The sequence below is a fragment of the Marinobacter sp. MIT930201 genome (genome assembly GCF_047122665.1).
Lineage (GTDB): Bacteria > Pseudomonadota > Gammaproteobacteria > Pseudomonadales > Oleiphilaceae > Marinobacter > Marinobacter salarius.
Window position 1 is genome coordinate 1,838,330 of sequence record NZ_CP138916.1, and the last position, 230,686, is coordinate 2,069,015.

A 230,686-nucleotide genomic window follows, 5' to 3' on the forward strand; every position below is an offset into this window, starting at 1 on the left:
TTACCTCTCGATTATCCCCGGTATGGCGGTCTTTCTGGTTCGCATGGAAACCGACTTTGCCGAGGCCTACGAGCGTTTCTACAACGCGGTACGGGAGGGCGACACCCTGGAACGGATCAATCGCTTCCGGGACCAGATGGTCATCGTGGCCCGCAACGGAATCTACGAGATCTTCAAGGTGCAGGGGCTGACGGTCATCGTAATCTTCCTCTGGAGCGAGGAAATCCTGGCGGCCATCGGAATATCCCCTCTGTACCTGCCGCTATTCCACATTGACCTGGTCGCCGTTGGCATCCAGTTACTGTTGCTGGCGATCCAGAACGTGCTGTTCTACCTCGACGCACGAGGCATTAACGTCACTCTTTGTGCACTGTTTTTCTTCGGCAATATTGCGTTTACGTTCATCACCATCGAACTGGGAGCGTCTTTCTACGGCTATGGTTTTGCCGCCGCCGCCCTGCTCGCAGCGCTGACCGGCCTGTGGCTGCTGTCGCGCAAGTTCGACAAGCTGGAGTACGAAACCTTCATGTTGCAGGGACGGTAGCGCATGCTAGGCTGAAATGACCGGCACGTTTTCTTTTGGTTACAGCATTTGACACTATTTTAGGATTCAAGCGATACACGGGCGTAGCGTTCACTCATACTTTGGTTGAGGCGCACAAACCCGGAGTTTGATCGGGCGATCGCGCCAATCCTGGCTTCGAGAAAATCTACTATGCCAATGGGCCGCGAAGACATCATAGAGACTGAAATCCCGGTATCCCAACTGGCAATAGGGATGCATGTGATTCGTCTGGACCGGCCGTGGGAAGATACCGATTTCCTGCTGCAGGGCTTCATTCTTCAGACTGAGGAAGATGTGCTTGCCGTGCAGCAACAGTGCGAAACGGTCATCGTGGAAGGACGTGTACAAGTCGCTCCAACTGCCGAGAGACACGCGCCGGTGAGCCGACGTAAAACATCGGCTAAAACCAGCAAGCCCAACGTTTCTCAACAGCCTTCGGCCATCCCCAAGCGGAAAGTCACCTACGTCAATAAAGTGGACGCCAGCCGGGAAATGGCAACGGCACGGATGAACTATGCCGATGCCAAAGCCACGGCTAAAAACATCATGTCCAGCCTGCGGCTCGGGCGGACCCTGGAAATGAACCAGATCCACCAGGTGGTGGATGATTGCGTGGATAGCGTACTGCGCAACGACAATGCTCTGCTACTGCTCACCAAGATCAAGAACAAGGACGAATACACGGCCGAACACTGCATCAACGTATCAATCCTGTCAGCTGCGTTTGCCAAGCACCTGGGGCTGCTGGAAGGCGAGATTCGCACTGTGGCACTGTGTGGCCTGCTTCACGATGTCGGCAAGATGCGCATTGATGACGAGATCTTGAACAAGCCCGGGGCCCTCACGCCCAAAGAGTTCGCGGTGATGAAAAACCACACCACTTTTGGTCGCGATGTGCTTGCGGCACTCCCCCGACTGGCACACGCGGCCGTTGATGTTGCTTATTCCCATCACGAACGAATGGATGGCAAGGGCTATCCACGAGGCCTGTCCGGGCAGCAGATTCCACTGTTCGCGAAAATCGTGGGGCTGGTCGACACCTACGACGCCATCACCAGCTCCCGGGTTTACGACAAGGGGCGGGCGTCCATGGAAGCGTTGCAGATTATCCACCGCAACAAGGGCGCCCAGTTCGATGCGGAGCTGGCGGTGGAGTTTATCCGCATGGTTGGCGTTTACCCGCCCGGTTCCATCGTGGAAATGACCAACGGTGAGGTAGGCATCGTAGTGGCCACCCATCCCACCAGTAAACTCAAACCGCGGGTGCTGCTTGTGCGAGACGCAAACAAGCAGCCGCTGGCCATCTTTCGCGAAGCAAACCTGTTAAAAGAAACGCAGGACAGCTCCGGACAACCCTACAAGATTGCCCGGGAAGTGCCGGACGAGAGCTTCGGCATCGTAATGAAGGACTTCATCGAACAGGGCATTCTCAACCGTAAAGCACCGGACGTGTCAGCTTCGGTCGATGACGGCCATGGTGAGTCTTGAGATACAGGTCAGCTTGCCTTCCTCGTTTTCCAGCTTTATTTCCCAGACCTGCGTTGTGCCGCCGATATGAACCGGGCGTGCGGTTCCGTATACCCAGCCCTTGGTAACGGAGCGGATGTGGTTGGCGTTGATGTCCAGCCCCACAGCAATCTGGTTCTCCTTGCGCAAGCAATAATTGGCCGCCATGCTCCCAAGGGTCTCCGCCAACACCACTGACGATCCACCATGGAGAATGCCAAACGGTTGAACCGTGCGTTCATCGACCGGGATACGGCCAATCACGTAGTCATCACCAATCTCCACGTATTCAATACCCATGGTCTCGACAGCGGTGTTTTTACTGGCTTCGGCCATTTGTTCGAGGGTGGGGATACTGCGGGTCCAGATTGCCATCGACTGCTACCTCCTAGTGTTGTGGGCCCTGTAAGCTGAGGGGCCCCAAAGCTCTTTAGTGTATACAGATAGGTAGCGAACGACCATAGGGTGGGTATCCAATAAACGTATGCCATCAGGCAAGATCAACCACACTCCAAATTGTTATTGATAATCGTTTGCATTAAAGATTATTACTGCTAGTCTTTCAGTGAGTCGATGCAAACAGGAGACGGTGTGATGAGCCGAGCAGCAACTCAACTGGCCGGCAACGCCAGCAGCATTTTTCAGGCGTGGCTGGATCTGAAACAGCAGTCCCGCCACGACACGAAGCGCCCAGCCACCCAGGCCAGTCACTCGACCGGTGTCAGAGCTCTTCCCAGGCCGGGAACGGATCGTTGAGCGTTTGCCAAAACGCCTTCCCTGCCAACAACTGCTCCTGATCCACCAGTAGGTCAGTCACACTTCGCTTTTCTTCTTCCCCAAGGTCTATCTCTGGGTTGAGCACAAAAGGCGAAAGCTTGGCTTTCGAATTCATTATGTTATAACATAACATTAATGTCGAAATCGACGACTGGAACCGTCGTCTTTCTCCATTTATTTTCATCAGGACAAGACCATGACGCTGCAACCGCCCGCACTAGAAAAACCCATCGCTGTCATGGGCGAACATCCAGGTTGCTTGACTGAAATCTTTCGGGACGACGTCAACCTGGTTGCCTGCAACCGCTCTCTGAACCCCCGAATTGCGCAATTTGCTGCCGAGCTCTCAGCCTGGGAAGGGCAGATGGAACGTTTTGTCACGCTTTTGGAAGCCGACAGCGCGGCACTCGCCTTACCGAAATGGGCGCTGACCATTGGAGGTGCCGACGACTGGGTGGCTGATGCGGACGAGCTGATAGGGATGTATCGATGCCTGTTTGAACCCGACACCGTTGGGCTTCGGCTGCACGTATTAAAAGGAACCATGTGCCCTCGCTTTCACGTTGACCGGGTGCCAGTGCGACTTCTGTGCACGTATCAGGGAACCGGCACGGAGTGGTTGCCGGAAGACCAGGTTATCCGGCCTTCCCAGCTCGGCCCTCTTCCAGATCAATCGGTTGAACCCACCAATGTGGAGCGTCTCGGCACCGGCACTATTGCGCTGCTTAAGGGTGAGTCATGGGTGGGTAATGAAGGGAAAGGGCTGGTCCACAGGTCGCCTTCACCTGGCCGCCATCCACGGTTGGTTCTGGCGCTGGACTGGCTTTGAGCTACCTCTGAAACGCAATGTTATAACATTTAACACAACAAGGAGTTTGGAATGACAATTCAAGACAATTCGAAAGCCGAACGGAATTGGGCTCTTTCAGGCCGTTCATCCATGGCCATCGCCTTTTCCGCCATCCTGATCGCAGGGTGTGGCGGCAGCAGTTCGGATGACGATGATTCCCATGAGCATACCGACATCGATACCGCCGGCCGTCTAGCGCTGTTCGATACTGACGCTAATGCCGTAAAGGTGTTGGACATCGACGACAACGGTCAAACCCTGGCCACGTTTGAACTGACGGGGGAAGCCCCCAGACTGTTCAGCAGCCCCGATAGCCGCTATGGGGTCGTTATTCAGCGTGGCGACGATCTGGTTTCTTTTTTCGACAGTGGTCTGTATACCGAGGACCACGGCGACCACATGCATGATTACGCGGAAACGCCAACCATGCTCAACCTGACGTTGAACGATAACCGCCCCACTCACTACTCGCTGGGCGACGATCGGGGCATCGTTTTCTTTGATGGCTCAGACGCCGCCAGCTCCAAAGTCACCGTGTTCACCGACGAGTCGCTGGGAGGAGGAACCGCCGAAGCCTCCCTGGATCTGGACAACAACATGCACGGCGTTGCCAAACTTGCGGATAGCAAACTGTTCGTTACCTACCGCGATGCCTCTGTCACCGACACCACCTTGCCCAGCCAGGTCGAGCGCTACGATTTCGCCAACGGCGCATTCGCGTTCGAGGAACGCTACAGCGAAACCTGCCCCCGGCTCCACGGTGCAGCGGCCAACGATCACGTTGTCGCCTTTGGGTGCAGCGATGGCGTCCTGGTAATTGATCTGCACGGCGTCTCTTATCCGGCGACCAAGCTTGGCAACCCTGACACCCTGGAAGACGGCAGCCGGATCGGCACACTGGCGAGCCATCACAACGTTGAGGAAATGGTCGGCATTGCCGGTGATCAACTGTTTGTGATCGATGCCGAAGCGGCCACGGATAACTACAGCGAACTCGCGCTTGAAGACGGCGTTGGCCGTATCGCCCAGGGCTTTGATGCCCACGGCGAGGTTTTCTATGTCATGGGCGACGACGGCAAGCTGCGGATTTTCCATCCGTCCGACGAATGGGCCCTGGCCGCAACCCTTGATATCACGCCCCCTCTGGCGGAGACGGATGCGGCTCCAGCCATCGCACAGTCCGCGTCGGAAGACCGCTTGTTCGTGCTGAACCCCAACGATCAGACCATCATCGAGATCGACACGCACGATGGTGACATCGTTCGCACGATCACTCTGGACTTCGCCGCATCCGGACTGGTCTGGCTTGGCTTGCCAGACCACGATCACGATCACGATCACGAAGAATGACACCAGAGAACGCTCCATCCGCACACAATCCTGCAGTCAGAGGACCTCTATGACACACCGATACATTGGTGCCAGCGCTCTCGCGCTGGCCCTGTTCCCGCTCGCCACCATCCAAGCCAACCAGGCCAACGAACTGAACCCTGACGTCAGCGTGATCCTGGACGGCTATTACAAACAGAACCAGACGGCCCTGTCACACCGTGATCAAGGCTTTGGTCTTGGTCATACCGAACTGTCCCTGTCTTCGCCCATCGATGATCTGTTCGAGGGCCGTCTGACAGCGGTTCTGGAAGATCACGAAGGTGAAACCGAACTGGAGCTTGAAGAAGCCTTCCTGCAGACCACCGGCATGCCCTACAACCTTAGTGTTCGCGGCGGGCGGTTTCTGTCTCAGGTGGGTTACCTGAACAGTCGCCACCTCCACGAGGACGACTTCGTCGAACGCCCTGCCGTGTATCGAGCCCTGCTGGGAAGCCATTATTTCGACGATGGCCTGCGCCTCAACCTGTTACTTCCCACGCCTTTCTATTGGCAGATTGGCGCTGAGGCCTTTGATGGCGGCAGACTCTCCGAGGGTGACGAAGACATTGGCGTGTATACCGTCAATACACGAGTCGGGGGCGACCTCTCCCGGTCACAGAGTTGGCAGGCGGGCTTCTCGTATCTGAACAACCGTCAGACTCACAGCGAAGCCCACGAGGAGCACGATGACCATGATCATGAGGGAGACCACAGTGGGCACTCTCATGGTGCCGGCTACACTGGCGAAAACCTCTACATCACCGATCTGGTGTGGAAATGGGCCCCCGGAGGCAACAACCGCCAGCAGCAACTGACCCTGAGTGGTGAATACCTGTACGCCGACAACCTGAATGAGCATGCCACCTCGGACGATGTTCATGAAGGGTGGTATGCGTCGGCGGTATACCAGTTCGCCCCCCAGTGGTCCACGGGTGCCCGCTACGGACAGGTGGAACTCCAGGACGCTCACGGCGACCACTTTCATCATCAGGAACTGAAGGAAACGGACGTCATGCTGGCCTGGTCACGCTCGCACTTCTCAACGGTACGGCTGCAGTACACGCACCAGGAGGCAGAAGGATTTGAGCAAGCCGACAATACCGTCATGCTGCAATACGTAATGAGCTTCGGAGCACATGGTGCCCATGGATTTTAAGCGGTTACTATCGGGCGTCCTGCTGGGGCTGGTCATAACGCCAGCCCAGGCAACTCTCAACGTGTTTGCCTGCGAGCCGGAGTGGGAAAGCCTTGTACGGGCCCTGGTTCCGGATGCGGACATTCACACGGCAACCACGGCTATGCAGGATCCCCACTATATTGAAGCCAGGCCAAGCCTGATTGCAGCCATGCGACGTGCCGACCTTGCCGTCTGTACCGGCGCGTCGCTGGAGGCCGGCTGGCTACCAGCCCTGATCAGCAGGGCATCCAACCAGGACGTACAACCCGGGAAACCGGGATTGTTCTTTGCGGCAGAACAGGTCCACCTGCATCAGCCTCACCAACATGTAGACCGCAGCATGGGCGACGTCCATCCGGAAGGCGATCCACACATCCATCTGGACCCACAACGTGTGCCAGTGATCCTGAATGCACTGGCAGACAGAATCGTTGATCTTGCGCCCGAACAAACCAATGGTATCCGTTTGCGCCAGCAACAATGGAAGGTTCACTGGCATCTGAAAACGACGCAATGGCGTGATACAGCGAGGCACTTGGAAGGCATGTCTGTGGGGGTTCAACACTCCACCTTCGGATACCTTCTGCGTTGGCTTGGCATTGACACTGCCATTGACCTGGAACCTAAACCGGGGCTGCCTCCAAGCGCATCCCACTTAAGCAATGTGCTTTCAGACCCGGCGATTCCAGAGCTGGCGTTGATCCTGATTGCCACTTACCAGGACGAGCGTCCCGCACACTGGCTAGCCGAGAAGGTCGATCTTCCGGTTGAAGTGCTCCCCAGCACCGTCACCAATGACGCGGACACCGATCACCTTGCGGCGCTGATCAGCCACATCATTGGTCGCCTGGAACATTATCGTTCGCAGCGCCCGAACGAGAGTGCCAGCAATGACTAACTGGTTGTGGCTACTGACACCCCTGGGGGCAAGCATGCTGATGGCCCTGAGCCTGGTCCCTCTGGGCTACCGGGTACTGGCGCGGGGCGTAGTGTTTGCAGACCTGGCGATTGCCCAGTGGGCGGCCCTCGGGTCGCTGGCCGGGATGTCCCTGTTACCAGACCACACCGTTGCAGGTCTTCCTGTCAGCGGGCTGTTATTTGCACTTGTAGCCGTCGCGATGGTGCACCTGATCCTGAAATGGGTGCCCGAACATCGCGAGGCCATGATTGGCATTCTCTATGTCGCCGGGGCAAGCTTCGCCACTCTGGTGGTCAGCAACGATCCCCATGGGGCGCAGCAACTGGCCAGGACATTGAATGGGGATCTACTGTGGGTCACCGGCCCGGCGCTGATACCGCTGGTCACCATCACCGGTGCCGTGTTGTTGTGGCAGAGTACAGCGTCGGAACGCACACGCTCGTTGAGCTTTCTACCTTTGTTTGCGGTCGCCGTGACCACGACCGTCAACATGGCGGGAATCTACGTCGTGTTTGCAACCCTGATTGTCGCGCCGCTGATGCTTTGTTTTCTTCGTGGACATGGCCTTTTCGCAGCCGCAGCATACTGTTTTTCAGGACACAGCGTCGGGCTTTGGCTATCCGCCAGCCAGGATATCCCGGCGGGGCCTGCAATCGTGGTTTCTATTATTGCCTGCAGTCTGTTCGGAGCGATCGCTACCCAAAAGCTCCCTTCACTCCGTTCCTCTATATAGCCGGGTGTAGTCATGAATCAACTGCCTGGCCCGGCCCGCACTCACCAGTTTGTACAATCGGTCGGCTATGGCTTCCCGCAACTCAAACGTGTTACACAGTGATGCCTTTGAGAACGTAAAGAATAGGCCCTCCCTGCTGACAGGGGGCTCCAGCGCCTCAAACCGGTCCGCAACACCCAGGCTGTCCAGCTTCACCTGCCCCTGCAGCACCTCGTAGAGAACATAATCCACCCTGCCGGCAAGTGCCATTTTGAAAGATTGCTCGATGCTTCTCACCCCTTCGATTTGAAGGTTGTTGTCTGCGTAACGATCAAAGTTCTGCCCAAAGCTGTTGTTGATCAGCGTGCTGCCGCGCTTCCCCAGCAAGTCCGGCCAGTGGCGGTAGATGAATTCACCACCCTTGGGAACCCAGACAGCCGTGGGGAGATGTGTGATCGGGGGGAGCAGGTAATCCATGTAGCCGATACGCTCTGAGGTAATGAACGCGCCCGCGACCATATCGATATCACCCTTGCGAGCCATATGCTGAACCCGGGCCCAGGACCCCAGGTCCCGGACCACAACCTCCAGCCCCATGGGCTCGACGATTTCCCGTAACAGCGCCGATACGGCACCAACCAGAACCCCCTCCTTCTCTGTGCTTCGCCACAGCAGAGGTGGGTACTCGGGGTTACCACTCACCGTCAGCGTCTTGCAGTCGGTGTCCTCAGACGCCTGGACAGCAACTGGCACGGTCAGCACCCCAGTCCAGACACACAGCGCACAGAACAGTCGCAACGTTGGTTCAAACAGTTTTTTCAACATCATTCCGCCATGAGTGTTCTGGTGCGATCGCTCGTCCACACGGTTGAATTCCAGCCGGATCACCGCAAGTAAGAAGGTTATAAGGCAGTTGTCAGAATACATCCCTTGATCAAAAAGGACAGGTTACATGAAAGTACTGATGGTTCTCACCTCGCACGATCAGATGGGAGATACCGGCCACAAGACCGGCTTTTGGCTGGAAGAGTTCACCGCCCCCTATTACGTTTTCAGGGATGCCGGCGCAGACATCACCATTGCCTCTCCCAAGGGGGGACAGCCACCCGTCGACCCCAACAGTGAAACAGAGGATGCACTGACGGAAACCACCCGTCGTTTCCAGCAGGACGCCCATGCCAAGGAAGCGCTCGCCAGCACGAAGAAACTGGCGGATGTGGATATGAACGACTACGACGCCCTGTTCTACCCCGGGGGCCATGGCCCACTGTGGGATCTGGTGAACGATGACAAGTCCGTCGCTCTGATCAAGGCAGCCTACGAACAGGACAAGGTCATTGGCGCCGTATGCCATGCCCCGGCGGTCTTCAGAGATGTCGAGATCAAGCCAGGGCAGAACCTCGTCGGCGGTCGCAACGTGACCGGTTTCAGCAACAGTGAGGAAGAGACCGTTGGCCTGACCAATGTTGTGCCATTCCTGCTGGAAGACATGCTGAAGGAAAAAACCGCCACCTACACCTCCGGGGATGACTTCACACCGCACATCGTGGTGGACGGCAAGCTGATTACCGGGCAGAACCCGCCCTCCTCGGAAGGCACCGCCAAGGCGGTGATGCAGGCCTTGCAGCAGGGCTGATCAGCGATCCTGAACTTGCTCCCCGGCGTGACTGATCATCACGCCGGGAGCGCCTTCCTCCAGCGTTTTCCGGATTGCGTCTGGCACTGGCGTCTTCGTCATTGTCGACGGCTGGATCAACACGTAGGTGATATCAGCCTCTGCCACCAGCAATCCATCTCCGTACCGATAGAATTCAAGGTGCACCGTGAATGAAGTGTTACCGATACGGCCAGCTCGTATCCTGGCTTCCAACACATCATCAAAGCGCGCCGGTGCCCGATAGTTCACGGTGAGACTCACTACCTGAATGTCCAGATCCTGATCCAGCAGATTCTGGTAATCCCCGAACAGAACGCGGATATATTCATTAACGGAAATGTCCACGTAATCCGCGTAGCGTGCGTTGAACACCACACTCTGGGCATCGCATTCACCGTAGCGGACGCGAAACCGAAACCGGAATGGCAGGTCGGTCGATTCAGTCATGCTCACTCAGCCCCAAAACCAGAGAAGCCCCCAGCCTACCCCATCCAGAAATCATTTTCTGCCGGTACTTCCATTAAGCACCAGGTAGCAACCATAGCCGATCACAACACCCCAGAACGCAGACGACAGCCCGAACACCGACATGCCAGAGGCCGTCACAATAAAGGTGATCAATGACGCTTCACGATGGCTGGCATCTTCCAGCGCGGCAAACAGGTTGCCCGCAATAGCCCCCAGCAACGCCAGCCCCGCAAGTACCGCAACAAAGGCCGCAGGCAGTGAGGTGAACAGACTGACGATGGTACCGGCAAACAGGCCACCCACCAGATAGAACACGCCGTTAAACACACCGGCAACGTATCGACGGGAGGGGTCTTCGTGGGCATCCTTACCCGTGCAGATGGCGGCGGTGATTGCCGCCACCACCGTGGTGATACCGCCAAAGAACGCCATCGGCAGCGATACCAGGCTGGTCACCCCGATGATCGGTTTGGCCCTGACGGAGTACCCTGCCCCCTGCAAGATTGCCATGCCCGGGAGAAATTGCCCGGTCAGGCTCACCAGTACCAGCGGAATCGCCAGGCTCAACGTTGATCCCAGGTTCCACTCCGGCTCAATGAACTGTGGGACTGCAATACTCCAGCGCACGCCAGACAGTGATGCCCCTTCCAACACCACCGCCAGAATCACGCCGGCAATCAACAGCAAAATCAGGGTGTACTTGGGAAACAGACGACGGAACACCACGTAGGAAAGCAGCATGCCAATCGCCAGCGCCGGGGTTGTTTCAATCGCGGTAAACGCCCCCACGCCGAACTGGAACAGGATGCCCGCCATCATGCCCGCCGCAATGCCCTTGGGAATGGCACGAACGAACGTGTCAAAGGTGCCTGAGACACCAATGATAAAAATGATGACCGCCGCCGTAATATAGGCGCCTACGGCCTCATTCAGCGACAGTTCCGGAAACAGCGCCACCAACAACGCGGTGCCGGGCGCCGACCAGGCAGTGACGACTGGCGCCTTGAGCCAGATCGACAGAATGATGCCGGAAACCGCCGCCCCCATGGAGATTGCCCAGACCCAGGACGTCATCATCTGGTCGGAAATACCAGCACTTGCTCCAGCCTGGAACAGGATGGCCAGCGGCCCGGAGTAGGACACCAGAACGGCCAGAAACCCGGCCACAATGGCCGGCAAAGAAAGGTCTTTCAGAAGTCTCGACATAAGCGCAATCCGTTGTTGGTTTTATGATTCTGCTTAACGAAAAAGGGCCCCAGGCACTTTCGCGCCGGGGCCAAGGAGGGTCAGACTGACTATCTACCCTGGGATCACATCAACACTCCAACGCTTTAGCTACCGCTAACAGCCATACCGTCGCTCGGAGCCACCGGCTCGCGCCGGAAGCCAAATCCACGACTACCGACCAGAGCAATGGCCACCGTGGCAATGGCACCCGGCACCGCCAATGCGAGGAAGTTCATCTGGTGCGGCAGCGCCATGGCCAGCAGTGCGCCACCTAACAGTGGCCCGACAATAGCACCATTGCGACCAATGCCGGATGCCCAGCCCAGTCCGGTGGAGCGAATACTGGTCGGGTAGTACTGAGCAACATAGGCATAAAGCAGGATCTGGGAGCCGATGGTTGTCGCACCGGCAATACCCACCAGGATATACAGGAACCACATCGGGCTTTCGTACCCCAACAGCACCAGTGACCCGGAGCCCAGAATAAAGAAAGACACCAGCACCGAGCGCAGCGACAGTCGGTCGGCCAACCAGCCACCGCCGACGGCACCTATGATCGCCCCGACGTTCAATACCATCAGGAACATCAGGCTGGAGCTCAGAGCATAACCGGCATTGGACATCAGCTTCGGCAACCAGGAACCCAGCGCGTACACCATCAGCAGACAGCAGAAGAACGCCACCCAAAACATCATCGTGCTCATTGCCCGCCCATCGCGAAACAGCTCGAGCACAGGGGCCTTGCTGTCGGTGGTTGGCGGTACGGTCAACACGTCCTGTTCGTTGATGTGTTTGAGCGGAGCTACCTGGGTCAGGATATCGCGGGCTTCACTCTCGCGTTTCTGTGCCATCAGGAACGCCACCGATTCCGGCAGGAATTTCAGCATGAATGGCAGCATCAGCATCGGCACCACCGCCAGATAGAACATGATTTCCCACCCGTAGTTGGGCACGATCCAGATGCCCAGGCCGGCAGACATCATGCCGCCTACCGCATAGCCACTGAACATCAGCGCTACCAGAGTGCTACGTCGCTTGGCAGGTGAGTATTCACTCATCAGGGACACCACATTCGGCATAACACCGCCAATACCGAGGCCGGCAATAAATCGCAGGATACCGAACTGCCAGGGCGTGGTGGCGAAGCCGTTAATGACCGTGGTCACGCTGAACAACACCACACAGGTGATGATGACTTTCTTGCGCCCGAGCCGGTCCGACAGCATTCCGAACCCCATGGCCCCGAACATCATGCCAAACAGCGCGCTGCTGCCGAGCAAACCGGCTACGTATGGGTTCAGGTCCCACTGGTCCATCAGGATGGGAAGCACCACCCCGTAGATCACCAGATCATAGCCGTCGAAGACAATAATCAGAGTGCACCAGAAAAGGACTTTCCAGTGGAATTTGTTGAATGTGGCGTTATCAATAACGTCGTTTACGTCGATGTTTCTCATGATCTCTCACTTCCGCTCTTGTTCTTGTGCGGAGCTGTGTAATGGGTTATCCCAGGTCACCACCTGCCACAGGCAGCACGGTACCGGTCATATAGGAAGACGCATCCGATGCCAGGAACAGGATAGGTTCGGCCTGTTCGTCCAGGGTTCCATAACGATTCATGAAGCTGTTTTCCGTGGTCTGGTCAATCAGCGTCTGATACCAGGCCTTCTCCTGCTCACTCTGCTCTTTTGCATTGCGCGGCGTCAGGCGCGGGGGCGCTTCTGTGCCTCCGGGGGCGGCGGCATTTACCCGAATATTGTGCGGCGCGTATTCATAGGCCAGGTTAACCGTCATCGCATTCACGCCGCCCTTGGCCGCGCCATAAGGCACACGCATCAGCCCGCGCGTTGCCACCGACGATACGTTCACGATGACACCACCCTTCTGCTGAAGCATATGAGGCAGAACCGCCCGGCAGCACCACAACGTGGTAAACAGGGAACGCTGGATCTCCTTCTCGATCTGCTCCGGGGTGTAGTGTTCAAACGGCTGCGCCCAGATCGTACCGCCGACATTGTTGATCAAAACATCGATGCGACCGTACTGCTTCTGCGCTTCTGCCATAACGCTTTCAGCACCGTCCCAGGTTTCCAGGTTGGCCTGGACAGCAACGGCATCAGCACCCTGGTCACGCAGTTCGGCGGCAACGCCCTGAACGTAGTCAGCAACATCAACCAGAAGCAGCCTGGCGCCCTCGGCGGCGGCCAGTTCGGCCACGCGCTTGCCAATCCCCTGGGCGGCGCCGGTAATCACCATGACCCTGTCGGTGAAGCGGTCTTTCATGCGACCTTCTCCCTGGCCGACGGTGCACTGGGTGTGAACTTCTCGTAGTGGAAGGAGTTCGGTTCAATGCCCTTCTCACGGAAGAACCCGAGCACGGAATCCACCATGGGAGGGGGACCACAGAGGTAGACATCCACGTCGCCGTCGTTCACAGGCGCTTCGTCCATATGCTGAGTGACATACCCCTTTCGCGGATGGTCACTTTCTTCGCCGGAAACAACCGTCACGTAGCTGAAGTTATCCAGCTCCGCGGCAAAACGGTCCAGAATATCCAGGCACACCAGGTCATCGTCATTGCTGACGCCATACACCAGGTGAGTTGGCTGATCACAGCCATTGGCTTTCAGATACTCCAGCTTTGCCAGCATCGGCGCCAGGCCGGTGCCACCTGCCAGCATCAGTATCGACCGTTCAACGGGACGTAGATAGAAGCTGCCCATGGGGCCGGTCAGGGTCACCTTGTCACCGGTGCGGGCCTCGCCCACGAGCCACGAACTCATCAGCCCGCCCGGCACGTTGCGAATCAGGAAACTGAGATCACGGCTGCCAGGTGGCGAGCTGAAGGAGTAGGCCCGGGTCTCTTCGGAACCCGGAACCTGAATATTCACGTACTGTCCCGGCAGAAAGGCAATGTCTTCATCGGCCGTGATTTTCAGCTCGATCGACGTGGGCGAGATCAGGTTCACCTCGGCCACCGTTCCCGCCACTTCCGCATTGCCGGTCTTGCACATGGTGGAAGCGACAGGCACTTCCACCACACAATCACTGGAGGGCACCATCTGGCAGGTCAGCACCATGCCCTGCTCGGCTTCCTCGTCAGACAGCGCTTCGTCAATGTATTCATCACCCATGTCGAACTCGCCCTGACGGCAGGCACCCTTGCAGGTGCCGCAGACGCCATCGGAGCAGTCCATGGGCAGATTGATCTGCGAACGGTAGGCGGCGTCCAGAACCGTCTCGCCTTCGTTGCAGGACACAAAACGGGTAACGCCGTCTTCAAAGTTAAGCGCGATGTTATAACTCATGATGATGCTCTCCCCATCAATTACAGGTGATAAACGTCCAGCACCTGATTGATGCAATCGTTGTTCAGGACCATCCTCTTCTCCCGGATCAGCGGCTGGTCGCCGGTGACATCCAGGGTGTAGAAAGACGTTCCAAAGAATTCCGCAGTTTTCTTGTAGCGATAGGACTTGGTCAGCCAGTTAAACCGCAGCGTCACTTCACTCTCGTTCTGGGACAGAATCTCCAGATTGCTGGTGAAATGGGTCGTGCGCGGCTCGGGCATGGAGCTGGCGCCGGAACGCTCGGTTTTGATCCGGTAGATCCGGTCTTCCAGACCTTCCTTGTTGGGGTAATAGATGAGCGAGATCTCGCTTTGCGGATCTTCTGTCAGCTCATCGTCATCGTCCCAGGCCGGCATCCAGTAGGTGACGTCCTCGTGGTAGCACTCCAGCCACTTGTCCCACTCCCGGTCGTCCAGAAAACGGGCCTCACGGATGATGAATTGCTCGATATCGTGATAGCTCAGGCTCATGCGGAAGCCTCCTCTGAATCAGTTGAACTCGAAGCCAAAGGAATGAAACGGGCACGCTCGGCCTCGATAGCGCGAGTCATTTCTACCTGCCAGTGTTTGTGGTGGTTCACATACAGGCCTTCGTCGTCTGGACGGGCGCCGCTCATGGTCGGCTTCATGTCGATCTGGTTGGCGTGCTCATCCGGGCCATCGATCCAGTGGGCCGCGCCGCGGCTCATGTCGTTCCAACGCATGTCACGGGCTTCGTAGCCGTTCTGGCAGGCACGGAATTCCTCCAGATCGTCCGGAGTGCCCATACCGGTCACGTTGAAGAAGTCCTCGTACTGACGGATGCGCTTGGCGCGCAGCTCTGCCGGCTCATTCTTCGGGCCAAAGGCGTAAATGGTGACTTCCGTCTTGTTGACATCGATCGGCCGGGTCACACGGATCTGAGTCGAGAACTGGTCCATCAGGTAGACGTTCGGGTACAGGCACAGATTTTTGGTGGTACGAACGATGGAATCGGCGCGAGCTTCGCCGTAGGTCTTCTCCAGACGTTCCAGCTGGCTGAAGATCGGGCGCACTTCCGGGTTCAGCAAGCGGGTCCACAACATCATGTGGCCGTTCTCGAACGAGTAAAAACCACCCTCGGCGGACCAGCTCTTGGCATCCACCGCTTCGGTGCCGCCCTTGTCGTAATTACGCTGGCCCATGGTGGAGAGATAGTTCCAGTGCACGGTGCCCACGTGGTAGCCGTCCGCACCGTTTTCGGCGGTCAGCTTCCAGTTACCTTCATAGGTGTAGGTCGAACTGCCCCGCAGAATTTCCAGGCCGTCTTCCGACTGATCCACGATGTTGTCGATGATCTTGGTGGTTTCACCCAGATGTTCCTCGAGCGGAAGCACATCGGCATTGAGGCTGCCAAACAGGAAGCCACGGTAATTGCCGAACTTCGGCATCTGCTTCAGATCGTGGGAGCCGTCGGTATTGAACTGCTCCGGGTAACCGCCCTTCTTCTGGTCTTTCGCCTTCAGCAACTGGCCGTCGTTCCGGAAGGTCCAACCGTGGAACGGGCAGGTAAAGGAGGTCTTGTTGCCACGCTTCTTGCGACACAAGGTGGCGCCACGGTGCGAGCAGGTGTTCAGTATGGCTTTGAGCTCGCCATCCTTGGTGCGGGTGATTACTACCGGCTGGCGACCCACGGTCACCGTGAAGTAGTCGCCCGGCTCCGGAATCTGGCTTTCATGGGCGAGGTACACCCAGTTGCCTTCAAAGATGTACTTCATCTCCAGGTCAAACAGTTCCTGGTCGGTGAAGATACCCCGATCACACTGATAACGGCCGGTTTCCGGATCCGCGATCACCGCGTCGCGTACTTTGTCTGCAAGCTTGTCGAGTTTGCTAGTCATGTCGTTCACTCCGTCTTGTTCTTGGGTGGCGCTTAGGCAACGTCGGTTTCCAGGGCGCGACGGCGTGCGTGGCGTTCCTGGAGCTCAGGCTTGTCTGTCGCAACCAGAGTGACGTTGAACTCAACCTCGGTAATCGGTCCGTTCACGCCATGCTGTGCACCTGTTTCCGACTGCTCAACACGATTGGCCGCAACCACCAGTTCTTCGCGGGTAGCAAATGCAAAGTCGTCGTAGGTGTACTCGTCACCGGCAATATTGATCTGCGTCGTCAGGTGCTTGTAACCCGGCTTCGACACAAAGTAATGAATGTGCGCGGGGCGTTGACCGTGACGGCCCAGATGATTCAACAACTGCTGAGTGGAGCCTTCCGGTGGGCAACCGTAACCGGACGGCATGATGCTCTGGGCGGCGTACCGGCCTTCGGCGTCGGTTTTGATACGACGGCGCAGGTTGTACTCGCTCTGCGATTGGTCGAAATAGGAGTAGGCACCCTTGGTATCCGCGTGCCAGATATCCACGACCGCGTTCGCCAGCGGCTCACCGTTTTCATCGGTGATTCGGCCCTTGATCAGGATGGCTTCGGCGTCCTTGTCTGAGCCGTCGTCCATGCGATCAAAGCCTTCGCTCATGGGGGCGCCGGCAACGTACAGCGGGCCTTCGATGGTGCGCGGCGTACCGCCGGTCAGGCCGGCCTGCTCGTCTTCGGCGTCCTGGCGAATGTCTAGGTAACGGTCCATACCCAGGCCCGGCGCCAGCAGGGCTGCCTCACCATTTGCGCCCAGTTCGCCCACGTAATAGACGGCGCTCCAGAACTCCTCGGGCGTGACATCGAAATCTTCCACGATCTGGAAAATATCGTGCATGACGCGATGAACGATCTTCTTCATGCGCTCATTGCCACCGTCCTTGTCGAAGCCGGCTACTTTCTCCAGCAGTTCCTTCACATCTGCGGATTGCATGGTCTTAACGGTCATTGTTGGTCTCCTCGGTCTTTTGTTGTTGTTGCTCCAGACATCCCAATCAATTGGCAACAAGTTCTGTGTGGCGCCTGAAAACATTGGGCGCCGGTATTGGCTGATTACGCCCGTTAGCGGTCATCCTCGTGAATGGATGACGGGTGACGGCACAGGGGCGCAACGGTGATATCCATGTACGGGAACAGCGGAAGGTTGCCGACCAGGTCCTGCAGCTCGGCGTTGTCCTCCACATCAAAAATACTGACGTTGGCGTAGCTACCCGCCACACGCCACAGGTGGCGCCATTTGCCCTTTTCCTGCAGGTCCTGGGCGTAAGCTTTTTCCCGGGCCTTGATGTCCGCTACCACATCGGCGGGCATGTCGTGGGGGATGTTCACTTTCATCTCAACTTTGAACAGCATGTGCTTTCCTCCGTTATCCATTCTTGCGGCGTACTTACGGCCGGCGCCCTATGCGTCTCTGCGATAGACCGCCAGCTTGTCTTCATCAATCTCGACACCCAGGCCCGGGCCCTGCGGCAGGTCCACACCGTTGGTGTGGAAGTTCAGCGGGCGCACCACGATGTCGTCTTTCATCAGTAGCGGGCCGAACATCTCTGTTCCCCAGTGAAGGGTTTCCAGCGTGGACCAGGCGTGCAGGGACGCGGCGGTACCGATGGTGCCTTCCAGCAGGGTGCCGCCGTACAGTCCGAGTCCTGCGGACTGGGCAACCATCGCCTGTTCCAACGCTCGGATCGGACCGCCTGCCTTGGCAATTTTCATGGCCACCGCACCGGCGAATCCTCCGGCCGCCAGGGCAAACAGATCCTTGGCGTCGGCTACGGATTCATCGGCCAGAATCGGGATATGGAATTTTTCGGACAGTCGTACCAGGGCTCCGAAATCCTTCATCGGAGTCGGCTGCTCCACCAGATCAATGCCCGCGGCCTGCAACTCAGCCATACCCTTGGCTGCCGTGGCTTCATCCCAGGCCTGATTGACGTCAACACGCACACTGGCCTGCTCCCCCACGGCTTCTTTGATAGCCGCCACATGGCGCACATCATCCATCACCGCGCGAGAACCAATTTTCAGCTTGAAATCGCAATGGCGTTGTTGCGCGATCAGACTGTGCGCCTCATCGATATCTTTGGCGGTATCACCACTGGCCAACGTCCAGAGCACCGGAATGTGCTGATGCAGAGCGCCGCCGAGCAGATCGGAAACCGGACGATTCAGGCGCTTTCCCTGCAGATCCAGCAGCGCGGTTTCAATGGCGGACTTGGCCAGGTTGTTTCCGCGGGTCGCACGGTTTAGCCTTACTCTAAGAGTATTGATGGCATCCGCTGGTTGATCGATCAGCAGTGGCTTGAAATAGGTGTCGATGGTAAGTTTCACGCTTTCGGGGCTTTCCGGGCCGTAGGCCAGGCCGCCAATCGTGGTGGCTTCACCCAAACCTTCCAGGCCATCGGAATCCTTCACCCGCACGATCACCATGGTCTGAACCCCCATGGTTGTCATGGATAGTTTGTGCGGCCGGATGGTCGGGATATCGACCAGGATGGCTTCAATGGACTGAATGGTGGCGGACATGTGCTCTCCGAATCGCAAGTTAAAATGCCTGTCATTCGGACAGTACGAAGTTTCACGTATGGGAGCCAATATTGATTAAGTACGAAGCGATACCCTGGAGGTATGGATGGAGCTGAGACACTTGCGCTACTTCGTGGCGGTGGCAGAGGAACTGAACCTCACTCGTGCTGCGGAAAAGCTGTTTATCGCCCAGCCACCTCTGACCCGTGCCATCAAACAGCTGGAAGAAGAAGTGGGGGTTGCGCTGTTCATTCGGAAGCCCCGGGGGCTGGTATTAACGACCGGCGGTGAATACTTTCTTGAGCAGGCACGGCAGATTCTCGACAAGATGGCCGCAACCGTCAGCGACACCCGCCGGATCGCCCAACACCGCAAAACCGTTTTTTCCATCGGCTTCGTACCCTCCGTGTTCTACGGGCAACTGCCACTGATGGTCCGGCGCCTGCGGCGCAACAAGAACCTGGAAATCATCCTGCACGAACTGAAAACACGGGAGCAGGTAGATGCGCTGAAATCGGGGAAGATTGATATCGGTTTTGGCCGGGTGCGCATCGAAGACCCGGATGTTGATCAGGAACTGTTGTTCGACGAACCCATTATCGCGGCCATTCCCGCCGGCAACCCCCTGACCCGGCACCCGCCGTCCATGAAGGAGCTGTCGGAATGGCCGATGATCACCTTCCCGTCCGGCCCGGGCCCGAACTTCGCCGATCTGACCCAGGGCCTGTTCCATCGTCGCGGGTTGCGTATCAACGTGATGCAACAGGTCAATGACCTGCAGACGGCGCTGTCACTGGTGGCTTCGGATATGGGGTTTACCCTGGTGCCGGAGCAGGTCCGACGGCTGAACCGGGAAGGTGTGGACTACATGCCTTTGGAAGATGACAACATCAGCGTACCGGTCATTGCGTCACGGCGGCGGGGAGAAAACCCCAATGCGGTGATGCGACTGGCGAACACGATTCTGGATGAGCTGGTGGAAAACCGGCTGACGGGCCGGTATCCGTGATTTCAGCGGGTCGTTCGCCGTACAGCCTCGGCCGCCTGCTGCAACCGGGGCAAATACACCCCCACCAGTGTTTCCATATCCACCCGCGCCGCATTGGTACTGATATTGATCGCGCCCAGCAGCTCGCCATTGCCGGCAAACACCGGCACCGCAGCGGAACGAAGGCCTGAGTCGAGCTCCTGATCCACAATCGAATAGCCCTGCTCCCGGACCTTCGCAATGTCTTTCTTCAGGGCATTGGCATTGGTAATGGAAGAAGCGGTATAGGGCTCGAGCTTCACGCGAAGAAGAAACGTCTCCAGCTCCGCTTCCGGCAACTGCGCCAGCAGCACCCGGCCCATAGAGGTATAGGCCGCCGGAAGTCGTGTACCCACCGAGAGGGTAATCGCCATCAGCCGGTGTCGGGCCGAAGAGCGCACCACGTACACCACATCGTCACCATCCAGCACCGCCAGCGAGGACGACTCCCCGAGTTCCGCCGTGATGTCCTCCAGGTATTGCTGGATGACCGCCCGATATTGGTTCGAGGCCTGGTAAGCATAACCCAGCTGTAAAACCCGGGGCGTCAGTTCGAACTGCCGGCCGTTGCGCTTCACGAATCCCAGTGCGTGGAGAGTGAGCAGGAAACGCCGCGCCTTGGCCCGGTCCATATCCGTCCGTGTCGCCACCTCGCTCAGGGTCATCCGTGGATGCTCAGCGTCAAACGCCTGCAACACTTCCAACCCTGACGCCAGTGCGCCTACATAATCCCGGTCTCCGGGCCTGAGAACCTGATCGTCCATTCCTACTCCTTACTCGCCTGAACACAGCCTGTTCGAATGGTAACAGCTCGTTCGCTATCCGAACATCCGTGCATTTTTATCAACTGGTGAAAATTTGTACTTGACGACGACAAAACCTTCGAGTCATTATGTTCGCATATTAAACTTATGTTCGTATATCGAACTTTTCAACAATGCACTGCACTGGAGATTCTGTAATGGCTGAATTTCTCTCTCTCAAGGAAGCCGTGAGCCGCTATATCAGCAACGGCGACACGGTCTGTATGGAAGGCTTTACACACCTGATCCCCTTCGCTGCGGGCCACGAAATCATCCGCCAGGAAAAGCGCGACCTGACGCTCATCCGCATGACACCGGATCTGGTGTACGACCAGATGATCGGTGCGGGTTGCGTCCGGAAACTGATCTTCTCCTGGGGCGGAAACCCAGGCGTGGGCTCACTGCATCGCCTGCGAGATGCCGTCGAGAAAGGCTGGCCGAATAAACTGGAGATCCTGGAGCACAGCCACGCTGCCATGGCCTGCGCCTATGAAGCCGGTGCTGCTGGCCTGCCACTGGCAGTGCTCCGTGGCTACGTGGGCAGCGATCTGCCAAAGGTGAATGACCAGATCAAATTCATCGAGTGCCCGTTCACCGGAGAGCGCCTGGCCGCCGTGCCATCGGTACGTCCGGACGTTGCTGTGATTCATGCCCAGCGGGCCGACCGCAAAGGCAATGTACTGATAGAAGGCATTGTGGGTATCCAGAAAGAAGTGGTTCTGGCCGCCAAGCGCAGCATCGTGACCGTTGAAGAAGTGGTGGACGATCTGGGCGCTTCGGTGAACGCCTGCGTGTTGCCGTCCTGGGCGGTTACGGCCATTGCCGAGGCCCCGAAAGGCGCCAGCCCGTCCTATGCGCTGGGCTACTACGACCGCGACAACGCTTTCTACAAAGAGTGGGACGGCATTGCCCGGGACCGGGAAACCTTCCAGAGCTGGCTGAAAGACAACGTATTTGAAAAAGGAGCTGCGTGATGAGCCTTGAATTTACCTCTTCGGAAATGATGAGCGTCACTGCCGCCCGCGCACTGACCAACGACATGACCTGTTTCGTCGGTATCGGCCTGCCCAGTGAGGCCGCCAACCTGGCACGCCTGACCCACGCGCCCGACGTCACCCTGATTTACGAATCCGGCACCCTGCAGACCAAACCGGACGTTCTTCCACTGTCCATCGGTGATGGCGAACTGTGCGAATCGGCGTTGACCACCGTCGGCGTTCCGGAGATGTTCCGCTACTGGCTCCAGGGCGGCCACATCAGTGTCGGCTTCCTGGGCACCGCCCAGATCGACCGTTTCGCCAACCTCAACACCACCCTGATTGGAGACTACCGCGAACCGAAAGTGCGACTGCCAGGCGGTGGCGGTGCCCCTGAAATCGCCACCAACGCGAAGGAAGTGTTCATTACCGTGAAGCATTCCAAACGCACCTTCGTGAAGGACGTGGACTTCGTCACCACCGTTGGCTTTGGACGTGACGGCACCGCACGGGATAATGTCCCTAATATCGGTCGCGGCCCCACGGTGGTGATTACCGATCTGTGCATTCTCAAGCCCGATCCGGACACCAAAGAACTGGTGGTCACATCCTTACACCCGAACGTAACCCGGGAAGAAGTGATCGAAGCGACTGGCTGGGAGATCCGGTTTGCGGAACAGCTGGAAACAACGCCGGAACCCAGTGCCAAAGAGCTGGACATCCTGCGTGACCTGAAAGCGCGCACCAACGCGCATCATGCCGGCCAACAGTGAGGACTATCATGACTGACGTTTATCTCTGCCACCCCCGCCGTTCGGCCATTGGCCGTTTCGGCGGCACCCTGGCCAGCGTTCGCCCCGATGACCTCGCGGCACATATCTTCAAGGCTGTACTGGAACAGGCCCCGGAACTCGACCCCGCCGCCATCGACGAAGTGATGATGGGGTCTGCAAACCAGGCCGGTGAAGACAACCGCAATATTGCCCGGATGTCTGCCCTGCTCGCAGGCCTGCCCACCTCCGTGCCCGGCACGACCCTCAACCGCCTGTGTGGCTCCGGCATGGACGCAGTGGGCACCGCCTTTCGCGCCATACGCGCCGGCGAAATGGAGCTGGTACTGGCCGGCGGCGTGGAATCCATGTCCCGCGCGCCCTATGTGATGGGCAAGGCTGACTCGGCTTTTTCACGGGATCAGAAGATCGAAGACACCACCATCGGCTGGCGCTTCGTGAACCCACTGATGAAGAAGCAATACGGCATCGACTCCATGCCGGAAACCGCGGAAAACGTCGCCGAGCAGTACCAGGTGTCGCGGGAAGATCAGGACCTGTTTGCCTTCCGTTCCCAGGAAAAAACCGCCCGGGCACAGAAGGAAGGCCGCTTCGCAGAAGAAATCGTGCCGGTATCCATTCCGCGCCGAAAACAGGACCCACTGGTATTCGATGCCGACGAACATCCTCGTGCAAGCACCCTGGAGAAACTCGCCTCCTTGCCAACCCCTTTCCGGGAAGGCGGAAGCGTGACCGCCGGCAATGCCTCCGGCGTCAACGATGGTGCTGCGGCTATGCTGGTTGCCAGTGAAAATGCGGTAAAAGCCCACGACCTAAAACCCATGGCCCGAATCCTGGGCATGGCCACGGCCGGCGTGGAACCGCGTATTATGGGCATTGGCCCGGTCCCCGCCGTTCGAAAACTGCTGGAGAAGCAAGGCATCGGCATTGACGACATCGACGTGATCGAACTGAACGAAGCCTTTGCAGCGCAAGGACTGGCCGTACTACGGGAACTGGGCGTTGCCGACGACGATCCCCGGGTCAACCCGAACGGCGGCGCCATCGCCCTTGGGCATCCACTGGGCATGTCTGGCGCACGACTGCTGCAAACGGCAGCCCACCAGCTGCAACACACCGGCGGCCGATACGCGCTTTGCACCATGTGTGTTGGCGTCGGCCAGGGTATTGCAACACTTATCGAACGCGTCTGAGGCAAGGAGCTACCATGGCTTTTCTGAAACACAACGGCCGCACTGTCTGTTACCGCCTGCTCGGTGACAGCACAAAACCGCTGCTGATGCTGGCACACCCTCTGGGCATGACGCAGGCCGTGTGGGACGACATGATCCCCGCACTGCTGAACAGCTTCCGGGTACTCACCTGGGACTTGCCAGGACATGGCGCCAGCGCGGCCTGGCCAGAGGCCAGTGACCAGATCACCCCTGAAGACTTGTCACAGGAGGCCCTCGTACTCGCCACTGCCGCCGAGGCACAGCGTTTCCACTTCGCGGGCACGTCCATCGGGGGCGTGATTGGCCAACAGCTCGTCAGCAAGCATGCAGACCGATTGCTGTCCGCCACACTCACCAACACCGGAGCCGTCATCGGCACCCCCGATGCATGGAACACCCGTTCTGCGAGCGTTCTGGAACTGGGCCTGAGCACCATGGCGGTGGATATTGTGCCGCGCTGGTTCGGCCCCAGCGTCTGCGAACAGCAACCAGCGCTGGTGGAAGGCTGGCGCGTGATCATGGGGCGCGGCGATAACCGTAGTTATGCCCTGCTGTGCGAAATGCTGGGGCGGGTCGACTTCCGCGAAATGCTCAGCGAGCAACGCGTACCACTCCGGTTAGTGGGAGGGTCCGACGACGTGGCCACACCGCCAGACACCCTGAGGGCGCTGGCCGACGCCAGCGGCGCGGCGGAGCCGGTCATTCTGGAGCAGGTTGGCCATGTGCCTTCCGTTGAGTGCCCGGACAAGCTAACCCAGATCCTGGTCAACAACCTGGCCTGATCGACATACAAGCCAGGCCCGTTCGTCTCCCGGCCTGGCTTTTACTCTCGCCAGCACCCAACTTCATTATACGGACACACCTCTGCACTCAGCGGATAGTGGCGCCGCCAAAAAAGCCTTAGCGTTTCAGCACAATCAGAACTATTGCCCTGCGGAAACACCACTATGGCCGACACCCTCGCGTTCGAACAGGAACCGACACACTCCGGAACTTCCAAAACCCCCATCTACGGCGCACTGATCCTGGCGTTAGTGGGCATCGTATTGTTGCTTGCCACGGCAGGCAGCCTCCTTCAGGTTGTTGCCGCAACTCTGACCCTGGGCCTTGTTGCCGCCGCTCTCGCCCTCTGCGTGAAATGGCAGCCAGAGGTTATCACCGTCCGTGAGGAAATACCGGTGCCCGTACCGGAACCTGTCGCAGAGCCGGTGCCGGAAACCAACCTGCAAGAACAACCGTTAGCCCCCGACCCCATGCTCATCAGCCACCTCGACGATTTGCGCAATAATGTCGAGGTCATCCTGGAAGAAATGGGCGAGGCCGGCAAACTCGCCAAGGCATCGGGCGCCAAAGTCACCCACAGCGCCAGCTGCATTTCCGACTCCGAAGCCTCCATCCGGGAACTGGCCGATTTCATGGGACGCATTGACGAGGTCTTCACCCAACTGGGTACACAGTCCGAGGAAATTGGCAGCATCGTCGGCAACATTCAGGATATTGCCAAACAGACCAATCTGCTGGCCCTGAACGCTTCCATTGAAGCCGCCCGGGCGGGGGAACATGGCAGAGGGTTCGCCGTGGTGGCAGACGAAGTGCGCCATCTTGCGGTTCGTGCCAACGAATCCAGCGAAGGCATTCGCGCCATCGCCAACAGCCTGACAACCACGTCGGTGGACGCGGGCAATGGCATGGAGAGAATCCGCGAGTCGTGCAACCAGTGCCTGGGCCAGTCCGGTGAAGCCTTACAGGCAATGAAGGATATTCAGGCCGGGGCCGTGGCCCGAATGGAAGTGGTGCAGGGAATTACTGATCGTCTACAAGTTCAGCGTGAGCTGACCCATCAGCTTTATACCGACCTCAGTACTGCACGCTGATCCGTGTTTCCGGGCCCTCCCTCCGCCGAGTGACAACCACAGACACTAGGGCCCGTTCTCACTGCCGGCTTTGAAGCGGCGATACAGTGTCGCTCGACCAATGCCCAGCCGTTTCGCTGCCCGGCTGACATTGCCCCCCTCAATAGCCAGCGCCTCGTCAATAACAGCACGTTCCAGGCTCTTGAGGGTACCGCCTCTATTCACCGTACGATTGCTTCCAACGGCCACGGTTGTCGGGGCCGCTATTTCTTCCGGAAAATGGCAAAGTTCCAGCACTTCATCAGGCTCCGCCAGTGCGTCGGCATGGGTCAGAGCGTAAATGAGCTCACGGACATTTCCCGGCCAGTCGTAACGGATCAATCCATCCAGACAGTCTTGTGAGAGCTCGCGACTGCCCTGTGTCAGAACCCGGCACCGGTCGACAATGAAGTTTTTCAGGTCCGAACGTTCCGCCAGCCTTGGCAAGCGTACTGTCATACCTTTAATGCGATAGAGCAGGTCTTCGCGGAAATCCCCGTTTTGGGCGGCTTCCGATAGGTTCCGATGGGTTGCGCAGATCAACTGGAAACGGACCGGCTTTGGTGTTGCACTTCCGAGACGGGTCACTTCCCGAGTTTCCAACACTCTCAATAACCGCGACTGAAGTCCCAACGGCATGTCACCAATTTCGTCCAGAAACAGGGTGCCACCATCCGCATGCTCAATCTTGCCAGGAGCACCCCCTCGCCGAGCACCCGTGTAGGCGCCCTCGGCATGGCCAAACAATTCGCCTTCAATCAGCGACTCCGGGATGGCGGCGCAGTTGATGGCAACGAACGTGCCGGAGGAAGACATGCTGCCACTATGAAGCGATTTCGCCATCACTTCCTTCCCGGTTCCGGTCTCTCCCAGTATCAGCACCGGCAATCCCTTCTCCATCGCTCTGCCTGCAAGGGTGGCCTGACGGCTGATGGCAGGATCACCAAAATCCGTGGAGTCCGGCAAACGCTTCGCCGGAGGATTCGCAGAACTGCGCCTGACGGTTTTTCGAGCATCGGTATTCACCGGGCGAAGCGAAAATGACAGCCCGGAGTGCATCCTGGCCGTCATCGGCTGCTTCCGACCACGAAACCCATCGACCAGCTCATCAAAGCGCAGGTCAAACAGATCCTGAAAGCACAACCTCTCATCCGTTGAGGCCAGCCCCGTCAACTCACGCACCCGCGGCGACAGGCCCAGCACCTGCCCCTCCTGCCCAAGCGCTACCAGTAGATCACCAGAGGCACGAAGATCATTCTGCTCCCAACCTAGGCTGACCATGAGCCAGGGCGACAACATCCCCATCAACTGGCGTTCGACCCGAGCCGAACACTGTTGCACCAACGAAAGAGCGCTTCCCGGCTCCAGCGGATTACCACGAGTAATATCGATGGCACCTAGTACCCGGCCCATGGGGTCGACAATGGGAGAAGCCGCACAATTGAATACCCGGTTGGCATGCAGGTAGTGCTCAACTCCAGAGACCAGTACAGGACGCCGTTCTGACACGGCACAAGACATCGCAGAAGTGCCGATGGTCGCCTCGGAAAGGTTGACGCCCTGCCGGAACGCACCGTTAATCAGAGTGTTAGCGCATCGCCCCGAACGTCGCGCCGCTAGAGCAACCCCTTTGTCATCCGTCAGTAGGACGGAATAGCCGGCGCCATTAACGGTCTGGCCTAACTGTTCCAACGGCTGGGTGGCCGCCTCCAGCAGGATTTGGTTGCTGTCCATGAGCTCCAACAGACCACTTCTGGACACAGTGTCGAATTGAACCCGTTCACTGACGTTTTTGCTCGCTGCGGAACAACGCTGCCAGGAATTGACAATAGCATCGTCAATCAAGCCCGTTGGAATCTGACCATGTTCGAAAAACGTTTCACGTGCCTTGGCTCGCCTGTGGTCGGCAGGAATAATGGCGTTCATAATGTTACCTCTCTCGCAGGGCTGATTATCTTCGTTTGATGCGACCCTGCGTTCTGGCCATGTCGGCTCTTGTTGTCATACCCGTGAAACTTTAACACGTTTATTTGTAACGATTGCGCGGAAATTCGTTGGTATGCCACGCACTGTCTCATTATGAGACAGTGTCTCCATGTTTCCCGAATTGAGACATTCATGACCCTACCCAACCCTGCCCCAGAAATAGCGATAAATACTTAACTAACTGTATATAAGATATTTTTTTGAAAATCCGATTTTCTGGCACGATCGTCGCTATCCGTTTTCGCGTTGACAAAAACAACACGATATCTGGAGACCAACCATGCGATCGACGCTGAAGAACACACCGTTCAAATCATTGGCCATGGGTTCTGCCCTGGCACTTACCACCGGCTTTTTCTCCGCCACGACCCAAGCAGCCGAAATTGCCACTGACCCAGGCGACTACACGCCACTGCCTGCGGGCGTGAACCTCGGCATCCTCTATGGCCAGTACGCAACCCGCGATACTGTCTACGCCGATGGCGACAAGGTACCGGTGGATGCTGGACTAAATACCATCATCGGCCTCGCCCGTTTCGTTCACTACATGGACATTGGCGGTGTGATCGTGGACCCACAGATCATCGTGCCTTTCGGCAAGGTGGAACTGGAGGAGCCGTTTGGCCCGCTTCAACCCACCTCGGAAAGCGGCGTCGGCGACCCCATCATTGGCGCAACTGCCTGGGTTCTCAACAACCCCGACGATCAACAATGGGTTGGCCTGTCCGCTTTCGCCTCCGTACCTGTCGGCCAGTACGATGACGACAAGGGACCAGTGAACATTGGCGAGAACCGCTGGAAGGGCATTTTTCAGGCGGCCTATGTCAAGCATTTGAGCAACAGTGTGGTTCTGGATCTGATCGCGGAGTATTCCGTGTACGGAGACAATGATGATTTCCTGGGCTTTAAACGCGAACAGGAAGACGCCCAGAGCCTGCAAGGTCACCTCCGCTACCTGTTATCCAAGCAAAGTCATGTGGCGCTTTCCTACTACCATTCCTTTGGAGGAGAAACCACCGTTGGCGGACAGGATCAGGACGACCGCGTCAACACCAACCGCTGGTTGGCCACCTATGCCACCTTTGTCGACCCGACCGTGCAACTGCAGGTCCAGGCCGGCCAAGACATTAACGTGGAAAACGGTTTCGAAGAGGATACCCGCGTGAACTTTCGCGTACTGAAGGTATTCTGAGCCCATATTCACAAGTAAGAGCCTGCTAACCCAGGCAATGATTCCGGAGAAGACTATGAGTCAGATGAGCGATCAAACAAAAGAAGCCATCGACCAGATCAACGGCCTGAGCCGCCGCAGCTTCCTGAAGGCCGCCAGCGGCCTCGCGGTGGCGGCTTCCGTAGGCACCGGGCTTCTCGGTGCTGCGAATGCCTTCGCCTCAATGCCAGAGGGCATTAAGGTAATGTCCGCCAGCGAATACCAAGTCATGCATCGGCTCATGAAGGTCATGCTGGTAACCGAAGGAACTGGCTTGGTTCCCGCCAGCGAAATTCCGGTCATGCAGACACTGGACGCCGCGCTGCTGGCCACCATGGAACCTCATATCCTTGAAGGCCTGAAAGGCGGTATCGCCTATTTCAACGACGGCCCCAAAGCCGAGTATGGCAAGCCCTTTGTGGACTTATCCGACGAGCAGGCCGCTACCTTCTGTGACACCTGGGCCGATTCCGATGAGGTGCCTCATCGGGCACTGGCCATGGGCCTGAAAAAACTGGTTGGCCTGTCCTACTGGGCGAACCCGCCAACTTGGGCACCTCTGGGCTACGGCGGGCCCGTAACGGATAAGTGGAACCTGGAATCGTTGGGCAACGCCCCTCTACCGAAAAGCTGAAAGGCGGGAGTAGACCATGCAAGAAACAATCAAAGCTAAAACGGTGCCTGCCCATGGTTTGCAGGTCACCCAAGCGTCAGATGTCACCAATGACAACATCGAACTCAATGCTGACGCCGTCATCATCGGCTCGGGTGCCGGTGGTGCCATTGCCGCCTACGAGCTGGCGAAAGCAGGCAAAAAAGTGGTGGTACTGGAAGCCGGCCCTTACGTGCCTTCCGAGAAATTTACCGAAATGCACGCTGTGTCTATGGACACCCTCTATGCCGATCATGGCGGCCAGTCCAATTCCGCGGGCGACATATCGATTCTGCAGGGTGCCTGTGTTGGTGGCTCTACCGTCGTCAATGCGGCATTGTGCTTTCGCACTCCGGACTACTATCTCGATCGATGGGCGAAAGAGTTCGGTCTAACCAACCTGACGCCCAAAGTCATGGCTCCTTACTTTGACAAAGTCGAAGCCAACCTCGGCATCGCCCCCAATAAGGCGTTTGAAACCAGTGCCGGCGCCCAACTGCTCAAAGGAGGCATGAAAAAACTGAACCTTCCCGAGGGCAACGCCAAACGCAATATCCGTAACTGCGCCATGACCGGCTTCTGTTTCGCTGGCTGCAAGTCAGACCGCAAACAGTCCATGCTCATTACTTACCTGCCCTGGGCCGTAGCCTATGGCGCTACGATTTATTCCGATACGCGAGCCACTCAGATCCTGGCCAACAACGGCAAGGCAACGGGCGTACTGGCGGAAATCGTCGATCAACAGAGCAAAACGGTTAAAAGCAAACTCAGGGTCAACGCGCCGATTGTGGTCGGTGCCGCCGGCCCGATCCAGATGCCGATCCTGCTGCAGAAAAGCAATCTGGCCAACGGTAACGGGCAGGTTGGCAAGAATTTCGCCTGCCATCCCACCATGTCAGTCACCGGCATGTTCGATGAGGATATCGATAATTTCTACGGCGCCACCCATTCCCTATACATGGACAAGCACACCATGCCAAAAGACGGTGGTTACCTGCTTCTGGACGCCATTCAGGATCCAGTAGAAGCCAGCTTCCAGGTGGAGCCTGGCACCGGAAAACCCTACGCGTCCTACATGTCCAAATACCGGAACACCGTTCGCCTGATCACCCTGATCCACGACCAGAACGTGGGCGAAGTGAACTGGAAAAACGGCGCCAAGGAGATCAAGTACTTCGTTGATGATGGCGATTTCGACATCATGAAGGAAGGCCTCAAGACCAACGCGAGAGTACTGTTTGCGGCCGGTGCCAAGCAGCTTTATATTCCTACTTCCCAGAAACTGACCATCGACAGCGTCGATCAGATCGATGCCGTGATCGACAGCCTCGACAACGAGCCCGCTCGCTATCGGTACACGTCGTTCCACCCCCAGGGCACCTGCCGCATGGGCGCGGACCCCAAGACCACCGTGGTTTCACCCATGGGCGAAACCCACGAGATAAAGAACCTTTACATCGTGGATGCGAGCCTGCTGCCTACGTCGATCGGCTACAACCCGTCGGAAACCGTGTACGCACTGGCACATTACATCAGCGACCAGATCAACCGGGCCCACGCCTGATCACGACGGAAACATTAAGGAGGACAGATCATGGATATGCCAGCAAACCCCGTGTGGCAGCAGCGCCTGTTCCTGGGATCATGGAAGAGCGGGAACGGCGAGCAGATCAACGTTACGGAACCCGCGACCGGAGAGGTTATTTCACAGCTGAAAGCCGCGACGCCGTCTGACGTTGACCGGGCTGCAACCACTGCCAGGGACGCCCAGACGCAGTGGGTGGCGGTTCCCTTTGATCAAAAAGCCGAGATCCTGCGTAAAGCCGCCACCCTGCTCAAGGAACGCGCGGATGAAATCAACGGATGGAATACCCGTGAGTGCGGCTCCATCGGTCCAAAGGCGGACTGGGAGTTGCAGGCCACCTATGAACAGGCTCAGATGGCGGCGGCCCTGCCAATGCAACCCAGTGGCGAAATCTTCCCGTCCAATATGCCAGGAAAACGAAACTACTGGAAGCGTGTGCCCATTGGTACCGTGGGCGTTATCGCCCCCTGGAACTTCCCTATCCTTCTTGCCATGCGGTCCGTATTTCCGGCGTTGGCCATGGGTAACTGCGTGATACTGAAGCCCGATCCCAAGAGCAGTATTTGTGGTGGTGTGCTGATGGCAAAAATTCTGGAAGATGCCGGGCTCCCTGAAGGAGTATTCCACGTGCTGCCTGGTGGCCCCGACGTCGGCCAGGCACTGGTTGAGCATCCGCTGGTCAAGATGATCTCATTCACCGGCTCAACCGCCGTGGGCAAGAAGATCGGTGAAACCTGTGGGCGAATGCTGAAGAAAGCGGCACTGGAACTCGGCGGCAATAACGCCCAGGTGGTGCTTGAGGACGCAGACTTGGACATCGCCAGCTCCTGCGGGGCCTGGGGCTCGTTCCTGCACCAGGGGCAGATCTGCATGCAGACGGGGCGTCACCTGGTGCATCGCTCGGTGGCGGATGAGTACATTGAGCGTCTGGCCGCCCGTGCTGGAAACCTCGCTTGCGGTAATCCTGCACAGGAGCAGGCTCACCTTGGCCCCCTGATCAATGAGGCTCAGGCAAAACGCGTCGAAGACATCGTCAATCGCTCGGTCGAGATGGGTGCCAGAATTGTCGTCGGCGGAAAACGCAACGGCAACTATTACGAGGCTACCGTCATGTCCGACGTTACCCCGGACATGCCGGTTTTCTCCGAGGAAGTCTTTGGCCCGGTAGCACCTGTGATGACCTTCGACTCTGATGACAACGCCTGCAGTCTGGTCAACGAATCACTCTACGGCCTGGCGGCAGCCATCCACTCGAGATCGACAGAGCGCGCCCTGCAAATCGCCAACCAAATCCAGGTGGGAATGATCCATATCAACGATCAAACGGTGAACAACGAGTTCCAGGTGCCCTTCGGCGGCCTGGGCAGTTCCGGCAACAGCGGCCGCTTTGGCGGACCTGCCAACATTGAAGAGTTCACCACCAGCCAGTGGGTCAGTGTGATGGAGGAAGGTATCCAATACCCCTTCTGATACTCGACCTGAACCTCGCTTTCCTTGTTGAGTGGCGATCCCTGAGGGGATGATCTGCTCTTGCCCGAGGAGCTCCCCTGCTCTTCGGGCTTTTTTATCCTTCAAATACCTGAATTTCAAAGTGTCGTTAATAGCGCTGCAACCACAGGACACCGGTGTGCAGAAAACGGATATTGCTCTTTCGCCTCGAAGACTCTAATGACAGAACCGCAAAACAAAAATTTCGAGGTGTTGAAATGAACAGGACCAAATCCCTTGCCAGCGCTGTACTGGCAACTACCCTGACCGCAGGCATGAGCCTTGGCGCACATGCCGCCGGCGATCCGGTAAAAATTGGCGTCATGCTGCCGTTCAGTGGCATCTACGCACAACTGGGCGAAGCCGGGCGCGACGGCCTGAAGCTGGCGCTGAAGGAAAACGCCGCCAACCTGCACGGCGCGGACATTGAATTTATTGAGCTGGATACCGAAGCCAAACCATCACGGGCTCCGGAACTGGCGTCGTCTCTGCTGAACCAACACGAAGCGGACTTTATAATTGGCCCGGTTCATTCCGGTGTTGCCATGGGCATGATCAAGATGCTTCGTGGCAAGGACACCGTGATGATCATTCCGAACGCAGGTGCGGCAGCGGCCACAGGCCCATTGTGCTCGCCCAACATGTTCCGGACGTCCTTCTCATCCTGGCAGCCATCCTACCCCATGGGCAAAGTCGCTCTGGAAAAGGGGTACAAGAAGGTTTATGCCATCAGCTGGAACTACGGCATGGGCCGCGAGAGCCTGGACGCTTTTGAAGAGTCGTTCACTGCCGGTGGTGGCGAGATTGTCGAGAAAGTGCTCCTGCCCTTCCCATCTACCAACTTCCAGTCCCACGTGAGCTCCATCGCGGATACAAATCCCGATGCTGTATTCACCTTCTTCGCTGGCGGCGGCGCCATCAAGTTCGTGAAGGACTACGATGCCATGGGCCTGCGCGGCAAGATTCCGCTGCTGGGGTCCGGCTTCCTCACCGAAGGCACTCTGCAGGCGCAGGGCGACGCTGCCGAAGGCGTGATGACCGGTCTGCACTATGCAGAGCAACTGGATGTTCCCAAGAACCGGGAATTCCGCGAAGCCTTCAATACCGAATACGGCCACTACCCGGACATCTACGCCGTACAGGGCTATGACGCGGGGCAGGCTATCGCTAACACCATCGACCAGCTCAAGGGTGACATTTCGGACAAGCAGGCCGTGATCAGCACCATGGAAAAGCTGACCATCGACAGCCCGCGTGGAGAATTCACCTTCTCCAAGGCCCACAACCCGATCCAGAACGTCTATCTGAGGAAAGTGAAGGACGGCGTGAACGTGGTGCAGAGCATCGCCGCCGAAGCGCTGGAAGACCCTGCCCGTGGCTGCAAGCTCTAAGCACGGGTTCTGAATCCCCCGGCAAAAGCCGGGGGCTCATCTGAAGCTCCCTTGCCCACACCTGAACTGACTTATCCGTAAAACCGTTGGGTATCACTATGTCTACCGAACTTTTCTTCGTGCAACTTATTAATGGTCTCCAGTATGGGTTGCTTCTGTTTTTGATCGCCTCCGGCCTGACCCTGGTGTTTGGTGTCATGGGCATCCTTAACCTGGCCCATGGCTCCATGTACATGGTCGGTGCCTATCTGGTGTGGTACTTCGTTGCGGTAACCGGCAGCTTTACGGTATCCGCCATTCTCTCGGCTGTCATCGCCCTCGGCCTGGGCATACTGATCGAACGGGTATTGATACAGCGGTTGTACAACCGCAACCACCTGGATCAGGTACTGCTGACCATCGGCATGATCTTCGTGTTCAACTCGCTGCAAAGCATTCTCTGGGGCAACGACCCTTATGGCGTCGCAGTTCCTGACGCGCTGAGCGGTTCCGTACCCTTCACCGACAACTCCAGTTACCCGGTTTACCGCATCTTTGCGGCATTCATCTGTATCGCCATCGCCGCCGCGCTTTATTTCGTGGTGAGCAAGACCCGCCTGGGCATGCTGATCCGTGCCGGAGAATCCAACCGGGAAATGGTGGAAGCCCTGGGCGTCAATATCAAAAGCCTCTACACCATCGTGTTTGCGATTGGCGTCATGCTGGCCGCGGTGTCTGGCATTATCGCCGCTCCCATGCGCTCCATTGTTCCGGGTATGGGCGAAAGCGTCCTGATTACCTGCTTCGTGGTGGTGGTCATCGGCGGCATGGGTTCGATCAAAGGCGCCTTTGTGGGAGCCCTCCTGGTGGGAGTTATCAGCACATTTGCTGCGGTACTGATGCCCACCATGTCCAACATGATTATCTACATCTTTATGATCCTGGTGCTGCTGGTGAAGCCCCAGGGCCTGTTCGCCAAGTAAGCGGGAGCCGAACATGATTTTCGAGAAACGCACCGAGCGCATCTTTCTGGCGATCTTCTTTGTGATCGCCCTCTGTATTCCTCTGTTCCTTGAGGACAATTCGTTCTTCGTCGGCAAAGCCACCACCATCCTGATCCTGGCGGTGTTCGTGATGTCACTGGATTTTCTGGTAGGGCGTGTTGGCCTGGTGACCTTGGGGCACGCACTCTTCTACGGCTTGGGCGGTTACTTGTTCGTGATCGTTACGCCGGAATACGAAGCCGTCAATTTCTGGCTCTACGCCCTGTACATCATGGGTATCAGCGCTGTGGTCGCTCTGGTTGTCGGTGTTGTGGTGCTGCGAACCTCTGGCATCTATTTCATCATGATCACCCTGGCGATATCGCAGATGGTGTACTACTTCTTCTTCGACTCCCTGGAGTTCGGGGGTAACGACGGTCTGTTCATTTTCATGAAGCCGGAAACCAGCATCTTTGGCCTGAACTTCCTGAACCTGGATAACCCCACGCACTTCTATTACCTGTCGCTGCTGGCGGTGTTGGTCACCCTGCTGGCCATCAAGATCATCCTGCGTTCGCGCTTTGGCCGCATTGTGGAAGCCAGCCGCCTGAATCCGGAACGCACCGAGGCCCTGGGCTATAACATTTTCGCGTTCCGTCTGATCAGCTACATCATTGGCAGCACCCTGGCGGCTTACGCCGGACTGTTGTTCGCCCTGCAGTATGGCTACGTCAATCCGCAATTCATGACCTGGGAAATGTCCGGTACCGCCCTGGTGATGTCCATCCTCGGTGGTATGGGCACCATCTACGGCGCCATTCTCGGCACCATTACCTATGAAGGTCTGCAGTATTTCTTCGAGCACATGAGCGAAGACTGGATGCTGTTCATGGGCGGCGCGATCATCCTGATGGTCCTGCTGCTGCGCAAAGGCCTGGCCGGTTACCTTGAAAAGCTGCTGGAGAAATAATCATGGCCAACGACATCATTCTGGAAACCGAATCCCTCAGCAAACACTGGGGCGGCATCAAGGCACTCAACGACATTTCCCTGCAGTTTCATGACCGACAACTGCACGGCGTGGTCGGTCCCAACGGCGCGGGCAAAAGTACGCTGCTGAATATGCTGTGCGGCACACTGAAACCGACCAGCGGCTGCATTTTCCACAAGGGCGATCAGATTGAGGGCATGAAACCCTGGAAGTTTGTGCGCCGGGGCATTGGCCGCAGCTTCCAGAAAACCAACATCTACGCCGATGTCACCTGCCTGGAAAACTGCGCCGTGGCCGCTCAACGCCGCTTCACCGGCAGCTTCAATCTGTTCGCGTCGCGTCATTCCAACAAGCTGGTTCGGGAAGCGGCTGAAAAAGCGCTGTGCCAGGTGGGGCTCGAAAGCCGCATCCACACCGTCGCAGCGGAAATATCCTACGGTGAGCAACGCCAGCTTGAGTTGGCGATGGTGCTGGCAACCGACCCCTGCATCCTGCTGCTGGATGAGCCTATGGCGGGGATGGGTCACGAGGAGTCCCAGCGCATTATCGAACTGCTGAACGAACTCAAGCAGACCTACAGCATTGTGCTGGTGGAACACGATATGGATGCCATCTTCGAGCTCTCCGACCAGTTGACCGTACTGGACAACGGCACCCATCTGATCACCGGCACCGTGGATGAAGTACGTAACGAGCCCCGGGTGAAAGAAGCCTACCTGGGCAAGGAAGACGAGGAGGAAGCGGCATGAGCAACAGTCTTCTGGAAGTTAAAAACCTCAACACCCTGTATGGCCGAAGCCACATCCTTCACGATCTGTCGTTCCGGCTGGATAAGGGGCAGTCCATGAGCCTGATGGGGCGTAATGGCATGGGCAAGACCACCACGCTCAAGTCCATTCTTGGCATCGTGCCGCCCCGCAGTGGTCATGTGTATTTCGACGGACAGGACATCAGCAACCTGCCGACCTGGAAGCGGATGCGCCGCGACATAGCCTATGTTCCCGAAGGCCGGGGCATGTTCCACAATCTGACGGTGAAGGAACACCTGCAAATGGCCGCCCGCCCCGACAGCAACGGCAACACCGGCTGGAATTTCGATCGGGTCATGGATACCTTTCCGCGCCTTCAGGAACGCCTGTCAAACCTGGGTACGGAGTTGTCTGGGGGCGAGCAGCAGATGCTAGCGATCGGCCGCGCGTTGGTCACCAATCCCCGACTGATGATTCTGGACGAGGCGACCGAAGGTCTGGCGCCGCTGATCCGCCAGGACATCTGGAACGTGATTGCCACCATCCGTGAGTCGGGCATTTCCACACTGATCGTGGACAAGAACATCAAGGCACTGAAAAAGCTCTGTGACCGTCATGTGGTGGTGGTGAAAGGACAGGTTCACTTTGATGGCAGCTCCGAAGAGCTGGACCAGAATCTGGAAAAGGTCGAAACCGCGCTCAGTGTCTGAATACCCTGATTGGGCTTAGCCCCAATCAGGCGTTTGGCACGCCCAGTGAATCCACAAAGTAGTCCAGCAGCATTCTCACCTTTGGCGACAGGTGACGGTTATGGGGATACACCGCCCAGATACCGTCATCGTCTTCCTGGTAATGAGTCAGAAGAGGTATCAGTGTACCCGCGTCGAGTGCCGGCCCAACGTAATAATCCGGCAGCTGGACAATACCAACCCCCTTCAGCGCTGCATCCAACAAGGCTCTGCCGCTGTCACAACGCACATTTCCACGAATCCGGACATTGCGGGGATGACCCGCATCCTGAAATCGCCAGTAACCCAGATTCCCCTGAAGGCAATTATGGTGTTCCAGCTCAGACAGAGAGTGCGGGGTGCCATGGACAGCGAGATAAGCTGGCGAGGCGCATACATACAGAGTCCGGGAAGCAAGACGCCTGGCCATCAGGCTCGAATCGTCCAGTTTACCAAGCCGTACCGCAAGGTCGTAACCTTCCGCCACCAGGTCCAGTTGCTGATTGGTCAGTTTCATTTCAACGTCGAGTTCGGGATACCGCAGTACAAAATCGTTGACCAGCGGTGCGATCGACTTCTCTCCGTAGGTTACCGGCGCCGTCAGTCGCAGCCGGCCCTGGGGCACCAGCTGCATATTGGTCATAGAGCGCTCCGCCTGTTCAAGGGCGTCCAGTATCTGGCGACAATGCTGATAGTAGATCTGCCCGGCCTCGGTAGTGGAGACGCGCCGGGTCGTTCGATAGAACAGACGGGTGGATAACCTGTCTTCGAGCGCGCTGATCTGTCGGCTGACGTGAGCGGTCGAGACGTCCAGGCGTTTTGCCGCCCGGGTGAAGCTCTCCGTTTCAGCCACCGCCACGAATTCGTTTACACCTTCCCAGCGCTGCATGTCACCACCCTACTTTTGCTTCAGCAATTCTGATTATTACACATGAGTAAAAGTGATTTCACGAACACGGTCATTATCAACATATGTGCAGCAAATATAATGACCAGATCATTCGGGCAGTGTCCAAATACAGATGCATCACAAACGGAGAGAATTATGAGCGAGATGATCAAATCAAAAGCAGCCATTGCCTGGGGACCGGGGCAACCACTCTCCATTGAAGAAGTGGATGTAATGCCGCCGAAAGCCGGTGAGGTTCTGGTGCGGGTGATCGCTACCGGCGTCTGTCACACCGACGCGTTTACGCTTTCCGGAGACGATCCAGAAGGTAATTTCCCCGCGATTCTGGGCCATGAAGGCGGCGGCATCGTTGAGGCCATCGGCGAAGGTGTCACGAGTGTCGAGATTGGAGATCACGTTATTCCCCTGTACACGCCAGAGTGTGGAGAATGTAAATTCTGCCTCTCCGGTAAAACCAACCTGTGCGGGAAGATCCGGGAAACCCAGGGCAAGGGCCTGATGCCCGATGGCACCAGCCGTTTCTACAAGGATGGCCAGCCAATCTATCACTACATGGGCTGCTCCACCTTCTCCGAGTACACCGTGCTGCCGGAAATCTCTCTGGCCAAAGTGAACAAAGAAGCGCCACTGGAAGAAGTGTGCCTGCTGGGCTGCGGAGTAACCACCGGCATGGGCGCCGTCATGAACACTGCCAAGGTGGAAGAAGGTGCCACCGTGGCGATCTTCGGCCTGGGCGGCATCGGCCTGTCTGCCATTATTGGCGCTACCATGGCCAAGGCCAGCCGCATCATTGCTATTGATATCAACGACAGCAAATTTGACCTGGCAAAGCAGTTGGGCGCGACCGACTGCATCAATCCGAAAAACTATGACAAACCCATTCAGGAAGTCATTGTCGAACTGACAGATGGCGGCGTGGACTACTCCTTTGAGTGCATTGGCAACGTCGACGTGATGCGTTCTGCCCTGGAATGCTGCCACAAGGGCTGGGGCGAATCCGTCGTCATCGGTGTCGCAGGTGCTGGCCAGGAGATTTCCACCCGCCCATTCCAACTGGTGACCGGTCGAGTCTGGAAAGGCTCCGCGTTCGGCGGCGTCAAAGGCCGCTCCGAGCTCCCTGGAATTGTCGAGCGGTATCTGCAGGGCGAGTTCAAACTCAACGATTTCATCACCCACACCATGGGGCTTGAAGACATTAATGAGGCGTTCGAACTGATGCACGAAGGAAAGAGCATTCGTAGCGTGATCCATTTCGATAAGTGACCGGCGCGGTCGCCTGCCGCCCATGGCAGGCGACTCACCCACGGAGTTCTTGATGAGCATCGAAAACCTGAGCAGCAACAAAAGTTTCGGTGGCTGGCACAAGCAGTACAGCCATCGGTCCGACACCCTTGGTTGTGTCATGCGTTTCGCGATTTACCTGCCACCACAGGTGGCTAGTGGGCAAAAGGTACCCGTCGTTTACTGGCTATCGGGCCTGACCTGCACCGACGAAAACTTCATGCAGAAAGCGGGCGCCCACCGCGTAGCCGCCGAACTGGGCATTGCCATTGTGGCCCCGGACACAAGCCCCAGAGGCGACGACGTCGCCAACGATGACGGTTACGATCTTGGCCAGGGGGCGGGGTTCTATGTGAATGCTACCGAGAGCCCCTGGAACACGCATTACCGCATGTACGATTACGTGCTGAATGAACTACCGGCACTGGTGGAGTCGGTGTTCCCAGTGACCGGCCAACGCTCTGTCGCGGGACATTCCATGGGCGGGCATGGCGCCCTGGTGCTGGCATTGCGCAATCCACAGACATACCAGTCGGTGTCTGCCTTCAGCCCGATCAGCAATCCGGTCAGCTGCCCGTGGGGCAAAAAAGCCTTTGCCGCCTATCTCGGCAACGATACCGGGCGCTGGGCTGCCTACGATGCCAGCTTGTTAATGCGCAAGGCACAGAAATTCGTGCCGGCCCTGGTGGATCAGGGTGACGCTGACAATTTCCTGGCCGAACAGCTTCGCCCCGAAGCCCTTGAGGCGTCAGCCCATATCAGCGGTTATCCGCTGGAACTGAATCTGCGCGAGGGCTACGACCACAGCTACTACTTCATTGCCAGCTTCATTGAGGACCATCTGCGATTCCATGGTCGTCATCTGGAACGGTGACGGAACCCTGCACCGTGCCGGAGATAAGTACAAAAAACGGATAGGGATGTTCATTAACCGGATATTTGCCCACGCCTGAATAACCGATAGTTCAAATGCCAAACAACAAGGAGAAGGCAAATGAACTATCGACATTCATTACTAGCGCTCGCTATTGCATCCGGTCTCAGCGCGGCCCCCGCCGTTCACGCTCTCGAACTCGGCGAGTTCAACGACACCAAATTCAGCATCGGTGGCTATTTCAAAGCCGAAGCCATCTATGAAAAAGTCGATGATGGGGATTCCCGCATCTTCGGCCGTTCCAACCAGTCCCGCGTTAACCTTAAAACAGTCACCCAGAAGGAAGGCCATACGATTGTCGGCTTTGTGGAAGGCGACTTTTACGGCGGCACCTTTCCTGGCGAGAATAACGACCTACGGCTTCGCCACGCCTTCATCAAGGTGGATCAGACCACCGTGGGGCAGACCTGGACCGGCCAGTTCTGGGCCGTTGCCTATCACGATTACCTGGATTTCCTGGGCGGGCCGCGAGGCACCCTGGGCGGGTTCAACTTCCGCACAAACCTGATTAGTCACGAGGTTGCCGGCTTCCGTTTTACTGCACAGGACCCGGTCAACAACGACGCCGACACGCCTGATCTTGCGGTTAACTACAACCTGAGTCTCGACGGTGGTCACCGTGTTATCCTCACCGCATCAGGTCGCGAAGTTGAAAATGGCGACTTCGTGGGTGGCGGCGCCATCGGCTCGAAGTTCATGATCGGGCCTCACAGCCTGAACGTGAATGCTCACTACGGTGAAGGACTTGGTGCATTCACCGGTGTTGGCGTAAACAACAGCCTGTCGTCACCGGATGTCGAAAACGACGACGCTGTCAGCCAGGCAGGGTTTGACGTTGGCTTTCGCTACGTCATCAACAACGAGTGGCGGGCAAACGTCGCCTATACAGCCGTCGAAGTGGATGACGACGCCGACACCAACTACGAAGCCCATCGCGTCAACCTGATCCATAACATCACCCAGGATCTGGAAGCCGGGATAGAGTGGCGAAAGTACAATCTCGCCTTCGGCCCGCTATTGCCGGAAGGCCAGCAGGTTGAGGTCATGGCCAAGTACAAATTCTGATCCGGACCTTCAGAATTGGTATCCTTGCCAACAACCCGAAAAACAGGTGCCCGCCGTCTCCAGGGTGCCTGTTTTCCGCTGGTACACGGCAGCACCAGTCATTCGAAAATGGTAACGTCCATGGCAGAAGAAAGCCCAAAGCGGCAAGGAATCGGTTCGCTGGAAATCGGATTGCATATCCTCAATTATATTTCCACAGCGCCAAAGCCACCCACCCTCAAGGAACTGTCGGGCGCCCTGGATCTGTCACCTAGCCGCGCCCACAAATACCTGGTCAGTTTGCTGCGAGAGGGCTACATCAATCAGGTGAATCACACCCAGTACACCCTGGGCAATTCCAGCCTGACCCTGGGCATTTCAGCACTCCGGCGCATCAACCCGATTCAGCTGAGTTACGAAGCCGTTGACCGGCTCAATGAGGAAACCGACAAAACCGTGTCGGTCACCGTCTGGAACGGCAACGGCCCACTGATCATCAAGTGGCTGGACTCAAGCCAGCCAATCTCGGTCAACGTGAGGCTGGGCGCCGAGCTATCGCCACTGAACTCAGCCTCAGGCAGGATTTACCTGGCCCACCTGCCAGCGAAGCGACGCAAGGAACTGGTGGACCAGTATTACAAGAACGCCAAGTCACTCCCGAAACATCGGGGCAAACCCATCACCCGGGAGGAACTGCAACCTCATCTGGAAACCATCAAACGGGATAACTACTGCGCGTTTTTCAGTGATTACCTCCCCGAAATCAATGTGCTCAGCCGCCCTGTATTCGATATCAACGGCAGCATTGTCACCGTCATCACCCTGTTGGGTCTTGATCGGGACACCGACATCAGCGAAGGCTCATTCCTGTTCGAACAGGTCCGGGAATGCAGTGACCGGGTTACCCGACAGATCTGCGGGCAACAACGGGAAGGTAATGGCCGGGATTAACCGGCCATTCGCAGGGTTTCAGAGGGCAACTCGCCGAAGGATTTTCGATAATCCGAAGAAAACCGGCCCAGATGACTGAAGCCATATTCCAGGGCGATCTCGGTGACATTCCGGCACTTTCCCTGCAAAAGGTCTTCCCGCAACTTCTGTAACTTCAACTGCTTGATGTAACACTTGGGGGTCGTCGCGAAGGCCTTGGAGAAAGCATTGTAGATGGATCGAACACTCATATTGGAGACACTGGAAAGCTCTTCTATATCGATGTTGCGATGCACGTTCTGTTCAATGTACCGCAGCATTTTACCCAGCATGGGCGTACAGGCCGCACCGTTCTCCTGGCTGGACCAGTTACTGGGAAATACTTTCAGCAGTTTCTTGAGGATAATTTCACGATAGGCGCCGCAAACCGGGTTTATGTCCTCGTCTTCGGCATCATCAAGCTCGGACAGCACCGCCTCCATGATATTGATCAGGGCAGGACATAGCCGAAGCTCCACGGGCGCCCGGGTAAAGCGAATGCCATCCTCCGGCAACCGACCGTGTGATAACTCACGGGCATTATTGAGTACATGCTCGGGAACCTTGATGATCAGCTTTTCGCAATCATCCGAATACTCCAGATCAATCTTTTCATAAGGGTTCACCATAACCGCCTGACCACTGCGAACCTTCATGCGCTCGCCCGCCTGATGCCAGACACACTCACCCCGAGTGACCACCTGAAAGTGATAGATGGACTCAAGTTCGGGGCTTTTTACCCGTACATGGTTACCGTAACTGAGTTGGGACATCCCGAACCCGGCAAATTCCCTGAAGCTGAGACTGGACTTCCGTTTCTGCTCTCCAAGCATTTCCAGGCGATGCTGCCCGATATGCTGGTTAACAAACGAAGACACCTCTTCCGGATGTGCCCCCTGAAGGACGGTAGCGCCCGCAAGTGATTGACCAAACATCTCTCGCCTCATTTACTTATTGTTAATGAGTTCACTTTATATAAATTCAGGTGATCAATCAACAACCAACAAAGACACCACCGAAACAGCATGCGTTAGGTCATCAAAGAAGAACGCGAGCATGAGAAATAACTGGGTATACGAGAGCGGCAAGAGCACCAACTCACAGCGGGAAGTCAGGAGGCCTGTTGCTTCAACAAAGTGGCGATGGTCGACGTGTATGGAGCATCGATGCCAAGATTGGCGCAACGTTTAAGTACAGCGCCCGCAATACTGTCCAGTTCAAGGGGGCGCCCCTTCTCCCTGTCTATCAGCATGGACGTTTTGATTGCATTGAAGGAACTGATCAACTCGAACATTTCGTGGAGATCTTCCTTCGTGAGGTTTACATCATCGGCCCTTGATGCCTCAACGGTTTCCGCCATCATGCCATACACAATCCTGCTGAACTCGGGACGATGAGTCAGGCTGCGGGTATCCAATCCTGTCAGTGCCGAGAGGGGATTTACACCATTGTTGATCACCAGCTTACGCCATAGCTCGTAGCGAACGTTGTCGGAAAGCGTGGTGGGAATACCCGAGCCGTCGAATGCCGCCGCGAGTTTCTCCAGCAGCAACGAGCGCGCGCTGCCGGGCTTACGCGCCGCAGGCCATTCGCCCATCACGATCTCAGCAACGCCCTCTGCTTCGACAACACCTGGCCGCACAATATGCCCGCCGATCCGCACCGCAAGCCCGCCGATGATCCGCTCGGCCCCGATGGCTTCTGCCAGCAATGGCTCATTATCAACACCATTCTGGAGGGACAATACAGGAACCCGGCCCTGCCTCAGCCAGGCTCCGAGCTCATCCACGACCGACTCGGTGGCTGTCGACTTCAGGGCAATGACAATGACGTCAAAGTCGTCAGGATGGAATCGGGCGACCAATTGCTGGTGGCTGAAGGCCTCTGGACGATGAATCAGTTCCCTCCCCCCGTAGTGGACCTTCAGGCCGTTGCTGACAAGGGCATCCAGATGGGCTCCGCGAGCAGTGAGCACCACCCGGTGCCCCGACTCCAGAAGCCTTGCTGCGTAGTAGCTTCCAATACCACCGGCCCCAACCATCAGTAGTTTCAGCATTCACGGAATCCTCTGCGTTTTCGACAGATTATTGCATCCATCCATAACCTGCGAGGGACTGGCTATTCTCATTCAGAGAGAAGCCAAACAGGCGCTGAGGTGCCTGCATTCCACCTAGACTGAAGGCGGTATTGAGCACACATAACGTTGGGTCGGCAACGGGGGCTTCGGCCCCCGGAGTAGAATGAGAGGCGCGCAGGTCAGATTTCGACATGGCTTTTACCCATCTGTGCTCATCTTCCCACTGACGAATCAGATTACGGAGATAACTGTCATGTGGCTGAGGATGATCCTCGTTATTGCCGACGTTTTCCAGCCGGTCCAGGCATATCAGCAACACACCCTGGTCTCTCAAGGCTTCCAGGCAATGACCAATATCCCTGTAGTGTTCACTGGTCATACCGGTGTTGAGCCGCAGTTCAATCACCTCCTCAGGCGCAAGATGCGTCATGCTTTCAGCCAGTTCCTTCAAACCCTGTTCCCGAGACCCGCTAACGGCGACATCAAACCCCCGTTCCGCCATTCCGGATTGCAGGCGTCTGGCAAGAATCCCCTCACCACACTGGTGAAAGATTTCCGGCTGTGCGCCCCCTTTTTTCGAGGTAATAAATGCCACGTTGACAACTACGAGATCGGGCCGTATCAGGCGGCGCAGGCTGGCCTGCCCTTTGGGGCCTGTCAGCGCTTCTGTTTCACAGGACAAGTACAGCACGGGCAGCTTGGTCATGTTACTCACCGGCAATAGGCGTTGGTTCGAGGACAGCGCTAGGGCCGTACTTTGCTGGCCGGCTCACCGGCTATCCCAAAATGGCTTTTAGGCATTTCGGTAATGATCACCCGTACGCGTTCAATCGGTGAATCAATTGAGCGTGACATGGCTTCCGACACCTCACGAATAAGGCGCTCTTTCTGTTCGTCCGTGCGACCTTCAAGGATATACAATTGGGCTATCGGCATTATGGTTCCTCACGCAAAATCAACAAGAATGTTCCTGACCCGCTCAGGGCTCGAGGACAAGAAAGCCGGGTGGATGGCCTGGCGACCAAACCATTGGCGAGTTCGAGGAAAATCAGCAGGGATATCCACGCCATAGAGCAGAGCCAGGGCAAACCTTGGGAACAGGGCGCACTCGGCCAAGGTTGGCCAGTTTCCGAGAAGGAAGTTTTCGTCTCGCAGCGCCATCTCCAGTGCGGGCAGCCCACTCAGGAATCCGCGTGTACCCCTGCGAATCCTGCCTTGGTCCCATTCGCTCTCCGGTTTATCGCGTTTCTCAAAAACCACTTCCCGCAGGGATCGCCCCAGAACATTATCCCCATACACAATCCAGCTTCGTGCTTCCGCCCTTCGGCGTGGAAAATCCGGGAGCAAAGCCGAGCCAGTTTCGGCCAGGTACTCAAGCATCGGGCCGGAGTCGGTCAGTACCAGGTCATCCTCAATCATCACTGGCACCGTTTGACTCGGCGATAACCGCTGCCACTCGACGAGAACATCCGGGTCTGACCTGTCCATGCTGTGCATCGCCCGCCCTTGCAAAGCCGCGGCAATCCGGACTCGCCAGCAAAACGGGCATTCGGGCTTATCAATCAGTCGTATCCTGCTCATTGGCGTGCCGCTCCCAAATCCCTCAGGTGCTCCCCCACAAAATCCAGCCTGTCCTGACCCCAGAAAATCTGGTCGCCGATAACAAACGTGGGAACACCCAGGGCACCTTTTTCCTGTGCTTCCTGCCAGTTCCGGTCAAGTTGGGTATGGAGTTCGGGATCATCGACCGCCCTGGCGAACGCCTCCCTGTCTAGTCCAACGCTTTCGGCAACTGAGGACAGGACCGCTGCATCCCCTATGTCCAGGCCGTCCGCCCATTCGGCGCGCATCACTGCCACCACATAGGGTTTGAGCAGTCCTTCCTTCTCTGCCAACAGTGAACCAGCCCCGGCACGGGTAGGATCCGTACTCTTCGGAGGTGGGGTCAGAGGCATGCCAAACCGACGTGCCCAGCGTGCCACGTCCTGCCTGGCGATAGGCATCTTGACCTTTGCCCGGTCCGGATCCGAGCGACCGTGCCATCCTCCCAGAGGCCTCCAGAGCAGATTGACTTGGTACTGGTCAAACAGCTCGAACATACGCTCGCTGGCCAGATAGCAGTACGGGCTGCGAAAGTTGAAATATAAACGTAGATCAATGGTATCGCTCATAATTCCCTGCTCCGTTGGCAGTGCCTTTGAGGCTTAGATAAACCTTCCGGTTACGGTCCCCAGCCCCTGATAACGCACGGTGATATTATCCCCAGGCTCCACCGTGATGGCGGCGGTTATGCCACCGGTCATGATGAAGGTGCCCGCGGGAATGTGCTCACCCCGCTCTGCCAGCAGATTCGCCAGCATCGCCACGCTGGAGGCCGGATGGCCGAGCACGGCGGCACCCGCGCCTACATCGACAACTTCACCGTTCTTCTCGACCACCACGCCCAGGGTTTTCAAATCCACATCCGCCACATCGGCCATCTGGCCGCCGGTGATAAACCGGGTTGATGAGGCGTTATCCGCCACGACACTCACCAGGTCGAACTTGAAGTTCTCATAGCGGGAGTCAATAACTTCCACGGCGGGAATCACAAAGTCCGTCGCCGCCAGCACTTGGCCGATATGGCAGCCGGGGCCTTTCAGGGGTGCCTTGGTGACGAAGGCAATCTCGGCTTCGATTTTCGGATGGATCAATTCCTGGGTGTTGACCACGCCGCCGTCCGGCACACTGAAATAGTCTGCCAGGAAGCCATAGATCGGAGTCTCCACACCCATCTGGGCCATCTTTGCCCAGGAGGTGAGGCCCATTTTCATGCCAACGATCTTGTTGCCACGCTCTTCCTTGCGGCGGCGTATTTCCCACTGCACGTCGTAGGCATCCTCGAAGGTCATGTCCGGGTAGTCATTGGTGACCTTGGTGATGTCGTGGGCCTGCAACTCGGCGTTTTCCACGTGTTCGGCCAGGGCCAGCACCTGTTCACGGCTCAGTGTCTTGCTCATGCGTTCTGCTCCTTTTGCGCCGCCAGCAGATCCAGCGCCACATCCACAATCATGTCTTCCTGGCCACCCACCATCCGGCGTTTGCCCAGTTCAACGAGAATATCCACAGTCTTCAGGCCATACTTCTGCGCTGCTACCTCCGAGTGGCGCAGGAAGCTGGAATAGACTCCGGCGTAGCCAAGCGCCAGGGTTTCACGGTCCACCCGAACCGGGCGGTCCTGCAGCGGCCGCACAATGTCATCAGCGGCATCCATCAGTGCGTACACATCGGTACCGTGCTCCCAACCCATCTTGTCGAAGGCGGCAATGCACACTTCCAGCGGGGCGTTACCCGCACCAGCGCCCATGCCGGCGAGGCTGGCATCGACACGGTCACAGCCTTCCTCGACAGCCACGATGGAGTTGGCCACGCCCAGCGCGAGGTTATGGTGGGCGTGGATGCCCGTCTGGGTTTCGGGCTTCAGGACGTCTTTCAGCGCCCGGAAGCGGTCGCGGATGTCGTTCATGTTCATGGCGCCGCCGGAGTCGACGACATAGAGGCAGGTAGCCCCGTAGTCTTCCATCAGCTTGGCCTGTTCCGCCAACCCTTGCGGGGTCTGCATGTGGCTCATCATCAGGAAGCCGACGGTGTCCATGCCCAGTTTGCGGGCGTGCTCGATATGCTGCTTCGACACATCCGCTTCGGTGCAGTGGGTGGCCACTCTGACGATTCTTGCGCCGGCGCTGTAGGCATTGTCCAGGTCGTGGACGGTGCCGATGCCGGGCAGCAGCAGGGTGGCGATTTTCGAGTGGGTGACTACGTCCGCCACCGCTTCGATCCACTCCAGGTCCGTGTGGGCGCCGAAGCCGTAGTTGAAGCTGGAGCCCTGCAGGCCGTCGCCGTGGGCTACTTCAATACTGTCGACTTTTGCCTTGTCCAGGGCCCGTGCAATGTCCTGCACGTTCTTGATGGAGTACTGGTGACGAATGGCGTGGCTGCCGTCCCGCAGGGTCACGTCGGAGATGTAGAGTTTCTTGCCGGGGTTATAAGTCATGGTTCAGTCTCCTCACTTGACCAGCGATTCGGCGATGCGCTCGGCAGTACCAAGAGCCGCGGAGGTCATGATGTCCAGGTTGCCCGCGTAGGCCGGCAGGTAATGGGCAGCACCCTCCACTTCCAGGAAGATGGAGGTCTTCAGGCCGCTGAACTTACCCAGGCCCGGGACGTTCATGGGCTGGTCTTCAGGAATCACATCAAACTGCACTTTCTGCTTGAGGCGATAGCCGGGCACATAGCGGTTCACCGCCTTCACCATCTCCTCGACGGAGGCTTCCACTTCGGCTTTGTCGGCGGCATCCGAAAGCACGTACACCGTGTCCCGCATCAGCAGGGGTGGTTCGGCCGGGTTGAGGATAATGATGGCCTTGCCCTTGCCGGCACCACCGACCACTTCGATGGCCTTGGAGGTGGTCTCCGTAAACTCATCGATGTTGGCGCGGGTACCGGGGCCGGCGGATTTACTGGAAATGGATGCCACGATTTCCGCGTAATGAGCCTTGGCGACTCGGGACACCGCCGCGACCATGGGAATGGTGGCCTGGCCACCGCAGGTGACCATGTTGACGTTGCCCTCGGCCAGATGTTCCTCCAAATTAACCACGGGCACGCAGTAGGGGCCGATGGCCGCCGGAGTCAGGTCGACCACGCGGATGTCGGGTTTGTGTTCCCGCAGCAGTTTGTCATTGTGAACGTGGGCGCCGGCCGACGTGGCATCAAACACAATGCCGATGTCGGCGAACTCGGGCATCTTCACCAGCCCTTCCACACCCTCGGCGGTGGTGGCCACGCCCATACGTTTGGCACGGGCCAGACCATCGGACTCGGGGTCAATCCCGACCATCACCCCCATCTCGATGTGCTCGGCGGTGCGCAGGATCTTGATCATCAGGTCGGTGCCGATATTGCCCGAGCCGATGATCGCCGCTTTGATTTTGTTGCTCATGATGTTGTCCTCTTCAATCCGGGTCAGGCGAAGCGCACGGAAGCACTGCCGATACCACCGATATCCACACGCATGTAATCACCGGCCTTGACCGGCTCCAGCGGAACCAGGGAACCGGACAGGATGACTTCACCGGCTTTCAGGGTGATGCCGAACTCGCCCAGGGTGTTAGCCAGCCAGGTCACGCAGTTCACTGGGGAACCCAGGGCCGCGGCACCGGCCCCGGCGCTCAGCACACTGCCGTTCTTTTCCACCACCATGCCGCAGGTCACGAGATCGACCTTGCGGGGAGAAACCGCCTGATCGCCCAACACAAACAGGCCACAGGAGGCGTTATCCGCCACCGTGTCCTGGATGGCGATCTTCCAGTCCTGGATGCGGGAATCGACGATCTCGAAGCAAGGCATCACACACTCGGTGGCGGCCAGCACATCGGCATTGGTTACCCCGGGGCCGCTCAGGTCTTTCTTCAGGATGAAGGCAATTTCGCCCTCGGCGCGGGGCGCAATCAGCCGGTCACTGATGGGCATGACTTCACCGCTGTTGAACACCATGTCGTCGGTCAGGTACCCGAAATCCGGCTGGTGCACGTTCAGCATGTTCTGCACCGCCTTGCTGGTGACACCGATCTTCTTGCCGATGACGGAGGCGCCATCCGCCAGCCGGCGTTCCAGCATGCGCAGGGAAATGTGGTAGGCGTCGTTGATGGTGATGTCTTCGCCACGGTCGGTCAGCGGTGCGACCGCCTCCCGGTTCAGCATGGCCTGGTAAAGCTCGTCACCGAAGGCCTGGATGCGTGTCTGTTCCATTACTCTGCTCCTGAAGCCACTTGATCGGCCTCGGTCAGGAAATCGTTCACCAGCCGGGCAAACCGGTTGGCATGTTCAATCTGGGTCCAGTGGCCGCAACGCCCGAATACATGCAACTGGGCTCGGTCGATCAGTTCAGCCAGTTTCAGTGAGGCGGCCAGCGGTATCACCTCATCTTCGCGGCCATGAAGAACCAGGGTTTCGTGGGGCAGCGCCCGGATGTCCTTCTCCTCGCTGGCCAGGTTGTCGACCCAACGCTGACGCGGTGCCGGGAACATGGCGGCAAAGGATTCCTGGAAACCGGGGCGGATACTGGCCTGATAGCGCATCTCCGCCAGTTCGTCGGTGAGCAGGCCTTTGTTGAAGGCAAACACATCCATCAGGCGACGCATGTTTTCAAGGGAAGGCTGGTAGCCCCAGACGTCATCCAGGCCCTCGGTGATCGGAAAGCTGACGCCGGCGGAGCCCATCAGCACCAGACGACGAACCCGCTCCGGGTACTCGATCGCCAGCGCCAGCGCCAGGCCGCCACCGAAGGAGTTGCCGACCAGATCCACCTGTTGCAGATCCAGTGCATCCATAACGCCGATGGCATGGGCCACCCAGCGCTCCCGGTTGTAGGTGTTGTCTTCCGGGCGTTGGGTATACCCGAAGCCGAGCATATCCGGCGCCACCACACGGCGATTCTTCGCCAGCTCCGGAATCACCAGGCGCCAGTTGGCCCAGGCGGTCACGCCGGGGCCGGAGCCGTGGATCATCATGACAGGAACACCGCCCTTGCCATGGTCATGGACGTTGGTGCGGTAGCCGGCGGCGGATATCTCACGCCCGATTTCCGGGCTGTTTTCAGGTGCAGTCATGGTTAGCTCACAATTTCACACAGATGTTTTTCATCTCGGTGTAGAACTCCAGGGAGTGCACACCACCCTCGCGGCCAATGCCGGACTGTTTGCTGCCACCGAAGGGTGTGCGCAGATCCCGCAGGAACCAGCTGTTGACCCAGATGATGCCAGCTTCGATCTGGCCCGCGACCCGGTGGGCGCGGGTAATGTTCTCGCTCCAGATTGCTGATGCCAGTCCGTAGGGAAGGCTGTTGGCCAGTTCGATGGCTTCCTCTTCGGTGTCGAATGGGCACAGGTGGACACAGGGGCCGAAGATTTCATCGGTAATCACCGTCGAACTTTCCGGCAATCCGGTCCAGATGGTGGGCTGAACCCAGGCACCACCGGCCAGCTCGGCCGGCATATCGGGAACACCACCACCGGTCACCACCGTGGCACCGTCATCAACGGCTTTCTGGTAATAGGACAGAACCTTCTCCCGGTGTTTGAGGCTGACCAGCGGACCCATATCCGCCTCGGCATCATCCGGCGGACCAATCTTCATGCCTTCCGCGGCTTCTTTCAGTCGGCCAACGAACTCGTCGAAGATGGAACGTTCTACATAAACCCGCTCAGTGCCAAGGCAAACCTGGCCACAGTTGGCGAAGGCTGAGCGCATGGTGCCCTCGATGGCCTTGTCCATGTCGCAGTCGGCGAACACCAGGCCGGCGTTCTTGCCACCCAGCTCCAGGGAGATATCCCGGATGCCCTTCGCGGCTGCCTTCATGATGACTTCGCCGGTGCCGGTTTCGCCGGTAAAGGTGAAACCATCCACTAGCGGATGCTCGGTGAGGAAAGCGCCGGCTGAATCCCCACCGAAGCCGTGAACCACGTTGAACACCCCGTCCGGTACGCCGGCGTCTTTCATCACTTCGCCCAGCAGGGCGGTGGTGGTGGGGGTTTCCTCGGAGGGTTTGACCACCACGGTGTTGCCACAGGCCAGAGCAGGCCCGACTTTCCAGGTCATCAGCAGCAATGGCAGGTTCCACGGGCTGATCACCCCGATCACGCCCTTGGGGCGGCGTACGGCGTAGTTCAGCGCGCCGGTACCGTCCGGCGTGGGCATTTCGAAGGATTCCGTGGGCACGTTCTTGATCATGTCCGCGAACACCTTGAAGTTGGCCGCGCCCCGGGGAATGTCGATGTGGCTCGCCAGGGATTTGGGCTTGCCGGTATCCAGGCATTCCGCTTCCAGGAACTCGTCAAACCGTGCGTTGATGCCGTCAGCCACCTTGTGCAGGATGCCGGTGCGTTCCTCCAGTGTCATCTTGCCCCAGGGGCCGCGCAGGGCCGCTTTCGCGGCTTTGACTGCGGCGTCCACCTCGTCACGTCCGGCTTCGTGAACTTTGCTGATCACCTTGCCGTTGGCCGGGTTGACGTTGTCGAACAACTTGCCGCTGGCCGAGCCAACATACTGCCCATTGATGTAGTGCTTGATGTCTTTCATTGCTGCCTATCCTGTTAAATTAGCCCTGTTGAGTCGGATATCAATCAGGTCAGAACCGTCAGGAACCGTTCGTTCAGTACCCGGTCGTGGTAGAAGATGGCCTTACCCAACTGCTCGGCCTGCCAAGTCACCGGTTTGTGATCCGGGTAGATGTAGTCACCACCACAGAACACCTCATTACGGTTACCGGACGGGTCGAAGAAGTAGATAGTCTTGCCGTGGGTCAGGCCGTGACGAGTCGGGCCGATATCGATGGAGGTATCAGTCATGGAGATCAGGTCCGCGGCGCGCAGTACGTCTTCCCAAGTCTCCAGGAAGAAAGAGGCGTGGTGGAACTTGCCCTTCTCCTCGTGGTGAATGAAGGCAATGTCGTGCTCCTTCATGGACACGGTCAGGAACTGGGCAATACGAGTGCCGTCGCCATCCAGAACCTGCTCTGCGAGATGGAACCCGAGCACGTTCACGAAGATGTCGTACACCGCCGCCAGTTCAGGCCCGTAAAACAGACAGTGATCAAACCGAACGGCCTTCATACCGTCCAGGCCACGGGGCCATGCTTCAGGGTTAACGTTATTGATGCCCCATTTGCCGGTGTAGAGCTTGTCGGCATAGAGTTCGAAGGCGTGACCGGAAGGCACGGTAAAACGAACCCGGCGGCCACAGTCTTTCAGATCACCTTCGGGAACCTGCTCAACATCAACGCCGAAGTCCACCAGGTCTTTCTCCAATTGAACCAGAGCGGCTTCGTCCACAACCTTAAAGCCCATAAAGTCACAGCCAGGCTCGTCCGCCTCGCGAAGTACCACGGAAAACTTGTCCACTTCGGTCCAGGCTTTGAGATACACACGGCCCTGGTCGTCGCGGTCGGTTTCGATAAGACCCATCAGGTCCGTGTAGTGTTTGACGGCTTCATCCATATCGAGAACACGGATCTGGACGTGGCCGGGACGCATTACACCTTTTTTCATGACAGTTACCTCAACGCTGTTGTTTTTGTCTGCTTGCTTGCGAGACCGGGCTGCGATGGCGGCCGGCACTCGATGGTCAAATCAGTCAGGGGATACACCCGGCAGGCCAGGACCTCCCTTTTTTTCAGGGCTTCCGGCGGAACATGGACCTTGCTCATCTTTCCGCACTCGAACTCTCCTGCCAGAACCTGGATCTTGCAGTAGCCACAGCCACCGCCCCGGCAGCCCACGGGCACGCACTTCATGCCCCGTTGTTCCATGGCCTTGAGCACACTCTGGCCTGCCTCGCACTCAAAGGACTTGCCGCTGCACTGCTCGGTAATCCGATAGACCTGAGCCATGCTTCACCTCCGGTCAGATCTTCTTGAACAGGGCCGAGCGCTGGGTTTCTTCCGCGCCGTCTGCCGCTGTCAGGAACTTCTCCATGAAGATGTCCCGCTCAAACAACCGGCCCTGCATCAATGCGGTAATCGCGGCATCGATCATCGGCGGCGGCCCGCACAGATAGGCCTTGTGCTCGGCAAAACGACCACCGAAGTGTTCCCTGGCCGCATCGTGTACATAGCCCCTGAATCCAGACCACTCACCGTCTTCGTCCGCCTGGCTCAGCGCCGGTACGTAGGTGAAGTTGTCGTTGTCCCGGGCCAGGCCTTCGAACAGCTCGCGGTTGTAGAGCTCGGCAAGGTTACGGGCGCCCTGGAACAGGGTGATCTGGCGGTCGTCGCCCTGCTCCAGCAGGTCAATGATCATGGATTGCGGGCTGGAGAGACCGGAGCCGCCGGCAATGAAAATCAGGTTGCCGGGCTGCGAACTGCGCACGAAGAACTGGCCGTATGGACCTGACAGATGCAGTTGCTCACCCACGTTCAGTTGCTGGTGAATGTAGGTGGTTGCGGCACCCCCCTCGACCAGTCGCACATGAAGCTCTACCTCACCCGCCTTGCTCGGCGGATTGGCCAGGGAGAACGCCCTCGCGCCATCCACACCGGGCAGTTCGATATTGATGTACTGGCCGGCCTGGAAGGTCATCTGGCGGTCCAGCTTCAGATGGATGCCCTTGATGGTTGGAGACAACTCGACGATGTCTGTGACGGTTGCGGTGTAGTCCTCCACCGGATAGCCCTCGAAGTCTTCGTCGACATCGATATCCGCCTCGATGGTGACGTCGCTTTCAACTGTGGCACAGCAGGCCAGCACCTTGCCTTCGTCCCGTTCCACATCCATCAGGGCAAACGGCGAGGCATCGCCGATTTCAACATCGCCCTCGATGACCTGGACCTTGCAGGTGGCACAGGTGCCATGGCCGCAGGCAAAAGGCAGCCAGACACCCTGGCGCAGGGCGGCGGCAAGGATGGTCTGGCCATCCTCGACCTCGATCTGCTCACCAATGGGTTCGATAGTAACGGTGTGACTCATAGCGCTACCCTCAGAATCCGGCGCCGGCAAGGCCGTTAAGGCCCGGCGTGGTTACCGTCAGCATGCTCTTGTGATCGATGCCGTTGTCTATAAGGCTGGCATCTGCATCCGGCGTAAACGGTTCATCATTCAGCAGCCACTGCGCCGCCAGGAAGTCAGCGTTCGCTGCATCCGGATGGGATGCCGTGGCCGGTTTCAGGATCTCTTCAACCATGGCTCCGAAGGTCATGTCCGGTTGCACCAGCAGGGCAAACGGAGCACAGAACATCAGATGATTCGGCCAGAGCACATACAGCAACTGCATGCCGTTGAAGTTCTCGACCTTATCCCGTGGTTCAAACTTGTAGTCGTATAAAGCGTTAACACTCATGGTGGTCACCTTGTTGTTTTTTGCGGGCGAATCACCCGGCGTCAGATGACACCGGGTAATCTCCGTATCAGGCCGCGTCCTGCTTGGACCCTTCAGCCTTGTCATCAGACGACTTGCCCTTGATGGACAACCAGCGTTTGTGGTCCGGCGAGCCGACATACTCGAAATTGTCCTCGCCAATATTGATGTGGTAGTACTTCTGAACCACCGTCTCGACGTCGCCGCCTTCACAGTTGCCCTGGTAGATCTGGTGTACCGGCAACCACGCCTGAACGTACTTCTCCGGCTCGTGCTTGAAGATGTCGCAGCAGGCTTCCGAGCAGAAGTGGTAACGCTCACCTTCGTAGTTCATCTGGCGGTGGCTGAGCTTGGTGGGCTCGCCCATCTCGGTAAACAGCGTCGGCACCTGGCATACCTGGCACAGTTGCGGCAGGGTGTTGTTGTAGAAGCGGCGGCCTTCAGCATGCTCTTTGGCCCAATGCTCGTAGCGCGGGCGGTAGTACTTGTCGAAAGTCTCCGGGTACTTCTCGGACATCCAGTCCATTTCTTCCTTGCCGGGAATCCAGGTATGGAAGTTGGTGGCCTGACTGTACTGGTAGAACGTGCCCCATAGCTGATGGCTGATGTGGTGCTTGGCATCGTTGGCCACATCCTGATATTTGGGCGGGCGGATGCCGTAGCGCTCAAGGTCTTTGAACAGGGCGCCGCCGTTTTGCTCGTAATACACTTCCCAGGCTTCCGACCAGGACATGACCTTGTTCGGCAGCATGTAGTCCATCATCATGCTGACCAGGCTCAGCAGGCGGAAACCGCGCCAGAACCATTTGTCGATCCAGCGCTGGACGATGGGCACGTTGTCCTCGTGCTGCTCGAGGATGAACTTGATCACCTCAAGACCCAGGGTCATGTGCCGCGCTTCGTCGGACTGCGCCGAGAAACCGAAGGTGACGGTGGCCATGTCGCCGTTGTAGGCAGCGCCGGACATGAACGGCACGAACAAAAGGTTAGTCAGCACATACTCGAAGGAGAACGAGATCGCGGTCAGGAACTCGAACGGACCGGCCGAACGGGCATCATCGAAGAACGACTTGGGCACCGACAGGAACCACACCCGGTCGTGCATGTAAGCCGCATCGTGCAGGCCATTAAAATGCTTGTTGTAATGGCTCATCGCATGCTGCTGGGTCTGGGAGTGGCGCAGCTCATCAATCGCCTGCATCTGACAGGCAACACGCGCCCCGGCCCCACTGAACTGGCGACCCACTTTGGCGTAGCCCTGGAAAGCCGCGTGTTCCAGGGGCGACACACCGGTCAGGAACAGTTTCAGCGCATTCACATAACGGGCGTCCGAGATGTTCTGGTGGCCGTTGTTCTGGGCAAAGGCATCGAAAATGGCGTACAGCTTTTTCTCTTTTTCAGCCTGGTACTTCCAGTAGGCGTCCATGGTCAGACGGAACGGATCTTCCCATTGGGACCAATCGGTAATCTTGATACCTTCAAAGTCCTCGTCCGGGAAAATGTCCTTCTTCTTTTGATAGGTTGGTTCCCAGGCCATGTCCCGGGTCAGGTACTGGTACTTGTCCTTGAGATTCAGCTTCTTGTTTTTAACAGCCATGATAAGTCTCCCAATTAGGTCCACTGAAGAATGAAGTGGTCGTCGTCTTCGTCGACATTGCCGCCGATACTGATCACGTCGATGAGCATTTCCTGAACATCCCATTCGCGACCGAGCTTCTCTTCCATCGTTTCCCGGTTGATCACCAGGCGCTTCTCGGCCTGGATCCGGATCATTGCCGGCTGGTGCTGAACTTCCGCTTCCGGATTGTCTTCGGCGATGGCTTCCACCAGGTAGCGGGCGTTGTCGTTGTCCTGAAAGGCAATAAATACGAGCTGGCTCATGCGGATACTCCCTGGCTCTGCAGCTGGAATTTCTTGAGACGGGTGGAGAGTTGAGCCCGGGTTTCATCCAGGGCCTCAATGCCGGTGCTGGCCTCGGCCAGGGGCTTGAGTGCGCTGTACACCTGAGGTTCCCACTGATCGATCCAGGCCTGGAGCTGTTCGCGGTTGGCATCGCTTTCCGCTGCCACAACCTTGATCATGGCGTTGGTCCAGCGCAGGGATTCCTTGTACCAGTCCCGCATGAATTCGGTGAGCATGGAAACATCTTCGGCATCCTGCTCGCCCAGCCACTGGTCCATCCTCTCGTACACCAGGGGAAACAGCAGGCCATCCACCAGCACGTTCTGGACCAGCGTCAACTCGAACCAGTCATCCACCACCAGGGTGTCTTCCACCAGCTTGCGCATTGGCTGCCACAGCTCGTCATCCATCCAGTAGCACTTGGATTCGTCCAGTGCTGCACCGGTACTGCCATCCAGCATCAGGGCAATTCGAGACAGGTACTGGCCAATGCCCAGGCGATCCATGGCGGTATATATGTGCATCTGCGAGACCGTCGTGGCGTTAACATCGCCCGCGATCTTGCTGTTGTTCATGTTGGCACCCAGCTCCACGTGGCGCAGAGGCACCAGCAACCTCAGGATCTGCTTCTGAGTGGCTTCGGGAAGTCGGGTCAGCAGATTGCGCTTTTCGCAGAACCCGAAGCTGGTCTCCGCGGCCTCCTGCATCTTGGCCCGGTTACCAACATAGGCGCCGTAGTAGAACTGGCGGGGATCGGTGACGGCGTACCAGTCTTCCATGCGGATCGACGTGCGTGTGGGGTCGTTCAGCGTGTGCTTTGAATCCCACAGCGGGCGGTAGTGAAAGTTGGTTTTGGCTTCCAGGTCATAGCTGGCTTCCTGGTAGCGGGAGGCCGGCTTGTCGCCGAAGCGACGGGCGATGTGCCCGTATGTCTGGCGGATGGGTTCCACCGAATTGGTTTTGATCTCAATGCTCATATCAACTTACCGTTTGTTGTTTTGAGTGGATGATCGATTTGGTGACGTTCAGCGGTGACCCTTCTCGCCGAAGCGCCACTTGACCATGTCCGCATCAATCTCGCGGATCATGTCGGAATCCATGTGAACGACATTGTTGTGCTTGCAGAAGATTTCGAACGCTTCGCGGGGAAGGACAAGCTCAACAAACAGTTCGGGATGTCCGATGGCAAAATCGAACTCTACGAATCTGTCCTCTGGCCCACTTCGGACCCGGATGTAGCGGGTCAGCTCGTCGAAGCTTTTTGCATGCTCAGTCATCGTTGACACCCTTGTGTTTGTTATGGGTTGCCACAGCTGGAGCAACCGCTGTGCCAAGCATCGAAACCTGCCGTCAATAAAAACCCAGACTTCTGTTTTAAAAGGCTTTATATAGAAAGGCGGGCGCTGATACAGAGTGGATTATCGAAGGGTGAGATCAGGAAGCCAGACGAATTTTTCATCATTTGATCAACATGAAATCGTGATCTGAGCAAATGCTCAGATCAGCAGCCAACCGTGACTTTCGCCTGAAATTTCATCATTTGATTGATTTGTGACAAGGATAGGGTGTTATATGAAAAAGGCGGCGTTCGGCTGCCTTCGCGCTGGACGACCTTTCCAGGACGCGACCCCATACAATTACAAACGGGGCTCCTGAGTATGGCTATTACCTACAAACCACAATTGCAGTATGTGGATTTTCAGGATCTTACGGAGCAGATCCGGTTCCAGAGCACGGAAGGCAAAATCTGGTTTGGCGAGCAACGCATGCTACTGATGCAAGTCAGTGCCATGGCCGCCTTTCGTCGCGAAATGGTGAATACCATGGGTATTGAGCGCGCGAAGGGCTTTCTCCTGCGCCTGGGATACCAGTCCGGACTGAAAGACGCCGAACTGGCCCGGAAGCTTCGCCCGCACTGCAGTGAACTCGACATCTTTCTCGCTGGCCCCCAACTGCATTCACTCAAGGGCATGGTCAAAGTCGTTCCCATGGAGATCGACATTGATCACGACTCCGGCAGCTTCTATGGCGAGCTGGAATGGGTTGATTCGTTTGAAGTGGATATCTGCCAGACAGAACTTGGGCAGATGGATGAACCGGTCTGCTGGTCACTGCTTGGATACGCCTGCGCCTACACCTCCTCGTTTATGGGCCGGGAAATCATCTTTCGCGAGGTCAGCTGCCGTGGCTGTGGTGACGAAAAATGCATGATCGTGGGCAAGCCTGCCGAGGAATGGGAGGACGCCGCCGAATTTGCCCAATACTTCAAGGCAGACACCATCATGGAAGAACTGTATGACCTCCAGAGCCAAGTCAGTTCTTTACGCAGCAGCCTCGAAAAGCAGGAGGGGCAGTATTACGGCATAGGCCAGTCCGCCTCCTACAACAAGGTCTGCAAGATGATCGACAAGGCCGCTCTGGGTAAAGTGTCGGTCTTATTGCTAGGCGAAACCGGCGTAGGCAAGGAAGTGATTGCCCGCAGCGTTCACCTTCGCAGTGAACGAGCCGAACAACCCTTTATCGCGGTCAATTGCGCCGCTATTCCCCCGGACCTGATCGAAGCGGAACTGTTTGGCGTGGAAAAAGGCGCCTACACCGGTGCCAACCAGTCCCGGCCGGGCCGGTTTGAACGAGCCAACACCGGCACCATTTTTCTCGACGAGGTGGTTGAGCTCACGCCCCGGGCTCAGGCCACACTGCTGAGGGTGCTGCAGGAAGGGGAGTTGGAGCGCGTGGGTGACAACCGCACACGGGCGGTCGATGTCCGGGTTATTGCGGCTACCAACGAAAGCCTTGAAAAAGCCGTGGAAGAGGGCCGTTTCCGCTCTGATCTGTTTTATCGCCTCAATGTCTTCCCCGTGAAAATTCCGCCGCTCAGGGAACGGCTGGAAGACCTGCCGCTGCTGGCCGAACATTTCCTCAATAAATTCCACTCTGAGTATAACAAGCGCACGCTCGGGCTCTCCGACAAGGCCCTTGAACTCTGCCTGCACTACCATTGGCCGGGAAATATCCGGGAGCTTGAAAACGTTATCGAGCGTGGCGTCATCCTGACCGACAACAATGAGTCCATCAGCCGCGAATCCCTGTTTGCAGGTGTTCCCGAGCCGCAACCTAGCCAGCCCCAGGGTATTGTCGACAGCCACGGACAACTTGTTGAAAAGACATCTGAAACGTCCAGGGGCGACTGGGCCAGCCAGATACTGGGCAATGGCATCGGCCTGGACGATGTCGAGGAAACGCTGATGCGGCGTGCCATGGAAGAGGCCAACCAGAACGTTTCCGGCGCAGCGCGTATCCTTGGTCTGAGCCGCCCCGCTCTCGCCTACCGGCTCAAGAAATCCGGCATTCTCGCCGAAAGCTGAACCACAACCGTCGCGCCATGACAGGGATGTCCACGGTTCGTTTTCTGGTTTGACGATATCAACAAACGCCCCACCCGTTTCATCATTTGATAAATCTCAATCCTATTAACTGCCCCACCAAACTTCCCTAAAGCTCTCTAAAACCGTCACCTTCACCATTAAATACAGACAGTTAACAGCGCGAAAACGTGCATGGCACACGCGTTGCTAAATCACCGTCAGTCGCGTTATCCACAAAAACAAAGACGGTGACATAAAATGCGAAATGCCCCCCTGCGCAAATGGCGCACTACCGGCGCAGCCGTATCGCTGGTCGGATTGTTTTCGGTTCTGTTAACGGGTTGCGAAGCGCCCCTGGATCTTGACGCGGTTCGAGATCAGTCGGGACAGGCCGTTAAACGGACCGATTTCTATCAAGCCATTGCTCGCAATGACGAGGTTATCGTGCTGACTGGCAACAACGGTGTTGTGTTGGTCAGCTCAGACAACGGAGAAAGCTGGAAACGGCAGACGCCAACGTCGGAAAGCTTCCTTGCGTTGGACGTATGCCCGGACAACAGCTTTATTGCGCTGACGTTCAACAACGAAATCTGGCATGGCGATACCAGCGGAGATAACTGGACGGCGCATTCCCTGCCCAGCCAGGAACAGATGATGACCGCCGCTTGCGCTCCGGACGGCAACTGGTGGGCAGCAGGTGCTTTCACCACTATTCAGGGCAGCGCTGACCAGGGTGAGACCTGGACTGAGACTTCACTCAACGAAGACGCCATCCTCAACAACCTCCAGTTCATCGATGCCGACCATGCTTTCATAACCGGTGAGTATGGCCTGGTACTCAAAACCACGGACGGCGGAGAGAACTGGGACTATGCCGGCTACCTTCCGGATGAGTTTTACGCCCATTCCAGCTATTTCCGTTCAGACAATGAAGGTTGGGTTGGCGGCCTGAACGGTTTCATCTACCACACCGCCGACGGCGGAGAGAACTGGGAGAAATCCCCCACCGGCATCAACGCCCCGATATTCGGTTTCGTTGCCGGCCCTTCAGGGTTATACGCCCTGGCGGATAACGCCACCGTATTGCAGCAGACGGGGCGATCCTGGCAGAAGATCTCCGCGTCCGACCAACCCCTGTATTTGCGTACCGGCCTGATTCTCCCCGACCACCGACTACTCGCCGCTGGTGGCCGTGGCCTGCTGCTGAACCTTGAAACTCCCGTGGCCCACTCGGCCAGCACTGACTGAGGAACTCCGCCATGCCTGGACTGCATCGATTCACCCATCTCCTGCATTCGCTGGAGCTATGGATCTTCAACAACCCGCGCAAGGTATTGAGCGTGATCGCCATCCTCACGCTGGCGTTCGCCCTGCGTATCCCCGGGCTGAAAATCTACACCGACTTCGCCGACCTGCTGCCGCAGCAACATCCCTATATCGAACTGCACAACAGCATCAAGGACAGCTTTGGCGGCGCCAACGTTCTTACGGTGGGTGTCGAATTCGAAGATGGCGACATTTTTACCAACGAGAATCTCGCCAAGATCGACCGAATCACCCAGGCCGTGGACAACCTGCCCGGGGTTAACCACAACCTTGTGTCCAGCGTGACTCACCGGAATTCCCGCAAAATCTGGCTTACGGAAGTCGGCAGCATCAACTCGGAACCCTACTACGACTCCACCTCCGGCGAGTACTCACGGGAAGCACTGGCTGCCATGAAAGCCGATGTGGCGGCCAACCCACGGGTGTACGGCCCCCTTGTGTCTCCAGATATGAAAATGGCCCTGGTCAAGGCGCAACTGATTGAAGGCAAGCTGGATTACGAAAAGACGTTTGCACAGTTACAACAGCTGCGTGAAGCGGAGGAAAGCGCGGGAGTCAGGATCTACGCCACGGGACAGCCAGTCCTGGTGGGGTGGGCCTACACGTACATGGAGCAGATCCTCCAGATCTTTATTTTCACCGTAATCACCATGCTGGCCTTACTCGTTTTCCATTTCCGCAAGGCCTACGGTGTGCTGATCCCCCTGGGCGGCGTTTTGGTCTCCACGATCTGGGGGCTTGGGATCATCAGCCTGCTCGGTTACAACCTGGATCCGCTCGGGCTGGTGATCCCCTTTTTGATTGCAGCCAGGGCGATGAGCCATGGCGTACAGCTCGTTGAACGCTACTATGCGGAAACCCGCGAACTGGGTAGTGGCCCCAAAGCCGCAAAAGCGACCTTTGACAGTCTTTTCCGCCCTGGTTCCCTGGGTGTTGTGTCGGATGCTATTGGCCTGTCGCTCATTGCCATCGGGTCCATTCCGTTGAATACCCATCTGGGCATCTATGCTTCCCTTTGGGCGATCACTGTTGTGTTCACGGTGCTGATCGGCGTGCCACTTCTGTTATCCATTCTGCCAACGCCCAAAGACCCGAACCTGCGCGAAACCGCCCTGCGCCATATCGGCGCCAGTTGCTCACGCACGGTTGCACGGCCAGGCGCGGCGAAAGTGGTGCTGAGTGTCGCGGCACTGGCGATGGCCGCAGGACTATTAGCGGCGTCCAACGTGCAGATTGGCGACTCGGAGCCAGGCTCTCCCATCCTGTATCCCGACCACGACTACAACGTTTCTTCCCGCGTGGTGAATGAGCGCTTCCCGGGCTCCGAGGAGCTCTACATCGTGGCGGAAACCGAAGAGAAAGGGGGCCTGAAACGTCCGGAGGTACTGGCTGCCCTTTCTGATCTGCAATCCCACATGCTGAAGGACCCGGAAGTGGGCGGCAGCAAAGGCCTGCCCGACCTCGTTAAGCAAGTTAACCGCCTGATGCACAACGACGACCCCCGTTGGTACCAGATTCCTCACGATGCGGGCTATGTCGGCGGGCTGATGTTTACCTACATGGCCTCCAGCCCGATTCCCGGGGCCCTTGATGAATTCAACGACACCGACGACCGCGTTGCCAACTTGGTGTTCTATTACAAGGACCGCCAGGGCGAGACCATCCGCCGTGCCATTCACATGGCCAAGGAATGGATCGCGGAGAACGGTGACAGCGTTGAGGGCCTGACCATCAAACTCGCGGGGGGAACCCTTGGTGTTGCCGCCGCAATGAACGAATCAGCCTTCGAGACCAATGTCATTGTTCTGCCACTGGTTTTCCTGCTGATCTTTGCCTTTGTCATGCTGTTCTACACCTCATTACACGCCGGGCTGATGATGCTGTTGGCGATGATTTTCGCAACCACTCTCACCTACGCCTATATGGGCTTTAATGCGCTCAATATCGACATCAATACCGTGCCGGTGATTGCCGTGGGTATCGGCGTCGGCATCGATTATTCCATCTACATGATGGACCGGATACGGGAAGAAATGGCCCGACTTGGCAACCTGAGGGACGCCGTCAGGCGAGCCATATCCACCACCGGCATGGCCATCAGTTTCACCGCGCTGACGTTGATGGCGGGCATCATCATGTGGGTCATTTTCTCAGACCTCCGATTCCAGTCTGATGCAGCATTGCTGCTGTGCGTCATGATCGTGATCAACGGCATCGCGGCCATGCTTCTGGTGCCTTCCTGGGTACTGGTCTTCAAGCCTCGCTTTGTTACCGATGTTTACGCCGACGAAGACGGCATTCTCCATGCTGATCGTCATCCACCAACACCATCTCCATCGTCCGGTTCCCCACGGGAACAAGAGGATGGGTTCGTGCCGGGAGAGCCGTACCGGGCCTGAGCCCGGTAGGACACTCCACTAAAACCTGTAACGAGGACATGCCATGCAAACAACAATAAAAGGCCTGAGGCTCTGGTGCTATACCCTTGCGGGAAGTGCCGGCCTGGCGCTGTTACCAATCAACTCCGCCGTCGCCCAGGAAGATACCCGGGTAAACGGCTTCTACGAGAATGCAACCTACGGCCGGGATGGCGTAGGGCTTTCAAAATTCCGCAACACACTACAGCTGGAAGCAGAGAAACGGGCTGGAGATGTCGGCATTTTCAGTAATGTCTCCGTCAACGCCACGCTCCGTGGTAGCTATGACGGTGTTTACGACCTTAATGATGACGAATACGGCCGCAATGCCGGTGGACCGGTCCGCCTGGAAAACCGGGCAGCGGGACCCAACGCCACCGTGCCCCACGGTGGCGGCCTGAAGCTGCCGAACTCCTTCAGTGAAGCGAACAACCCCAACGAAGGCATGATCGTGTTGGGTGAAAACCTGCATGATACCGACGGCGGTGTAGCCTTCGGCGTGCCGGTTCGCCCCTGTGACGAGGACGAACGAGGGTGTATCGACGGTTATTTGGACAAAGACACCAACGACATGCGATTCCAGGAGTTCAACGACCGCGCCGATTTCATCCGCGAACTCTACGTGGATTTCGATTACAACTTCTCGAACGGTAATATCCTCAGCACCCGATTGGGCAAGCAGCAAGTCATCTGGGGACGTACCGACCTTTTTCGGGTGTTGGATGTGATCAACCCGGTGGATTACTCCCGCAACAATATCTACGACGAACTGGAAGACATCCGGATTCCCATGTGGATACTCCGGACCGACTACCGCATGGGGCCAACCGAGGTGTTCGATGGCCTCGCCTTCGACGACCTTAATTTCCAGCTGGTATGGAACTTCGACAAGTTCCGCCCGCACGATATCGGCCAGTGCGGTCAGCCCAACGTTATTCTCGATGCCGGCTGCTTCTTCCGCGGCATGAACAGCCTCTGGGAAAATGGTGGCACAGTGGCCAACTTCGCAGGCGGCGAAGCGGCAACGGATTTCGGCCCCGGCCAGATCGGTATCCGCGAAGCGCACATGCCAAGCTGGAGCCTGGCGAATACCCAGGTCGGCCTCAAGATGGAAGGCGTTTATGGTGATCTGGGCTTCTCGCTCAACGCCCTGACCTATCGCTCCCAACTGCCCTCTCTTCGGGGCGGTATTCCCGCACAAAACGGCTTTACCGGTGAAACCGGTATATGGCCAAGCCTGATTGCCTTCGATATCCACTTCCCGAGGGTCAACCTGTTCGGTGGCTCCCTGGATTATTACGCCCAGAGTGTTGATACCGTCCTCAGGCTTGAAGCGGCCTATACCACCGGCGAGGAATTCGCCAATACGCTGGAGGAAGATCTCTACTCCGAGAGCGACGTGGTTCGCTACGTGGTCGGCGCTGACAAGAACATCTTCATTCCCCTCCTGAACGAACACCAGGCATTCCTGTTCTCCGGCCAGGTATTCGGTCAGCACATCCTGGATCACGAGCGCGAGCAGCGTCGGTTTGGTGAAGCCGGTATTCCCGACTGGAAAGAAAACTGGACAGGCACCCTGCTGATCAAAGGCTTCTACATGAATGGCCGCCTCAGCCCGCAGATCATCACCGCACATGATTTCCGAGCCGGGGCAACCGCGATCGCGCCGTCTGTTGAGTGGCTGGTCAGTGACAACTTCCGTGTCACGGCCGGTGCAAACATCAAGGTGGGTACCGGCGCGCGCAAATTCGATGACTGCCGTAGCTGCAACCCCTGGGATCCGTTCACCGCCACCTATCCGGGGCAACCGGCCGGGGAGTCTGCCGGCCTGGGTGGATACGAGCCGCTGGGCCGCTTCCAATCTGGCCCCATTGGAATGGCTCAGGAAGAAGACGAGCTTCAACTGACCATGCGTTACAGCTTCTGATATAGAGGAAACATCATGAAACGAGCATTCCGAAAATCCGTGTTTAATGGCCTGGTGATCGGTCTTACGGCGGGCGCCTTCTCCGCTGGCGCCTTTGCCAGTGACAAGGTCATCAACGAATCGTTCCATCCATACAAGGATCAAATGCCAAGCCACGAAGGGCTTAGCGCCGGCATGACCATCGACGAATCCAACGTGGCACAGTTCAAGGACGTGATCGATCCGGCCTTCTATACCTTCATCGAGAACGGCTGGACATCCATTGCCGTGGGAAAGACCACGTCCTTCGACCTGCACCCTGCCTATGTGGACGCAACCCGCAACGCCCTGGGTGAGGTTTCCCTGGGTGAGCAGGTCGGGGAAATTAACGGCTGGAAAGCCGGTCGCCCGTTCCCGCAGGAGCCGGATGCGGATGACCCCCGCGCCGGCGAAAAACTGGCCTGGAACTACAAGTACGGCTACAACTGGGGCGACAGTGCCGCCATCATGCCGTTCTACTGGAAGTACCGGGACATGGAATCAGCCAAGGTGGAGCGGACCATCAAATTCAACTTCCACTTCCTGAATTACAAGGGCCGAGTGATACAGGAACCCACCCCGGAAATCACGCCCAACCCGTCTGACCTGTTCCGCGCCATCTATGTACAGGTACTCGACCCAGCGGACGTCCGCAATACGCAACTTCTGATTCACCGGGCCGCCGACGACCTCAAACGTGATAACTCCTGGCTCTATTTGGGCTTCCAGCGCCGCGTGCGCCGCCTGGCCACAGGCCAGGTTACCGATGCCTTTCTCGGTTCGGACCTGATGATCGAAGACTTCGAGGGCTACAACGGCCGCATTTCCGACATGGACTGGACCTATAAGGGCACCCGTTACATGCTGATGCCGTTCTACAACCACAACGAGCTGAAGCTGGACGAAGAAACCCACAGCGACAGCAATGGTTACCAGGTGGTGGCTTTCAGTGGCAAGGGCGGCTGTTTCCCGGACATCACCTGGCAGCTCAGAAAGGTGTACGAAGTGGAGGCGAAACCGGTGGATGAAAGCCATCCGCTGTCGAAACGTATCCACTACATGGACGCCCAGACGTTCACCATTCCCCGCACCGTCGCCTATGACCGTAAGGGCAGCCTGTGGAAAACCTTCACCATCGGACAGGCCCATCCAGACCACCACCTGCCCAAGAACGAGGGTACCGGTGTATCCATTGACGACAGCTTCAGCATGATCGACGTGCAGGCCAGCCACTGCACCACCGGCCAGTTCAAGGGCCAGGTCGACCCCGAGCTGTCCCCCCCCAATATGTTCAACGTGCAGCATCTCCGCGCAACCGGCAGTTAAGGCTGGTGTACCCCTTGGGCCCGTATTATCGGGCCCTTTTTTATTCATTAAAGATGGCTCATCAGCGCCCGGATGCGACGATTGTCGGGGAACCGGCCCAGCAAAGACGCGATCACCTCACGGGCCTTATCCTTCTGGCCCAGCTGATACAGTGCCACCGCGTAGCGGTAGCCGAACAACCATTGCTCCGGGGCAAGCTCAGCGGCCTGCTCCAGATTTTCCAGGGCTGCTGGGTAGTCCTTCAGCTTCAGGTTTATCAAGCCACGCAGGTGAACCAGCTGCGCCTCACCCGGCGATGCCTCCAGCGTTGAGTCAATCAACTGGATCGCTTCACGGTTACGACCTCCAGAGCGGAGAACATCCGTTAGCTGAATGGCTGCCGGGACATAACCACGGTCTTTCTCCAGGGCACGGTCTAACGTCTTTTCGGCCTTGTAGATCATGTCGTTCGCCAATAGGTAGCGGGCCTTCAGGACAAGGCCCGAGGGAAGGTCTGACTGAACATCCAGGAAGCGCTCGTATTCGTTCCGGGCATTTTTCCAGGCCCCTGAATCCAGGGTTTGACCCAGCCTCACCAGCGTTTCGAAGGCTGCGATGCGTACCGCAAGGGATGGATCATTAAGGCCGACTACCGCCAATTTCAGGGCCTGATCTTCGGCCCCATGGCGCAGCACTCTGTAGGCACTCTCACGAATCACCGCATGTTTGCTCCGGAGCAGTTCCGCGACAAGTGATGGTTTGTTCCGGGCCAGCGCTTCACCCCATCGCTCCAACAGCGTAGCCCGGCGTAGTGCCGGTTTGTCAGAGTCTGTGAGGTAAGCCGTCACCTCTGCTATGTCCTGCTGCTGAACGTGATACCAGGTATCAGTCTCATAGAGTTCCGGGAACCAGCCACCCACTGTGGCTACTGACCAGTCGCGCTCCTTGTCAGAGTGGCACGCCAGGCACACATCCGGGCTACCACTAGCTTTCGAGACATCCGGCCGCGGCACCATGAAGCTGTGTTCACGGCGGTCATCAATCTTCATGAAGGTGGTTTCTGGCATGTGGCAGTTCACACACAGGGCCCCGCCGCTGTCTTCAGGATGATGGTGATGCTCCGGCGTATCAAAATCGCCGGCATCGTGGCACTGCGCGCAGACGGCGTTTCCCTCTGCTTTAAGTTCCCCGCTGTGGGGGTTGTGACAGTCGCTGCATACCACGCCGGCCTGAAACATTCTGCTTTGCTCAAAGGAGCCCAGCACAAACACTTCTTCCCGCACCCGGCCATCGGAATAATACAGCGGCTGCTCTGGCCGGCTCAGGCTATACTGGTCATGGACCTGGCCGCCCTTAGTGTCGGCCAGACTGGTCCTTAACGAGTGGCAACGCCCGCAGGTAGTCACCTGCGCATCACTGGATGATTTTCCCGTGTGTCGTGGCGGGCGGCCACCTTCACTGACCAGCCAGGCTCCCATCGCCGCCAGATCGACGCCGGCGCCGAGGGACCTGTCCTGGTGCTTGGCTTCGGCGTGTGCCTGTGCCGTTTCATGACAGGCAGTGCAGCTCACTGCAACGTGATCCCAGGTGGTATTGTAAGTATCGCTTTGCGTATCGTAGTTGCGCTCTAGCCCAGTGGAGTGGCAATCCGCGCACTGGTTGTTCCAGCTCTGGTAGATGCCGGTCCAGTGCATGGCATCTCCGGGATGGTTTTCACCCGCTTGATCCAGCCTGAACCAGCGCTGACCACCTTCGGGCTCGTCCCGGGAATCCCAGGCAATATTTAACGCCTGGAGCCTGCCATTACCGATATCGATCAGATACTGTTGTAACGGATAAACACCGAAGGTATATCGCACCGTCCATTGCTTTGTTTTCCTGCCTTCAGTGGTATGGATAACGTAGGTATTTTCAGTGCGGCTGAACCGGACCTCAAGATCGTCGTCGCTGTAGGTCGCCCCGGAGAAATCGCCTGATACAGAACCTGGGCTGGCAGGCGCCATCGCCGCCGCATGTTGCGACTCACTCCATTGTTCCACTTCATCTGCATGACAACCGGCGCAATCTGCCGGTTTAGCGACAACACCTGCGCTTGTTAATACCAGACAAAAGAACACCGACAAACACCGGTCAGGGTTAATCATATCGTTCAATCTCGCGTCGTGAACGTCGGGTATTTACCAGATGCTTAACTGATTATCGCGTCTGGATCGCCTTATTGGCTTCCGTTGCCTTTGTCCTGCAAGGCCCGAGCTGAGACCCACTACAGCTGGCCTGTCCATTGCTTATAATACTCAACAAAACGGATGGAAATTCCGAACAGAGCATACAAAAACAACGATATTGCGCTATGAAGAAAGACGACGTTCCCTTTTCCCACAACATCGGCGTTCAGTCCTCCGATTTTGAGGAAGCCCGTTGCTTTATCAACTCCCGCATCGATGATCGGGAAGTGTCACCGCTGTCCGCTAGTGGGAGCGCTAACAATCTGCTGACCTGCCAACCACTGGGGGGCTCTACTCTCTTTGGTGCTCAATGGTCGGAGAAAGTCCATGTCCAGTCGGATGCACAGTCAACCTTCCATGCGATACTGGTATTGTCAGGTCGCATTCACTGCAACGCACTGAACCAGGATATTCCCCCCAACAGTTTGCTTTTAATCGCGCCGGGGAAGCTCGCAGATCTGGTCTGGGAAAAATCCACCAGATCCGTCGTTATAAACCTCTCCAAACAAACGTTGATTGACAACCTGGGCGTTCCAAGCCTCGAACTCCTGCGGGACGACACGACCCTTGTGTCTGGAAACCACCAGGATGCTCAGTTGCTTAAAAACGGCATTGAGTGCCTGGCAGCGCAGCACCAGATTTATCAGGGAAACATCGGGGTTTCAGTTCAAAAACAATGGGAGAGTCTCCTGGTAGCTCAGTTATCAGATCAACTCCACCGGCCTGGAACCGAAAACCTGAATATTCTGCCAGCGCGTATCCGGCTCGCAACAGACTGGATTCTGGCGAATATTCGGGAACCCATATCAGTATGCGATTTGCTTCGTGTTACCGGAGCCAGAAGGCGCTCCCTTGAGTCCGGTTTTCGAACCTACCTGAACACCACGCCTGCTAAATTCATTCTTCGTCATAAGCTCAAAGGCGTAAGGGAAACGCTCCTGTCGGACCCGGATATCAACATCGGCGATGCTGCGTTCTCCTACGGTTTCAATCACCTCAGCCATTTCACATGCAAGTACCAGGAGGCCTTCGGCGAGCTGCCTTCGGAAACCGTGCGGCAGCGCCGAAATGCGCACTTCGTGTTGCCTAAAAAGGCCCGGTCCAGGACGGTATAGGCCGGGCAAGACGCTTTCATGTTCAGAAAGACAAGCTAAAGCCCACCGCATAGTTGCTTGGCAGAGTGTCGTACTGACCGGTCTCGGCCCAGACTTTCATCTGCGGTGCCACTCGCTGTTCCACCTTGAGGGTGTAAACGCTCTCATCTTCAGCGTTATAGTCATGGTTCTTTTCCTTGTACCCAATCGCAACACCCGCCCCACTACTCGCAACGTAGTTGGCCGATATACCGTAAGAGTCATAGTCTGCCTTACCATCAGGCGCCAGGGGGTATGGTGAGTTGGAGTTGTGTTCCCAAACCGCGCCCAGTGTCAGGCCCCCAAGGCTGTAGCTAGCTCCGGCGGCGGAGATCTGGTAATCGTCGGTGGCGAATGGTGGCAGTTGTTCCTGCATCAACATCGTTGTTCCAACCGCAAAATTAAGATTCTCACTCTTGTGAACCAGGCGAATTGCTCTACCGTCCACATCCTGATCGTTGCTGTCATTCAGCGTAATTGCCGCCACTACCAGTTTGGTCTTCATTAACCAGGGTGTGTGATAGGCAAATGTCCCGGATGTCCTGTCCGGCTGGGCAAAAATTCCGTCAGGGTGGAGATCAGCGTGGGGCTCGTTGAATTCGTAATGATTGATGGGGCTATAGATGTCTACCCACTGCCCACTCGTTCCGCGCGGCGCCACTACAAACATGCCGTAACGGGTCGGTAGCCAGAACTTTGCTTCTTTGACGTGTACCTCCGCTTCTCCTCCCGGATTGCGGCTATCAGCATCGTTGGCGGCCGCGGCCAGATCCACCTCAACTGCATAGTTCAGGTTCAGCCCCTTGTCGATGACCGCCTTGCCCCTCAATCCCAGCTCCAGTTCAAAAGCCTCAGCCTCGGCATCAGCACCTTCAATTTTCAGGGCACCGGCGCTCAGATAGCCGTACGCCTCCGGTTGCTCCAGCTCTACCGCTATTGCGGGGGTCGCGACAGCGGCGGAAACCGCAGCTGCCAAAACAGTTTTACGGATTGTCATACTAGTTCTCCTGCTTGTTTTTGCGGGGCGCGGTTACTCAACACACTTGCCGTACAGGCAGGTGGTGAAGCTGTAACCTACTTTCCTCATGTCCGCAGGATCAGCAGGAAAGACACCGTTGCGGCTAATGTATGCGTCCCACTCCACTAGCATTTCCTTGAGCTTTTCCGGCTTCTCCGCAGCCAGGTCGGTTGTTTCAGCAGGATCTTCTTCCAGGTTGAACAGCTGCCACTCTCCCTGGCCATAGGGCTCTTCCAGTAGCCGGATTTTCCAGTCGCCCTTACGCACCGCGGCACGGCCCAGCAACTCCCAACCAACAACGCGGTTTGTCTTGGCTTTACCATTCAGGCCTGGGAGCATGGACACGCCCTGGATATCGAAAATTTCACGGCCGTTATAGGGGCTTGTGGGCTGTTCAATACCCGCCAACTCCAGAAAGGTGGGCATAACATCCATCACGTGGAAGAACTCGTGGTTAATTTCGCCACCGGACTGACCCGGCAGGCTGAGAATGGCCGGAACCAGCAAGCCGCCCTGGGACGGGTATGCCTTCCACATAGGATATGGCGTAGCACTGACCTGCCCCCACTGAGCGCCATACCAGATGTAAGAGTCAGGACGGCCGATATTGTCGTAGCTGTTGTCGTACTCGGAGGCAATCCATTCCTTATTCCTGGGCAACACTTCCGGGCTATTGCCATCGGCACCGTTATCGGAGATGAACAGCACGACGGTGTTGTCCAGCTCGCCCGTCTCCTCCAGATAGCCCATCACACGGCCGATATTGTGGTCCATGTTGTCGACCATGGCCGCGTATACTTCCATCTTGCGGGCTTCAATCTTGCGCTGCTCATCAGTCAGTTCATTCCAGGTGGGAAGTTCATCAAACGGAACATTGGCTGAAAGCTCATGGCCTATGAGCCCCATCTCCTTCATCTTACCCACACGCTGCTTGCGAATTGCCTCATAGCCCTCGCCATACTGGCCCTCGTATTTGTTTATGTAGGACTCTGGTGCATGGAGCGGCCAATGGGGTGCGGTAAATGCAAGAAAACTAAAGAAAGGCTTGTCTTCTGCAGCATCGATATATTCGATGACCTTGTCGGCGTAGAAGTTAGATGAGTAGAAACCTTCAGGCGCCTCAACCTGCTTCCCATCCTCCAGATAGATTGCCTTTGGATCGACACCAATAATGGCGCGCCCATCATCAAAATGGCTGGCGCCACCTTGGACAAGCACCCAGGAGTTATCGAAACCACGAGCTGCCGGGCTCAGCTCTTCCGTCCGACCGAGGTGCCACTTACCGGCTATCGACGTACTGTAACCATTGTCTCGAAGGACTTCTGGAAGGGTTGCTACGAGATCGTTCAGATACCCTTCGTAACCGGGTTTACCTTTCTGCTCTGCAGTGAGTAGTTCAGCCATGTTACCGATACCGGCCTGATGGCTGTCAGTACCGGACAACAGCATGGACCGAGTAGGAGAGCAGGTTGGTGCGGTATGGAAGTTGGTCATGCGGACGCCCTCATCCGCCAAGGCATCCAGGCTTGGGGTTTCGATTTCCCCGCCGTAGGCGCCGATGTCCGAGTAGCCCAGGTCATCGGCCACAATCAGGAGAAAGTTGGGTTTGCCCGCCTTATCAGCGGAGGCCATCATCGAGGCTGCCATCAGCCCCAGGGCCATACCCAACCGACGAAGCAGTGCATTGTTGTTATACATTTCATGCCCTCAGTCAGTTTGTTGTTGAGCCACCTGTGAGTGGTCAACTTCATTCTGCTGAGGGTTGTGGTGTAAGGGTTATCCCGTATGCGCAGGGCCTAACCAAAATGCGCAGAAATCTGGAAAGCGGGCGTCCCTGCCCAGACTGGAAGGGTGGTTTTATGCCTTATCAAAAATGAATAACCGTCCGAATACTCTTCCCCTCATGCATCAACTCAAACGCCTCGTTGATGTCCTCAAGAGGCATGTTGTGGGTGATAAACACGTTCAGTGGAATGTCTCCTTTCTCGGCCTTTTCGACATAGCCGGGCAGTTCCGTCCGGCCCTTCACGCCACCAAACGCAGAACCTTTCCAGACCCGGCCGGTAACCAGCTGGAACGGCCGGGTGCTGATTTCCTCACCGGCACCGGCCACGCCGATGATGATGGATTCACCCCAGCCTTTATGACAGCACTCCAGGGCTGAGCGCATCACGTTGACGTTGCCGATACACTCAAAGGAGTAGTCCACACCGCCGTCTGTCATTTCAACGATGACTTCCTGAATCGGCTTGTCGTAGTCCTTGGGGTTCACTACGTCCGTGGCACCCAGCTGTCTGGCGATATCGAACTTGCCGGGGTTGATGTCGATGGCGATGATGCGGCTGGCCTTGGCCATGGTGGCGCCAATAATCGCCGCCAGGCCGATTCCGCCGAGACCGAAGATAGCGACCGTCGCGCCTTCTTCCACCTTCGCTGTGTTCAGCACCGCGCCGATACCGGTAGTGACGCCACAGCCCAGAAGGCAGACTTTGTCCAGTGGTGCATCCTTGGGTATCTTCGCCAGGGAAACTTCCGGCAATACCGTGTATTCAGAGAAGGTGGAGCACCCCATGTAGTGATAGACAGGCTCACCCTTGTAGGAGAAACGGGAGGTACCGTCCGGCATCACTCCCTTGCCCTGGGTTTCGCGCACGGAACCACACAGGTTGGTTTTGCCGGACGTACAGAACTTACATGTTCCACATTCGGCGGTATAAAGAGGGATCACGTGATCACCCACTTCGACGGAGGTGACACCTTCTCCAACCGCCTCAACAATGCCGCCGCCTTCGTGGCCGAGGATGGCCGGAAAATTCCCTTCGGAATCGGCGCCGGACAGCGTGTAGGCGTCCGTGTGGCAGACGCCGGTGGCAACGATACGCACCAGCACCTCCCCTTTCTGGGGCGGAGCAACATCCACTTCCACAATTTCCAGCGGTTTGTTGGGGGCAAACGCCACCGCAGCACGGGATTTGATCACTGGCAGACTCCTTGAACGTGGTTCGGAATAAAATGTCTCGGGTTTTACGGGTTTGACGCTTACTAGACGACCGGTCTAATATACCAGCCATGACATCGAACGACACCCGCAATCACATTATCCACACCGGCGCCGACCTGATTGGTCAAAAAGGCTTCGGCGCGACGGGCATCAATGCCGTGCTGACCGCCGCCGGTGTACCCAAAGGGTCGTTCTACCATTACTTTAGCAGCAAGAACGATTTCGGGTTGGCTGTCATCGACACCTTTGCGCAGGAATACGACACCAAGCTGGATCGGATTCTGAACGACCACACCCGCTCGGCGGTGGACCGCCTTAGGGCCTACTTCGACACTGGTCTGGAAACCATGACCAGCTGCGAATTCACCCGGGGCTGCCTGATTGGCAATCTTGGCCAGGAGCTGGCCGGGCAAAACGAAACCTTCCGCAGACGCCTCGACACCGTCTTTCAGGGTTGGGAAAAACGCTTTGAGCGTTGTGTTGAAGAGGCTCGTCAGGCCGGCGATATCGATGCATCCATCGACCCTGCCGACGTCGCCAGCTTTCTGCTTTCCGGCTGGGAAGGCGCCATTCTCAGAGCCAAGGTTCTGAAGTCTACCGAGCCCATGGAGCGGTTTGTGCGGGTCTTTTTCCGCCAATGTCTTGGCCTTCACTGAACGCCCACATTTTTTTCAGTCATTACTAGTAGACTGGTCTAATTACACTCAGTTAATCCTCAAGGAGAGTGATCAATGAACAACGTAAACGACGCACTGTTTCAACCGCACGATCTCGGCACCCTGACGCTGCCCAACCGCGTTCTGATGTCTCCCCTGACCCGTTCGCGCTCCAGCCAACCTGGAGACGTACCGAACGACATGAACGCGCAGTACTATCAGCAGCGTGCCGGTGCAGGACTGATCATCAGCGAAGCAACCCAGGTGTCACCTCAGGGTAAGGGCTATGCATTCACGCCAGGCATCCACTCGGAGGAGCAGATTGAGGGCTGGCGCAAGGTCACCAGTGCGGTGCACATGGCGGGCGGACGCATTCACATGCAGCTCTGGCACGTTGGCCGAATTTCCCATACGGCGCTGCAGCCGGATGGCAACAAGCCTGTAGCACCATCGGCGATCAAACCCGAGGGCGCCAAGACCTTCATCAGCGCCGACTCCGGCATGGTGGACGTGCCCGAGCCCAGAGCTCTTGAAGCCGGCGAAATGGCGGACATCGTGGAGCAGTATCGCCAGGGCGCGCTGAACGCCAAAGCGGCCGGGTTTGATGGCGTTGAAGTACACGCCGCCAACGGATACCTGCTGGACCAGTTTCTCAAGAGCGGCAGCAACCACCGCAGTGATGAGTTTGGCGGCTCCGTTGAAAACCGGATGCGCCTGCCACTGATGGTGATCGAGGCCGTGATCGACGTCTGGGGCAAGGACAATGTCGGCGTTCGGGTCAGCCCGACCGGCAGCTTCAACGCCATGTACGACGAGGACCCGGTCGAAACCTTTGGTGAATTCGCGAAGCGGCTGAACGACCTGGGCATCAGCTACATCGAGGTCGTGGAAGACTCGTTCCAGGGCAACCATGCGAACGGCCGCCCGGAATCGGTGATCGATGCCATCCAGGCTGGATTCCACGGCACTTACATCGCCAACGGCGCCTACACCGCTGAGGAAGCTCGCAAACGGATCGGCAATGACCGTTGTGATCTGGTGACCTTTGGCCGTCCGTTCATTGCCAATCCCGATTTGCCCGAGCGTTTCCGCCAGCATGCGGAACTGAACAAATGGGATGACAGCACTTTCTACGGCGGCGATGAGCGCGGCTACACCGATTACCCGACGCTGAAGGAACTTGAACCCAGCGTCTGAACATCACTTTCACACGAGTAAGGAGTCAAACCATGAGCAATACCAACGACCCAATCAATAGCAAAGTCGTGATTATCACCGGCGCCAGCAGTGGCCTGGGTGAGGCAACTGCCCGCCGCCTGGCAGCGCGAGGAGCCCGGCTGGTGCTTGCGGCCCGTCGCGAAGACCGCCTGTCCAAACTGGCAGAAGACCTGAAAGCCGAGGGTGCTGAAGTCACCTGGAAGGTGACCGATGTGACTGACCGAAACCAGGTCGAGTCACTGGCTGCCACCGCGAAAGAAACCTTCGGCCGGATCGACGTACTGATCAACAACGCCGGCCTGATGCCACTGGCACCGCTGGACGCTTTGAAGGTTGATGAGTGGGACCAGATGGTGGACGTCAACATTAAAGGCGTGATGTATGGCATCGCGGCTGTGCTGCCGACCATGCGGGAGCAACACAGCGGGCATGTGATCAACCTGTCGTCCGTTGCCGGACACAAACTGTTCCCCGGTGCCGCTGTGTACTGCGCCACGAAATACGCGGTGAAAGCGCTGTCTGAAGGCTTGCGCATGGAAGCCGGCGACGAGATCCGCAGCACCAATATCTCACCGGGCGCCATCGACACCGAGCTGACCAGCACCATCACTGACCCGAACGCCAAACAGGCAGCGGATGAACTCTACAAGGTGGCGATTGATTCCGATGCGGTGGCGCGGGCCATCGTCTATGCCATCGAACAGCCTGCGGACGTGGATATCAACGAAATTATCCTGCGGCCAACGGCTCAGGAGCTCTAAGGCTGTTGCTTGCTGAACGCTGTCGGCGTGCATCTGGTTGATGCCGCCGACAGGCGGGTGTGATACTGGTTGTTCCATTCCAGACGGACACACCAAACATGACCACTGTGCAGCAGGCCCTGGCCCGCATTATCGATACCTGCCAACCGGCCACACTGGTGGTTTGCGGCGAGATCGCTGGTGAGGTTGGGGATCACTGGTGCCGGCACCACAGCGAGTCGGCCATGACCACCCTGGATACCAGCGCCCCCAACGATGCCTTCCCTCTGCCCGAGACCCAGGACCTGGCCCTGGTGACCAACACGCTCGAACACCTGAACCACGACGAGGGCCAAGTACTGCTGGGCCAACTGCGCAACTACGGCACCCACCAGATTGCCGTTGTGGTGAAAGACTGCCCCGGTTGGTCGTTTACGGATTTCATCGGGCTGGGATTCCGCCGGCAGGCTGAGCTTGGTGACGAAGAGAGCCCTCTCACGCTCTACACCTACAACATCGACAGCTACAACCACAAACGCGCCTGGAACAATCCCGACAACTGGGCCAATCCGGAAATGTGGGACAAGGCCTGGTGGTAGCGACCACGCTTACAGCGAGGCCACCACGTCAAGGTTGTGGCGACAGGCGCTCAGATAGGATGCCCCGAAAAGGTTGTAGTGATTGAGGGTGTGGTACAGATTGTAGATGGCCCGCTTGGTGTCGTAGACATCCGTTCTGGGGTAGACCCGGTCATAGGCACGATAAAAAGCCGAGGAGAAGCCACCAAACAGCTCTGTCATGGCAATGTCCGCCTCCCGGTCACCGTAATAAACCGCGGGATCAATGAGCCATGGCCCGGTGCTGTCGAACAGGACATTCCCGGACCATAGGTCGCCGTGGAGCAGGCTTGGGTGTTCGCAATGCGCATTCAGAAACCGGGCAAGCTTGTCGCCCTGACGCTCAAGCACCGTTTCAAACTCTCTCCGGACATGGTCGTTGCGGATCATGCCTACCTGCACACCCAGTCGATCTCTCAGGAAAAACGCCCCCCAATCGTCCGTCAGGCGGTTCTTCTGTGGTGACATCCCAATCATGTTATCGGCGTCAAACCCGTACTCGGGCTGACGTACCGCATGCATTTGCGCCAGGCCCTCACCAAGTGCGGCCATGGCTTCCTCGCCCGCCGGGCCAGGATGGATCTTCGGAATCACCAGCTCGCGGGCTGATACGGCTTTCACCTCCGGCACATGCACTCTGCTGACACCAGCCGCCTTGAGAGTGTCTGCCAAAACCTCAAGGCCGCGGGCTTCGCACAACAGCGCATCGGGAAAGGACGAAGGATTCTGTTTCACGTAATCGGTCATGCCACCAGTATAACCATGATCGGAAATCGCCTCGCAAACATCCTTGGCTTTGTCACAGGCTTCATGGATCATGGAGCTGCAAGGCCATCCCACACAGGAATAGCCCGATGACAGGTTTTAGCAAGCGCACGGCAAACGAACAGTTGAATCAAGAGGCGGACAAGGTTCACCGCAGAGATGTGGGCGCCCTGCTCGACCGCCAGCAGGCCATCGAGGACAAAGTCAGGAACAGTGGCAAACTGAGCCGGTTCAGCACTGACATCCGGCTGATGTTTTCCATGCTCAGGGACTACTGGCAGGGCAACTATCGCGAAGTACCCTGGAAAAGCATTGCGGCGATCGCCGGTGCCCTTGTTTACGTACTCAATCCCCTGGATTTGATTCCGGACCTGCTGCTGGGATTCGGCCTGCTGGACGACGCCGGTGTGGTGGCCGCATGCCTGGCCCTGGTGGAATCCGACCTGCTTCGTTACGCAGCGTGGAAAGATCTTAAAATAGAAACACAAACGCTTACGGATAGCGATTGATTCAATAGTGGACTACCGTTAATCTTCGAAAGCCCTCTGAATCACAAAACCCTTTGGAGCTAATGTGGATTTTGCCACCCTGATCGGCCTTGTTGGGGCCATCCTGCTTATAGCCTCAGCCGTCATTCTTGGCGTGTCGCCGGATGTTTTTATCAATCCCCCCTCCATACTGATTGTGGTCGGTGGCACCATGCTGGTTGTGCTGGCGAAATTCAGCTTCCACCAGTTTTTCAGCGCCTTCAAAGTGGCCGCTCGAGCGTTCAAATTCCGTTTGCCGGACACCCGTGAAAGCATTGATGAACTGATTGAGGTAGCCAATGTTGCCCGCAAGCAAGGCATGCTCGGCCTGGAAGAGCGCGAAGTTGGCTCGCCGTTTCTCGGCCAGGGAATACAGATGCTGGTCGATGGCCAGGATGCTGAAACCATCAAACACCTGCTGTCCAAGGAGCGCCTACTGACGCTGGATCACAACCGGTCTGGCGCAAAAGTCTTTACGGCAATGGCCGATGTGGCCCCTGCCATGGGGATGATCGGAACCCTGATCGGGCTGGTGCAGATGCTGTCCAACATGGAAGACCCGAAATCCATCGGTCCTGCCATGGCGGTTGCCCTGCTAACCACACTCTACGGCGCAATGATTGCCACCATGATCGCCACCCCCATCGCGGACAAACTCTCGCTGCGAATGACTGAGGAAGCGCGTCTGCAATCGCTCTATATTGATGCGCTGGTTGCTATCAAGGAAGGCACCAATCCGCGGATTATCGAACAGATGCTGTCGAGTTACCTGACCCCGAAAGAACGTGAGAAAAACTCAGAAGCCGAGACCGCAGGCGTTTAGCCATGGACGAATTACCAGAAGAGGAAAAAGCGGGCATTCCCGCCTGGGTAGTGACATTCGCGGACCTGATGTCGCTGCTGATGTGCTTTTTCGTCCTGCTGTTGTCGTTCTCCGAGATCGACGCACAGAAGTTCAAACAGATCGCTGGTGAACTGTCGAAAGCGTTTGGTGTGCAGCGCGAGGTGCCCGTCCTTGAGGTACCCATGGGCACCAGCCCGATTTTCGATCAGTTTTCTCCGGCACCGCCCGAGCCCACCGTCGTCAACGAAGTCAAACAGACAACCACCGACGAGCAGCCCGAACTGGAAACCCTGAAAAGCCCTACGGATGTGGCTGTGGAATCCGCCATCCAGGAAGAGCTCGAGAAGACCCTGGAGCAGGTTCGATCGGTTCTTGAGACAGCCATCGAAGACGGCCGGGTCAACCTCATCCAGGACAATCATAGAATCATTGTTCGCGTTGAGGAGAAGGGGGCGTTTCCCTCCGGTTCGGCGGACCTGACCTGGGAGTTTGAAGGTCTGTTGCTGGAAATGGCCGACATACTGGTGCAGATCCCCGGCAAGCTGACCATCGAAGGCCATACCGACGATGTTCCCATCCGTACGCAGCGGTTCTACAGCAACTGGGATCTATCCGCCGCCCGGGCGGCAGCGGTTGCCAATGCGCTCCTCGCCGAGGGTAATCTGAAGCCTGCCCGGCTGGCGGTCACCGGTCTCGCTTATACCGAGCCACGAGTACCAAACACCTCTTCGGAGAACCGCGCCAAAAATCGCCGGGTGGAAATCATTATCGATCTGTCCGGACCGATCGAGGAACAGGAGATGCGGTTAAGGGAACTCATGAACCCCGAAGCCGATGTGTCTGCTGCACCGGATTCCCGCAGTTCCGACGACTCCGACCAGGACGAATTACTGTGGTAGACGGCCATATTGGTGCACTCGGCCCATTAATGCACCATTAAAGAGCGCAAACACCCCGCCTTCAACTCAACCCCGCCCAATTTCAGAGCGGAAAATCACCTAATCGACTACCCGCTCTGAATTTGCCTCAAAATGGAACACTCCTTGCTTGGTGTGCACGCTATCAATGCACAACCCGCCCGTGACAGGTGGATAAAACCAAAAAATCAGGAGCAACCAACCCGTGGACATCACGAGTGCAGTACATACCCTGACCGAAAGCGCCAACACACTGTTCATTCTGATCGGTGCCATCATGGTACTGGCCATGCATGCTGGCTTCGCCTTCCTGGAAGTCGGCACCGTGCGCCACAAGAACCAGGTGAATGCTCTGGTAAAAATCATGACCGACTTCGGCATCTCCGCCGTGGCCTATTTTTTCATTGGCTACTACATCGCCTACGGCAGCCACTTTATGGCCGGCGCTTCAGAGCTAACGGCCGCAAATGGCTATGACCTGGTCAAGTTCTTCTTCCTGATGACCTTTGCCGCCGCCATTCCCGCCATCGTCTCCGGCGGTATCGCCGAGCGTGCGAAGTTCTACCCCATGCTTATCGCCTCCGGGCTGATCGTGGCATTTGTATATCCCTTCTTCGAGGGCATGATCTGGAACGGCAACTACGGCTTCCAGGCCTGGCTGGAGAACCAGTTTGGTGCAGCCTTCCACGACTTTGCCGGCTCGGTCGTGGTGCACGCCGTGGGCGGCTGGATCGCCCTGGCCGCCGTGCTCCTGCTGGGCGCACGTAAAGGCCGTTACCGCAATGGCCGCGTGGTGGCGTTTGCCCCCTCCAACATTCCATTCCTGGCGCTGGGCGCCTGGATTCTCACCGTCGGCTGGTTCGGCTTTAACGTGATGTCCGCCCAGACCCTGGATGGCATCAGCGGCCTGGTGGCGGTGAACAGCCTCATGGCCATGGTGGGTGGCGTTCTGGTGGCCATGCTGGTCGGCCGCAAGGACCCGGGCTTCATCCACAACGGACCGCTCGCCGGCCTGGTGGCGGTGTGCGCCGGTTCGGACCTGATGCACCCGGTCGGTGCGCTGATTACCGGTGGCATCGCCGGCGCCATCTTCGTGTACATGTTTGAGTGGGCCCAGGACAAGATTGAGCGCCTGGACGATGTACTGGGTGTATGGCCCCTGCACGGTGTGTGCGGTGTATGGGGTGCCATTGCCGCCGGCATCTTTGGCCAGGAAGCGTTCGGGGGCCTGGGCGGGGTCAGCCTGATGTCGCAGATCATCGGTGCGGTTGCCGGTGTTGTGGTGGCTTTTGTCGGCGGCCTGATCGTCTACGGCATTGTTAACGCCATCTCCGGCCTGCGTCTCACAGAAGAAGAGGAATTCAACGGTGCGGATGTCAGTATTCACCGCATTGGCGCTACGTCCCTGGAATAACCCTTGCCCGCCAGCCGCCTTTCCCGGCGGCTGGCAATGCTTTTTATTGACACTTCCCTCCGTCTGGCCTTTTCTTAAATAACCCGTTCCGGTGATAAACCCACGGTTTGCCGCCAGAGTGGCCTGCCTTTTGCTGTTCCTTTACATCATGGGAATGGCTGAATACCGACCGCCCACATCCGGTGGACGGCGTGTTCAGGAGAGGGTCATGGTTATGTTGATACAAACCCCACCCGAGGGTATCTACGACGAACTGTTCGACCAGAATAATCGGGTACGACCCAGCTGCAGGATGCTGGAGGACTGGCTGATCCGATCCGACGAAGCCCTGTTGGCCGAGAAGCGCCGCGAGGCAGACGTGCTGTTCCAACGCCTGGGCATCACCTTTAATGTCTATGGCGAAGACCAGGGGGCCGAACGGCTTATCCCGTTTGATCTGATCCCACGAGTAATCTCCGCCAGCGACTGGCAACGTCTGCAAGCTGGTTTGCGCCAGCGGGTGCAGGCGTTGAACCGCTTCCTGTTCGATATCTATCACGAGTTCGAGATTATTCGCGCCGGTGTCATCAGTGCTGAACAGGTATTCGCCAACCCCCAGTACCAGCCCGGCATGCAAAACCTCAAGCTGCCACGTAATCTGTATTCCCACATAGCCGGCATCGATTTGATCCGCCACAACGACGGCGATTTCTACGTGCTGGAAGACAATCTCCGCTGCCCCAGCGGTGTCTCCTACATGCTGGAAAACCGGCGCATGATGATGCGCCTGTTTCCAGAACTGTTTGCCAAGGCCCCGGTAGCACCGGTTGAACATTACCCGGCCCTGTTGGGCGAAACACTGCGCGCAGCGTCGCTAAATCCCAACCCTACCGTAGTCGTGCTAACCCCCGGCCGTTTCAACAGTGCCTATTTTGAACACGCCTTCCTGGCCCGGCAGATGGGTATCGAACTGGTGGAAGGGGCGGACCTGTTTGTACGGCGCAATAAGGTCTACATGAAGACCACCGTCGGCCCCCAGCAGGTGGACGTGATTTACCGGCGGGTCGACGACGACTTCCTCGATCCGCTGGCTGGCAACCCGGATTCCATGCTGGGTGTACCCGGGCTCTATGCAGCCTACCGCACCGGCAATGTGGTGCTTGCCAACGCCATGGGCACCGGCGTCGCCGACGACAAGGCCATTTACCCCTTCGTACCCGAGATGATCCGTTTCTACCTGGGTGAAGAACCGATCCTGAAAAATGTCCCCACCTGGCAGGGCCGCAAGCCAAAAGACCTCAAGTACATCCTCGACAACCTGCCAGACCTGGTGGTCAAGGAAACCCAGGGCGCTGGTGGCTACGGCATGCTGATCGGCCCCAAGGCCAGCAAAAAAGAGCTGAGCCATTTCCGCTCGCTGTTGCGGGCCAGGCCAGACAACTACATTGCCCAGCCCACACTGAGCCTGTCTACCTGCCCGACGTTTGTAAACGAAGGCGTAGCGCCCCGACACCTCGACCTGCGGCCTTTTGTGCTTTCGGGCAAGAAAGTGCAGATGGTACCTGGTGGATTGACCAGGGTGGCCCTGAAAGAAGGGTCGCTGGTGGTGAATTCGTCCCAGGGCGGTGGCACCAAGGACACCTGGGTACTGGAGGGCGAGGAATGCTGAGCCGAGCTGCATCAAGTCTGTTCTGGATGGCCCGCTATCTTGAGCGGGCGGAAACCCAGGCCCGTCTGCTGGACGTCAGCCTCACCATGGCGTTGATCGACGTTCCCGAAGACCGCGAGGAACAGCTATCCGTGCCATTGCTGGTGACCGGTAGCCGCGAAACCTTTCACGAGCTCTACCCGGAAATCACCCCCCAGAACCTGATTGATTTCCTGCTTCTGGACGACCGCCACCCTGCCAGTGTGTTCAGTGTAATCCGCAGCGCCCGGGATAACGCCCTGCACGTGCGAGGCAATCTCTCCGCAGATGTCTGGGAGAGTATTAACCTGGCCTGGATGGAGCTGAAGGAACTACGCCATAAAGGGGTGACCGAATCCAACGCCAGCCGGGTGTTTGACTGGACCCGCGAACGCTCAAACGTGTTCCGTGGTGCAGCCTATGGCACCCTGCTGCGCAATGACGCCTTCCATTTCCTGCTCCTGGGTACGTTTATCGAGCGTGCAGACGCCACCGCCCGCGTGCTGAACATCCGCCACCACATGGCCACCAAATCCCTGGAAGGGCACCCCACCCAGTCGTTCTTCGAATGGACGGCGCTGCTGCACTCGTTGGCCGCCTTTGAGGCCTACCAGAACACCTACGGCCACAATATCGAACCGATGAATGTGGCCGAACTGCTGATTCTCAAACCGGATGTTCCCCGTTCGCTCCACGCCTGCCTGGAGGAAATCGCGGATCTGCTGGAGCAGATCGAAAGCGGCGAGGCCCGCCGGGCCCGGCGCCTGGCCACAAGCCTGTATGCCAACATCCGCTACGGCGACCGCGAGTACATTGCCGAGCGCGGCCTGAATGAGTATCTGACCGACTTCCTGCAACGCATCCAACGCATCGCCGGCCAGATCCAGAAAGACTACATGGGGTGGAAACAATGAAGCTGAATATCCGCCATGACACCACCTATAGCTACGACGAACCCATGCACAAAGGCATCCAGTATCTACGCCTGACACCCCGTAACACACCCCAGCAGAAGATACTGGAGTGGCACCTGAGTGCCCCTGGCGAAACCAGCCAGATGACAGACGGCTTCGGCAATATTGTTACCGTCATGACCATGGACAAAGCGACCAGGGAGATCACCCTGACGGCGGAGGGCGTGGTTGATCTCACGGGCAAACCATTAACCAAGGACGACTCACCGTTTCCGCCCGAGGTGTTCCTGCGCCACACTCCGTTAACCGACGCCGACAAAGCCATCAAAGCCTTCGCCAGCCAGTTCTCCGCCAACAAGCGCAGCCTGGTGCGCATGATGAATCGTATCCTCGAGCACATCGAATTCACGCCCGGCGTCACCACGGTGACCCACACAGCCGCCGAGGCCTTCCAGCAGAAGGCGGGGGTGTGCCAGGACCATACCCATGTATTCATCTCCTGCTGCCGCCACATTGGGGTGCCGGTGCGGTATGTCAGCGGTTACATCCACACGTTCAGCGATGACCACCTGGCCACCCACGCCTGGGCCGAGGCCTGGCTGGGCCACAACTGGCATACCTTTGATGTGGTGAACCTGCTCAATGTTGCTGAAAGCCATATCAAGCTGGCAACCGGACTGGATTACCGGGATGCAGCACCCGTGCGGGGCATTCGCAGCGGCGGCGGCATGGAGCACCTGCAGACCCGTGCCTGGGTCACCATGGCCGGGGAAAGCCAGTAACAAAAAGCTGTGCAAATTCCACACGCCGCCCCATGCTTTCTGCGCAGAAACGGGTAAACTGAGCGCATTCAGTACGACCCGAGGGTAGCCCCATGACCTATTGTGTGGCGATGCGCCTGGCCGACGGCCTGGTTTTCGCATCCGACTCCCGCACCAACGCGGGCTTTGACCAGATTTCGACCTTCCGCAAAATGCATGTCTTCGAACAGCCGGGGGAACGGGAACTGGTGATTCTATCGGCGGGCAACCTGGCCACCAGCCAGAGCGTGATCAGCCTGCTGGAAAACCGCGCCGGCTCCGAAGACCCCAATGTGTTCTCCACCGCCTCCATGTTCGAGACGGCAGAGGTTGTCGGCAGAACCATCCGCGAGGTTATTCACCGCGACAACCCCGAGGGCAAAGTGAACCATGTGGACTTCAGCTGTTCACTGATACTGGGCGGCCAGATCCGGGGCGAACAGGTACGCCTGTTCAACATCTACCCCGAAGGCAACTTCATTGAAGCCACTGAAGAAACGCCTTATTTCCAGATTGGCGAGTCGAAATACGGCAAGCCCATCCTCGACCGCGTCGTGAACTACAATTCCTCACTGGACCGGGCCTACCAGTGCGCCCTGATTTCCTTCGACTCCACCATGAAGAGCAACCTGTCGGTGGGGATGCCGCTGGATGTGGCCATATACCGCAACAACGAACTGAAGCCCTGCTTCGTCGACCGGGTGGACGAACACAACGACTACTTCCACCAACTCCGCCAACAGTGGCACCGGGGCATCCAGGAACTGATCAGCGGTCTGCAGCCGCCGGCGATCCGCTAGCTCAGTTGCGGTAACCGGTCAGTTCCATATACCCCACACCATCGTGGGAACCTGTCACCGTCACCGGGCTTTCCCAATACGGGTAGAGCCCGGCGTTCCAGTAGTCGCCGGGCGGCGCGGCAACCTGTACATCCACGTTTTGCTGTGGCATCCGCAGGCGCCACTCCACAGGAACCCTGCCCTGCGGCGAGGATTGCCAGTCGAGTGGGCTCAGGCTGATGTCGTTTCCGTTCAACGTTTCAACCTGCCCATTGGCGTTTATCCAGCTGCCAGACACGAAGGCGCCTTGGTCTTCCCGCAGGCGAAACGCCATCAGTTTATGGCCGTCATCCAGATGCAGGGCGAACCAGTCCCAGCCCTGCTGGCCAGCCTTCAGGAACTGACTGCTCCACTCGCGATCGAACCAGCCCTTGCCGGAAACGGCCAGGGTTTCATCGCCAAGGGTCACCGTACCCTCAATGTGCAGATCCACCAGGCTGAAATACATTGAGCCCTCGCCACTGGCGGATTTGGCACTGAACCCGTTTTTCCCATGGGGTACCGGTTTGCCGGTGTTGCTCAGGCGCAGATCGTAGCGCCAGTTACCGCCCTCAACCTGCAAATGCCACTGTTCGGAATCCGGTTGCGATACCAGCCGCCAGTCATCCAGCCATACCTGTAACGGGTCCGCCCTGGCCCCGGCATGCCCCAAATCACCCCGGGCCAGCTTTTCTTCAAACCAGTGCTCACCCTCAAATGACACGGCGGCGTGTGCCATCCACGCCGCGTCCAGGGGCCAGGCACTGGCCTCTGGTGGTTCCGCATTGGCGGGTCGCGGTTTCAAAGCCTGACGGAACTGTGTCCACTGCAGCCCCAGCGGTCTGCCGTCCTGGGTTTCCAGGTTAGCGGTCAGGTACCACCATTCAATACGGTGTTGCGGATGGGGCCCCCAGTCCTCGGGAAAGATCAGGGTGTCGCCTGGCTCCGGCTGCTGGAATTGCGATTGCTCCACCTCGCCTGTCTGCTGCGCAAGCCCGGCGAATCCGGTGTCGTTCTCCAAATCCGTACAGCCCGCAAGGACGACCGCCAGTAGGCCGGCAACAACGCCGGTTTGGATATTCATGGCTCCACCTGTTTAATGCTGTCCATGTGGCCAAGCTGCCGGCGCATCAGATGGGCGATTATCAGCCCTGTCGCCACGGCCACCAAACCCAGTTCAATCCAGAACAACGGGTACAGGTCCATCGGCAATGACCACCCAAAAGCCAGCGGGTTGATGCGACTGACCAGCACCCAGGTCAGCCACACGCCCAGCGGTAGCGCAGCAATGGTCACCGTGAGGGTCAGCGCCACCGACAGGCGCCGGAGCTGACGCCTGACCTTCGATGCAGGCAGTCCCCAAACGCCCAGCAGTTGAAAGTATTTCACCCGGGTAATGAAAAAGACCCATCCCATAATCAGCAGGGCCATCGCCGCCAGCAACAAGGTCAACAGGCTGATGGCGCGGGTAAGCAGGAACGTCTGACTGAAGACCTTCGACGCCAGGGCCCGGATGCTGTTGTTGTCCCTGATGGTGAGTTCCGACGTCTGCCAAGTGTCCGACAGGCGCCCGCGGATGTCGGACATCGCCACGCCGCCGGGTGTCACCGAAAAGCTTTGGAAGTGGGGCTTGAAAGCCGCCGGCAGCGCAGAACCGGCCATCAGAATTTCCCCCGCAGGCCGCCCGTAGTCGGCGTAGATAGCCACCACTTCTGCATTGCGATTGGTATCCGCTAATCTGATGTCGAGGGTGTCGCCCACCTCAAGCCGGTAGCGCCGGGCCAACTGCTCATTGATCATTACGCTATCGGTCTCAAGCTTTTGCCAGGGCTCCTCAACACTTTCCAACAGAGACCATTTTGTCACCAGATCACTGATTGGCATCAGGGCAAACAGGTCCACCGCAATACGCTCATTGCCAAGGCCGCGTTGCCCCCCGGAATCCGCCCTCGCAATGTGTGCCTGGCCACGGATCACACGATGCCACGGCCCGATGCCGTCCAGGCTCTGCAATTGCGCAGCCGCCATGTCGGCGTCTGCATTCGCAGGCACCTCCACATAGAACTCCGCTTCCAGGCGCTGGGCCAGCCAGGTTTCGAAGGTGCCCTCAAAGGTCGTCACCAACGCCTGCACCGCCAGCACCGTGGCCATGGCAAATTGCAGTGCCACCACCGGCAACGCCAGGTGCCGGAACATCACCGCCAGTTCCCGTTGCCGCCAGCGGGCAAGTGGGTCTTCTCTTTGTGAGCCGGTGCGACTGGAAAGCCGTTGGGCAAGCAGCGCCAACCATCCAGGTGTCAGCCAACCGGCGCCCGCAAACACCATCGCCGTCGCGACAAAGACCCAGGCCAGGGCCGGGGCCAGGGCAACCCCCACCAACCCGACCAGAAACATCAGGAAGGCAATCGTTCGCCCCCGGCCCTGGCCAGCCATCGCCCGCCAATGCGCCGGGACCACCCAGTCCACCAGACAGACCGCCAGCACCAGAAAGACCACGATGGCGGCGGCCCTCCAGGGCAGCGCTTCTTCAGCGCCGGCATAGACGGCCACATCAAACAGACTGTCGAGGGCCTGGCCGAAACCGCTACCCAGCATCCCGGCAAGCTTTGCCCCCAACCATAACCCCGGCACAACGCAAATACCGGTCAGCACCAACAGCTCCAAGGTCAGCCACTGCGTTATCCGTTGGCGAGGCACTCCGAACCGGTGCAGCAGGGAAAAGCTGCCGTGCCGTTGAGCAATCCCCAATCGATGTACGCTGCGCACCAGAAGGCCCGTAATCAGAAGCACCAGGAGGCTCAGGGCATCCAGATTCAGCAGGAAACTGTCCGCCAGTTCACCGGTGGGTGGGCCCATGGAAAACTCACGCAGGATATAACCGGTTGGCAAATCACGGTTCTCATCCCGCGTCAGCAGGTAAAGCCGGCTGCCGTACCCTTCTTTCGAAAGTTCTGCGGCCTCGCTGATATCGAGGAAAGGCGCACCATCCAACGTGTCGGCACCACTGCCGAGGCCAGTGTCACCGAAACACCCCATCGCCAGCGGGTCGATGCCGATCACCCGCCCTTCCGGCGGCGGTCGCTGCAGCTCCAGCCAGGGCGCCACACACACGCCGGCCATACGCAGGGCAGCAAAGTCATCCACACCCACCGGTCGCCCATCCGAGCGAATCACATGAGCGCGAGCCGCCACCGCATTCTCGCTCTGCAACAGACTATTGCGGGCCTGGTCGGTCAGTACCGTCACCCCGGTCCAAAGCATGGTTGCCAGCACAATCATCAACGCCAGAGCCAACAGCTGGATGGGGTGGCGGCGGTAGTGGCTGACGAAGGCGCGCGCAAGCATCATTGGTCAAACAGTCGTGCTGAGATCAAGCAAGTGGTCGCAGCGGGACGCCAGCTCCCTGTCGTGGGTAGCAAGGACCAGTGCACAACCGGTTTGCTGTTGCACAGTGAACAGGCAGTCCGCCACCTCATCAGCGGTGTGACGATCAAGGCTGCCGGTGGGCTCGTCCGCCAGAATCAACGCCGGAGCCATGGCGAATACCATGGCCAGCGCCGCTCGCTGGGCCTGGCCACCCGACACCTGATCCGGGTAACGGTCAGCTTCGGCCCCCACACCCAGGCGCTCCAGCCACTCACGCTCGCCGCCAGCAGCGTGGCCGGCCAAATGGGAGCGCAGGCGAACGTTGTCCAGCAGCGAGAGCGCGGGCATCAGATTAACGTCCTGGAACACCACGCCAATGGTGCGCCGGCGGAGTTCTGCCCAGCGCACTTCGGCGCCTGCGCCAGTTGCTGCAAAGGACTCACCCGCGACGGCGATGCGTCCGTCATCCAGTGTCTGCAGGCCACACAACAGGTTCAACAAAGTGCTCTTACCGGAACCTGATCGTCCCACAACCGCCAGGGACTCCCCCGAACAAACCGACAGGGACAGATCCGCCAGCACGGACACCCGCTGGCGACCGCTGATATAACCTTTACTTAACCCTTCAACGGCCAATACCGGACTTCCCATCATGCGCTCCGCTGGACAGTATCTTTAAGTACTATACAACCCGAATGCCCTTATGGATCCGGGCCGGGACGTTGGTGAATTTGGATTTAGAGGCAGAAATGCTACGACTTTAGTCTTAACTCCCCTCACTTTTTTGTTGAAAATCTGATCTAATTCGCCCCTCTTTACTTGTGCTTACATTACCTACATATTTTTACCGCCTGGATACATTGAGTTACCGGGCCACCAAAGATCTCGCCTCATGGATAGCTACAAAGAACCCCTGAAAGCCCTGGCTCGCCCCTATCGCAAGGCGGTATTAAAGGCGTTGCTGGTTCTCACCATGCTCGGGGGCGCCCTGTTTGCCATGCTCAACCTGCTCACAGGCAGTTATCCGTTAGCCATCGTCGAACTCGCAATGGGTGCATACGCCATTCTCGTTTACAGGGCGGTACGCAACACACAGCATCTTGAGCGCTGGATCATTGCTTACGCCATCCCGTTTTTCACCGCCATGATGTTCGCCATGACCATCCCCAGAGCCTCGGCCACCGTACACGCCTGGGTGCTCCTGATTCCGATCGTCTCTCACCTACTGATGGGCCGTCGACTTGGCCTGGCTATATCCGTGTTCTATATGAGCGTCGCCGGCATTATTTTCCTGCTCAGGTATCACGACGAGCCGGCCATGATGCAAGCGCTGCCAGTTGCCAACATTGCCGTCATCTCCCTGTGCATTCTGGTGTTCTCCCACGTCTACGAAGTGACCCGGGAACAGTCACAGCGCCAACTGCTCAAGATTGCCCAAACCGACACCCTCACCGGCCTTGCCAACCGGGCCAGGCTCAGTGACATCTTCAAACGGGAGCAACAGCGCAGCCGACGCTATAACACGCCGATGACCCTGCTCGCGCTCGACCTCGATCATTTCAAAGAGGTCAACGACCGCTATGGCCACGACACCGGCGATCTGGCCCTGCAACACGTTGCCCGTATTTTCCGGGAATGCCTGCGTGCAACCGATCTGGCGGCACGCCTGGGAGGGGAAGAGTTTGGCATACTGCTGACCAATACCAATGGCCAGCAAGGCCTGGAGGTGGCTGAAAAAATCCGTATTGCGGTCGCCTCTACCCCATTGACCGTCAACAACGACGTTATCCGTCTGACTCTCAGTGGTGGCGTCGCGGAGTTCGGGCCAGACGGCGAAACGCTGCGCCAGTTGGTAAGAGAAGCCGACAAACGTCTGTACGAAGCAAAGGACCGGGGCCGCAATCTGATCATCCCGGCGGAGACAACCGCCAGCCTTCTGGAACCGCTGGAGTCAGACACCCACCGCGCATGAGACAGAATGCCGCATCCGACTGAAGACATTCCCGCAGTAGCACCGTCGAAAACCCGCTAGAATGCATGCCATGGAATGGCTGACTCACTCACAAACCGGTTTTCAACAGGCGGCGCGCTACCTTCTCACCATGCGTCTGGCCATCGTGGTCATTCAGTTGGTCGCCGTTGCCATCGCCGACACCATGGTCACCCTGGCCCATCGGCCAGAAGCCCTGTTGATCTGCCTGCTCTACACCGTACTGGCAACCCTTGGCTGGCTCTGGTTTACCCGCCGGCCTCCCCGTTTGACGGTTACGGTCAGCCTCGGGCTCGCCCTGGATCTTTTCCTGATCAGCGCCTGGCTATTCCTCACAGGAGGCTATACCAATCCGCTTGTCTCGCTGCTGCTGCTTCCCATTGCCGTTGCCATCATCCTGGTCCCCTTGCGCGAAAGCATTGCTCTGACGGTCATCGGTTTTGGCTTCTACACCGCCATGGTGCTGTGGCACACGCCGCTTACCCACGAACATCACAACGCCAACCTGACCCAACTGCACCTGATGGGCATGTGGGCCACCTTTGCCATCACTGCCACCATGCTGTTGCTGGTGGTTGGCTCACTGGCCCGTCGGTTGCGACAGAAACAGGGACAACTGGCCGAATTCCGGGAGAACCGGCTCAGGGATGAACAGGTGATTGCCCTGGGCCTGTCCGCCGCGGCGGTGGCGCATCGGCTGGGTACGCCGCTGAACACCATGGCCCTGCTGGTGGACGAAATGAAATCCGTGCACACCGACCCTTCGCTTGCAGACGACCTTGGGTTGATGGAGAAGCAACTGGGCCTTTGCAGCAACCACCTGCACCAACTGTCTACTGCCGCCATGCAGGCCAAGGCCGCGCAGCAGGAAATCCTTCCGCTGCACTTCTGGATGATGCGGCTGCGGGAGTCAGCCACGCTGTTGTGGCCGGCGTCGCCCATCCACTGGCAGGCGCCATTCCCCGACCAGCCCGTCGCCGTGGATGCCACCCTGGACCAAGCCATACTGAACCTTCTGGCCAACGCCCTGACGGCCAGCCCATCGTGGGTCGCGGTCAGCGCGGGGGACAGCGACGAGGGACGGGTCGCAATCGTGGTTGAGGATCATGGCAAGGGTCTGGAACTCTCACTGCAGAACACCGCCGGCGATGGCGTTGTAGACTCCGAACATGGCCTGGGCGTAGGGCTGTTCCTCTCCAACGCCACCATCCAGCGCCACGGCGGCACCCTCAAAGCCAGGGCCGACCGCACGGGCACCACCATGATCATCGACCTGCCACAAGCGCAAGCCCATACCCAGGGCGACAAGGAGGCGGAATGAACGGCCAGTCGACCTGGTTGCTGATCGACGATGACGAAGCCTTCGTGCAGGTGCTACAGCGTTCCCTGAAGCGCCAGAACATCGAGGCCACGTGTGCCCTCAACCGTCTGGAGGCCATAGCAGCACTGGAATCACAGACCTTTCATCGCTGCGTGCTGGATCTCAACCTGGCCGGCGAAAGCGGCCTGCAATTACTGCCGGAGCTGCTGGCCCTTCAACCCGAACTGGAGGTGCTGGTACTGACGGGATATGGCAGCATCGCCACCGCCGTGGAAGCCATGCGCCGGGGTGCCGTCAACTACCTGTGCAAACCGGTCACACTGAGCCAACTGACGGCCGGTTTCAGCCCACTGGACGGCCCACCGGCAACCCGTGAAGAACCCCCAACGGTGGAGGAAATGGAGTGGGAACACATTCAACGGGTGCTGAACGAGCACGACGGCAATGTATCCTCAACGGCCCGGGCGCTGAACATGCACCGGCGAACCCTGCAACGGAAGCTTCAGAAGCATTCCCGCTGGCGGAATCAGTGATGCTATGAACACGCAGCGTTGGGTGCGGGTTAAACGGCGTCAGGCCAGGCGCCGTAGCCAGGTTTCACGCTGCAGGTAGATCACCATGATAACGGCTTTCACCACTTCATCCGCAACAAAGCCGGCAAACACACCCCAAAGGCCAAACCCAAGATAGAGCCCAAAATACCAGGCCACGGGCACCCCGACACCGGCAAAGCCAATCAGGGTGATCACCATCGGTGCGCGGGTATCGCCACCGGCCCTCAGAATGCCCGGAATAATCATGGTTAACGCCGTGGCACCGCTGTAAAGAACGCTCAGGGCCACCATCCAGATCACCCGCTCCCGGGTTAAATCGCTGATTTCGTAGAACTGCAGAAACAAGGGGGTAAGCAATGCCACGATCAATGTCAGCAACGGCAGCACCAGCAACACCATGCGGATACCCATGGCGGTGTAGGCTCGTGCCCGCTGCGGATGCCGGCCGCCCAGCGATTCCCCCAGGGCAATGCTAACGGCCTGCTGCAATCCGACACCCGGAGCCAGCGAAAACCCACGAATAATCGACGCCACCAAAAAGGCCGCGTAAGCTTCCGCACCCACCCGGTTAAACATCATGGTGTAAATGAACGCCGACCCCTGCCACAGAAAACCATCTACGGACAGCGGATACCCCAGGTACAGGATTCGCCTGAGCCGTTGCCACGCCAGCCCGGAGACATCCCTTACCCGGGCATTGACCGCCGGATGGCGGAGAACGGCGCGTAGCATGAACATCGCCTGAAACAGCCACGCCAGAACAGTGGCGATTGCAACACCGGGAAGCCCAAGAGGCGGAAACAGGGGCTCGGTTACGCCCTGAATGGCACCGCCAAACAGCAACAGGTAGTTACCAAGGGCGTTAAGCACATTGCCATACAGGGCCAGTCGCATGGGGGTGCGGGTGTTGCCGAGGGACTGGAGCACATACATGGCCACATGGGCAATTACCAGAGCAGGCAACCCCAGCCCGATGATCCACAGATAGCCATAGCCAATGCCCGGCAGCCCGGAGCGCTCCGCCGGAGCACGGAACAGGTCCGTAGTCAGCAAAGCCAGAAGCGACTCGCCAAAGACAATATAGAGAGCCCCAATGGCCACGCCCGTAAACAGGCCGGCGGTCAGCAGGGTTGCCAGGGTCTCACGGATCTCGGCGTGCTTCCGGGCGCCACGCAACTGGGCGGTAATCACGGCGCCACCCTCGGTCAAGGCCGCGTAGCAAAGCACCACCAGGAAATTCAGCTGCAGGCAGATTCCCAGCGCTGCGATGGTCTGCTCACCGAACTGACCCACCATCAGGTTGTCCACCACGCCGGTGAGCTGAAACAGATAGAACTGGATAATGATGGGCCAGGCCAGGGTCATCAACCGCTGGCGCACGGGGCCTGAACTGGGGACCATAGGCCGTTCCGGAAAGGGTATTGCCAGATACTAACAAGCCGGGGCTGGCTTGCAGTCCTCCCCGAACGCCTTTTGGGGGGCGTAGGTTGCTCCTGGGCTATCGGTTGCTGAAAACAACACCCAGGATTCCTCAGCGCCGCTTTTGCGGCAGTTTTCCCGTGTTTTTACTACGAATCGCCCCACTTTGCGCCAATCCCAGCAGGCGGCGAAACTTGGGGCACTCCATATGACTGGGCGCAGAACAAATCGCGGCATGCCTAAGACCATCGCGCATCGCTACCAATTCGTGAATGGTCCGATCCAGTTCGTCGGCCTTACTCACCAGCAGTTCCCTGTCGATCTTCGGATTTCCCTTCGACCCAATCATGCGGGCGATTTCATCGAGTGAAAACCCCACCGCACGTCCCAGCGCTATCAACGCCAGCCGCTCCAATATGCTGTCGTTGAAAACCCGGCGCAACCCTTGTCGGCCAATGGAGCTGATTAGCCCTTTCTCTTCATAGAAGCGCAACGTGGACGCAGGCACGCCAGACCGTTTAGCGACTTCAGCGATATCCATAAACACTCCTTGACCTCAAGTTGACTTGAAGTTGTACGATCTCAACAACGCGAAATCAAGAGGAATAAAGGAAGAGTTATGAACCAACTACTTTTTATCGTATTCATCGGCATCGGAGCGACGGCTGTAACGGACTTGTGGGGGATCGTACGCAAGACACTGCTAGGCATTCCGCCCCCAAACTACGGGATGGTAGGACGCTGGATTGCCCATATGGCTCACGGGCAATTTCGCCACGACTCTATTGCAGCATCGTCTCCCAGGCGCGCGGAACACTTCATAGGGTGGGTAGCCCACTATCTGATTGGCACGGCCTTCGCTGCCTTACTCATTGGTATCTGGGGTGAGTCTTGGATTGATAACCCAACGATTGGTCCTGCACTCGCCGTTGGCATCGGAACCGTGGCTGCCCCGTTCTTGCTGATGCAACCGGGCATGGGCGCGGGATTTGCCGCCTCCCGATCAAAAGACCCAACGGCAGCGCGACTGCAGAGCCTGATAACGCACACAGTGTTTGGTCTCGGCTTATTCGTATCCGGTTGGGTCACCCAAATCACTCAGTCACTGTGAACATCTCAGTCAGCAAACGATATCCAGGAGAACAGAATGCATATTCCAGCACGATTTGCCCCAATCTTATTCAGCGCCATGCTCTCGGCCATCATGGTCTGTATCGTATCCGCCTTTGTTCTTGCGACCTCGCAGGGGCTCCATTCCGGTTTCGCTGCACAGTGGCTCAAAAGCTGCCTGACAACCTGGCCAATCGCCTTCCCGACAGTCGCGATTGTGGCGCCGTGGGTGCGGCGGATCGTTGGGCGACTGACCGCTTGAATAGTGAGTTTCAATCCACGACGAAGAGCTTTGCGTCACGCCAGTGGCGGCCGGTGCTGTGACTTGTTATGGGCCAATTCCGTTGCCCACATTGCCGAGCAAACGCCAAAGCCCCGTAAGAATTCTAAATATGTAATCGTTGGCAGTGACAAAGCCCAACACACTCATGCTTACCGTAAAGACGAAGACAGGATAAAAAGGTGGAAGCACGCCGTTATTGAATTCCGTGATGACGTAAGCCACTACTGCGTATATAAGGGTTCCAGTCACGAAGGAACTTACTGCGCCGAAAAACGCGAAAGCCAAACGATCAATGAGAGTAATTTTGCCTTTGACTGATTTCATAAGTGCCCGCAACGACGCCAACACGCGCAACTTTATAGTGGAGGCGAAGTCGCAACGAAAAAGCTGCGCTGTGCTTAACCTTGTTAACCCTGGGCTGAGAATGCCTCATGGTACGACACTTCCCCTTTTGGGAACTCGCCAGAAAACGATAGCGCCTGAAAATAATCAGTAGGCACACCGGGAAAGACCAGCCCATCTACAACCTTGAATCCGAAGCGACCATAATAACCAGGGTCACCGAGCACCACGCAACCAGATGCACCCATTGCCTCAAGTGCGGCAAGAGAACTCTGAATTAGCTTTGATCCAATACCAAGCCCTTGATGTTCAGGAAGAACAGATATTGGCCCAAGCCCAAACCAGCCGGTTGTACCACCTGAAAGAGTGACCGGCGAAATCGCAACATGACCAATAATTTTCCCATCAGCTTTAGCCACTTGAGAGATAGTCAGCGCTCCCGCACGGCGAAGGGCATCTACAATAAATTGCTCGGTATGATCAGTATGAGGCGCGCTTAAAAAGGCCTGCTCTGTAACCTGATGTATTTTTGCATCATCACCGGATTTTTCATTAATTACTTCAATATTCAAACCGGGCCTCTCAAACGGATTACCGCCCTTGTTTTGCGGCCGACTTGCCAAAGTATAGGCTAGGAGTGTCCACTGCACCGGGGGAAGTCCACTCTCATCTATCCAATGCAACCCGATGTTCAAACGCTTCTATGAACACCTGAAGGACCAGGGAAAGATCCCAAAAGTCGCCATCGTTGCCTGCATGAGGAAGATGATTGTGGTGTTGAATACAATGATCAAAAACCAGGAGCCTTGGCGCCAACAAATGACTTAATTTATGGAATTGACACCACAGTCACTTGTTATGTGATTAAGACTAACCGACTCTTGGAAACACACCACTAAACCCACATTTTCCGCACTGGTAAAAGTCCGTATTGGTGCTGTGAGCCTGAATCACCAGTTCGATAGTGCGTTGCTCGCATACCCAACATTTAGGGCAATTGATGCCCTCAAATGTCTTAACCCTGGCATATGCGACACGAGAAGCATCGCTGTCAGGATCAGAGTTTTGTATATCGTTGGCGCACATAAGCGCGTGTTGCCGAAGTTCATCAATCAGTTCTGACATAGCCTCGTCCTTACACATAACGCTGAGGTAACCGGCGCCGAAGCGCCAGCGAAGGGGAGCAAAAGCGGTACGCTTTTGGCGTCCGGTTGACCGACTGGTTAACCATACACACTCCATAGACCGAATAGACCGCCAACAATCAGTGAGATGGCCATAAAATGAGTCAGCCACACATGCAGTGGCTTTCTGAATAAGCGGCCCCGTACGTCGGCTGTGAAACTTGCAGCGTGACCAACAACTAACACAGGCGCTAGCGTGATGGCAGCCATCAGAACCGACAGTGCAATGCCGACCGGAACGTTTTGCCAGTGCCCTGACAGCAGCTCCACAATGGTGAGACCTGCGCCCCACCCAGTAAGCGCCCCAGAAAATGGAACTACGAGAGCGGTTCCCAAAATTTCTGGGACACGGGACCGGTGAGAAACAATCAGCGAAACGCCAGCCCCCAAAAAAAGCACATATACGAACGGCTCAAAATTGAGGAGTGGAAGTAATTCGTCGCGCTGACGCGCAACTTCCACCGACAGACTTGCTAGAACGGTCAGAACAACAACTGCAATAAATGGGAAAAAGTACGCGATCATATGGTTAACAGCGTATTATGCGAACCCGTTCGTATAACTCCAATTCCGGCCGCCCCTTCCAATCCAATAAATTTCTTTAGAATCAACATCTAAACAGGAAACACCACGGCTACCGCCGGAGTTATACGCCCTCCTTGGTCTCTAACGCACCCGCGAATAAGGGCGTATAACTCCACAATGCTCTAAACCAGCTTCAACAGTATCAGATACTTATAACGATTTGCCGCCCCTTGCCTGGAGTTTTGCGAACCGGTTCGTATAACTCCAGGCTGCGAGGTCGGTTTTAGACCAAGCCCGTTCGCCAATCAGGGGCCACGGGTAACGACGAATTTCCGGTGTGGAACAGGCTCACGCAACGATAATGCTAAACTGGCCGCAGACTCACACCATCTCCAAAGGCAGGACAGCGCATTGAGCCAACTGAAACCTCTCGTTTCCAGGGAATGGCAAGCCTTCTGGCTGGCCATCGGGTTCCTGACACGCATTCCCATGCTGGTGCGTATCGACTATTCCCCCCGCCTGATGAATCAGTGCAGTGTCTATTTCCCTCTGGTTGGGCTGGTGCTCGGCGTCATTTATGCGGGGCTGTACATGGCTTTGGTGCAGCTTTGGAGCCCGCTGGTCAGTCTAATTCTTATTCTGGGTTTTCACCTGTGGATTACCGGCGCGTTCCACGAGGATGGATTGGCCGACAGTGTCGATGCGTTGGGCGGCGGGTATACCCTGGAAGCCAGGTTGCGGATCATGAAGGACAGCCGCATCGGCACCTACGGTACGGTGGCGCTGGTGGTTGCGTTGGTGCTGAAACTTGCGCTGCTGGATGAAGCTCAACCGGTGTGGCTGGCGCTGATCCTGGCCCCGATGGTGTCGCGTCTCGCGCCACTGATGATCATGGGCTTCCTGCCGTATGTGACCGACCCGGACAAGAGCAAGAGCAAACCGGTGGCCGAAGATTTCTCGCGTTCACGGCTGGCGATTGCCACCGTGTTCACCGCGATTGTCTCTCTGGCCCTTATCCCGTTTGAGACCAAAGCTCTGCTGTGGCTCGTTATCGCTACGCTGGGTACGGCTATTGTCTGGGGCGGGTACCTGCGCCGGCAACTGGGTGGCTATACCGGCGATACCCTCGGGGCCAGCGTGGTGTTTGCGGAACTGGTCCTGCTGCTTGGGCTTGCGATGTAAAGGTTCAACGGTCAGTTCCGAATCCGGCGAGTTTTTCCGGGTTTCGCTGGTACACTTTCCATCATGGACACATTAAACGATGACCTTTGCTACCAGGCACTGAAAACCCGTGACGCCCGATTCGACGGTCGCTTCTACACCGCTGTGTTGACCACCGGGATTTTCTGCCGCCCTATATGCCCGGCGGTGACGCCCAAGCGGGGGAACGTGCGTTTTTACCCGTCTGCAGAAACGGCCATGGCCAACGGCTTTCGACCCTGTCTGCGGTGCCGGCCAGAAGCGGCACCTGGTAGCCCGGCTGCTGCCGGGGTTCACACCACCGTGGCCCGGGCAGTGCGGCTGGTGGACGAAGGTGCTCTGGATAACGGCTCCGTGGCGGAGCTGGCCGAGCGGCTGGGCATTACCGACCGCTACCTGCGCCAGCTCTACAAACGCCACACCGGAGCCACCCCACAACAACACGCCCAGGCCCGGCGCTTACTGCGGGCCCGGCAGTTGATTGTCGACAGCAACCTCAGCATGACGGAGATCGCGGAGATTGCCGGTTTCAGCAGCTTGAGACGCTTCAACCACACCCTGAAAGAAGCCTACGGCAATGCACCGACGGCATTCCGCAGAGGTCTCAAGCCACCACTCAAAGCCACACAGAACGGTGCAGACGATCTTTTTCTGCCGGCACACGACGACCTGGTTCTGTTCCTGCGGGCCCGGCCACCGTTCGACAGTGAGCAGTTACTGACCTTCTTTCGGGCACGGGCCATTCCGGGCCTGGAAGCGGTTGGCGCGCACCACTACGCGCGATCGCTCTGCATTGCTGGGCAACCGGGGCTGGTCATCTGCCGCCCAAGCGACAATCCCCCGGGGGTGCAGGTTATCCTTCGTGGGCCGGCGCGGCAGACCATTCTGGAGGTGAGTGCGCGGATACGCCGTTTGCTTGATCTGGATGCGGACCTGCCCGGCATCAGCGAACACCTGGCGCAGGACCCGCTATTGGAACCACTGGTCGCACGGCATCCCGGCCTGCGCGTTCCGGGCAGTTGGGACCGGTTCGAGTTTGCGGTTCGGGCCATTCTGGGGCAGCAGGTGTCCCTCTCCGCGGCGCGAACCCTGGCCGGGCGGCTGGTGGCTCGTTATGGGCGGCCCCTTCCCGACGATCTTGCCGGGGGCACGGGTATTACCCATAGATTCCCGGAACCGGCAGCACTCGTCGGCCAGCCGTTGAACAAACTGGGTATGCCCGGCAGCCGTGCAGACACCCTGGCACGAATCACCGCCCGGTTTGCCGAACCCGGTTTTGCCGAGCAGGATGGCAACACCCTACTGGCGCAATTGGCACCCATGCGGGGCATCGGCCCCTGGACACTCCACTACCTGGCCCTGCGCGGCCTGGGGGATCCAGACGCGTTTCCCGCCAGCGATCTGGGCATACTCAAGGCCTCGGCCCATCTGGGCGGCCCGCGGGACGCCAAAGCCCTGACGCGCCACGCCGAACGCTGGCGGCCATGGCGGGCTTACGCAGCGCAGTACCTGTGGACATCACTGAACACCCATCCACCCCGGCAGGAGACACCATCATGACAACTCAAATTCATGTCAGCCGCTTCCCCAGTCCCGTTGGCCCCCTGAGCCTGGCCACGGTGGATGACCAACTGGTGCACCTGGACTTCGACGACAACGAAGAGCGCATGCATATGCTGCAAAACCGCCGGTTCCGGCAGCCGGAGTGGCGCGAGCAACCGAACAGCGCCCCCGGGACCATTATCGAGTGGCTGGACGCCTACTTCTCAGGGGTGATCAAGCCCCTGCCGTGGAAGGACATCCGCTTGACCGGCACTGAGTTCCAACAGCAGGTCTGGCAGGGGCTGACCGGGATTCCAGCGGGTGAGCACCGCTCGTACAGCGCGCTGGCAAACACCCTGGGCAACCCGAAGGCGGTGCGTGCCGTGGCTCGTGCCAATGCCCTCAACCCCATTGCCATTCTGATCCCCTGCCACCGGGTGATCGGAGCCAATGGTACGTTGACGGGCTACGCCGGCGGCCTGGAACGCAAGGCGTGGTTGCTGGACCACGAATCACGGAACCTGAAGAGGGTTTAACCCCACGGGGCTGTGCATTTGTGGCGATAATGGCGACAATCACCGCACGGATTTATCGTGTAAGGATCAGGAGCCCAGCCCCACATGTCATCGCAATCGCCTGTCGCCCCCACACAGGGCAAGCCGGAAGACAAACGCGCGCTCTGGTCCTGGGCGCTCTACGACTGGGCCAACAGCGCCTTTTTCACCATCATTCTGACCTTTGTCTTCGCTCAGTACTTCAGCGTGTCAGTGGTGCAGGACGAGGTAAAAGGCACGGAAGCCTGGGGCAACATCGTTGGCATTGCCGGTGTGTTCATCGCAATCCTGGCACCGATATTGGGGGCCATTGCAGACCAGTCCGGCCGTCGTAAACCCTGGTTTATCAGCTTCACCCTGCTTTGCGTGGTCTCCTGCGCCATGTTGTGGACGGTCAAGCCGGAGCAGAATCAGTTCTGGAACGCAGCACTGTGGGTCGGCCTGGGTACACTCGGCGCCGAGTTTGCGTTCATTTTCTACAACTCCATGCTGCCGGATCTCGCAAGCCCGGCGCGAACCGGGCGCTGGTCAGGCTGGGCCTGGGGGCTGGGTTACACCGGCGGCGTGCTGAGCCTTATCGTGGCGCTGTATGGCTTTATCGAAGCCGATGCCAACCTGTTCGACCTCAATCGGGACAGCGCCGAGCACGTGCGTGCCACGTTTGTGCTGGTAGCGGTGTGGTATCTGGTATTTGCCCTGCCGGCCTTTATCTTTGTTCCCGACCGCCCATCCACCGGCCTGGGAATTGCCGCCGCCACCCGCGCCGGGTTCCGGCAACTGAAGGAGTCCATCGCCCAGGTTCGCCAGTACAAGGACATCGTGCGCTTCCTGATCGCCCGCATGCTCTACACCGATGGCCTGGCCACTATCTTTACCTTCGGCGGGGTGTACGCGGCGGGTACGTTCAATATGGGCTCTACGGAAGTACTGCAATTCGCCATCGCCCTGAACGTCACCGCCGGCCTGGGCGCACTGGGCTTCGCCTGGGTGGATGACGCCCTCGGCGGGCGCAACACCATCCTGCTGTCACTGGTGGGATTGGGCTGCAGTGCCCTCGCCATTCTGGTAGTGGACGGCGCCACCGCGTTCTGGGTATGGGGCATGATCCTGGGCATCTTCGTGGGGCCATTGCAGTCCGCCAGCCGCTCTCACCTGGCCCGCATTGCGCCGCCGCACCTGCAAACGCAGATGTTCGGCCTGTTCGCGTTCTCTGGCAAAGCCACCGCGTTTGCTGGCCCGCTGTTGGTGGGATGGGTCACGGCCGTTACTGACAGCCAGCGCTGGGGCATGAGCACCATTCTGGTGTTCCTGGTGATTGGCTTCCTGCTGATGTTGACCATACCGGCCAGCGAAACACGGGAATCTGAAGCGGCAGGCTGACACCTTCAAGGCGCGGCGCTGGTTATCCATCCGATAATGGCGACCGCGGCCAACAGCCCGAGCCACAACCACACGCCGCGATGTACAAGTTGGATCGCCGCATCAATGGTCTCGGCCGATGCCGGTTCACCTTCACCGAGCATGGGCCGTTGCTTGATGCCTGAGGCGTAGGGCGCAGGGCCACCGAGTACAACTCTCAAAGCCCCGGCCCCTGCCGCCATGACCGGGCCGGCGTTCGGGCTGTCCCAGGCCGGCGCCTGTGCCCGCCAGCAACGAAAGCCGCCACGGACATCGCCAAGCAGGCTGTAGGTCAGCGCCGTGAGGCGAGCGGGTACCCAGTTCAATACGTCGTCCAGCCTCGCCGCAGCGCGGCCAAAATACTGGTAGCGATCAGTTCGATACCCCCACATAGCGTCCAGGGTGTTCACCAGCCGGTGAAGCAATACGCCCGGAACGCCGGCTACGAGAAACCAGAACAGGCTGGCGAACACGGCATCGGCGCCGTTTTCCAACATGGACTCGGTCGCGGCTGTTGCTACGCCACTGTCATCAAGCGCCGCTGCATCACGACTGACGATACGACCGACCTGTGCCCGGGCATTCTCAAGGTCGCCCCCATGCAACGCGTCAGACACTGCCCGGCCGTGCTCCGTCAGGCCACGAATGGACAGGGCGAAATACAGCACCACAGCCTGAACCAGCAAGTATTCCCAGTTCCCCAACCACCAGCGCAACCACTCGGCTGCCGCCAGTACGGGTATCACAGCGATGAACAGGGCCAGGAACCCGAGAACCATCGATCCCGCCATTCGCTCAGGTAGACGATTCATTCTCTGTTCGAGGAAGGCGGCGACATGCCCAAAGCCAACGAGCGGGTGCCACCGTCGCGGCTCACCCAGCCAGCGGTCCAATACGACGGCGATACAACAAGCTGTCACGGCAAGAATGAAGGCGTTCAAATCAGCAATGTCTCTTCGAGCGGGCGGTGGGTTGTCGTGATCGAAAGGAAGTCTAACCGAGTGGCTGCTATCCTTGACACTTTTTCAGGCCGGGTAGACCATCTTCGGCTCCCGACACTTTGCCACCTCAGGATCCAACCATGCCGCTGCCTTCCTGCTGGACACAGCCGTTGCCACCCTCCGACACCCATTTTTCTGAGCGGGCACGGCAACGCCAACACGTGCTTACCAAGCCCCGGGGGTCTCTGGGGCAGCTGGAAGACGTAGCGATTACACTGGCGGGCCTTCAGCGCACGCAACATCCGCAGGTCGACCCTGTCCGCATCGCTGTTTTCGCGGCGGATCACGGCGTCTGTGCGGAGGGCGTATCCGCGTACCCCCAGGAAGTCACCGCCCAGATGATTGCGAACTTTGCCAGCGGGGGTGCGGCTATCAGCGTGTTGGCTCGGGAACTGGGAGCCTCGCTGGAAGTGGTAAATCTCGGAACCGTCGGCGACGTTCCGCCGTTGACCGATGTACGTGATGAGCAGATCGCAGCGGGCACCGCCAATCTGGCCACAACCGACGCGATGACGCCGGGCCAGTTTGAACAGGCGCTGGCCAGTGGTGACAGGGCCGCCGCCCGCGCCGCGGATGACGGGTGCCGACTGTTTGTGGGCGGCGATATGGGCATCGGCAATACCACCAGTGCCACCGCCGTGGCCTGCGCGTTGCTGGAACAAAGCCCGGAAAACCTGGCCGGGCCGGGCACGGGGCTGGACGCAGCCGGCGTGTCTCGAAAGTGTGAGGTCATCGCCCAGGCGTTGGCCAGGCATGGCAACAACCGCGATCCCCTGGCGGTGCTGGCCTCCCTCGGCGGGTTCGAGATTGCTGCGCTGGCAGGCGCCATTCTGGGTAGCGCGGCGCGCGGCATTCCCGTACTGGTGGACGGATTCATTGTTTCCGTTGCCGCCTTAGTAGCTGTTCGCCAACAACCACAACTGCGGCACTGGCTTGTGTTCGCCCATCGTTCGGCGGAACCGGGGCACCAGGCGGTGCTCGACGCCATGAATGCCAGGCCGTTGCTGGATCTGGGTATGCGCCTGGGTGAAGGCAGCGGCGCTGCGGTGGCGGTTCCGCTGCTTCGCAGTGCCTGTGCCCTGCACAACCAGATGGCCAGCTTCGCTGACGCCGGCGTGACCGACAAGGACGAGGACTGAAGCGGGGATGACCAATAACCAGAACACCACTGCGTTTTTCGACCTGATCCGTCATGGTGAACCTGCCGGCGGGCCCATGTTCCGGGGCAGCAAGGATGATCCACTGAGCGACACCGGCTGGCAGCAGATGAACGCGGCTATCAGGGACGATGACCAGTGGGATGTGATCATCACCTCCCCACTGCTGCGCTGCCGCCTCTTCGCGGAACAGTTGGCGGAGCAACGTCAGATTCCGTTGCACCAGGAGCCACGGCTGAGGGAGATTGCGTTCGGTGACTGGGAGGGCAGAACCTCCGAGAACATCATGGCGGATACGCCCGAGGCGCTGACCCGCTTCTGGAGCGACCCGGTTCGTTATCCTCCGCCCGGTGGTGAGGCTATCACCGAGTTCCGGCAAAGGGTCAGCAGCGCCTGGCAGGATTGGCAAACCCAAGCGGCAGGCAAGCGGGTACTCGTGGTGTGCCATGGCGGCGTGATTCGCATGCTCCTGGCGGAGGTGATGGGTATCCCCACTGAACGCTCTTTTTCAGCGTTAACGGTACCCTACGCCTGCCGCAGCCGTATCCGCGTGGACATCTCGGAGCATGGCCTGCTCAGTTGCCTGCAAACGCACGGCGCATAATCAGCCTTTCAACGTTTGCGACAGCCCCGCCACGCTCATCAGCACCCGCTCACAACGGGCGGCAAGATCCTGGTTGAGCCACCCCAGTTCATCGCAGAAACGGCGGGTGAGCGGGTCCATGCCGATGGTACCCAGGCCCACTTCATTACTGACAATCACGATTGGGCCCGGGTAGTTCTCCAGTGCCCGCAGGAAGGCGGTACGCTCACGGGCAAACACTTCATCGCCTGCAAACAGCAGGTTGCTCACCCACAGGCTCATGCAATCCACCAGCAACAAGGGTGGTTGTGGTTCCCTGGCGTAACCATCCAGCAGGGAGGCCAGCTTCAAGGGCTCTTCTGCCAACCCCCATTCCGGCGGCCGATTCTGCCGGTGGCGGGCCACCCGCCGGGTCATTTCTTCATCGTCGGCGGTCGCCGTTGCAACATAGACCACCGGTGAACCGGCGTCACAGGCAATACGCTCCGCCAGCGCGGTTTTGCCGGATCGAATGCCCCCAAGGACCAGTGTATGAATAGCAGACAAAACCCAACCTCTCGTGTGTAAACCAACGCTATCTTGCCCAACATCATGGCCGTAAAACAGCGCCACTGCTATATTGCGTGATAAATTCCAGAGGCGTAACCGGTGCGAAAAGGAAGCGAACAATGCAGGCAGAGCTGATCGAGATACGCAACCACCTGGCCCAGCACGCCCCGTTTGATGAAATGCCGGAGAATGTCCTGGATCGTATTGTCTCCAGCATCGAAGTCGCCTATTTCCGCGCTGGCACAGACATTCTCACGCTGGGCGAACGAAACACCTACCTGCACTATGTGCGCAGCGGCGCCGTCGAGATTTATCGCCGCTCTGGCGAGCTATACAACCGCATTACCGAAGGTGAGATTTTCGGTCAGTTTGGTCTGCTGATGAACAAAACCGTGCGGTTTCCGGCCAAGGCTATTGAAGACTCCCTGATCTACCTGATTCCCGACGAAATATTTCAATATTTGTGGGAAAACGACGAGAATTTCACCGATTTTGTCGAAATTGAAGACCATTCACGTCTTCGGTCGGCACTTTCACGGCGGGAGAAATCGAATCAACCGATGACAGCACGGGTGACCCGGCTGATTTCCCGCGAGCCCGTGATGGCGCCCAACACCGTGCGCCTTCAGGAGGCCGCCCGAATCATGACGGACCGGGGAGTGTCGGCCCTCTTGCTGATGGACGAGAGCGGCAAACAGCCCCGGCTTTCAGGCATCATTACCGACCGTGACCTGCGCACCCGCGCCCTCTGCGAGGCACTGCCGTCGGAAACACCCATCAGCGACATCATGACGGAAGAGCTGATCACCACCCGTTCCGACGCCTTCATTTTCGAGGCCATGCTGACCATGCTGCACAACAACGTGCACCACCTGCCGGTAATGGAGGGTGACAAGGTGCGGGGTGTGATTGCACTGTCGGACATCGTCAAACACGAATCCCAGAGCAGCCTGTATCTGGTCAGTAACATCTATCATCAGCAGGATGTGAAGGGCCTGAAGCGCCTGAGCAAGGACGTGCCCAACACCTTTGTGCGCATGGTCCGTGAAGATGCGAACTCCCATATGATCGGCAGTGCCATGGCTGGCATCGGGCGCACCTTCAGCCAACGACTGCTTGAGCTGGGAGAGGAAAAGCTGGGGCCACCACCCGTGCCTTATTGTTTTATGGCACTCGGCTCCATGGCCCGGGACGAACAACTCGTTGTCACCGACCAGGACAACGCCATGGTGCTGGACGACAGCTTCGATCCGGCCCAGCACGATGAGTATTTCCTCGCCCTGGCGAAGTTCGTCAGTGATGGCCTGGCAGAGTGCGGCTACAGTTACTGCACCGGCGATATCATGGCCACCAACCAGAAGTGGCGACAACCGCTGCGGGTGTGGAAGGAATACTTCGCCGACTGGATCGAAAATCCCAAGGCGGAGGCGCTGCTCAATAGCAATATCTTCTTCGACCTGGACGGCATCCATGGCCGCACCGAATATACCGAAGAGTTGAAAACCTTCATTGCGGATAAAGCGAGCAATAGCCAGCGCTTCCTGGCCATGCTGGCCCGCAACGCCCTCAACCGCACGCCACCGCTGGGCTTTTTCCGTACCTTTGTGATGGAGGAAAGCGGCAAGCAGGCCAAGACCTTCAACCTGAAGCGTCGCGGCACGGCACCGGTGTCGGATCTGATCCGGGTGCATGCCCTGGCCTGTGGCTCACGGGCACAGAATACCTTCAACCGGCTCAAGGCCATTGGGCAAACCAAACTGATCCCGGAAGATGGCGTTGATAACCTTCGGGATGCCTTCGAGTTTATTGCCATAGTACGTATTCGACATCAGGCCCTCTCCATCGAAGCAGGAAGAGAGCCAGACAACAATGTGCGGCCGGAAGACCTTTCGCCATTCGAACGCAGTCACCTGAAAGACGCTTTTCAGGTGGTCGGCCAGGCACAAAAGTTCCTCAAATTCCGCTACAACCCCCAGGCTACCCGGAATGTCTGATGGTAAGACAGCACAGATCGACACTTTGTCCTGGCCCGAACAGTACCGGGAACTGGCAACACAAACGAAAGACCCGCGACTGAAGACGTTCTACGGGGCAGGTTGTGTGGCGCCGGAAACGCCTCTGAGCGACGTCCCGTTTGTAGCCGTGGATTTCGAAACCACCGGCCTGGACCCTGACAGTCACTCCATCGTCAGTATCGGTGTGGTGCCCTTTACCCTTGACCGTGTGCAACTGGGTGGTTCGCGGCACTGGCTGGTGAAACCGCAACTGCCGTTACACCAGACCTCTATCACGATACATGGCATAACCCATGCCGATATCGACAAGGCCCCTGATCTGGCCGACGTACTGGACGAATTTCTGGAAAGCATGGCCGGGCGCGTACCGGTGGTGCACTACCGCAATATCGAACGTCCGTTCCTGAACATGGCACTGAAGTGGCGAATCGGGGAGGACATACGCTTTCCGGTGATGGATACCATGGCCATTGAGGCTTACCTGCATCCGAACCGGAAACGCTCCTGGTGGCAGAAGTTGAAGGGTCAGCAGCCGATCTCAATTCGGCTGGCAGACAGCCGGCGGCGGTATGGGCTGCCACACTACCCACCGCACAATGCCTTGGTGGATGCGCTGGCCAGCGCCGAGTTGCTGATGGCGCAGGTCCAGCATCACTTTTCGCCAGAGACCCCCATCGGGGATCTCTGGCTGTAACGGGTTGTTTTAGTTGGAAGCGGTACGGCTGGCTTCTTTCACTTCACTGATCAGCGCGCCATACCCTTCCTTCTCCATGTTCTCCAACGGGATGAACCGAAGCGCGGCCGAGTTCATGCAGTAGCGCAACCCCGTTGGCGCCGGGCCGTCGTTGAACACGTGCCCGAGGTGGGAATCCGCATAGCGGCTACGGATCTCCGTACGGGTCATGAAGAAGCTGTTGTCCTCTTTCTCCACCACCATGTCCGGGCTGATCGGCTTGGTAAAGCTGGGCCAGCCAGTGTTGGACTTATACTTGTCACGGGAAGAGAACAGCGGCTCGCCGGACACAATGTCCACGTAGATACCGGCCCGTTTTTCATCGTAATACTCATTACGATAGGCAGGCTCGGTGCCATCCTCCTGGGTGATTTCGTACTGCGTCTCGGTCAACCGTGCCTTGAGTGTTTTGTCGTCAGGCTTGGTGAACGTGTCCGGATTGAATGCCTCAACCCGGCTGAGGTTCATGCCGGTATTGCCCTCAGATGCTTTGTTAACAGTGGCCTGTGCGGAACCACCGTTGTTCTCGGGGCGATACTGCGCATAGTCCACTTTCTCGTCCTCGCCCCAGACTTTCTCGATAAACTGGTAGCGGCCGGAGTTGAAGGTGTAGAACTGGTAGCGCACCGGGTTCTTCTTGTAGTAATCCTGATGGTATTCCTCGGCGTCGTAGAACGCTTCGAAAGGCACCACTTCAATCTTGACCGGATGATCGTAACGGCCGGATTCTTCCAGTGCCTTTATCGAGGCTTCGGCGGCGCGCTTCTGGGCGTCGTTGTGATAGAAAATCGCCGGCCGGTACTGTTTGCCCCGGTCCACATACTGGCCTTTCACGTCGGTCGGGTTGGCCGTACGCCACAGAGCCTGGAGCAGGCCTTCATAGGTGATCGTGTCAGGGTCGTAGTACACCTGGACCGCCTCGGTATGGCCTGTGCGGCCACCAGCTACCTGTTTATAGTTCGGGTTCTTCTCATCGCCGCCACTATAACCAGACACCGCCTCAACAACGCCGGGTACTTTCTCTTCATACGCCGCTTCCACGCACCAGAAACAGCCACCAGCGAACGTAGCAACCGCCAGGCCTGGGTCATCCGGGGCGTATTGTGATTCCGTCCCTTTGGAGGCGCCAACCTGGAAACCGGTCAATGCGAACGCTGCCGCAATAGACGTCAGTAACAGATACCGTTTCATAACCTTAACCTCTTGCCTTTTGAATACTGAGACCAGTTTGCACGGGATTCATCACATCACTTTCTCCAGTTTATTACGTTTGTATAACGCCGGAGAGATCATTATGGATGCAGGCAGCCCTATTCGGGTGGCCCTACCGGTAAGCGTATGCAGAAGGATGCCCCGCCGGAGCTCAGGTTCTCAACGCAGATATCACCGCCCTGAAGACTCATGATCCTACGGGCGATAGCCAGCCCCAGGCCGGCGTGGCCGGAACCGCCGGACGATTCGCCCCGGTAGAAAGGATCGAAAATGTGGGGCAGGTCCTCCTCCGGAATACCGGGGCCACTGTCGTGCACACAGACCTGCGGCAGCCCATCCGCCTGCCCGAACACCACTTCAATGCGGCTCTCTGAGGGACTGTAGGCAATGGCATTGCCGATCAGGTTGTCCAGTACCCGCTCGGTCATGGCCAGGTCCGCGTACGCCAGGGGGAGGTCCGGATCGCCATCCACCACAAGTTCCAACTGCCGGGTGCTGGCTTCCTGTCCATGTTTCTGGACTACATCGTGCACCAACTCCGCCAGCGGAAAGGGTTCCGGCACGGGCTGCTTTTCCCGGGCCTCGAGAGCAGCAAGCTCAAACAGCTCGTCCACCAGGCGGCTCAGGCGTCGGCCCTCCTTGAGGGCAATGTCGAGAAAGCGATCTTGCTCTTCCGCTGTCAGCCGGTCACGCCTGAGCTTGAGGCTTTCGATATAGCCCTGCATCGAGGCCAGCGGCGTACGCAGGTCATGGGACACCTGGGCCACCAGTTGCCGGCGCTGGGCGTCTTTTTCCGTCAGCAGTTCGATCTGGGACGCAATTCGGCTAGCCATGTCATCAAAGGTGGCACCCAGGTAGTCAATTTCGTCGCGCACCACTGGCCGCCGGCCCCGCCAGGTGCTCTGTAGGGCCTGTCGACTCATGTCACTGTGCTCGAAATCTTCCACCAGCCGGGTCAGCAAGGTCAGCCGGCGTGTCAGCAGCCGGAAGACCGCCAGCCCCGCTATCATCACCACCGCCAGACTGATAATCAGAGCCCAGGCGCTCAACTCCACCAACTGGCCACCCCGGGCCATGGTTTCCGCAGCATCGTATTCCTCGCCGCGCAGCACCACATAGAGATACCCTTCAGGGTTTTCAGCCGACGGCACCGGCGTTACGGAAAAGACTTTCTGCCGGTCATGGCTGCGGGGGTCGTCGCCCAGTACCGGGTAGCTGTCCATATCGTTCATCAGGCGGCGGATGGGTTCGAGCGAGACCTGCTTGCGTTTGATCTTCGCCGGATCAGCGGAGTAAGAGAGAATGGTGCCGTCCAAATCCAGCAGATAGATTTCAATGCTGGGATTGATGGTCATGTACAGCGCAAAGAGTTCTTTCAGGGCGCCGCGGTCGAGTTCCCCTTCACTGACCAGATTCCTGTCTGCCACCAGGTCTTTCGCCAGATCCCGGTGCAGCTCCTGATTAACAGACGCGTTGTACTCCCGCAGGGAATACAAGCTGAAAAAGGTGTACAGCAGACCAACGGCCAACAGGAGCAGGAAAAGACCTAACGTCAGCCGGGTGTAGAGTGTCTTCAGCATGGTTCAGTCCCGGAAGCGATAGCCCACCCCCCAGACGGTTTCGATAAACTCCGGTCGCGCCGGGTCTTGCTCAATCTTGCCGCGCAGACGATTAATGTGGGTATTGACGGTATGCTCGTACCCTTCGTGATTGTATCCCCAGACCTTGTCCAGCAGCTGAACCCGGCTGAAGACTCGTCCCGGGTGGCTGGCAAAGTGCCAGAGCAGGTCGAACTCGCGGGCCGTCAGTTCCACCTCCTGTTCCCATACGAACACTCGGCGCCTGGCCGGATCGATACGCAAACCTTCAGTGTCCAATTCACCCAACTCTTCGGGCCCGGACGTTTCGCCTGACGAACTCGACATGGCGTCCACCCGCCGGAACAGGGCTTTCACCCGTGCCGACAGCTCGGCCACGCTGAAGGGTTTGGTGAGGTAATCGTCCGCCCCCATCTCCAAGCCCAGTACACGATCCAGCTCCGTGCTTTTCGCTGTCAGCATCAGCACCGGCACATACCCGGGGCCGGAGCGAATCTCCCGACACACCGAGAGACCGTCCATTCCAGGCAACATCAGATCAAGCACCACCAGGTCGATGTCCCCTTCGCGAAAACGCTCCAGCCCGGTATCGCCCCGGTCACAGAGAACAGCATTCATGCCAAGGTCCGCCACGTGCATTCGCACCAGCTCCCCGATACCCGGGTTATCCTCAACAATCAGTACGTTTCGTGTCATAAGTTACTGGCTCTGGAAGCTCGCAAATTACCGTTAGTTGATACCAGTGTAGAGCCAAAAGTTCACAAATGTATCACGCCGATATCAGGCCTCCAGGCTGCCCAGCAGGCGTTGACGGATAATATTGTCTGCTTCATCCATAATGCGGCCAATCAGTTCCTCACAACTGGGAATGTCGTGAATCAGTCCCGCCACCATGCCACAGCTCCAGGCGGCCTCATCCATCTTACCTTCCTGAAGCACCAATCTGCCTTTCACTCCAGTGACCAGATGGCGAATGTCATCAATGGTTTCGGTACCGGCTTTCGCGTGCTCGATGCGGATGATTTCTTCCACGGCAGCGTTGTTCATTACCCGCTCGGTGTTACGGAGGTTCCGCATAATGAGGCGGGTCTGGAGTTCGTCCGCTTCGACAATGGCCTGCTTGACGTTATTGTGGATGGGGGCGTCTGTGGTGGCCAGAAAACGGGTACCCATGTTCATGCCCTCTGCACCCAGTGCCATCGCGGCTACCAGGCTGCGACCATCCGCCATACCACCTGACGCAACAAATGGAATGGTGAGTTCTTCCGCAGCGCGGGGCAGCAGGATAAAGTTGGGAATGTCATCCTCGCCCGGGTGGCCGCCACATTCGAAGCCGTCCACGCTGACCGCATCGCAACCAATTTTTTCGGCCTTCAGGGCATGGCGCACCGAGGTGCATTTATGGATAACCTTGATACCCGCGGCCTTGAGCTGCGGCATGTATTGCTCGGGACTGCGCCCGGCGGTTTCCACCACCTTGACGCCACCGTCGACAATGGCCTGGATATAGTCCGGATAGGGGGGCGCCTTGAAGGATGGCAGGAAGGTCAGGTTTACTCCGAAAGGCTGGTCGGTCATCTCAGCACAACGTGCAATTTCCCGAGACAGGTCTTCCGGGGTAGGCTGGGTCAGCCCGGTGATTATACCAAGACCACCGGCGTTGGAGACGGCTGCTGCCAGCTCTGCATAACCCACGTGATGCATGCCACCCTGGATAATCGGGTGACGGATACCAAACAATTCGGTGATTCTGGTCTTCATAGCGGGCTTCCTGTTTTGTCGTTAGAATGAAATCGAGTACCGATACGAGGTTGCAGTGACAGAAAAAACAACAACAAGGGCGACACCAGCAGATGCCTTCCGGCGTGCACGGAGAATGTGGCTGAAAGGTGAACGAATTCATCTGGCATCGCTGTCTGCAGAATTGAATATTGGCAGGGCCACCCTGTTTCGCTGGGTTGGCAACAAGGATTTACTGCTGGGGGAAGTGCTCTGGTCACTCTACGAACCCCTGAGGCTGGAAGCGCTGAACGCAACACCGGGGAACGGCGTCGACTTTGTCGTCGGGGTATACCGTCACATTAACTCCACCCTGTTGCACTCTGAACCTTTGCGGCGGTTTATCCGCGAAGACCCGGAGTACGCACTCAAAATCCTGACGTCATCCCAGTCCACGCTTCACAGCCGTACTGTTGAGGCCAACACCCGCACCCTTCGGGATCAGATTGCGGGCGGACATATTAATCCACCCCTGAACGTGAACAGCCTGTCCTACTTCATGGTGCGCCTGGCCGAATCCTGCCTGTACAGCGACATCATCAACGGTCGCGAACCTCGTGAAGAGGAGCTGGAGGACGCCTGTACCGCTGTTCGTGTAATGCTTGGCGGAACGGCCTGAACAGAGACCTATCCGCCACAGTCCGTCAGGCACGGGGTGGGGCCCTTTTCTGCCGGGAAAAAGATGTCTGAGCGAAGCGAGTTCTTTTTCCCAGAAGAAAAGGGCCCCACCTCGGGCCTTGCCCGCTGACGAGCAGGCTTAAAGCTGCAGGGACCGCACCTCCAGAAACTCTTCAAGTCCCCACTTACCAAACTCACGCCCGATACCGGAGTGGCCGAAGCCGCCAAACGGCGCCAACGGGTTGAAGTCCCCACCGTTGACGAACACCTGCCCGGTGCGCAGTTTGCCTGCCACTTTTTTCGCGTGGGCGTCATCGGCCGACCAGACAGCGCCGGACAGTCCATAGGCAGTGCCATTGGCGATCTCGATGGCCTCGGCTTCGTCCTGATAAGGAATCACGCACAGCACTGGGCCGAAGATCTCCTCCTGGGCAATGCGGCTGTCAGGTTTGACGTTGCCGAACACCGTGGCCTTGACGAAGTAGCCCTTGTCGCAGCCTTCCGGAGCTTCCGGGCCGCCGGCAATCAGGGTGGCGCCTTCTTTGATACCGATGTTGATAAAGTCGATGACTTTGTCCCGCTGCTGGGCCGAAGCCAGCGGGCCCAGGCGTGTGGTTTCTTCCAGCGGATTGCCCGGCGTCATTTTCGCCACCGCATTAGCGGCCAGTTCGCAGGCTTCGTCATGCTTCTGGGCCGGCACCAGCATGCGGGTCAGCGCCGTACAGGTCTGACCTGAGTTCAGCAGGCAGTTGTTGACGGTTCCCTTGACCGCTTTCGCCAGGTCGGCATCCGACAGGATAACCGAGGCGGACTTGCCGCCCATCTCCAGGGCAAAGCGCTTGAAGTCATCGGCAGCAGCGTGGGCAATCAGGCTGCCGGTGCGGGTGGAGCCGGTGAACGACACCATGTTGACGTCCGGATGTTTGATCAGGGTGTCGCCCACGGTGTGGCCTTCGCCGCAGACCAGGTTGAAAACACCCTCGGGCAGGTCTGTCTGGTCCAGAATATCCGCCAGGATATAGGCACTCTGGGGCGCGATTTCAGACGGCTTGAGCACCACCGTGCAACCGGCGGCAATGGCCGGAACCACCTTGAGGATGACCTGGTGCAGAGGGTAATTCCAGGGGGTGATGCATCCCACCACACCCACCGGCGTGTACTGCACCTCGGAGTTGCCGACCTGTTCGGCAAAGGTGAATTCCGGCAGCATTTTCAGGTAGCTTTTGGTGATGGTGGCCGGCAGCCCCGCCTGAATACCGGTGGCCAGTTTGATAGGCATCCCCACTTCCCGGCATACCGTTTCGGCTATCTCACCCGCCCGTTCTTTCAGGCCGGCATGCAATTGCTCCAACACGTGCAATCGCTTTTCCAGTGTGCTTTCCGACCAGCTTTCGAAAGCAGTGCTGGCAGCGGCGATGGCCTTTTCCATTTCCTCGCGACCGGAGGCGGGAACCTTGGCAATCACGTCGCCAGTGGCCGCTTCGTGAACATCAATGGTCTCACCATTCCAGTTCTGCCATTGGCCGTTGATGTAGTTTTTGCTGAGATCATTCATGGTTCTGCTCCTGAATCAGTCGAACACGATCACGCCACGGGCGTTCTTGCCAGCCAACATATCATCGAAGGCCTGGGGTGCGTCATCAATGTGGTAAGTGCGGGTGACAAGTTCGTCGAGTTTGAGCTTGCCCGCCTTGTAGAGCCCCAGGATACGTGGGAAATCGTATTGTGGACGTGCGGAGCCCAGCCAGCTGCCCTTGAGGGTTTTCTCGTCGGCTGGAAGCGTCAATGTGGTGATAGAAGTTCTATCCTTTGGGTCTGAAACGCCCACCACCACGGCGGTACCACCCCGACCCAGGCATTTGTAAGCCTGTTCAACCACTGCGCCGGCGCCCACGCATTCGAAGGCGTAGTCCACGCCGCCCGTGAGTTTTTTCACGGCTTTGGCGCCGTCCTCCACCTCGCTGATATTGACGGTGTGCGTGGCACCGAACTCACGGGCCATTTCCAGCTTTTTCTCGTTGTTGTCCACTGCCACGATCATTTCCGCGCCGGCGGTGACGCAGCCCTGAATGGCGTTCAGCCCCACGCCGCCTATACCGAATACCGCCGTGCGGGACCCCGGTTCAACGTTGGCGGTGTTGAACACGGCACCAACGCCGGTCATCACCGCGCAGCCCACCAGAGCGGCGTTCTGCATGGGCACGGATTCATCCACTTTGACGCAGTTGTCCACGTGCATGGTGGCATATTCCGCCATCACGCCGCAGGCGCCGAACACGTTGAGATCCTCACCATCCGCGCCTTTGGTGCGAACAGTGCCATCGGGCAGGGTAAACATTGCTTTCCGGGCGTTTTCACAGAGCACCGGGCGGCCACGAACACACTGACGGCATTTGCCGCACATGGAAATAAAGGAACTGACCACGTGGTCGCCTTCCTTGAAGGCGGTGACACCCTCGCCCACTTCAATAACAACACCGGCGGCTTCGTGACCGAGCACCAGGGGCGCGGGGTAGGGAATTTTGCCGGTGGTGGCGGACTGGTCACTATGGCAAACGCCACAGGCTCCGATCCTGATGGTGATTTCGTCCCGCCTCGGACCTTCCACGGTAATGGTTTCCACCTGAACGGGTTGGCCCCATTCGCGGCAGACGACGGCTTTGGCTTTTCTGTCCATTCTGTTTACACCACCTCGAAAAGACCAGCCGCGCCCTGGCCACCGCCAATGCACATAGTTACGACCACATACTTGGCACCACGGCGCTTACCTTCGATCAGGGCATGACCGGCCAAACGAGAGCCCGTGACACCGTAGGGATGGCCAATGGAGATAGAGCCGCCGTTGACGTTCAGCTTTTCCATGGGAATGCCCAGGCGATCACGGCAGTAAACTACCTGCGACGCGAAGGCTTCGTTCAATTCCCACAGGTCGATATCGTCCATCTTCAGGCCATTCCGCTCCAACAGGCGTGGAATCGCGAAAACAGGGCCAATACCCATCTCATCCGGCTCACAGCCCGCCACCGCGAAGCCGCGGAAAATACCCATGGGCTCGATGTTGTTTTTCTCGGCATGGGCGCTGTTCATCACCGTACACACGGACGCACCGTCAGACAGCTGGGACGCGTTACCGGCGGTGACGAACTGATTGTCTCCGCGCACCGGATTCAGGCCCTGGAGGCCTTCCAGAGTGGTGTTGGGGCGGTTGCACTCGTCACGGGTCAGGGTGACGTCCTTATAACTGACATCCCCCGTTTCCTTGTCCTTCACCATCATAGTGGCGTCAAAGGGCACGATTTCATCGTCAAACCGACCCGCTTCCTGAGCTGCGGCGGTGCGCTGCTGGGAGATCAACGCGTACTCGTCCTGAGCCTCACGGCTAACGCCATAGCGCTGCGCGACAATGTCGGCGGTCTCAATCATCGCCAGATACAACTCGGGCTTGTTCTTCATCAGCCAATCGTTGGTAGCGTGGAAGCTGTTGAGCTTCTCGTTCTGCACCATGGAAATGGATTCGACGCCACCCGCCACCATGGCCGGTACCTTCTCCGACACCACCCGCTGGGCGGCAATGGCGATGGACTGAAGGCCGGAACTACAAAAACGGTTGATCGAAAGGCCAGCGGTGGTTACCGGCAGACCGGCACGAATCGCCGCCAGCCGAGCGATGTTCTTGCCCTGGGCGCCTTCATGGAACGTAGCGCCGAGGATGACATCTTCAACAATATTCGGGTCGATACCCGCACGCTGCACAGCCTGCTGGATCACATGGCCGGCCAGATCCACGCTGTGGGTGTTGTTCAGTGCGCCACGGTAGGATTTACCAAGACCGGTACGGGCAGTGGAAACAATAACGGCATCAGACATAACAAACTCCTTCGTAAACGTGTAGGTGGCTCAAACCTCGGCAGTATGGTCGGTCACGGGGTGGGGTGCCTTTTCTGCCGGGAAAAAGATGTCTGAGCGCAGCGAGTTATTTTTCCCAGAAGAAAAGGCACCCCGCCTCGGGACCAGCCACCACACCAGCAGGCCAGGCTTTTAAAGGTCCGAAAACTTGCGCCCTTCACTGACCAGTTTTTGCAACAGGGCTGCTGGCTTCCACTGCTCGCCCCCCAGGTCATCGTAGAACTGTTCAACGGTGCCAAGTATGTTGTCCAGACCAATCTGATCCGCCCAGAACATCGGCCCACCCCGATAGGCCGGGAAGCCATAGCCGTAGATCCAGGTAATGTCGATATCCAGGGACCGGTCCGCAATGCCCTCCTCCAGAATCTTGGCACCCTCATTGACCATCACGTACATGCACCGCTCCAGAATCTCCTGGTCGGTGATCTCGCGGGACTTGATACCCTGCTCCTGACGGAACTCGGCAATAACCCGGTCCACTTCCGGATCGGGAATCGGCTTGCGATTACCCTCTTCGTACCTGTACACGCCCGCCTGGGTCTTCTGGCCAAGGCGCCCCTGCTCCGCCAGCTTATCCATCCAGCTCGCCGGCACGTCCTCACCTGCCTTGCGACGCTCCTGACGGATGCTGTAGCCAATATCGATACCGGCCAGGTCCGACATCGCAAACTGCCCCATGGGGAAGCCCAGGTCGGTCAGTACCTTGTCCACCTGTTGCGGGCTCGCACCTTCGTTGACCAGCGCCATGGCCTCTGCGCCTCGCTTGTGCAGCATGCGATTGCCAACGAAGCCATAGCAGTTGCCCACCATGACCCCGACCTTGCGAATCTTCTTCGCCAACGCCATGGCGGTGGCCTTGACCTCATCAGAGGTTTTTTCGCCGCGCACAATTTCCAGCAGCTTCATCACGTTGGCGGGGCTGAAGAAGTGCAGGCCAATCACGTCCTGCGGACGTTTCGTTGCCGCCGCAATGTCATCAATACTGAGGGTGGAGGTGTTGGACGCCAGAATCGCACCCGGTTTGCAGGCGTCGTCCAACTGACCGAAAATCTTTCTCTTCAGTTCCATGCTTTCAAACACCGCCTCGATCACCAGATCCACATCGCTGAAATCGTCATAGGTCAGGGTGCCGCTGATCAGGCTCATGCGCTCCTCAACCTGGGCCTGGGTGATACGGCCTTTCTTCGCGGTGTTCTCGTAGTTTCGGCGAATCACTGCCAGACCCTTGTCCAGCGCCTCCTGCTTGACCTCGGCGATGGTCACGGGTATCCCGGCGTTGGCGAAGTTCATGGCAATGCCGCCGCCCATGGTGCCTGCACCTATAACACCCACTTTATGGATGTCACGAACAGGTGTTTCCTTGGGAAGACCTTTCACTTTGGCGACTTCCCGCTCGGCAAAGAAGGCATGAATCAGGCCCGCACGCTGTGGGGACTCCATGCACTCCATAAACAGTTCACGCTCACGCTTCATACCGTCTTCAAAGGGCAGGCTGAAGGCGGCTTCCACCGCATCCACGCACTTGAACGGGGAAAACTGGCCCCGAGCTTTCTTCTGCAGGCCAGCGCGGAACTGTTCAAACACCTCGCTACCCTTGTCGGCCTCAAGCTTATCGGTCAGATCCCGTACGCGACGAACTGGCTTTCCTTCATCGGCAATGTTCTGTGCGTAGGCCAGGCCAACGGCCTTGATGTCATTGCCATCTTTAACCGCATCAACAATGCCCAGGGCCAGAGCGTCTTTAGCGCCAACAAACTCACCGGAAGTGATCATTTCCAGGGCTTTCTGCGCACCCGTCAAACGTGGCAGGCGCTGAGTGCCCCCGGCTCCGGGCAACAAGCCCAGCTTTACTTCCGGCAATCCCACCTTGGCGCTGCTCAAGGCCACCCGGTAATGGCAACCCAAAGCGGTTTCCAGGCCACCGCCCAGCGCAGTGCCGTGAATTGCCGCAACAATTGGCTTGTCGCAGTTCTCATATTGGTCAACAACGGACGGCAGCCCCGGATCCTGCATGGGCTTGCCGAACTCGCTAATGTCGGCCCCGGCAATAAAAGTGCGGCCTTCGCACACCAGCAACAGTACCTTGGCGTCGGCGTCTTTCTGGCCCTGCTCCAGTGCAGCCACCAGGCCGGAACGAACCGCATGGCTGAGGGCGTTCACCGGCGGATAGTTCACGGTGATCACGCCAATGGAGCCTTCCCGGTTATAAGTCACGACCTCAGACATAATATCTCCTCGCCATATATGGAATGTAGTTTTAACAAGCGAAACATAGTCACGATTTAATACAAGTTTTCGGCAGGTTTCAACCATGAACTAAAATGCAGGCATAAAAAAACCCCAGAACGAATTCTGGGGTTTTCGAGAAAATCGGCTCGGGGAAGGCCCGGACGGGGATCTCTCTCCGAAACACGCTGTAAATACATCCCTGTACGCTCGGCTCCGCCATCCATGGCTCCGCACGGTTTCGGAGAGAGATCCCCGTCCGGGTCCACGCTTTATCAGTTAGCCCGCAAAATCAAACACCAAGCGATTCAATATCGCTGGCCAGCATCGCCAGTTGGTGAGCAATGGATTCCCGCAGCTTTTCCCCGGAAATCAGATAGGAAGGCGCCGCACAAGTCAGCGCCATAATGGTGCCATCCTGCAGGTGAATGGGCACACCCGCAGAGTTGATGTTGCGATCCCACTCGCCAAGCGACAGGCAGAAGCCATACTTCTTGTAGTCTTCCATAGAACGTTCGAGGCCCTCCTGCTTCTCAGGCCAGGCGTCACCATATTTGGCTTCCATGGCGTCCGTGATGACCTTGCGGCCTTTATCCGAAATGGCACAGTAGTAGGCTCGCCCGGCCGATGTCGTGGCCATGGGCAGCTTCAGACCGATATCCATACGCAGCAGCGATGCTTCCGGCGGCAGGCGATTTTCCACATAGATCATGTGCAGACGATCGCGGCACGTCAGGCCCACGGACATGTTGGTCTGACGGGCAAACTCGTCCATGTAAGGCTTAGCCAGCTGGCGCACTTTAAGGTTGGAAACGTAGGCGTAACCAAGAGCCAATACACCGGAGCTGAGCTGGTACTTTTCCAACTGGGCGTTATAACTGAGGTAACCCAGCTTGGTCAGGGTGTAGGTCATGCGCGAAACGGTGGGTTTCGGCAGCCCGGTCAGGCGCGCGATGTCCTGATTGCCCAGAATCACCGAGCCCTGGCTAAAGGCGCGAAGCACATCCAGGCCACGGGAAAGTGCCTCTACAAACTTGCGATCTTTCTCAGGCTTTACCGGTTCACCATCACCGGATGCTGCCAGGAGTTCCGGCGGGGTAGCTTGTGCTTTTGTCATAAACGGGCGTCCTCCAACAGCTGCGCCTGATCCGCTGTGCCCGGACTACCGGGGCTATGTTCGGATAGTAAGAAAAGATGCGGTATTTTAATCGCTGCAGATATCAAGTACCAGAAACCATTATCAAAAGTCGTGCCAAATATGAAACACTCTTCCTTTATGTTTCAATTCTCTTCCAATATCGCGACACAAGACCCCGGGTTTACGGATAGTTTGCGGTATATTATTCTGCAATGTGAAACTTGGTAACTGAATTAGAAGCCGATGACAACCCCGGAGAGCACATGAAAGTTCTATTTGTCGCAGGAGACCCCAAACCGGAGCGCTGGACCGTTCCCATAAAGGAGCTGCTTCCGGAAGCCGAGGTTCACGTATGGGACGCCAACGGCCCGGCGGTGGATGCCGATTACGCCATTGTCTGGCAACCACCGGAACAACTGTTTGAGCGCGAGAAAAAGCTTAAAGCCGTGTTTAACCTGGGCGCGGGAATCGATGGGTTGCTGGCCGTGCCCAATCTGCCGCCTCAATTGCCCATCGTGCGCCTGGAAGATGCCGGCATGTCCGCGCAAATGGCGGAATACGTGTTGCATCAGCTACTGGAAGCCAGCCGGGGCATGGAAACCTACCGCGAGCAGCAACGCCAGGGTATCTGGAAAATCCATCGCCCGATCAAGCGCAGTGAGTGGCCCGTAGGCGTCATGGGCCTTGGCCATATTGGCAAGCGGGTGGCGCGCACCCTCGCCGGCCTGGATTACCGGGTCAACGGCTGGGCCCGCAGCAAGCACGACCTGGACGGCGTCTCGACCTTTTCCGGTACCGAAAACCTGACCGATTTCCTGCAATCAACCAGGGTTCTGGTGAACACTCTTCCACTGACCGACGAAACCCGGGACATCCTCAATCATAAGCACCTCAGCCAACTCATGCCCAATGCCGTGGTGATCAACGTGGGCCGGGGAGAACACCTGGTGGAAGAGGACCTGATCAAAGCCATCGAAGACGGCCATGTCGCCCGGGCGTCCCTGGATGTGTTTCGCCAGGAACCCCTGCCCGCGGATCACCCCTTCTGGCAGCGGCCGGAGATCACCATTACGCCACATATCTCGGCGCGCACCCTGAGGGAGGCCACCCTGGAGCAGATCACCGGTAAGATCCAGGCACACCACAACGGTCAGCCGATTTCCGGCATCGTGGACCCCAGCCGAGGATATTGAAACCCTATACATTTGCGCCGGTCAGCCAGTGGCCGGCGCCACCACAAATATCCCCCACAGCATCAGCAATAACAACGGAATGGAGAGCAGGACAAAAGCGCCGTTCCAACCAAACGCCACCACCCAGCGTGACACCTGCCCGAATCGTGACAGCAGCATAACGGCCGGGCCGAACGGCGACAGCATCATGGCAAGGGAGAAACCAATCACCAGGGCGACCGCAATCGGCAGGGGGTTCACGCCCTCGGCGACCAATTGCGGCATCAACCCTGCCTGAACACTCAGCACAGTAATCGGGATGATGCCGATGGCTGAGAGCATCGGCATCATCAATAACCCACCCACAGCCAGTAAAAATACGCCCAGCTCACCAGTCGCCATGCCTGCCAGGGCATCCGCCGGAATCACCGAGACCAACGCCACGCCCAACCCGGCGGAACCTGCGAAGATCGACATTTCGTTGCTCATACCGAGCATATTGTCGGTGGCTTCACGTACCGCCATAGCTGGCGAGCGATCGTGCCAGAACATATAAAGAAGGGTGACCACCGGCACCGTCAGCATCGCGGCCACTGACACTTTCAGTTCCGTTAACTGCACCAGCAGGCCCATCGCCGTGAAGATGATCAATACCAGCAACAACAACCGCCCACTTCCAGCCGGCCAGGCTTCCAGCGGTTCGCGCTCACCGCTGACCCGACGAAAACGCTTGTGCTCCAACCCCCACCCCACCAGAACCAGCAACACCGCGCTGCCAATGCCATAGGGCAGCAGGCCCGACCAGCTCAGGGAGGGCACTTCACGGGTAATAATGGCGACCGCAACACTGGTTGGTGCAACCAGCGGCACCAGCGCAAATCCTCGCAATGTACTGATCAGCACACTGCGCAACCAGCGCACCCGCGAAGCCCCGGTAATACCCCGCTGCCGCAGGGTATCCGACAACGTACCGCAAAGCAGGTTCATCACGCCGAAGCTCAGCACTGATGCAATGCCACAACTCACTACCGCGTATTTCGGGTACAGCAACGCCGGGCGACCACCCAGCAACACGTCGTGTATACGCTGCAGCACCTCAAGCCGTCGAACCAGGCATTGCATCATCCCCAGGCTTCCCAGGAACGCTGCATAAAAGGCAGCGTTGGACGCGGCACGAATCAGATCCTCGGCGGCCAGTTGCCGGATAAACCCCAGATAACCGATCACAACCAGCGAGATCAGGAACAGGTAACGGGAATACGATTGCAGCCGCCTCAGCGCCAGCGTGAAATAAAGCACAAACAACACACCCGCAAAGGCACTGACCTTTATGCTGGAAAGGCAAAGCGCCAAAAGCTCCAGAAAAACCGCAGCAGGAACCAGAAAACGGCTCATAGCAGATTACTGACCTTGGTTGGTGGTATCGGTTGCATTTCAAACAGACCCGGATTAGTCTTCAACAACCAATATACAAAACTTAGTTCCGCTATACGAAACTATATCAACACTAATGACATGACAAGCCCACCCCTTCCCTCCTTACAAACGGAAGATCACAATGGGAACCATGTCTGATCAAATGGGAGATGCCATGAGCGCTTTCATCTACGATGGGCTACGAACACCCTTCGGTCGACACGCCGGCGCACTGGCCAGGGTTCGCCCCGACAACCTTCTGGCCAGCGTTATCAAAGCGCTGGTTGAGCGCAACGCCTTTGCCCTTGAGGCCTACGAAGACGTTATTGCCGGTTGCACCAACCAGGCCGGCGAGGACGCCCGAAACCTGGCCCGCCACGCCGGGCTGTTGGCCGGCCTTCCTGTTGAAACCGGTGGCCTGACCGTTAACCGCCTGTGTGGCTCTGGCCTGGCAGCCATCATCGACGCCGCCAGGGCGGTTCGCTGCGATGAGGGCGAGCTGTTTGTCGCCGGCGGCGCTGAAAGCATGAGCCGGGCACCGTTTGTGATGGCCAAGAGCGAAAGCCCGTTCAGCCGCGACTTTCGTGCCTTTGACAGCACCATCGGGGCCCGCTTCCCCAACCCTCGCATTGAGGCCGACTTCGGTGCCGACACCATGCCCGAAACCGCCGACAACATTGCCAGGGAGCTCAACCTCAGCCGGGACACCGTGGATCAGTTTGCCGCTCAGAGCCAGGCCCGATACGACGCTGCCCTGAAAGATGGCTTCTATAATGAAGAGATTATGCCCATTGACGTCCCTCAGGGCCGGAAAAAACCACCCGTCAGCGTGAACAGCGATGAGCATCCGCGGCCTCAGTCCACCCACGAGGCACTGGCCGGCCTGCGCCCGCTGTTCGAAGGAGGCGTGGTGACTGCCGGCAACGCCTCGGGCATCAACGATGGCGCCGCGGCCCTGATCATCGGCTCTCGCAAAGCCGGCGAAAAGGCCGGTATTCAGCCCCGTGCCCGTATTGTATCCGCAGCGATCGCCGGTGTTCCGCCACAGGTCATGGGCTACGGCCCGGTACCCGCCAGCGAGAAGGCCCTCGCCCGCGCGGGCCTTGGCATCAACGATATGGACGTCATCGAGATCAACGAAGCCTTTGCGGCCCAGGTTCTTGGCTGCACCCACAAACTGGGCATCGACCCGACCGATTCCAGGCTGAACCCCAACGGTGGCGCCATTGCGGTTGGCCACCCCCTTGGGGCGTCCGGTGCACGGATTGCATTGACCGCCACCCGCCAGCTTGAACGCAGTGGCGGACGTTACGCATTAATCAGCATGTGCATTGGCGTTGGCCAAGGCATTGCGGCTGTTATTGAGCGAGTATCTGATTAAAAGAGCAACCGACTAATTTTCTGAGGAGACACACCATGGCTTCCGCACCCTGGGATGACCTGCTGCAGTTCGACAAGCAACTGGATGAAACCGAGCGTCAGGTACGTGACAGTATCCGTTCGTTCTGCGATCAGCGCCTGATGCCCGGCATTACCGAAGCGAACCGGCATGAGAAGTTCGACCGTTCCATTTTTACCGACATGGGCGATCTGGGCATGCTCGGCGCTACCCTGCCGGAAGAATACGGCGGCCCCGGCCTGAACCACGTGTGCTACGGCCTGATTGCCCGCGAAGTGGAACGGGTTGATAGCGCCTATCGTTCAGCCCTGAGTGTCCAGTCGTCATTGGTTATTCACCCGATTCACGCCTTTGGCCAGGAAGCCCTGAAAAAACGCATCCTGCCCCAACTGGCATCCGGCGAAAAAGTGGGCTGCTTTGGCCTGACCGAGCCCAACCATGGGTCTGACCCGGGCAACATGGAAACCCGCGCCAAGAAAGTCGACGGCGGCTATCTGGTCAGTGGCTCCAAAACCTGGATCACCAACTCCCCCATTGCCGATGTTTGTGTGGTCTGGGCCAAGCTCGAGGGCAAAATCACCGGTTTCGTGATTGAACGCGAAGGTGCCAAGGGCCTGGACACGCCGAAGATTGAGGGTAAGTTTTCCCTGCGGGCTTCCGAGACCGGGTCCATCTTTATGGACGAAGTCTTTGTCCCGGACGAGAACAAGCTCGACGTAGAAGGTCTGAAAGGTCCTTTCAGTTGCCTGAACAAGGCCCGTTTCGGCATCAGCTGGGGCTCCATGGGCGCTGCCGAGTTCTGCTGGCACGCGGCCCTCAATTACACGCTCGAGCGCAAGCAGTTTGGCAAGCCTCTGGCGGCCAACCAGCTGATCCAGAAGAAGCTGGCGGATATGCAGACCGAGATCACCCTGGGCCTTCAGGGCGCCTTGCAACTGGGCCGTATGATAGACGCCGGCAACTACTCGACGGACGCCATCTCCATGCTCAAGCGCAACAACTGCGGCAAGGCCCTGGACATCGCACGGGTAGCCCGTGACATGCACGGCGGCAATGGTATCGCCGACGAATACCATGTCATCCGCCACGTGATGAACCTGGAGGCGGTGAATACCTATGAAGGTACTCACGATGTCCACGCCCTGATTCTGGGCCGCGGACAGACCGGGATTCAGGCTTTCAGCTGATCCTGCTACCCATAGCGCCAAAAAGCAGAGCTCCGGCTCTGCTTTTTTTATGCCCACAAAAAAGCCCCGGAGCGGGGGGAGCACTCCAAGGCAAGGATGCATAAAAGCACCTGAGAATTGATTTATGTCAGACGTTTATCGATCAGAAGCTCAGTTTCGCGGAGGCCATGACCTGCTCATACTGCATGCTGCTACTGGTGGCAATCTCACCGAAATCCCAATAGGCGTACTCCAGCCCCAGCGTCAGATTGCGGTGGGCAGACCATAGTATGTTGGCGTGAACCGAGGTCGACGAGTCGAAGTAACTCAACGTTCCGGCAGGCGGTGCAACCAGATCATCAACAATTTCCGTGTGCGAGACCGTCAGGGTGCTACGCCATGCAGGCGACCAGAAGTGGCGATAGGCCGCTGTGGCACCATAGGTCTTGAGAGGTTCGACATCGCCTTGGGCGAGAGCTGCCAGATCCACGTCCGGGTATGTCAGCAGGCCCATGTACCGGCCGAGCGCGCCATAGCTGTACTGCAGGCGCAGATCATCACGGCCAACCGTCGGAATGCGGGCACTCAAAGATACGGCTCCGTCAGTTATGGTTTCATCCGCTGCGTTGTCTTCAAAATTCCGCAGCAAACCGGCAATGGAGTAAAACCCGTAGTTACCTCGAATCTGATACCGCATTGCGAGATCCGGGTAGGACTGATCGTCGTAGGAGTTGCCGTAGTAGCCGTCTTCGGGATTCTCCAGGGAAACCATTAGCTTCCCGCCTGGCGCAGCCATGTTGTAGCGAATCATGGGCTGGGTTGCGTAGATAAAAGCCGCTTGCTTGCCCTGATCAAGGATTTCCGGCATGGCCGCCAGGTCGGTGAACGTGGTGTAGGTCTGACCAAAATCCCAGCCGTTCCAGGAACCGTAGGCCTGGCGCAAACGGGGGGAATAACTGTTGGACACGATCTCGTTACCGGTTTCATTCATGCCGTCGTTAAGGTCCTGGTTAAAGTCCATCTCCAGGTAGGTGGTCAGCGTGTGACCGACGACATCCTCGGTTTTGGTGCCGATACTGATCCGTGATTCCCGGGCCGAGAAACCGGTCTTCCAGTCGCTTTCATCCGAAGCCGCGGCACTCGCGAAGGTTCTCGGCAAACCAATGCTGTAGCTGTTCAGGCTGCCATTCCCGTGGGAACCAAAAATAGCGTCGGCCTTGATAAAACCACCGAATGAAATCGTTGTGCTTCCAATCTTGATCCCGTCGCCGTCTCGCAGCAAATAGGGGTTGTCTTCTGTCAATTCAGGCGCGGTAGACACCGCGCCTTCCAGTTTGTTTTCCAGCTGTTGGACCCGCTCTCGCAGCTCGTCCAGCTCAGTGCTTTGCGCCAGCGCGGAGCCGGAACCGATGGCCATCAGCGGCAGCCCGGCAATAACCACGGCTCGGAGCAAGGGACGCACTTGGGAAGGTATTGTTGTTGTCATCTCAAACCTCTTAACGGAGTTGATTTCATGTCGTTGTTATTGGACGTTCCGGTGCCGGCACTGGGACACACCAAATCAATCACGCTGTTTCACTGTGCGGTATTTTGTGATTGTTAGGTTTCGCATAGCAGTACCAGCTTCCGTTTTTTCGAATATAGACAATACTTTTGTTATCAACAAATGAGTGAAACCAAATTTTAATGAAATCGGTAATTACTCTGTGTTTTGTTGTTTCATTAGCATTGACAGACGAGCAACCCATGAAAGATCATTGAGTAATTCTGCTATGCGGTATATATTTTCGCTGTAATGCATTAACGAGGTTGATTCGATGAACATGAACTACACCGCCGAGGAACTCGCCTTCCGTGACGAAGTGCGTGCGTTCCTGGATGAAAAGCTGCCGGCCGACATCGCCGCCAAAGTGAAAGGATTCCGCCGCCTGTCCAAAGAGGACCATCAGCGCTGGCAGAAAATCCTTTGCGAGCAGGGCTGGTACGCGACCCACTGGCCGGAAGAGTACGGCGGTGTAGAGTGGACGCCCGTGCAAAAGCACATCTGGGACGAAGAATCCTGCCGTTACGGCGTTCCCCGCTCCATCCCGTTCGGGGTGAATATGGTGGCGCCGGTGATCATCAAGTTCGGCAGCGAGGAACAGAAGCAGACGTACCTGCCGCGCATCCTCAGCGGCGAGGACTGGTGGTGCCAGGGGTATTCCGAACCCGGCGCGGGCTCTGACCTGGCGTCTCTTAAAACCCGTGCTGTGCGTGATGGCGACCATTACATTGTTAACGGCCAGAAAACCTGGACCACCCTGGGCCAGCACGCCAACATGATCTTCTGCCTGGTGCGTACCAACACCGAGGTCAAGAACCAGGAAGGTATTTCGTTCCTGCTCATCGATATGGACACACCGGGCATTACCGTGCGCCCCATCATCACTCTGGATGGTGAGCATGAAGTTAACGAAGTGTTCTTCGAGGACGTGAAGGTGCCGGTTGAGAACCTGGTGGGCGAAGAGGATAAAGGCTGGACCTATGCCAAGTATCTTCTGACTTACGAGCGCACCGGCCTGGCCGGTATCGGTATGTCCAAGGCAGCACTGTCGCACCTGAAAAACCTGGCATCACGCCGCCTGAAAAACGGTCGGCCGCTGCTTGAGGACCCCTCATTCAGTCAGCGCATCGCCAAAGTGGAAATCGACCTCACGGCAGCCGCCATCAGCAACCTGCGTATTATTGCCTCTGTTGAAGGTGGCGGTGTGCCGGGTGCGGAAAGTTCCATGCTGAAAGTAAAAGGCACCGAGATCCGCCAGGCCATCAATGATCTCGCCCGCCGCGCGATCGGGCCCTATGCCCTGCCGTTCCTCGAAGAGGAGATGGATATGGATTACGAGGGCGACTTCCTGTCGGATAAAGATGCCGCTCCCCTGTCGGCCCAGTACTTCAACAACCGCAAGCTGTCGATCTTCGGCGGATCCAATGAGATCCAGAAGAACATCGTGTCGAAAATGATTCTCGGGCTTTAAGGAGACGACCATGGATTTCCGACTTAATGAAGAGCAGCAGATGCTGCAGGACACCGTGGAACGGCTGGTGCGCGGTGAGTACAGTTTTGAAAAACGACTGGCGTTCAGTGAGACGGAACTGGGCTTCAGCGCCGATTTCTGGCAGCAGCTTAGCGAGCTGGGCCTGACCGCTGTACCTTTTTCCGAGGAACTCGGTGGCTTTGGCGGCAGCGGTGTGGAAGTTCAGTCCGTTATGACTGAGCTGGGCCGCGGGCTTTGCCTGGAGCCATATGTGCAGTCCATTATTCTGGGCGGCGGCCTGATTGGCCAGGCAGGCAACGACAGCCAGAAAGACACCTGGCTGGCCGGCATCGCCAGCGGCGAACTGAAAGCCGCTGTAGGCCTGCAAGAGCCCCAGAGCTTCTATGACCTGAATAACGTGGAAACCCGTGCCGAGAAAAACGGCGAGGGCTATGCTCTGAACGGCCGCAAGGCCGTGGTGATCAGCGGCCACTGTGCCGACCTGATCGTGGTGTCCGCACGCACCTCAGGCGACGCCCGCGATGCCGACGGCATCAGCCTGTTTGCCCTGAGCCCGGATACCGCTGGCGTTGAGCGCCGAGCTTACCCCACTATCGACGGCTCCCGCGGCTGTGACATTACCTTGAACAACGTCCAGGTCGGTGCCGACACGTTGCTGGGAGAAGAAGGCAAGGCTGCCGGGGTGATCGAGTATCAGGCCGGTCGCGCTATCGCCGCCATCTGCGCCGAGGCTGTGGGTGTCATGGAAATGGCCAATGAGCTGACTCTGGACTACCTCAAACAGCGCAAGCAGTTTGGCGTGCCTATCGGCCGGTTCCAGGTGTTGCAGCACCGTATGGTGGATATGATGTCGGAACTGGAGCAGGCTCGTTCCATGGCAATTCTTGCCGCCAGCGTCGCCGACAGCGAACCCAGTGATGAACGCCGCCGCGTGCTGGCCGCCGCCAAGAACGTGATTGGCCGTGCCGGTCAATTCATCTCCGAGGCCGGCATTCAGTCCCACGGTGGTATCGGCATGACCTGGGAGTACAACTTTGCCCACTACGCGAAGCGGCTGATCGCCATCAATCACCAGTTGGGGGATGACGATTACCATCTGGAGCAATACGCCACTTTGTTGCAGGCAGGCTGACAGCTGAGGCTCTCATCATGACGACAACAGACGATCAGTCATCACAACGGGATCTGAGAAAAGCCGAATGGAAGGTCCGTACCGAGCTGGCCGCCGCCTATCGCCTGGTGGCGCTGTTTGGCTGGGACGATCTGGTGTTCACCCACCTTTCGGCACGGGTGCCGGGGCCGGATCATCATTTCCTGATCAACCCCTATGGGCTTCTGTTCCATGAAATCACCGCGTCGTCACTGGTGAAGGTGGATAAGGACGGCCAGGTGGCGGAGTCTGGCGGCCTCGCCCGTGTCAACCCGGCTGGATTTACCATTCACAGTGCCGTTCACATGGGCCGCGAGGATGCCGGAGCGGTGATGCACCTGCACGCGCCGGATGGGGTGGCTGTGTCGGCGCACCGGGATGGTCTGTTGCCCCTGAGCCAGACAGCGATGCTGTGCCTGAATCATCTGAGCTATCACGATTATGAAGGTGTGGCGCTGAACCTGGATGAGCGGGAGCGGCTGATCAGGGATCTGGGTGACAAGTCGATGATGATGCTGCGCAATCACGGGGTGCTGACGGCGGGCAAGGACGTGCCGGAGACGTTCACCTATCTGTATTTTCTGATGAAGGCCTGCGAGATTCAGGTCAAAGCCCAGAGTTGTGGGCCAACCTGCATGCCGTCAGAGCAGGCCATTCAGACAACCGCTGACCAGTCTCAGGAACTTGGCAGTGCGGCGGCGTTGACCTGGCCCGCATTGGTTCGGCTTCTGGATAGCAAGAATCCCGGGTACGCTGTTTGAGTCTCTGACTTTGCACCTTGTGCACCATGGAAGCAGATATGCTCTCTGTTGAATTAAACGATCTTGAACATTTTTGCGGCACTACCATTGGCCACAGCCCTTGGAAAACCGTCACCCAGGAGATGATTCAGGCGTTTGCGGACGCCACGGGCGATCATCAGTGGATTCACGTGGACGTGGAGCGGGCCACGCGGGAAACGCCGTGGAAGAGCCCCGTCGCCCATGGGTTTCTGACCGTGTCGCTGATTCCACTGCTGAATCAGGAGGTGATTGACGTGCAGGGCAAAGGCGCCAGCATTAATTACGGCATCAACAAACTGCGCTTTCCTGCGGCGGTGAAATCCGGGGCGGATATCCGTAGCAAGATGGAATTGCTGGATGTGTCCAGGGTGGATGATCAGCGCACGCTGGCCACCTACCGAACCACCGTGGAAATCCGTGGAGAGGACAAGCCTGCCTGCGTGGCAGAGAACCTGGTGATGTACGTGGCCTGAGCGGTCAGACGCCCGAAGCAAATCGAGTAGGAGGGGGAGTTACCTCCCCCGTCCTCTCACACCACCGGGCATACGGTTCCGTACCACGGCGGTTCATGGTCGGCTCTGAAGCCGAGTCATCGTATCCAGCAAGCTTACCAGAGACAGACGGTCGAATACCCTCTTAGGCAGGGCCGCGTTCATATGAGTCGCGCCACTGTTCCACCAGGGTCCACGACCATTGGTCGCGCTCCTCCAAGCCCTTATCTCAGTCAAGCCTAGCCGTACCAGGTTGCGGGCCCGCGTGCGGGTCCGCTTCCACTGCTGCCACAGGATCAGGCGAAGCCGCCGTCTTATCCAGCCATCCAGGGCTTCGACCGAACGCTTCGAGGCGGTCAGGCGATAGTAATTTGCCCAGCCTCTCAGCACCGGGTTCAGGTTCCGGATGGTGGTCGTCAACGACTGTCCCCGTGACCGTTTCAGCAGGGGGCGAAGCTTGGCCATGAAGGCCTTCAGGCTTTTGGGCGCGACTCTCAACCGGACCTGACGTTTATGCCAGCTCACGCTGTAACCCAGAAAGCTCCGACGCCAGGGGCGGTCCACGGCGCTTTTCACCGTATTCACCTTCAGGCGCAAGCGCGTTTCCAGGAAGTGGGTAATACTGGCCATCACCCGTTCGCCGGATCTTTTGCTGCTGACGTAAATGTTGCAGTCGTCCGCATAGCGGCAGAACCGGTGTCCCCGCCGCTCCAGCTCCCGATCCAGTTCGGTCAGGAGCACGTTAGAGAGCAAGGGCGACAGGGGGCCGCCTTGCGGCGTGCCTTCCCGTCTCGGGCTGACCAGTCCTCCTTCGAGCATGCCGGCTTGCAGGTAACGCCGGATCAGGGTGAGTATCCGCCGGTCGGCTATGCGACAAGCCAGCAGGCTCATCAGCACATCGTGGTTGACCCGGTCAAAGAACTGGGCCAGATCCAGATCGACCACCCAGCGGTGGCCGTCGTTGATGTGTTGCTGCATCGCCTTGACCGCCTGGTGGGCACTTCGACCGGGGCGGAACCCATAGCTGTGATCCGAGAAGGTCGGTTCCAGCGTCGGGCTCAGCACCTGGTGAAGGGCTTGTTGGATCAGGCGGTCCTGCACCGTTGGGATACCCAGTGTCCGCTCCCCGCCTTGCGGCTTGGGGATACTGACCCGGCGGACCGGTTGAGGATGGTAATCTCCGGACAACAACCGCTCGCGCAGCGTTGGCCAGTGCTGTTGCAAGTGGGTTTTCAGGGCTGTCACCGGCATCTGATCGATACCAGCGGCACCCTTGTTAGACACCACCCGCTGATACGCACGCATCAGGTTCTGGCGCTCAAGCACCTGCTCCATCAGCGTGTTCGGCTCCGCGTTCGTCCACGAGTGAGCCCCCGCGTCTGCCTCGACACGGACTTCAGTCTCTGCCGGATACCGTCCAGCGCCTTCCTGAATGCCCTGCCCCATCCGGGTCGCTTCTGTCTTCATAAGCACACTACGAGAACTCATCGCCTACTAACGGCCAACCATGTTCGGCCCTTCCGTACGCGGTGACGCACCTACTATGGCCTCGGCTGAGTTCTGGCTCCCCATCCCCACCTCTCGCGAAGTGAGTAGCACAGCGGCAGAGAACCAGACTTCCCAGGGTAAGACGCGTGACCTTCACACTTATGCCCGCCGCATTTACGTCCACACCTTCCGTGCAAGTACAGGGCTTTGACGATAGTTGACGCCTTACCCGGTGTGACCGCCTCATATGCGATTTCTGTTCGTCAGGCCAGTGCTTTGCCTGCGGCTTCCTTCAGATTCCATCTCACGATGGACACCCTTGCCGTCCGGCTAGTGGTTCCCCTTGCCGGGTCCACAGGGGACTTGCACCCCCAAGTCATCCGGCCAGCACCACCTGTACCGGAACAGCGCCCGTCAAGGCGCTACGCGCCATGCCTGGCGCACCACTAAAAAAGGGGCCCTTGGGCCCCTTTTCTCATTCAGATGGGTGCTGAACCCCCATCACTTGATCTCTTCCCGAACAATCTCGCCGTCTTTCACCACGGCCAGGGTCGTCTCCGTCACGAAACCACCGTTTTCGGTGACTTCGGTGACTTCGTACGGGTTCTTGCGGGTGTCCATGTTTTTCAGGGCATCGCCGATCGCAGCGCGGATGGTTTTCGGGTCGGTGGACTCGGTGGCGTCCATGGCTTCCACCAGGGCGTGCAGCGCCAGGTAGTTGTAGGCGGCTTCGGATCCGGGCATTTTGTCGTACTCGGCCTTGTAGCGCTTGATGAAGTCTTTGGCCGCCGGGGTGTCATAGACGCTCAGTGGAACCACGCCGATGGCGCCTTCCACCATGTCCAGGCCACCGGCTACCTGGGCCACTTCGTCAATCTTGGCCTGGTCCATCACGATAAAGCCGCCCTGAAAGCCCATCTGGCGGGCCTGTTGCACCACCAGACCGGTCGGCTCGGAGGCGCCGCCCACAAACATCACATCCGGGCTTTCTGAAATGATACGGCTGACGCCGGTAAAGAAATCCGCCGATTTGTTGTAGTCCATGGGGTTGTCAGAAACCACTTCTCCCCCTTTGGACTCCCACTCTTTCTTGATCATGGCGCCCCAGATTTTGGCGTATTCATGGGTTGCGCCGCCCATGCCCAGCTTCTTGCCCTCGTGCTCAAGGGCGTAGTCGGTAAAGGCCCGCACGTAGCCATCAAAGGTAGGAGGAATACGCAACGTCAGGCTGTTGCCCTTTTCGGTGATGCTGGGCACGCTGGAGTAGGCCATCACCAGAAAATTGTCTTTCTCGTTGAAGTCCTGGAGGGCAAAAATACCACCGGAGTGAGGCACGAACACCGCCGACACGTTGGACTCCTGCTTCAGTCGCTTGGCATTGGTCGCCGCCTGCGCCGGTGAGTAACGATCGTCCAGGGGGACCAGGTTGACCGTGGTCTTTTCGCCGTTCAGGTCAAAACCGCCCGCCGCGTTGATTTCCGCCACCGCCATTCGCAGCCCGGACAGCGTGTTTTCACCGTATAAAGCAGCGCCGCCACTCAGCGGGCCGGTGAATCCGATGTTGACTTCGCCCGCCATTGCACCGGCGGACAGGCTCATCCCAAGGGTTGCCGCCGCGACAGCCTGACCCAGTTTTCTGACTATTTTCATTGTTGTCTCCTGGTTGTGTTGTGCGTGTCACTCTGATTGTTGTTGTAGGCCGGTCAGGCCCCGATATACGCCTTGCGAACCTGTTCGTTGCCCAGCATCGTCTCCCGGTCGCCTTCCATGACCAGATGGCCGTTCTCCATAACATAAGCACGGTGGGCAATCTTCAGGGCCGCAAATGCATTCTGCTCTGCCAACAGCACGGTTGTGCCCAGGCTGTTGATTTGTTTGACGGTTTCGAACACTTGCTTGACCACCAGGGGAGCCAGGCCAAGGGATGGCTCATCCAGCATCAACAAGCGGGGGCGGCTCATCATGGCGCGGCCGATGGCCACCATCTGTTGCTGCCCCCCGGACAGAGATCCGGCAGGCTCATCGGCCTTGTCTGCGAGGATCGGGAACAGCTCCAACACTTCGTTCAGGCGCTTGCGGTTGCCCTGCCGATCACGTCGGTGCACGTAGGCCCCCATCATCAGGTTCTGCATGACGCTCATCTGCGGAAACAGTTTTCGGCCTTCGGCACACTGCACTACGCCGCTGGCGACGACCGCGCTGGCTTTCATACCGTTGAGCTGTTTGTCTTCGAACTGGATCTCGCCGGCCGTCGGCTTTACCAGACCACTAATGGCATTGAACAGGCTGCTTTTACCGGCGCCATTGGCCCCGAGTAGAACAACCAGCTCCCCGGCATCCACCGTCATCGAAATATCGGTCAGTGCCTTGAAGCTGCCATAGCAGACGTCGACATGGTTAAGCTGCAGCATCTTCGTCACCTCCCAGATAGGCTTCGATCACCACCGGGTTGTTGCGTACTTCTTCCGGCGTGCCCTCGGCAATCTTTTCACCGTGATCCAGCACCATGATCTTGTCTGCCAGGCTCATGATCATGTCCATCTTGTGCTCGATCAGGCACACGGTGAGTCCTTTTTCATCCACCATTTTCCGCATCAGCGCGGCGAATCCGACGGTTTCTTCCGGATTAACCCCGGCCGCCGGCTCATCCAGCAGGACGATCTTGGGGTCGGTCGCCAGTGCCAGGGCAAAGGCCACCCGCTTGCGTTCTTCCTGGGTGATGTCGGCAATAAACTGCCCGGCAACGTGGGCAAGGCCCACAAATTCCAGGGCTTCCATGGCCTTGTCCCGCGCCGCCTTCTCTTCACGTTGCAGGCGTTTGCTGTTGATCAGCACGTCCCACAGGCCGGATTTCGTCCGCAGCCGGTGCCCCACGATCAGGTTGTCCAGCACGGTTGCCTGCTCAAACAGGTTGGTCGTCTGGAAGGTCCTTCCCACACCCAGGCGTGCGACCCTGTCGCTGGGCAGATTAGTGACGTCCACGCCGTCCAGCAGGATACGGCCGGAGGTGGGCTGGTGCAGGCCTGAAATAAGGTTGAAAAAGGTGCTCTTGCCAGCACCGTTGGGGCCGATAATGGCGTTGATCCTGCCGGCTTCGAACTCCACCGACACATCGCTCACCGCCGCCAGACCGCCAAACATTTTGGTGACGTTTTCTACCTTAAGCATTGCTCTCTGCCTCCCGGTTCTGTGCGGTGTTGACCTTGTTCTCATGGCGCTTTTTCGTAGGCGCCAGTGCCTGGGACTTGCGATGCATCCAGGTCAGGAAGGAGCCGGTAATGCCCCGAGGGAAGAAGATCACCAACAGCACCAGCAGCGGCCCGAAAATGATCATTCGGTACTCTTCCAGGAACTGCAGTGACTGGGTAATCCACACAATGCCCACGGTGCCCAGCAACGGCCCCATAATGGTGCCGATACCGCCCACCAGCAGATAGGTGATCATGTCGAAGGTGTGGTTGATATTGGCCTCTTCCGGGCCGATGAAACGGACCATCCCGGCATACAGGGCACCTGCCAGACCGGCATAGGTCGTGGACAGTACAAAGGCGAGGACTTTATTGCGCATCAGGTTGATCCCGAGGGACTGGGCCAGTTCATCACCGTTGCGGATGGCAATGAAGGTACGACCCAGCAGGGACTTGGACAAACGCCCCATGAACCAGATTGCGAACACCAGGAAGGCCAGCACCAGGTAGTAGAACGGGGTGGTGTCTGTAAAGTCCACCAACCCAAAGCCATAGGGTGCGGCGATATCTCGGACACCGATGGCGCCATGGGTCAGCTCTTCCCACTTGTCGATCAGCAGGTAGATGATAAAGCCCACACACAGGGTGAATATCGCAAAGTAATGCTCTTTCAGGCGCAGCGAGACGATGCCCACGAGAAACCCGAGCACCGCCGTCATCACCAGCGCACCCAGGAAGGCAGGCCAGAAGCTCCAGCCATAGTCGGCAGTCAGCAGGCCAAGGGTGTAGGCTCCGATGGCAAAAAAACCGCCGTGGGCCAGGTTCAGCTGGCCGCAAAAACCGGTAATGATGTTCAAGCCGTAGACCGCGATCGCCCAGACAAAGGCGGTCGCCATCACGTACACCTGGTACTCATTCGCGGCGACCAGCGGGAACAGTATGGCGAAGGCCAGCATCAGGTACTTGGCCGCTGGCGTCATCAGCAGGGAAGCGACTTTGAACATGATCAGTGCGCCCCCTTCGCGAACAGGCCCTGTGGACGAACTGACAGAATCAGCACCAGCAGACCAAAGGCAATAATGTCTTTATAGGACGTCGAGATGTAAAAGCCGCCGAGGGCTTCGGCGAAACCGATAATCATGCCGCCGGCAATGGCGCCAGGCACGCTACCCATGCCACCGAGTATGATAATGACGAAGGCTTTCATGATGACCAGGTGCCCCATGGCGGGATACACCAGATTGATGGGCGCATAGAGTGTGGCGGCAAACGCGGCCAGCATGCCCGAAATCGCAAACGTCATCATCGCCACCCGGTTGGCATCAATGCCCACCAGGAAGGCACCTTCACGGCTCTGCGCCATGGCGATAATGGTCGCCCCCGTCATGGTCTTGCGCAGGAAAAGCTGCAGGGCCACTACCAACACGAACGCCCCCGCAATGATCAGCAGGCGCTGTTCAGGAATAATCAGTCCGTCGAAATTCATGATGCCGGTAAATGGCGATGACATACGGCGGAAGTCCGACCCCCAGAACATCTGCACCACCGCTTCCAGAAACAGCAGAATACCAATGGCGGCGATCTTGTCGTGGATCGGTGGCGAATGCCTCAGTGGGTGGAACACCAGACGCTCACACAGTATCGCCAGGACAGCGACCACCGCGGCCGAACCGGCCATGGCAATCCAGTAGTGCGCGCCCAGGTCCACCATGAAAAAGTAGGACATGAATGCCCCGACCATATAGAGCGCGCCATGGGCAAAATTGGGGATATGAAGTATCCCGTAGACCAGGGTCAGGCCCAGGGCTACGAGACCGTAGATACTCCCCAGGGTTAACCCGTTGATGATTTGTTGTAGAAAAAGGCTCAAGTGTGCTCCTCCGCTGTTTTGTTGTTGTTGCGAGTTATGCGGTTTTGGGCAGGGCCTTGCGACCCATCTATCAGCTTAATGAAACAATTGCACCGAACGTCTCGTATGTCAATATTTAGAACGATATTCCGCAGTGCGGAATAATAAGCATGAATTAACGCTTAGGCTTTAGCCTTCCACTCTTCTTCCTGCAGCGCTCGCCACATCAACTTGCCCGTGGGTGATTTCGGCAACTCATCCACGAACTCGATGATTTCTGGCACTTTGTAGGCAGCCATCTGCTCCTTACACCAACTGACGATGTCCGCTTCGGTGGTACTGGTCTCCGCATCCGGCGTCAGTACGATGCAGGCTTTCACAGTCTCACCGCGTTTGGGGTGGGGCGATGAAATGACACACACTTCGTGGATGGCCGGATGCCGGTACATCAATCCTTCCACTTCCGAGGGCCACACCTTGAAGCCTGATGCGTTGATCATCCGTTTGACCCGGTCCACCATGAAGAAATAGCCCTCTTCGTCGTAATAAGCGAGGTCACCGGTGCGGAAAAAGCGTTTGCCGTCGATGTCCACGAACGCCGCCTCGGTTTCAGCCGGGCGATGCCAGTACCCCTGGGTTACCTGAGGACCATTGGAAACAATCTCCCCCACTTCGCCCGGGCCTTTCTCTTCCAGGGTCTCAACGTCAATGATGCGGCTATCCACATCGAATACCGGAATACCCAGGCACTGGGGCTTGGGATGATCCGACGGGTTGATGTGGGTGGCGGCCATGGTTTCCGACAGGCCATAACCCTCGATGTAATCCAGGCCGGTCATGGCTTTAAGCTTGGCAGCCACCGCTTCCGGCATTGCCGCTCCACCACCGCCAATGGTGTTGAGGCTGGAAAGGTCGTATTGCCCGATGTCCGGATTCGACAGAAAATCCACCGCCATGGTGACAATGTTGGTCCAGCCGGTGACCTGGTAACGCTCTATCAGCCGGGCGGCGGTTGTGCGGTCCCAGCGCGTCATAATGATGGTGGTTGAACCGCTGTAGATGGGGCTGTTCATGGAGCCGGTCATACCGGTCACGTGGAAGAACGGCAACGTCGCCAGCTGGACAGTGTTGGCGGTGCTCAGATTCCAGAACGCCCGGTGAACCGCTGTGGCCATGACACTGCGGTGCGTATGCATGCATCCCTTGGGCGCGCCGGTGGTCCCGGAACTGTAGGGGATCACCGCCAGGTCGTCCGGGCCTGCGGTGTGCTCTGCCGGCCTGTGATTACCGGCCAGCGCCTGTTCCCAGCTCACCACGCCGGGTACGTCTTTGGACCAGGCCGGTGCAGCCACCTCTGCCGGCAAATCCAGGTCGGTGTCCTTATTGATGTAGGTGTTATAGGACGCCACCACCACCCGCTCAAGATCCGTGCTGTCCAGCATCGGCAGGATAAAGCCGGCCAGTTCCTGACCGGCCAGGCACACCCTCGAACCGGTATCGGCAATGTAGTGTTCCAGCTCTGCAGCCCGGTTCATCGGATTCACCGGAATCACCACCGCGTCGGCTCGCAGTATGGCGTAGTAGGCAATGGCATACTGGGGGGAGTTCTGCATGTAGAGCAGAACACGGTCACCTTTCTTCACTCCTTGAGCCTGAAGATAGCCGGCCATCGCTTCCACTTCCGTCAGCAGCTGCCTGTAGCTCATGGGCGCATCGTAGTAGATGGTCGCTGTATGGTCCGGATACCGCAGGGCAGATATTTGCAGGTTGGTGAAAACGCTGGTGTCAGGCAGCGTCATGCTCTTTGGTAACTCTTTTGGCCAGACGCTGTGGTGGCGTGTAAATGTCATTGTTGTCATCCCCTCAGTCAATTCAGTGAGCCGCAGCGGCGGCCAGATCGAATATTCCAGTACCACCGGGCAGGGCTTCCCGGTGACGCAATGGCGTTATCGCAATGGCTTTTTCCCGCAGCACGGTGACGTCTTCATCCGGTGCCGTAATGTGCCGGGAACTGCGATCGAACCCCAGCCACCAATAAGGCAGGCTACGGGCATCCTGCCCTGCCAGCAGGCGGGGCCGCTGAATGGAGCCGGTGGATTGGTTGCACCATTGCGCCTGCCGGATCACACCGGCGTCGCAGGCCGGAAAGTTCACATTCCAGGCCCGGTTTTCGCCCGGTTGCCAGAGCTTGCGGATTACCTGCTCCCCGAACGCCGACACCGGCGACCAGTCAACGCCTTCCCGGCTCAGAAAGGCCTGGCTCAGCGCAATGGCGGGTATGCCCATATGTTCGGCGCTGAGCACCGCGCCCACGGTTCCGGAGTACTGCACCGAATCACTGATATTGGCGCCGCAGTTCACACCGGACAGCACCAGATCCGGCGGATTATCACCAAACCAATGGGCCAGCGAGTACAACACACAGTCTGCGGGCGTACCGGACACGGCGTAGCGTTTGTCACCATTTTCATACACCCGCAGCGGGTCGTGAATGGAGATGCTCTGCCCGGCGCCACTGCGATCATGCTCCGGCGCCACCACCCAGACTTCTTCCGCCAGGTTGCGGGCAATCCGTTCGAGAATCGCCAGCCCCGGTGCGTTGATGCCGTCATCGTTGGTGATCAGGATGCGACGGACCATCGGTTCCGTGATTGCAGCAGGCTGGCTCATGACCGGTCTCCTTCACTGGCTATTTTCCAGCCCGCTTCCGCCAGCTGGCTCGCACGTTTGCCAACCTGCAGGGCATCGGCATTGGCGGCATTACCCTGCAGCGCGCGGGCATAGACCCCCTGAACAATCGCCGCCAGACGGAACAGCGAAAACGCCAGGAACACATGCCAGTCGGCAATGCCATCGCGACCGGTCTGTTGGCAGTAACGGGCAATGGTTTCCTGCTCAGTGGGAACGCCCAGGGCTTCCAGATCCTCCCCCAACAAACCGCGGGAACCTTCCATGTCCGAAGGCAGGTGGTACGGCAGGCAGTAATAGGCAAGATCCGCCAGCGGATGACCAAGAGTAGACAACTCCCAGTCCAGAATGGCGATCACGTCCGGTTTGTCCGGTGCCAGCATCAGGTTGCCAAAGCGGTAGTCACCATGGGCAATGGCGGACTCATCGGTGGACGGCAGGTTCTCCGGCAGCCACTCCATGAGTTTGTCCATGGCGGGCATCTCGTCGGTTTTGGACGCCAGGTACTGCTTGCTCCAGCGCGCGACCTGCCGAGCGACATAACCTTCGGGTCGACCATAGTCACCCAGGCCCACCGCATTCACGTCTACCGAATGCAGTGCCGCCAGGGTATCAATGGCCGACAGGTGCGCCGACATCCGCTCCTGACGATCCAGCGCCCGCAACGCCGGGTGGTTGACTATGCGGCCTTCCAGAAAGTCCATGACGTAGAACGGCGTACCGATGATGTTGCTGTCTTCACACAAAGCCCGGGTGGCCGGCACGGGCACGCTGGTGTGTTCGGACAAAGCGCGCATGACTTTGTATTCCCGCTCCACCATGTGGGCGGAGGGCAGTGTTTTCCCGGGCGGCTTTTTGCGCAGCACGTATTGGCCGCTGTCGGTGTCCAGCAGAAACGTGGGGTTCGACTGTCCGCCCTGGAATTGCTGTACGTCCAGCTTGGTACCGAAACCTGGTATGGCTTGCTGTAGCCAGGTCCGGAGGCTGTCTTCATCAAATTGGTGGGCTGGCAAAACGTCTACCAACTCTGGGTTCATGGTCATCTTTTCTGTTGCCTTCATTTATTACATAGTTGCCCGGCATTGGGGGCAGCGGCCGGCGGGTGGGGGTGTCTTTCTTCCGGGAAAAAGAACTCGCTGCGCTCGGACACCTTTTTCCCTGCACAAACGCACCCCCACCCACCTGCCTCGGCGTGCTTTCGGTGATGCCTTCTTAACAAATGGTTTCGCCGCCGTCGGCTACGATGACCTGTCCGGTGACGTAGGCACTCGCCTTTGTTGACAGGAAGACGGCCAGGCCGGCGATGTCTACCGGGTCACCGATTCTGCGCAGCGGGGTTTTGTCTTCGGCGCGTTTGACGCGGACCGGGTCTTCCCACAGGGCTTTGGCGAAGTCAGTTTTGATCAGACCGGGGGCAATGCTGTTCACTCGAATGCCCTTTGGCCCCCACTCCACTGCCAGATTCCGGGCCAGCGCTGCTTCGGCGGCCTTGGATACGCCGTAGGTACCGATGGTGGTATTGCCACGGATTCCGGCGATGCTGGACAGAAGAACAACTGCACCTTCACCTTTCTCGGCCATCTGCGGCAGCACCATGTTGGTGAGCCAGAAGGTGCCTTTGACGTTGGTGTCCATGATCTTGTCCCAGGCTTCGTCGGTCATTTCGGCGGTGGTGCCGTAGACCGGGTTGGTGGCGGCGTTGCACACCAGCACATCGATGGAACCCCAGGCTTCGTTGGTTTTATCCACCAGGTTCTGCAGGTCTTCCTTCTTACCCACATGGCAAGGAATGGCGATGGCTTCGTAGCCCTGCTCTTTCAATTCATTGGCAACCTGTTCACAGGCATCGGCCTTGCGGCTGGAGATCACGACTTTGGCACCCAGGCGAGCCATTTCTTCGGCGATGGAACGGCCGATGCCTTTAGTGGAACCGGTGATCAGGGCAACTTTTCCGGTCATATCGAAAAGCGGGTTGTTCATACAGACACCTCATTGTCGAAAATCTTTCTCAGAGCTATGGGAACGAACGGGGAGGAACCTGCCGGGACCGTCAAAAACATGGATGTTTTTGTCGAGCGTACATGGACGTATTCACAGCGCGTCCCGGCAGGTTCCTCCCCGTTCGTTCACGCACCCGACAAAGCGGGCCAAAACAATTACCGGTATTGTTTGAGCTCCAGCTTGGCAACAGAATCAAGATGCACCTCATCCGGCCCGTCCGCCAGTCGCAACGTCCGCACCTTGGCCCAGGCTTCGGCCAGGAAGGTGTCCTGAGACACACCCGCGCCACCGTGAACCTGAATCGCCCGGTCCAACACCTTCAGCGCCATGCTCGGTGCGATCACCTTGATCATCGCAATCTCCTGACGAGCCACCTTATTACCAACGGTGTCCATCATGTGCGCCGCTTTCAGGGTCATCAGCCGAGCCTGCTCAATTTCCATGCGACTGCGGGCAATATCCTTGCGAATGGAATCGAAACTCGATAGCGGCTTACCGAAAGCCTCGCGGGCATTGGCGCGCTTGCACATCAGTTCGAGCGCACGTTCGGCAACCCCGATGGTGCGCATACAGTGATGAATACGGCCAGGCCCAAGGCGGCCCTGGGCAATTTCAAAACCACGGCCCTCACCCAACAGAATGTTGTCCACCGGCACCCGCACATTGTCATACTGAATCTCAGCGTGGCCGTGAGGGGCATGGTCGTAGCCAAACACCGTCAGCGGGCGGATCATCTTCACGCCCGGCGTGTCCAGCGGCACCAGAATCATCGACTGCTGCTTGTGCTTCTCAGCCCCCGGATCGGTCTTGCCCATAACAATGGCGATTTTAGAGGTGGTGGTCATGGCACCTGACGACCACCACTTACGGCCATTGATCACATACTCATCGCCTTCGCGACGGATTTCACAGGCAATATTGGTGGCATCGGAAGAGGCCACGTCAGGCTCGGTCATGGAGAAGCAGGAGCGGATCTCGCCATCAAGCAGGGGCTTCAGCCACTTGTCCTGCTGCTCTTTGTTGCCGTAGCGGGCGATGGTTTCCATGTTGCCGGTGTCCGGCGCGGAGCAGTTGAACACCTCCGGCGCCATGGCCGAGCGCCCCATGACTTCACACAGATGGGCGTACTCATAGTTGGTCAGACCGGCGCCGAATTCACTGTCGGGCAGGAACAGGTTCCACAGCCCCGCGGCTTTCGCCTTGACCTTCAACTCCTCGACGATCGGTACCGGCGCCCAGCGATTTTCAGCCCGCTCGACCTGTTCATGGTGCTTGTGCTCATTCGGGTAAATATGGGCGTCCATGAATTCGTGAAGCTGTGCCTGCAGTTTTTTGGCTTTATCAGACAGCTCAAACATTCCAGTACCTCATTGGTTGAAGGATCAGATTGGCACGCCTTCCGGTTTCTCACTCCCGGAGCGAATGCGGAAGGTGCCTTCGGCGATGGCCAGGAGATTCCCCTTGTCGTCGTGAACCTCTCCGGTGCTGTTAAAAATTCGGGTGCCGCCGGCCCGTTTGCAGCCGGTGACCCGGATAGTTCCACCGGAACACTGTCCGGTGAACGTTGTCGTCAGCGACAGGGTAATGGCTTTGCGTATCCGGCCGGGATACGGACAGTAGGTGCCGGCCTCGGCCATTGCGATATCCAACAGCGACGTCAACACACCGCCATGAATCACGCCGCCCAGATTAAGATGGCAAGGCTGCAGCTCCAGGCCAATCACCGCTTCGTTCTCCTCCCAGGACACCTGGTGATACCCCAGCAGATTGTGAAATCCTGGCAGGTCCTGGCCACCACGGATATGCAGGCTGTCTTCACTCATTACACTTTCATTCCAGGCAGGTTCAGAGAAGCGGTGTTGCCGCCGTCTACGGGCAGAGACTGACCAGTGATGTAGCTGGCGTCATCACTGGCCAGGAACAGAATGGCGGCGGCAATTTCTTCCGGCGCACCATAGCGCCGCAATTCACACCGTGATCCAAGCTTATGGGCTTTCTCATTGGCGCGGGCATAGTCAAAAACAGCCTGGGTCATGCCGGTTTCCACCAGCCCCGGGCACACCGCATTCACGCGTACATTGTCGTTACCCAGATCGCAGGCAGCAGTCATGGTGAGGTTAACCACACCAGCCTTGGACGCGCTGTAAGCGTTACCACCGGCACCAGAGCGAAGACCGGCCACCGAGGCGGTATTAACAATCGAGCCCAGCTTGCGGGCCTGCATGTGGGGCGCCACATGCTTTATAAACAGCATGGTGCCAATCAGGTTCACCGCCAGCACCTGTTCCCATTCGCCCCGGTCGTTACCGGTAATATCGGGGTGACCACCACTGGTGCTGGCGATGCCGGCAACGTTACACAACACGTCAATGCGACCGAAGGTCGAGACAGTTTCGCCCACCAGTGCGCTAACCTGCTCCTCATCAGCCACGTCTCCAATGCGACGCAGGGTTTCCGCTCCCTCGGGCATCAGGCCCTCGGTATCCAGCAGGCCCGCTTCGGACATATCCATCATCACCACCTGCGCGCCCTCCCGCGCCAGGCGAACCGCCGTGGCCCTGCCGATACCACTGCCGGCCCCGGTGACGATGGCTACCCGCTTGTCGAAACGCCCCATGCCGATGCTCCTTTTTATAGTTTGTTGCGTCGTCGCGAATTCACCTTCTACTGTAATTTGTCACGCCTTCCGGTTTTGAGTCAATATATTCGGAAGTAAATTTCACTAGATAAAACACCGGAACTACAATAGGCGAAAAAATGAAAAACACGCAGCACATGCCCGTCTATGCCCCCACCGATCCCGATGAGTCCATGGACGCCATTGGCCAACGCATCCAGCACCTCGCCCTCGAACGCCCGGACCATATCGCACTCATCGATGGCGAGACCCAGCTCAGCTGGCAGGCGCTTGTCAGGCAAGCCAACCGCATCGCCAACCGGCTGCGATCCGCCGGCCTGAAACAAGGTGACGCCGTAGCGGGTTTGTCAGAAAACAGCATCCATTATGTTGCTCTGTACCTGGGGACGTTGGTGGCCGGCGGTTGCATGGTGCCGCTTTCAGGCATGGCGAGTGGCAGCAGCCTGGCACTGATGCTGAATGACTGCAGAGCCCGCTTCCTGTTTGTTTCCAAGAAGAACATCGAGCTGTTTGAAGGCATTGCCGACAAGCTCGATACGCTCGGGCGCGATCAATGTATAAGGCTCGACGGCCACAGCCCGGGAATGCGTCAGGATCTTGAGTCCTGGCTGGGCGATATTGGCGCGGAGGCGCGCCCGGCCACGGTCACCCTGGATGATCCGTTCAATGTCATTTACAGCTCGGGCACGACCGGCACTCCCAAGGGCATTCTTCACGATCACCGTTTCCGCCAGCGCCAGATGGTCCGAATGAGCCGCTTCGGGCTTGATGGCAACGCCGTTAACCTGGTATCTACGCCGATGTACTCCAACACCACGCTGGTGTCCGTACTGCCAACTCTGTTCTATGGCGGCACCCTGGTGCTGATGGCAAAGTTTGATGCCCGGCGGTTCCTGGAAATGGCTGAACGCTACCGCGTGACCCACGCCATGCTGGTGCCGGTTCAGTACCAACGCATCCTCGCCGATCCGGAATTCAATCGCTTCGACCTGTCCGCGTTCCAGCTCAAGCTGTGCACCAGCGCTCCCCTGAGGGCGGACGTCATCCGGGAAGCCATGGAGCGCTGGCCGGGCAACATCCGCGAGGTGTATGGCCTGACCGAAGGCGGCATCTCCACCAGCCTGGACTGCGCGGCCCACCCGGACAAATGGGACTCCGTGGGAAAACCCACCGAAGGCGCGGAAGTTCGGGTAATTGACGAGGAGGGCAACGAGCTGCCCCGGGGCGAGACCGGGGAGATCGTGGGCCGCGCCATCTCCATGATGCGGGGATATATCAACCGCGAGGAACAGACCCGGGACATGCTCTGGACCAGCCCCGAGGGCCTGGTCTTCTATCGCAGCGGTGATATGGGCCGAGTCGATGAAGAAGGTTTTGTGTATATCCTGGACCGACGCAAGGACATGATCATCTCCGGCGGTTTCAACATCTACGCGGTGGATCTCGAAAAGGTACTGCTGGCCCATCCGGCCGTCGCCGACGTTGCGGTGATTGGCATTCCCAGCGAACAATGGGGCGAAACCCCGCTGGGGCTGGTGGTGCTCAAGCCCGGCTGCACAGAGGATGAGGCGGAGATCCTCGAGTGGACCAATGGTCAACTGGGCAAGGCCCAGCGCCTGACGGCCATTGAATTCCGCCCGGAGCTGCCCCGTTCCACCATTGGCAAGGTGTTGAAGCGCGATCTGCGGGCGCCTTACTGGCCCTGAACTAGCCCTTGCCCATGCGCGCAAGGGCGGCCCGGCAGTCCTCCGACCGCAGTCTGTCGGCAAACACGGAGCGTTCCCTCTCAAGGGCCTCGCTCACCGCTTCCCGCCAGGGCGCCTTGATGAGGCGCTTGGTGGCCCGCAGGGCTTCCCGGGGTTTAGCCGCGAGCGCGTCAGCCTGTGCCAATGCTTCATCCACCGCCAGCCCATCATCAACCACATGACTGACCAGGCCACATTCCCTAGCTTCCTCGCCGTTCAGAGTGTCTCCCATCAGTAGCAGATCCGCGGTACGCCGGGAACCCAGATGCAACGGCATGGTCACGGTAGAAGCCGCCTCCGGCACCAGCCCCAGATCCACAAAGGCGGTTTTGAAACGTGCGGAGCGGCCAGCGATGACGGAGTCACAATGCAACAACAGGGTAGTGCCGATCCCGATGGCAAGTCCTTCCACCGCAGCAATGATGGGCGTATCGCACACCATCAGGGCTTCGATAAAAGCCAGACCCGCAGAGGGCTTCGGATTCTTATCCGTAGCGCGGGCGCGGAAATCATCGAGATCATTGCCGGCGGTAAAAACACCACCGTCACCGCTGAGCACAATGGCATGCACGCTTGTATCTGCCGCTGCTTTGCTCACACCTTCGGCCAGCGCCCGGTACATATCGCGAGTCAATGCGTTTTTTTTGTCCGTCCTGCTGATCACCAGGTGGGCCACACCTGGCTGATTTTGGGTGATGATCACGATGAATGCCTCCATGAACTAAACTTTGGTAATGGAATATCGGCAACCATCCTATTGCAAAAAGCAAAGTGTGTGATAGATTCAGATACACGGATTCATTCTGCAGTCACTAATTCCGCACAGTGAAATCACGAACAGGACGTCCAACACAATAATGATCGAGGTCCAGCAATGAAGATACTAACAACCGCCAGAAAAACCCTGATCACGTACGGTTCTGCCCTGACCCTGGGCCTGACCGCCGCACTGGCCAGCGCTCCGGCAGCTGCCGCTGAAGAAAGCTTTACCTGGAAGGTCCAATCCCATTGGCCTGGCTCCAGCAGTTCCTATGAAGACAGTCTGGTTCGACTCAAGACCATTCTTGAAGAGCGCACCGATGGCCGTCTGGAGCTGGAACTTTACGAAGCAGGCTCGCTGTTTAAAGCCAAGGAAATCTTCAACGCTGTCAGCCGGGGCATCCTGGAAATGGGCACCATTTCCCCGGCTTACGCCCAGGACAAGATCACCCTCGCGGGTATTGCCTCGGGCCTGCCGTTTGCCTTCCGTAATGTCTGGGAAGCCGCCTATTTCCATCAGGGCCTCGGGTTCGAACAGATGCTTCGCGATGAAGCGGCCAAACACAATGTCTATTGGGCGACTGACAAGGTCTACCCGACCGAGATGGTGGTCAAGCAGCCTATTAATAGCTGGGAAGACTTCACCAAGCTGAAAATCCGCTCCTCTGGTGCGCTGCAAAGCTTTCTGACCGACGCCGGTGCCGCCGCATCCTACATCCCGGGCAGCGAACTCTACTCCGCCCTGGACTCCGGCATTGTTGACGGTGCCCACTGGGGGGCTTCTCAGGGCGCATTCAGTATGGGCCTGTATGAAGTGGCCAAATACCACGTGCAGCCAGCACTGAACATTGCCGGCACCGACGTCATCATTGTCAGCCAGAAAGCGTTGAACAAGTTGCCCGAGGATATGCAGAACATCGTCAAGCAGGCCCTTGAGGAACAGTTCTGGTTCCGTACCAACGAGTATCAGTACAAGGAACGCATCACGCTGGCCAAGGCCATCAGCGAACACAATGTTCAGGTCAACACCTTGCCGGAGGACGTTCAGAACCGTCTGACCCAGACCGCACAGACGTTGTGGGATGAGGAAGGCAAGCGCAGCGACAACGCCCAGAAGGCGCTGGACATGCTGAAAGACTACCTGTCAGAGCTTGGTTACCTGTAAACGCCTGACACCTGAAACCGGCCGGGCCAGCTTTTCAGGCCCGGCTTTGCTTTTGAACGAACCGTTTCCCGGAGAATACCAATGGGTGTGTTGAGCGCATTCATGAGAGGGGTTACCCGTCTCAATGATGTCATCGGGCGCGGGATAGCGCTGATCGTTTTTGCCATGTTCGCATTCCTGATCATGGAGGTGGCGTTTCGCTACCTGTTCAACTCACCCACGGTATGGACCAACGAACTGACCCAGATGCTGTTTGGCATCTACGCCGTCATGTCCGGGGGTTACATCATGGCTCACCGTGGCCATGTGAATGTTGATCTGCTGCACTCACACCTTCCGCCCCGCGGCCGTGCCGTGCTCGACATTCTGACTTCAACAATATTCTTTATATTCACCCTGGCCCTGCTTTACTTCGGCTACGACATGGCCAGTGAGTCCATTGCCAGCTGGGAAACCTCCTATTCCGCCTGGAACCCGCCTATCTGGCCGGTGAAAGCTGCCATTCCATTGGGCACTGGCCTGCTGGTTCTGCAAGGCATCGTCAAGTTACTGGAAGATATCGCAGTGGCCTTCAACCTCAATTACTACACCCCCGAACCCCAGGACGACGCCAAAGGAGAGCCATTGTGAGCATTGAAATCCTCACGCTGCTGTTCTTCGGCTCCCTGCTGTTTTTCCTGCTTCTGGGCCTGCCACTGGCCTTTGTGCTGGGCGGCGTATCCGTTGTCTTCCTCTACTTCACCTGGGGATTCGACTCCTTCTACATGGTGTCCTCGCAGATCTGGGGCACCATGGAAAGCTTTACCCTGGTGGCGATCCCCCTGTTTGTCTTCATGGCGATGATTCTGGAGCGAACCGGGGTTGCCAAAGACCTGTACCGCATGATGCATCTTTGGTGCGGCGGCCTGCGGGGCGGCCTCGCGATTGGCACCCTTGGCATCTGCGCCGTTTTTGCAGCCATGGTCGGCATCAGTGGCGCGGCGGTCGTCGCCATGGGCACCATCGCTCTGCCCTCAATGCTTGAACGGGGCTACGACAAGAAGATGGCCCTGGGTGTGATCAACACCGGTGGGGGCTGGGGCATACTGATTCCTCCCAGCATTCTGATGATCCTCTATGCCCTGATTACCGGTGTGTCGGTGGGCAAGATGTTCGCTGCCGGCATCATGCCCGGTATTCTGCTGATGGTACTGACCGCCATCTACATCCTGGTGCGCTGCCACCTGCAGCCCGAACTGGCCCCGGCGCTGCCCAAGGAAGAGCGTGGCACCTGGCCGGAGAAGTTGCGTGCCCTGCGGGCGGTACTGCTGCCCATCGGTGTTGTGATCATGGTTCTGGGCTCTATCATTGGCGGCATTACCACGCCAACCGAAGCCGCCGCCATGGGCGTGCTCGGCGCCCTGATATCCGCTGCGGTGTACCGTCAGTTCAAGTGGAGCATCCTGCAGGAAGCGGCGATCCGCACCTTCAAGCTCACCGGTATGATCATGTGGATCCTGTTCGCAGCCCACGCCTTCAGTGCTGCCTATCAGAGCATGGGGGCCCAGGATCTGATCGAGGGGCTGATGAATATGATTCCCGGCGGCCCCTGGGGCATCATCGTCGCCATGATGGTGATCGTGTTCCTGCTGGCCATGGTGCTGGACCCGGTTGGCATCATGTTGATCACGCTGCCGGTATTCATGCCCATCGTTGAGTCCCTGGGATTTGACCCGATATGGTTCGGCATCCTGTTCGTGATCAATATGGAAATCGGCTACATGACGCCGCCTTTCGGTTTCAATCTGTTCTATCTGAAAGGGGTGGTGCCACCGAGCATCACCATGAAGGATATCTACTCATCGATCATTCCCTTTGTGATTGTTGAAATTGTGGGTCTGGGGTTGATCATGATCTTCCCGCAAATTGCCACCTATCTGCCGGATCTGCTGTTCTGAGCCGAGCCTGATCATGGCCGATCATAACCCGGCATGGGTTGTTGCAGGCGGTTTAACAGAGGACTACCTTTAGGGAATCCCGATCAATGGAACCGGGATTCCCAATCACAAGGAGACGTTCTCATGAACCGATTCAGCCCTGCCTTAGTGCCCCTGCTTCTCCTGCTCTTGCTTGCCCCCTTCGCGGCCCAGGCTGAGACCCTGACCGACCAGACCATCCGCTCATTCATCAGCAGCCTGGAAACCCTTCAGGGGATGGAGAGTGAATTCGATGAGATGACGGAGGATTTCCCGGCCGAGAAAGGTGAGCGCGGTGGCGAGATGCCAGACATGTCGCGAATATTCTCATCGTCCATCGAGCGCATGAAGGGTCATGACCTATATAACCGGCTGGAAGACGTGGTGGAGCAACACGGATTCGCCAATCCCGAGTCGTGGGCGAAAACCGGTGACCGCATCTTCCAGGCCTGGAGCGCCCTGGAAATGGGCGAGCAGTCCAACACCATGAATCAGGAAATGGCCAAAGCCATGGAAGAGATCAACAACAATCCACACATGAGCGAAGCCCAAAAACAGCAGATGCGGGACATGATGGGTGGCGCCATGTCTGCCATGGAAACGGCAAGCAACGCACCGGAAGCCGACAAGCGTGCCCTGCGACCGCACCTGGACGCACTGCGCGCCGCAACCGATTCAGACCGTTAAGCAGCACACGCCCCGAATCGAGTAGGAGGGGGAGTTATCTCCCCCGTCCTCTCACACCACCGGGCATACGGTTCCGTACCACGGCGGTTCATGGTCGGCTCTGAAGCCGAGTCATCGTATCCAGCAAGCTTACCAGAGACAGACGGTCGAATACCCTCTTAGGCAGGGCCGCGTTCATATGAGACGCACCGCTGTTCCACCAGGGTCCACGACCATTGGTCGCGCTCCTCCAAGCCCTTATCTCAGTCAAGCCTAGCCGTACCAGGTTGCGGGCCCGCGTGCGGGTCCGCTTCCACTGCTGCCACAGGATCAGGCGAAGCCGCCGTCTTATCCAGCCATCCAGGGCTTCGACCGAACGCTTCGAGGCGGTCAGGCGATAGTAATTTGCCCAGCCTCTCAGCACCGGGTTCAGGTTCCGGATGGTGGTCGTCAACGACTGTCCCCGTGACCGTTTCAGCAGGGGGCGAAGCTTGGCCATGAAGGCCTTCAGGCTTTTGGGCGCGACTCTCAACCGGACCTGACGTTTATGCCAGCTCACGCTGTAACCCAGAAAGCTCCGGCGCCAGGGGCGATCCACGGCACTCTTCGCCGTATTCACCGTCAGGCGCAGGTGCGTTTCCAGGTAGTGGGTAATGCTGGTCATGGTCCGTTCACCGGCTCGTCGGCTGCGAACGTAGAGGTTGCAATCATCCGCATAACGACAGAACCGGTGCCCCCGGCGTTCCAACTCCCGATCCAGTTCGGTCAGAAGCACATTGGACAGCAGAGGAGATAAGGGACCGCCTTGTGGCGTCCCTTCCCCCCTCGGGCTGACCAGCCCGCCTGACAGCATGCCTGCTCGCAGGTAACGCCGGATCAGGGTGAGTATCCGCCGGTCAGTGATGTGACGAGCCAGCAGGCTCATCAGCACATCGTGATTGACCCGGTCGAAGAACTGGGCCAGATCCAGATCGACCACCCAGCGGTGGCCGTCGTTGATATGCCGTTGCATCGCCTTGACCGCCTGATGGGCACTTCGACCAGGACGGAACCCGTAGCTGTGATCCGAGAAGGTCGGCTCCAGCATCGGGCTCAGTGTTTGGTGAAGTGCTTGCTGGATCAGGCGATCCTGCACCGTCGGAATACCCAGTATCCGTTCCCCGCCTTGCGGCTTGGGGATGCTGACCCGGCGTACCGGTTGAGGATGGTAGTCTCCGGCCAACAGCCGCTCGCGCAGTGTTGGCCAATGCTGTTGCAGGTGGCCCTTCAGGGCTGTTACCGGCATCTGATCGACGCCAGCCGCCCCTTTGTTGGACACCACCCGCTGATACGCACGCATCAGGTTCGGGCGCTCAAGCACCTGCTCCATCAGCGCGTTCGGCTCCGCGTTCGTCCACGGGTGAGCCCCCGCGCCTGCCTCGACACGGGCCTCAGTACCTGCCGGGTTCCGCCCAACCCCTTCCTGAATGCCCTGACCCATCCGGGTCGCTTCTGTCTTCATAAGCACATCACGAGAACTCACCGTCTACTAACGGCCAACCATGTTCGGTCCTTCAGTACGCGGTAACGCACCTACTATGACCTCGGCTGAGTTCTGGCTCCCCATCCCCACCTCTCGCGAAGTGAGTAGCACAGCGGCAGAGAACCAGACTTCCCAGGGTAAGACGCGTGACCTTCACACTTATGCCCGCCGCATTTACGTCCACACCTTCCGTGCAAGTACAGGGCTTTGACGATAGTTGACGCCTTACCCGGTGTGACCGCCTCATATGCGATTTCTGTTCGTCAGGCCAGTGCTTTGCCTGCGGCTTCCTTCAGATTCCATCTCACGATGGACACCCTTGCCGTCCGGCTAGTGGTTCCCCTTGCCGGGTCCACAGGGGACTTGCACCCCCAAGTCATCCGGCCAGCACCACCTGAACCGGAACAGCGCCCGTCAAGGCGCTACGCGCCATGCCTGGCGCACAACAAAAAAACCCGGCCGCGTGGGCCGGGTTTCTTTCAATCCCCTGACGGCCTTTACGACATCAGGTTGTAGACAAACACGATCGCAACCGCCACCGGTGTTACGAAGCGAACCAGGTTGTACCAGAGCGCAAAGCTGCCTCCGGAAAGGGCCAAATTGCTCTGCAACGACTCTTTCGCCACGCACCAGCCGACAAACAGGGCCGTCAGCAGGCCGGACAGCGGCAGCATCACGTTGGCGGTAAAGAAGTCGAGCAGATCGAAGATGGTGTTGCCCTCGAAACGCTCGAACATGCCCAGGGGCGCGAAACCAGACCACTCGTTCAGGGACAGGATGGACGCAATACCCAGCAGCCAGCAGGCAACCCCCACCACCACCGTGCTTCCCACACGGCCAACGATCAGTTTGTCTTCCAGCCATTCAACCACTGGCTCCAGCAGTGAAATAGCGGAGGTCCAGGCCGCGAACAACAGCAGCACAAAGAACAGGGCACCAAATATGCTGCCCATCGGCATCTGGCCGAAGGCCAATGGCAGGGTCTGGAAAATCAGGCCGGGGCCCGCACCGGCTTCCAGGCCATTGGCAAAGACCACCGGGAAAATCGCCAGGCCGGCCATCAGCGCCACCACGGTATCCATGATGGACACGGTCACTGCAGTCCGCCCGACCGACACATCGTCTCCCAGATAGGAACCGTAGGCCATCATGATGGCCATACCCAGGCTCAGGGTGAAAAACGCATGGCCCAACGCTACCAGTACGCCATCCATGGTCAGGGCGCCAAAATCAGGGGTAAACAGGAAGGCGACAGCAGCACCGAAGTGGCCGGTGGTAGTGGCATAGCCCACCGCAACCAGCAGCAACACGAACAGGGCGGGCATCAGGATGGTGACGGCTCGCTCCAGGCCGGATTTGAGGCCACGGGCCACCACGAAAATCACCAATGCCATAAAGATGGTGTGCCAGATCAACAGTGTAACCGGGCTGGCCAGCAGGCCGCCGAACAGCTCACCGATGGCGTCCGCGCTCTGGCCGGTAAAATCGCCCATGGCCGCGTGGCCAACGTAGGACGCCGCCCAGCCCCCGATGACAGAATAGAACGACAGGATAATGAACGCTGCCAGCACACCCACAATGGCAGAGATCCGCCATACCGGTGACGCCAGGTTGCGCTCGGCCACCAGGCGGAAACTGGTGATCGGATTATGTCGGCCACTACGGCCGATATAAACCTCCGCCATCATGATGGGGATACCGACGATGGCGATACACAGCAGGTATACCAGTACGAAAGCGCCACCACCATTTTCGCCGGTGACATAGGGAAATTTCCAGATATTGCCCAGCCCGACGGCCGAACCGGTCGCGGCCAGGATAAAGGCCATCCGGGAGGACCATAGCCCACGATGGGCCGGGGTAGATTTGGAACCAGTCATTGTTTCATCCTGTGCTTTTGGCTGATGAATCGATTAGAAGAGGTATGCCGAAGGCCTGCTTCAGCAGATGGGGCGGGATTTTGCCAGCAGTATGCGCAGGATGCCAGCCAGGGCCGGCACCGGGACGTAAACATCTCCGGGGCCGGCCGATAACTAGCCGTTTTTACTCACGAACCGGGAGACCAGATCTTTCAGCCCGCGGGACATCTGGCTCAGACTGTTACTGCTGTCCTTGGCGGAATCCGCCTGCTGGGTACTGTGATCGGCCAGTTCGGCAATATTGACCACCTGATGGTTGATCTCCTCGGATACCTGGCTCTGCTCCTCAAAGGCCGCCGACATGCTGATGAAGCTGTCGGAAATATCATGGATCGAAGACACGATTTCCTGCAAGGACGTTTCTGCCTCCCGCACCTTCTCCAGGCCCTTGCCTGCATCCTGCTCCCCTTCACGGGTGGCCTGAACGGCTTGTTCCACCTGGCTACGGAAGTCGTCAATGACCTGCTGTATACGTACTGTGGAATCCCGGGTGCGGCGGGCCAACGACCGGACCTCGTCCGCCACCACGGCGAACCCTCGACCCTGCTCGCCAGCACGGGCGGCTTCGATGGCCGCATTCAGTGCCAGCAAATTGGTTTGTTCAGCAATGTCTGAGATCAGGCTGGCGGCCTCACCAATGCTTTCTGTTGAGGCACCCAGTTTCTGGATGGCCGTGCCAATGCCGTTCACCCGGGTGACCAGCTGTTCGATGGCCGTCAGGGCCTCACCGCTGCGCTTGCTGCCGGTGGCCGCCATCCGGTTGGCTTCTTCCGCCACTTTGGCGTTGCCATTCACGGTTTCAGTCACTTCCTGGATCGACACCGTCATTTCGTTAACGGCCGATGCGGTCTGGTCGGTCTCGGCCCGCTGTTTGGCAATCGACTCGGCGCCCTCGCTGATGTAACGGTGGCTCGCCCTGGCATGCTCATACAGTAGCTCCGCCTGGTCATCAATACGGGCCAGGGCGGTACGAATCCTCGCTTTCTCGCTCATGATCAGCATGGCCATCTGCGAGAACAGGCCGCTTTCATCACTGTAGGTCCGTGCCACAACGGCATCACGGAAGGCGTCAGGGCGCAGGTCAAGCAGGCTCTGCAGGCGGGCGGTTATGGACCTGAGGGTCAGCCCCGCTGCCAACACATGAGCTACCACGATCACGCCGATGGCCATCCCGGAATTGCCCAGCATGGTCAACGCCACCAGGCTCAGGACCAACGACAGGGCAAAGGGCCATCCTGACCGCAAGACAGATGCAATCCGACTTTGGACACTGACGACCGCCTTGCCGGCAGACAGCTTCGGATAGAGTTTTTCAGCCCGCGCCACTTGCTCACGGGTTGGCGAGACTCGTACCGACTCGAAGCCAATCATTTTTCCGTTTTCAAGAATCGGGGTCACGTAAGCGCTCACCCAATAGTGGTCACCGCTCTTGGTGCGGTTCTTGACCACCCCCATCCAGGGTTTTCCGGCCTTGAGGTACTCCCACATTCCCTGAAATACAGCCGACGGCATATCCGGATGACGGATTACGTTGTGGGGCTGGCCGACCAACTCCTCTCGAGAGAAACCGCTAATGTCGACGAACTCGTCATTGCAGTACGTAATGACGCCTCTTGAATCGGTGGTGGTAATCAGTCGACCGCTTTCGGCCATTCGGACTTCACGCTGGGTAACCGGAAGGTTTTTTCGCATTACAGGCTGTCTCCCTGACATGGCCATTCCACATTTGGTTTGGCAATTATGGCAACTCTAAGCGTAGACGCCGTCAGCAAACATTGTGAAATATCCGATATCCAGAGGATGTCAGAGTGAACCGGGACGACCGTTTACAGACAACGGGGAGTACCGTTACACCGCCAGCCTTGCCCGCGGATGAAAGCGCGCATTCAACCACAGCGACAGGGCGATAACACCGCCTCCTATGGCCAGTCGCAACAGGTCGGCATCCCGGTTCCAGATCACCAGATTGACCAGCAACCCGGCGGGCACCAACATGTTGTTCATGATTGCCAGAGTGCCGGCATCCACATGGCATGCCCCCCGGTTCCACAGGAACAGCCCGATACCGGACGCTGCCAGGCCCAACCAGGCGAGGATGCCCCACTGCAACGAGGTCGTGGGCAGACGACTGGCATCGCCAAAGATCAGGAAGGATGGCAGGGCAATGATCAGTGCCCCGAAAAAGAAATAACCAAACGTACGGTAGGCCGGCAGTTCCGTCGGGAAGCGCATCATGGTGTGCTTATAGCCGACCTGGCCCGCCGCAAAGGTGAAATTGGCCACCTGCAACAGCAGGAAGCCAGTGATAAAGCCCTGGCTCAGGCCGTCGTAACGGATAATCCCTGCACCCAGCGTTGCCACGGCTGCGGCAACCAATGCAATCGGCGAAAAGCGCCGGTACAGGGCGTCATCGATCAGGGTAACGTACAGTGGCGTGAAAATGGTAAACAGCAGAACTTCCGGCACGGTCAGGTAGCTGAACGAGCGGTACAGGCACAAATAGGTCACACCGAACTGCAGCATACCGGTGACCAGTACACCCAGCTTCAAGCCTCCGGGAACCCCACGCCAGCGGGTCAGCGGCAGAAACACCAGGGCGGCAAGCACCACACGGGTCAACACCGCGAAATCGCTGTCCACACGCCCGGCCAGAAATTCGCCAATCAGGCTGAACGAAAACGCCCACAGGACTGTTACGAAAATCAGAAGACCCATATTACCCGCACCTGAAACATTGGAAGGCGGCACTTTACCCGCTACTGCACTGGGTTGTACACAGTGCCACGGAAACACCCTATGACATCCGGAGTGGAGAATGGGGTACCATCCAGCGCACCTGACAGTTTCCAATTTATCTCTCCGGCCCGGGCTCACGATTCCATGGACGAAACCCACCAGCCATTACCAGAAGTCCGCCAGCCTCTGGTCCAGCGCACACTGACCGAGTGGCGCACGCTGGCCGTCCTGGGCGGACCGATCCTGATTGCCCAGGTGGCGCAGATGGCCAACGGGGTCATTGATACCGTGATGGCAGGCCACGCCAGTGCCGAAGACCTGGCGGCCGTGGGCATTGGCAGTAGTCTGTGGATGCCGGTGTTCCTCTTTTTCATGGGCCTCCTGGGGGCCCTGCAGCCGATCATTTCCGGTTATAACGGGGCGCGCACCACCGAGAAAATCATGCCCGCGACCTGGCAGGGGCTTTATATCGCAGCCGGCGGCACGGTGATCATGATCCTGCTGCTGACCAACGTGCACCCGGTGCTGGATGCCCTGAATCTGGAAACCAACACCGCCCGCATCACCCAGGGCTACCTGGACGCCTTCGCCTGGGGCATTCCTGCGATGTTGATGATCATGGCACTGCGAGGGCTGACGGACGGGCTGGGCCATACCCGGGTGATTATGGCCTTCTCGGTGCTGGGAACCCTGATCAACCTGCCCCTGAACTACATCTTCATTTACGGCAAACTCGGCCTCCCGGCCATGGGCGGCATCGGCTGTGGGTGGGCCACCTCCATCTCCAACGGCGTTGCGGCCCTGGCGTTGCTGATCTACCTGAACCGCAGTGCGGTGTATCGCCGTTTTCACCTGCTGGCAGACTGGGCCAAACCGGACGCAGCGGGCATCCGCTATATCCTGCGCCTGGGCATCCCCATTGGTTTTACCATCTTTGTGGAAGCCAGCATGTTCTCGGTCATAGCCCTGTTCCTGGCACCGCTGGGGCCAGTGATTGTGGCGGGGCACCAGATCGCGCTGAACGTGGTATCGCTGGTGTTCATGCTGCCGCTGAGTATCGGAATGGCGCTGACCCTGCGGGTGAGTTTCCTGGTGGGTGCCAAGGCGCCGGATACTGCCCGGCTCATCGCCCGCAGTTCGCTGATTCTGGCGTCAGCGGTGGCGCTGGTATTTGCCGTGCTGCTGTTTGTGTTCGCAGAAGGAATTGCAGCGCTCTACACCGGTGAGCAGGACGTTCAGGCCGTGACGGTGACACTGCTGGTGTATGCGGCCTTCTTCCAGATTGCCGATGTGATTCAGGTGACCTGCATCAGCGCCTTGCGGGGCTACAAAGACACCAGCATTCCCATGCTCATCATGCTGTTTTCGTTCTGGGGCGTTGGATTGCCGCTGGGGTGGGTGCTGACCTTTACCGACTGGTTGCTGCCTGCCATGGGGGCCGCTGGTTTTTGGGTGGGGCTTACCTGTGGGCTGGCGTCCGCCAGTATCCTGTTGGGGCTGCGATTATTTCTGTACTCGCCAAAACCAGAGTAGTCTTGCCGGGGCGATCACGCAGGGCTGGCGACCATGTCGTCCGCGTAGACAATACGGTCGCGCCCGGTGTCCTTTGCTTCATAAAGTGCTTCATCCGCCCGCGCCAGCCAATCATCAGGTTTTTCGCCAGCCTGGAGCAGGGCAACGCCAAAGGAGGCGGTAACCTGCCCCCCGGGGTGACGCAGGAACTTGTGCATGATGTGCTGCAGGTTGTGCATGACCGCCTTCAACCCGGTTGAATCCACCCCGGGCATCAGCAATACAAACTCTTCACCGCCAAAGCGGAACAGTTGATCGGACTTGCGGATGTTCTGTTCGATCAACGCCACCATTTCCACCAGCACGTCATCCCCTACGTTGTGCCCATACTCGTCGTTGATCTTCTTGAAGTAGTCGATATCCAGCAACACCAGGGCGTAGGAGATGCCGTTTCTGGAAGCGCTGGCAACGGCCATTGCCAGCTCCTGATCCATGGAGCGGCGGTTTTTGACGCCCGTCAGGGGGTCGATTGTGGCCAGGTGTTCCAAGCGCTCCCGCTGGTTCTCGTTGCGATGGGCAAACACATAGGCGCAGCAGCTGACGACCATAGCCGTGGCGGCGAAGGTCCACATCTGGACAAGAGAACTGAAGGCCACGCCATGCACCATCAAGGCAACAACGGCGGCCAGATTGATAAAAATTGCGTAGCGGGGTTCCGTCAGGAAGAAGCTTGTCACCAGGCACGGATATAACCAGAACAGCCCAGGCTCTCCGACCAACGCTCCGACTGTCACCGCCCCGCCGCAGGCCACCAGGGCCATTGCAAAACCACTGCGAGCGGTATCGCCTGTTATCCAGGCGTAAATCATTCCGGCGGTGATCGCCAGCATAATACCCAGATCGACCACCCCGGCCAGCACGTTGCCCTGGACAAACCGCATCACCGCAAAGGGGGTTATCCCCAGAATGGCACTGATGGCCAACAACGTGATGATGGACAGCCTGAAATCTGTTTTCAGACGATAGAGCATAGTGACAGTACATTCCTACCAAGGTCTTATTAGCAAACTATCATAGCGCAAGATCCGATTACGGAAGCTGAACGCAACGAAATTTAACAAACGCACAAATGAAATACTTTGTTAAATCAAAGGACGCAGATTCCCATATCACCGCAAACGTCCCATTCCCGACCGTTCAACAACTGGAGTTGGTATCGGCTTAAGGGGTAAACTTAAGCATTATTATAATAAGCACCAGGAAGCCATTGAGTGCAGAACCTTCTTCGTATCGCACCCGGCGCATTGACCATTGGAAAGCCCTTGCCCTGGACGGTCTATGACGCCGATGGCAATGTTCTGCTGAGACAGGGCTACGTCATACAGAATGACATTCAGCTGGAGCAGTTGTTCGAGCGTGGCCTGTTCCAGCCCCGGGTGATTGAGCGCCCCGACGAGGATATTCAGGAAGATATCCGTCTCCGCAACCCGTTTGCGGATTATCCCGTATTACTGCAAACCCTGGAATCCTCGCTAAACGCCATTACTAACCAGGATGACAGTGCCCGCCAACGGGTACTTGGCCTGTCACGAATGATTGACCAGATGTGCCAGGAATCCCCGGAGGCCAGCCTGGCACTGGTGCACCTGTACTCGATCGAGCCCACCATCCATGAACAGATACTGTTCTATGCCGTTCTCTGTCAGTTTACTGCACGCCGGTTCGGCCTCGATGACAAGCGGATCGCCGTACTGATCAGTGCTGCGCTAATGGCAAACCTGGCTCTGGTGCCGGTGGCCGACAAACTCAATGCTTCCAACCGGGTATTGACCGACGAGCAGCGCGCGGTGATACGCAAACACCCCGAACGCAGCGTTCAGGCACTCAAAGAGGCCGACATCACCAGCCCACTGCTACTCAAAATCATTGCGCAGCACCACGAACAGGCGGACGGTTCGGGCTATCCCCATGGGTTGAGTGGTACCGACATACGGGGTGAGGCGGAAATCCTGGCGCTGGCGGAACGCTATGTGGCAATGATAACGAAGCGGGCTTATCGCGAACGAATGAACATAACCGAGGCCCGCAAACTGATCGCTTCGCTGGCCGACGGCAAACTACGCCCTGCCATTCCGCGGGCTCTGCTGGCCATTCTGACCGATCATCCGCCAGGAACTCTGGTGAGGCTCGCCAACAACGAAGTGGCGGTGATTGTCCGGCGCCCGCACCGTCACCGTGGCCCGTTTGCCAAAGCCATCATTGGTCCCAGGGGCAATCGTTACAGCGGCACCTTTGAGCGGGATTGCAGCCAGCCGGATTTCAATATTATCGACGTTGAACAGCCCGAAGTGATGCCCTCCATGGACTTCGGGCTACTCTGGGGTTTCCACTAACGCTCTACGCGCTCTGTATTATCTCAAGCCCAACGCCTGGGCGTGATGCTCCAGATGGTCATCGATGAACGAGGCGATGAAGAAGTAGCTGTGATCATAACCCCGGTGCATTCTCAGATTGATGTGGTGATGCACCTTCTCACATGCCTCGACCAGCGCCTCGGGATTGAGCTGACTTTCAAGGAAGTCATCCGCTGTACCCTGGTCCACCAGCAGCGGTAAGCGTTCGCTGGCGCCGGGAATCAACAGCGTCGCATCCCACTCTTCCCAGGTTTTCGGGTCGTCCCCCAGATAACCGCTGAAGGCTTTTTGACCCCAGGGGCACTCGCTGGGGTTGGCAATCGGCGCAAAAGCAGACACGGATCTGTACTGCCCGGGATTCTTCAGCGCCGCGATCAGTGCCCCGTGACCACCCATGGAATGACCACTGATACTGCGATCCTCTGTCACCGGCAAGTGGCCTTCCACCAGTTGCGGCAATTCCTTCACCACATAATCGTACATTCGATAGTGAGGGGCCCAGGGTTGGCGTGTGGCGTTCAGGTAAAAACCGGCACCACTACCGAAATCGTAACTGTCATGTTCACCGGGCAGGTCCAGACCACGGGGGCTGGTGTCAGGGCACACAATGGCGATGCCCAACTGCGCCGCTTTTTTCTGGGCCCCGGCCTTCTGCATGAAATTCTGGTCGGTACAGGTCAGTCCCGACAGCCAGTAAAGAACCGGCACTTTTTGAGGGTTGCTGCCCACGGCAACAGGAGGAAGGTACACCGCAAACTCCATATCGCAGTCCAGGGCTGCCGAGTGGTGCTGGTAGCGCCGGTGTTCGCCGCCAAAACAGACGTTGGTGGAGAGCAGTTGCATGGGAACCTCTCAGTCGGAAAATTCACAGTCTTCTGACTACGCGTATTTCGGTACTTCTATGCCATAACCGGCCTTTGCAAACTCTGCCAGGATGGCAGTGCGGGTCACAATACCGATCAAACGATCATGGTCAACCACCGGGTAGACCTTGGGCTTGCCTGCGCCCAGGTTCTGGGCCAGATCCACAACAGACATTTCCGGGGATATGGTGACCGGATTGCGAAACATAACGTCGTCCACGATCGGGTCGCCTTCGTGGTGGTAGTTGCTCACCAGCAGGGCGTGGATGCAGTCCTGTTCGGAAACAAACCCGATCACCTTGCGGTGGTCATCCACGACCGGCAGCCCAGTGACGTGGTTGTGAAGCAGTGTTTTGACCACTTTGGTTAAGGGCGTTCCACGACGAATGGGCTCGATGTGGTTCCACATGACATCGGATACTTTTAGCGATTGCATTGGCAGACTCCCTGACCAGTCATATTCTGGATTCGTCCCTCTTTAAACATAGGCAATGGGGGCGAAAACTGGAAGTATAAACCCGCAACCGGCCATCTCTTTCTGCGGGCACCGGCCGTCAGCCGTTGCCCTGCCTCGGCTGTTGCGCCATGGTTTCAAAGCCGATCTGGGCAAACCGCGACAACAGAGGTTCCGGAAGATCGTGCCCCATTCCGTCAATCATCTCAACGCGGGCATGAGGCATCAGGTATCCCAACTGCTCCGCAGCCACCGGCCGCACCAGCGGGTCGGCCTTGCCATGAATCACGGATACCGGCACCCGTATGCGCCGTGTGGCTGATGACAGGCTGCCAGTGGCAAGGATGGCACGGGTCTGGCGGAGAATGCCGGCGGGATGATAGCTGCGCCGGAACTCCCGTACGATCCGGTCCCTCACTTCCTGTTCGCGAGGTGGGTAGCCCGGACTCTGAATCGCCTTCCAGAAGTCCAGGGAGCGTGCGACAACTGCGGCTTCATCATGCCCCTTCGCGCCAATACCTGCCAGGCGCCAGATCAGCTTTGATTTTGGCATCGGCAGGCGCGGGCTGTTGGTGGAGGTCATGATAAGGGTTGCCGAGCGCACGCGTTCGGGGCGATTCGCAGCCACCAACTGGCTGATCATGCCGCCCATGGAAACACCCACCAGGTGAGCGCAGGTCAGGCTGAAGGCGTCCATCACCTTACAGACATCGTCCGCCATGTCATGCAGGGTATAGGGCGCGGCGATCGGCAGGCCCATCCGGTGCCTTGCCATGACCGCAACCGGATGACCCTCCAGGCGATCCTTCAGGTGCGATGACAGCCCGATGTCGCGATTATCAAACCGGATTACCCGGAAGCCTTCACGAACATACTGGTCCAGCAACGCCTCCGGCCAGAGCGTCATCTGCGCCCCCAATCCCATCACGAAGATCACTGGCTCCCCGGCGGGATCTCCCCGGGTTTCTACACAGAACGACAGCTCGCCTGCCTGGACGTGAAGGGTCTCGGGCATGGCGTTGACCGACGTATCGGCAGAACTCCAATCAGAGTGGCTTAGGGTTTCCGGCATTGAGGGACTCCTGAGATAACCAGTCCACAGCTTAACCCGAGAGGCTACGAATCCAATAGCTTTGCAGACCCACGTCGCGTCAGAACAGCGAATTCTTTGCAGCGAATATTTACAGATGGAAATAAGTATATAAACTCAATGAGTTATACGCTTCCGCCGAGCTCAGATCTGTACTACTCAGATCCATATCGCCGGTGTCGCGGAAGCTCCTCAATACCAAGGCACAAACACAGGGAGATTCCCATGGAAGCCTTTGAGTCGTTTATTAGCAGCATTAACGCACTGGTCTGGGGCCCGCCCATGCTGGTGATGATTCTTGGTGTCGGCCTGTTTCTGAGCATTGGCCTGAAGCTGATGCCGGTATTGAAACTGCGAGCCGGTTTCCAACTGATGTGGAAAGGCCGTACCGGGGCCGAATCAGAGGGCGAGATTCCTCCATTCCAGGCCCTGATGACCGCGCTGTCGGCTACCGTTGGCACCGGTAATATTGCTGGCGTTGCCACCGCGGTATTCCTGGGCGGCCCCGGAGCGCTGTTCTGGATGTGGCTGACCGCCCTCGTGGGTATGGCGACCAAATATTCCGAGGCGGTACTGGCGGTACGCTTCCGGGAAGTGGACGAACGCGGCGCCTACACGGGTGGCCCGATGTACTACATTCGCAACGGCCTGGGTAAAAAATGGGCCTGGCTGGGCGTGCTGTTTGCCATCTTCGCCGCTGTGGCCGCGTTTGGCATTGGCAACACCGTGCAGGCCAACTCGGTGGCCGATGTTCTGGAAACCAACTTCAACCTGCCGCACTGGGTGACCGGCCTTGTGTTGATGGTACTGGTAGGCCTTGTGCTGATCGGTGGCATCAAACGCATCGGGCAGGTGGCGAGCACGTTGGTGCCCTTTATGGCCATCGCCTATATCCTGGTTGGCCTGATGGTACTGGCCATTAACGCCGAGCAGATTCCGAACGCCATCGCCATGGTATTTACACACGCGTTCAGTCCGGTTGCCGCCGAAGGTGGCTTTGCCGGCGCCGCCGTCTGGGCCGCTGTCCGCTTTGGTGTGGCCCGCGGCATTTTCTCCAATGAGGCAGGTCTCGGTTCCGCCCCTATCGCCCACGCGGCAGCCCAGACCAAGAACCCGATCAACCAGGGCATGGTCGCCATGCTGGGCACGTTCATCGACACGATCATCGTGTGCAGCATCACCGGCCTTGTCATCATCAGCTCTGGCGCCTGGACGTCAGGTGAGACCGGTGCGGCACTGACCTCACTGGCCTTTGAAACCGGACTGCCCGGGTTTGGCAATTACGTTGTCGCCATCTCCCTGGCGATTTTTGCCTTTACCACGATTATCGGTTGGTCGTTTTACGGCGAACGCTGCATTGAGTTCCTGTTCGGCGTCAAAGCCATCGTGCCGTACCGCGTGATCTGGATACTGGCGATACCGGTCGGTGCCACCATCAACCTTGGCCTGATCTGGCTGATCGCCGACACGCTCAACGCCATGATGGCGCTGCCAAACCTCGTGGCCTTGCTGCTACTGAGCCCGGTGGTGTTCAAGCTCACCCGTGAGCATTTCGAGAAAGAGCGGTCAGTCGGCGTTAGCTGATACGTAAGTGGAGTCGGATGAGGCAAATCAAGACCCCTTGGTTTTCTCCCATCCGCCTCCACTGTTTATCGTATAGACTGAATTTTGTGCCGGCGCTTCGTCTGGCCGGGCTTTCGTATCATCAAAGGAGGAAACGCGATGAGTTTACGTCTGGGAGATACCGCACCGGATTTTGAGCAGGATTCCAGTGAAGGCAGGATCGACTTTCACCAATGGCTGGGCAACAGCTGGGGCATACTGTTCTCGCACCCTGCCGATTTTACGCCGGTGTGCACCACCGAGCTCGGCCTGACGGCCAAGCTGAAAGACGAATTCGCCAAGCGTGACGTCAAGGCAATCGCTCTGAGTGTGGACCCGGTCGATTCCCACAAGGATTGGATCAAGGACATCAACGAAACCCAGGGTTGTGCCGTTAACTTTCCGATCATTGCCGACCACGATCGCAAGGTGTCTAACCTTTACGACATGATCCACCCCAGCGCCAGTGAGACGCTGACCGTGCGATCGCTGTTCGTGATCGACCCGAATAAGAAAATCCGCTTGATGATCACCTACCCGGCCAGCACCGGTCGCAACTTCAACGAAGTGCTGCGGGTTGTAGACTCGCTGCAGATGACCGACATTCACAAAGTGGCAACACCAGGCAACTGGGAACCCGGCGGCGACGTGGTGATCGTGCCGTCCCTGCAGGATGAGGATGAAATAAAAGAACGTTTCCCGAAAGGCTATCGGGCGGTGAAGTCCTACCTGCGGATGACGCCGGACCCGGGATCGAACTGGAGTGGCGATTAAGCGCTGAACGCGCAATCCGCTGAATCGAGTAGGAGGGGGAGTTATCTCCCCCGTCCTCTCACACCACCGGGCATACGGTTCCGTACCACGGCGGTTCATGGTCGGCTCTGAAGCCGAGTCATCGTATCCAGCAAGCTTACCAGAGACAGACGGTCGAATACCCTCTTAGGCAGGGCCGCGTTCATATGAGACGCACCGCTGTTCCACCAGGGTCCACGACCATTGGTCGCGCTCCTCCAAGCCCTTATCTCAGTCAAGCCTAGCCGTACCAGGTTGCGGGCCCGCGTGCGGGTCCGCTTCCACTGCTGCCACAGGATCAGGCGAAGCCGCCGTCTTATCCAGCCATCCAGGGCTTCGACCGAACGCTTCGAGGCGGTCAGGCGATAGTAATTTGCCCAGCCTCTCAGCACCGGGTTCAGGTTCCGGATGGTGGTCGTCAACGACTGTCCCCGTGACCGTTTCAGCAGGGGGCGAAGCTTGGCCATGAAGGCCTTCAGGCTTTTGGGCGCGACTCTCAACCGGACCTGACGTTTATGCCAGCTCACGCTGTAACCCAGAAAGCTCCGGCGCCAGGGGCGATCCACGGCACTCTTCGCCGTATTCACCGTCAGGCGCAGGTGCGTTTCCAGGTAGTGGGTAATGCTGGTCATGGTCCGTTCACCGGCTCGTCGGCTGCGAACGTAGAGGTTGCAATCATCCGCATAACGACAGAACCGGTGCCCCCGGCGTTCCAACTCCCGATCCAGTTCGGTCAGAAGCACATTGGACAGCAGAGGAGATAAGGGACCGCCTTGTGGCGTCCCTTCCCCCCTCGGGCTGACCAGCCCGCCTGACAGCATGCCTGCTCGCAGGTAACGCCGGATCAGGGTGAGTATCCGCCGGTCAGTGATGTGACGAGCCAGCAGGCTCATCAGCACATCGTGATTGACCCGGTCGAAGAACTGGGCCAGATCCAGATCGACCACCCAGCGGTGGCCGTCGTTGATATGCCGTTGCATCGCCTTGACCGCCTGATGGGCACTTCGACCAGGACGGAACCCGTAGCTGTGATCCGAGAAGGTCGGCTCCAGCATCGGGCTCAGTGTTTGGTGAAGTGCTTGCTGGATCAGGCGATCCTGCACCGTCGGAATACCCAGTATCCGTTCCCCGCCTTGCGGCTTGGGGATGCTGACCCGGCGTACCGGTTGAGGATGGTAGTCTCCGGCCAACAGCCGCTCGCGCAGTGTTGGCCAATGCTGTTGCAGGTGGCCCTTCAGGGCTGTTACCGGCATCTGATCGACGCCAGCCGCCCCTTTGTTGGACACCACCCGCTGATACGCACGCATCAGGTTCGGGCGCTCAAGCACCTGCTCCATCAGCGCGTTCGGCTCCGCGTTCGTCCACGGGTGAGCCCCCGCGCCTGCCTCGACACGGGCCTCAGTACCTGCCGGGTTCCGCCCAACCCCTTCCTGAATGCCCTGACCCATCCGGGTCGCTTCTGTCTTCATAAGCACATCACGAGAACTCACCGTCTACTAACGGCCAACCATGTTCGGTCCTTCAGTACGCGGTAACGCACCTACTATGACCTCGGCTGAGTTCTGGCTCCCCATCCCCACCTCTCGCGAAGTGAGTAGCACAGCGGCAGAGAACCAGACTTCCCAGGGTAAGACGCGTGACCTTCACACTTATGCCCGCCGCATTTACGTCCACACCTTCCGTGCAAGTACAGGGCTTTGACGATAGTTGACGCCTTACCCGGTGTGACCGCCTCATATGCGATTTCTGTTCGTCAGGCCAGTGCTTTGCCTGCGGCTTCCTTCAGATTCCATCTCACGATGGACACCCTTGCCGTCCGGCTAGTGGTTCCCCTTGCCGGGTCCACAGGGGACTTGCACCCCCAAGTCATCCGGCCAGCACCACCTGAACCGGAACAGCGCCCGTCAAGGCGCTACGCGCCATGCCTGGCGCACAACGAAAAAGCCGGGCTGATGCCCGGCTTTTTTATGCCTATCGTTCCTGGCCTCAGAATGCCGGAACCACGGCTCCCTCGTACTGCTTCTTGATAAACGCCTTGACGTCATCCGTTGTCAGCACCTTCGCCAGCTTCTGGATTGCCTCATCGTTGGCGCGGCTTTCATGAGCCACCAGAATGTTCACGTACGGCGATTCAGCCCCCTCAATAACCAGCGCATCTTCCGTCGGATTAAGGCCGGCTTCCAACGCGTAGTTGGTGTTAATGAGCGCCAGATCCACCTGGTTCAGGATACGCGGCAGGGTAGCAGCCTCCAGTTCCTTGAATTCCAGGTCTTTCGGGTTATCAGCGATATCACGCGGCGTAGCGGTGATCTTGCTGCCGTCCTTCAGGGTGATCAGACCGGCTTTCTGCAGCAGAAGCAATGCACGGCCACCGTTGGTGGGATCGTTGGGGATCGCCACTGTGGCCCCGTCTTCAAGCGCTTTCAGAGAGTCGATCCGGCTTGAGTAGGCACCAAACGGCTCAACGTGGACACCCACTACGCTGACCAGGTTGGTACCACGGCCATCGTTGAATTCGTCGAGGTACGGCTGATGTTGGAAGAAGTTCGCGTCCATCCGCTTCTGATCCACCTGCACGTTAGGCTGGACATAATCGGTAAACACCTTCACATCCAGCTCCACGCCCTGCTCCGCCAGCTTGGGCTTAACAAATTCCAGGATCTCGGCGTGAGGTACCGGCGTTGCCGCCACGGAAAGCTTTTCCGCAAGGGCTGCGGAAGAGAATGTCGCAATGGCAGCCACTGCCACCAGGGTCTTTTTGAAGTTCATAAGCACGTTCTCCTGTTGTTTAAAATATCATTCAGACCTCGGAAGCCAGCAAAGACTCCGGGCCCGTGGCGGGAAAGCCCTTCCGAAAACGTGGAGCGCCAGGGATGGCGCGACCGAGCCCTACAGGGACGTACTTACGGGCGTTTTTCGGAAGGGCTTTCCCGCCATGGGCTTGCACCCAAACTGAGCCTATTTGCGGCTGAAATACAGAACGAGACGGTCGCCCGCCATCTGGAGCAATTGTACAAAAATGACCAACAGCGCCACTGTAATCACCATTACGTCAGTCTGGAATCGTTGGTAACCGAAGCGGATCGCCAGGTCGCCAAGACCGCCACCGCCGACTACGCCGGACATGGCAGCGTAGGACACCAACGTAATCGCGGTAACCGTAATACCGGCGATGATGCCCGGCAGGGCCTCCGGCAACAAGGCTCCGAATACAATTTGTTTTACAGTCGCGCCCATGGCCTGGGTAGCCTCGATGATTCCCCTATCCACTTCGCGCAACGACGTTTCGACCAAACGGGCAAAGAAAGGAGCACCACCGGCCACCAGTGGCGGAATCGCGCCGGCCACGCCAAGAGATGTACCGATCAACATCACTGTGAACGGGATCATCACGATCAGCAGGATAATAAACGGTACGGAACGCAGCACGTTCACCACAAAGGACAGCACCGCATAAGCGATGGGCTGTTCCAGCAGTTGGCGCTTGCCAAACAGGAACAGCAGCACGCCTACCGGCAGGCCGATCAGCACGCTGAACAGCAGCGACATGCCCACCATCACCAGGGTGTCCCAACTGGCCCAGCCGATCTCGGTCCAGTCCACGTTGCTCAACAGGTCTCCCATCAAGGCTTCCATCAGCGCAGCACCTCCACGTGAACGTCCGCCGCCTCAAAGGCTTGCATGGCGGTATCGAGATTGCCGCCCACCAGCGAGAGGGTCAGCTGGCCGTAGGGCGTGTCCTTGATGTGGTCAATCCGGCCGGAGAGGATACTGAAATCCACGCCGGATTCCCGCGCCACGCTGCCCAGCAGTGGCGTGTAGGTGGATTCGCCACGGAAGGTGAGACGCAGAATGCGGCCTTTGGCGTGCTGCAGGTCCTGCTGCATTTCCTCATGGTCGATGCTTTCGCTCTCGAAGACGAAGTCCCGGGTGGTCGGGTGCTTCGGGTGCAGGAAGACATCACTGACCGCGCCCATTTCGACGACTTCGCCGGCATCCATCACCGCTACCCGGTCACAGACACGGCGTACCACGTCCATCTCATGGGTGATCAGTACGATGGTCAGGCCGAGTTCGCGGTTGATGTCCGCCAGCAACTTCAGGACCGATTGGGTGGTTTGCGGGTCGAGGGCGCTGGTGGCTTCGTCGCAAAGCAGGATCGTCGGGCGGCAGGCCAGGGCGCGGGCGATGCCAACACGCTGCTTCTGTCCACCCGAGAGCTGCGATGGGTACTTATTGGCCTGATCCACCAGGCTGACCCGTTTCAGCAACTCGTCCACCCGGTCACGAATCTCGGTGCGGGAATAAATGCCCGCGAGTTTCATGGGGAAGGCAATGTTGTCCGCCACCGTTTTCGAGGACAGCAGATTAAAGTGCTGGAATATCATGCCCACCTTGCGACGGAAGGCCCGTAGCTCGCTGGCGTTGTAGCCGGTGATATTTTCATCATCAATCAGGATGCGACCACCGGTGGGTGGCTCCAGAAGATTGATCAGGCGCACGAGGGTGGACTTGCCCGCGCCGGAATGGCCGACGATGCCAAACACCTCGCCGGTGTCGATGGTCATACTGGTGGGGTGCAGCGCGGGGATCGCCCGCCCACCTACCTGGTAGGACTTCTGTACCTGGTCAAATACAATCACAACGTTGCCTTGTGAACGCTTTGTCAGCGCCTTGTGGGTGCAGAGGTAAAACGCGCGATTATAAACCAAACCGATGGCAAACCCGAATCCGCCACCTTGGTAAATCCCCTTACACCATTTGCCACCTGACACGAAGACCACGACTGAACTAGACTGATTCATTACAAGAACATGACTAACAATCCCGAGGCGCGCGCAATTTTGACCACAAAAACCGAGACTCCGCCCTCAAGGATGAACTCGACCCAGGCATGGGTGACCTACCTCAGCAAAGTGGAACTGCCGGTACTGGCAAACACTCTTCGCAGAATTGGTGAACTGACTGACAGCAGTAACAGCACGGTTAACGAGCTTGCAAACGTTATTCTCAACGACGCCCAGCTCACTTCCCAGGTGCTTCGGCTGTCCAATACGGTGTTCTACAACCAGACTCGCACCCAGGTAAGCACCGTAAGCCGCGCCATCACCCTGATCGGCTTCGACGCCGTGAAGTCCATGGCCATCTCGTCCCTGATCGTAGACTCCCTGCTCAAACGCAACGACCGCCCACACCTGCTTCGCTGCCTGGCCCGCGCCATCCACGCCGCCGTCCAGGCCCGCTGCCTGCTGCCAAAGCGCAACGAGCACGCCCTGGAGGAAGTGTTCATCGGGGCCCTGCTGATGAACATTGGCGAGTTGGCTTTTTGGTCCTGCGAGACCGAGCAGGCCAGTGAACTGGAATCCCGGCTGCGCGAGGGGGAGCCGACACTGGAAGCCCAGAAAGCCGCGCTCCACACCACCTTTACCGAAATTACCCGTGGCCTGGTGGACGCCTGGTCACTCGGCCCCTTTATTCGCGAGGTGGTTGCGCCCGGGCAGGCCAATTCGAAGGCCGCCAGCCTGGTGCGCCACTCCGTTGAGATGGCAAGACTGTCCGAGAATGGCTGGCGCGGCGACGACATGGAAAAGGTCATGGAAGCCCTGGGGCAGGACATCGGAGAGAACCCTGCAGCCGTTCGGGACCAGCTCAAGGTGAATGCCGGAGAAGCCGCGCGGGTCGCGGTGTCGCTGGGTATTCCCCAGGTGACCGCGCTGATGCCTGGCAGCCAGGGCAGCTCCGGCGAGGAGGCGGTGCGCGCACCAGAGGTGGACCCCAACCTGCAGTTACAGATTCTCCGCGATCTTACCCACAGCCTTACCGACAAACCGGACATCAACGAAGTCTGTCAGCTGGTCATCGAGGGCATTCACCGGGCAATCGGCATGCAGCGGGTTGTGTTGCTGATGAGCGACCGCAGCGGGCTTGAACTGGTACCGCGCAAGCTGGGGGGCAGGGGCACCGAAGCCTGGAAGGACAACTTCACCATCCGCAAGGATGGCACCGGTCCTCTCGGGGCGCTCTTACCCCACGCTGATTGCAGTGTCTATCTGCCAAAATCGAAAACCGAAGGGGTTGCCTATGATCGCTGGCTGGGGAACGTGCCGGCGCTGATCGGCCCCCTGAAAGCGAAGGGGCGACTGGTTGGCCTGTTTTACGCGGACAACGCGGCGGCGGACTATGTGCCCTCCGACGATCAGCTGACGGCGTTCGGACACTTTGTCCAGAACGCCCAGCTGTGCATCACGCTGCTATCGAGCCATTAGTTTGCCGAGCCATTCATCCGCACTCAACGATTAGAGTTCATACAATTTCGCAACGTGTAGGATCGGCCCGGTCGGCTGGCCGGTGGGAGAGCCTCCCACCGGCTCCAGGCTGATCGCCAGTGTTCGGCTATTGCTGAGAAGCGCACGCGCCTCATCATCCAGAGTTACCTGATAGGTTCCACCCACCGGAATAACCCCGAGCGACAGGGGCTGGCCATCCGCCGGCACGATCCACAATTCGTAATCCTTGCCCTGCTGGGCCGCCGTCGCGGCAACGGGACGCAGTTTCAATTGCCTGTCGAGCGATGACTCACTGACCAACCATAGGGGATCGCTCACGTCCGCCTGTACGATGGCGCCGGAAAGACGGTCATCCACCTCTGGCTCTGGCTGTTGCACCAGGACAACGGCCAGCACCAGCGCCGCAGCCGTTGCCAGCATGCTCCAGCCAGGCCAGAACCAACGGCCGGACGCATCATTGGCCGCAACTGCCGACCCGGGTTTATCCTCCCGGGGCCAAAGTCGGCGTTCGATGCCAGCCCAGACCGACGCCGGAGGCTGTTCTTCCTCAATGCGTGCGCCCAGGTGCCCCAGCTTCTCTTCCCAGAACCAGACTTCCTGGCGGACTCGAACCGACTCCATCATCCAGCGCTCGAAACGCCGACGGGCTGCCCCATGAAGGGAGCCAAGCACGTATTCCGCTGCCAATGCTTCTATTCTTTCCGGTGTCTTTTTCATCGTTCCAGACACCTCTTCAAAGCCATTAATCCGCGCCGAATCCAGCTTTTTACGGTTCCAATGGGAGAACTCAGGGCCTCGGAAAGCTCATCGTGGGTAAACCCCCGATAATAAGACAACAGGATACTGTCCCGCTGCGTCTCTGAGAGTTCATCCAGGCACCCGCGAAGCTCGGCGCTGCCCGCGACGCGAAGTGATTCGTCCAACGGGCCGTCACGTTCATCGGCAACACGCTCAAGGTGGGCATCGCCGGACGTCGGCCGCGATTTCCGATTCCTCATAAGATCGAGTGTGCGATAACGGGCAATCGTCAGCATCCAGCTCAGGGGAGCGCCACGCTCACTGTGATATTCACCGGCGTGGTGCCATATCTGCACAAAGGCATCCTGAACGGCCTCTTCCGCCAGATCTCGCTGACTGGCCAGTTTCAGGCAAAGCCCGAACATCCTGCCGGAAATTTTTTCATACAGCCGCTGAAAGGCCAGTCGGTCTTCCCGGGACACTGCGATCAGCAGTCCCATCAGATCATCCTGCTCAGAGTTGCTGGTTACCATCTATACGATCCCTTGTTTTGTTCTACAGGTATTAGTCGACCTTACGTTCAGAATGCCCATCAGGATGCATGCAGGTCATCAGATCGGGCTCAAACACGCCGCTTTGGTCAAAATCGTCCAGCGCTTTTTCCCACTTGGTTAACTCCAGGCCCTGGTTGGCAAGCCACGCGGGATTGAAATAGGTGTCGGTGTAACGGTCGCCACCATCGCACAGAAGCGTGACAACCGACCCGCCCTCTCGGGCACTTTGCATTTCACTGGCGAGGCTCAGTGTGGCAATCAGATTGGTACCGGTAGAGCCGCCACAACGCCGGCCAAGATGACGCTCCAGATACCGAAGCGCGGCAAAACTGGCGGCATCGGGTACGCGAACCATGCGCTCAATCACCGTCGGGCTGAAAGAGGGCTCAACCCTGGGGCGACCAATACCCTCAATGCGCGAACCGCACTGGCCGACAATATCAGACCGCCCGCTAGCGAAGGCGTCATAGAACACCGAGCTCACGGGCCAGACGCTGAGATTCAGCGTAGATCTCACTGCCATTCTCCACCAGGTGACACTCGCCCCCATAGAACTCGATTTTGGCAATTTTCTGTGCCGACGTCGTTCGGGGCATGACTGCGATAAAACGCAGCCCGAGGAGCTTGGCAAAATAGGCCTCGGAGACCGCTGTCGATCCACTCGAGGCCTCGATGATCGGGGTGCCTGGCGTAATCCAGCCATTACAGAGCCCGAACAGAAACAGTGAGCGTGCCAGCCGATGTTTGAGGCTGCCGGTCGGGTGGGTCGACTCATCCTTGAGATAGATATCAACGTCACGCAGGCCCGGCAGGTCCAGCTTGATCAGATGGGTGTCTGCAGAACGATTGAAATCCGCATCAATGCGGGCAATGGCGTCGGAAACCCATTGGGTGCGATGGAGCATGTTGTTGGCCCTGAAATCAAACAAACACCATGAAGCATAGTCGCTCTGGGTCGACTTGAAGAATAACGCTGTGTTGGACCGCCAGCCCCGCCACCTGACACACGCCTCACAAGTTGGCTGAACGTGATGCACTCACTATTCGTACTAAGTCAGCCTGCTTCCGGATAAGACGCTTTCAATTTTTTTTGGTGAGAACTGCATCCTTTTCTCTAATCGCTCCGTAACCCCCTTTGCAACACCAACAATAGAAGAGGAAAACGGAATGAATACTTTACTAAAACGCTCCGGCCTCGCCATTGCGGTTGCCGGACTCTGTATCAGTGCCGGCGCAGCAAACGCCTCAAGCCACCGCGAAGCACCCTTTATCACTGAAGTACCCAAGGTGGACGGGACCGATTTCTACATGTTCCGCAGTTACGAGACGGGACGTGCGGATTTCGTCACCCTGATCGCGAATTACCTGCCACTGCAGGATGCGTATGGCGGTCCCAACTACTTCGATCTGGATGAAGACGCGGTTTATGAAATCCACATCGACAACAGCGGCAACGCACAGGAAAACCTCACGTTCCGCTTTCAGTTCTCGGATAACCTAGAGGATAAACAGTTGCCGGTCGGCCCCGACGGCGACCAAAGAATGGTGTCCGTACCGCTCAAAAACATCGGTGATGCCAGCGACGAAGCGAACGTACAGTTCAGCCAAGACTATACTGTATCGGTTATTCGGGGCGACCGTCGTACCGGTACTGTCGAGACCGCGACCAACGTCACGGATGGCACCGCCACCTTCGACAAGCCACTGGACAACATCGGCGAAAAATCGTTTCCCGGCGGATACCAAGCTTACGCCAACCAGCACATCTTCGAGATTGGCATTCCAGGCTGCGCCACCAACGGGCAGGTCTTCGTGGGTCAACGCAAGGAAGCTTTCGCGGTCAACCTTGGCGAGATCTTCGACCTGGTCAACACCAACCCGCTCGGCCCACGTGACGGCGAAGGTGCCGGTGATCTTGCAGACAAGAACGTGACCTCCTTCGCCCTGGAAGTACCGACCGAGTGCCTGACCGGCACCGCAGTCACCGGAATGGATCAGCCCGTCATCGGCGGCTGGACGACCGCCAGCGTTCGCCAGGCCCGAGTCATCAATCCGCAACCGACCGTTGATGGCAAAGGTGCAACCGTTGAAGGCGGCGCATGGACCCAGGTATCACGTCTCGGTATGCCGCTGGTAAACGAAGTCGTGATCGGCCTGAAAGACAAGGACCGGTTCAACGCCAGCGAGCCCATGAACGATGGCCAGTTCGCTACCTACGTGACTCATCCGACCCTGCCCGAACTGCTGGAAATATTGTTCAGCAGCGCAGGCGCTGAGGCACCGAATAACTTCCCGCGGACCGATCTGGTAACAGCGTTCCTGACCGGCGTACCCGATGTAAACATGCCGGTAGGCGTGCAAACGTCAGAAATGCTGCGACTGAACCCGGAAATCGCAGCCACACCTGCAGCCTCGCAAAATGACCTGGGTGTTCTCGGTGGTGACAACGCCGGCTTCCCGAATGGCCGTCGCCCGGTGGATGACACCGTGGATATTGCCCTGCGTGTAGTCATGGGCGCATTGACCACTGATGCCCCGAACAAGGACGCCCCGTTTACCGACGGTGTGCAACTTGACCCAGCTGAGCTCCAGGAAGTGTTCCCATATCTGGCAACTCCGCTGGCCGGCTCACCCAACTCATAAGGAGTGAATCATGAAACTCACTATGAAGTTAGCCGGAACGGGCCTGATAACCCTGGCACTGGCGGGGTGTTTCGACGGCTCCAGCAGTAGCGGCGGCGGTGGCGGTGACAGGCCAGATCCGGCGGTGGATTTCTCAACCTTTGTGAAGGCTGAGATCGCAAACACCGACGACACCCGTGAAGCCGTTCAGATCAACGACAAGGAGTTCAGCTTCAATGACCAGAATAATGAACAGGCCTTCGACGATCTGTTCATCCAATAGGACCCCTTGCCGGCCTTCAGTACGCCTGAAGCCGGCAAGCACATTCCCTGCCCTTCGGGGCGGGGCTTTTTGTGTCGGGCTGTGGTTGATGGCCGGTTTTCCAAACGTCGCAACCGCTGCACCCGGACCTATCGAGACAGATTTTTCCGACACCGATATTCTTGTTGAACTGCCAGAGCCGGCACTGACCACGTCCGAATTACCGGATTCGCCCGAGCAGTTGGCAGACACCGTACAAAATCAGATCTCCCGTGCCAGAAGCACCGGAGACCCCCGTTTCCTGGGCTATGCCGACGGGATGTTGCAGCGATGGTCCGGAGAAATGACCGACCGGCTGCTTACCCTCAGGGCAACACTGGACCAGAGCCTCCACCGCTTTGACAGTGCCAGGAAAGACCTGGAAACCGTCGTAGCCCGATCCAGCGCCACACTCCAGAAAAACCAGGCTCGGTTGCTGTTGGCCAACCTGGAAATCGTTCAGGGCAATTATGAAGACGCACGAAAGCACTGCGCCCAGTTGCAACAATCCTACCCCGGATTGATTGCCGACAGCTGCACGGCTCAGGTTGATGCCCGCACGGGTAGCCCCGAAGCGGCCTACCAGAAACTCCAACGACGAACAGACGCAACCGATGCCGATGTCACCAGTCGGCTTTGGGCGGAGGGAACCCTGGGGGATATCGCCGCGCAGATAGGTAGCCCCGCTGCGGAGGATCACTGGCAAACGGTGCTCAGCATCGCCCCCGACGATCTCTATACCCGCACCCAACTGGCAGACTGGTATCTGGGCCGAAACCAGAATGACAAGGTACTGGCCCTGACCGACGACTATGAACAAGTGGATTCGCTGGCCGTTATTCGGGCTATTGCCATGGCTGAGTCAGGGCACCCGACTGCAGAGACGTTGGCCGAAAGCCTCAGGGAGCGCTTCGCAGAGGCTCGTTGGCGCGGAAACCTGCTGCACCAGCGAGACATGGCGCGTTTCCAACTGGACGTGGAAGGCGATGCCGAGACCGCATTGACCTTTGCGGCGGACAACTGGCGCAGCCAACGCGAGCCTCTTGATACCCGGCTGCTACTGCGTGCCGCCGATGCGGCGGGTGACAACGAACCAGTCCGGAAGGTGAGAACCTGGCTAAAAGAGCAGGGGCAGACCGATGCACGCTACCCGGAGGCTGAATCATGAGGGGTATGAAACAATGGGGCAACCTGGTGGTATCCATGGTCCTGCTGACCCTGATCTCCGGAACGGCATGGGCCCACAAAGCCAGCGACAGCTTCATCTACCTGAACCAGGACCGGGGCGAGATACGGATCGATGTGGCACTCCGGGACGTCTCGGTGGCCTTGCCGCTGGACCGGAACGGGGATCGCCAGCTCAGTGGTGCGGAGCTCCGTGCTGGCCGGGACCAGATTACTCGATGGGTAGAGCAGGGCGTAACCTTGTCCAGCGCCCAGGCCGATTGCCGCCTGACCGGCCAGCAATGGGGGCTTGCCAGCCATAGCGACGGCCCCTATGCCGCCGGTCTCTACACCATTAGCTGCCCCGATGGCGCCACGCCCGACACCCTGACATACAACCTTCTGTTCTCACAGGACCCGCTCCATCGCGGCCTGATAAGCCTTGAAAGCGGCGGCACCAGCACGCTGGGGGTAGTAGGCCCTGACAGTCGCCAACTGGCGCTCTCCGCCGGAGACGCACCAGGAAGCCTGCAGCTGTTCGGAACCTTCCTTTACGAAGGTGTCATCCATCTGCTCATCGGCCTCGACCACATACTGTTTCTTCTGGTGCTGATGCTGCCGGCCACACTGAGAAAAAACGATGGCAGCACGCCGGTGGGGCTGAAGCAGCGGCTATGGGAACTGACGGGGATCGTGACCGCGTTCACGGCGGCCCATTCCGTAACCCTGGCACTGGCAGCCCTTGGCATTGTTCGTCTGCCCATCGCCTGGGTGGAGACCATCATCGCCCTGTCCATAGCGGTGGCCGCCATGAACGTGATGTGGCCGATACTGGGCAGGAAAACCTGGAAGCTGGCCTTTGGGTTCGGGCTGATACACGGATTCGGGTTCGCCAGCGTTCTGGGGGATCTCACCAGCGGTGTTTCCCAGACCGTCGTGGCCCTCGCCGGCTTCAATATTGGCGTAGAGCTCGGGCACTTGGGCCTGCTGGTTATTGCCTTCCCGCTGCTTTACCTCTGGGGTAAAACACACCTTTACGGCAGGGCAGTCGTTCCGCTGACACTGATTGCCGTAGGCGCAATCAGCCTTTACTGGGTAGCCGAGAGGGCAATGGCCATCTGAGCCTGGCCCCGGTGCCTTTCGACACCGGGGCTCCCAATGGCATATTAATCAGTGCAGGGCACGGAGTTGGCGTGGATACAGAGCGGCGCTGACCTCCGGTTCATCCAGCAGATCCGCCAGTTCCATATCCACCTCGGTTTCCTCGCCTTCATCAGGCAGCGGCTCAAACAGGGTGTTCAGCCAGGAGGTTACTGACGGTGCTTCGTCACGACCGTATTCGGTGGACAAGGCCTTGATCCGTCGGAAGCCGATAATGCGCTGGTGCTTGGGATCACGGATCTGCTCAAAGCCACGCCAGTAGATGCGGTCGCGGGTGTGCAACTGCACAAACAGTGTGTCGATGGGCTCTGCCGGATCCTCACCACGCGCAGGCTGCTCTTCGTCGCTATCTGCCACTGACTGGGTGTCCTCTGACCCTGCTTCGGCTTTCGCCGGTTTCTTGCTGCGGATGGTGGTCCACGCCGGGTACAGCACGGCAACCGCATCGGCTTCCACATGCTCTCGGGCCGCGCGCAGGATCAGTCCCCAGCGGGCCTTGTCGGCATCGGTTTCAAGAGAGTTAATGGGCAAGTCGTAGCTTTGTTCGCTGGACAGTACGATCGCCATCATTGGGGCATCAAGCTCCCCCATGGCCTCGGCCTGTGCTACAGACACCAGTTCGTCGATTGCCATCGGTTGGTTCATAATACGCTCGCCTCCTCGATGCCATCAGGGTCGTTCAGGAAGAATGGGCTCTTCCTGACTCACAGCATAGCCTGTTCCTGCCATAAAGATAAACGTGGATACGGTGATCCCGGATCACAATGCGTTATTTATTGTTTCAGTGCATGGCGTCAGATCATTGCTTCCAGCAGTTCGTAGCGCCCAAACCAGGGGTTGGCCTCTTCCAGTTGTGCCGCCAGCTGAAGTAGGGTGCCTTCGTCTCCGTGCGGAGCGCCGAACTGCACTCCCACCGGCAATCCGGCGGCTGTCCAGGCGAGCGGGACAGACATCGCAGGTGTACCGGTAAGGTTGGCAAGCTGGGTAAAGGGCGTGCGGGCGAGGCTTTCCATAGCCATCTGGTCGACTTGCCCACTGCGGTGTACCAACTTGCCGGCTTTCAGCAGCAACATCAGCCGGGCAGCCACCTGCAGATGGGATGGGGTATCCAACTCGCCAATCTTCGCCGGCAACTGGCCAGCCGTCGGGCACAGGTACATGTCGTAACCTTCAAAAAACGCCCCCAGGGCGCGAGCAAAATCGTTCCACTGCTGGCGACGGCGCACGTAGTCCGGTAGAGGCATGGTCCGCCCCAACATACCGATCAGACGGGTATCCAGTTCGAAGTCGTCATCGCGGGCACCAAACTCGGCTTTCGCGCGGTCCATCAGCGTAGACACTTCCCCGAAATACAGCCCCAGATAACAGCGGGCGAGGGCCATGCCGTCGAATTCCGGACGCGCATACTCCACCCGGTGCCCCAGGTTTTCCAGAGTGCGCGCCGTCTCCTCAACGGCATCCACACACTCCCTTGCCACGTCGGTTTCGTAGGGCGACGACGTAAATACACCAATCTTGAGGCTACGTGGCGCCCGCTGCATCAGCTTGGCATAGGGGGCGGCCGGCGGTGCAATTGTAAAGGGATCTCCCACCGCGGGGCCAGCCAGCACGTCCAGCATGGCGGCGCTGTCTCGAACCGTGCGGGTGACCACGTGATCGGTCGAGGCGCCCGTCCATGCCTCACCCACCGAAGGGCCGGAGGAAATACGACCGCGCGACGGTTTCAGCCCGAACAGTCCGTTGTAGGCCGCCGGAATGCGAATCGAGCCGCCACCGTCATTGGCTCCCGCCATGGGTACGATACCCGCCGCCACCGCAGCACCGGAGCCGCCGCTGGAACCACCCGGCGTCCGATCCGTATCCCATGGATTACGGCAGGCTCCCCAGAGTTTCGATTCGGTGACTGCCTTCAGCCCGAACTCTGGCGTTGCGGTGCGGCCCAGGAATACCAGGCCTGCAGCCCGTGCACGGCGTACAAACTCCGAATCCCGGGATGCGATGTTTTTCTTCAACCCCCGGCTGCCGTAGGTACAGGGCTGGCCTTGCTGTTCCTGGGCCAGATCTTTAAGCAGCATGGGAACGCCCGAGAAGGTACTATCCGGTGTAGGCGCCTGGTTCAGTGCATCGGAGAACTGGGGGTGGCAGATGGCGTTGAGCTTGCCATTCACCGTGGCCGCACGCTCAATAGCGGCCTCACAGATGTCACTGGCCGCGACTTCTCCGCGGCGAATCAGGTCGGCAAGCGCTACCGCGTCGTATCGGAGGTATTCGGATTGCTTCATGATCGATTCCGTTTGTTATTCTGTTTTCGGGAGATTGGGGAAACCGGTATTTATGAACATGAGCTTTAAGCGTCACTTTCTTGCTGTCGTTATAATAGTCACATCTGTTATCGCGTCCACTTCGCAAGCGAGTAAAAAACCGCCGGAACCTGCCGAGAACTGGACCAGCGTTGTTCGCAGCTCACCCTACTGGTCAAGTCAGGGGGTATACCAGAACATCACAACCATCCGCCGCTGGGTACTGAAGGAGTCCGGTTATTGCTCTATGCCCGATCGGCACATTCTGTTCGATATGCGCGGCCAGTTCCTTGGCTATATCGACGATGGCTCCGACCGTGAGGCCACCCAGGTTCGCCTGAATGATACCAGAGCCTCTCTGGCAGCCACTGGCCGCGCTGACGACTGGACCCCGGGCGGCCCCGACAGGACCGGATACCCCTTCGCCCTGTCCTGTCGACAGCCGCACGTCAACCTGGATGAAGCCGTGGCACGCTACCTTGGCACCCTGCCTTCGGAACTGATTTGGGGTGCCTGGGACGATCTGTCGTTCGCCTCTCAGGAAGCACCACAGCCACTCCACGAGGCACTGATGTACGTTTATAGCCTGCGTGAGCAGCAGCAACGCCTCGATCTGCCGGTGAGCCTGCCCAAGTACCTCGGCGGCCAGGTATTGATCGAGAGCAGCGGCCAGCAAAGGGCGCACTCTGCCGCCAACGCCAAAGGCATCCTTCAGCTCTCACCCTCGGCGCTCAAAGACTGCCGGATCAAACCCGCCAACCACTGGCATCGATTGGCACAGATTGACTGCGCCCTCAAACTGATGGATCAGAATGCCCGCAACCTCAGGCCGCCCTTCGAGGCGCGCTTCGGTCACCTGCCCGATGATAAAGGGGATCAGCTTTTTACGCTGCTTCTGGTCCAGGCTTATCACGGCGGTGCCAGCCGCGTTCAGTCCCTGCTGGAGGATGAGACACTGTCGAAGCCTGCGATTTATTTTGCCCAGGAGCATGAGCGATTCAGTGCGGGAGACATTGCCTTTGGCATGGTGTTCCACAATTTGGGGCGGGATCGCTTCGGGCTCGCTTCGCTGTATTATGTGGCGGATGTTCAACTCGCCACCGAGGCGCTGTGTAAAACCGCGCGACTCGCTGATACCCGCTTCTGCCAATAAACCCGGAGCCCGCCTTGGAACTGACGTTCATCCCGGAAGGCCTGAACACCGCAACGGCCGTTTTCCTGCTGCTGAGCTCTGTCATTACGTCGATGATTACCGCCAGCCTTGGCGCCGGGGGCGGGGTTCTGCTGCTGGTATTGATGGCGTTCTGGATACCACCGGCGGCGATCATACCGGTTCACGGTATGATCCAGTTGGGTTCCAACGCCGGGCGAGCCACACTGACCTGGCAGCACACCGACTGGAAAGCCATTGCAGCCTTCGCACCAGGGGTACTGGTCGGAGCGGGGCTTGGCGCCTGGTTGCTGATCGACCTGCCGCCCTATCTGTGGCAACTGACCATTGGCGCTTTCGTGCTTTACCTGTGCTGGGGCCCCGCTCTGCCAAAGGGAGCCTTCGGCAGCATCGGGATCTTTCTTGCCTCTGCGTTAACCAGTTTCATTTCCCTGTTTGTGGGCGCAACCGGTCCCCTGGTGGCCTCCTTCATCAAGCAGATGCACACCGAGCGTTTCACCACCGTCGCGACATTCGCCACGGCGATGACGCTCCAGCACGCACCCAAGGCGTTGGTTTTTGGACTCGCTGGTTTCGTTTTCCGCGACTGGCTGATGTTCATACTGGCCATGATCGGCTTTGGTTTTGCCGGCACCTGGCTGGGGCTCCACGTGCTCAAGTCCCTGAGCAATCGGCACTTCAGCCGCGTGTTCAACGTTCTTCTGACCCTGCTCGCTCTGCGCTTGCTGTGGCAGGCGGGCAGCTCTGCGGGGTGGTGGTGATCAATCCGGCTTCTGCCGTGACGGTAAGGGCACCGTCACCACACGATTTCGCCCCTGGGCCTTGGCGGCGTATGTGCCTTCGTCAGCACGCGCAACGACTTCCCGGGGCCCTGTATCCGCAACACCCATCTCGGTCAGGCCGATGCTGGCAGTCACTCCAAACGTCCTGCCGTCCTGCTCTATGCGCAGGGCTTCAATACCGGCTCGGATTTTCTCGGCAAGCTCGACAGCGCGCGGCTGACCACAGGCAGGCAGGATAATACCGAATTCATCGCCACCAAGACGTGCCACCGTGTCCGACTGGCGCACGGACTGCGTGAGCAGGTCCGATAGTCGCCCCAGCAAATCATCTCCCAGCAAGTGCCCGCCTTCGTCGTTGACGGGCTTGAAGTAGTCCAGGTCGATCAGCATCAGAACGCTGGCCGCCGTTTTCTTGTTGGTATCCGTCAGGCATTTGACCAGGGAAGAATTGAACGCCCGACGATTGAGCAAGCCCGTCAGGCTGTCGTGGGTCGCTTCCCAGGACAATCGCTCTTCTTCGCGACGGCGGGCGCTGTCGTCCCGGATCACGAATACCATACGGTGATTATGGCTTTCCCGGCGAAGATGAAGCATTGCCAGGTCTATATCGAAGAGTTGGCCCGCCCTGTTTCGCAGGGTGGCATACAGGCTATCCACATCGGCACTGCGCAGAAAATCGTCAGCCTCCCAGCGATGGTTCTCGTCTTCAATCGATACCAGCGTGAAAAAGTTCTGCCGCTCGCCGTTTTCGGCCAATCCAAGGAACCCGGACGCGGCCTGGTTGGAGTACCGGATAATGCCTTCGGCATCCACCATCAATACGCCTTCCTGCAATACGCCCAGAATACTGTCCGCGCGTTTCTGTTGCTCGGCCAGTTCCGCCTCGATCTCCAGTTCGTGGGTGATGTCCCTGACTACGGTGATGGTACCCAGTGAACGCTCCTCCGTCTCAATCACCGCCGTCATGGCATCCGCCCACACCACGCCACCTCCGGAGCGGCTTTTCAGGCGGAATCGCCCTCGGAACACTGTTTTGCTGCGCAGAGCCTCTCGCCACGCTTCAACCGTGCCAGCCTGATCCTCTTCGTATACACCTTGAATCAGGGGGGTATGCTGGAGGTCACTGGAGCTGACCCCGATGATCCGCTCAAACGCCGGGTTCACGAACTCAATCCTGCCCAGAACATCGGTCTGGATAATGCCAATCGGCGCACTCTGGGTGAGCGAGCGGAAAAACGCCTCGCGCTCGGCCAGGGAGGACAGCACTTCGTCACGCTCTTCCATCACGGTGTTGAAGGTCTCCGCAACCTGACGGATTTCCGTGCCTCCCAGAACGTCCACCGGCTCGGTCCGTATCCCCAGGTGGCGCTCGCTGATCTGGAACCCCAGATTTCGCATGGGCGCCATCAACCGACGAAACACCACCAGCGCCAAGGGCGCCACAATCAGAATCACGATCAGGAGAGTCTGCGCAAAGCTGTCCGTCAACCGGCTGAGCGGCGCATAGGCCTCATTCACCGGCCACACCGCGGCCACAAACCAGGGCACCTGTGACATCTGGCGCACCGAGGTGATGGTTTCGGTGCCTTCCTGGTCAAGCGTCTGCACAGTGCCTTCGAAGCCCGCCATCGCCTTCTTGTGAGCCTCGTTTTCAAGCCTGAGCGGCACCATGGTTTCACCGGTACGGCCGTGGCCCAGGGTTACACCGGTACGTGTGGCAATGCTGACATAGCCGGTTTTGCCGATACTCACACCGCTGGTGTCTTCCATGAAGTTGTCGCCGTCGAGAAAAATCGCCCCTCCCAGCACACCGATAAACCGTTGACGATGATCGAAAATCGGCGCCGTCATCATAACGGCGGGCCGCTCCAGGTAATTCGACACATAAGGGTCACTGATAATGGAGGTGAGTTGGCTTGAGGTCTGTCGAAAATACTCACGGCCGCTGACATCCAACCCCGTCTGCTCGAAGCTTTGCGGATACTCGGCAATGACCTTGCCACTGGCATCAAATACGTAGATCCCGTCGAACATATGTTGCAGCGCAATCTCGCGACGGATGAGAAGGCGGGAGCGGGAACGCAGCACCACCTCTTCCATGGTGAATCCTTCCGCGACATGGGTCAGGGTATCCCGGCGCTGGGCCAGGCGTGCATCAAGATCGCCGGCAACCAGTTCCGCGATGGTCTCCACCTGCTCCCTTGTCTGCCCCGCCAGTTCCGAGCGTCCCACCAGAGAACTGACCACGGCCACCGCCAGAGCAGCCAGCACGATGGCCAGGATGACAAAGGCAACAGCACGATTAACCAGGCTTGCTAGCCAGCGTCTTATCATCACAGCGGAGTGGCTCCCGCTTCATGGACGCAGGATAGGTTCGGGTTGACGCCCCTTAATGCTAAATATCTGTTTTTCACTGGATAACGTGTCGATTACTGGAGGATTTAATATTGGTAAGTCTAACAGAGACTCGGGTTTCAGCAGGTTACAGAACTTGCAATTTCAATGATAATCGTTACTATTTAGACCTGTTTTCTTAACTGAGGTTTCCCCAATGTCCGAGTCCCTGCTCGCCGACGCCACCGGAATCAGCGCCGGCCCGGTCAGTCAGCTGCTGGAAATGGGCGGCCCCGTCATGATTGTGTTGCTGGCGATTGCCCTGGCAGGTGTTGTCACCTTTCTTTACCTCATGTTATTCGGCACTTTTTTTGCCCCCAGGTTTACTGCCAAACTTAAAAAGGCCATTACAAAATGGCAACAAAGGCCTGGCGACAACGTGTCGGAGGACCTGCAACGGTCCGCAAGCCGATGCGCCCGACTGAACCCACTGCACCACTTGATCGTCAACACCATGAACGCCCGCAATGCCGGCACCGATCCCCAGCAGATTCGGGAGTCCGTCGCCAGGGACGCCCATGAAGCCCTCGAGCCGTTCGAGGCACCGCTCAAAATCATCGAAGTGATTGCCGCGCTGGCACCGTTGCTGGGCCTTTTAGGCACCGTTCTGGGCATGATGGAGGCGTTTGGAGCCATGGCCGCCACCGAAGGGCGCGCCAATGCCTCCCAGCTAAGCGGCGGCATCTACGAAGCACTCACCACAACTGCGGCCGGCCTGGTTATCGCCATTCCGTTTGCCGCACTGGCCGCCTGGATTGAATTCCGCCTGCGGCGTATCCAGAAAACCATCAATAGCGCACTGGTTACCATTCTCTCGGTCCCCGTCGCCACAACGGAAAGCGAATCGGCGTTGGAGACCCACGATGAGTCGGCACCGGCCACCGGCACCAGGACCGGGCGCGTTGTGGAGTATTCCGGGGACGAGCATCAGGGTCGCCTGGCCAATGCAACTGGTTGAACCACGCCCGGCACGCCCGATCCCAATCCGCATCACCCCACTGATCGATGTGGTCTTCATTCTGCTGGTGTTCTTCATGCTCACCAGCCGTTTGCTGCCGGTCAGTTTCATGGAGCTTAGCAACAGCACGGGCGACACCAGTTCCGTCACCGGAGAGCCGATCCCCGAAGTGGTCATTCAGCGTGATGGCCAAGCTCGCTGGCAGGGAGAAACCTATGGAGTGGACGGTCTGGTCCAGCAGCTCCGGGCCGGCGGCGTCAGCGAAATCAACCTCGCCACAGAGTCTGCCACCCAACTGACCCATTTCACCCAGGCCTACAGCCAGCTCACTGACAGTGGCGTTACCACGCACTGGAAGCGCACCCCTGACGCTGCGGAGCAGCCATGACGGATCTGGTACCGCCGCCCGTTACCTCGGGCAAATCATTGATGGAGCGTCTCGAGGACGCTCTCCTGCCGCTCATCAATCTGGTATTCCTGCTGCTGATGTTCTTTATCGTGGCAGGCCAACTGTCAGACACCCCGTTGCCAGAGCTACCGGGCACCGGGCAACAAGCCGGTAATGAGCAGCCCTATGCCGATCTGACCGTCACTGCAAAAGGCGAGTGGCAAGTCGACGGCCGCACCGTAACGACGGATGACCTGTCCAAGGCATTGCCAGCGCCGGATGAAGAATCCCCGTTGAAAATCGCCGCTGAACGCGAGATTGCCATGTCTGATCTGGAGTCGCTGCTTCGTGTGCTGGAGGACAGCGGCTATCAGGAAGTCATCCTGCTGACGGAGCCCGCCAGTTGATGGGTGCCAGCAAGACCGTCCGTTGCCTTCTTCTGCTCGTTTCCGTTGTTATCACTGCCATTGTGGTGGTAATCGCCACGCCCGAGCGAATTCCTGAACTGAAACCGCTCGGAAACGCCGCCGTTAATTCCGCGCCTGCTATCAAGATTTCCCTGGCCGGCAAACCGGCGCCCGAAACGCCCGAACCCCAGCCCCCCGAGCCAACTCCGAAACCAGAGCCAGAGCCAGAGCCAGAGCCAGAGCCAGAGCCAGAGCCAGAGCCAGAGCCAGAGCCAGAGCCAGAGCCAGAGCCAGAGCCAGAGCCAGAGCCAGAGCCAGAGCCAGAGCCAGAAATTGTGCCGGAACCGGAACCCGAGCCACAACCCGAACCTGAGCCGACACCGCAACCCGAAGTAACAGAGCCTGAGCCCCAGGTTGATGCGACTGAAAGCGACACGAGCACGGAGCAAGTATCCGAAAACACTGCTGAAACTGCTGAAGAAGAAAGCCTCAGCCAGCAGGTTGAACTCACTGCCGGACAGTCCTCCGATGTGGACCGCTACCTCACGGAACTGAGCCGGCATCTGGGGCGCTACTACGAATACCCACGTCGTGCCCGTCGTCTTGGCCAGGAAGGCGCTCCGGTGGTGGTTTTCGAGTTCAGCCGTGATGGCACTCTGGTAGACCACTCTTTGCACGCCTCCTCAAGCCATGCATTGCTCGATGATGCTGCGCTGGACATGCTCAAGGACGCCGAACCACTGCCGGAAGTACCCGACTCCATGAAAGGCCAGACCTTCACCTATACCCTGCCGATTAATTTCAACCTACGTTGAGCAATGTTGAGCAATTTTTCGCTCGACCAGCAAGATCTCGCCCTAAAGCCAGCAACTGATTGCCTGGCCCAGCCGTAGACTATCAACCTGGAAACCGTTACTTATTGTTATTAAAGACATTTATGTTTCTGGCACGGCCTTTGTTATGTGTTAAGTGTCCAGGGAGATCCCGAGGACACTTACTCATTCACACGTCATGGAGCAGACTATGCCAACTCCTTGTTATATCAGCATCGAAGGCCAAACTCAGGGCAACATCACCGCCGGCGCATTCACCTCCGACTCCGTAGGCAACATCTACGTTGAAGGTCACGAAGACGAAGTGCTGGTTCAGGAATTTAGCCACGTTGTCACCGTTCCGACCGATCCCCAGTCCGGTCAGCCTTCCGGTCAGCGCGTTCACAAGCCGTTCAAGTTCACCTCTGCGCTGAACAAAGCAACCCCGCTTATGTACAACGCCCTGGCTTCTGGCGAAATGCTGCCGAAGGTTGAGCTGAAGTGGTACCGCACCTCTGTTGAAGGCAAGCAGGAGCACTTCTTCTCCACCATCCTGGAAGATGCCACCATCATCGACATCCAGTGCAACATGCCGCACTGCCAGGATGCCGCCAGCGCTGACTTCACCCAGCTGGTAACCGCGTCTCTGTCCTACCGCAAGGTAACCTGGGAGCACGCTGTTGCCGGTACTTCCGGTGCGGACGACTGGCGTTCGCCGATCGAAGGCTAAGCCTCCGGTCCACGAAGTCACAACGGCCAGCCTTTGCTGGCCGTTGTTGTTTTTACGGCAAGACCAACACCCGGTATCATCAGGGCATGAGTGTTTCCCGCCACCTCCACATGCGCCTGATCGATGACTATTGAAGCACCCATGGCTCGCAGTATTGGCCAACTAATGTGCGATACAACGCACGCCATACTATGGTCACCCGCCCGACAATGGGTTCGCGATCAACTCCCCGCCACTACCCTGCTATGCCGTGTCGGCTCGGGCCAGGCCACATACCATCGTTTTGACCCACGCCTGAAACAGCACCAGATCACCTACGGCAAGCGCATGATTATGGACAAACACCAGCCTGATGCCGTTGGCGGCTGGCTATCCGGGCGGGAGATTCGCCAGAGAGAGTATTTCGGGGGTACGGTCACCACATTGAACCTGCTGGCGCACACCTGTTGCCACGAATTCGCGCACTTACTCCAGCATGTGTCAGGCCAGCGCTACCGGGACTCCGTCCATAATCAGCATTTCTACCAGATACTGGACGAGCTCCACGCCAGCGGCGGTGCTGAGGCAGCCAGGCGTCATCTCGCCACCCAGGCCGAAAAGGCAGGGCTTTCCGTGCCCGACGATCCCATTGAGGCGCCAGATACACGCCAACTCATAGCGAACTGGACGATCGGGGATGCGGTGAGCTTTGGCGCCGGCAAACGTGAGCTGGAAGGTCGGATCATCCGGGTGAACCGGAAAACCTGCACCGTGGAGGGCACCGGGCGCAGCCGTGGCTTGCGATACCGGGTCCCCCTGGTTCTGTTACGCGCTCTCGCGGACTGATACCGCAAGCAGGTCGCGCAACTCCGGAATGCAGGACCCGCAATTGGTGCCGCACTTCAGGCTATGACCCAGGGCTTCTATCGACTGCGCCCCTTCAGCAATGGCACCGGCTATCTGGTTTTCCCCAACCTGAAAACAGCTACAGATCATGGCGCCCGGATCTTCCACGTCGACGTCCCGTGCAGCCAACAGCGCCCGACGGCTGGAGTCGCAAAGTTCTGTTTCGGCAAAACAGCGATCCAGCCAACTGGTCTCCGGTATCAACGCCGGATCGCTGTCGACCATCAACACCGCTTCCAGCTGCCCGTTGACCAGCCGGGCGGCGCGAAACCGCCCCTGCGACACATCGGCCATTACCAGATGCGCTTTTCCGCCCAGCCACTCTGTCATCGACGCCGGCCAGTCAACCGGCTGTCGCCCGGCCAGCCACCAACTGTCGCAGTAATGCAGTGGCACCTGGCACCAGTAGTCGGCCTGCCAGCGCCGGGGCCGATTGCGCCTGACCAGCAATCGTGCATGCCAACGGGCGCGGAATGGCGTAATGTCGGCTCGACCGTGTTTGGCCTCCGGCTGGCCCGAAACAGGGTCTGTCACTGACTCGGTCAGCAGTGTTGCAACCCCACTGGACGCAAACTGGCGGTTCCAGTGGATAGGTATAAACACCTCGCCGCGCCGCTGTTCGGGGCTTTTTCGGACTCGCCCCACGTAACCGCCGTCACCAAGGCTCAACCGCGCCAGATGCCCCTCCTTCAGCTGGTGCGCAACCATGTCGTCGGGATGCACGTCGACATAGGGCTCTGAGCGGTGGGTCAGTAATCGTGGGGTGTTGGCGGTTCGGGTCATGGTGTGCCACTGGTCCCGTATACGGCCGGTATTGACCACCATGGGGTAGTCGTCACTGGTTTGTTGGGCGGCCAATCGGGTTTCGATGGCAACAAATCGGGCGCGCTGATTGTCGGTGACAAAACGGCCGTCAGCAAACAGTCGTGCCGAATCGACTACTCCAGGACCGGTGCTACCCAGAATTGGCCATTGCACCGGCTGCAACGTGTCATAGCCGGGATCCGACAGGTTCACCAAGCCGGCAAGGTTAAACAGGCGCTCACCATTGTTCTCATGGGCAGACAGGGCCGCGTGTTCACGAAAGATATCCGCGGGCCGCTTATAGTTAAATGCCTCGCCAAACCCCAGTTTCCCGGCCACGGAACTCATGATCCACCAGTCCGGTTTTACTTCCGCGGGCAGCGGTAGGAAGCAACGCTGCCGCGAAATACGGCGTTCCGAATTGGTGACGGTGCCATCCTTTTCCCCCCAGCCAGCGGCGGGTAGGAGGATGTCCGCGAGGTCCGTGGTATCGGTGTGGGCGACGCAGTCTGAAACAATCACGGTGGGACAACGCGCCAAGGCCTCCCGAACCCGGGCCGAATCCGGCAGACTGACCGCCGGGTTGGTTCCCATGATCCAGATCACCCGGATATCACCACGGTGAACCGCCTCAAACATGTCCACGGCCTTGTAGCCCGGACCATCGGCCACCACACCGGTACCCCAGAAATCCGCCACTCGTGATCGGGCCCCCGGGCTGTCGTAATCCATGTGAGCGGCCAGGGTATTGGCCAGCCCGCCCACTTCCCGTCCACCCATGGCATTGGGCTGGCCGGTCAGGGAGAAGGGCCCCGCTCCGGGCTTACCCACCCGGCCTGTCGCCAGGTGACTGTTAATAATCGCATTGCCTTTATCGGTGCCGGCAATCGACTGGTTTATGCCCTGGGAAAAGCCGGTGACGGTGCGCGGCGTCTGAGCAAACCAGGCATAAAAGGTTTCGACATCCTCCGGCGCAAGATCACACTGCTCTGCGACCGATTCGACGCTTGGGGCCGCCGCCCGTGCACTTGCCAATGCGTTATCGAAACCCTGGCAGTGCGCATCAATGTAGGCCTGATCCAGGCCACCGTGATCGGCGAGCCAACTCAGCAAACCGTTGAACAATACCGTATCCGTACCTGGCCGCAACGCCAGGTGAAGGTCCGCCAGTTCACTGGTGGCGGTGCGGCGTGGATCAATAACAACCACTCGACGCCCATCCCGCGCGCTGGCCTTCATACGCTGGTAAAGCACCGGATGCGCCCACGCGGCGTTACTGCCAGCCAGAACCAGCAGGTCAGCCAGCTCCAGGTCCTCATAGCAACCCGGAACCACGTCCGCCCCAAAGGCCCGTTTGTGAGCAGCCACAGCCGACGACATGCAAAGCCGGGAGTTGGTATCTACATGAGGTGTGCGAATGAACCCTTTGGCCAGCTTGTTGGCGACGTAGTAGTCCTCGGTCAGCAACTGGCCCGACAGGTAAAAGGCCACCGACTGTGGGCCGTGAGTCTTGACGCTGTCCTGTATCGCATGCGCCACCTCGTCCAGCGCCTGCTCCCATTCGCTGCGGCGCCCCCTGACAATCGGGAACAGCAACCGTCCGTCTTCCTGGCCGGTGGTTTCGTGAAGACTGGCACCTTTCACACACAGACGCCCCTTGTTCGCAGGGTGGTCTTTGTCCCCGGCCACCGGTGTACCGCCGTCGGAATAGGCCATCACGCCACAGCCTACCCCGCAATAGGGGCAGGTGGTATGAACCGGGTCCGGGCCAGTAGTGTTGAGTAAGTCCACGGTGTCTCCTGAGTGTTACACGCACAAAAAAGCCCGCAATGTCCGGAACTCCCTGAACAGGCAGGAACCGGGCATGCGGGCTTCGTTGCCAGCATTCAGTACCGGGATCAAGTAACCCCGGGCCTGGCAGTTTATGGTTGGCGTGTCAGCTTTCGCTACAAACGTTTCCCAAAGCCCGTGCAAATCCAGGGCCACTCCCGGAGAAAACCGGCCAGCAGGTGTTTCAGCAAACTCTGGGACCGCTCAATACCCCCGTGCCAGGAGTCATAACAGTGCAAAACGCTCAAAAACGCCCAATCAGAGCGCACAGTTAACGAATAAAAATATTTGCCCATGACCTTGAGAAACGGCTATTCCCCTGCTCGCAAGGCACTTCCCGTGACCCTGGCAAATTTATTGCACTGACACTGATGGAACCGTTTTGCTGACAGCGTTAAAGAGAAAGGCATCCAATGCCTGTACATCGAGGAAACCATCATGAATTCGCCAGAACCCCTTCGCATCCTTCTGATCGACAAGGACCCCGAACGGGCAAGCCAGGTTTGCCAGGCGCTCAGACATGAGGGCCATGAAGTCATTCGCCAGCGCCCGGATGCTACCGGCCTGACCGCAGCGGTTGCCCGCGACCAGCCGGACATGGTGATCATTGATATGGACTCGCCCGACCGGGATACCCTGGAGAACATGAGCACCCTCAACACTCACGCACCCCGGCCCATCGTTTTCTTCGCCGACCAGCCCGGTGATCGCGCCACCATCCATGCCGCAGTGAAGGCGGGGGTCAGCGCCTACGTTGTCGACGGCATACAGCCGGACCGGGTTCGCTCGATCATTGACTCAGCCGTAGCGCAGTTCGAATCCTTTCAGGCACTGAGGGCAGAGCTGGAGGAAACCCGCTCGGCACTGGAAGACCGCAAGGTTATTGAGAAAGCCAAAGGGCTGATCATGCGGCATGAAAACTGCGACGAGGAAACGGCCTATCGTATGCTGCGCAGCTCTGCCATGGAGCACAGCGAACGCCTGGCGGTGATGGCGGGGCGCGTTATCAAGCTGTTGGAACGACACAGCCAGGGCTCGGCCGGTGCCATCCAGAAAGCATCCTGATCAACGCTGTTAGGGAGCATCCATGGTTCGTCCAACCCCGCTTCACAAGCATCCCGGATTCAATGTCCGCCTCGGCTTTGTGCCGCTGCTCGATAGCGCACCATTGATTGTTGCGCGAGAGCTGGGGCTGTTTGATGCCGAAGGGTTGGACGTGGAACTGGTGCGTGAAGGCTCCTGGGCATCATTGCGCGACAAGGTCAGTTTTGGCCTGCTGGACGGCGGCCACATGCTGGCGCCGATGCCGCTGAGTATGTCCCTGGCGACCGACCGCCCCAAAGTGCCCGTTGTGGTCGGCATGGTGCTGAGCCGCAACGGCAACGGGATTACCCTCAGCGCTCGGCTGCATCACGAACTGACCCATTCAGCCACGGATCTGGAGAACCCCATTGCCACCGCTCGCGCGCTGATACGCGTGGCCAGGGGCAGAGGCGAGCCAATACGATTGGCCTCCGTGGCGCCCTGGTCCAGCCATGACCTTCAGCTCCGGGACTGGCTGGCCTCTGCCGGATCAGACGCGGAAAAGCACGTGCAGATCATCCCCGTATCCCCGATACAGATGGTGGACGCGTTTCGATCAAATACCATCGAAGGCTGCTGCGTCGGTGAGCCCTGGAACAGCTTGCTGGAGTACGAGAAGCTGGGGCATATTCTCCATTCCGGCCACCAGATCTGGCAGAACGCCCCTGAAAAGGTTCTGGGTATGCGCTCCGACTGGACGGAGCAGCACGACGTGATGCACCGGCACCTGTTGCGGGCACTGCTTGCAGCCTGTCAGTGGCTGGATAACCCTCACAACCATCGCCTGCTACGGGACATCCTGGCCAGGCCCGAGTATCTGGGTGAACAGATCAACGTGCTGGATAACCACCCGTACAGTCTGTTCCATCCGCGATTGCATCAACACTTTTTTCGCCACTCCGCCAACTTCCCCTGGCTGTCACAAGCCCATTGGCTGGCAACCCGCCTGACGCTCCGAGGGCAACTCGGCCCGGTGGACGGCGCCATGGTTCGTCAGGTCGTCAGGCCGGATCTGTTCCGCAACGCCGCAGCTTCCATGGGCATTGACGCACCGGTTATCGACAGCAAGACCGAGGGCCGGCACCAACTCCCCTTTACCCTGTCGGGGCGCTACGGCCCCGTGGATGTTGCCAGCGACCGCCTGTTGGGAGAGCACCTCCACGACTGGCTGGCCGACAACCCCATGGCTACGCCCAATAAAGAAGCGTCACGCACTAAAACAGCCACGAAATCCCGCCCTCAATAACACTCATTTTTGTGCTCATTCATTATTATTTATAAATATCAATAATTTAAAAACATGGCACGCAGACTGCTTTGTCAACATGGACGATCTCGCATTCACTGCGCGGGTAAACGGCAGTGACGAAAACTGACAGAACATCAGGCATTGAGGCCTGCGTCCCGGAAACGGGGGGCAGGCTTTTTTTTGTCTGAATAATACTCCGGGAGAGCACCATGCAACTGAGAACACTGGCAGCGACATTCTTGATCTTGACGGCGGCGTGCTCAGCACACGCCGACATCGGCCCGGCCGAAAAGCCAGACTTGAAGCTCGGCTTCATCAAACTGACGGACATGGCGCCACTGGCCATTGCCTGGGAACAGGGATTTTTCCTGGATGAAGGCCTGTTCGTGGAACTGGAAGCCCAGGCCAACTGGAAAGTTCTGCTTGACGGCGTGGTGACCGGCACCCTTGATGGCGCCCACATGCTGGCAGGCCAGCCACTTGGTGCGACCATTGGTTACGGCACCCAGGCGGACATCATCACCGCGTTCAGCATGGACCTGAACGGCAACGGCATTACCGTATCGAACGACGTATGGGAGCAAATGCGCCCACACATTGAAGACGGCAGCGACGGCAATCCCGCTCATCCCATCAGCGCCACTGCTCTGAAACCGGTCATCGACCAGTACCGTGACAAGGGCGAGCGTTTTCGCATGGGCATGGTTTTCCCGGTGTCCACCCACAACTACGAGCTTCGTTACTGGCTCGCTGCAGGCGGCCTGAACCCAGGCTATTACGCTCCCCAGCGTGGTGACACCAGCGGCAACATAGACGCCGACGTTCACCTGTCGGTCACGCCGCCACCGCAAATGCCGGCCACCATGGAAGCCGGCACCATTCAGGGCTATTGCGTGGGCGAACCCTGGAACCAGCAAGCAGTGTTCAAAGGCATCGGCGTGCCGGTCATCACCGACTACGAAATCTGGCCCAACAACCCTGAGAAAGTATTCGGTGTTACTGAAGCCTGGGCAGAACAGTATCCCAACACCCATCTCAGGCTGCTTCGTGCACTGATCCGCGCCGCCCACTGGCTGGATGAAAATGACAACGCCAACCGTGAAGAGGCGGTGAAAATCCTGTCCCGCTCAAGCTACGTGGGCGCCGACGAGGAAGTGATCGCTAACTCCATGACCGGCACCTTCGAGTACGAGAAAGGCGATGTCCGCAAGGTGCCGGACTTCAACGTGTTCTTTCGCTACTACGCCACCTACCCGTATCCCTCCGATGCCATCTGGTATCTGAGCCAGATGCGCCGCTGGGGGCAGATTGCCGAGCCGAAGTCCGACGACTGGTATATGGAAACCGCAGCCAAGGTCTATCGCGCGGATATCTACAAGGAAGCGGCCCGAACCCTGATCGAGGACGGCACGCTCAAGGCAGAGGATTTCCCGGACCTGGATGCGGAAAACTTTGCGCGCCCGCACCAGGGCGAGCTGATCGACGGCGTGGCCTTCACTCCGAGGGAACCGAACGCCTACATCGACAGCTTTGAGATTGGCCTGAAAGGCTCGCAAACCCCTTAAGACTTGAGTGTCAGGAGACATCACATGACCACGCTCAGCCAGACCGACTCGTTATCATCAGGCCAACGCTGGCTCCGTGCGTTGACGGAAAAGCTGTCCGGCCAGAACCTGGCCGAAACCTTCCGCCAGTTGCTGCTGCCAGCTATCGGTATCGCGCTGTTCCTCGGCTTCTGGCATCTGGCCGCGCCCCAGGTGCAAACATCGCTGGGGGCCTTCCCGGGCCCCGCCGATGTGCTGGAGCAGTCTGGGCAGTTGTGGCAGGAGCACAGCAACCAGCGGGACCGGGCGGCGCAGTTTGTCACCATGCAGGAGGATCGCAACGAACGCATCCTGGCGGAGAACCCGGACGCGGAGGTGAAAATCCGCGACTATCCCGGCGCACCCACGTTCATCGACCAGATCTTTACCAGCCTGGGTACGGTGTTGGCCGGCTTTGTACTGGCAACCCTTATTGCCGTGCCTCTAGGCATCATTATCGGCCTGAACCGCCACTTCTCGGCGGCCATCAATCCTCTGATCCAGATTTTCAAGCCGGTATCGCCACTGGCCTGGCTGCCGCTGGTCACGATGGTGGTCTCCGCTACGTACGTGAGTGATGACCCGATGTTCGAGAAGTCATTCCTGACCTCGATGATCACAGTCACCCTGTGCAGCCTGTGGCCAACGCTGATTAACACGAGCGTTGGGGTTTCAGCGGTAAATCCCGATCTTTTAAACGTTTCAAAAGTGCTGCAACTGTCGTTCTGGACTCACGTTCGCAAGGTCGTGTTGCCGTCATCTGTTCCGATGATCTTCACCGGCCTGAGAGTGTCCCTGGGCATCGCCTGGATGGTTCTCATAGCGGCCGAAATGCTGGCTCAGAGCCCCGGCCTCGGAAAATTTGTCTGGGACGAATTCCAGAATGGCAGCAGTGAATCCCTGAGCCGAATAATGGTGGCGGTACTGGCCATCGGTTTTATTGGCTTCCTTCTTGATCGAATCATGCTACTGATTCAGAAAAAAGTAGCCTGGAACGAATAAAACTCGGCATAGAGCTGGCAGGGAGGGTGGTCCGGGGACGTCAAAAACATGGATGTTTTTGTCGAGCGTACAGGGACGTATTCACAGCGTGCCCCGGACCACCCTCCCTGCCAGCTCGTACTCCGAAACCAGAGGAGAAAGAACATGAGTAAGTCGCATCTTGAATTGACCAATGTGCAGATGGCCTTTGATACAAAAGATGGGCCATTCGTAGCACTGGAAAACGTCGACCTGAAGATCCGAAAAGGGGAATTCGTTTCCCTGATTGGCCACTCCGGTTGCGGCAAGTCCACTGTGCTGAATATTGTGGCCGGCCTGCTCCAGGCTACCCGCGGTGGCTGCGTACTGGACGGGCATGAGGTGAACACACCGGGGCCGGAACGGGCGGTGGTGTTTCAGAATCACTCGTTAATGCCCTGGCTGACGGTTTACGAGAACGTTGAACTGGCTGTGCAGCAGGTATTCCGCAAATCCATGAGCAGAGCTGAGCGAAAGGAATGGATTCTTCACAACCTCAAGCTGGTCAACATGGACCACGCCTTGGATAAACGCCCCGGAGAGATCTCTGGGGGTATGGCCCAGCGGGTGGGGATTGCCCGGGCACTGTCGATGAAGCCCAGCGTACTGTTGATGGACGAGCCTTTTGGCGCGCTGGACGCGCTGACGCGTGCCCACCTGCAGGATTCGCTGATGAAAATTCAGCAGGACCTGAACAGCACGGTGATCATGATTACCCACGATGTGGACGAGGCCGTGCTGCTGTCGGACCGCATTGTGATGATGACCAACGGGCCGGCTGCCACCATCGGGGAAGAGTTGCGCATTGAGCTGGAGCGCCCCCGCAACCGGGTCACCCTGGCCGACCATCCAGAATATGTGCGCTACCGTCAGGCGGTATTGTCCTTCCTGTATGAAAAACAGCGCTTCCCCGGCAAAGGCGAGGATGAACAGGATAAGCCCACCGCTGAAGCCGAAGCGGCGTCGCAGGAAGACAGCTCACCGGATGTCGATAACGAGCATTCTGAGAGCCCCGTTCGCCGCATTGCATGAAATCAAACGGAGAAGCTCGCGCCCTTCAGAAGCACTCATCCGGTGCACGTCGCCCTGTCAGAGCGCACAGTTTTCGGGCCAAGCTCAAAGCGACATCTTTCAACTTACTGTAAATAAAGGACTAATAATTTTGGCACGGCGTTCGCTACTGTAGATACAGGGAAGAATGTCCCGGCTAAGGATCGGCCGGACCATCAGATCATTGTTGTTGGCATTGGCGCCGGACCATCGAGTTCCTTCGGGAATCAGATGCTCCGGCTTTTTTCGTTTTGGACACAAGAAGGGCATCACCATCATGAGCGCAAAGGCAGAACAGACTCTCGTTATCTGCGGACACGGCATGGTGGCCCAGCGTCTGCTCGAAAAACTGGTTGTTCAACCGCATCGGCCTTTTGCACGCATTGTGGTGTTCAATGGCGAGGCAAGCCCTGCCTACAACCGCATCCAGCTTTCGGCCCTGCTGGCCGGCGATGCCAACGAAGACAGTCTGCAATTGCAGCAACCGGACTGGTATCAGCACAACAACATCACCTTGCATCAGGGAGATCCCGTTACCGCCATTAACCGGGAAGAGCACACGGTTACCACTGCCAGCGGGCGGACTCAACACTACACCAGCCTGGTTCTGGCCACCGGTTCCCGCTCCGCCAGTCTTGGCCTGAAGGGTGAGGAGTTGGACGGTGTGATGGGCTTCCGCGACCTGCAGGATACCCGCCGTCTGATCAACATCAGCCAACGCCATCGCCGCGCGGTGGTCATCGGTGGTGGTTTCCTGGGTCTGGAGGCGGCTGAAGGCCTGCGCAGCCGGGGTATGGCGGTGACCGTACTGCACCGTAGCGGCCATCTTCTCAACCGGCAACTCGACCCGGCCGGCGGCGCCCTGCTGGAAGAGGCCCTGACCAAACGCGGGCTGACCATTCGCACGCAAACATCTCCCGTGGCCCTGCTCGGTCGCAATGTGGTCCGTGCCGTGCAGCTGGACGACGAAACCCTGATCAGCACCGACCTGGTGGTGATCGCCGCGGGCATTACCCCGAACACGGAACTCGCTCTGGAAGCGGGGCTGGATTGTGAACGCGCCATCCGGGTGAATCCGCAGCTGCAAACCAGCGACCAATACATCCATGCACTAGGCGAATGCTGCCAGGTCGGCAGCCAGACCTTCGGGCTGGTGGAGCCCGGCTATCAACAGGCGGACGTGCTGGCACAGGTGCTGTGCGACGAGAACAGCCAGGCGACGTTTGAGCCATCCATCATCCCGACGCGCCTGAAAATCAGCGGCATCCCGATATTTTCCTGCGGCCAGACCGACGCGGACGCTGAGACCGAATCCGTGGTCTGGCAGGACTACGACACCAATCGCTACTGCCGCCTGCTGATTCGCGACCAAAGACTCACAGGCGCCGTGCTCTTCGGTGAAACCAGCGACGGCCCCTGGTACAGCGAACGCATTCAACAGGCCGATGACATCAGCCCTTACCGGGCCCATCTGGCCTTTGGCAAGCACTACTGCGAAGCCGCGTAAAGCGGCCGGGAACAGAGAGAGGAATTACCATGAGCAAGAAAACCCTGATCGTGATTGGCAACGGCATGGTCGGCCACCACTTCCTGGAGCAGTTGGTGGAAACCCCGGCAGCGGCCGATTTCGACATCAAGGTGTTTGGTGAAGAAAAACTGCTGGCGTATGACCGGGTTCACCTGTCCGAGTACTTTGGTGGTTCCACCCATGTCGACCTGGCCATGGGCACCACCGACTGGTACGCCGAGAACCACATCGACCTGCGTCTGGGCGAACAGGTAACCGGCATCGACCGCGCCAATCAAACCATTACCACACCGATGGGCGATTACGCCTACGACGAACTGGTGCTGGCCACCGGTTCCTATCCGTTCGTGCCGCCCATCAAGGGCAACGAGAACCCCCACTGCCTCGTGTATCGCACCCTGGAAGACCTGGACAGCATCCGTGCCAGCGCCGACGGTGTTAAAACCGGCGTAGTGGTGGGCGGTGGCCTGCTGGGTCTGGAAGCAGCGAATGCCCTCAAGAGCCTGGGCCTGGACGCCCACGTGGTGGAATTTGCACCCCGGCTGATGCCGGTACAGCTCGACGCTGACGGCGGCGCCCTGCTAAAGCATAAAATCGAAGAGCTCGGGGTGCAGGTTCATACTGAGAAAGCCACCACTGAAATCGTTGAAGGCGAAGAAGCCCGCCTGCGGATGAATTTCAGTGACGATACCCATTTGGAAACCGACCTGATCGTGTTCTCCGCCGGCATCCGCCCCCAGGACGCCCTGGCCCGTTCCAGCGAACTGGCCATGGGTGAACGCGGTGGCATTGTCATCAACGACCAGTGCACCACCTCCGACCCCCACATCCACGCCATTGGCGAGTGCGCGCTGTGGAGTGAGAAGATTTTTGGCCTGGTGGCACCGGGCTACACCATGGCCCGCACCCTGGCCTCCGTGCTGAATGGTGACCGTGAGGCCGCCTTTACCGGCGCCGACATGAGCACCAAGCTCAAGCTGTTGGGTGTGGATGTCGGCTCGATCGGCGATGCCCATGCCCAGACGCCGGGCGCCCGCAACATTCGCTTTAACGATGAGCAGGCCGGCCACTACCGCCGCATGGTGATCAGCGCAGATGGCAAGACCCTGCTGGGCGCCATCCTGGTGGGCGACAACAGCCACTACGACACCCTGCTGCAATATGCGTTGAACGGCATTGAGCTGCCGGAGAACCCGGAGACCCTGATTCTGCCGGAAAACCAGGGCGGTGCTCCCGCGCTGGGCCCGGATGCCCTGCCGGAAACCGCCTCGATCTGCTCCTGCCACAACGTGTCCAAGGGCGATATCTGCGGCGTGATCGATGCCGGCTGTACCGACCTTGCTGGTGTTAAGGCAGAAACCAAGGCCAGCACCGGCTGTGGTGGCTGCGCGGCACTGCTGAAAAACGTGGTGGACAGCGAACTGGAAAAACGCGGCGTGGAAGTCAGCAAGGACATCTGTGAGCACTTCCCGTACAGCCGCCAGGACCTGTTCAATATCGTGAAGGTCAATGGCATCCGCACCTTCCGGACATTGATCCGTGATCACGGCAAGGGTCATGGCTGCGATATCTGCAAACCGGCCGTCGCGTCCATCCTTGCCACCTGCTGGAACGAGCACATCCTGGCCACCGACCACGTGCCCCTGCAGGACACCAACGATACCTTCATGGCCAATATGCAGAAGAACGGTACCTACTCCATCGTGCCTCGGGTGCCGGGCGGCGAAATCACCCCGGACAAGCTGATTGTGCTGGGTGAAGTGGCCAAGGAATACAACCTGTACACCAAGATCACGGGCGGTCAACGGGTGGACCTGTTCGGCGCCACCCTGAGCGAACTGCCCGAAATCTGGGAAAAACTCATCGCCGCCGGCTTCGAAACCGGCCACGCCTACGGCAAGTCCCTGCGTACGGTGAAGTCCTGCGTCGGCAGCACCTGGTGCCGCTACGGCGTGCAGGACAGTGTGGACATGGCGATTTTTCTGGAGAACCGCTACAAGGGCCTGCGTTCCCCCCATAAGCTCAAGATGGCGGTGTCCGGCTGCACCCGCGAATGTGCGGAAGCCCAGAGTAAGGACATCGGCGTGATCGCCACCGAGAACGGCTGGAACCTGTACGTATGCGGCAACGGCGGCATGCGTCCGCGCCACGCGGATTTGTTTGCCACGGATTTGTCCGACGAGGAACTGATCAGCGCTATCGACCGGGTGTTGATGTTCTACGTGCGCACCGCGGACCGTCTGCAACGCACCAGTGTGTGGATGGAGAACCTGGAAGGTGGCCTGGACTATCTGAAGCAGGTGGTCCTGGAGGACAGCCTGGGTATTGGTCAGGAGCTGGAGCATCACATGGCGGATCTGGTGGATACCTATCAGTGCGAGTGGAAGACGGCGGTTGAGGATCCTGAGAAGCGGAAGCGGTTCCGGGAGTTTGTGAATGCTCCGGAGAAGAAGGATCCGGTTCAGGAGTGGACTACCGAACGGGAGCAGCGTCGGCCTCTGCTTGAGGGGGAGCCTGCTTAGGACTGGTGGCTTGGGGTGGAGCGCGGGGGTCTATATTTTTTCCCTTGGGAAAAAGAACTCGCTGCGCTCGGACACCTTTTTCCTGGCGGGAAAAAATATCGACCCCCACGCTCATTGAATCACCCGTTATCGCTGGTTAAATGCTTATCACATTACGAGTTAACGCCTTTGGCGAACCTGAACAACATTGGAGAACGTTATGAAAGCACGCACTTCCTGGGACGTTGTTTGTACCGTTGATGACCTTGTGCCCGAGTCCGGCGTTGCGGTCTGGACGGAAGACGGGCCGGTGGCGGTGTTTTATCTGCCGCATCGGTTGCCGGCGTTGTTTGCGATCAGTCATACCGATCCGTTTACCGGTAAGAACGTGCTGGCGCGGGGGATTACCGGGGATCTGAAAGGGCAGCCGGTGGTGGCTTCACCGCTGTACAAACAGCACTTCAACCTGGAAACCGGTCAGTGCTTGGAAGACGAGGCGGTAGCCGTGAAAACGTACCCGGTCTTGTTGGACGGCAACAACGTCCGCGTGGAAATCCCTGCCACCAACAAGGAATCAGCCGTGGCCTAACCCGTTAGTTTCCCCGGGCAGGCTTCTGCAAGGGCTCGAAAAGCCGATTTGGGGGGTGGGGTTATTTTTTCTGCCAGGAAAAAGGTGTCTGAGCGAAGCGAGTTCTTTTTCCCAAAGAAAAAATAACCCCACCCCCCGAAGCGGCGACTCCCCCCAAGACCAACAAAACAGGCCTGTTCAGCACAAACCCGAAACTTCCACCAAACCAGAAATGCTGCAACACTGACAGCCAGACAATAATCACAACAAGGCGAGATCTGTTTCGTGAAAGCACTAAGCCCGGTAGACCAGGTATTCCTGTGGCTGGAAAAACGCCAGCAGCCCATGCACGTTGGCGGCCTGCAGCTGTTCTCGTTCCCCGAGGATGCACCGGATGACTATGTGGCCCAACTTGCGGACCAGTTGCGGGAGGAAACCATCGTCACACCTCCCTTCGACAGGCGCCTGGGCAGTCGGTTCGGTCAACCGGTCTGGGTAGAAGACGAGCAGCTGGACCTGGAGCATCATTTCCGCTTTGAGGCCCTGCCCACTCCAGGCCGAATTCGTGAACTGTTGTCGTTTGTCTCCGCCGAACACAGCCACCTGATGGACCGGGAACGGCCCATGTGGGAGTTCCACCTCATCGAAGGCCTGAAAGACCGGCAGTTCGCCGTTTACACCAAGGTACACCACTCCCTGGTGGATGGTGTGTCTGCCATGCGCCTGTTCCAGCGCATGTTGTCGGATGACCCGGACGAGCGAAACATGCCGCCGATCTGGTCGCTGCCGCGCCGCAGCCGCAGCGATGACGACGATGAGGGCCCGTCAATGTGGCGCAACGTTGCCCATCTGCTCGGGGAATCGGGTAAACAGCTGGGCACGGTTCCGGCGGTCACCAAGGCGCTGCTGAACACCGTTAACCGGGCCCGCAAGGACCCGGCCTACGATTCCATCTTCCACGCGCCGCGCTGCGTCCTGAACGGCAAGATCACCGGCTCCCGCCGTTTTGCGGCCCAGTCCTATGATCTGAAACGCATCCGTGCCGTATGCACCGCCTTCGGTACAACGGTTAACGACGTGGTCATGACCATGTGTGCCACGGCCCTGCGGACCTACCTGATGAATCAGGACGCGTTGCCGGAAAAACCGCTGGTCGCCATGGTACCGGTTTCCCTGCGCACGGATGACAGCTCCGGTGGCAACCAGGTGGGTATTATCCTCGCCTCCCTGGGCACCCACCTGAACGACGCGGCTGAGCGGCTGCGCTATATCCACGAAGACGTGAAAGCCTCCAAACAGCGCTACGCGGCCATGTCGCCAGAGGAAATCCTGAATTACACGGCGCTGCTGCTGGCCCCGGCGAGCTTCAACCTGCTAACGGGGCTGGCGCCGAAGTGGCAGACCTTTAACGTGGTCATTTCCAACGTACCAGGGCCGAAGGAGCCCAGCTACTGGAACGGCGCGAGGCTTGAGGGCATGTATCCGGTGTCCATCGCCATGGACCGGATTGCCCTGAACATGACCCTGACCAGCTACTGCGATCAGGTGGAATTCGGGCTGATCGGCTGCCGCCGCACCCTGCCCAGCCTGCAGCGCATGCTGGATTATCTTGAAGACGGCCTGAGCGAGCTGGAGCAGGCAGCTGGGCTGTAACGCCTAGCCGAACTTCACTTCCTGATTGCGTTCCGATATCTGGCTGTTCAGTGTCCAGAAATCATAAAGCACACCCACCAGGAACAGACCGCCCGTCAGCAAGTAAATGATTCCGGTGATCCACTTGCCCATGTACATCCGGTGGATACCAAATACGCCAAGGAAGGTCAGTAGAATCCAACCGATGTTGAAACTGACCTCGCCCTCACGGAACCGGTGATCCGCCTCCCGGTCCATGGCCGGTATCAGGAACAGGTCGATGATCCAGCCAATGAACAGCAACCCCAGGGTGAAAAACCAGATGGTGCCGGTGATGGGCTTGCCGTAGTAGAAGCGGTGCGACCCCAGGAACCCGAAGATCCAGAGCAGGTAGCCGATGAGTTTGCTGTGGGTGTCCTGATTGTCTGCCATTTGCGTTCCTTTTGGCTCGGGTTTTGGCGTGAGACTTGGCCAAAACCGACAATAGATCAATCAGATGCAGGCTTCAAACAAAGCTCGCGTGTTTTCCGCTGTCATCTTCACCGGGTTGCCACCGGCACTTGGGTCTTCAAGCGCCATTCTGGTCATTTCCTCAATGCGATCCGTCCCCACACCCATGTCCCTCAAACGCTCCGGCACGCCAAGGGATTCCCGCAACGTCATGATGAACTGGGTGAATCCGTCAAAGCCATTGGCAATGCCCAGGTAGCGGGTAATGTCGTCGACCCGGTTTTCGATCGCTGGTCGGTTCATGGCGATGACCGACGGCAGCACCACGGCGTTGGTCATGCCATGGTGGGTGTTGTAGATCGCTCCGACCGAATGGGAGACGGCGTGGGTCGCCCCCAGCCCCTTCTGGAAGGCTACCGCGCCCATGGCGGCGGCGACCAGCATCTGCCCGCGAGCCTCGATATCGGCGGCATCCGCATACACCCGGGGCAGATTTTCCTTCACCAGCCGCATGCCCTCCAGCGCAATACCCTGGCTCATGGGGTGGAAGTTGGGGGAACAGAACGCCTCGAAACAGTGAATAAAGGCATCCATGCCGGTTCCCGCAGTGATAAATGGCGGCATACCAACCGTCAATTCGGGGTCGGAGATCACAATCGACGGCAGTATTCGGGGATGAAAAATGATCTTTTTGACGTGGCTCTGACTGTTGACGATGACGCTGGCTCGACCGACCTCCGACCCCGTGCCTGCGGTCGTTGGTACGGCGATGATAGGGGCAATCCCATCGGCATCCGCGCGTTTCCACCAGTCACCAATATCCTCGAAGTCCCACACCGGCCGGGTCTGACCGGCCATGAAGGCCAGCAATTTACCCAGGTCCAGCCCGGACCCTCCGCCGAAGGCGATCACGCCGTCGTGGTTGCCGTCGAGAAAGACCTTCCGGCCCGCTTCCATGTTGATTTCCGTGGGGTTGGGATCAACCTCTGAAAACATGGCTCGTCCAAGGCCAGCCTGCTCCATTAAATCGAGCGTGTCCTGGGTAATGGGAAGGCTTGCCAACCCTCGGTCGGTCACCAGTAACGGCCGGGTTATACCTGCCTCCTTACAGCATTCGCCGAGTTCGGCAATACGACCGGCGCCAAAACGGATATCGGTGGGATAGGACCAGTTTGCGGAGAGTGTCATTGTCAGCCCCTCGTCAGAGAATCGGGTTGTCTGTTGATCCGGATATCAGTTCACCGGTTTTTTCAGGTAATACGATTTCGGGCGCGTCAGGTTGTGGTAGCCGATGACCGAAAGCCCACCACCGCGACCGGTGTTCTTGCAACCGGTCCAGCAAAGCGCCGGGTCCAGGTAATCACAACGGTTCATGAACACCGTGCCGGTTTCAATCTGATCGGCCACCCGCGTGGCGCGGTCAATATCTCTGGTCCACAGGGACGCGGTCAGGCCGAACTCGCTGTCGTTCATCAGTGCGACCGCTTCAGCGTCATCTTTGACTTTCATGATGCCAACCACCGGGCCAAAGGACTCCTCCCGCATAACCCGCATGGAGTGGTCCACGTCGACAAGGATCTGCGGCATCAGATAGGCGCCGCCCTGTTCAGGGAAGAGTTCGGGGTCGATCAATGCCCGGGCACCGCTGGCAACGGCCTCTGCCGTCTGCTCCCGGACATGGTCGGCAAAGCGGACATGCGCCATCGGGCCAAGCGTTGTGTCCCTGTCCAGCGGATTGCCAAGCCGGTAGCCGCTGACGATGGCAACGGCTTTCTCAACAAACGCATCGAACAGGTTTTCGGCAACGTAAATGCGCTCAATGCCACAGCAGCACTGGCCGGCATTGAACATGGCCCCGTCGATCAGTGTCTCCACGGCGGCATCCAGATCCGCATCGTCCATCACATAACCGGGGTCCTTACCGCCAAGCTCCAACCCTACGCCGGTGAAAGTGCCGGCAGCAGCTCGTTCTATGGCCTGCCCCCCATTTACCGAGCCGGTAAAGTTGACGAAACCGAAGGCTTTTTCCGCGATCAGTGCGGAAGTGGTGTCGTGGGACAGGAACACGTTCTGGAAAATCTCGCGGGGGACACCGGCGGCATGGAACGCCTCCGCCATGTGCTCACCGACCAGGGGCGTTTGTGACGCGTGTTTGAGAAACACTGCGTTACCGGCAATCAGGGCAGGAACGACCGTGTTCACCGCCGTCATGTAGGGATAGTTCCAGGGCGCGACAACCAGCACCGCGCCGTGAGGTTCGCGCCGAATGTAGCGATGAAAGGAGGCGCTGCTTTCAATTTCGATGGGGGCAAGCCCTTCTTCCGCCAGATCGGCCATCATCCCGGCACGCTCGTCCACGCCGCCGAACTCACCGCCGTAGCGCACGGGCCGCCCCATCTGCCACGCCAGTTTTTCCACGATGTCGTCATTCATGTCACCCAGACGGGCGATGCCGTCGCGAACCCGTTGAACCCGCTCTGACAGTGGCAGGGCGGCCCAGTCCGGCTGTGCGTTTTTTGCCCTGGCAACGGCCTCCCGCGCAGCTTCCAGAGAAAGCGTTGTGCGCTGCACATACACGGAACCATCGATGGGCGATATGCATTGAATGGGTGTACTCATAGCTGTGTCCTAAGCCTGCTCAAATCCACGTTTGACTTCGTAATCGGTAACCACACGATCAAAATCTTCCTGCTCCCACTCCGCACAGCGCACGTAGTGATCAATAACGTCGTTACCCATGGCTTCCCGCAGCATGGTCGAGCCGCGTAACGATTCCGTGGCTGCCCTCAATGTGGCTGGGATACTGCGCGCAGACTCGGCGCCATAGGCATTGCCGGAGAACTCCGGCTCCAGTTCGAGTTTGCCTTCGATACCGGCGATGGTGGCGGCAATCTGCGATGCCAACGCCAGGTACGGGTTCAGGTCCGACCCGCCGATGCGACACTCCACTCGCACGGCATCCGTGTTCGGTGCGACAACGCGGTAACCGGCCGTACGGTTGTCGATGGACCAGACAGTGCTGGTCGGGGCAAAGGTGCCGGCGGCAAATCGTTTGTACGAGTTAACGTAAGGCGCGAGGAAGAAGGTGGTGTCGTTGGCGTATTCCAGTAGCCCCGCCAGCGCATGCTCCATAGTTTTGGACATACCATGGGCACCATTGGGGTCATAGAACACTGACTTTCCGGTACTGTCCGAGAGGGCCTGATGGATATGGCTGGACGACCCGGCGGCGTTGTGGTTCCACTTGGCCATGAAACTCACACTGCGCCCGTGCTGCCAGGCGATTTCCTTGACGGCATTTTTCACCAGAACGTGAGTATCGGCCATGGCGAGCGGGTCGGAGTAGTGAATGTTGAGCTCGGCCTGACCAGCGTCGGCCTCACCCTTGCTGCTCTCGACCGTGATCCCCGCCTGGTAGAGCCCATTGCGGATGGGCCGCATTACATCTTCCTCACGGGTGGTCTGGAAGATGTGGTAGTCCTCGTTATAGGGGCTGATGGGCGTCATATGGTGATACTGACGCTTCTGCATCTCCTCAAAGGTCTCCCGGAAAATGAAAAACTCCAGTTCGGTGGCCGTGGTCATCTGCAGCCCCATGGCTGACAACCGTTCCAGCTGTTTTTTCAGCACCGCCCGGGGCGAGTGAGGTACCGGCTCATGGGTGGCGTGATCAATCAGATCACACAGAATAAAGGCGGTACCCTCGAGCCATGGCAGGCGGCGCAGGGTGGTCAGGTCCGGCTTCATCACATAGTCGCCATAGCCGGCCGCCCAACTGGTCGAGGCGTAGTTCTCCACCGTTGTCATTTCCAGATCGGTCGCCACCAGGTACTTGCAACAGTGGCTCTCTTCCCAGGCGGTGTCGATAAAGTACTGGGCCTGGAAGCGCTTGCCCATGAGACGCCCCTGCATGTCCGGAATCGCCGCCACGACCGTGTCAATGGTGCCGTCCTCGACACACGTTTTCAGTTCCTTAAAAGACAGTTGAGCTGCCATCTCACCGCTCCGCAATATCAGTTAGGCTAAAAGGCGCCGCGCTCAGTGACGAGTAAATCCGGTAGTGATCGCCACTGAACGCAGTGTTTCTCTGCGATCCCATCAGGTGTATCGATAGGGCCGCCCCGCCTTCTCCATTTTCTCGTTGTATTCCTTGAGGATCTTGACCACCCGGGCCTTGGTTTCGGATTCCTGGGCAACCTCGTCCCAGAACACGCGCGCGGCCTTTTCAACTTCTGCCCACTCCTTGTCCGGAATGGTGGTCAACTTCATCTTCGTGCCGTCTGTACGCAGTTTGGCCTCGCCTCCCCAATACCACCACTGACGGTAGTAGTGGGAGCTGTCCAAGGTCAGTTTGAGCAGTTCCTTGAGATGATCCGGAAGCTCGTTGTAGCGGTCCATGTTGGCGAAGAAGGATCCCGCCCAGGCACCGGAGATGTTGTTGGTCAGGAAGTAGTTGGTCACATCCGCCCAGCCCACCGTGTAGTCCTCGGTAATACCCGACCAGGCGATCCCGTCCAGCTCACCCGTCTGCACCGCGACTTCGATGTCTTCCCAGGGCAGTTGAACCGGTACCACGCCGAACTGGCTCATGAAACGGCCGGCAGTGGGGAAGGTGAACACACGCTTGCCCTTGAGATCCTCGAGGCTGTGGATCGGCTCTTTGGTGGCAAAGTGGCAGGGGTCCCAGGCACCGGCGGACAGGTGTTTCACGCCCACCTTGGAATACTCTTCATCCCAGATTTCATTCAGGCCGTACTGATTGAACAGCACGGGTACGTCCAGCGAATAGCGGCTGGCGAACGGAAAGTAGCCACCGAAAACAGTAACCTCGGTGGGTGAGGCCATGGAATCGTCATCGGACTGAACCGCGTCAATGGTGCCTTTCTGCATGGCGCGGAACAGTTCCCCCGTGGGCACAAGCTGATCGGCAAAATAGAGCTCGATCTGCATCTCCTTGCCGGCAATACGGTTGAAACTGTCGATCGCCGGCTTGACTACATGCTCTGCCAGGGCCGGCCCGGCGTATGTTTGCAGCCGCCATCGTATTTTTGGCTCCTGCGCGTAAAGTCTGGGTGGCGTGAGGGCGGCGGCCCCGGCCAGTGCTGCTACGGATGCTGATGCGAGAAATTTACGTCTTGTGGTCATGTCGACCTCCTTGACTGACGCTTGTTATGGAAGCCGGCCGGCCTCCGGGGTGTTACTCGACATTCGTATTCATCCAAAAACGTTGACGGTTCACTTGTTGTAAACGTACTCCGGCAGCCAGAGCGCAATCTGTGGAAAGGCCATGATCAGCGACAGTGCCACCAGCATCACGCAGACAAACGGGAGAATTGAACTGTAGATATCGCGCAGGGAAATCTCAGGCGGCGCCATGGCCCGCATCAGGAACAGGTTGTAACCGAAAGGCGGCGTCATATAGGCAATCTGGGTGGTAATCGTGTAGAGAACGCCATACCAGATAAGATCAAAGCCAAGAGCTGCCACCAACGGCACGTAAAGGGGCGCCACAATCACCAGCATTGCGGTATCGTCCAGGAAGGTACCCATCAACAGAAACGACAACTGCATCATGATCAGGATCATCCAGGGGTTCAGCCCCAGCTGCTCGGTAAACAGGCTGTCGATGGCCTTTACCGCACCCAGCCCATCAAACACGGCACCGAAACCCAGGGCGGCGAGGATGATCCACATGAACATGCAGGAAATGGCCAGCGTCTGGCGTACGGAGGCTTCAAACACGGCCCGGGTCATCCGGCGTTTGAGGATCGCTGCGACGAATGCCGCCATGGCACCGATGGCGGAACTCTCCACCAGGCTGGTCCAGCCTTTGACGAACGGCACCATCATGGAGGCGAAAATAACCACCGGCAGAACTCCTGCACGCAGCAGGCGTAACTTCTCGCCCAGGCTGACCTGGCGCTCCTCTTTTGGCAGCACAGGCCCGAGCTCGGGCTGGAGACGACACCGCACCGCAATGTAGACGATAAACATCACCGCCATGATCAGCCCCGGCACAACGCCCGCAAGCCATAGCTGCCCCACCGGCTGGCGGGCAATCATGGCGTACAGCACCAGCACCACCGAGGGCGGCACCAGAATGCCCAACGATGAACCCGCCTGAACCACGCCCGTGACCATACGCTTGTCATAACCCCGCCGGAGCAATTCGGGCAGGGCGATGGTGGCTCCAATGGCCATACCGGCAACCGACAAACCGTTCATGGCTGACACCAGCACCATCAGGCCAATGGTGCCAATGGCAAGCCCGCCATGAATCGGCCCCATCCAGACATGGAACATCCGGTAGAGATCGTCGGCGATTTTCGATTCGGAGAGCACGTAGCCCATGAAGATAAACATCGGCAGCGTCAGCAGCGGATACCAGTTCATCAGCTTCATGGCGGATGAGAAGGGGATATCGGAACCACCGGTTCCCCACAGCGCCAATGCTGAGGCCGCGGCAACGGCACCAATGGCACCAAACACCCGCTGGCCGGTCATCAGCATCAGCATCATTGAGGCAAACATGAAAATGGCGATGAGATCGTAAGACATCAGATGTCTTCTCCCCGAATGCGGGCGATGTCTTTGAAAAGCTCTGATACCGCCTGCAACAGCATGAGTGAGAAGCCGATGCACATCACCACCTTGATCGGCCACATGTAGGGTCGCCACGCGGATGCGCTGCGCTCGCCGTATTGAATCGCATAGCTCGTGCTGTCGTAGGCGCCGTACAGGAGCACGCCCAGAAAGAAAATCAGGAAAAAAATGGTGAAGACATCGAACCAGGCTTTTCTACGGACGGACCAACCGCCGTAAAACAGGTCCATGCGTACATTGGCGTCCAGCTGGATGGAATAGGGACCGCCCAGTATGTAATACGCCACCATGGCGAACTGCGCGGCTTCAAGCGTCCATAACGAGGGAAGGAAGAACGCTTTGGAAATGGACGACCACAGCAGAATAGCGACCATGACAAAGATGCCGTACATTACCGCTCGACCAACACGGTAATTCACGGCATCCACGAAACGGATGTATCCGTTGACGAACGGTGGCATCCACAGACCCCACTCAATGCGTTAGTGAGCCAGTCAGACAGCCGAGTGGCCATGGACTGCTGTTTTTCTGTAGCAAACTTTTAAGCTAGCACAGCATTTTTAATCTGTCGCATGACCGGAAGATCGTTGTCAGGGACCAACCTCGGGTGCCGGGTCCGGGCCGCCTTCGCGGAATTCACTGGCCGACTTTCCGGTCCACTTGCGGAAGGCACGGCTGAAGTTGGACAGGTCCGCGTAGCCCAGCTCATAGGCGATCTCGCTGACGGACTGATTGGTGTAACGCAGCAACTGGATGGCGCGGTCTTTCAGTACCGCTTCGACAATTTCCCGGTAGGTGGTGTCCTTCTCCGCCAGCCGTCGCTTCAGGGTGCGGGACGACACGCAGAAGCGCTCCGCCATGGCCTCCAGGGATGGCAGCGGCCCGGGCATCATGTGGAGCATGTTGCGGATGGCATAGGTGATGTCGCCCTGGTCTTTCAGGGCTTTTTGCAGTTCGAACTCGCACTGGTCCCGTGCCATCCGGGATGCTTCCGCATCCGCCAGGCGCATGCGGGTGTCCAGCAGGCCTTTGGGAAACACCATGGTTTCCTCGGGCTGGCCATACTCGAAAGGTACCGGTAGCTGGGGCGCAAACCTGGGGTAATAGGCCGGCTCCGGAGAAGTCAGTTGTACCTTCACGCCAGGGAGCTTGCCATCCACCAGCGGGAATCCCCGTTTTTCCGCATCCTCCCGGTCGATCAGTTGTTCCGCCAGCATCATCAGCGTGGCACTGACGGTTTCCGCCAGAAAACGGTATTGGGTGGGCACGTCGAACTCGGAGCGCAACCGCACCAACACATGGTCGCCGGTGTCGGTCAGGGTCATAGTGAGGAAGGGCACACGCAACTGCAGGTAGCGCCTTACCGAATCCAGGGCGCCAGCGAGTGTGGGGCTGGTCAGGGCGGCGAAGCCGAGGGTGCCATGGATGGTGACCCGCAGTTCCCGCGCCAGCATGAAGCTCAAGCCGTCTTTGCTGGCCAGGTTCAGAGCCCGCTCCACCATTACAATCGCATCGGTGACAAACACCCGGCTGTCATTGGATTTCAGATCCTGGGGCGTGAATGCCATGCCTTCGTACAGAACACGGTCGTTGTGGCCCAACTGCCGCACCACATCCGCCAGCACCCGGAGGTACACACCGGGAACCAGGAACAGTCCCAGCATCTGCCGTTCTTTTTCCGGGCCCGGGTTCGCCATGCAGGTTCCTTTTCGTTGTGTGAGATTTGTTGTGGGAAGACTCACTGCCACCGATGCTATCAGAAGCCCGGCGCAGCCACACTGTGACTGGAGGCACCGGCAACCACGTCAGCATAGTCAATTGAGGCCGCCCCTGGCCCCTAATCCACGATGGCCGTCCCCTTTTCGCATTCAAAGCCCGCGTTGACTCACACACACTGGTCCCATCACATCAGCCATAGCGCCCAAGCGCAGGAGTAACGATATGCTGAGAACGAAAACCACTGAGTCAAAGCCGGTTGCACGCACCCCGGACAACGTTGCCATCAAGCCACAGCGCATGGGGTTTGAATTCGGGGAGAAGGTTCCCCATTACTGGCTGGACAACAGCTATATCCTGAGCCACACCATGAACGCCCTGTCTGTGCTGTTCCCGCAGGGCGAGCAGTTTTTCGTGGATTCGGTCCGCTACTATCAGGATCAGATCAACGATCCCAAGCTGAAAAAAGAAGTCAGAGGCTTTATCGGCCAGGAAGCCATGCACTCGCTGGAACACAAGTCCATGAACCAGCACGTGCGGGATCAGGGCATGCCAGTGGAGGAACTGGAAGAACACCTGGAAGTGGTTTTGGGCATTGCCAAGAAGCTTCCAAAACGGCACCAACTGGCCATCACCTGCGCCCTGGAACATATGACCGCGATGATGGCGGACATGCTGCTGGAGCGCAGCGACGTTCGCGAAGACATGCATGAAACCATGCGCCCGCTGTGGGTGTGGCACGCCATTGAGGAAACCGAGCACAAAGCGGTGACCTACGACGTGTTCAACCAGGTCGGCGGCACCTATGCCGAGCGCACGTTTTACCTGGCATTCAGTACAGCCGCATTGGGCGTGATGGCCAGTTACTTCACCACCCGGATGATGCTGAACGATCCGAAGAACTTCTCACTGAAAGACTCTGCCCGCGGCTTGTGGCGGATGTGGGGCAAAAACGGCACCTTCTCCAGCCTGATCCCCACCTGGCTGGAATACTTCAAGCCGGGATTCCACCCTTGGGACCACGACAACAGCGAACTGATTGCCCGCTTCAAGGAGCAGATCAACGAGTACATTGCCCCGCAGTATCAGAAGGGAAATCGCCGGACTATTCAGTAACCCTGTATGTCAGTAACCCTGGATGATCACTAAGTCCTTGCTGTCGCAAGCGGGCCTTTGACCGGCGAAAGGCCCGCCCTGGCGACCCGATTGCGCCCGGCCCGCTTGCTGCTGAACAGGCAGCGGTCGGCAATCCGGAACAAGGACTCGGCTTCGATGGCATGATCGGGATAATGCGCAATTCCGAACGATGCGGTCACCCGGATCAGGGCATCACCATAAGGAAGTTCGCTGTCGGCAATACGCTGGCGCAACTCGTCCATTAACTGGAACGAATCCTCGAGTTTCACATCCCGCAGAATCAACCCGAATTCCTCTCCGCCCAATCGTCCCACTGCGTCGGTGGTCCGCAGACGTTCGGTGAGCTGCTTGCCAATGTTTTGCAGAACGTGGTCTCCGGCGTCATGGCCCATGGTGTCATTCACTACCTTGAAGTGGTCGATGTCCATAATCACCAGGGCAAATCCCGAGCCACTGCGGGCACACTCTGCGATGGTGCGGGCCAGGGTGCTCTGGAAGTTCGCACGATTGGCCAGCCCTGTGAGTGCATCAGTCTGTGCAAGAGTGAACAATTTTTGCTCGGCTTCCTCACGACGGGCTTCATAAAGATGGATAAAACTCAGCATCAGGATGGCGCAGAGCACCATGTTTAGCAGGTCGATCACGCCGCCGGCATCAGCGACGAACTCCAGGTGGAAGTAGTAAGTGACGCAGCCCGCCACCACGAACGGCGCGCTGAGCAGGAAACCTTCTTTCTTTCCCAGCAGCAAATACGCCAGAACCGGTATCATCAGCACCCACACGAAGGCAGACACCGAGGCTTCGGGTACCAGCATGATCATCAAGGCGAAGGAAAATCCCGTCACCAGATAACTGTAGATCCAGACCTGGAGACGAGGTGTGCGATTGATTCGGGTAACCCCAAAGAAAAGGATAAGGCTCGCAATGAGCTCCCCCGTCGCGAGCCAGATATAGCCGTTCAGAATCTGCAGGCAGCCAAAAACCACCAGTGCAGAGGCGGTCACGAGAAACAGTGCTCGCATCAACGAACGACGGTGGGTGTCCCGGAGGCCTGAGCGGCTTTGTTCAAGCGACGCACCAAGGTCCGGGTGCTGGGGAGTGTTCATGCTGCCTCTTTCCCTGAAATACAGCGAGATTGGAATATCGGTGGCTGTATGCAAAATATACAGCGGCAGTCACTGGGCTTCAATCATCCCGGCGAACTGCCGCGAAACCACCGAAATACGGCAAGCATGAAAAAGGGTTTCAGACGTAAAGATTTTTCCGCGAAAAACGCTCAACCAGAGGCTGGTAGGCGGACCCCAGAACCCGGTTCAGGGCATCGATACCCCAGGCATCGGGCCCGACCAGAATTCGGGATTCATCTTTCAGAATGCCACGGACGATAATATTCGCCGCCTTTTCCGGAGTGGTCATGGCGATCTTGTCGAAGCCCTTGCGCTGGGCTTCGGCGTTCTCCGATTTACCCATACGCGCCGCATTCGCAATGTTGGTGCGGATGCCACCGGGATGAACGCAGCTCACCGCGACCGACTGCTTTTCCAGCTTCATTTCCTGGCGCAGTGACTCGGTAAAGCCACGAACTGCGAATTTAGCCGCGTTATAGGCGCTTTGCTTGGGTACGCCAATAAGTCCGAACACGCTGGAAATATTCACCACGTGACCATCCCCGGAGGCGATCAGGTGCGGCAGGAAGGCCCGGGTACCATGGGCCACGCCCCAGAAATCGATGTCCATGATCCACTTGAAGTCATCGTCGGTCATCTCCCGCACAGATGCGGACAGGGCAACGCCGGCGTTGTTAATCACCAGGTTCACCTGGCCGAAATCCCTGGCGACCTGCTCAGCATGAGCGTAGATGGCATCCCGGTCTGAGACATCCAGGGTATAGGTGCGAACTTCCGCCCCGCTACAGCCAGCTGCGGTTTCCGCAAGGCCTGTCTCGTTGACATCGGAAAGCGCCAGGCGACAGCCCTTTTCCGCCAGTGCCACGGCCAGCGCCCGGCCTATGCCGGAACCCGCGCCGGTAACCACGGCTACCCTGTTGTTCAGATCTTTCATGGACGATGACCTCTTGTTGTGCGATGTGTTGCTTACTCTAACAGGTGTCGGGCCGCTGGATATGGCAAAAGCGCGCCTATGACCGGGGCATTCGGGCCACCCGATACCCGGGGTTCAGCAACACCACGAATATCGTGACTCCGTCCCCACGAATGTGCACAATCCGGGACGACGTTGGCCGGGTTTGGTTACAATCTCCTGGCCAACCCTTTTTCCTGTCACTAGTGGATGTTGCTGTATGGAATGGAGTCTCACGCATTTCTGGCTGATACTCGCCCTCGTATTGAGTCTCGCAGAACTGACGTCTGGTGTGCTGGTGCTACTGGCACTGGGGATCGCAGCTGCTTTAACGGCGCTGTTGACCGCTCTCGGCGCGCCTTTCGAATGGCAACTGGTCGGTATGGGCGTGTTTTCGGGCATTCTGGTACCCATTGCCATTCGCTGGATCAAACCGAGGTTTTCCCCCAAGGGTGTCGCTTACGGGACAACCGGCACCGGCGTCGAGCAGGGCAAGCAGTATCGCACGCTGAAGCGCGATTTTGACGGCGCCAGTGGCATCAAGGTCAACGGCGACTTCTATCGCCTGCGTACCAGCGATACCGGCATGACCGAACTGCCCGCAGGCACCGAGGTTACTTTCGAACGTTTTGACGGCACCACTGCCGTTGTTCACACGATCACTAAAAAGGAGCAGTAAACATGGAAAACGTGGTTTCCCCGGGGCTGGTGATCAGCCTTATTTTCGTCGTCATTGGCATTTTCATCATCGCCAAGGGCCTGGTGATTGTGCGCCAGTCCGAAGTGATGGTGATCGAGCGGCTAGGGTCATTCAATCGCATACTGGAGAGTGGTGTTAACATCATCATCCCCTTCATTGAGCGCCCGCGCGCCATCACCATGACCCGCTACGTGCGCATCGGCGACGAGTATCATCCAAGCAGCAGTTTCGAAACCCGCATTGACCGCCGCGAAACCGTCATGGACTTCCCCGGACAGCCGGTGGTAACCACCGACAACGTCACCGTAAACATCAATGGCGCGCTTTACTACCAGATTATCGACCCACGCCGTGCGGTTTACGAAGTGGCCAACATGAGCCAGGCGGTCGAGGTTCTGGCCAAAACCACCCTGCGCTCCGTGGTGGGCAAGATGGAACTGGACAAGCTGTTTGAATCCCGTAGCGAAGTGAACAACGCCATCCAGGCCGAAATGGAAGAAGCGGCGTCAAAGTGGGGTGTGAAGCTGACTCGCGTTGAAGTTCAGGACATCAGCATGCCGGAAGAGGTGGAAGAAGCCATGCGCCTGCAGATGGCCGCCGAGCGTAAGCGTCGCGCCACGGTGACCGAGGCCGAAGGTGAGAAGTCCGCCGCTATTGCCATGGCCCAGGGCCAGCGGGAATCCGCCATTCTCAACGCTCAGGGCGACAAGGAATCTGCCATCCTGCGTGCCCAGGGTGAGCAGGAATCCATTCGCCTGGTCTTGAGCGCCATGGGTGACACAGAAGAGAACAAGCAGACCGTTATCGGCTATTTGCTGGGGCAAAGCTACATCAAGGTACTGCCGAACATGGCCAAGGAAGGGGAACGGGTCTTCGTGCCCTACGAGTCATCCGCCCTGCTGGGTTCCATGGGCATGTTCCGGGAACTGGCAGGCAGCCCCGAAGACATCGTGCGCCAGAGTGTGAAACAGGATGGCCTGCGCGGTGGCATGGTGGCGTCAGCCGGCAGCAGCTAGAGCGCTCCGCCACTCAGCGGCCCCGGCAGCCCTTATTCCAGTAGGTTGTCGAGGGGTCGCTGGCTCAAACTCCTTGTTGCCCTTATGCTCAGCAAATAAACAGACCCAGGCTCTAATCTACTCTGCAAGTATACTTGCAACGATTTTGCTTTTTATCGCTTACCTTGCAAGTAAACTTGCAATAAAGCCCGAGCCATCTAATATTGTTGCAAGTATTCTTGCAACATAGGGTCTGAATCAATGAGCCTCACTCTGCAGATTCACTGGGACAATCAGTGGCACGATGCTGGCACCGTTGCTTTTCCACACGAAACCGACGGACTGCTCGGTAAACCGACGTTTTCATACGACATTCAATATGTCTTGGCGGCCCTCGAACAGGGTGGCGATTATGAAAGAGAGGACCTGAATAACAAGAAAGCCGTCGGAGTAAATCTACCGTGCATCCTGGGCGGTGATTTCATGGCGGGAGAAATTGCACCAATATTGCGCGATATTATTCCTCAAGGCGCTGGGCGCCGAGCTTTAGTAAAACAACTTGGATATTCCCGTGACCCAGAACAGGCAATTGATGTTCGACTCTTGACTGAGGGGTGCATTGGGCCGATTGGCAACCTACGGATTAAAGAGGCCGCCAAAGCCTTTGAAAAAGAGGTTGCCGAGTCCGAAATCGTCCTCTTTGACCGACAAGACGTATGTACTCGCGCTGACGCCCTAGTTCAATATGCTAACAACTTACATGTCGCGATTGGCGGCGCCACAGGTGCCGGTGGTGATGCCCCGAAACTCCTATTGGTTGAGAATCATTACGGTGAGTATGCGCTTGAGGGAACTATTCCTGAAGAGGATATTTCGCGCCACTGGCTCGTAAAATTCCCGCGCGGCAACAGATCCAAAGATGATGTTCAGGTTCTTGAAGGCGAGGCAGCTGTTTATCAGTTGCTTGAGGCTCGAGGGTTCACGTCTATAGTCGGCACATTCTTCGATGAGATCAATGGCGACGTTGCACTGTGGTTACCTCGATTCGATCGGGAGGTGGGGGCTGATGGTGTATCACGCCACGGTATGGAATCTGTTTATTCCATCATGGGAATGATAGGCGATGGTGCACGACTTGAGCACGTGGATGTGATTCAAAAACTGCGAGAGTGCATTACAAAGCCCAAGAATAAAGACGCTCTACTCGCTGATTACTTGGTTCGCGATGTGCTGAATACCACAGTCGGTAATAGAGACAACCATGGAAGAAATACATCTTTGATAAAACGTGGCCACGACATTGAATTAGCGCCGGCTTATGACTTAGCACCAATGGTTTTAGACCCTGAGCCAATTGCAAATTCTACCTGGTGGCCGAAACACCTCTTGGATAGGCGACGGAACCCAGATTATGCCGCCATTCTAGAGGAGCTCGCGACCGATCCCAAGAGAGCAGCCGGCCTCATGGAAGGCGAGTTATCGAAACTGACAGGCATGAAAGATGGTCTTAAGCGGTGTGGCGCCCCTGCCAAGATGCTGGATCACGCCTCCATTAGAATGCATGAGCCTGAACTGGCACTTGAGCAGCTCGAGCGTTTACTGCAACCACACTGACTCAACGGGATTCAAAACATTCATGCCCAAATTAAAGCGGCCGGATCTTACACCGGAAGAGCGGACCAAAATTCGAGAGGAGATTATAACTGAACTTCAGACCGAGGAAATCCACCTCGGTCAAGCCATTCGGCGGCTTCGTCTAAAATTTACAGGCCTCAACCAGAAACAATTCGGGAGAATCGCAGGATTCTCAGCGACGACCATCTCCGCTATCGAGCGCGACCCAGAGACAGGGACCGTGAAAACGTTGAATAGGATCCTTCGAAAGTTTGGCATGCACTTAACTCTTGGAATGATAGTGCGAAAAAGCGATAAAACCTAAATTTCAGGCCCGGCTCCATAGCAGCAATTGTCCTATTCCAGGAGGTTGTCGAGGGGCCGCTGATAACCCGGCGCAAACACTTCCAGGAAATACATCACTTCCGGCAGGGCGTCATCCTCCAGCTTTTTCAGGATGTGACCCGCCGCTGGTTCAAACTCCTTGTTGCCCGCCTGCATCTCAGCCTGGCATTTCAACAACGCCGAGAGCCGGTCGGCCGCCTTGATCAATTCCTTCTCCTCCTGCTCCCATCCGGATTCGCGAACATAGGGCGCAAAATCCTCCTGCAGGTCCGCCGGTAGCAGCGCCAGTAGCTCGGCCTCCGCCTTGTGCTCGATGTCTCCGAACGCTTCCCGCATAACCTGCGAGTGATATTTGACCGGTGTCGGCATATCGCCTGTAATAACCTCTGTGGCATCGTGGTAGAGCGCTGCGGCAGCGATCCGGTCAGCGTTGACCTGCCCGCCAAAATGCCGGTTACGGATAATTGCAAGCGCATGAGCCAGGGTAGCCACCTCCCAGGAATGAGTGGCGACATTCTCCTCAATGGCGTTGCGCATCAGCCCCCATCGCTTGATCCACCGCAGGCGAGACACATAGGCAAAGAAATGACTGAGAGGGCGTTTCATAATGGGCGCTTCACGTTTTGCATGAGTTTATTGTTGGCCTCTTTTGACTAAGATTAAACAGTGGTAATGTGAATGGACGTTCAAATCTTGATGCCGGGAAGCACTCTACCTTGAAACTCCAACTCGGATTAAAGCGCAGACATCCGCTGAAAGTCACCCTTCTGATACTGGGCTTAACGCTGACTCTCGGTGTTACAACCACTGTTTCGGCCCAGACCAACATCGCTGTCGGCGTCTATAATTTCCCTCCGGTGGCCAGTGTGAACAGTGAAAACAAGGTGGAGGGCTTACTCGGTGACCTGTTAAGAGAGCTGGATTCAACAAACGACAAGGTCACGTTCCGGATTGTCTACACTTCCCCAAAACGCAGACACCTGGATTTCCACGCCGGATTGTACGACGTTATTTTCTTTGAGAACCCGAGTTGGGGCTGGGAAAACCTGCCTGTTAACGCTACCCGACCAATTCTGATGGACGAAGACGTCTATGTCGCCCTCAACAAACCCGGCCGTGACCAAAGCTTCTTTGACAACGTCACCGAGCGACAGCTCGTTGCTATCTCGGGCTATCACTATGGCTTCGCCGGCCTGTCTACGGATAACGCCGAGCTTGAGAAACGATTCAATATCGAGTTCTCCCATAGCCACAGCCGTAATCTTGACCTGATCAAGGCGGACCGTCCGTCACTGGCCGAAGTGGCTGTGGTCAGTCGCTCCTATCTTCAGAGCCACCTGAACGACAACCCCGAGGACAGTGACAGGTTCCTGGTGTCCGATACCCCCGATCAGACCTATCTCCTCCATATCATGGCACGGGACAACGGCCCCATCGACGCAACCACATTGGAGCAACTGCTGTCGCCGCTGTTCAAAGACGGGCGGTACCAGCAATTTGTCGATAAACGCGACCTCCAGTTGCCGCCGGGCATCTCCGAGCCAGCAGCGCCTTGATCCCAGCCGCTGTCACCGCACATCCAGCTCAAAGCTGACGGTGACAGTGCCGGCCTCATCGGCCGTCGCGTCGCGCACAGGGTCAAGCAGGTATACCTGATTTTCTGATGCTCCATGCTCCTGCAGCATTTGCTCCCGGAGCCATACGCCTCGGGATGTTGCCAGGTTGCCCAAAGCCTCCGGTGGCAGTTCCACATCGGCTATCAGTCGCTTCACCAGCGCCTGCTCCCATTCCTGTTTGCCGGGTTCTACGTTCCCGCCGGCAACGTCGTTTCGGAAAGCTTCCACCGACGCCACGTAATCCGAATCCGCGTACGCCTGCTCAAGCCGAGCGATACGTGTAGACGCGGAAGCTCCATCCGCTATGCCCAGTTGCTCGAACAGTTTCTGCCGCCGTAACGCGTCTCCGTCTGCCTCTGGTGCGACCGCTCCACGAACATTGAGCGCCAGACCAGGGCGTTCATTCAAGGCCTTGCCCAGTGCCTCCAGTTTGACGCCTTCCCCATCGGCAAGCTCGGTGCGCCCCGCTTCAAAACGCACATTGCCCAGTTCTTCTCCCGACAGGCCCGCAAAATCCGCAATCGAACCCAGCATGCTGAATGGCGACGTGGCGGCTTTGGCAACGAGGTTTACGAATGTCCTCATGACAACCTGACCGATACTGAAGTCCGGGCTTTCCAGATCTCCGCTGATGGGCAGGTTGATATCGATGACACCCTGCCGGTCACGCAGCAACGCCAGACCAAGCTTGACCGGTGCACTGACGGCCTCGTCACTCGGAACGGGGCCTCCAAGCTCCAGCCGATCCAGGATGACGCTGTTGGCAGCATCCAGACGGCTGCCGGAAAACTCATAATCCAGATCAAGCTTGAGCTTGCCACTGTCCACGCTGTATCCCAGGTAACGGCCAAAATACGGTGACAGCATGGGCAGAGAGACGTTCTCCATGGTCAGCTTCAGATCGCTGGTATCATCGGTGCCCAGGGCGCCCACGGAACCATCCAGCGTCATGGTTGCCACATCGCCAACCCGCCCCTGGATCGAGATCTGGCCCTGTTGCGGCGCCACGTTGCTAAGCCCGGTTACTGAGCCGCGCAACTGGTCGAACCGGGTTGCGAATGTCGGGTCCAGGGTCCGATCGGTGTAGGAGATGGCACCTTCTTCCAACATCAGTTGGCCAATGCGGAAGATGAAGCCGGGTTCGCCGTCACTACTGGTTGTTTCTCCAGCTGGCGCGGATTCGTCCGACGGCGAGGACCTGACAATCCGTTCAACATTATGAGTACCGTTGCTGTCACGGACCACGTTCACCGCAGGACCCACCAGGGTAATGGTGCCAATCTGCAGCCGTGCCGGCGCGACGTTGTACTCCAAAGGTTCCAGGCGCACGCTCTGCCAGCGGATCAGGGGCTGATCACTGTCGCCAAGACGCATATCCAGGGAGGCCACCTCGCCAGTGCCGCTAAAGGTACCCGTCAGCGGGTCTTGCTGTTGATCGAGATCCAGATTGCCATCGACAGACAACAGGCCATCCCTGACATCCAGGTTCGCCGCCTGGTTGATATAGGCGCCAAACTGCGACAGGGCAATCCCGCTGCCAGACAGCCCGGCTTCCAGCGTGAAAGGTGCCAACGTGGCCTGACCATTGATCGACAGTTTCCCACCACCGTTCAGCGCACCACTGGCGTTGTAATTGACCGGTTCCTCCAGGCGATGGGAGATCTCATCGATGCTGATCGACAGGTCCTCAAGGGCCAGTTCTGCGGGCAGTTGCGACTGCTCGTCCCGCCAACTGACCGCGCTGTTGGCCAGTTCCACGCCGGCCACCGTCCAGCGGAAAGGCGCTCCTGTGCCAGTGTCGTCACCACCTGATTCATCCGCACTATTCTGAAGTGGCGCCAGAAGATTGAGCTGGCCGTTCGCATCACGGAGCAGTGACAGGCTGACACCATCGATGTTCACGGTGCCAGTGGACAGCTCCTGTTCGCTAAGCCCGAAACGGATATCACCTACGCTCAGACGATCCGCACTCAGAAGCCCATCATCGGCATCAGCCTCAACGCCGAGATCGACATCGTCGATCGTGAGCTGGCCCTCCGAGGTGGTCAGATACAGTTCACCGGCAGAACGCAGTTCGTACTGCGAGCTAAGGGTCACACTGCCGTTACGAAGCTGATAGGGAAGATAGGGCTTGAGAAAATGCTGCAGGGTTTCATGGGACACGTCACCCAGTTTGAGGAACCCTTTTGAATAGAGAGGGGCGATGCTCAGGTCGCCTTCCCACTCAATGGTCTGGCTGCCGACCGCCGCCAGCAGGTAATAGCTGCTGTCGGCGTCCTCGCGGGGCCAGGTGGCCAGGTCGTTCAAAGCCAGATCCAGGGGCGTAACCCGAAATTCTTCCTGGCCTTGCTGACTGAAATCCCGGAACAGCAGTTCGCCACCCGAGACCCTGATCCGGTCAAAATAGATTCTGGGCGGTTCTCCGGAATCCGCCTCCTCGGGCGCCGGTTGTTCGCCACCCGGATTATGGGCCTGCCAATCCCGGGCGAAGTTGACACTGTAGTCCTCCAGCAAATCCAGGCGAACGTAAGGGTCTTCCAGTTCGATGTCCTGCAGCGCGACAATTCCGGTGAGCAATCGCCAGACCCCGAGGTTGGCATAAAGGCTGTCAAAGGCAACCACCGGTTCGCCTTCAGCGTCCCTGGCCTCCAGGCCAACGGCTTCAACGCTCATGGCGAAGGGGTTCACCTGGACCTCTTCAATCTCGGCCTGCCACCCCATGTGTTGTTCCAGCCGCTCCGGCAGCGTTCGCTCCAGCCACCACGGCAATAGCGCAAACCCGGCGATGGCATAGATCACCACCAGAACCAGTACCACTATCGAGATATTTCTGGCAGACAATCGTCGTTTGCGGTTCGCAGGCACCGGGCTCTCCTTGTTGTCCATTGCTGACAGGCGCGATCTGTCGCCAATCTATCCACCAAGGATAGCCCGCCGGTGACCGGTTTGTCAGCCGGATGGGTTGATGAGGAGGGTGATGAGGAAGGTGATGGGGGGTTATAGAGGGTGATGGACTGACATGGGGCAACGAACCCGATATTCTGTTTTCACTGACTCAGGCAACGAAATCCCTCATTCAGGAAACCCGGATGGATATTAGCGATATGCGCCGAGACTTCGAAAGCGAAGGCCTTGAGCGCGATGCCCTTGATGACAACCCCGTCAGACAATTCCATGTCTGGTTCGAGAATGCCCGTGAGGCCGGCATTCTCGAGCCCAATGCCATGTCACTGGCCACCTCAGGCGGAGACGGCATGCCCGACATACGGACCGTCCTGTTGAAATACTTCGACGACGCCGGTTTTGTGTTCTATACCAACTACGGCAGCCGCAAGGCCCACGAAATGGCAGAAAATCCAAAAGCCGCCCTGCTGTTCCCCTGGATCGGGCTGAACCGCCAGGTGCGGATTCAGGGCCATGTGGAAAAGGTCAGCAAATCCGAATCCCTGAGGTACTTCACCTCTCGCCCCCGGGGCAGCCAGATCGGTGCCTGGGTATCGGAACAGAGCAGGGCGATCAACTCCCGCGGATTGCTGGAACAGAAAGTGGCCGAGATGAAACGCCGGTTCAAGGACGGGACGATCCCGCTACCCGATTTCTGGGGCGGTTACCGCGTGGTGCCGGAACGAATCGAGTTCTGGCAGGGGCGGCCAAGCCGCCTGCATGACCGCTTTGAATACGTCAGGCAGGGCGATCGCTGGCACATCGACCGTCTACAGCCGTAACCCGCACCGCTCCACCAACTTCAGACGAGAAGGCAGGACTATGGACAATCAACAACGCTGCCCCTGGTGTGGCGATGACCCGCTCTACGTTCACTACCACGACACCGTATGGGGCCGCCCCGAGTACGACGACCTGGCGCTGTTTGAGAAGCTGTGCCTGGATGGCCAGCAGGCGGGCCTGAGCTGGATCACCATACTCAAGAAACAGGACAACTACCGCGCCGCCTACGACCATTTCGACCCTGAAAAAATCGTCCGTTATGACGAGGCCAAAGTCGACGCCTTGATGCAGGACACTGGCATCGTCCGTAACCGCCTGAAAGTCGAGTCCATCATCCGCAACGCCCGGGGCTACCTGGAGCTACGGGATCAGGGCCACTCGTTCAGTGACTTCCTGTGGTCGTTTGTCGGTGGAGAGCCTATCCAGAATCACTGGCAGCGTTTTGCCGACGTGCCGGTTTACACGCCCGAGGCCGAAGCCATGTCCAAGGCACTGAAAAAACGCGGCTTCAACTTTGTGGGGCCCACCATTGTATATGCCTTCATGCAGGCCACGGGCATGGTCAATGACCACCTCGTTCAGTGCCCTCAACACGCCGCCTGCCGTGAGCTCGCGGACAATGTCTGACTATTATTTCCTCGGCGTTACACGACTGGAATGATCCCAAACGATCCGTTGCTCGTAAGTCCGTGGGTAGCACATCATCCCCGCGTTTTACGGTGAGAGTCATACGGTGAGAATAACCCTGGAAGAACTCAGGCAGTCGATCAACCCGGCCATTGAGTTGGTGGGTACGGAGCCCGCCGCTATCGGACCAATGAGGATTCGGGTTCAGGGGAAGCACTCGTGATTGCCGTCGCCAGACTGGCGATCGTGGTGGGCATTGGCGGGCTGCTACCGTTCCTTGCCGCCATTTTCGGACTCTTTGCGCTGCCTGAACAAAGCCTGGCCATCTCCCGCTATTTCTACCTGTACAGCGCGGGCATTCTGGCCTTTATGGCGGGCATCTACTGGCCACTGGCCATGCAGCTTGAGAATCGCTGCTACCCGATTTCCCCCCTGGTAACCATGTTGTTGAGCCAAGTGTTCTTCATCACCGCCGGCATTGGTCTGCTGCTGCCCATTGCCGGCCAGATCCTGGTTTACACGCTGGCCTATGTCGCGCTGTATGTGGTCGACGCTCGCTGGATGAGGGGTTATTGGCCGGACTGGTATCTGAAGTTGCGGCTGGGACTGACAGCTGTTGTCCTGGCGTGCCAGGTAGCGGCGGGCGCCTGGTTCATTCTGGCCCAGGGCTAAGCCGGTCGATACCGGCCCTGAATACTAGCCCCGGAGCTCGTCGTTAGGGTCGATAAAACGGCCCCGTAACTTTTTCAGGGCGCATTTCTCTATCTGCCGCACCCGCTCCCGGCTTATTCCCAGGTCATCGGAGATCACCTGCAAGGTTTCCGGTTCTGGGAGGCCCAGGCCGTAACGCCTGGCCAGGACATCCTTTTCCCGCGAACTCAGTTCCGCCAAGAGAGCGGTCAGTGTCCGTTTGCGGTCACGCTGGGCCATGTCGTGGTCCGGCGCGGACTGATCGTCTGCACTGAGGCTGTCACCCAGCGTAATGCCACCCTCCATGCCCACCGGCAGATCCACTGACACTTCCAGACTGGCCAGCGCCCGCAGCTCACCAATGCGGGAAGGCGACACCTCAATCTCCCGCGCCAGTTCGGTCTGCGACGGCGTGCGGCCCAATGTCTGGTGCAGTACCAGGGATTTTTTCTGCAACAGGCGGATTTCATCGACCACGTTTTCAGGGGTATGCACAAGCCGGGTTCCACGCTTCATGCACCGCTTCACCTCTTCGCTGATCCACCAGTAGGCATAGGTCGAGAAACGAAAGCCCTTGGTAGGATCAAACCGCTCCACGGCCTTGATCAGACCGACATTGGCATCCTGAATGACATCCGACATGGGAATGCCGCGGTTGGCGTAGCGCCTTGCGATGTGCACCGCGAGCCGGAGATTGCTGCGAATCAGCCGCTGACGACTGGCGGTGGCGAGATGGTAGGCACGACGACACCGCCTCGAAAAAGCACAGGCGTCGCCCAGGCTTCCAACCACTTCGCGGAATGTCTGAGGGGTGCCTTCCGGCAAGGCAAGCTCGGTAGATATGATCCGATAGCAGAAGGTCAGGCGCCGTGAAAGTCGGCGCTCGCCCTCATTGGTGAGCAATTCGTAACGGGACGCATCCCTGAAGTACAGCCCTACCAGGGATTCCGTTTCGCCGGAATGGGCTATGGTCGGAGACGGCCCCGGGCTCTGAACGTCAGTCATGGCACAGGTTCCGATCGCGAATTTCCAGAGAATACGCGCGGAACAGCGTCGTGGATCCCCCGTTGCCGGGGGCACAGACTGTCCGTTGTGGCAATTACCGACGTAGAGAAACCAGCAGGTTACGCTGCAACAATCGCGTACTCGTGGTTGTGAGGCTCAATCAGCGCGCCGTGAAGCGCCACAATGGTCTTCTCATAGGCGTCTTCGTCCACTACGAACTGGATGTCCACCTGCCGCATGCACTGGTGCAGGGCCAGAACGCTGATATCCTCGTCCGCCAGGGCCTTGACTGACCGAGCCAGGATGCCCGACACCTTGATATCGCTGCCAATGGCAGACACGATCGCCACCTTGCGAGTGCTGATTTCGGCGTTGGGAAATTCGTCTTTCAGCGCCCTGACCACCCGTTTGACGTGTTTGAGCGTACTGTCCACGTAGTGGGTAATGGTGTTGGCGTTGGTGTCCTTGGATACGAAACGCACCTTGAAGCGACCCAGCACTTCCAGAATGCGACGGTCGGAACCGGGCTCACCCTGCATGTCCTGATCGAACACCTCAATGGCAAACACGCCTTTGTTACCCGCGATGATCTCTACCTGAGGCTTCTCACTGACGTAGTCGCCGGTGATCAGGGTACCGGTGTGCTCCGGCTCGAAGGTGTTCATCACCCGCAGCGGAATCTCGTTCTGACGCATGCCCTTGCCAGCGCGCGGGTGGATCGCTTCCATACCGAGGTTCGCCAACTGGTCAGCAACGTCATAGTTGGTGCGCCCCAGGGGGACGACCTTATCCGCACCGACAATGTTGGGGTCCGCGGAACTGAGGTGGTATTCCTTGTGGATGATCGCTTCG

General features: G+C 58.2%; 213 protein-coding genes and 1 pseudogene (2 of these 214 cut by a window edge). 106 read left to right on the plus strand and 108 right to left on the minus strand.

Translation table 11 applies throughout. The features are described 5' to 3' along the window. Together pelG and SIC19_RS08530 are read left to right on the plus strand one after the other, a co-directional pair. Positions 1-544, plus strand: the 3' portion of a protein-coding gene (gene pelG / locus SIC19_RS08525) for an exopolysaccharide Pel transporter PelG (protein WP_036202374.1). The gene continues 833 nt to the left of window position 1, outside the view; only the last 544 of its 1,377 coding nucleotides appear in the window; its start codon lies beyond the left edge, outside the window; it ends in the stop codon at positions 542-544. Positions 545-715: 171 nt separating this feature from the next. After that, positions 716-2,053: an HD-GYP domain-containing protein gene (locus tag SIC19_RS08530; RefSeq protein ID WP_127402324.1), complete on the plus strand. Its 1,338-nt coding sequence runs from the start codon at positions 716-718 to the stop codon at positions 2,051-2,053. Here the strand turns inward: SIC19_RS08530 and SIC19_RS08535 are convergent. Beyond that, a complete protein-coding gene (locus tag SIC19_RS08535; RefSeq protein WP_036202370.1) occupies positions 2,018-2,446 on the minus strand; it encodes a hotdog fold thioesterase in 429 nt (142 codons plus the stop codon). The two genes, SIC19_RS08530 and SIC19_RS08535, sit on opposite strands and share 36 nt — an antisense overlap. A gap of 219 nt (positions 2,447-2,665) precedes the next feature. On the opposite strand from SIC19_RS08535, the gene SIC19_RS08540 reads away from it, so the two are divergent. The 6 genes from SIC19_RS08540 to SIC19_RS08565 all read left to right on the plus strand — a co-directional run bounded on the left by SIC19_RS08540 (position 2,666) and on the right by SIC19_RS08565 (position 7,898). Further along, positions 2,666-2,827: a hypothetical protein gene (locus SIC19_RS08540; RefSeq protein WP_159265582.1), complete on the plus strand. Its 162-nt coding sequence runs from the start codon at positions 2,666-2,668 to the stop codon at positions 2,825-2,827. A 217-nt stretch (positions 2,828-3,044) separates the two neighbouring features. Then, positions 3,045-3,677, plus strand: coding sequence for a DUF1826 domain-containing protein (locus SIC19_RS08545; RefSeq protein ID WP_127402325.1), 633 nt, complete (start codon positions 3,045-3,047; stop codon positions 3,675-3,677). 51 nt (positions 3,678-3,728) lie between these two features. Beyond that, positions 3,729-5,048: a hypothetical protein gene (locus SIC19_RS08550; RefSeq protein ID WP_228712286.1), complete on the plus strand. Its 1,320-nt coding sequence runs from the start codon at positions 3,729-3,731 to the stop codon at positions 5,046-5,048. Between the two features lie 49 nt (positions 5,049-5,097). Further along, positions 5,098-6,225: a hypothetical protein gene (locus tag SIC19_RS08555; protein ID WP_127402326.1), complete on the plus strand. Its 1,128-nt coding sequence runs from the start codon at positions 5,098-5,100 to the stop codon at positions 6,223-6,225. Beyond that, positions 6,215-7,144, plus strand: coding sequence for a metal ABC transporter solute-binding protein, Zn/Mn family (locus tag SIC19_RS08560; protein WP_127402327.1), 930 nt, complete (start codon positions 6,215-6,217; stop codon positions 7,142-7,144). The genes SIC19_RS08555 and SIC19_RS08560 overlap by 11 nt, the downstream gene beginning before the upstream one ends. Further along, positions 7,137-7,898: an ABC transporter gene (locus SIC19_RS08565; protein WP_127402328.1), complete on the plus strand. Its 762-nt coding sequence runs from the start codon at positions 7,137-7,139 to the stop codon at positions 7,896-7,898. Before SIC19_RS08560 ends, SIC19_RS08565 begins: the two co-directional genes overlap by 8 nt. On the opposite strand, the gene SIC19_RS08570 is transcribed toward SIC19_RS08565, so the two are convergent. After that, positions 7,878-8,804 carry a substrate-binding periplasmic protein gene (locus SIC19_RS08570; protein WP_127402329.1) on the minus strand — a complete coding sequence of 309 codons (927 nt, stop codon included), beginning with the start codon at positions 8,802-8,804 and terminating at the stop codon, positions 7,878-7,880. The two genes, SIC19_RS08565 and SIC19_RS08570, sit on opposite strands and share 21 nt — an antisense overlap. Before the next feature lie 25 nt (positions 8,805-8,829). On the opposite strand from SIC19_RS08570, the gene SIC19_RS08575 reads away from it, so the two are divergent. Then, positions 8,830-9,513: a type 1 glutamine amidotransferase domain-containing protein gene (locus SIC19_RS08575; protein WP_127402330.1), complete on the plus strand. Its 684-nt coding sequence runs from the start codon at positions 8,830-8,832 to the stop codon at positions 9,511-9,513. Here SIC19_RS08575 and SIC19_RS08580 read toward each other — a convergent pair whose 3' ends face one another. From SIC19_RS08580 to SIC19_RS08625, 10 genes are all read right to left on the minus strand, one after another. After that, entirely contained in the window at positions 9,514-9,981 is a 468-nt protein-coding gene (locus SIC19_RS08580) for an acyl-CoA thioesterase (RefSeq protein WP_127402331.1), read from the minus strand. Between the two features lie 51 nt (positions 9,982-10,032). Beyond that, positions 10,033-11,208 (minus strand): benzoate/H(+) symporter BenE family transporter, encoded by a 1,176-nt coding sequence (locus SIC19_RS08585; protein WP_127402332.1) that lies wholly within the window; start codon positions 11,206-11,208, stop codon positions 10,033-10,035. 125 nt (positions 11,209-11,333) lie between these two features. Further along, the gene (locus SIC19_RS08590) at positions 11,334-12,686 is read right to left on the minus strand and encodes an MFS transporter (RefSeq protein ID WP_127402333.1); all 1,353 of its coding nucleotides are present in this window, start codon (positions 12,684-12,686) and stop codon (positions 11,334-11,336) included. Positions 12,687-12,732: 46 nt separating this feature from the next. Beyond that, positions 12,733-13,512, minus strand: a complete 780-nt coding sequence (benD, locus tag SIC19_RS08595) for a benzoate diol dehydrogenase BenD (protein WP_127402334.1) — start codon at positions 13,510-13,512, stop codon at positions 12,733-12,735. Continuing rightward, the gene (benC, locus tag SIC19_RS08600; protein ID WP_075195454.1) at positions 13,509-14,537 is read right to left on the minus strand and encodes a benzoate 1,2-dioxygenase electron transfer component BenC; all 1,029 of its coding nucleotides are present in this window, start codon (positions 14,535-14,537) and stop codon (positions 13,509-13,511) included. Before benC ends, benD begins: the two co-directional genes overlap by 4 nt. A gap of 20 nt (positions 14,538-14,557) precedes the next feature. Beyond that, positions 14,558-15,049 carry a benzoate 1,2-dioxygenase small subunit gene (gene benB / locus SIC19_RS08605; protein WP_075195455.1) on the minus strand — a complete coding sequence of 164 codons (492 nt, stop codon included), beginning with the start codon at positions 15,047-15,049 and terminating at the stop codon, positions 14,558-14,560. Then, positions 15,046-16,437, minus strand: a complete 1,392-nt coding sequence (locus tag SIC19_RS08610; protein ID WP_127402335.1) for a Rieske 2Fe-2S domain-containing protein — start codon at positions 16,435-16,437, stop codon at positions 15,046-15,048. The genes benB and SIC19_RS08610 overlap by 4 nt, the downstream gene beginning before the upstream one ends. 32 nt (positions 16,438-16,469) lie before the next feature. After that, positions 16,470-17,411, minus strand: a complete 942-nt coding sequence (catA, locus tag SIC19_RS08615) for a catechol 1,2-dioxygenase (RefSeq protein ID WP_075195457.1) — start codon at positions 17,409-17,411, stop codon at positions 16,470-16,472. Positions 17,412-17,524: 113 nt separating this feature from the next. Then, the gene (catC, locus tag SIC19_RS08620; RefSeq protein WP_007152837.1) at positions 17,525-17,815 is read right to left on the minus strand and encodes a muconolactone Delta-isomerase; all 291 of its coding nucleotides are present in this window, start codon (positions 17,813-17,815) and stop codon (positions 17,525-17,527) included. Positions 17,816-17,863: 48 nt separating this feature from the next. Further along, positions 17,864-18,985, minus strand: coding sequence for a muconate/chloromuconate family cycloisomerase (locus SIC19_RS08625; RefSeq protein ID WP_127402336.1), 1,122 nt, complete (start codon positions 18,983-18,985; stop codon positions 17,864-17,866). A 106-nt stretch (positions 18,986-19,091) separates the two neighbouring features. On the opposite strand from SIC19_RS08625, the gene SIC19_RS08630 reads away from it, so the two are divergent. Further along, entirely contained in the window at positions 19,092-19,994 is a 903-nt protein-coding gene (locus SIC19_RS08630; RefSeq protein ID WP_075195460.1) for a LysR family transcriptional regulator, read from the plus strand. Positions 19,995-19,996: 2 nt separating this feature from the next. Here the strand turns inward: SIC19_RS08630 and SIC19_RS08635 are convergent, their stop codons facing one another. Beyond that, positions 19,997-20,776, minus strand: a complete 780-nt coding sequence (locus SIC19_RS08635) for an IclR family transcriptional regulator C-terminal domain-containing protein (RefSeq protein ID WP_075195461.1) — start codon at positions 20,774-20,776, stop codon at positions 19,997-19,999. 197 nt (positions 20,777-20,973) lie between these two features. Here SIC19_RS08635 and SIC19_RS08640 point away from each other — a divergent pair, with 197 nt between their 5' ends. The 5 genes from SIC19_RS08640 to SIC19_RS08660 all read left to right on the plus strand — a co-directional run bounded on the left by SIC19_RS08640 (position 20,974) and on the right by SIC19_RS08660 (position 25,671). Continuing rightward, positions 20,974-21,789 carry a CoA transferase subunit A gene (locus tag SIC19_RS08640; RefSeq protein WP_075195462.1) on the plus strand — a complete coding sequence of 272 codons (816 nt, stop codon included), beginning with the start codon at positions 20,974-20,976 and terminating at the stop codon, positions 21,787-21,789. After that, on the plus strand, positions 21,789-22,565 hold the full coding sequence (locus SIC19_RS08645; RefSeq protein WP_075195463.1) for a CoA-transferase subunit beta: 777 nt from the start codon (positions 21,789-21,791) through the stop codon (positions 22,563-22,565). Before SIC19_RS08640 ends, SIC19_RS08645 begins: the two co-directional genes overlap by 1 nt. 8 nt (positions 22,566-22,573) lie before the next feature. Further along, entirely contained in the window at positions 22,574-23,776 is a 1,203-nt protein-coding gene (pcaF, locus tag SIC19_RS08650) for a 3-oxoadipyl-CoA thiolase (RefSeq protein WP_075195464.1), read from the plus strand. A gap of 14 nt (positions 23,777-23,790) precedes the next feature. Next, entirely contained in the window at positions 23,791-24,579 is a 789-nt protein-coding gene (locus SIC19_RS08655) for an alpha/beta fold hydrolase (RefSeq protein WP_075195465.1), read from the plus strand. A gap of 165 nt (positions 24,580-24,744) precedes the next feature. Beyond that, positions 24,745-25,671 (plus strand): methyl-accepting chemotaxis protein, encoded by a 927-nt coding sequence (locus SIC19_RS08660; protein ID WP_075195466.1) that lies wholly within the window; start codon positions 24,745-24,747, stop codon positions 25,669-25,671. Between the two features lie 45 nt (positions 25,672-25,716). Here SIC19_RS08660 and SIC19_RS08665 read toward each other — a convergent pair whose 3' ends face one another. Beyond that, on the minus strand, positions 25,717-27,615 hold the full coding sequence (locus SIC19_RS08665) for a sigma-54-dependent Fis family transcriptional regulator (protein WP_075195467.1): 1,899 nt from the start codon (positions 27,613-27,615) through the stop codon (positions 25,717-25,719). Between the two features lie 340 nt (positions 27,616-27,955). On the opposite strand from SIC19_RS08665, the gene SIC19_RS08670 reads away from it, so the two are divergent. From SIC19_RS08670 to SIC19_RS08710, 9 genes are all read left to right on the plus strand, one after another. Next, on the plus strand, positions 27,956-28,867 hold the full coding sequence (locus tag SIC19_RS08670) for a transporter (RefSeq protein WP_075195468.1): 912 nt from the start codon (positions 27,956-27,958) through the stop codon (positions 28,865-28,867). Positions 28,868-28,922: 55 nt separating this feature from the next. Beyond that, positions 28,923-29,519 (plus strand): gluconate 2-dehydrogenase subunit 3 family protein, encoded by a 597-nt coding sequence (locus SIC19_RS08675; protein WP_075195469.1) that lies wholly within the window; start codon positions 28,923-28,925, stop codon positions 29,517-29,519. Between the two features lie 16 nt (positions 29,520-29,535). Further along, positions 29,536-31,101: an FAD-dependent oxidoreductase gene (locus SIC19_RS08680; protein WP_075195470.1), complete on the plus strand. Its 1,566-nt coding sequence runs from the start codon at positions 29,536-29,538 to the stop codon at positions 31,099-31,101. Between the two features lie 30 nt (positions 31,102-31,131). Next, positions 31,132-32,592, plus strand: coding sequence for a benzaldehyde dehydrogenase (locus SIC19_RS08685; protein ID WP_075195471.1), 1,461 nt, complete (start codon positions 31,132-31,134; stop codon positions 32,590-32,592). 236 nt (positions 32,593-32,828) lie between these two features. Continuing rightward, positions 32,829-34,001 (plus strand): ABC transporter substrate-binding protein, encoded by a 1,173-nt coding sequence (locus SIC19_RS08690; RefSeq protein ID WP_075195472.1) that lies wholly within the window; start codon positions 32,829-32,831, stop codon positions 33,999-34,001. Between the two features lie 98 nt (positions 34,002-34,099). Beyond that, on the plus strand, positions 34,100-34,963 hold the full coding sequence (locus SIC19_RS08695) for a branched-chain amino acid ABC transporter permease (RefSeq protein ID WP_075195473.1): 864 nt from the start codon (positions 34,100-34,102) through the stop codon (positions 34,961-34,963). 13 nt (positions 34,964-34,976) lie between these two features. Beyond that, positions 34,977-35,933, plus strand: a complete 957-nt coding sequence (locus SIC19_RS08700; RefSeq protein WP_075195474.1) for a branched-chain amino acid ABC transporter permease — start codon at positions 34,977-34,979, stop codon at positions 35,931-35,933. A gap of 2 nt (positions 35,934-35,935) precedes the next feature. Beyond that, positions 35,936-36,703, plus strand: coding sequence for an ABC transporter ATP-binding protein (locus SIC19_RS08705; protein ID WP_075195475.1), 768 nt, complete (start codon positions 35,936-35,938; stop codon positions 36,701-36,703). Then, on the plus strand, positions 36,700-37,413 hold the full coding sequence (locus tag SIC19_RS08710; RefSeq protein ID WP_075195476.1) for an ABC transporter ATP-binding protein: 714 nt from the start codon (positions 36,700-36,702) through the stop codon (positions 37,411-37,413). The genes SIC19_RS08705 and SIC19_RS08710 overlap by 4 nt, the downstream gene beginning before the upstream one ends. 25 nt (positions 37,414-37,438) lie before the next feature. Here the strand turns inward: SIC19_RS08710 and SIC19_RS08715 are convergent, their stop codons facing one another. After that, on the minus strand, positions 37,439-38,320 hold the full coding sequence (locus SIC19_RS08715) for a LysR substrate-binding domain-containing protein (RefSeq protein ID WP_075195477.1): 882 nt from the start codon (positions 38,318-38,320) through the stop codon (positions 37,439-37,441). A 165-nt stretch (positions 38,321-38,485) separates the two neighbouring features. On the opposite strand from SIC19_RS08715, the gene SIC19_RS08720 reads away from it, so the two are divergent. From SIC19_RS08720 to SIC19_RS08735, 4 genes are all read left to right on the plus strand, one after another. After that, a complete protein-coding gene (locus SIC19_RS08720; RefSeq protein ID WP_227662382.1) occupies positions 38,486-39,604 on the plus strand; it encodes an S-(hydroxymethyl)glutathione dehydrogenase/class III alcohol dehydrogenase in 1,119 nt (372 codons plus the stop codon). 52 nt (positions 39,605-39,656) lie between these two features. Continuing rightward, positions 39,657-40,496: an S-formylglutathione hydrolase gene (fghA, locus tag SIC19_RS08725; RefSeq protein ID WP_036202357.1), complete on the plus strand. Its 840-nt coding sequence runs from the start codon at positions 39,657-39,659 to the stop codon at positions 40,494-40,496. A gap of 120 nt (positions 40,497-40,616) precedes the next feature. After that, the gene (locus SIC19_RS08730; protein WP_075195479.1) at positions 40,617-41,621 is read left to right on the plus strand and encodes a porin; all 1,005 of its coding nucleotides are present in this window, start codon (positions 40,617-40,619) and stop codon (positions 41,619-41,621) included. A 120-nt stretch (positions 41,622-41,741) separates the two neighbouring features. Beyond that, the gene (locus SIC19_RS08735; protein WP_036202351.1) at positions 41,742-42,551 is read left to right on the plus strand and encodes an IclR family transcriptional regulator; all 810 of its coding nucleotides are present in this window, start codon (positions 41,742-41,744) and stop codon (positions 42,549-42,551) included. Here the strand turns inward: SIC19_RS08735 and SIC19_RS08740 are convergent. The 20 genes from SIC19_RS08740 to SIC19_RS08835 form a co-directional block, all read right to left on the minus strand. Beyond that, positions 42,548-43,504 carry an AraC family transcriptional regulator gene (locus SIC19_RS08740; RefSeq protein WP_075195481.1) on the minus strand — a complete coding sequence of 319 codons (957 nt, stop codon included), beginning with the start codon at positions 43,502-43,504 and terminating at the stop codon, positions 42,548-42,550. The two genes, SIC19_RS08735 and SIC19_RS08740, sit on opposite strands and share 4 nt — an antisense overlap. A 176-nt stretch (positions 43,505-43,680) precedes the next feature. Beyond that, positions 43,681-44,625, minus strand: coding sequence for a ketopantoate reductase family protein (locus tag SIC19_RS08745; protein ID WP_036202345.1), 945 nt, complete (start codon positions 44,623-44,625; stop codon positions 43,681-43,683). Between the two features lie 28 nt (positions 44,626-44,653). Beyond that, positions 44,654-45,352, minus strand: coding sequence for a hypothetical protein (locus SIC19_RS08750; protein WP_041333577.1), 699 nt, complete (start codon positions 45,350-45,352; stop codon positions 44,654-44,656). Between the two features lie 38 nt (positions 45,353-45,390). Further along, positions 45,391-45,582 carry a 2-hydroxymuconate tautomerase gene (locus SIC19_RS08755; protein WP_007152856.1) on the minus strand — a complete coding sequence of 64 codons (192 nt, stop codon included), beginning with the start codon at positions 45,580-45,582 and terminating at the stop codon, positions 45,391-45,393. A 9-nt stretch (positions 45,583-45,591) separates the two neighbouring features. Then, the gene (locus tag SIC19_RS08760; RefSeq protein ID WP_075195482.1) at positions 45,592-46,227 is read right to left on the minus strand and encodes a glutathione S-transferase family protein; all 636 of its coding nucleotides are present in this window, start codon (positions 46,225-46,227) and stop codon (positions 45,592-45,594) included. Beyond that, positions 46,224-46,817, minus strand: a complete 594-nt coding sequence (locus SIC19_RS08765) for a 2-hydroxychromene-2-carboxylate isomerase (protein WP_075195483.1) — start codon at positions 46,815-46,817, stop codon at positions 46,224-46,226. Before SIC19_RS08765 ends, SIC19_RS08760 begins: the two co-directional genes overlap by 4 nt. A gap of 33 nt (positions 46,818-46,850) precedes the next feature. Then, positions 46,851-47,645 carry a 2-oxo-3-hexenedioate decarboxylase gene (dmpH, locus tag SIC19_RS08770; protein ID WP_075195484.1) on the minus strand — a complete coding sequence of 265 codons (795 nt, stop codon included), beginning with the start codon at positions 47,643-47,645 and terminating at the stop codon, positions 46,851-46,853. Further along, a complete protein-coding gene (gene dmpG, locus SIC19_RS08775; protein WP_075195485.1) occupies positions 47,642-48,679 on the minus strand; it encodes a 4-hydroxy-2-oxovalerate aldolase in 1,038 nt (345 codons plus the stop codon). Before dmpG ends, dmpH begins: the two co-directional genes overlap by 4 nt. 12 nt (positions 48,680-48,691) lie before the next feature. After that, complete coding sequence (locus SIC19_RS08780; RefSeq protein WP_041333571.1) at positions 48,692-49,627, minus strand: acetaldehyde dehydrogenase (acetylating); 936 nt, start codon at positions 49,625-49,627, stop codon at positions 48,692-48,694. Between the two features lie 23 nt (positions 49,628-49,650). Further along, positions 49,651-50,436, minus strand: a complete 786-nt coding sequence (gene dmpE, locus SIC19_RS08785; RefSeq protein WP_075195486.1) for a 2-oxopent-4-enoate hydratase — start codon at positions 50,434-50,436, stop codon at positions 49,651-49,653. Then, positions 50,436-51,296: an alpha/beta fold hydrolase gene (locus tag SIC19_RS08790; RefSeq protein ID WP_041333570.1), complete on the minus strand. Its 861-nt coding sequence runs from the start codon at positions 51,294-51,296 to the stop codon at positions 50,436-50,438. The genes dmpE and SIC19_RS08790 overlap by 1 nt, the downstream gene beginning before the upstream one ends. Positions 51,297-51,303: 7 nt before the next feature. Beyond that, on the minus strand, positions 51,304-52,764 hold the full coding sequence (locus SIC19_RS08795; protein WP_041333567.1) for a 2-hydroxymuconic semialdehyde dehydrogenase: 1,461 nt from the start codon (positions 52,762-52,764) through the stop codon (positions 51,304-51,306). Positions 52,765-52,808: 44 nt separating this feature from the next. Next, positions 52,809-53,732 carry a catechol 2,3-dioxygenase gene (locus SIC19_RS08800; protein WP_075195487.1) on the minus strand — a complete coding sequence of 308 codons (924 nt, stop codon included), beginning with the start codon at positions 53,730-53,732 and terminating at the stop codon, positions 52,809-52,811. 5 nt (positions 53,733-53,737) lie between these two features. Then, complete coding sequence (locus tag SIC19_RS08805) at positions 53,738-54,073, minus strand: 2Fe-2S iron-sulfur cluster-binding protein (RefSeq protein WP_041333564.1); 336 nt, start codon at positions 54,071-54,073, stop codon at positions 53,738-53,740. A 13-nt stretch (positions 54,074-54,086) separates the two neighbouring features. Then, entirely contained in the window at positions 54,087-55,148 is a 1,062-nt protein-coding gene (locus SIC19_RS08810; protein ID WP_041333561.1) for an NADH:ubiquinone reductase (Na(+)-transporting) subunit F, read from the minus strand. A gap of 10 nt (positions 55,149-55,158) precedes the next feature. Then, on the minus strand, positions 55,159-55,518 hold the full coding sequence (locus tag SIC19_RS08815) for a phenol hydroxylase subunit P4 (RefSeq protein WP_041336570.1): 360 nt from the start codon (positions 55,516-55,518) through the stop codon (positions 55,159-55,161). Between the two features lie 67 nt (positions 55,519-55,585). Then, entirely contained in the window at positions 55,586-57,133 is a 1,548-nt protein-coding gene (locus SIC19_RS08820) for an aromatic/alkene/methane monooxygenase hydroxylase/oxygenase subunit alpha (protein WP_075195488.1), read from the minus strand. A gap of 14 nt (positions 57,134-57,147) precedes the next feature. Further along, positions 57,148-57,417 (minus strand): MmoB/DmpM family protein, encoded by a 270-nt coding sequence (locus SIC19_RS08825; protein WP_041333559.1) that lies wholly within the window; start codon positions 57,415-57,417, stop codon positions 57,148-57,150. Further along, positions 57,414-58,415, minus strand: a complete 1,002-nt coding sequence (locus SIC19_RS08830) for an aromatic/alkene monooxygenase hydroxylase subunit beta (protein ID WP_041333558.1) — start codon at positions 58,413-58,415, stop codon at positions 57,414-57,416. The genes SIC19_RS08825 and SIC19_RS08830 overlap by 4 nt, the downstream gene beginning before the upstream one ends. 48 nt (positions 58,416-58,463) lie before the next feature. Then, positions 58,464-58,715 carry a phenol hydroxylase subunit gene (locus tag SIC19_RS08835; RefSeq protein ID WP_041333555.1) on the minus strand — a complete coding sequence of 84 codons (252 nt, stop codon included), beginning with the start codon at positions 58,713-58,715 and terminating at the stop codon, positions 58,464-58,466. Between the two features lie 381 nt (positions 58,716-59,096). Here SIC19_RS08835 and SIC19_RS08840 point away from each other — a divergent pair, with 381 nt between their 5' ends. The 5 genes from SIC19_RS08840 to SIC19_RS08860 all read left to right on the plus strand — a co-directional run bounded on the left by SIC19_RS08840 (position 59,097) and on the right by SIC19_RS08860 (position 67,817). After that, entirely contained in the window at positions 59,097-60,803 is a 1,707-nt protein-coding gene (locus SIC19_RS08840; RefSeq protein ID WP_075195489.1) for a sigma-54-dependent Fis family transcriptional regulator, read from the plus strand. Between the two features lie 258 nt (positions 60,804-61,061). Then, a complete protein-coding gene (locus tag SIC19_RS08845) occupies positions 61,062-62,051 on the plus strand; it encodes a WD40/YVTN/BNR-like repeat-containing protein (RefSeq protein ID WP_041333553.1) in 990 nt (329 codons plus the stop codon). 11 nt (positions 62,052-62,062) lie between these two features. Next, a complete protein-coding gene (locus tag SIC19_RS08850; RefSeq protein WP_075195490.1) occupies positions 62,063-64,528 on the plus strand; it encodes an efflux RND transporter permease subunit in 2,466 nt (821 codons plus the stop codon). A 43-nt stretch (positions 64,529-64,571) separates the two neighbouring features. Beyond that, the gene (locus SIC19_RS08855; protein ID WP_075195491.1) at positions 64,572-66,473 is read left to right on the plus strand and encodes a DUF1302 family protein; all 1,902 of its coding nucleotides are present in this window, start codon (positions 64,572-64,574) and stop codon (positions 66,471-66,473) included. Positions 66,474-66,488: 15 nt separating this feature from the next. Then, positions 66,489-67,817 (plus strand): DUF1329 domain-containing protein, encoded by a 1,329-nt coding sequence (locus tag SIC19_RS08860; protein ID WP_007152875.1) that lies wholly within the window; start codon positions 66,489-66,491, stop codon positions 67,815-67,817. Between the two features lie 47 nt (positions 67,818-67,864). Here SIC19_RS08860 and SIC19_RS08865 read toward each other — a convergent pair whose 3' ends face one another. Further along, entirely contained in the window at positions 67,865-69,835 is a 1,971-nt protein-coding gene (locus SIC19_RS08865; RefSeq protein ID WP_159265584.1) for a tetratricopeptide repeat protein, read from the minus strand. A 311-nt stretch (positions 69,836-70,146) separates the two neighbouring features. Here SIC19_RS08865 and SIC19_RS08870 point away from each other — a divergent pair, with 311 nt between their 5' ends. After that, on the plus strand, positions 70,147-71,136 hold the full coding sequence (locus SIC19_RS08870; RefSeq protein ID WP_075195493.1) for a helix-turn-helix transcriptional regulator: 990 nt from the start codon (positions 70,147-70,149) through the stop codon (positions 71,134-71,136). A gap of 22 nt (positions 71,137-71,158) precedes the next feature. Here SIC19_RS08870 and SIC19_RS08875 read toward each other — a convergent pair whose 3' ends face one another. The 3 genes from SIC19_RS08875 to SIC19_RS08885 form a co-directional block, all read right to left on the minus strand. Next, positions 71,159-72,151 carry a porin gene (locus SIC19_RS08875; protein WP_075195494.1) on the minus strand — a complete coding sequence of 331 codons (993 nt, stop codon included), beginning with the start codon at positions 72,149-72,151 and terminating at the stop codon, positions 71,159-71,161. A gap of 33 nt (positions 72,152-72,184) precedes the next feature. Beyond that, positions 72,185-73,870, minus strand: coding sequence for an arylsulfatase (locus SIC19_RS08880; RefSeq protein ID WP_226909967.1), 1,686 nt, complete (start codon positions 73,868-73,870; stop codon positions 72,185-72,187). 169 nt (positions 73,871-74,039) lie between these two features. After that, entirely contained in the window at positions 74,040-75,152 is a 1,113-nt protein-coding gene (locus tag SIC19_RS08885) for an S-(hydroxymethyl)glutathione dehydrogenase/class III alcohol dehydrogenase (RefSeq protein ID WP_127402339.1), read from the minus strand. Positions 75,153-75,241: 89 nt separating this feature from the next. Between SIC19_RS08885 and SIC19_RS08890 the strand changes: the two genes are divergently transcribed. The 4 genes from SIC19_RS08890 (at position 75,242) to SIC19_RS08905 (ending at position 78,386) form a co-directional block, all read left to right on the plus strand. Next, positions 75,242-75,829: a TetR/AcrR family transcriptional regulator gene (locus SIC19_RS08890; RefSeq protein WP_091641575.1), complete on the plus strand. Its 588-nt coding sequence runs from the start codon at positions 75,242-75,244 to the stop codon at positions 75,827-75,829. A gap of 75 nt (positions 75,830-75,904) precedes the next feature. Next, complete coding sequence (locus SIC19_RS08895) at positions 75,905-77,026, plus strand: alkene reductase (RefSeq protein ID WP_091641572.1); 1,122 nt, start codon at positions 75,905-75,907, stop codon at positions 77,024-77,026. 32 nt (positions 77,027-77,058) lie between these two features. Next, positions 77,059-77,808 carry an SDR family oxidoreductase gene (locus SIC19_RS08900; RefSeq protein WP_041333548.1) on the plus strand — a complete coding sequence of 250 codons (750 nt, stop codon included), beginning with the start codon at positions 77,059-77,061 and terminating at the stop codon, positions 77,806-77,808. Between the two features lie 98 nt (positions 77,809-77,906). Continuing rightward, positions 77,907-78,386 carry a DUF6231 family protein gene (locus tag SIC19_RS08905; protein ID WP_127402340.1) on the plus strand — a complete coding sequence of 160 codons (480 nt, stop codon included), beginning with the start codon at positions 77,907-77,909 and terminating at the stop codon, positions 78,384-78,386. 9 nt (positions 78,387-78,395) lie between these two features. Here the strand turns inward: SIC19_RS08905 and SIC19_RS08910 are convergent, their stop codons facing one another. Then, entirely contained in the window at positions 78,396-79,223 is an 828-nt protein-coding gene (locus SIC19_RS08910; RefSeq protein WP_127402341.1) for a fructosamine kinase family protein, read from the minus strand. Positions 79,224-79,258: 35 nt separating this feature from the next. Between SIC19_RS08910 and SIC19_RS08915 the strand changes: the two genes are divergently transcribed. The 8 genes from SIC19_RS08915 to SIC19_RS08950 all read left to right on the plus strand — a co-directional run bounded on the left by SIC19_RS08915 (position 79,259) and on the right by SIC19_RS08950 (position 87,051). Then, complete coding sequence (locus tag SIC19_RS08915; RefSeq protein ID WP_075195505.1) at positions 79,259-79,678, plus strand: YkvA family protein; 420 nt, start codon at positions 79,259-79,261, stop codon at positions 79,676-79,678. A gap of 64 nt (positions 79,679-79,742) precedes the next feature. Continuing rightward, positions 79,743-80,519 (plus strand): flagellar motor protein PomA, encoded by a 777-nt coding sequence (gene pomA, locus SIC19_RS08920; protein ID WP_126810812.1) that lies wholly within the window; start codon positions 79,743-79,745, stop codon positions 80,517-80,519. 2 nt (positions 80,520-80,521) lie between these two features. Beyond that, positions 80,522-81,439 (plus strand): MotB family protein, encoded by a 918-nt coding sequence (locus SIC19_RS08925; protein ID WP_041333542.1) that lies wholly within the window; start codon positions 80,522-80,524, stop codon positions 81,437-81,439. A gap of 223 nt (positions 81,440-81,662) precedes the next feature. Beyond that, positions 81,663-82,871: an ammonium transporter gene (locus tag SIC19_RS08930; protein ID WP_075195508.1), complete on the plus strand. Its 1,209-nt coding sequence runs from the start codon at positions 81,663-81,665 to the stop codon at positions 82,869-82,871. Positions 82,872-83,085: 214 nt separating this feature from the next. Then, complete coding sequence (locus tag SIC19_RS08935; RefSeq protein WP_091641618.1) at positions 83,086-84,519, plus strand: circularly permuted type 2 ATP-grasp protein; 1,434 nt, start codon at positions 83,086-83,088, stop codon at positions 84,517-84,519. Beyond that, positions 84,513-85,451: an alpha-E domain-containing protein gene (locus tag SIC19_RS08940; protein WP_036202232.1), complete on the plus strand. Its 939-nt coding sequence runs from the start codon at positions 84,513-84,515 to the stop codon at positions 85,449-85,451. The genes SIC19_RS08935 and SIC19_RS08940 overlap by 7 nt, the downstream gene beginning before the upstream one ends. Further along, positions 85,448-86,233, plus strand: coding sequence for a transglutaminase family protein (locus SIC19_RS08945; protein ID WP_036202229.1), 786 nt, complete (start codon positions 85,448-85,450; stop codon positions 86,231-86,233). The genes SIC19_RS08940 and SIC19_RS08945 overlap by 4 nt, the downstream gene beginning before the upstream one ends. 92 nt (positions 86,234-86,325) lie before the next feature. Further along, positions 86,326-87,051, plus strand: a complete 726-nt coding sequence (locus SIC19_RS08950) for a proteasome-type protease (protein ID WP_127402342.1) — start codon at positions 86,326-86,328, stop codon at positions 87,049-87,051. Between the two features lies 1 nt (position 87,052). Here the strand turns inward: SIC19_RS08950 and SIC19_RS08955 are convergent, their stop codons facing one another. Genes SIC19_RS08955 through SIC19_RS08965 form a run of 3 tightly spaced genes read right to left on the minus strand, consistent with a single transcriptional unit; the run spans position 87,053 to position 91,086 of the window. Next, entirely contained in the window at positions 87,053-88,153 is a 1,101-nt protein-coding gene (locus tag SIC19_RS08955) for a lipocalin-like domain-containing protein (protein WP_075195509.1), read from the minus strand. Further along, on the minus strand, positions 88,150-90,417 hold the full coding sequence (locus tag SIC19_RS08960; RefSeq protein ID WP_227662325.1) for an ABC transporter permease: 2,268 nt from the start codon (positions 90,415-90,417) through the stop codon (positions 88,150-88,152). Before SIC19_RS08960 ends, SIC19_RS08955 begins: the two co-directional genes overlap by 4 nt. Before the next feature lie 3 nt (positions 90,418-90,420). Further along, complete coding sequence (locus SIC19_RS08965) at positions 90,421-91,086, minus strand: ABC transporter ATP-binding protein (protein ID WP_185906498.1); 666 nt, start codon at positions 91,084-91,086, stop codon at positions 90,421-90,423. Positions 91,087-91,327: 241 nt separating this feature from the next. On the opposite strand from SIC19_RS08965, the gene SIC19_RS08970 reads away from it, so the two are divergent. From SIC19_RS08970 to SIC19_RS08980, 3 genes are all read left to right on the plus strand, one after another. Beyond that, a complete protein-coding gene (locus tag SIC19_RS08970; protein ID WP_036202215.1) occupies positions 91,328-92,407 on the plus strand; it encodes a GGDEF domain-containing protein in 1,080 nt (359 codons plus the stop codon). 70 nt (positions 92,408-92,477) lie between these two features. Further along, complete coding sequence (locus SIC19_RS08975) at positions 92,478-93,746, plus strand: sensor histidine kinase (RefSeq protein WP_091641561.1); 1,269 nt, start codon at positions 92,478-92,480, stop codon at positions 93,744-93,746. Then, positions 93,743-94,279, plus strand: a complete 537-nt coding sequence (locus SIC19_RS08980; protein WP_127402344.1) for a response regulator transcription factor — start codon at positions 93,743-93,745, stop codon at positions 94,277-94,279. The genes SIC19_RS08975 and SIC19_RS08980 overlap by 4 nt, the downstream gene beginning before the upstream one ends. Positions 94,280-94,318: 39 nt before the next feature. On the opposite strand, the gene SIC19_RS08985 is transcribed toward SIC19_RS08980, so the two are convergent. Continuing rightward, entirely contained in the window at positions 94,319-95,701 is a 1,383-nt protein-coding gene (locus SIC19_RS08985; protein WP_127402345.1) for an MATE family efflux transporter, read from the minus strand. Between the two features lie 130 nt (positions 95,702-95,831). Then, a complete protein-coding gene (locus tag SIC19_RS08990; protein ID WP_127402346.1) occupies positions 95,832-96,260 on the minus strand; it encodes a helix-turn-helix domain-containing protein in 429 nt (142 codons plus the stop codon). A gap of 78 nt (positions 96,261-96,338) precedes the next feature. Here SIC19_RS08990 and SIC19_RS08995 point away from each other — a divergent pair, with 78 nt between their 5' ends. Further along, positions 96,339-96,830 carry a DUF2938 domain-containing protein gene (locus SIC19_RS08995; protein WP_075195516.1) on the plus strand — a complete coding sequence of 164 codons (492 nt, stop codon included), beginning with the start codon at positions 96,339-96,341 and terminating at the stop codon, positions 96,828-96,830. Positions 96,831-96,866: 36 nt separating this feature from the next. Beyond that, on the plus strand, positions 96,867-97,091 hold the full coding sequence (locus SIC19_RS09000) for a DUF2798 domain-containing protein (protein WP_075195517.1): 225 nt from the start codon (positions 96,867-96,869) through the stop codon (positions 97,089-97,091). 428 nt (positions 97,092-97,519) lie between these two features. On the opposite strand, the gene SIC19_RS09005 is transcribed toward SIC19_RS09000, so the two are convergent. The 3 genes from SIC19_RS09005 to SIC19_RS09015 form a co-directional block, all read right to left on the minus strand. Continuing rightward, a complete protein-coding gene (locus SIC19_RS09005; protein WP_075195564.1) occupies positions 97,520-98,026 on the minus strand; it encodes a GNAT family N-acetyltransferase in 507 nt (168 codons plus the stop codon). Positions 98,027-98,324: 298 nt separating this feature from the next. Next, complete coding sequence (locus SIC19_RS09010; RefSeq protein WP_127402347.1) at positions 98,325-98,579, minus strand: hypothetical protein; 255 nt, start codon at positions 98,577-98,579, stop codon at positions 98,325-98,327. A gap of 98 nt (positions 98,580-98,677) precedes the next feature. Continuing rightward, positions 98,678-99,163 carry a hypothetical protein gene (locus tag SIC19_RS09015; protein ID WP_075195519.1) on the minus strand — a complete coding sequence of 162 codons (486 nt, stop codon included), beginning with the start codon at positions 99,161-99,163 and terminating at the stop codon, positions 98,678-98,680. Positions 99,164-99,574: 411 nt separating this feature from the next. Here SIC19_RS09015 and cobS point away from each other — a divergent pair, with 411 nt between their 5' ends. The 4 genes from cobS to SIC19_RS09035 all read left to right on the plus strand — a co-directional run bounded on the left by cobS (position 99,575) and on the right by SIC19_RS09035 (position 103,839). After that, positions 99,575-100,345 (plus strand): adenosylcobinamide-GDP ribazoletransferase, encoded by a 771-nt coding sequence (cobS, locus tag SIC19_RS09020; RefSeq protein ID WP_075195520.1) that lies wholly within the window; start codon positions 99,575-99,577, stop codon positions 100,343-100,345. A 63-nt stretch (positions 100,346-100,408) separates the two neighbouring features. After that, positions 100,409-101,923: a DNA-3-methyladenine glycosylase 2 family protein gene (locus SIC19_RS09025; RefSeq protein ID WP_127402348.1), complete on the plus strand. Its 1,515-nt coding sequence runs from the start codon at positions 100,409-100,411 to the stop codon at positions 101,921-101,923. After that, positions 101,920-102,441: a methylated-DNA--[protein]-cysteine S-methyltransferase gene (locus SIC19_RS09030; protein ID WP_126810825.1), complete on the plus strand. Its 522-nt coding sequence runs from the start codon at positions 101,920-101,922 to the stop codon at positions 102,439-102,441. Before SIC19_RS09025 ends, SIC19_RS09030 begins: the two co-directional genes overlap by 4 nt. 84 nt (positions 102,442-102,525) lie before the next feature. Then, positions 102,526-103,839: an MFS transporter gene (locus SIC19_RS09035; RefSeq protein WP_126810826.1), complete on the plus strand. Its 1,314-nt coding sequence runs from the start codon at positions 102,526-102,528 to the stop codon at positions 103,837-103,839. A gap of 5 nt (positions 103,840-103,844) precedes the next feature. On the opposite strand, the gene cbiB is transcribed toward SIC19_RS09035, so the two are convergent. Continuing rightward, entirely contained in the window at positions 103,845-104,786 is a 942-nt protein-coding gene (cbiB, locus tag SIC19_RS09040) for an adenosylcobinamide-phosphate synthase CbiB (protein WP_126813049.1), read from the minus strand. Positions 104,787-104,938: 152 nt separating this feature from the next. On the opposite strand from cbiB, the gene cobT reads away from it, so the two are divergent. After that, positions 104,939-105,997, plus strand: a complete 1,059-nt coding sequence (gene cobT, locus SIC19_RS09045) for a nicotinate-nucleotide--dimethylbenzimidazole phosphoribosyltransferase (RefSeq protein ID WP_127402349.1) — start codon at positions 104,939-104,941, stop codon at positions 105,995-105,997. Positions 105,998-106,004: 7 nt separating this feature from the next. Continuing rightward, positions 106,005-106,619, plus strand: coding sequence for a histidine phosphatase family protein (locus SIC19_RS09050; protein WP_126810828.1), 615 nt, complete (start codon positions 106,005-106,007; stop codon positions 106,617-106,619). Here SIC19_RS09050 and cobU read toward each other — a convergent pair whose 3' ends face one another. Beyond that, positions 106,620-107,135 carry a bifunctional adenosylcobinamide kinase/adenosylcobinamide-phosphate guanylyltransferase gene (gene cobU, locus SIC19_RS09055; protein WP_085682073.1) on the minus strand — a complete coding sequence of 172 codons (516 nt, stop codon included), beginning with the start codon at positions 107,133-107,135 and terminating at the stop codon, positions 106,620-106,622. It abuts the gene before it with no gap. Between the two features lie 131 nt (positions 107,136-107,266). Here cobU and SIC19_RS09060 point away from each other — a divergent pair, with 131 nt between their 5' ends. Then, the gene (locus SIC19_RS09060) at positions 107,267-109,141 is read left to right on the plus strand and encodes a putative nucleotidyltransferase substrate binding domain-containing protein (RefSeq protein ID WP_036202158.1); all 1,875 of its coding nucleotides are present in this window, start codon (positions 107,267-107,269) and stop codon (positions 109,139-109,141) included. Then, on the plus strand, positions 109,134-109,856 hold the full coding sequence (locus SIC19_RS09065; RefSeq protein ID WP_075195527.1) for a 3'-5' exonuclease: 723 nt from the start codon (positions 109,134-109,136) through the stop codon (positions 109,854-109,856). The genes SIC19_RS09060 and SIC19_RS09065 overlap by 8 nt, the downstream gene beginning before the upstream one ends. Positions 109,857-109,865: 9 nt before the next feature. Here SIC19_RS09065 and msrB read toward each other — a convergent pair whose 3' ends face one another. The 4 genes from msrB to SIC19_RS09085 form a co-directional block, all read right to left on the minus strand. Then, the gene (gene msrB, locus SIC19_RS09070) at positions 109,866-111,086 is read right to left on the minus strand and encodes a peptide-methionine (R)-S-oxide reductase MsrB (RefSeq protein ID WP_075195528.1); all 1,221 of its coding nucleotides are present in this window, start codon (positions 111,084-111,086) and stop codon (positions 109,866-109,868) included. A gap of 119 nt (positions 111,087-111,205) precedes the next feature. Beyond that, positions 111,206-112,687 (minus strand): sensor histidine kinase, encoded by a 1,482-nt coding sequence (locus tag SIC19_RS09075; protein WP_075195529.1) that lies wholly within the window; start codon positions 112,685-112,687, stop codon positions 111,206-111,208. A gap of 3 nt (positions 112,688-112,690) precedes the next feature. Continuing rightward, the gene (locus SIC19_RS09080) at positions 112,691-113,401 is read right to left on the minus strand and encodes a response regulator transcription factor (protein WP_036202148.1); all 711 of its coding nucleotides are present in this window, start codon (positions 113,399-113,401) and stop codon (positions 112,691-112,693) included. Between the two features lie 84 nt (positions 113,402-113,485). Further along, positions 113,486-114,466 carry an NAD(P)H-dependent flavin oxidoreductase gene (locus SIC19_RS09085; protein WP_075195530.1) on the minus strand — a complete coding sequence of 327 codons (981 nt, stop codon included), beginning with the start codon at positions 114,464-114,466 and terminating at the stop codon, positions 113,486-113,488. Between the two features lie 115 nt (positions 114,467-114,581). Here SIC19_RS09085 and SIC19_RS09090 point away from each other — a divergent pair, with 115 nt between their 5' ends. Then, positions 114,582-115,103 (plus strand): QsdR family transcriptional regulator, encoded by a 522-nt coding sequence (locus SIC19_RS09090; RefSeq protein WP_174447638.1) that lies wholly within the window; start codon positions 114,582-114,584, stop codon positions 115,101-115,103. Between the two features lie 138 nt (positions 115,104-115,241). On the opposite strand, the gene SIC19_RS09095 is transcribed toward SIC19_RS09090, so the two are convergent. The 5 genes from SIC19_RS09095 to SIC19_RS09115 form a co-directional block, all read right to left on the minus strand. Then, on the minus strand, positions 115,242-116,657 hold the full coding sequence (locus SIC19_RS09095) for an aldehyde dehydrogenase family protein (protein ID WP_075195531.1): 1,416 nt from the start codon (positions 116,655-116,657) through the stop codon (positions 115,242-115,244). A gap of 15 nt (positions 116,658-116,672) precedes the next feature. Beyond that, positions 116,673-117,779 (minus strand): zinc-binding dehydrogenase, encoded by a 1,107-nt coding sequence (locus SIC19_RS09100; RefSeq protein WP_041335596.1) that lies wholly within the window; start codon positions 117,777-117,779, stop codon positions 116,673-116,675. Between the two features lie 5 nt (positions 117,780-117,784). After that, the gene (locus SIC19_RS09105) at positions 117,785-118,969 is read right to left on the minus strand and encodes an acetyl-CoA C-acyltransferase (protein WP_412535600.1); all 1,185 of its coding nucleotides are present in this window, start codon (positions 118,967-118,969) and stop codon (positions 117,785-117,787) included. 171 nt (positions 118,970-119,140) lie between these two features. Further along, complete coding sequence (locus SIC19_RS09110) at positions 119,141-121,234, minus strand: 3-hydroxyacyl-CoA dehydrogenase NAD-binding domain-containing protein (protein ID WP_127402350.1); 2,094 nt, start codon at positions 121,232-121,234, stop codon at positions 119,141-119,143. Positions 121,235-121,526: 292 nt separating this feature from the next. Beyond that, positions 121,527-122,351, minus strand: coding sequence for an IclR family transcriptional regulator (locus SIC19_RS09115; RefSeq protein WP_041335593.1), 825 nt, complete (start codon positions 122,349-122,351; stop codon positions 121,527-121,529). Between the two features lie 284 nt (positions 122,352-122,635). On the opposite strand from SIC19_RS09115, the gene SIC19_RS09120 reads away from it, so the two are divergent. Further along, complete coding sequence (locus SIC19_RS09120; protein WP_127402351.1) at positions 122,636-123,565, plus strand: 2-hydroxyacid dehydrogenase; 930 nt, start codon at positions 122,636-122,638, stop codon at positions 123,563-123,565. 21 nt (positions 123,566-123,586) lie between these two features. Here SIC19_RS09120 and SIC19_RS09125 read toward each other — a convergent pair whose 3' ends face one another. Beyond that, entirely contained in the window at positions 123,587-124,939 is a 1,353-nt protein-coding gene (locus SIC19_RS09125) for a hypothetical protein (RefSeq protein ID WP_127402352.1), read from the minus strand. A 196-nt stretch (positions 124,940-125,135) separates the two neighbouring features. On the opposite strand from SIC19_RS09125, the gene SIC19_RS09130 reads away from it, so the two are divergent. Both SIC19_RS09130 and SIC19_RS09135 read left to right on the plus strand, forming a co-directional pair. Further along, the gene (locus tag SIC19_RS09130) at positions 125,136-126,341 is read left to right on the plus strand and encodes a 3-oxoadipyl-CoA thiolase (RefSeq protein ID WP_036205534.1); all 1,206 of its coding nucleotides are present in this window, start codon (positions 125,136-125,138) and stop codon (positions 126,339-126,341) included. 35 nt (positions 126,342-126,376) lie between these two features. Continuing rightward, complete coding sequence (locus SIC19_RS09135) at positions 126,377-127,546, plus strand: acyl-CoA dehydrogenase (RefSeq protein ID WP_036202119.1); 1,170 nt, start codon at positions 126,377-126,379, stop codon at positions 127,544-127,546. A gap of 142 nt (positions 127,547-127,688) precedes the next feature. Here SIC19_RS09135 and SIC19_RS09140 read toward each other — a convergent pair whose 3' ends face one another. Continuing rightward, positions 127,689-129,011, minus strand: coding sequence for a DcaP family trimeric outer membrane transporter (locus SIC19_RS09140; RefSeq protein ID WP_227544296.1), 1,323 nt, complete (start codon positions 129,009-129,011; stop codon positions 127,689-127,691). Between the two features lie 331 nt (positions 129,012-129,342). Here SIC19_RS09140 and SIC19_RS09145 point away from each other — a divergent pair, with 331 nt between their 5' ends. Genes SIC19_RS09145 through SIC19_RS09160 form a run of 4 tightly spaced genes read left to right on the plus strand, consistent with a single transcriptional unit; the run spans position 129,343 to position 132,965 of the window. Further along, on the plus strand, positions 129,343-130,539 hold the full coding sequence (locus tag SIC19_RS09145) for an acyl-CoA dehydrogenase family protein (RefSeq protein ID WP_085681904.1): 1,197 nt from the start codon (positions 129,343-129,345) through the stop codon (positions 130,537-130,539). A 10-nt stretch (positions 130,540-130,549) separates the two neighbouring features. Beyond that, positions 130,550-131,692, plus strand: coding sequence for an acyl-CoA dehydrogenase family protein (locus SIC19_RS09150; protein ID WP_127402353.1), 1,143 nt, complete (start codon positions 130,550-130,552; stop codon positions 131,690-131,692). 17 nt (positions 131,693-131,709) lie between these two features. Continuing rightward, positions 131,710-132,471 (plus strand): class II aldolase/adducin family protein, encoded by a 762-nt coding sequence (locus tag SIC19_RS09155; RefSeq protein WP_127402354.1) that lies wholly within the window; start codon positions 131,710-131,712, stop codon positions 132,469-132,471. 38 nt (positions 132,472-132,509) lie between these two features. Next, complete coding sequence (locus tag SIC19_RS09160; RefSeq protein ID WP_127402355.1) at positions 132,510-132,965, plus strand: MaoC family dehydratase; 456 nt, start codon at positions 132,510-132,512, stop codon at positions 132,963-132,965. Between the two features lie 93 nt (positions 132,966-133,058). Here the strand turns inward: SIC19_RS09160 and ltrA (SIC19_RS09165) are convergent, their stop codons facing one another. The 13 genes from ltrA (SIC19_RS09165) to SIC19_RS09225 all read right to left on the minus strand — a co-directional run bounded on the left by ltrA (SIC19_RS09165) (position 133,059) and on the right by SIC19_RS09225 (position 146,814). Beyond that, positions 133,059-134,450 (minus strand): group II intron reverse transcriptase/maturase, encoded by a 1,392-nt coding sequence (gene ltrA / locus SIC19_RS09165; protein WP_412535601.1) that lies wholly within the window; start codon positions 134,448-134,450, stop codon positions 133,059-133,061. Between the two features lie 522 nt (positions 134,451-134,972). Then, positions 134,973-136,121 carry an ABC transporter substrate-binding protein gene (locus tag SIC19_RS09170; protein ID WP_075195540.1) on the minus strand — a complete coding sequence of 383 codons (1,149 nt, stop codon included), beginning with the start codon at positions 136,119-136,121 and terminating at the stop codon, positions 134,973-134,975. 53 nt (positions 136,122-136,174) lie between these two features. After that, positions 136,175-136,882 (minus strand): ABC transporter ATP-binding protein, encoded by a 708-nt coding sequence (locus tag SIC19_RS09175; protein ID WP_007155440.1) that lies wholly within the window; start codon positions 136,880-136,882, stop codon positions 136,175-136,177. Continuing rightward, positions 136,869-137,639 (minus strand): ABC transporter ATP-binding protein, encoded by a 771-nt coding sequence (locus SIC19_RS09180; RefSeq protein ID WP_036202098.1) that lies wholly within the window; start codon positions 137,637-137,639, stop codon positions 136,869-136,871. The genes SIC19_RS09175 and SIC19_RS09180 overlap by 14 nt, the downstream gene beginning before the upstream one ends. After that, positions 137,632-138,663 carry a branched-chain amino acid ABC transporter permease gene (locus SIC19_RS09185; protein WP_127402357.1) on the minus strand — a complete coding sequence of 344 codons (1,032 nt, stop codon included), beginning with the start codon at positions 138,661-138,663 and terminating at the stop codon, positions 137,632-137,634. The genes SIC19_RS09180 and SIC19_RS09185 overlap by 8 nt, the downstream gene beginning before the upstream one ends. A gap of 2 nt (positions 138,664-138,665) precedes the next feature. Then, entirely contained in the window at positions 138,666-139,529 is an 864-nt protein-coding gene (locus tag SIC19_RS09190) for a branched-chain amino acid ABC transporter permease (RefSeq protein WP_007155443.1), read from the minus strand. A gap of 161 nt (positions 139,530-139,690) precedes the next feature. After that, positions 139,691-141,358 (minus strand): long-chain fatty acid--CoA ligase, encoded by a 1,668-nt coding sequence (locus SIC19_RS09195; protein ID WP_127402358.1) that lies wholly within the window; start codon positions 141,356-141,358, stop codon positions 139,691-139,693. A gap of 22 nt (positions 141,359-141,380) precedes the next feature. Next, entirely contained in the window at positions 141,381-142,160 is a 780-nt protein-coding gene (gene surE, locus SIC19_RS09200; protein WP_085682074.1) for a 5'/3'-nucleotidase SurE, read from the minus strand. A 14-nt stretch (positions 142,161-142,174) separates the two neighbouring features. Next, complete coding sequence (locus tag SIC19_RS09205; RefSeq protein ID WP_127402359.1) at positions 142,175-143,239, minus strand: phosphotransferase; 1,065 nt, start codon at positions 143,237-143,239, stop codon at positions 142,175-142,177. A 169-nt stretch (positions 143,240-143,408) separates the two neighbouring features. Continuing rightward, positions 143,409-144,176, minus strand: coding sequence for an SDR family NAD(P)-dependent oxidoreductase (locus tag SIC19_RS09210; RefSeq protein ID WP_085681911.1), 768 nt, complete (start codon positions 144,174-144,176; stop codon positions 143,409-143,411). Positions 144,177-144,352: 176 nt separating this feature from the next. Next, positions 144,353-145,555: an acyl-CoA dehydrogenase family protein gene (locus SIC19_RS09215; RefSeq protein WP_127402360.1), complete on the minus strand. Its 1,203-nt coding sequence runs from the start codon at positions 145,553-145,555 to the stop codon at positions 144,353-144,355. Positions 145,556-145,579: 24 nt separating this feature from the next. Beyond that, the gene (locus SIC19_RS09220) at positions 145,580-146,020 is read right to left on the minus strand and encodes a PaaI family thioesterase (protein ID WP_127402361.1); all 441 of its coding nucleotides are present in this window, start codon (positions 146,018-146,020) and stop codon (positions 145,580-145,582) included. After that, entirely contained in the window at positions 146,020-146,814 is a 795-nt protein-coding gene (locus SIC19_RS09225) for an SDR family NAD(P)-dependent oxidoreductase (RefSeq protein WP_036202087.1), read from the minus strand. Before SIC19_RS09225 ends, SIC19_RS09220 begins: the two co-directional genes overlap by 1 nt. 140 nt (positions 146,815-146,954) lie before the next feature. Between SIC19_RS09225 and SIC19_RS09230 the strand changes: the two genes are divergently transcribed. Next, positions 146,955-148,541 (plus strand): class I adenylate-forming enzyme family protein, encoded by a 1,587-nt coding sequence (locus SIC19_RS09230; RefSeq protein ID WP_127402362.1) that lies wholly within the window; start codon positions 146,955-146,957, stop codon positions 148,539-148,541. Position 148,542: 1 nt separating this feature from the next. On the opposite strand, the gene SIC19_RS09235 is transcribed toward SIC19_RS09230, so the two are convergent. After that, positions 148,543-149,283, minus strand: coding sequence for an enoyl-CoA hydratase/isomerase family protein (locus SIC19_RS09235; RefSeq protein ID WP_227662326.1), 741 nt, complete (start codon positions 149,281-149,283; stop codon positions 148,543-148,545). 171 nt (positions 149,284-149,454) lie between these two features. On the opposite strand from SIC19_RS09235, the gene dctP reads away from it, so the two are divergent. From dctP to SIC19_RS09255, 4 genes are all read left to right on the plus strand, one after another. Beyond that, positions 149,455-150,504, plus strand: coding sequence for a TRAP transporter substrate-binding protein DctP (dctP, locus tag SIC19_RS09240; protein ID WP_075195549.1), 1,050 nt, complete (start codon positions 149,455-149,457; stop codon positions 150,502-150,504). Between the two features lie 81 nt (positions 150,505-150,585). Then, positions 150,586-151,134: a TRAP transporter small permease subunit gene (locus SIC19_RS09245; protein WP_036202080.1), complete on the plus strand. Its 549-nt coding sequence runs from the start codon at positions 150,586-150,588 to the stop codon at positions 151,132-151,134. Continuing rightward, positions 151,131-152,441, plus strand: a complete 1,311-nt coding sequence (locus tag SIC19_RS09250; protein WP_007155586.1) for a TRAP transporter large permease — start codon at positions 151,131-151,133, stop codon at positions 152,439-152,441. The genes SIC19_RS09245 and SIC19_RS09250 overlap by 4 nt, the downstream gene beginning before the upstream one ends. A gap of 123 nt (positions 152,442-152,564) precedes the next feature. Next, positions 152,565-153,146 (plus strand): hypothetical protein, encoded by a 582-nt coding sequence (locus SIC19_RS09255; RefSeq protein ID WP_075195550.1) that lies wholly within the window; start codon positions 152,565-152,567, stop codon positions 153,144-153,146. Positions 153,147-153,234: 88 nt separating this feature from the next. On the opposite strand, the gene ltrA (SIC19_RS09260) is transcribed toward SIC19_RS09255, so the two are convergent. The 4 genes from ltrA (SIC19_RS09260) to SIC19_RS09275 all read right to left on the minus strand — a co-directional run bounded on the left by ltrA (SIC19_RS09260) (position 153,235) and on the right by SIC19_RS09275 (position 159,281). Further along, positions 153,235-154,626 (minus strand): group II intron reverse transcriptase/maturase, encoded by a 1,392-nt coding sequence (ltrA, locus tag SIC19_RS09260; RefSeq protein WP_412535514.1) that lies wholly within the window; start codon positions 154,624-154,626, stop codon positions 153,235-153,237. A gap of 518 nt (positions 154,627-155,144) precedes the next feature. After that, a complete protein-coding gene (locus SIC19_RS09265) occupies positions 155,145-156,527 on the minus strand; it encodes a sodium-dependent transporter (RefSeq protein ID WP_036202075.1) in 1,383 nt (460 codons plus the stop codon). Between the two features lie 153 nt (positions 156,528-156,680). After that, on the minus strand, positions 156,681-158,258 hold the full coding sequence (locus tag SIC19_RS09270) for a PAS domain-containing methyl-accepting chemotaxis protein (RefSeq protein ID WP_036202065.1): 1,578 nt from the start codon (positions 158,256-158,258) through the stop codon (positions 156,681-156,683). Positions 158,259-158,414: 156 nt separating this feature from the next. Beyond that, entirely contained in the window at positions 158,415-159,281 is an 867-nt protein-coding gene (locus SIC19_RS09275) for an EamA family transporter (protein WP_041335698.1), read from the minus strand. 165 nt (positions 159,282-159,446) lie between these two features. Here SIC19_RS09275 and SIC19_RS09280 point away from each other — a divergent pair, with 165 nt between their 5' ends. Beyond that, positions 159,447-160,835, plus strand: coding sequence for an MATE family efflux transporter (locus SIC19_RS09280; RefSeq protein WP_036205529.1), 1,389 nt, complete (start codon positions 159,447-159,449; stop codon positions 160,833-160,835). Between the two features lie 14 nt (positions 160,836-160,849). Here the strand turns inward: SIC19_RS09280 and SIC19_RS09285 are convergent, their stop codons facing one another. After that, a complete protein-coding gene (locus SIC19_RS09285) occupies positions 160,850-161,845 on the minus strand; it encodes a GGDEF domain-containing protein (RefSeq protein WP_036202060.1) in 996 nt (331 codons plus the stop codon). Positions 161,846-162,085: 240 nt separating this feature from the next. Between SIC19_RS09285 and SIC19_RS09290 the strand changes: the two genes are divergently transcribed. Next, on the plus strand, positions 162,086-163,207 hold the full coding sequence (locus SIC19_RS09290) for an HD-GYP domain-containing protein (protein ID WP_075196299.1): 1,122 nt from the start codon (positions 162,086-162,088) through the stop codon (positions 163,205-163,207). Between the two features lie 18 nt (positions 163,208-163,225). Here the strand turns inward: SIC19_RS09290 and fghA (SIC19_RS09295) are convergent, their stop codons facing one another. The 3 genes from fghA (SIC19_RS09295) to SIC19_RS09305 form a co-directional block, all read right to left on the minus strand. Next, the gene (fghA, locus tag SIC19_RS09295; protein WP_036202054.1) at positions 163,226-164,071 is read right to left on the minus strand and encodes an S-formylglutathione hydrolase; all 846 of its coding nucleotides are present in this window, start codon (positions 164,069-164,071) and stop codon (positions 163,226-163,228) included. 36 nt (positions 164,072-164,107) lie between these two features. Beyond that, positions 164,108-164,527 carry a CBS domain-containing protein gene (locus tag SIC19_RS09300; protein ID WP_036202051.1) on the minus strand — a complete coding sequence of 140 codons (420 nt, stop codon included), beginning with the start codon at positions 164,525-164,527 and terminating at the stop codon, positions 164,108-164,110. Positions 164,528-164,645: 118 nt separating this feature from the next. After that, positions 164,646-165,617, minus strand: coding sequence for an alpha/beta fold hydrolase (locus tag SIC19_RS09305; RefSeq protein WP_083637254.1), 972 nt, complete (start codon positions 165,615-165,617; stop codon positions 164,646-164,648). 243 nt (positions 165,618-165,860) lie between these two features. Here SIC19_RS09305 and SIC19_RS09310 point away from each other — a divergent pair, with 243 nt between their 5' ends. Both SIC19_RS09310 and SIC19_RS09315 read left to right on the plus strand, forming a co-directional pair. Beyond that, positions 165,861-167,219 carry an alanine/glycine:cation symporter family protein gene (locus SIC19_RS09310; protein ID WP_036202046.1) on the plus strand — a complete coding sequence of 453 codons (1,359 nt, stop codon included), beginning with the start codon at positions 165,861-165,863 and terminating at the stop codon, positions 167,217-167,219. Positions 167,220-167,357: 138 nt separating this feature from the next. Next, positions 167,358-168,011 (plus strand): peroxiredoxin, encoded by a 654-nt coding sequence (locus SIC19_RS09315; protein WP_041335694.1) that lies wholly within the window; start codon positions 167,358-167,360, stop codon positions 168,009-168,011. A gap of 95 nt (positions 168,012-168,106) precedes the next feature. Here the strand turns inward: SIC19_RS09315 and ltrA (SIC19_RS09320) are convergent, their stop codons facing one another. The 4 genes from ltrA (SIC19_RS09320) to SIC19_RS09335 all read right to left on the minus strand — a co-directional run bounded on the left by ltrA (SIC19_RS09320) (position 168,107) and on the right by SIC19_RS09335 (position 172,672). After that, positions 168,107-169,498 carry a group II intron reverse transcriptase/maturase gene (gene ltrA, locus SIC19_RS09320; protein ID WP_412535514.1) on the minus strand — a complete coding sequence of 464 codons (1,392 nt, stop codon included), beginning with the start codon at positions 169,496-169,498 and terminating at the stop codon, positions 168,107-168,109. A 517-nt stretch (positions 169,499-170,015) separates the two neighbouring features. Further along, the gene (locus tag SIC19_RS09325) at positions 170,016-170,798 is read right to left on the minus strand and encodes a MetQ/NlpA family ABC transporter substrate-binding protein (RefSeq protein WP_075196300.1); all 783 of its coding nucleotides are present in this window, start codon (positions 170,796-170,798) and stop codon (positions 170,016-170,018) included. A 189-nt stretch (positions 170,799-170,987) separates the two neighbouring features. Next, complete coding sequence (locus SIC19_RS09330; RefSeq protein WP_007155138.1) at positions 170,988-171,665, minus strand: methionine ABC transporter permease; 678 nt, start codon at positions 171,663-171,665, stop codon at positions 170,988-170,990. Beyond that, positions 171,665-172,672: a methionine ABC transporter ATP-binding protein gene (locus SIC19_RS09335; RefSeq protein ID WP_007155139.1), complete on the minus strand. Its 1,008-nt coding sequence runs from the start codon at positions 172,670-172,672 to the stop codon at positions 171,665-171,667. The genes SIC19_RS09330 and SIC19_RS09335 overlap by 1 nt, the downstream gene beginning before the upstream one ends. A 201-nt stretch (positions 172,673-172,873) precedes the next feature. Here SIC19_RS09335 and SIC19_RS09340 point away from each other — a divergent pair, with 201 nt between their 5' ends. After that, positions 172,874-174,295, plus strand: a complete 1,422-nt coding sequence (locus SIC19_RS09340; protein WP_036205527.1) for an HDOD domain-containing protein — start codon at positions 172,874-172,876, stop codon at positions 174,293-174,295. Positions 174,296-174,325: 30 nt separating this feature from the next. Here the strand turns inward: SIC19_RS09340 and SIC19_RS09345 are convergent, their stop codons facing one another. From SIC19_RS09345 to SIC19_RS09355, 3 genes and pseudogenes are all read right to left on the minus strand, one after another. Beyond that, the gene (locus tag SIC19_RS09345) at positions 174,326-175,033 is read right to left on the minus strand and encodes an anti-sigma factor domain-containing protein (protein WP_075196301.1); all 708 of its coding nucleotides are present in this window, start codon (positions 175,031-175,033) and stop codon (positions 174,326-174,328) included. Next, positions 175,030-175,587, minus strand: coding sequence for a sigma-70 family RNA polymerase sigma factor (locus SIC19_RS09350; protein ID WP_041335689.1), 558 nt, complete (start codon positions 175,585-175,587; stop codon positions 175,030-175,032). The genes SIC19_RS09345 and SIC19_RS09350 overlap by 4 nt, the downstream gene beginning before the upstream one ends. Before the next feature lie 31 nt (positions 175,588-175,618). Continuing rightward, a pseudogene (locus SIC19_RS09355) lies at positions 175,619-176,513 on the minus strand (PLP-dependent cysteine synthase family protein). Positions 176,514-176,775: 262 nt separating this feature from the next. Between SIC19_RS09355 and SIC19_RS09360 the strand changes: the two are divergent. The 4 genes from SIC19_RS09360 to SIC19_RS09375 all read left to right on the plus strand — a co-directional run bounded on the left by SIC19_RS09360 (position 176,776) and on the right by SIC19_RS09375 (position 180,817). After that, entirely contained in the window at positions 176,776-178,251 is a 1,476-nt protein-coding gene (locus SIC19_RS09360; protein ID WP_036202030.1) for a DUF4331 domain-containing protein, read from the plus strand. Between the two features lie 10 nt (positions 178,252-178,261). Next, entirely contained in the window at positions 178,262-178,513 is a 252-nt protein-coding gene (locus tag SIC19_RS09365) for a hypothetical protein (RefSeq protein WP_041335685.1), read from the plus strand. Positions 178,514-178,601: 88 nt separating this feature from the next. Beyond that, the gene (locus tag SIC19_RS09370; protein WP_075196302.1) at positions 178,602-179,699 is read left to right on the plus strand and encodes a tetratricopeptide repeat protein; all 1,098 of its coding nucleotides are present in this window, start codon (positions 178,602-178,604) and stop codon (positions 179,697-179,699) included. Continuing rightward, positions 179,696-180,817: a HupE/UreJ family protein gene (locus SIC19_RS09375; RefSeq protein WP_075196303.1), complete on the plus strand. Its 1,122-nt coding sequence runs from the start codon at positions 179,696-179,698 to the stop codon at positions 180,815-180,817. The genes SIC19_RS09370 and SIC19_RS09375 overlap by 4 nt, the downstream gene beginning before the upstream one ends. 48 nt (positions 180,818-180,865) lie before the next feature. Here the strand turns inward: SIC19_RS09375 and SIC19_RS09380 are convergent, their stop codons facing one another. Beyond that, positions 180,866-181,501, minus strand: coding sequence for a hypothetical protein (locus tag SIC19_RS09380; protein ID WP_036202020.1), 636 nt, complete (start codon positions 181,499-181,501; stop codon positions 180,866-180,868). 149 nt (positions 181,502-181,650) lie between these two features. Beyond that, complete coding sequence (locus SIC19_RS09385; protein ID WP_075196304.1) at positions 181,651-183,138, minus strand: amidase; 1,488 nt, start codon at positions 183,136-183,138, stop codon at positions 181,651-181,653. A 265-nt stretch (positions 183,139-183,403) separates the two neighbouring features. On the opposite strand from SIC19_RS09385, the gene SIC19_RS09390 reads away from it, so the two are divergent. Together SIC19_RS09390 and SIC19_RS09395 are read left to right on the plus strand one after the other, a co-directional pair. After that, entirely contained in the window at positions 183,404-184,309 is a 906-nt protein-coding gene (locus SIC19_RS09390) for a hypothetical protein (RefSeq protein WP_226909971.1), read from the plus strand. A gap of 14 nt (positions 184,310-184,323) precedes the next feature. Next, on the plus strand, positions 184,324-185,088 hold the full coding sequence (locus SIC19_RS09395) for a sulfite exporter TauE/SafE family protein (protein ID WP_041335677.1): 765 nt from the start codon (positions 184,324-184,326) through the stop codon (positions 185,086-185,088). On the opposite strand, the gene SIC19_RS09400 is transcribed toward SIC19_RS09395, so the two are convergent. Beyond that, entirely contained in the window at positions 185,089-187,443 is a 2,355-nt protein-coding gene (locus SIC19_RS09400; protein ID WP_075196305.1) for a GGDEF domain-containing protein, read from the minus strand. It lies immediately after the preceding gene. A 217-nt stretch (positions 187,444-187,660) separates the two neighbouring features. On the opposite strand from SIC19_RS09400, the gene SIC19_RS09405 reads away from it, so the two are divergent. From SIC19_RS09405 to SIC19_RS09430, 6 genes are all read left to right on the plus strand, one after another. Continuing rightward, positions 187,661-188,461 (plus strand): MotA/TolQ/ExbB proton channel family protein, encoded by an 801-nt coding sequence (locus SIC19_RS09405; protein ID WP_075196306.1) that lies wholly within the window; start codon positions 187,661-187,663, stop codon positions 188,459-188,461. Continuing rightward, positions 188,448-188,849 (plus strand): ExbD/TolR family protein, encoded by a 402-nt coding sequence (locus tag SIC19_RS09410; RefSeq protein ID WP_075196307.1) that lies wholly within the window; start codon positions 188,448-188,450, stop codon positions 188,847-188,849. Before SIC19_RS09405 ends, SIC19_RS09410 begins: the two co-directional genes overlap by 14 nt. Next, positions 188,846-189,256, plus strand: coding sequence for an ExbD/TolR family protein (locus SIC19_RS09415; RefSeq protein WP_075196308.1), 411 nt, complete (start codon positions 188,846-188,848; stop codon positions 189,254-189,256). Before SIC19_RS09410 ends, SIC19_RS09415 begins: the two co-directional genes overlap by 4 nt. After that, complete coding sequence (locus SIC19_RS09420; RefSeq protein ID WP_412535602.1) at positions 189,256-190,071, plus strand: energy transducer TonB; 816 nt, start codon at positions 189,256-189,258, stop codon at positions 190,069-190,071. Before SIC19_RS09415 ends, SIC19_RS09420 begins: the two co-directional genes overlap by 1 nt. Positions 190,072-190,279: 208 nt before the next feature. Continuing rightward, the gene (locus tag SIC19_RS09425; protein WP_007155157.1) at positions 190,280-190,798 is read left to right on the plus strand and encodes an Hcp family type VI secretion system effector; all 519 of its coding nucleotides are present in this window, start codon (positions 190,280-190,282) and stop codon (positions 190,796-190,798) included. Between the two features lie 123 nt (positions 190,799-190,921). After that, entirely contained in the window at positions 190,922-191,623 is a 702-nt protein-coding gene (locus SIC19_RS09430) for a hypothetical protein (protein ID WP_075196310.1), read from the plus strand. On the opposite strand, the gene SIC19_RS09435 is transcribed toward SIC19_RS09430, so the two are convergent. Continuing rightward, on the minus strand, positions 191,603-194,203 hold the full coding sequence (locus SIC19_RS09435) for a molybdopterin-dependent oxidoreductase (protein ID WP_412535607.1): 2,601 nt from the start codon (positions 194,201-194,203) through the stop codon (positions 191,603-191,605). The two genes, SIC19_RS09430 and SIC19_RS09435, sit on opposite strands and share 21 nt — an antisense overlap. Positions 194,204-194,755: 552 nt before the next feature. On the opposite strand from SIC19_RS09435, the gene SIC19_RS09440 reads away from it, so the two are divergent. From SIC19_RS09440 to SIC19_RS09480, 9 genes are all read left to right on the plus strand, one after another. After that, the gene (locus tag SIC19_RS09440; protein ID WP_036201980.1) at positions 194,756-195,382 is read left to right on the plus strand and encodes an ANTAR domain-containing response regulator; all 627 of its coding nucleotides are present in this window, start codon (positions 194,756-194,758) and stop codon (positions 195,380-195,382) included. Positions 195,383-195,404: 22 nt separating this feature from the next. Continuing rightward, the gene (locus tag SIC19_RS09445; RefSeq protein ID WP_075196312.1) at positions 195,405-196,646 is read left to right on the plus strand and encodes a CmpA/NrtA family ABC transporter substrate-binding protein; all 1,242 of its coding nucleotides are present in this window, start codon (positions 195,405-195,407) and stop codon (positions 196,644-196,646) included. Between the two features lie 212 nt (positions 196,647-196,858). After that, positions 196,859-198,214: a CmpA/NrtA family ABC transporter substrate-binding protein gene (locus SIC19_RS09450; RefSeq protein WP_075196313.1), complete on the plus strand. Its 1,356-nt coding sequence runs from the start codon at positions 196,859-196,861 to the stop codon at positions 198,212-198,214. A gap of 24 nt (positions 198,215-198,238) precedes the next feature. Next, positions 198,239-199,234, plus strand: a complete 996-nt coding sequence (locus SIC19_RS09455; RefSeq protein ID WP_075196314.1) for an ABC transporter permease — start codon at positions 198,239-198,241, stop codon at positions 199,232-199,234. Positions 199,235-199,414: 180 nt separating this feature from the next. Further along, a complete protein-coding gene (locus SIC19_RS09460) occupies positions 199,415-200,284 on the plus strand; it encodes an ABC transporter ATP-binding protein (protein ID WP_227662383.1) in 870 nt (289 codons plus the stop codon). A 295-nt stretch (positions 200,285-200,579) separates the two neighbouring features. Beyond that, positions 200,580-201,809 carry an NAD(P)/FAD-dependent oxidoreductase gene (locus SIC19_RS09465; RefSeq protein WP_075196315.1) on the plus strand — a complete coding sequence of 410 codons (1,230 nt, stop codon included), beginning with the start codon at positions 200,580-200,582 and terminating at the stop codon, positions 201,807-201,809. 29 nt (positions 201,810-201,838) lie between these two features. Further along, positions 201,839-204,352: a nitrite reductase large subunit NirB gene (nirB, locus tag SIC19_RS09470; RefSeq protein ID WP_075196316.1), complete on the plus strand. Its 2,514-nt coding sequence runs from the start codon at positions 201,839-201,841 to the stop codon at positions 204,350-204,352. Between the two features lie 199 nt (positions 204,353-204,551). Beyond that, complete coding sequence (nirD, locus tag SIC19_RS09475; RefSeq protein WP_036201963.1) at positions 204,552-204,920, plus strand: nitrite reductase small subunit NirD; 369 nt, start codon at positions 204,552-204,554, stop codon at positions 204,918-204,920. Between the two features lie 264 nt (positions 204,921-205,184). Beyond that, entirely contained in the window at positions 205,185-206,552 is a 1,368-nt protein-coding gene (locus SIC19_RS09480; RefSeq protein ID WP_075196317.1) for a WS/DGAT/MGAT family O-acyltransferase, read from the plus strand. Positions 206,553-206,555: 3 nt separating this feature from the next. Here SIC19_RS09480 and SIC19_RS09485 read toward each other — a convergent pair whose 3' ends face one another. The 8 genes from SIC19_RS09485 to SIC19_RS09520 form a co-directional block, all read right to left on the minus strand. Then, the gene (locus SIC19_RS09485) at positions 206,556-206,963 is read right to left on the minus strand and encodes an NINE protein (protein ID WP_041332848.1); all 408 of its coding nucleotides are present in this window, start codon (positions 206,961-206,963) and stop codon (positions 206,556-206,558) included. Positions 206,964-207,023: 60 nt separating this feature from the next. Further along, the gene (locus tag SIC19_RS09490) at positions 207,024-208,169 is read right to left on the minus strand and encodes an iron-containing alcohol dehydrogenase (RefSeq protein ID WP_075196318.1); all 1,146 of its coding nucleotides are present in this window, start codon (positions 208,167-208,169) and stop codon (positions 207,024-207,026) included. A 45-nt stretch (positions 208,170-208,214) separates the two neighbouring features. Then, positions 208,215-209,600, minus strand: a complete 1,386-nt coding sequence (locus SIC19_RS09495; RefSeq protein WP_075196319.1) for an aldehyde dehydrogenase family protein — start codon at positions 209,598-209,600, stop codon at positions 208,215-208,217. A 9-nt stretch (positions 209,601-209,609) separates the two neighbouring features. Then, positions 209,610-210,977 carry a glutamine synthetase family protein gene (locus tag SIC19_RS09500; protein ID WP_036201946.1) on the minus strand — a complete coding sequence of 456 codons (1,368 nt, stop codon included), beginning with the start codon at positions 210,975-210,977 and terminating at the stop codon, positions 209,610-209,612. 102 nt (positions 210,978-211,079) lie between these two features. Further along, the gene (locus SIC19_RS09505) at positions 211,080-212,126 is read right to left on the minus strand and encodes a TRAP transporter substrate-binding protein (RefSeq protein ID WP_127402073.1); all 1,047 of its coding nucleotides are present in this window, start codon (positions 212,124-212,126) and stop codon (positions 211,080-211,082) included. 90 nt (positions 212,127-212,216) lie between these two features. Then, the gene (locus tag SIC19_RS09510) at positions 212,217-213,539 is read right to left on the minus strand and encodes a TRAP transporter large permease (protein WP_036201940.1); all 1,323 of its coding nucleotides are present in this window, start codon (positions 213,537-213,539) and stop codon (positions 212,217-212,219) included. Next, positions 213,539-214,045, minus strand: a complete 507-nt coding sequence (locus tag SIC19_RS09515) for a TRAP transporter small permease subunit (protein ID WP_075196320.1) — start codon at positions 214,043-214,045, stop codon at positions 213,539-213,541. Before SIC19_RS09515 ends, SIC19_RS09510 begins: the two co-directional genes overlap by 1 nt. A gap of 129 nt (positions 214,046-214,174) precedes the next feature. Then, positions 214,175-215,281, minus strand: coding sequence for a helix-turn-helix domain-containing protein (locus tag SIC19_RS09520; protein ID WP_075196321.1), 1,107 nt, complete (start codon positions 215,279-215,281; stop codon positions 214,175-214,177). Positions 215,282-215,525: 244 nt separating this feature from the next. Here SIC19_RS09520 and SIC19_RS09525 point away from each other — a divergent pair, with 244 nt between their 5' ends. After that, the gene (locus SIC19_RS09525) at positions 215,526-216,416 is read left to right on the plus strand and encodes a metal-dependent hydrolase (RefSeq protein WP_041332837.1); all 891 of its coding nucleotides are present in this window, start codon (positions 215,526-215,528) and stop codon (positions 216,414-216,416) included. A gap of 29 nt (positions 216,417-216,445) precedes the next feature. Here SIC19_RS09525 and SIC19_RS09530 read toward each other — a convergent pair whose 3' ends face one another. Both SIC19_RS09530 and SIC19_RS09535 read right to left on the minus strand, forming a co-directional pair. Continuing rightward, positions 216,446-217,543: a GGDEF domain-containing protein gene (locus tag SIC19_RS09530; RefSeq protein ID WP_036201928.1), complete on the minus strand. Its 1,098-nt coding sequence runs from the start codon at positions 217,541-217,543 to the stop codon at positions 216,446-216,448. A gap of 139 nt (positions 217,544-217,682) precedes the next feature. Further along, positions 217,683-218,498: an SDR family NAD(P)-dependent oxidoreductase gene (locus SIC19_RS09535; protein ID WP_041332835.1), complete on the minus strand. Its 816-nt coding sequence runs from the start codon at positions 218,496-218,498 to the stop codon at positions 217,683-217,685. A 238-nt stretch (positions 218,499-218,736) separates the two neighbouring features. Here SIC19_RS09535 and SIC19_RS09540 point away from each other — a divergent pair, with 238 nt between their 5' ends. From SIC19_RS09540 to SIC19_RS09550, 3 genes are all read left to right on the plus strand, one after another. Next, positions 218,737-219,195: an NfeD family protein gene (locus SIC19_RS09540; protein ID WP_041332833.1), complete on the plus strand. Its 459-nt coding sequence runs from the start codon at positions 218,737-218,739 to the stop codon at positions 219,193-219,195. A gap of 2 nt (positions 219,196-219,197) precedes the next feature. Next, positions 219,198-220,232 carry an SPFH domain-containing protein gene (locus SIC19_RS09545; protein ID WP_127402072.1) on the plus strand — a complete coding sequence of 345 codons (1,035 nt, stop codon included), beginning with the start codon at positions 219,198-219,200 and terminating at the stop codon, positions 220,230-220,232. 240 nt (positions 220,233-220,472) lie between these two features. Further along, positions 220,473-221,825 (plus strand): HipA domain-containing protein, encoded by a 1,353-nt coding sequence (locus tag SIC19_RS09550; RefSeq protein ID WP_075196323.1) that lies wholly within the window; start codon positions 220,473-220,475, stop codon positions 221,823-221,825. A 357-nt stretch (positions 221,826-222,182) separates the two neighbouring features. Here SIC19_RS09550 and yfbR read toward each other — a convergent pair whose 3' ends face one another. Continuing rightward, positions 222,183-222,776: a 5'-deoxynucleotidase gene (yfbR, locus tag SIC19_RS09555; protein ID WP_127402071.1), complete on the minus strand. Its 594-nt coding sequence runs from the start codon at positions 222,774-222,776 to the stop codon at positions 222,183-222,185. Between the two features lie 110 nt (positions 222,777-222,886). Here yfbR and SIC19_RS09560 point away from each other — a divergent pair, with 110 nt between their 5' ends. Continuing rightward, positions 222,887-223,726, plus strand: coding sequence for an amino acid ABC transporter substrate-binding protein (locus tag SIC19_RS09560; RefSeq protein WP_226909998.1), 840 nt, complete (start codon positions 222,887-222,889; stop codon positions 223,724-223,726). Positions 223,727-223,738: 12 nt separating this feature from the next. On the opposite strand, the gene SIC19_RS09565 is transcribed toward SIC19_RS09560, so the two are convergent. Continuing rightward, the gene (locus SIC19_RS09565; protein WP_226909997.1) at positions 223,739-226,651 is read right to left on the minus strand and encodes a DUF748 domain-containing protein; all 2,913 of its coding nucleotides are present in this window, start codon (positions 226,649-226,651) and stop codon (positions 223,739-223,741) included. A 224-nt stretch (positions 226,652-226,875) separates the two neighbouring features. On the opposite strand from SIC19_RS09565, the gene pdxH reads away from it, so the two are divergent. The 3 genes from pdxH to SIC19_RS09580 all read left to right on the plus strand — a co-directional run bounded on the left by pdxH (position 226,876) and on the right by SIC19_RS09580 (position 228,811). Further along, complete coding sequence (gene pdxH / locus SIC19_RS09570) at positions 226,876-227,511, plus strand: pyridoxamine 5'-phosphate oxidase (RefSeq protein ID WP_075196326.1); 636 nt, start codon at positions 226,876-226,878, stop codon at positions 227,509-227,511. Positions 227,512-227,551: 40 nt separating this feature from the next. Further along, entirely contained in the window at positions 227,552-228,139 is a 588-nt protein-coding gene (locus SIC19_RS09575) for a DNA-3-methyladenine glycosylase I (RefSeq protein ID WP_127402069.1), read from the plus strand. Positions 228,140-228,358: 219 nt separating this feature from the next. Further along, positions 228,359-228,811, plus strand: a complete 453-nt coding sequence (locus SIC19_RS09580) for a DUF3429 domain-containing protein (RefSeq protein ID WP_041332826.1) — start codon at positions 228,359-228,361, stop codon at positions 228,809-228,811. A gap of 24 nt (positions 228,812-228,835) precedes the next feature. Here the strand turns inward: SIC19_RS09580 and SIC19_RS09585 are convergent, their stop codons facing one another. Next, positions 228,836-229,834 carry an RNA polymerase sigma factor RpoD/SigA gene (locus SIC19_RS09585; RefSeq protein ID WP_127402068.1) on the minus strand — a complete coding sequence of 333 codons (999 nt, stop codon included), beginning with the start codon at positions 229,832-229,834 and terminating at the stop codon, positions 228,836-228,838. A gap of 119 nt (positions 229,835-229,953) precedes the next feature. Then, positions 229,954-230,686 carry the 3' portion of an aspartate kinase gene (locus SIC19_RS09590; protein ID WP_075196330.1) on the minus strand. It continues 710 nt past the right edge of the window, so the window shows 733 of its 1,443 coding nt (coding positions 711-1,443); its start codon lies off the right edge, out of view; it ends in the stop codon at positions 229,954-229,956.

Coding starts and splice junctions, on each gene's coding strand:
- nirB (WP_075196316.1), top strand. CDS start 201,839: ATGAGCAAGAAAACCCTGATCGTGATTGGCAACGGCATGGTCGGCCAC.
- SIC19_RS08880 (WP_226909967.1), bottom strand. CDS start 73,870: ATGTATAACAACAATGCACTGCTTCGTCGGTTGGGTATGGCCCTGGGG.
- SIC19_RS08910 (WP_127402341.1), bottom strand. CDS start 79,223: ATGATCCATGAAGCCTGTGACAAAGCCAAGGATGTTTGCGAGGCGATT.
- SIC19_RS08965 (WP_185906498.1), bottom strand. CDS start 91,086: ATGGGAAGTCCGGTATTGGCCGTTGAAGGGTTAAGTAAAGGTTATATC.
- SIC19_RS08700 (WP_075195474.1), top strand. CDS start 34,977: ATGATTTTCGAGAAACGCACCGAGCGCATCTTTCTGGCGATCTTCTTT.
- SIC19_RS09390 (WP_226909971.1), top strand. CDS start 183,404: ATGCCCGATCGGCACATTCTGTTCGATATGCGCGGCCAGTTCCTTGGC.
- SIC19_RS09365 (WP_041335685.1), top strand. CDS start 178,262: ATGAAACTCACTATGAAGTTAGCCGGAACGGGCCTGATAACCCTGGCA.
- SIC19_RS09540 (WP_041332833.1), top strand. CDS start 218,737: ATGGAATGGAGTCTCACGCATTTCTGGCTGATACTCGCCCTCGTATTG.
- SIC19_RS09525 (WP_041332837.1), top strand. CDS start 215,526: ATGCTGAGAACGAAAACCACTGAGTCAAAGCCGGTTGCACGCACCCCG.
- SIC19_RS08900 (WP_041333548.1), top strand. CDS start 77,059: ATGAGCAATACCAACGACCCAATCAATAGCAAAGTCGTGATTATCACC.
- SIC19_RS08800 (WP_075195487.1), bottom strand. CDS start 53,732: ATGAAAAAAGGTGTAATGCGTCCCGGCCACGTCCAGATCCGTGTTCTC.
- SIC19_RS08530 (WP_127402324.1), top strand. CDS start 716: ATGCCAATGGGCCGCGAAGACATCATAGAGACTGAAATCCCGGTATCC.
- SIC19_RS08860 (WP_007152875.1), top strand. CDS start 66,489: ATGAAACGAGCATTCCGAAAATCCGTGTTTAATGGCCTGGTGATCGGT.
- SIC19_RS09400 (WP_075196305.1), bottom strand. CDS start 187,443: ATGATAAGACGCTGGCTAGCAAGCCTGGTTAATCGTGCTGTTGCCTTT.
- SIC19_RS08835 (WP_041333555.1), bottom strand. CDS start 58,715: ATGACTGAGCATGCAAAAAGCTTCGACGAGCTGACCCGCTACATCCGG.
- SIC19_RS09350 (WP_041335689.1), bottom strand. CDS start 175,587: ATGGTAACCAGCAACTCTGAGCAGGATGATCTGATGGGACTGCTGATC.
- SIC19_RS09225 (WP_036202087.1), bottom strand. CDS start 146,814: ATGGGGCGTTTCGACAAGCGGGTAGCCATCGTCACCGGGGCCGGCAGT.
- SIC19_RS08555 (WP_127402326.1), top strand. CDS start 5,098: ATGACACACCGATACATTGGTGCCAGCGCTCTCGCGCTGGCCCTGTTC.
- SIC19_RS09090 (WP_174447638.1), top strand. CDS start 114,582: ATGTGGCTGAAAGGTGAACGAATTCATCTGGCATCGCTGTCTGCAGAA.
- SIC19_RS09215 (WP_127402360.1), bottom strand. CDS start 145,555: ATGTTTGAGCTGTCTGATAAAGCCAAAAAACTGCAGGCACAGCTTCAC.
- SIC19_RS09115 (WP_041335593.1), bottom strand. CDS start 122,351: ATGACAAAAGCACAAGCTACCCCGCCGGAACTCCTGGCAGCATCCGGT.
- SIC19_RS08675 (WP_075195469.1), top strand. CDS start 28,923: ATGAGTCAGATGAGCGATCAAACAAAAGAAGCCATCGACCAGATCAAC.
- SIC19_RS08810 (WP_041333561.1), bottom strand. CDS start 55,148: ATGAGTCACACCGTTACTATCGAACCCATTGGTGAGCAGATCGAGGTC.
- SIC19_RS09000 (WP_075195517.1), top strand. CDS start 96,867: ATGCATATTCCAGCACGATTTGCCCCAATCTTATTCAGCGCCATGCTC.
- SIC19_RS09465 (WP_075196315.1), top strand. CDS start 200,580: ATGAGCGCAAAGGCAGAACAGACTCTCGTTATCTGCGGACACGGCATG.
- SIC19_RS09370 (WP_075196302.1), top strand. CDS start 178,602: ATGGCCGGTTTTCCAAACGTCGCAACCGCTGCACCCGGACCTATCGAG.
- SIC19_RS09520 (WP_075196321.1), bottom strand. CDS start 215,281: ATGGCGAACCCGGGCCCGGAAAAAGAACGGCAGATGCTGGGACTGTTC.
- SIC19_RS09095 (WP_075195531.1), bottom strand. CDS start 116,657: ATGAATGATCTCAGCAAAAACTACATCAACGGCCAATGGCAGAACTGG.
- benB (WP_075195455.1), bottom strand. CDS start 15,049: ATGAGCCTGAGCTATCACGATATCGAGCAATTCATCATCCGTGAGGCC.
- SIC19_RS08660 (WP_075195466.1), top strand. CDS start 24,745: ATGGCCGACACCCTCGCGTTCGAACAGGAACCGACACACTCCGGAACT.
- SIC19_RS09145 (WP_085681904.1), top strand. CDS start 129,343: ATGAACATGAACTACACCGCCGAGGAACTCGCCTTCCGTGACGAAGTG.
- SIC19_RS09135 (WP_036202119.1), top strand. CDS start 126,377: ATGGCTTCCGCACCCTGGGATGACCTGCTGCAGTTCGACAAGCAACTG.
- SIC19_RS08825 (WP_041333559.1), bottom strand. CDS start 57,417: ATGAGCCAGCTCGTATTTATTGCCTTTCAGGACAACGACAACGCCCGC.
- SIC19_RS09375 (WP_075196303.1), top strand. CDS start 179,696: ATGAGGGGTATGAAACAATGGGGCAACCTGGTGGTATCCATGGTCCTG.
- SIC19_RS09100 (WP_041335596.1), bottom strand. CDS start 117,779: ATGGACAGAAAAGCCAAAGCCGTCGTCTGCCGCGAATGGGGCCAACCC.
- SIC19_RS08840 (WP_075195489.1), top strand. CDS start 59,097: ATGGCTATTACCTACAAACCACAATTGCAGTATGTGGATTTTCAGGAT.
- SIC19_RS09230 (WP_127402362.1), top strand. CDS start 146,955: ATGAAAAACACGCAGCACATGCCCGTCTATGCCCCCACCGATCCCGAT.
- SIC19_RS09430 (WP_075196310.1), top strand. CDS start 190,922: ATGACTATTGAAGCACCCATGGCTCGCAGTATTGGCCAACTAATGTGC.
- SIC19_RS09010 (WP_127402347.1), bottom strand. CDS start 98,579: ATGTCAGAACTGATTGATGAACTTCGGCAACACGCGCTTATGTGCGCC.
- SIC19_RS08720 (WP_227662382.1), top strand. CDS start 38,486: ATGATCAAATCAAAAGCAGCCATTGCCTGGGGACCGGGGCAACCACTC.
- SIC19_RS09575 (WP_127402069.1), top strand. CDS start 227,552: ATGGACAATCAACAACGCTGCCCCTGGTGTGGCGATGACCCGCTCTAC.
- SIC19_RS09155 (WP_127402354.1), top strand. CDS start 131,710: ATGACGACAACAGACGATCAGTCATCACAACGGGATCTGAGAAAAGCC.
- SIC19_RS09325 (WP_075196300.1), bottom strand. CDS start 170,798: ATGAACTTCAAAAAGACCCTGGTGGCAGTGGCTGCCATTGCGACATTC.
- dmpG (WP_075195485.1), bottom strand. CDS start 48,679: ATGACTTATAACCCCGGCAAGAAACTCTACATCTCCGACGTGACCCTG.
- catA (WP_075195457.1), bottom strand. CDS start 17,411: ATGACCGTTAAGACCATGCAATCCGCAGATGTGAAGGAACTGCTGGAG.
- ltrA (WP_412535514.1), bottom strand. CDS start 169,498: ATGAAGACAGAAGCGACCCGGATGGGTCAGGGCATTCAGGAAGGGGTT.
- SIC19_RS09075 (WP_075195529.1), bottom strand. CDS start 112,687: ATGCTGAAGACACTCTACACCCGGCTGACGTTAGGTCTTTTCCTGCTC.
- SIC19_RS08995 (WP_075195516.1), top strand. CDS start 96,339: ATGAACCAACTACTTTTTATCGTATTCATCGGCATCGGAGCGACGGCT.
- SIC19_RS09425 (WP_007155157.1), top strand. CDS start 190,280: ATGCCAACTCCTTGTTATATCAGCATCGAAGGCCAAACTCAGGGCAAC.
- SIC19_RS09445 (WP_075196312.1), top strand. CDS start 195,405: ATGGTTCGTCCAACCCCGCTTCACAAGCATCCCGGATTCAATGTCCGC.
- SIC19_RS08875 (WP_075195494.1), bottom strand. CDS start 72,151: ATGACAATCCGTAAAACTGTTTTGGCAGCTGCGGTTTCCGCCGCTGTC.
- SIC19_RS08960 (WP_227662325.1), bottom strand. CDS start 90,417: ATGATGCTTGCGCGCGCCTTCGTCAGCCACTACCGCCGCCACCCCATC.
- nirD (WP_036201963.1), top strand. CDS start 204,552: ATGAAAGCACGCACTTCCTGGGACGTTGTTTGTACCGTTGATGACCTT.
- SIC19_RS09275 (WP_041335698.1), bottom strand. CDS start 159,281: ATGGGTCTTCTGATTTTCGTAACAGTCCTGTGGGCGTTTTCGTTCAGC.
- SIC19_RS08870 (WP_075195493.1), top strand. CDS start 70,147: ATGAAGAAAGACGACGTTCCCTTTTCCCACAACATCGGCGTTCAGTCC.
- SIC19_RS08915 (WP_075195505.1), top strand. CDS start 79,259: ATGACAGGTTTTAGCAAGCGCACGGCAAACGAACAGTTGAATCAAGAG.
- SIC19_RS09310 (WP_036202046.1), top strand. CDS start 165,861: ATGGAAGCCTTTGAGTCGTTTATTAGCAGCATTAACGCACTGGTCTGG.
- SIC19_RS08680 (WP_075195470.1), top strand. CDS start 29,536: ATGCAAGAAACAATCAAAGCTAAAACGGTGCCTGCCCATGGTTTGCAG.
- fghA (WP_036202357.1), top strand. CDS start 39,657: ATGAGCATCGAAAACCTGAGCAGCAACAAAAGTTTCGGTGGCTGGCAC.
- SIC19_RS09535 (WP_041332835.1), bottom strand. CDS start 218,498: ATGAAAGATCTGAACAACAGGGTAGCCGTGGTTACCGGCGCGGGTTCC.
- SIC19_RS09030 (WP_126810825.1), top strand. CDS start 101,920: ATGACAACTCAAATTCATGTCAGCCGCTTCCCCAGTCCCGTTGGCCCC.
- SIC19_RS09265 (WP_036202075.1), bottom strand. CDS start 156,527: ATGACTGGTTCCAAATCTACCCCGGCCCATCGTGGGCTATGGTCCTCC.
- SIC19_RS08545 (WP_127402325.1), top strand. CDS start 3,045: ATGACGCTGCAACCGCCCGCACTAGAAAAACCCATCGCTGTCATGGGC.
- SIC19_RS08585 (WP_127402332.1), bottom strand. CDS start 11,208: ATGTCGAGACTTCTGAAAGACCTTTCTTTGCCGGCCATTGTGGCCGGG.
- SIC19_RS08580 (WP_127402331.1), bottom strand. CDS start 9,981: ATGACTGAATCGACCGACCTGCCATTCCGGTTTCGGTTTCGCGTCCGC.
- SIC19_RS09420 (WP_412535602.1), top strand. CDS start 189,256: ATGGGTGCCAGCAAGACCGTCCGTTGCCTTCTTCTGCTCGTTTCCGTT.
- dmpE (WP_075195486.1), bottom strand. CDS start 50,436: ATGGAACAGACACGCATCCAGGCCTTCGGTGACGAGCTTTACCAGGCC.
- SIC19_RS08990 (WP_127402346.1), bottom strand. CDS start 96,260: ATGGATATCGCTGAAGTCGCTAAACGGTCTGGCGTGCCTGCGTCCACG.
- SIC19_RS09195 (WP_127402358.1), bottom strand. CDS start 141,358: ATGACATTTACACGCCACCACAGCGTCTGGCCAAAAGAGTTACCAAAG.
- catC (WP_007152837.1), bottom strand. CDS start 17,815: ATGCTGTTCAAAGTTGAGATGAAAGTGAACATCCCCCACGACATGCCC.
- pcaF (WP_075195464.1), top strand. CDS start 22,574: ATGACTGACGTTTATCTCTGCCACCCCCGCCGTTCGGCCATTGGCCGT.
- SIC19_RS08560 (WP_127402327.1), top strand. CDS start 6,215: ATGGATTTTAAGCGGTTACTATCGGGCGTCCTGCTGGGGCTGGTCATA.
- SIC19_RS08830 (WP_041333558.1), bottom strand. CDS start 58,415: ATGAGCATTGAGATCAAAACCAATTCGGTGGAACCCATCCGCCAGACA.
- SIC19_RS09460 (WP_227662383.1), top strand. CDS start 199,415: ATGGCCTTTGATACAAAAGATGGGCCATTCGTAGCACTGGAAAACGTC.
- SIC19_RS08610 (WP_127402335.1), bottom strand. CDS start 16,437: ATGACTAGCAAACTCGACAAGCTTGCAGACAAAGTACGCGACGCGGTG.
- SIC19_RS09315 (WP_041335694.1), top strand. CDS start 167,358: ATGAGTTTACGTCTGGGAGATACCGCACCGGATTTTGAGCAGGATTCC.
- SIC19_RS09405 (WP_075196306.1), top strand. CDS start 187,661: ATGTCCGAGTCCCTGCTCGCCGACGCCACCGGAATCAGCGCCGGCCCG.
- SIC19_RS09385 (WP_075196304.1), bottom strand. CDS start 183,138: ATGAAGCAATCCGAATACCTCCGATACGACGCGGTAGCGCTTGCCGAC.
- SIC19_RS08975 (WP_091641561.1), top strand. CDS start 92,478: ATGGAATGGCTGACTCACTCACAAACCGGTTTTCAACAGGCGGCGCGC.
- msrB (WP_075195528.1), bottom strand. CDS start 111,086: ATGAAACGGTATCTGTTACTGACGTCTATTGCGGCAGCGTTCGCATTG.
- dctP (WP_075195549.1), top strand. CDS start 149,455: ATGAAGATACTAACAACCGCCAGAAAAACCCTGATCACGTACGGTTCT.
- benD (WP_127402334.1), bottom strand. CDS start 13,512: ATGAAAGACCGCTTCACCGACAGGGTCATGGTGATTACCGGCGCCGCC.
- SIC19_RS09285 (WP_036202060.1), bottom strand. CDS start 161,845: ATGCTCTATCGTCTGAAAACAGATTTCAGGCTGTCCATCATCACGTTG.
- SIC19_RS08655 (WP_075195465.1), top strand. CDS start 23,791: ATGGCTTTTCTGAAACACAACGGCCGCACTGTCTGTTACCGCCTGCTC.
- SIC19_RS08745 (WP_036202345.1), bottom strand. CDS start 44,625: ATGCTGAAACTACTGATGGTTGGGGCCGGTGGTATTGGAAGCTACTAC.
- SIC19_RS08760 (WP_075195482.1), bottom strand. CDS start 46,227: ATGAGCAGGATACGACTGATTGATAAGCCCGAATGCCCGTTTTGCTGG.
- SIC19_RS09085 (WP_075195530.1), bottom strand. CDS start 114,466: ATGAAGACCAGAATCACCGAATTGTTTGGTATCCGTCACCCGATTATC.
- SIC19_RS09455 (WP_075196314.1), top strand. CDS start 198,239: ATGACCACGCTCAGCCAGACCGACTCGTTATCATCAGGCCAACGCTGG.
- SIC19_RS08730 (WP_075195479.1), top strand. CDS start 40,617: ATGAACTATCGACATTCATTACTAGCGCTCGCTATTGCATCCGGTCTC.
- SIC19_RS09160 (WP_127402355.1), top strand. CDS start 132,510: ATGCTCTCTGTTGAATTAAACGATCTTGAACATTTTTGCGGCACTACC.
- SIC19_RS09270 (WP_036202065.1), bottom strand. CDS start 158,258: ATGCGAAAAAACCTTCCGGTTACCCAGCGTGAAGTCCGAATGGCCGAA.
- SIC19_RS08805 (WP_041333564.1), bottom strand. CDS start 54,073: ATGGCTCAGGTCTATCGGATTACCGAGCAGTGCAGCGGCAAGTCCTTT.
- SIC19_RS08905 (WP_127402340.1), top strand. CDS start 77,907: ATGACCACTGTGCAGCAGGCCCTGGCCCGCATTATCGATACCTGCCAA.
- SIC19_RS08955 (WP_075195509.1), bottom strand. CDS start 88,153: ATGAATATCCAAACCGGCGTTGTTGCCGGCCTACTGGCGGTCGTCCTT.
- SIC19_RS08735 (WP_036202351.1), top strand. CDS start 41,742: ATGGCAGAAGAAAGCCCAAAGCGGCAAGGAATCGGTTCGCTGGAAATC.
- SIC19_RS09210 (WP_085681911.1), bottom strand. CDS start 144,176: ATGAACAACCCGCTTTTCGATATGACCGGAAAAGTTGCCCTGATCACC.
- SIC19_RS08705 (WP_075195475.1), top strand. CDS start 35,936: ATGGCCAACGACATCATTCTGGAAACCGAATCCCTCAGCAAACACTGG.
- yfbR (WP_127402071.1), bottom strand. CDS start 222,776: ATGAAACGCCCTCTCAGTCATTTCTTTGCCTATGTGTCTCGCCTGCGG.
- SIC19_RS08625 (WP_127402336.1), bottom strand. CDS start 18,985: ATGTCCGCCACCATTCAGTCCATTGAAGCCATCCTGGTCGATATCCCG.
- SIC19_RS09175 (WP_007155440.1), bottom strand. CDS start 136,882: ATGCTGCAGCTTAACCATGTCGACGTCTGCTATGGCAGCTTCAAGGCA.
- SIC19_RS08535 (WP_036202370.1), bottom strand. CDS start 2,446: ATGGCAATCTGGACCCGCAGTATCCCCACCCTCGAACAAATGGCCGAA.
- SIC19_RS08850 (WP_075195490.1), top strand. CDS start 62,063: ATGCCTGGACTGCATCGATTCACCCATCTCCTGCATTCGCTGGAGCTA.
- SIC19_RS08925 (WP_041333542.1), top strand. CDS start 80,522: ATGGACGAATTACCAGAAGAGGAAAAAGCGGGCATTCCCGCCTGGGTA.
- SIC19_RS09435 (WP_412535607.1), bottom strand. CDS start 194,203: ATGGCCTATTCCGACGGCGGTACACCGGTGGCCGGGGACAAAGACCAC.
- SIC19_RS08540 (WP_159265582.1), top strand. CDS start 2,666: ATGAGCCGAGCAGCAACTCAACTGGCCGGCAACGCCAGCAGCATTTTT.
- SIC19_RS08710 (WP_075195476.1), top strand. CDS start 36,700: ATGAGCAACAGTCTTCTGGAAGTTAAAAACCTCAACACCCTGTATGGC.
- SIC19_RS09415 (WP_075196308.1), top strand. CDS start 188,846: ATGACGGATCTGGTACCGCCGCCCGTTACCTCGGGCAAATCATTGATG.
- SIC19_RS09410 (WP_075196307.1), top strand. CDS start 188,448: ATGCAACTGGTTGAACCACGCCCGGCACGCCCGATCCCAATCCGCATC.
- SIC19_RS08980 (WP_127402344.1), top strand. CDS start 93,743: ATGAACGGCCAGTCGACCTGGTTGCTGATCGACGATGACGAAGCCTTC.
- SIC19_RS09500 (WP_036201946.1), bottom strand. CDS start 210,977: ATGGCAGCTCAACTGTCTTTTAAGGAACTGAAAACGTGTGTCGAGGAC.
- ltrA (WP_412535601.1), bottom strand. CDS start 134,450: ATGAAGACAGAAGCGACCCGGATGGGGCAGGGCATTCAGGAAGGCGCT.
- SIC19_RS08820 (WP_075195488.1), bottom strand. CDS start 57,133: ATGGCTGTTAAAAACAAGAAGCTGAATCTCAAGGACAAGTACCAGTAC.
- SIC19_RS09060 (WP_036202158.1), top strand. CDS start 107,267: ATGCAGGCAGAGCTGATCGAGATACGCAACCACCTGGCCCAGCACGCC.
- SIC19_RS09450 (WP_075196313.1), top strand. CDS start 196,859: ATGCAACTGAGAACACTGGCAGCGACATTCTTGATCTTGACGGCGGCG.
- SIC19_RS08945 (WP_036202229.1), top strand. CDS start 85,448: ATGAAGCTGAATATCCGCCATGACACCACCTATAGCTACGACGAACCC.
- SIC19_RS09305 (WP_083637254.1), bottom strand. CDS start 165,617: ATGCCGGAAACCCTAAGCCACTCTGATTGGAGTTCTGCCGATACGTCG.
- SIC19_RS08685 (WP_075195471.1), top strand. CDS start 31,132: ATGGATATGCCAGCAAACCCCGTGTGGCAGCAGCGCCTGTTCCTGGGA.
- SIC19_RS09245 (WP_036202080.1), top strand. CDS start 150,586: ATGGGTGTGTTGAGCGCATTCATGAGAGGGGTTACCCGTCTCAATGAT.
- SIC19_RS08985 (WP_127402345.1), bottom strand. CDS start 95,701: ATGGTCCCCAGTTCAGGCCCCGTGCGCCAGCGGTTGATGACCCTGGCC.
- SIC19_RS08935 (WP_091641618.1), top strand. CDS start 83,086: ATGTTGATACAAACCCCACCCGAGGGTATCTACGACGAACTGTTCGAC.
- SIC19_RS08590 (WP_127402333.1), bottom strand. CDS start 12,686: ATGAGAAACATCGACGTAAACGACGTTATTGATAACGCCACATTCAAC.
- SIC19_RS08815 (WP_041336570.1), bottom strand. CDS start 55,518: ATGAGTGTTAACGCTTTATACGACTACAAGTTTGAACCACGGGATAAG.
- SIC19_RS08550 (WP_228712286.1), top strand. CDS start 3,729: ATGACAATTCAAGACAATTCGAAAGCCGAACGGAATTGGGCTCTTTCA.
- SIC19_RS09330 (WP_007155138.1), bottom strand. CDS start 171,665: ATGGAAGCCTTGATGGGAGACCTGTTGAGCAACGTGGACTGGACCGAG.
- SIC19_RS09150 (WP_127402353.1), top strand. CDS start 130,550: ATGGATTTCCGACTTAATGAAGAGCAGCAGATGCTGCAGGACACCGTG.
- SIC19_RS08740 (WP_075195481.1), bottom strand. CDS start 43,504: ATGTTTGGTCAATCACTTGCGGGCGCTACCGTCCTTCAGGGGGCACAT.
- SIC19_RS08665 (WP_075195467.1), bottom strand. CDS start 27,615: ATGAACGCCATTATTCCTGCCGACCACAGGCGAGCCAAGGCACGTGAA.
- SIC19_RS08575 (WP_127402330.1), top strand. CDS start 8,830: ATGAAAGTACTGATGGTTCTCACCTCGCACGATCAGATGGGAGATACC.
- SIC19_RS09120 (WP_127402351.1), top strand. CDS start 122,636: ATGAAAGTTCTATTTGTCGCAGGAGACCCCAAACCGGAGCGCTGGACC.
- SIC19_RS08970 (WP_036202215.1), top strand. CDS start 91,328: ATGGATAGCTACAAAGAACCCCTGAAAGCCCTGGCTCGCCCCTATCGC.
- dmpH (WP_075195484.1), bottom strand. CDS start 47,645: ATGAGCAAGACACTGAGCCGTGAACAGGTGCTGGCCCTGGCCGAACAC.
- SIC19_RS09035 (WP_126810826.1), top strand. CDS start 102,526: ATGTCATCGCAATCGCCTGTCGCCCCCACACAGGGCAAGCCGGAAGAC.
- ltrA (WP_412535514.1), bottom strand. CDS start 154,626: ATGAAGACAGAAGCGACCCGGATGGGTCAGGGCATTCAGGAAGGGGTT.
- SIC19_RS09205 (WP_127402359.1), bottom strand. CDS start 143,239: ATGACCATGAACCCAGAGTTGGTAGACGTTTTGCCAGCCCACCAATTT.
- SIC19_RS08780 (WP_041333571.1), bottom strand. CDS start 49,627: ATGAGCAACAAAATCAAAGCGGCGATCATCGGCTCGGGCAATATCGGC.
- SIC19_RS09380 (WP_036202020.1), bottom strand. CDS start 181,501: ATGAACCAACCGATGGCAATCGACGAACTGGTGTCTGTAGCACAGGCC.
- SIC19_RS08755 (WP_007152856.1), bottom strand. CDS start 45,582: ATGCCGATAGCCCAATTGTATATCCTTGAAGGTCGCACGGACGAACAG.
- SIC19_RS08695 (WP_075195473.1), top strand. CDS start 34,100: ATGTCTACCGAACTTTTCTTCGTGCAACTTATTAATGGTCTCCAGTAT.
- SIC19_RS09530 (WP_036201928.1), bottom strand. CDS start 217,543: ATGAACACTCCCCAGCACCCGGACCTTGGTGCGTCGCTTGAACAAAGC.
- SIC19_RS09510 (WP_036201940.1), bottom strand. CDS start 213,539: ATGTCTTACGATCTCATCGCCATTTTCATGTTTGCCTCAATGATGCTG.
- SIC19_RS09065 (WP_075195527.1), top strand. CDS start 109,134: ATGTCTGATGGTAAGACAGCACAGATCGACACTTTGTCCTGGCCCGAA.
- SIC19_RS09025 (WP_127402348.1), top strand. CDS start 100,409: ATGGACACATTAAACGATGACCTTTGCTACCAGGCACTGAAAACCCGT.
- SIC19_RS09125 (WP_127402352.1), bottom strand. CDS start 124,939: ATGAGCCGTTTTCTGGTTCCTGCTGCGGTTTTTCTGGAGCTTTTGGCG.
- SIC19_RS09050 (WP_126810828.1), top strand. CDS start 106,005: ATGACCAATAACCAGAACACCACTGCGTTTTTCGACCTGATCCGTCAT.
- SIC19_RS08645 (WP_075195463.1), top strand. CDS start 21,789: ATGAGCCTTGAATTTACCTCTTCGGAAATGATGAGCGTCACTGCCGCC.
- SIC19_RS09220 (WP_127402361.1), bottom strand. CDS start 146,020: ATGAGTGAAGACAGCCTGCATATCCGTGGTGGCCAGGACCTGCCAGGA.
- SIC19_RS08640 (WP_075195462.1), top strand. CDS start 20,974: ATGGCTGAATTTCTCTCTCTCAAGGAAGCCGTGAGCCGCTATATCAGC.
- SIC19_RS09505 (WP_127402073.1), bottom strand. CDS start 212,126: ATGACCACAAGACGTAAATTTCTCGCATCAGCATCCGTAGCAGCACTG.
- SIC19_RS08715 (WP_075195477.1), bottom strand. CDS start 38,320: ATGCAGCGCTGGGAAGGTGTAAACGAATTCGTGGCGGTGGCTGAAACG.
- SIC19_RS08950 (WP_127402342.1), top strand. CDS start 86,326: ATGACCTATTGTGTGGCGATGCGCCTGGCCGACGGCCTGGTTTTCGCA.
- SIC19_RS08565 (WP_127402328.1), top strand. CDS start 7,137: ATGACTAACTGGTTGTGGCTACTGACACCCCTGGGGGCAAGCATGCTG.
- SIC19_RS08895 (WP_091641572.1), top strand. CDS start 75,905: ATGAACAACGTAAACGACGCACTGTTTCAACCGCACGATCTCGGCACC.
- SIC19_RS09110 (WP_127402350.1), bottom strand. CDS start 121,234: ATGTCTGAGGTCGTGACTTATAACCGGGAAGGCTCCATTGGCGTGATC.
- SIC19_RS09345 (WP_075196301.1), bottom strand. CDS start 175,033: ATGAAAAAGACACCGGAAAGAATAGAAGCATTGGCAGCGGAATACGTG.
- SIC19_RS09140 (WP_227544296.1), bottom strand. CDS start 129,011: ATGACAACAACAATACCTTCCCAAGTGCGTCCCTTGCTCCGAGCCGTG.
- SIC19_RS08845 (WP_041333553.1), top strand. CDS start 61,062: ATGCGAAATGCCCCCCTGCGCAAATGGCGCACTACCGGCGCAGCCGTA.
- SIC19_RS08765 (WP_075195483.1), bottom strand. CDS start 46,817: ATGAGCGATACCATTGATCTACGTTTATATTTCAACTTTCGCAGCCCG.
- SIC19_RS09300 (WP_036202051.1), bottom strand. CDS start 164,527: ATGCAATCGCTAAAAGTATCCGATGTCATGTGGAACCACATCGAGCCC.
- SIC19_RS09545 (WP_127402072.1), top strand. CDS start 219,198: ATGGAAAACGTGGTTTCCCCGGGGCTGGTGATCAGCCTTATTTTCGTC.
- SIC19_RS09130 (WP_036205534.1), top strand. CDS start 125,136: ATGAGCGCTTTCATCTACGATGGGCTACGAACACCCTTCGGTCGACAC.
- SIC19_RS09515 (WP_075196320.1), bottom strand. CDS start 214,045: ATGCCACCGTTCGTCAACGGATACATCCGTTTCGTGGATGCCGTGAAT.
- SIC19_RS09490 (WP_075196318.1), bottom strand. CDS start 208,169: ATGACACTCTCCGCAAACTGGTCCTATCCCACCGATATCCGTTTTGGC.
- SIC19_RS09280 (WP_036205529.1), top strand. CDS start 159,447: ATGGACGAAACCCACCAGCCATTACCAGAAGTCCGCCAGCCTCTGGTC.
- fghA (WP_036202054.1), bottom strand. CDS start 164,071: ATGCAACTGCTCTCCACCAACGTCTGTTTTGGCGGCGAACACCGGCGC.
- SIC19_RS09015 (WP_075195519.1), bottom strand. CDS start 99,163: ATGATCGCGTACTTTTTCCCATTTATTGCAGTTGTTGTTCTGACCGTT.
- SIC19_RS08630 (WP_075195460.1), top strand. CDS start 19,092: ATGGAGCTGAGACACTTGCGCTACTTCGTGGCGGTGGCAGAGGAACTG.
- pdxH (WP_075196326.1), top strand. CDS start 226,876: ATGGATATTAGCGATATGCGCCGAGACTTCGAAAGCGAAGGCCTTGAG.
- SIC19_RS08570 (WP_127402329.1), bottom strand. CDS start 8,804: ATGTATTCTGACAACTGCCTTATAACCTTCTTACTTGCGGTGATCCGG.
- SIC19_RS08890 (WP_091641575.1), top strand. CDS start 75,242: ATGACATCGAACGACACCCGCAATCACATTATCCACACCGGCGCCGAC.
- cobT (WP_127402349.1), top strand. CDS start 104,939: ATGCCGCTGCCTTCCTGCTGGACACAGCCGTTGCCACCCTCCGACACC.
- SIC19_RS08750 (WP_041333577.1), bottom strand. CDS start 45,352: ATGACCAAGCTGCCCGTGCTGTACTTGTCCTGTGAAACAGAAGCGCTG.
- SIC19_RS08940 (WP_036202232.1), top strand. CDS start 84,513: ATGCTGAGCCGAGCTGCATCAAGTCTGTTCTGGATGGCCCGCTATCTT.
- SIC19_RS09360 (WP_036202030.1), top strand. CDS start 176,776: ATGAATACTTTACTAAAACGCTCCGGCCTCGCCATTGCGGTTGCCGGA.
- SIC19_RS08855 (WP_075195491.1), top strand. CDS start 64,572: ATGCAAACAACAATAAAAGGCCTGAGGCTCTGGTGCTATACCCTTGCG.
- SIC19_RS09495 (WP_075196319.1), bottom strand. CDS start 209,600: ATGAGTACACCCATTCAATGCATATCGCCCATCGATGGTTCCGTGTAT.
- SIC19_RS09440 (WP_036201980.1), top strand. CDS start 194,756: ATGAATTCGCCAGAACCCCTTCGCATCCTTCTGATCGACAAGGACCCC.
- SIC19_RS09585 (WP_127402068.1), bottom strand. CDS start 229,834: ATGACTGACGTTCAGAGCCCGGGGCCGTCTCCGACCATAGCCCATTCC.
- SIC19_RS09185 (WP_127402357.1), bottom strand. CDS start 138,663: ATGTTCAAAGTCGCTTCCCTGCTGATGACGCCAGCGGCCAAGTACCTG.
- SIC19_RS09550 (WP_075196323.1), top strand. CDS start 220,473: ATGAGCCTCACTCTGCAGATTCACTGGGACAATCAGTGGCACGATGCT.
- SIC19_RS08795 (WP_041333567.1), bottom strand. CDS start 52,764: ATGAAAGACATCAAGCACTACATCAATGGGCAGTATGTTGGCTCGGCC.
- SIC19_RS09170 (WP_075195540.1), bottom strand. CDS start 136,121: ATGAAAATAGTCAGAAAACTGGGTCAGGCTGTCGCGGCGGCAACCCTT.
- SIC19_RS09080 (WP_036202148.1), bottom strand. CDS start 113,401: ATGACACGAAACGTACTGATTGTTGAGGATAACCCGGGTATCGGGGAG.
- SIC19_RS08690 (WP_075195472.1), top strand. CDS start 32,829: ATGAACAGGACCAAATCCCTTGCCAGCGCTGTACTGGCAACTACCCTG.
- SIC19_RS09180 (WP_036202098.1), bottom strand. CDS start 137,639: ATGCTTAAGGTAGAAAACGTCACCAAAATGTTTGGCGGTCTGGCGGCG.
- SIC19_RS08635 (WP_075195461.1), bottom strand. CDS start 20,776: ATGGACGATCAGGTTCTCAGGCCCGGAGACCGGGATTATGTAGGCGCA.
- benC (WP_075195454.1), bottom strand. CDS start 14,537: ATGAGTTATAACATCGCGCTTAACTTTGAAGACGGCGTTACCCGTTTT.
- SIC19_RS09485 (WP_041332848.1), bottom strand. CDS start 206,963: ATGGCAGACAATCAGGACACCCACAGCAAACTCATCGGCTACCTGCTC.
- SIC19_RS09105 (WP_412535600.1), bottom strand. CDS start 118,969: ATGTCTGATGCCGTTATTGTTTCCACTGCCCGTACCGGTCTTGGTAAA.
- SIC19_RS08670 (WP_075195468.1), top strand. CDS start 27,956: ATGCGATCGACGCTGAAGAACACACCGTTCAAATCATTGGCCATGGGT.
- SIC19_RS09255 (WP_075195550.1), top strand. CDS start 152,565: ATGAACCGATTCAGCCCTGCCTTAGTGCCCCTGCTTCTCCTGCTCTTG.
- SIC19_RS08790 (WP_041333570.1), bottom strand. CDS start 51,296: ATGACTGCACCTGAAAACAGCCCGGAAATCGGGCGTGAGATATCCGCC.